Source organism: Luteimonas aquatica (assembly GCF_022662575.1).
GTDB classification, from domain to species: Bacteria; Pseudomonadota; Gammaproteobacteria; order Xanthomonadales; family Xanthomonadaceae; genus Luteimonas; species Luteimonas aquatica.
In genome coordinates this window covers 288,358-513,645 of the sequence record NZ_JALBFU010000002.1, presented here as the reverse complement: position 1 = coordinate 513,645, position 225,288 = coordinate 288,358, and the positions used below count along the sequence as shown (strand labels likewise).

At 70.0% G+C, this 225,288-nt stretch carries 209 protein-coding genes, 3 tRNA genes, 3 rRNA genes, 1 other RNA gene, 2 pseudogenes and 1 riboswitch (2 of these 219 cut by a window edge); of the genes and pseudogenes, 124 read left to right on the top strand and 94 right to left on the bottom strand.

The genetic code is table 11. The features are described 5' to 3' along the window. Positions 1-42 carry the beginning of a crotonase/enoyl-CoA hydratase family protein gene (locus MD221_RS08410; protein WP_242110346.1) on the bottom strand. The gene continues 768 nt to the left of window position 1, outside the view, so the window shows 42 of its 810 coding nt (coding positions 1-42); it begins with the start codon at positions 40-42; its stop codon lies beyond the left edge, outside the window. Between the two features lie 66 nt (positions 43-108). On the opposite strand from MD221_RS08410, the gene rdgB reads away from it, so the two are divergent. The 5 genes from rdgB to MD221_RS08385 all read left to right on the top strand — a co-directional run bounded on the left by rdgB (position 109) and on the right by MD221_RS08385 (position 4,600). Then, entirely contained in the window at positions 109-705 is a 597-nt protein-coding gene (gene rdgB / locus MD221_RS08405) for an RdgB/HAM1 family non-canonical purine NTP pyrophosphatase (protein WP_242110336.1), read from the top strand. A 229-nt stretch (positions 706-934) separates the two neighbouring features. Beyond that, the gene (locus MD221_RS08400; protein ID WP_242110312.1) at positions 935-1,837 is read left to right on the top strand and encodes a right-handed parallel beta-helix repeat-containing protein; all 903 of its coding nucleotides are present in this window, start codon (positions 935-937) and stop codon (positions 1,835-1,837) included. 292 nt (positions 1,838-2,129) lie between these two features. Beyond that, positions 2,130-3,002 (top strand): hypothetical protein, encoded by an 873-nt coding sequence (locus MD221_RS08395; protein ID WP_242110310.1) that lies wholly within the window; start codon positions 2,130-2,132, stop codon positions 3,000-3,002. A 14-nt stretch (positions 3,003-3,016) separates the two neighbouring features. Then, positions 3,017-3,649: a sulfotransferase family 2 domain-containing protein gene (locus MD221_RS08390; RefSeq protein WP_242110302.1), complete on the top strand. Its 633-nt coding sequence runs from the start codon at positions 3,017-3,019 to the stop codon at positions 3,647-3,649. A 60-nt stretch (positions 3,650-3,709) separates the two neighbouring features. Continuing rightward, positions 3,710-4,600: a hypothetical protein gene (locus MD221_RS08385; RefSeq protein WP_242110300.1), complete on the top strand. Its 891-nt coding sequence runs from the start codon at positions 3,710-3,712 to the stop codon at positions 4,598-4,600. Here MD221_RS08385 and MD221_RS08380 read toward each other — a convergent pair. Continuing rightward, the gene (locus MD221_RS08380) at positions 4,557-5,093 is read right to left on the bottom strand and encodes a hypothetical protein (RefSeq protein ID WP_242110298.1); all 537 of its coding nucleotides are present in this window, start codon (positions 5,091-5,093) and stop codon (positions 4,557-4,559) included. The two genes, MD221_RS08385 and MD221_RS08380, sit on opposite strands and share 44 nt — an antisense overlap. Positions 5,094-5,210: 117 nt before the next feature. Here MD221_RS08380 and hemW point away from each other — a divergent pair, with 117 nt between their 5' ends. The 7 genes from hemW to MD221_RS08345 all read left to right on the top strand — a co-directional run bounded on the left by hemW (position 5,211) and on the right by MD221_RS08345 (position 12,448). Then, on the top strand, positions 5,211-6,362 hold the full coding sequence (hemW, locus tag MD221_RS08375) for a radical SAM family heme chaperone HemW (protein ID WP_242110296.1): 1,152 nt from the start codon (positions 5,211-5,213) through the stop codon (positions 6,360-6,362). A gap of 72 nt (positions 6,363-6,434) precedes the next feature. Further along, positions 6,435-7,781, top strand: a complete 1,347-nt coding sequence (gene pepQ, locus MD221_RS08370) for a Xaa-Pro dipeptidase (protein ID WP_242110285.1) — start codon at positions 6,435-6,437, stop codon at positions 7,779-7,781. A gap of 169 nt (positions 7,782-7,950) precedes the next feature. Continuing rightward, positions 7,951-8,526, top strand: coding sequence for a TetR/AcrR family transcriptional regulator (locus MD221_RS08365; protein WP_242110283.1), 576 nt, complete (start codon positions 7,951-7,953; stop codon positions 8,524-8,526). Positions 8,527-8,580: 54 nt separating this feature from the next. Next, positions 8,581-9,543 carry an SDR family oxidoreductase gene (locus MD221_RS08360; protein WP_242110281.1) on the top strand — a complete coding sequence of 321 codons (963 nt, stop codon included), beginning with the start codon at positions 8,581-8,583 and terminating at the stop codon, positions 9,541-9,543. Further along, entirely contained in the window at positions 9,540-10,223 is a 684-nt protein-coding gene (locus tag MD221_RS08355; RefSeq protein WP_242110271.1) for an NAD-dependent epimerase/dehydratase family protein, read from the top strand. Before MD221_RS08360 ends, MD221_RS08355 begins: the two co-directional genes overlap by 4 nt. Continuing rightward, entirely contained in the window at positions 10,216-11,454 is a 1,239-nt protein-coding gene (locus MD221_RS08350) for an MBL fold metallo-hydrolase (protein WP_242110269.1), read from the top strand. The genes MD221_RS08355 and MD221_RS08350 overlap by 8 nt, the downstream gene beginning before the upstream one ends. An 85-nt stretch (positions 11,455-11,539) precedes the next feature. Then, entirely contained in the window at positions 11,540-12,448 is a 909-nt protein-coding gene (locus MD221_RS08345) for an EamA family transporter (protein ID WP_242110267.1), read from the top strand. Here MD221_RS08345 and MD221_RS08340 read toward each other — a convergent pair. Beyond that, the gene (locus MD221_RS08340; protein WP_242110257.1) at positions 12,445-13,770 is read right to left on the bottom strand and encodes an aminopeptidase P N-terminal domain-containing protein; all 1,326 of its coding nucleotides are present in this window, start codon (positions 13,768-13,770) and stop codon (positions 12,445-12,447) included. The genes MD221_RS08345 and MD221_RS08340 overlap by 4 nt on opposite strands. Before the next feature lie 10 nt (positions 13,771-13,780). Continuing rightward, on the bottom strand, positions 13,781-14,326 hold the full coding sequence (locus MD221_RS08335) for a UPF0149 family protein (protein WP_277928883.1): 546 nt from the start codon (positions 14,324-14,326) through the stop codon (positions 13,781-13,783). Positions 14,327-14,491: 165 nt separating this feature from the next. Between MD221_RS08335 and MD221_RS08330 the strand changes: the two genes are divergently transcribed. From MD221_RS08330 to MD221_RS08295, 8 genes are all read left to right on the top strand, one after another. Beyond that, complete coding sequence (locus tag MD221_RS08330; RefSeq protein ID WP_242110245.1) at positions 14,492-16,702, top strand: putative bifunctional diguanylate cyclase/phosphodiesterase; 2,211 nt, start codon at positions 14,492-14,494, stop codon at positions 16,700-16,702. 31 nt (positions 16,703-16,733) lie between these two features. Next, a complete protein-coding gene (locus MD221_RS08325) occupies positions 16,734-16,955 on the top strand; it encodes a TIGR02449 family protein (protein WP_242110238.1) in 222 nt (73 codons plus the stop codon). Continuing rightward, positions 16,952-17,254, top strand: coding sequence for a cell division protein ZapA (locus tag MD221_RS08320; RefSeq protein WP_242110236.1), 303 nt, complete (start codon positions 16,952-16,954; stop codon positions 17,252-17,254). Before MD221_RS08325 ends, MD221_RS08320 begins: the two co-directional genes overlap by 4 nt. A gap of 141 nt (positions 17,255-17,395) precedes the next feature. Next, positions 17,396-17,581, top strand: a non-coding RNA gene (ssrS, locus tag MD221_RS08315) — 6S RNA. A gap of 198 nt (positions 17,582-17,779) precedes the next feature. Continuing rightward, positions 17,780-18,379, top strand: coding sequence for a 5-formyltetrahydrofolate cyclo-ligase (locus tag MD221_RS08310; RefSeq protein ID WP_242110234.1), 600 nt, complete (start codon positions 17,780-17,782; stop codon positions 18,377-18,379). A gap of 21 nt (positions 18,380-18,400) precedes the next feature. Further along, on the top strand, positions 18,401-18,868 hold the full coding sequence (locus MD221_RS08305) for an EVE domain-containing protein (RefSeq protein WP_242110215.1): 468 nt from the start codon (positions 18,401-18,403) through the stop codon (positions 18,866-18,868). Between the two features lie 67 nt (positions 18,869-18,935). Next, positions 18,936-19,583, top strand: a complete 648-nt coding sequence (gene rpiA / locus MD221_RS08300) for a ribose-5-phosphate isomerase RpiA (RefSeq protein WP_242110213.1) — start codon at positions 18,936-18,938, stop codon at positions 19,581-19,583. Positions 19,584-19,677: 94 nt separating this feature from the next. Beyond that, positions 19,678-21,144 carry a DNA polymerase Y family protein gene (locus MD221_RS08295; RefSeq protein ID WP_242110203.1) on the top strand — a complete coding sequence of 489 codons (1,467 nt, stop codon included), beginning with the start codon at positions 19,678-19,680 and terminating at the stop codon, positions 21,142-21,144. 113 nt (positions 21,145-21,257) lie between these two features. Here MD221_RS08295 and rrf read toward each other — a convergent pair. From rrf to MD221_RS08270, 5 genes are all read right to left on the bottom strand, one after another. Beyond that, a 5S ribosomal RNA gene (gene rrf / locus MD221_RS08290) occupies positions 21,258-21,371 on the bottom strand. A 125-nt stretch (positions 21,372-21,496) separates the two neighbouring features. After that, positions 21,497-24,359, bottom strand: a 23S ribosomal RNA gene (locus MD221_RS08285). 215 nt (positions 24,360-24,574) lie between these two features. Continuing rightward, positions 24,575-24,651: transfer RNA gene (locus MD221_RS08280), tRNA-Ile, on the bottom strand. Between the two features lie 28 nt (positions 24,652-24,679). Further along, positions 24,680-24,755: transfer RNA gene (locus MD221_RS08275), tRNA-Ala, on the bottom strand. Between the two features lie 99 nt (positions 24,756-24,854). Continuing rightward, a 16S ribosomal RNA gene (locus MD221_RS08270) occupies positions 24,855-26,399 on the bottom strand. The 16S, 23S and 5S rRNA genes sit together here with 2 tRNA genes alongside, the layout of an rRNA operon. 868 nt (positions 26,400-27,267) lie before the next feature. Between MD221_RS08270 and MD221_RS08265 the strand changes: the two genes are divergently transcribed. Both MD221_RS08265 and MD221_RS08260 read left to right on the top strand, forming a co-directional pair. Next, positions 27,268-27,732: a DUF192 domain-containing protein gene (locus MD221_RS08265; RefSeq protein WP_242110187.1), complete on the top strand. Its 465-nt coding sequence runs from the start codon at positions 27,268-27,270 to the stop codon at positions 27,730-27,732. Positions 27,733-27,785: 53 nt separating this feature from the next. Beyond that, a complete protein-coding gene (locus MD221_RS08260; RefSeq protein WP_242110184.1) occupies positions 27,786-28,631 on the top strand; it encodes a SirB1 family protein in 846 nt (281 codons plus the stop codon). 25 nt (positions 28,632-28,656) lie between these two features. Here the strand turns inward: MD221_RS08260 and MD221_RS08255 are convergent, their stop codons facing one another. Continuing rightward, positions 28,657-28,899 carry a rubredoxin gene (locus MD221_RS08255; protein WP_425602238.1) on the bottom strand — a complete coding sequence of 81 codons (243 nt, stop codon included), beginning with the start codon at positions 28,897-28,899 and terminating at the stop codon, positions 28,657-28,659. Between the two features lie 82 nt (positions 28,900-28,981). On the opposite strand from MD221_RS08255, the gene thiE reads away from it, so the two are divergent. From thiE to MD221_RS08240, 3 genes are read left to right on the top strand one after another with little or no spacing between them, the layout of a single operon-like run. Then, positions 28,982-29,641 (top strand): thiamine phosphate synthase, encoded by a 660-nt coding sequence (gene thiE / locus MD221_RS08250; RefSeq protein ID WP_242110668.1) that lies wholly within the window; start codon positions 28,982-28,984, stop codon positions 29,639-29,641. Between the two features lie 37 nt (positions 29,642-29,678). Continuing rightward, a complete protein-coding gene (hemL, locus tag MD221_RS08245) occupies positions 29,679-30,974 on the top strand; it encodes a glutamate-1-semialdehyde 2,1-aminomutase (RefSeq protein ID WP_242110181.1) in 1,296 nt (431 codons plus the stop codon). Then, positions 30,971-31,678, top strand: coding sequence for an HAD family hydrolase (locus MD221_RS08240; protein WP_242110164.1), 708 nt, complete (start codon positions 30,971-30,973; stop codon positions 31,676-31,678). Before hemL ends, MD221_RS08240 begins: the two co-directional genes overlap by 4 nt. Here MD221_RS08240 and MD221_RS08235 read toward each other — a convergent pair. Continuing rightward, positions 31,675-32,946, bottom strand: coding sequence for an acetylornithine transaminase (locus MD221_RS08235; protein WP_425602227.1), 1,272 nt, complete (start codon positions 32,944-32,946; stop codon positions 31,675-31,677). The two genes, MD221_RS08240 and MD221_RS08235, sit on opposite strands and share 4 nt — an antisense overlap. Positions 32,947-33,157: 211 nt before the next feature. On the opposite strand from MD221_RS08235, the gene MD221_RS08230 reads away from it, so the two are divergent. The 3 genes from MD221_RS08230 to MD221_RS08220 all read left to right on the top strand — a co-directional run bounded on the left by MD221_RS08230 (position 33,158) and on the right by MD221_RS08220 (position 33,979). Next, a complete protein-coding gene (locus MD221_RS08230) occupies positions 33,158-33,376 on the top strand; it encodes a hypothetical protein (protein WP_242110158.1) in 219 nt (72 codons plus the stop codon). Next, complete coding sequence (locus MD221_RS08225) at positions 33,373-33,588, top strand: hypothetical protein (protein ID WP_242110156.1); 216 nt, start codon at positions 33,373-33,375, stop codon at positions 33,586-33,588. Before MD221_RS08230 ends, MD221_RS08225 begins: the two co-directional genes overlap by 4 nt. Before the next feature lie 190 nt (positions 33,589-33,778). Beyond that, the gene (locus MD221_RS08220; RefSeq protein ID WP_242110155.1) at positions 33,779-33,979 is read left to right on the top strand and encodes a hypothetical protein; all 201 of its coding nucleotides are present in this window, start codon (positions 33,779-33,781) and stop codon (positions 33,977-33,979) included. 172 nt (positions 33,980-34,151) lie between these two features. On the opposite strand, the gene MD221_RS08215 is transcribed toward MD221_RS08220, so the two are convergent. Further along, positions 34,152-34,967 (bottom strand): SDR family oxidoreductase, encoded by an 816-nt coding sequence (locus MD221_RS08215; RefSeq protein ID WP_242110153.1) that lies wholly within the window; start codon positions 34,965-34,967, stop codon positions 34,152-34,154. Between the two features lie 179 nt (positions 34,968-35,146). Between MD221_RS08215 and MD221_RS08210 the strand changes: the two genes are divergently transcribed. After that, entirely contained in the window at positions 35,147-37,168 is a 2,022-nt protein-coding gene (locus MD221_RS08210; protein WP_242110151.1) for a bifunctional DedA family/phosphatase PAP2 family protein, read from the top strand. Here the strand turns inward: MD221_RS08210 and MD221_RS08205 are convergent. The 3 genes from MD221_RS08205 to MD221_RS08195 form a co-directional block, all read right to left on the bottom strand. Further along, positions 37,144-37,731: an LON peptidase substrate-binding domain-containing protein gene (locus MD221_RS08205; protein WP_425602237.1), complete on the bottom strand. Its 588-nt coding sequence runs from the start codon at positions 37,729-37,731 to the stop codon at positions 37,144-37,146. The genes MD221_RS08210 and MD221_RS08205 overlap by 25 nt on opposite strands. 67 nt (positions 37,732-37,798) lie before the next feature. Continuing rightward, positions 37,799-39,136, bottom strand: coding sequence for a UDP-N-acetylmuramate:L-alanyl-gamma-D-glutamyl-meso-diaminopimelate ligase (gene mpl / locus MD221_RS08200; protein ID WP_242110667.1), 1,338 nt, complete (start codon positions 39,134-39,136; stop codon positions 37,799-37,801). Between the two features lie 206 nt (positions 39,137-39,342). After that, positions 39,343-39,921, bottom strand: coding sequence for an adenylate kinase (locus tag MD221_RS08195; protein ID WP_242110124.1), 579 nt, complete (start codon positions 39,919-39,921; stop codon positions 39,343-39,345). 976 nt (positions 39,922-40,897) lie between these two features. Between MD221_RS08195 and MD221_RS08190 the strand changes: the two genes are divergently transcribed. The 9 genes from MD221_RS08190 to MD221_RS08150 all read left to right on the top strand — a co-directional run bounded on the left by MD221_RS08190 (position 40,898) and on the right by MD221_RS08150 (position 53,853). Further along, a complete protein-coding gene (locus MD221_RS08190) occupies positions 40,898-44,968 on the top strand; it encodes an amino acid adenylation domain-containing protein (RefSeq protein ID WP_242110107.1) in 4,071 nt (1,356 codons plus the stop codon). A gap of 15 nt (positions 44,969-44,983) precedes the next feature. Continuing rightward, entirely contained in the window at positions 44,984-46,300 is a 1,317-nt protein-coding gene (locus tag MD221_RS08185; RefSeq protein ID WP_242110105.1) for a glycosyltransferase, read from the top strand. Continuing rightward, the gene (locus MD221_RS08180; protein ID WP_242110103.1) at positions 46,297-47,652 is read left to right on the top strand and encodes a condensation domain-containing protein; all 1,356 of its coding nucleotides are present in this window, start codon (positions 46,297-46,299) and stop codon (positions 47,650-47,652) included. The genes MD221_RS08185 and MD221_RS08180 overlap by 4 nt, the downstream gene beginning before the upstream one ends. Next, positions 47,649-48,632, top strand: a complete 984-nt coding sequence (locus tag MD221_RS08175; protein WP_242110101.1) for a glycosyltransferase family protein — start codon at positions 47,649-47,651, stop codon at positions 48,630-48,632. Before MD221_RS08180 ends, MD221_RS08175 begins: the two co-directional genes overlap by 4 nt. 23 nt (positions 48,633-48,655) lie before the next feature. Then, positions 48,656-50,023, top strand: coding sequence for a condensation domain-containing protein (locus MD221_RS08170; RefSeq protein WP_242110099.1), 1,368 nt, complete (start codon positions 48,656-48,658; stop codon positions 50,021-50,023). Positions 50,024-50,172: 149 nt separating this feature from the next. Next, positions 50,173-51,429: a 6-phosphofructokinase gene (locus MD221_RS08165; RefSeq protein WP_242110097.1), complete on the top strand. Its 1,257-nt coding sequence runs from the start codon at positions 50,173-50,175 to the stop codon at positions 51,427-51,429. Positions 51,430-51,463: 34 nt separating this feature from the next. Beyond that, positions 51,464-51,973, top strand: coding sequence for a DinB family protein (locus MD221_RS08160; RefSeq protein WP_242110095.1), 510 nt, complete (start codon positions 51,464-51,466; stop codon positions 51,971-51,973). A 43-nt stretch (positions 51,974-52,016) separates the two neighbouring features. Beyond that, positions 52,017-52,919, top strand: a complete 903-nt coding sequence (locus MD221_RS08155; protein ID WP_242110085.1) for a sterol desaturase family protein — start codon at positions 52,017-52,019, stop codon at positions 52,917-52,919. A 133-nt stretch (positions 52,920-53,052) separates the two neighbouring features. Next, positions 53,053-53,853 carry an OB-fold putative lipoprotein gene (locus MD221_RS08150; RefSeq protein ID WP_242110076.1) on the top strand — a complete coding sequence of 267 codons (801 nt, stop codon included), beginning with the start codon at positions 53,053-53,055 and terminating at the stop codon, positions 53,851-53,853. Between the two features lie 90 nt (positions 53,854-53,943). Here the strand turns inward: MD221_RS08150 and MD221_RS08145 are convergent, their stop codons facing one another. Next, positions 53,944-54,450 carry a hypothetical protein gene (locus MD221_RS08145; RefSeq protein WP_242110067.1) on the bottom strand — a complete coding sequence of 169 codons (507 nt, stop codon included), beginning with the start codon at positions 54,448-54,450 and terminating at the stop codon, positions 53,944-53,946. A 238-nt stretch (positions 54,451-54,688) separates the two neighbouring features. Between MD221_RS08145 and MD221_RS08140 the strand changes: the two genes are divergently transcribed. Then, positions 54,689-56,722: a sodium-translocating pyrophosphatase gene (locus tag MD221_RS08140; protein WP_242110065.1), complete on the top strand. Its 2,034-nt coding sequence runs from the start codon at positions 54,689-54,691 to the stop codon at positions 56,720-56,722. A 97-nt stretch (positions 56,723-56,819) separates the two neighbouring features. Here MD221_RS08140 and MD221_RS08135 read toward each other — a convergent pair whose 3' ends face one another. Together MD221_RS08135 and MD221_RS08130 are read right to left on the bottom strand one after the other, a co-directional pair. Beyond that, on the bottom strand, positions 56,820-57,347 hold the full coding sequence (locus MD221_RS08135; RefSeq protein WP_242110063.1) for a hypothetical protein: 528 nt from the start codon (positions 57,345-57,347) through the stop codon (positions 56,820-56,822). A gap of 207 nt (positions 57,348-57,554) precedes the next feature. Continuing rightward, positions 57,555-59,132, bottom strand: coding sequence for a M91 family zinc metallopeptidase (locus MD221_RS08130; protein WP_242110061.1), 1,578 nt, complete (start codon positions 59,130-59,132; stop codon positions 57,555-57,557). A gap of 270 nt (positions 59,133-59,402) precedes the next feature. Between MD221_RS08130 and ppa the strand changes: the two genes are divergently transcribed. The 5 genes from ppa to MD221_RS08105 all read left to right on the top strand — a co-directional run bounded on the left by ppa (position 59,403) and on the right by MD221_RS08105 (position 61,638). Then, complete coding sequence (ppa, locus tag MD221_RS08125) at positions 59,403-59,951, top strand: inorganic diphosphatase (protein ID WP_242110050.1); 549 nt, start codon at positions 59,403-59,405, stop codon at positions 59,949-59,951. 13 nt (positions 59,952-59,964) lie between these two features. Next, entirely contained in the window at positions 59,965-60,381 is a 417-nt protein-coding gene (locus MD221_RS08120) for a hypothetical protein (RefSeq protein ID WP_242110040.1), read from the top strand. 26 nt (positions 60,382-60,407) lie between these two features. After that, positions 60,408-60,716, top strand: a complete 309-nt coding sequence (locus tag MD221_RS08115) for a DUF1272 domain-containing protein (RefSeq protein WP_242110029.1) — start codon at positions 60,408-60,410, stop codon at positions 60,714-60,716. Positions 60,717-60,800: 84 nt separating this feature from the next. Further along, entirely contained in the window at positions 60,801-61,298 is a 498-nt protein-coding gene (locus MD221_RS08110; protein ID WP_242110026.1) for an RNase A-like domain-containing protein, read from the top strand. A 55-nt stretch (positions 61,299-61,353) separates the two neighbouring features. Beyond that, complete coding sequence (locus MD221_RS08105; RefSeq protein ID WP_242110025.1) at positions 61,354-61,638, top strand: contact-dependent growth inhibition system immunity protein; 285 nt, start codon at positions 61,354-61,356, stop codon at positions 61,636-61,638. Between the two features lie 15 nt (positions 61,639-61,653). Here MD221_RS08105 and MD221_RS08100 read toward each other — a convergent pair whose 3' ends face one another. The 3 genes from MD221_RS08100 to thiC all read right to left on the bottom strand — a co-directional run bounded on the left by MD221_RS08100 (position 61,654) and on the right by thiC (position 65,138). Beyond that, on the bottom strand, positions 61,654-62,349 hold the full coding sequence (locus MD221_RS08100) for a potassium channel family protein (protein WP_242110015.1): 696 nt from the start codon (positions 62,347-62,349) through the stop codon (positions 61,654-61,656). 2 nt (positions 62,350-62,351) lie between these two features. Continuing rightward, positions 62,352-62,960, bottom strand: coding sequence for a DUF4136 domain-containing protein (locus tag MD221_RS08095; protein ID WP_242110012.1), 609 nt, complete (start codon positions 62,958-62,960; stop codon positions 62,352-62,354). 300 nt (positions 62,961-63,260) lie between these two features. After that, positions 63,261-65,138 carry a phosphomethylpyrimidine synthase ThiC gene (gene thiC, locus MD221_RS08090; protein WP_242110010.1) on the bottom strand — a complete coding sequence of 626 codons (1,878 nt, stop codon included), beginning with the start codon at positions 65,136-65,138 and terminating at the stop codon, positions 63,261-63,263. Positions 65,139-65,232: 94 nt separating this feature from the next. Next, positions 65,233-65,328, bottom strand: a riboswitch (TPP riboswitch). A gap of 148 nt (positions 65,329-65,476) precedes the next feature. Here thiC and glpD point away from each other — a divergent pair. The 4 genes from glpD to MD221_RS08070 all read left to right on the top strand — a co-directional run bounded on the left by glpD (position 65,477) and on the right by MD221_RS08070 (position 70,572). Next, a complete protein-coding gene (gene glpD / locus MD221_RS08085) occupies positions 65,477-67,057 on the top strand; it encodes a glycerol-3-phosphate dehydrogenase (protein WP_242110006.1) in 1,581 nt (526 codons plus the stop codon). 57 nt (positions 67,058-67,114) lie between these two features. Further along, positions 67,115-67,831, top strand: a complete 717-nt coding sequence (locus MD221_RS08080; protein ID WP_242109995.1) for an MIP/aquaporin family protein — start codon at positions 67,115-67,117, stop codon at positions 67,829-67,831. A 20-nt stretch (positions 67,832-67,851) separates the two neighbouring features. After that, on the top strand, positions 67,852-69,357 hold the full coding sequence (gene glpK, locus MD221_RS08075) for a glycerol kinase GlpK (protein WP_242109993.1): 1,506 nt from the start codon (positions 67,852-67,854) through the stop codon (positions 69,355-69,357). Between the two features lie 162 nt (positions 69,358-69,519). Beyond that, on the top strand, positions 69,520-70,572 hold the full coding sequence (locus MD221_RS08070) for a DUF5694 domain-containing protein (RefSeq protein ID WP_425602236.1): 1,053 nt from the start codon (positions 69,520-69,522) through the stop codon (positions 70,570-70,572). 23 nt (positions 70,573-70,595) lie between these two features. Here the strand turns inward: MD221_RS08070 and MD221_RS08065 are convergent, their stop codons facing one another. Then, the gene (locus MD221_RS08065) at positions 70,596-73,766 is read right to left on the bottom strand and encodes an efflux RND transporter permease subunit (protein ID WP_242109969.1); all 3,171 of its coding nucleotides are present in this window, start codon (positions 73,764-73,766) and stop codon (positions 70,596-70,598) included. An 8-nt stretch (positions 73,767-73,774) separates the two neighbouring features. Continuing rightward, positions 73,775-74,845 (bottom strand): efflux RND transporter periplasmic adaptor subunit, encoded by a 1,071-nt coding sequence (locus MD221_RS08060; protein WP_425602235.1) that lies wholly within the window; start codon positions 74,843-74,845, stop codon positions 73,775-73,777. A 453-nt stretch (positions 74,846-75,298) separates the two neighbouring features. Between MD221_RS08060 and MD221_RS08055 the strand changes: the two genes are divergently transcribed. The 20 genes from MD221_RS08055 to MD221_RS07965 all read left to right on the top strand — a co-directional run bounded on the left by MD221_RS08055 (position 75,299) and on the right by MD221_RS07965 (position 99,136). Further along, positions 75,299-75,511 carry a DUF6229 family protein gene (locus MD221_RS08055; protein WP_242109965.1) on the top strand — a complete coding sequence of 71 codons (213 nt, stop codon included), beginning with the start codon at positions 75,299-75,301 and terminating at the stop codon, positions 75,509-75,511. 130 nt (positions 75,512-75,641) lie between these two features. Next, positions 75,642-78,482 carry a type 2 lanthipeptide synthetase LanM family protein gene (locus MD221_RS08050; protein ID WP_242109963.1) on the top strand — a complete coding sequence of 947 codons (2,841 nt, stop codon included), beginning with the start codon at positions 75,642-75,644 and terminating at the stop codon, positions 78,480-78,482. 82 nt (positions 78,483-78,564) lie between these two features. Continuing rightward, positions 78,565-78,687, top strand: coding sequence for a hypothetical protein (locus MD221_RS17510; RefSeq protein ID WP_277928881.1), 123 nt, complete (start codon positions 78,565-78,567; stop codon positions 78,685-78,687). An 85-nt stretch (positions 78,688-78,772) separates the two neighbouring features. Continuing rightward, complete coding sequence (gene thrA / locus MD221_RS08045; protein WP_425602226.1) at positions 78,773-81,328, top strand: bifunctional aspartate kinase/homoserine dehydrogenase I; 2,556 nt, start codon at positions 78,773-78,775, stop codon at positions 81,326-81,328. Between the two features lie 51 nt (positions 81,329-81,379). Next, a complete protein-coding gene (locus MD221_RS08040) occupies positions 81,380-82,321 on the top strand; it encodes a homoserine kinase (RefSeq protein ID WP_242109962.1) in 942 nt (313 codons plus the stop codon). A gap of 10 nt (positions 82,322-82,331) precedes the next feature. After that, positions 82,332-83,675 carry a threonine synthase gene (gene thrC, locus MD221_RS08035; protein WP_242109954.1) on the top strand — a complete coding sequence of 448 codons (1,344 nt, stop codon included), beginning with the start codon at positions 82,332-82,334 and terminating at the stop codon, positions 83,673-83,675. Between the two features lie 114 nt (positions 83,676-83,789). Further along, entirely contained in the window at positions 83,790-83,942 is a 153-nt protein-coding gene (locus MD221_RS08030; protein WP_242109942.1) for a hypothetical protein, read from the top strand. Positions 83,943-84,093: 151 nt separating this feature from the next. Continuing rightward, positions 84,094-85,839: a dihydroxy-acid dehydratase gene (ilvD, locus tag MD221_RS08025; RefSeq protein ID WP_242109940.1), complete on the top strand. Its 1,746-nt coding sequence runs from the start codon at positions 84,094-84,096 to the stop codon at positions 85,837-85,839. A gap of 57 nt (positions 85,840-85,896) precedes the next feature. After that, complete coding sequence (gene ilvC, locus MD221_RS08020) at positions 85,897-86,925, top strand: ketol-acid reductoisomerase (protein WP_242109930.1); 1,029 nt, start codon at positions 85,897-85,899, stop codon at positions 86,923-86,925. 142 nt (positions 86,926-87,067) lie between these two features. After that, positions 87,068-88,885: an acetolactate synthase 2 catalytic subunit gene (gene ilvG / locus MD221_RS08015; protein WP_242109921.1), complete on the top strand. Its 1,818-nt coding sequence runs from the start codon at positions 87,068-87,070 to the stop codon at positions 88,883-88,885. Further along, a complete protein-coding gene (locus MD221_RS08010) occupies positions 88,869-89,105 on the top strand; it encodes an ACT domain-containing protein (RefSeq protein ID WP_242109911.1) in 237 nt (78 codons plus the stop codon). Before ilvG ends, MD221_RS08010 begins: the two co-directional genes overlap by 17 nt. Before the next feature lie 47 nt (positions 89,106-89,152). Further along, entirely contained in the window at positions 89,153-90,085 is a 933-nt protein-coding gene (locus MD221_RS08005) for an aminotransferase class IV (protein ID WP_242109902.1), read from the top strand. Positions 90,086-90,098: 13 nt separating this feature from the next. Beyond that, on the top strand, positions 90,099-91,301 hold the full coding sequence (locus tag MD221_RS08000) for a threonine dehydratase (protein WP_242109893.1): 1,203 nt from the start codon (positions 90,099-90,101) through the stop codon (positions 91,299-91,301). After that, positions 91,298-92,914 (top strand): 2-isopropylmalate synthase, encoded by a 1,617-nt coding sequence (locus MD221_RS07995; RefSeq protein ID WP_242109891.1) that lies wholly within the window; start codon positions 91,298-91,300, stop codon positions 92,912-92,914. The genes MD221_RS08000 and MD221_RS07995 overlap by 4 nt, the downstream gene beginning before the upstream one ends. Continuing rightward, entirely contained in the window at positions 92,911-94,386 is a 1,476-nt protein-coding gene (leuC, locus tag MD221_RS07990) for a 3-isopropylmalate dehydratase large subunit (protein WP_242109882.1), read from the top strand. The genes MD221_RS07995 and leuC overlap by 4 nt, the downstream gene beginning before the upstream one ends. Continuing rightward, the gene (gene leuD / locus MD221_RS07985; protein ID WP_242109873.1) at positions 94,383-95,000 is read left to right on the top strand and encodes a 3-isopropylmalate dehydratase small subunit; all 618 of its coding nucleotides are present in this window, start codon (positions 94,383-94,385) and stop codon (positions 94,998-95,000) included. Before leuC ends, leuD begins: the two co-directional genes overlap by 4 nt. Further along, entirely contained in the window at positions 94,990-96,078 is a 1,089-nt protein-coding gene (leuB, locus tag MD221_RS07980; protein ID WP_242109856.1) for a 3-isopropylmalate dehydrogenase, read from the top strand. Before leuD ends, leuB begins: the two co-directional genes overlap by 11 nt. 111 nt (positions 96,079-96,189) lie before the next feature. Further along, on the top strand, positions 96,190-96,879 hold the full coding sequence (locus MD221_RS07975; RefSeq protein ID WP_242109845.1) for a TetR/AcrR family transcriptional regulator: 690 nt from the start codon (positions 96,190-96,192) through the stop codon (positions 96,877-96,879). A 123-nt stretch (positions 96,880-97,002) separates the two neighbouring features. Continuing rightward, entirely contained in the window at positions 97,003-97,662 is a 660-nt protein-coding gene (locus MD221_RS07970) for a protein-L-isoaspartate O-methyltransferase family protein (protein ID WP_425602234.1), read from the top strand. Between the two features lie 19 nt (positions 97,663-97,681). After that, positions 97,682-99,136: a TolC family outer membrane protein gene (locus MD221_RS07965; protein WP_242109841.1), complete on the top strand. Its 1,455-nt coding sequence runs from the start codon at positions 97,682-97,684 to the stop codon at positions 99,134-99,136. A gap of 74 nt (positions 99,137-99,210) precedes the next feature. Here the strand turns inward: MD221_RS07965 and waaA are convergent, their stop codons facing one another. Then, entirely contained in the window at positions 99,211-100,527 is a 1,317-nt protein-coding gene (gene waaA, locus MD221_RS07960; protein ID WP_425602225.1) for a lipid IV(A) 3-deoxy-D-manno-octulosonic acid transferase, read from the bottom strand. Between the two features lie 150 nt (positions 100,528-100,677). On the opposite strand from waaA, the gene lpxL reads away from it, so the two are divergent. The 4 genes from lpxL (at position 100,678) to MD221_RS07940 (ending at position 103,273) form a co-directional block, all read left to right on the top strand. Further along, complete coding sequence (lpxL, locus tag MD221_RS07955; RefSeq protein WP_242109829.1) at positions 100,678-101,601, top strand: LpxL/LpxP family Kdo(2)-lipid IV(A) lauroyl/palmitoleoyl acyltransferase; 924 nt, start codon at positions 100,678-100,680, stop codon at positions 101,599-101,601. A gap of 133 nt (positions 101,602-101,734) precedes the next feature. After that, complete coding sequence (locus MD221_RS07950) at positions 101,735-102,445, top strand: TetR/AcrR family transcriptional regulator (protein WP_242109797.1); 711 nt, start codon at positions 101,735-101,737, stop codon at positions 102,443-102,445. Next, positions 102,442-102,978 carry a GFA family protein gene (locus MD221_RS07945; protein ID WP_242109795.1) on the top strand — a complete coding sequence of 179 codons (537 nt, stop codon included), beginning with the start codon at positions 102,442-102,444 and terminating at the stop codon, positions 102,976-102,978. Before MD221_RS07950 ends, MD221_RS07945 begins: the two co-directional genes overlap by 4 nt. Continuing rightward, entirely contained in the window at positions 102,971-103,273 is a 303-nt protein-coding gene (locus MD221_RS07940; protein ID WP_242109793.1) for a DUF6958 family protein, read from the top strand. The genes MD221_RS07945 and MD221_RS07940 overlap by 8 nt, the downstream gene beginning before the upstream one ends. Before the next feature lie 22 nt (positions 103,274-103,295). Here MD221_RS07940 and MD221_RS07935 read toward each other — a convergent pair whose 3' ends face one another. The 3 genes from MD221_RS07935 to lptF form a co-directional block, all read right to left on the bottom strand. Then, on the bottom strand, positions 103,296-104,951 hold the full coding sequence (locus MD221_RS07935) for an FAD-binding dehydrogenase (protein WP_242109791.1): 1,656 nt from the start codon (positions 104,949-104,951) through the stop codon (positions 103,296-103,298). A gap of 248 nt (positions 104,952-105,199) precedes the next feature. Beyond that, positions 105,200-106,309, bottom strand: coding sequence for an LPS export ABC transporter permease LptG (lptG, locus tag MD221_RS07930; protein WP_242109789.1), 1,110 nt, complete (start codon positions 106,307-106,309; stop codon positions 105,200-105,202). Further along, entirely contained in the window at positions 106,306-107,403 is a 1,098-nt protein-coding gene (gene lptF / locus MD221_RS07925; RefSeq protein WP_242109787.1) for an LPS export ABC transporter permease LptF, read from the bottom strand. The genes lptG and lptF overlap by 4 nt, the downstream gene beginning before the upstream one ends. A gap of 200 nt (positions 107,404-107,603) precedes the next feature. Here lptF and MD221_RS07920 point away from each other — a divergent pair, with 200 nt between their 5' ends. The 5 genes from MD221_RS07920 (at position 107,604) to MD221_RS07900 (ending at position 113,255) form a co-directional block, all read left to right on the top strand. Further along, entirely contained in the window at positions 107,604-109,085 is a 1,482-nt protein-coding gene (locus MD221_RS07920) for a leucyl aminopeptidase (protein WP_242109785.1), read from the top strand. A 16-nt stretch (positions 109,086-109,101) separates the two neighbouring features. Continuing rightward, positions 109,102-109,527: a DNA polymerase III subunit chi gene (locus MD221_RS07915; RefSeq protein ID WP_242109783.1), complete on the top strand. Its 426-nt coding sequence runs from the start codon at positions 109,102-109,104 to the stop codon at positions 109,525-109,527. A gap of 3 nt (positions 109,528-109,530) precedes the next feature. Continuing rightward, positions 109,531-109,788: a cytoplasmic protein gene (locus tag MD221_RS07910; protein ID WP_242109781.1), complete on the top strand. Its 258-nt coding sequence runs from the start codon at positions 109,531-109,533 to the stop codon at positions 109,786-109,788. Positions 109,789-109,820: 32 nt separating this feature from the next. Next, positions 109,821-112,640: a valine--tRNA ligase gene (locus tag MD221_RS07905; RefSeq protein WP_242109779.1), complete on the top strand. Its 2,820-nt coding sequence runs from the start codon at positions 109,821-109,823 to the stop codon at positions 112,638-112,640. Between the two features lie 87 nt (positions 112,641-112,727). Continuing rightward, on the top strand, positions 112,728-113,255 hold the full coding sequence (locus MD221_RS07900; RefSeq protein WP_242109771.1) for a DUF4189 domain-containing protein: 528 nt from the start codon (positions 112,728-112,730) through the stop codon (positions 113,253-113,255). 57 nt (positions 113,256-113,312) lie between these two features. On the opposite strand, the gene rimI is transcribed toward MD221_RS07900, so the two are convergent. The 3 genes from rimI to pssA are packed head-to-tail and all read right to left on the bottom strand — an operon-like array spanning position 113,313 to position 114,843. Then, a complete protein-coding gene (rimI, locus tag MD221_RS07895) occupies positions 113,313-113,801 on the bottom strand; it encodes a ribosomal protein S18-alanine N-acetyltransferase (protein ID WP_242109769.1) in 489 nt (162 codons plus the stop codon). After that, a complete protein-coding gene (locus tag MD221_RS07890) occupies positions 113,798-114,064 on the bottom strand; it encodes a hypothetical protein (RefSeq protein ID WP_242109753.1) in 267 nt (88 codons plus the stop codon). Before MD221_RS07890 ends, rimI begins: the two co-directional genes overlap by 4 nt. Then, positions 114,061-114,843, bottom strand: coding sequence for a CDP-diacylglycerol--serine O-phosphatidyltransferase (gene pssA, locus MD221_RS07885; RefSeq protein WP_242109745.1), 783 nt, complete (start codon positions 114,841-114,843; stop codon positions 114,061-114,063). Before pssA ends, MD221_RS07890 begins: the two co-directional genes overlap by 4 nt. 184 nt (positions 114,844-115,027) lie before the next feature. On the opposite strand from pssA, the gene MD221_RS07880 reads away from it, so the two are divergent. From MD221_RS07880 to MD221_RS07870, 3 genes and pseudogenes are all read left to right on the top strand, one after another. Next, positions 115,028-115,459, top strand: coding sequence for a DUF4124 domain-containing protein (locus MD221_RS07880; protein ID WP_242109728.1), 432 nt, complete (start codon positions 115,028-115,030; stop codon positions 115,457-115,459). A 154-nt stretch (positions 115,460-115,613) separates the two neighbouring features. Beyond that, positions 115,614-117,338, top strand: a complete 1,725-nt coding sequence (locus tag MD221_RS07875; protein WP_242109717.1) for a proline--tRNA ligase — start codon at positions 115,614-115,616, stop codon at positions 117,336-117,338. 166 nt (positions 117,339-117,504) lie between these two features. Next, positions 117,505-117,870, top strand: a pseudogene (locus MD221_RS07870) (H-NS histone family protein); the annotation flags it as partial. 75 nt (positions 117,871-117,945) lie between these two features. Here the strand turns inward: MD221_RS07870 and MD221_RS07865 are convergent. Beyond that, on the bottom strand, positions 117,946-119,193 hold the full coding sequence (locus tag MD221_RS07865; protein ID WP_242109706.1) for a threonine/serine exporter family protein: 1,248 nt from the start codon (positions 119,191-119,193) through the stop codon (positions 117,946-117,948). A 259-nt stretch (positions 119,194-119,452) separates the two neighbouring features. On the opposite strand from MD221_RS07865, the gene MD221_RS07860 reads away from it, so the two are divergent. From MD221_RS07860 to MD221_RS07840, 5 genes are all read left to right on the top strand, one after another. Continuing rightward, positions 119,453-120,574 (top strand): ABC transporter permease, encoded by a 1,122-nt coding sequence (locus MD221_RS07860; protein ID WP_242109703.1) that lies wholly within the window; start codon positions 119,453-119,455, stop codon positions 120,572-120,574. A gap of 2 nt (positions 120,575-120,576) precedes the next feature. Beyond that, entirely contained in the window at positions 120,577-121,398 is an 822-nt protein-coding gene (locus tag MD221_RS07855; protein WP_242109683.1) for an ABC transporter ATP-binding protein, read from the top strand. A 149-nt stretch (positions 121,399-121,547) separates the two neighbouring features. Beyond that, positions 121,548-122,474, top strand: coding sequence for an MlaD family protein (locus MD221_RS07850; protein WP_242109681.1), 927 nt, complete (start codon positions 121,548-121,550; stop codon positions 122,472-122,474). A 47-nt stretch (positions 122,475-122,521) separates the two neighbouring features. Continuing rightward, the gene (locus MD221_RS07845; RefSeq protein ID WP_425602233.1) at positions 122,522-123,169 is read left to right on the top strand and encodes an ABC-type transport auxiliary lipoprotein family protein; all 648 of its coding nucleotides are present in this window, start codon (positions 122,522-122,524) and stop codon (positions 123,167-123,169) included. Positions 123,170-123,184: 15 nt separating this feature from the next. Then, on the top strand, positions 123,185-123,544 hold the full coding sequence (locus MD221_RS07840) for a GFA family protein (RefSeq protein ID WP_242109677.1): 360 nt from the start codon (positions 123,185-123,187) through the stop codon (positions 123,542-123,544). A 70-nt stretch (positions 123,545-123,614) separates the two neighbouring features. Here the strand turns inward: MD221_RS07840 and MD221_RS07835 are convergent, their stop codons facing one another. Next, complete coding sequence (locus MD221_RS07835; RefSeq protein WP_242109675.1) at positions 123,615-124,205, bottom strand: alpha-ketoglutarate-dependent dioxygenase AlkB family protein; 591 nt, start codon at positions 124,203-124,205, stop codon at positions 123,615-123,617. A gap of 180 nt (positions 124,206-124,385) precedes the next feature. Here MD221_RS07835 and MD221_RS07830 point away from each other — a divergent pair, with 180 nt between their 5' ends. Beyond that, the gene (locus MD221_RS07830) at positions 124,386-126,056 is read left to right on the top strand and encodes an electron transfer flavoprotein-ubiquinone oxidoreductase (RefSeq protein ID WP_242109673.1); all 1,671 of its coding nucleotides are present in this window, start codon (positions 124,386-124,388) and stop codon (positions 126,054-126,056) included. A 69-nt stretch (positions 126,057-126,125) separates the two neighbouring features. Here the strand turns inward: MD221_RS07830 and MD221_RS07825 are convergent, their stop codons facing one another. The 4 genes from MD221_RS07825 to MD221_RS07810 form a co-directional block, all read right to left on the bottom strand. Beyond that, positions 126,126-128,501, bottom strand: coding sequence for an FG-GAP-like repeat-containing protein (locus MD221_RS07825; protein ID WP_242109671.1), 2,376 nt, complete (start codon positions 128,499-128,501; stop codon positions 126,126-126,128). A 129-nt stretch (positions 128,502-128,630) separates the two neighbouring features. After that, positions 128,631-129,266, bottom strand: a complete 636-nt coding sequence (locus MD221_RS07820) for a CoA transferase subunit B (protein WP_242109668.1) — start codon at positions 129,264-129,266, stop codon at positions 128,631-128,633. Positions 129,267-129,406: 140 nt separating this feature from the next. Beyond that, positions 129,407-130,129 (bottom strand): CoA transferase subunit A, encoded by a 723-nt coding sequence (locus tag MD221_RS07815; RefSeq protein WP_242109666.1) that lies wholly within the window; start codon positions 130,127-130,129, stop codon positions 129,407-129,409. Positions 130,130-130,210: 81 nt separating this feature from the next. Next, entirely contained in the window at positions 130,211-132,307 is a 2,097-nt protein-coding gene (locus MD221_RS07810; protein ID WP_242109664.1) for a hypothetical protein, read from the bottom strand. Between the two features lie 130 nt (positions 132,308-132,437). On the opposite strand from MD221_RS07810, the gene MD221_RS07805 reads away from it, so the two are divergent. The 9 genes from MD221_RS07805 (at position 132,438) to MD221_RS07765 (ending at position 140,543) form a co-directional block, all read left to right on the top strand. Further along, the gene (locus MD221_RS07805; protein ID WP_242109662.1) at positions 132,438-133,418 is read left to right on the top strand and encodes a glycosyltransferase family 2 protein; all 981 of its coding nucleotides are present in this window, start codon (positions 132,438-132,440) and stop codon (positions 133,416-133,418) included. Then, complete coding sequence (locus tag MD221_RS07800; RefSeq protein WP_242109659.1) at positions 133,415-134,545, top strand: GNAT family N-acetyltransferase; 1,131 nt, start codon at positions 133,415-133,417, stop codon at positions 134,543-134,545. The genes MD221_RS07805 and MD221_RS07800 overlap by 4 nt, the downstream gene beginning before the upstream one ends. 69 nt (positions 134,546-134,614) lie before the next feature. Next, the gene (locus MD221_RS07795; RefSeq protein WP_242109657.1) at positions 134,615-134,983 is read left to right on the top strand and encodes an EamA family transporter; all 369 of its coding nucleotides are present in this window, start codon (positions 134,615-134,617) and stop codon (positions 134,981-134,983) included. 10 nt (positions 134,984-134,993) lie between these two features. After that, the gene (locus MD221_RS07790; RefSeq protein ID WP_242109655.1) at positions 134,994-135,614 is read left to right on the top strand and encodes a class I SAM-dependent methyltransferase; all 621 of its coding nucleotides are present in this window, start codon (positions 134,994-134,996) and stop codon (positions 135,612-135,614) included. Between the two features lie 85 nt (positions 135,615-135,699). After that, a complete protein-coding gene (locus MD221_RS07785) occupies positions 135,700-136,578 on the top strand; it encodes a class I SAM-dependent methyltransferase (RefSeq protein WP_242109653.1) in 879 nt (292 codons plus the stop codon). After that, positions 136,575-137,708 (top strand): dTDP-4-amino-4,6-dideoxygalactose transaminase, encoded by a 1,134-nt coding sequence (gene rffA, locus MD221_RS07780; protein ID WP_242109651.1) that lies wholly within the window; start codon positions 136,575-136,577, stop codon positions 137,706-137,708. Before MD221_RS07785 ends, rffA begins: the two co-directional genes overlap by 4 nt. A gap of 139 nt (positions 137,709-137,847) precedes the next feature. Further along, the gene (locus MD221_RS07775; protein WP_242109649.1) at positions 137,848-138,594 is read left to right on the top strand and encodes an electron transfer flavoprotein subunit beta/FixA family protein; all 747 of its coding nucleotides are present in this window, start codon (positions 137,848-137,850) and stop codon (positions 138,592-138,594) included. Next, the gene (locus tag MD221_RS07770) at positions 138,594-139,535 is read left to right on the top strand and encodes an electron transfer flavoprotein subunit alpha/FixB family protein (protein ID WP_242109647.1); all 942 of its coding nucleotides are present in this window, start codon (positions 138,594-138,596) and stop codon (positions 139,533-139,535) included. Before MD221_RS07775 ends, MD221_RS07770 begins: the two co-directional genes overlap by 1 nt. 15 nt (positions 139,536-139,550) lie before the next feature. Then, positions 139,551-140,543 (top strand): glycosyltransferase family 2 protein, encoded by a 993-nt coding sequence (locus MD221_RS07765; RefSeq protein ID WP_242109645.1) that lies wholly within the window; start codon positions 139,551-139,553, stop codon positions 140,541-140,543. 15 nt (positions 140,544-140,558) lie between these two features. Here MD221_RS07765 and MD221_RS07760 read toward each other — a convergent pair whose 3' ends face one another. From MD221_RS07760 to MD221_RS07690, 15 genes are all read right to left on the bottom strand, one after another. Continuing rightward, positions 140,559-142,478 (bottom strand): DUF2142 domain-containing protein, encoded by a 1,920-nt coding sequence (locus MD221_RS07760; RefSeq protein WP_242109644.1) that lies wholly within the window; start codon positions 142,476-142,478, stop codon positions 140,559-140,561. Positions 142,479-142,559: 81 nt separating this feature from the next. Next, entirely contained in the window at positions 142,560-144,800 is a 2,241-nt protein-coding gene (locus tag MD221_RS07755) for a glycosyltransferase family 2 protein (RefSeq protein WP_242109642.1), read from the bottom strand. Between the two features lie 199 nt (positions 144,801-144,999). Further along, positions 145,000-145,566, bottom strand: coding sequence for a hypothetical protein (locus MD221_RS07750; RefSeq protein ID WP_242109640.1), 567 nt, complete (start codon positions 145,564-145,566; stop codon positions 145,000-145,002). Between the two features lie 120 nt (positions 145,567-145,686). Beyond that, positions 145,687-146,466, bottom strand: a complete 780-nt coding sequence (locus tag MD221_RS07745; protein ID WP_242109638.1) for a class I SAM-dependent methyltransferase — start codon at positions 146,464-146,466, stop codon at positions 145,687-145,689. 55 nt (positions 146,467-146,521) lie between these two features. Continuing rightward, positions 146,522-147,220, bottom strand: coding sequence for a methyltransferase domain-containing protein (locus MD221_RS07740; RefSeq protein ID WP_242109635.1), 699 nt, complete (start codon positions 147,218-147,220; stop codon positions 146,522-146,524). A 92-nt stretch (positions 147,221-147,312) separates the two neighbouring features. Continuing rightward, positions 147,313-151,593 (bottom strand): glycoside hydrolase family 99-like domain-containing protein, encoded by a 4,281-nt coding sequence (locus MD221_RS07735; protein ID WP_242109626.1) that lies wholly within the window; start codon positions 151,591-151,593, stop codon positions 147,313-147,315. After that, positions 151,590-153,659 (bottom strand): hypothetical protein, encoded by a 2,070-nt coding sequence (locus tag MD221_RS07730; protein ID WP_242109620.1) that lies wholly within the window; start codon positions 153,657-153,659, stop codon positions 151,590-151,592. The genes MD221_RS07735 and MD221_RS07730 overlap by 4 nt, the downstream gene beginning before the upstream one ends. 147 nt (positions 153,660-153,806) lie before the next feature. Next, complete coding sequence (locus MD221_RS07725; RefSeq protein WP_242109618.1) at positions 153,807-155,210, bottom strand: class I SAM-dependent methyltransferase; 1,404 nt, start codon at positions 155,208-155,210, stop codon at positions 153,807-153,809. A gap of 5 nt (positions 155,211-155,215) precedes the next feature. Next, positions 155,216-156,382, bottom strand: a complete 1,167-nt coding sequence (locus tag MD221_RS07720; RefSeq protein WP_242109609.1) for an ABC transporter ATP-binding protein — start codon at positions 156,380-156,382, stop codon at positions 155,216-155,218. A gap of 3 nt (positions 156,383-156,385) precedes the next feature. Next, entirely contained in the window at positions 156,386-157,174 is a 789-nt protein-coding gene (locus tag MD221_RS07715; RefSeq protein ID WP_242109606.1) for an ABC transporter permease, read from the bottom strand. Between the two features lie 64 nt (positions 157,175-157,238). Next, a complete protein-coding gene (locus tag MD221_RS07710) occupies positions 157,239-158,423 on the bottom strand; it encodes a cystathionine gamma-synthase (RefSeq protein ID WP_242109596.1) in 1,185 nt (394 codons plus the stop codon). 63 nt (positions 158,424-158,486) lie between these two features. Then, positions 158,487-159,863 carry a pyridoxal-phosphate dependent enzyme gene (locus tag MD221_RS07705; RefSeq protein ID WP_242109587.1) on the bottom strand — a complete coding sequence of 459 codons (1,377 nt, stop codon included), beginning with the start codon at positions 159,861-159,863 and terminating at the stop codon, positions 158,487-158,489. A gap of 238 nt (positions 159,864-160,101) precedes the next feature. Continuing rightward, complete coding sequence (locus tag MD221_RS07700) at positions 160,102-160,320, bottom strand: HP1242/YdcH family protein (protein WP_242109585.1); 219 nt, start codon at positions 160,318-160,320, stop codon at positions 160,102-160,104. A gap of 472 nt (positions 160,321-160,792) precedes the next feature. Further along, positions 160,793-161,416: a hypothetical protein gene (locus MD221_RS07695; RefSeq protein ID WP_242109583.1), complete on the bottom strand. Its 624-nt coding sequence runs from the start codon at positions 161,414-161,416 to the stop codon at positions 160,793-160,795. After that, a complete protein-coding gene (locus MD221_RS07690; RefSeq protein ID WP_242109580.1) occupies positions 161,413-161,754 on the bottom strand; it encodes a DUF4398 domain-containing protein in 342 nt (113 codons plus the stop codon). The genes MD221_RS07695 and MD221_RS07690 overlap by 4 nt, the downstream gene beginning before the upstream one ends. 169 nt (positions 161,755-161,923) lie before the next feature. Between MD221_RS07690 and MD221_RS07685 the strand changes: the two genes are divergently transcribed. Beyond that, positions 161,924-163,039, top strand: a complete 1,116-nt coding sequence (locus MD221_RS07685) for a PilT/PilU family type 4a pilus ATPase (protein WP_242109578.1) — start codon at positions 161,924-161,926, stop codon at positions 163,037-163,039. Positions 163,040-163,066: 27 nt separating this feature from the next. Here the strand turns inward: MD221_RS07685 and maiA are convergent, their stop codons facing one another. The 4 genes from maiA to MD221_RS07665 all read right to left on the bottom strand — a co-directional run bounded on the left by maiA (position 163,067) and on the right by MD221_RS07665 (position 165,990). Continuing rightward, positions 163,067-163,732, bottom strand: coding sequence for a maleylacetoacetate isomerase (maiA, locus tag MD221_RS07680; protein WP_242109568.1), 666 nt, complete (start codon positions 163,730-163,732; stop codon positions 163,067-163,069). Further along, complete coding sequence (locus MD221_RS07675) at positions 163,729-164,718, bottom strand: fumarylacetoacetate hydrolase family protein (protein ID WP_242109558.1); 990 nt, start codon at positions 164,716-164,718, stop codon at positions 163,729-163,731. The genes maiA and MD221_RS07675 overlap by 4 nt, the downstream gene beginning before the upstream one ends. Positions 164,719-164,867: 149 nt before the next feature. Beyond that, on the bottom strand, positions 164,868-165,614 hold the full coding sequence (locus MD221_RS07670; RefSeq protein ID WP_242109543.1) for a 2OG-Fe dioxygenase family protein: 747 nt from the start codon (positions 165,612-165,614) through the stop codon (positions 164,868-164,870). Between the two features lie 148 nt (positions 165,615-165,762). Further along, entirely contained in the window at positions 165,763-165,990 is a 228-nt protein-coding gene (locus tag MD221_RS07665) for a hypothetical protein (RefSeq protein WP_242109534.1), read from the bottom strand. Between the two features lie 320 nt (positions 165,991-166,310). On the opposite strand from MD221_RS07665, the gene MD221_RS07660 reads away from it, so the two are divergent. Continuing rightward, entirely contained in the window at positions 166,311-167,018 is a 708-nt protein-coding gene (locus MD221_RS07660; RefSeq protein ID WP_242109532.1) for a DUF2306 domain-containing protein, read from the top strand. Here the strand turns inward: MD221_RS07660 and MD221_RS07655 are convergent. From MD221_RS07655 to rplM, 4 genes are all read right to left on the bottom strand, one after another. Beyond that, positions 166,900-167,415: a helix-turn-helix domain-containing protein gene (locus MD221_RS07655; protein ID WP_242109530.1), complete on the bottom strand. Its 516-nt coding sequence runs from the start codon at positions 167,413-167,415 to the stop codon at positions 166,900-166,902. The two genes, MD221_RS07660 and MD221_RS07655, sit on opposite strands and share 119 nt — an antisense overlap. A 210-nt stretch (positions 167,416-167,625) precedes the next feature. Beyond that, a tRNA-Gln gene (locus MD221_RS07650) sits at positions 167,626-167,700 on the bottom strand. Between the two features lie 48 nt (positions 167,701-167,748). Beyond that, positions 167,749-168,141, bottom strand: a complete 393-nt coding sequence (rpsI, locus tag MD221_RS07645) for a 30S ribosomal protein S9 (protein ID WP_242109528.1) — start codon at positions 168,139-168,141, stop codon at positions 167,749-167,751. Between the two features lie 60 nt (positions 168,142-168,201). Beyond that, positions 168,202-168,630 (bottom strand): 50S ribosomal protein L13, encoded by a 429-nt coding sequence (rplM, locus tag MD221_RS07640; RefSeq protein WP_242109519.1) that lies wholly within the window; start codon positions 168,628-168,630, stop codon positions 168,202-168,204. 281 nt (positions 168,631-168,911) lie between these two features. Between rplM and coq7 the strand changes: the two genes are divergently transcribed. Beyond that, entirely contained in the window at positions 168,912-169,559 is a 648-nt protein-coding gene (coq7, locus tag MD221_RS07635) for a 2-polyprenyl-3-methyl-6-methoxy-1,4-benzoquinone monooxygenase (RefSeq protein ID WP_242109509.1), read from the top strand. A gap of 51 nt (positions 169,560-169,610) precedes the next feature. On the opposite strand, the gene speD is transcribed toward coq7, so the two are convergent. Further along, a complete protein-coding gene (gene speD / locus MD221_RS07630) occupies positions 169,611-170,402 on the bottom strand; it encodes an adenosylmethionine decarboxylase (protein ID WP_226467820.1) in 792 nt (263 codons plus the stop codon). Between the two features lie 131 nt (positions 170,403-170,533). On the opposite strand from speD, the gene crp reads away from it, so the two are divergent. Beyond that, the gene (gene crp, locus MD221_RS07625) at positions 170,534-171,223 is read left to right on the top strand and encodes a cAMP-activated global transcriptional regulator CRP (protein ID WP_242109500.1); all 690 of its coding nucleotides are present in this window, start codon (positions 170,534-170,536) and stop codon (positions 171,221-171,223) included. 10 nt (positions 171,224-171,233) lie between these two features. Next, complete coding sequence (locus MD221_RS07620) at positions 171,234-171,704, top strand: GNAT family N-acetyltransferase (RefSeq protein WP_242109496.1); 471 nt, start codon at positions 171,234-171,236, stop codon at positions 171,702-171,704. Here the strand turns inward: MD221_RS07620 and MD221_RS07615 are convergent. The 6 genes and pseudogenes from MD221_RS07615 to MD221_RS07590 form a co-directional block, all read right to left on the bottom strand. After that, positions 171,701-172,693, bottom strand: coding sequence for a bifunctional helix-turn-helix transcriptional regulator/GNAT family N-acetyltransferase (locus tag MD221_RS07615; protein WP_242109473.1), 993 nt, complete (start codon positions 172,691-172,693; stop codon positions 171,701-171,703). The two genes, MD221_RS07620 and MD221_RS07615, sit on opposite strands and share 4 nt — an antisense overlap. Before the next feature lie 217 nt (positions 172,694-172,910). Continuing rightward, positions 172,911-173,735 carry a haloacid dehalogenase-like hydrolase gene (locus MD221_RS07610; protein WP_242110664.1) on the bottom strand — a complete coding sequence of 275 codons (825 nt, stop codon included), beginning with the start codon at positions 173,733-173,735 and terminating at the stop codon, positions 172,911-172,913. A gap of 99 nt (positions 173,736-173,834) precedes the next feature. Further along, positions 173,835-174,635: pseudogene (gene trpC / locus MD221_RS07605) on the bottom strand (indole-3-glycerol phosphate synthase TrpC); the annotation flags it as partial. Positions 174,636-174,717: 82 nt separating this feature from the next. Further along, on the bottom strand, positions 174,718-175,761 hold the full coding sequence (gene trpD / locus MD221_RS07600) for an anthranilate phosphoribosyltransferase (protein WP_242110663.1): 1,044 nt from the start codon (positions 175,759-175,761) through the stop codon (positions 174,718-174,720). A 5-nt stretch (positions 175,762-175,766) separates the two neighbouring features. Further along, a complete protein-coding gene (locus MD221_RS07595; RefSeq protein WP_242109472.1) occupies positions 175,767-176,345 on the bottom strand; it encodes an anthranilate synthase component II in 579 nt (192 codons plus the stop codon). 202 nt (positions 176,346-176,547) lie between these two features. After that, on the bottom strand, positions 176,548-176,901 hold the full coding sequence (locus MD221_RS07590; RefSeq protein WP_242109470.1) for a hypothetical protein: 354 nt from the start codon (positions 176,899-176,901) through the stop codon (positions 176,548-176,550). A 73-nt stretch (positions 176,902-176,974) separates the two neighbouring features. Between MD221_RS07590 and MD221_RS07585 the strand changes: the two genes are divergently transcribed. Beyond that, positions 176,975-177,424 carry a MarR family winged helix-turn-helix transcriptional regulator gene (locus MD221_RS07585; protein WP_242109461.1) on the top strand — a complete coding sequence of 150 codons (450 nt, stop codon included), beginning with the start codon at positions 176,975-176,977 and terminating at the stop codon, positions 177,422-177,424. Next, positions 177,417-177,824: a hypothetical protein gene (locus MD221_RS07580; protein WP_242109459.1), complete on the top strand. Its 408-nt coding sequence runs from the start codon at positions 177,417-177,419 to the stop codon at positions 177,822-177,824. Before MD221_RS07585 ends, MD221_RS07580 begins: the two co-directional genes overlap by 8 nt. Positions 177,825-177,851: 27 nt before the next feature. Here the strand turns inward: MD221_RS07580 and MD221_RS07575 are convergent, their stop codons facing one another. The 4 genes from MD221_RS07575 to MD221_RS07560 form a co-directional block, all read right to left on the bottom strand. After that, positions 177,852-179,255 (bottom strand): sensor histidine kinase, encoded by a 1,404-nt coding sequence (locus MD221_RS07575; RefSeq protein ID WP_242109457.1) that lies wholly within the window; start codon positions 179,253-179,255, stop codon positions 177,852-177,854. A gap of 8 nt (positions 179,256-179,263) precedes the next feature. After that, positions 179,264-179,941 (bottom strand): winged helix-turn-helix domain-containing protein, encoded by a 678-nt coding sequence (locus tag MD221_RS07570; RefSeq protein ID WP_242109429.1) that lies wholly within the window; start codon positions 179,939-179,941, stop codon positions 179,264-179,266. 136 nt (positions 179,942-180,077) lie between these two features. Next, positions 180,078-180,287, bottom strand: coding sequence for a hypothetical protein (locus MD221_RS07565; protein ID WP_242109427.1), 210 nt, complete (start codon positions 180,285-180,287; stop codon positions 180,078-180,080). A 211-nt stretch (positions 180,288-180,498) separates the two neighbouring features. Then, positions 180,499-180,708: a hypothetical protein gene (locus MD221_RS07560; RefSeq protein WP_242109425.1), complete on the bottom strand. Its 210-nt coding sequence runs from the start codon at positions 180,706-180,708 to the stop codon at positions 180,499-180,501. A 208-nt stretch (positions 180,709-180,916) separates the two neighbouring features. Between MD221_RS07560 and MD221_RS07555 the strand changes: the two genes are divergently transcribed. Next, on the top strand, positions 180,917-182,062 hold the full coding sequence (locus tag MD221_RS07555) for an NAD(P)/FAD-dependent oxidoreductase (protein WP_242109423.1): 1,146 nt from the start codon (positions 180,917-180,919) through the stop codon (positions 182,060-182,062). 39 nt (positions 182,063-182,101) lie between these two features. Here MD221_RS07555 and MD221_RS07550 read toward each other — a convergent pair whose 3' ends face one another. The 7 genes from MD221_RS07550 to MD221_RS07520 form a co-directional block, all read right to left on the bottom strand. Beyond that, positions 182,102-183,712 carry a glycosyl hydrolase family 28-related protein gene (locus MD221_RS07550; protein WP_242109421.1) on the bottom strand — a complete coding sequence of 537 codons (1,611 nt, stop codon included), beginning with the start codon at positions 183,710-183,712 and terminating at the stop codon, positions 182,102-182,104. A gap of 74 nt (positions 183,713-183,786) precedes the next feature. Beyond that, positions 183,787-185,292, bottom strand: coding sequence for an anthranilate synthase component I (trpE, locus tag MD221_RS07545; protein ID WP_242109419.1), 1,506 nt, complete (start codon positions 185,290-185,292; stop codon positions 183,787-183,789). A 153-nt stretch (positions 185,293-185,445) separates the two neighbouring features. Further along, on the bottom strand, positions 185,446-186,375 hold the full coding sequence (gene yegS, locus MD221_RS07540) for a lipid kinase YegS (protein WP_242109411.1): 930 nt from the start codon (positions 186,373-186,375) through the stop codon (positions 185,446-185,448). A 222-nt stretch (positions 186,376-186,597) separates the two neighbouring features. Then, positions 186,598-187,074 carry a ribonuclease E activity regulator RraA gene (gene rraA / locus MD221_RS07535; protein ID WP_242109397.1) on the bottom strand — a complete coding sequence of 159 codons (477 nt, stop codon included), beginning with the start codon at positions 187,072-187,074 and terminating at the stop codon, positions 186,598-186,600. Continuing rightward, on the bottom strand, positions 187,071-187,760 hold the full coding sequence (gene rpe, locus MD221_RS07530) for a ribulose-phosphate 3-epimerase (RefSeq protein WP_242109360.1): 690 nt from the start codon (positions 187,758-187,760) through the stop codon (positions 187,071-187,073). Before rpe ends, rraA begins: the two co-directional genes overlap by 4 nt. Before the next feature lie 63 nt (positions 187,761-187,823). After that, positions 187,824-188,495 (bottom strand): hypothetical protein, encoded by a 672-nt coding sequence (locus MD221_RS07525; protein ID WP_242109350.1) that lies wholly within the window; start codon positions 188,493-188,495, stop codon positions 187,824-187,826. Beyond that, a complete protein-coding gene (locus tag MD221_RS07520; RefSeq protein ID WP_242109347.1) occupies positions 188,492-188,827 on the bottom strand; it encodes a J domain-containing protein in 336 nt (111 codons plus the stop codon). Before MD221_RS07520 ends, MD221_RS07525 begins: the two co-directional genes overlap by 4 nt. A gap of 143 nt (positions 188,828-188,970) precedes the next feature. Between MD221_RS07520 and MD221_RS07515 the strand changes: the two genes are divergently transcribed. Together MD221_RS07515 and MD221_RS07510 are read left to right on the top strand one after the other, a co-directional pair. Further along, entirely contained in the window at positions 188,971-189,882 is a 912-nt protein-coding gene (locus tag MD221_RS07515; RefSeq protein WP_242109337.1) for a phosphoribosylaminoimidazolesuccinocarboxamide synthase, read from the top strand. Between the two features lie 120 nt (positions 189,883-190,002). Continuing rightward, on the top strand, positions 190,003-190,338 hold the full coding sequence (locus tag MD221_RS07510) for a DMT family transporter (RefSeq protein ID WP_242109334.1): 336 nt from the start codon (positions 190,003-190,005) through the stop codon (positions 190,336-190,338). 8 nt (positions 190,339-190,346) lie between these two features. On the opposite strand, the gene MD221_RS07505 is transcribed toward MD221_RS07510, so the two are convergent. Further along, complete coding sequence (locus tag MD221_RS07505) at positions 190,347-190,823, bottom strand: hypothetical protein (RefSeq protein ID WP_242109332.1); 477 nt, start codon at positions 190,821-190,823, stop codon at positions 190,347-190,349. 162 nt (positions 190,824-190,985) lie between these two features. Here MD221_RS07505 and MD221_RS07500 point away from each other — a divergent pair, with 162 nt between their 5' ends. Then, positions 190,986-191,465 (top strand): Mpo1 family 2-hydroxy fatty acid dioxygenase, encoded by a 480-nt coding sequence (locus MD221_RS07500; RefSeq protein WP_242109330.1) that lies wholly within the window; start codon positions 190,986-190,988, stop codon positions 191,463-191,465. Positions 191,466-191,492: 27 nt separating this feature from the next. Here MD221_RS07500 and MD221_RS07495 read toward each other — a convergent pair whose 3' ends face one another. The 5 genes from MD221_RS07495 to MD221_RS07475 form a co-directional block, all read right to left on the bottom strand. Then, entirely contained in the window at positions 191,493-192,359 is an 867-nt protein-coding gene (locus MD221_RS07495) for an NAD-dependent epimerase/dehydratase family protein (RefSeq protein WP_242109327.1), read from the bottom strand. A gap of 1 nt (position 192,360) precedes the next feature. Further along, on the bottom strand, positions 192,361-193,638 hold the full coding sequence (gene nhaA, locus MD221_RS07490; protein WP_242109317.1) for a Na+/H+ antiporter NhaA: 1,278 nt from the start codon (positions 193,636-193,638) through the stop codon (positions 192,361-192,363). Between the two features lie 60 nt (positions 193,639-193,698). Further along, positions 193,699-195,138 carry a sodium:proton antiporter NhaD gene (gene nhaD / locus MD221_RS07485; protein WP_242109313.1) on the bottom strand — a complete coding sequence of 480 codons (1,440 nt, stop codon included), beginning with the start codon at positions 195,136-195,138 and terminating at the stop codon, positions 193,699-193,701. Continuing rightward, a complete protein-coding gene (locus MD221_RS07480) occupies positions 195,138-196,088 on the bottom strand; it encodes a calcium/sodium antiporter (protein ID WP_242109296.1) in 951 nt (316 codons plus the stop codon). The genes nhaD and MD221_RS07480 overlap by 1 nt, the downstream gene beginning before the upstream one ends. 93 nt (positions 196,089-196,181) lie before the next feature. Further along, entirely contained in the window at positions 196,182-196,847 is a 666-nt protein-coding gene (locus MD221_RS07475; protein WP_242109287.1) for a lectin, read from the bottom strand. Between the two features lie 127 nt (positions 196,848-196,974). Between MD221_RS07475 and MD221_RS07470 the strand changes: the two genes are divergently transcribed. After that, positions 196,975-197,610, top strand: coding sequence for a hypothetical protein (locus tag MD221_RS07470; RefSeq protein ID WP_242109285.1), 636 nt, complete (start codon positions 196,975-196,977; stop codon positions 197,608-197,610). Between the two features lie 111 nt (positions 197,611-197,721). After that, positions 197,722-198,267: a hypothetical protein gene (locus MD221_RS07465; RefSeq protein ID WP_242109283.1), complete on the top strand. Its 546-nt coding sequence runs from the start codon at positions 197,722-197,724 to the stop codon at positions 198,265-198,267. A gap of 27 nt (positions 198,268-198,294) precedes the next feature. Here the strand turns inward: MD221_RS07465 and hmgA are convergent, their stop codons facing one another. Next, on the bottom strand, positions 198,295-199,623 hold the full coding sequence (hmgA, locus tag MD221_RS07460; RefSeq protein WP_242109282.1) for a homogentisate 1,2-dioxygenase: 1,329 nt from the start codon (positions 199,621-199,623) through the stop codon (positions 198,295-198,297). Positions 199,624-199,756: 133 nt separating this feature from the next. Next, complete coding sequence (gene hppD / locus MD221_RS07455; RefSeq protein WP_242109280.1) at positions 199,757-200,875, bottom strand: 4-hydroxyphenylpyruvate dioxygenase; 1,119 nt, start codon at positions 200,873-200,875, stop codon at positions 199,757-199,759. A gap of 140 nt (positions 200,876-201,015) precedes the next feature. On the opposite strand from hppD, the gene MD221_RS07450 reads away from it, so the two are divergent. Next, positions 201,016-201,525 (top strand): MarR family winged helix-turn-helix transcriptional regulator, encoded by a 510-nt coding sequence (locus MD221_RS07450; RefSeq protein ID WP_242109277.1) that lies wholly within the window; start codon positions 201,016-201,018, stop codon positions 201,523-201,525. Positions 201,526-201,649: 124 nt separating this feature from the next. Here the strand turns inward: MD221_RS07450 and MD221_RS07445 are convergent, their stop codons facing one another. Both MD221_RS07445 and MD221_RS07440 read right to left on the bottom strand, forming a co-directional pair. Then, entirely contained in the window at positions 201,650-203,245 is a 1,596-nt protein-coding gene (locus MD221_RS07445) for a peptide MFS transporter (RefSeq protein WP_242109275.1), read from the bottom strand. Positions 203,246-203,438: 193 nt separating this feature from the next. Then, positions 203,439-204,323 carry a tryptophan 2,3-dioxygenase gene (locus MD221_RS07440; protein ID WP_242109257.1) on the bottom strand — a complete coding sequence of 295 codons (885 nt, stop codon included), beginning with the start codon at positions 204,321-204,323 and terminating at the stop codon, positions 203,439-203,441. A gap of 122 nt (positions 204,324-204,445) precedes the next feature. Here MD221_RS07440 and MD221_RS07435 point away from each other — a divergent pair, with 122 nt between their 5' ends. From MD221_RS07435 to MD221_RS07395, 9 genes are all read left to right on the top strand, one after another. Next, positions 204,446-208,021, top strand: a complete 3,576-nt coding sequence (locus MD221_RS07435; protein ID WP_242109249.1) for a lamin tail domain-containing protein — start codon at positions 204,446-204,448, stop codon at positions 208,019-208,021. Between the two features lie 446 nt (positions 208,022-208,467). Beyond that, a complete protein-coding gene (gene pdhA, locus MD221_RS07430) occupies positions 208,468-209,541 on the top strand; it encodes a pyruvate dehydrogenase (acetyl-transferring) E1 component subunit alpha (RefSeq protein WP_242109227.1) in 1,074 nt (357 codons plus the stop codon). Further along, positions 209,538-210,566, top strand: coding sequence for an alpha-ketoacid dehydrogenase subunit beta (locus tag MD221_RS07425; RefSeq protein WP_242109218.1), 1,029 nt, complete (start codon positions 209,538-209,540; stop codon positions 210,564-210,566). The genes pdhA and MD221_RS07425 overlap by 4 nt, the downstream gene beginning before the upstream one ends. A 13-nt stretch (positions 210,567-210,579) precedes the next feature. Then, entirely contained in the window at positions 210,580-210,945 is a 366-nt protein-coding gene (locus tag MD221_RS07420; RefSeq protein ID WP_242109211.1) for a cupin domain-containing protein, read from the top strand. A 4-nt stretch (positions 210,946-210,949) separates the two neighbouring features. Continuing rightward, entirely contained in the window at positions 210,950-211,291 is a 342-nt protein-coding gene (locus MD221_RS07415) for an SH3 domain-containing protein (RefSeq protein WP_242109201.1), read from the top strand. A 52-nt stretch (positions 211,292-211,343) separates the two neighbouring features. Continuing rightward, entirely contained in the window at positions 211,344-212,747 is a 1,404-nt protein-coding gene (locus MD221_RS07410) for a dihydrolipoamide acetyltransferase family protein (RefSeq protein ID WP_242109199.1), read from the top strand. After that, positions 212,744-213,148 carry a bleomycin resistance protein gene (locus MD221_RS07405; RefSeq protein WP_242109197.1) on the top strand — a complete coding sequence of 135 codons (405 nt, stop codon included), beginning with the start codon at positions 212,744-212,746 and terminating at the stop codon, positions 213,146-213,148. The genes MD221_RS07410 and MD221_RS07405 overlap by 4 nt, the downstream gene beginning before the upstream one ends. Positions 213,149-213,242: 94 nt before the next feature. Next, a complete protein-coding gene (locus tag MD221_RS07400; protein ID WP_242109195.1) occupies positions 213,243-213,668 on the top strand; it encodes a hypothetical protein in 426 nt (141 codons plus the stop codon). A 33-nt stretch (positions 213,669-213,701) separates the two neighbouring features. Further along, the gene (locus MD221_RS07395; RefSeq protein ID WP_242109193.1) at positions 213,702-214,088 is read left to right on the top strand and encodes a VOC family protein; all 387 of its coding nucleotides are present in this window, start codon (positions 213,702-213,704) and stop codon (positions 214,086-214,088) included. Positions 214,089-214,100: 12 nt separating this feature from the next. Here MD221_RS07395 and MD221_RS07390 read toward each other — a convergent pair whose 3' ends face one another. After that, positions 214,101-215,030, bottom strand: coding sequence for an MBL fold metallo-hydrolase (locus MD221_RS07390; protein WP_242109191.1), 930 nt, complete (start codon positions 215,028-215,030; stop codon positions 214,101-214,103). A 141-nt stretch (positions 215,031-215,171) separates the two neighbouring features. Between MD221_RS07390 and MD221_RS07385 the strand changes: the two genes are divergently transcribed. Together MD221_RS07385 and MD221_RS07380 are read left to right on the top strand one after the other, a co-directional pair. Then, positions 215,172-215,966, top strand: coding sequence for a M23 family metallopeptidase (locus tag MD221_RS07385; protein WP_242109189.1), 795 nt, complete (start codon positions 215,172-215,174; stop codon positions 215,964-215,966). 132 nt (positions 215,967-216,098) lie between these two features. Further along, positions 216,099-217,010: a HEAT repeat domain-containing protein gene (locus MD221_RS07380; RefSeq protein ID WP_242109187.1), complete on the top strand. Its 912-nt coding sequence runs from the start codon at positions 216,099-216,101 to the stop codon at positions 217,008-217,010. A gap of 18 nt (positions 217,011-217,028) precedes the next feature. Here MD221_RS07380 and MD221_RS07375 read toward each other — a convergent pair whose 3' ends face one another. Together MD221_RS07375 and MD221_RS07370 are read right to left on the bottom strand one after the other, a co-directional pair. Then, positions 217,029-217,337 (bottom strand): DUF1616 domain-containing protein, encoded by a 309-nt coding sequence (locus tag MD221_RS07375; RefSeq protein WP_242109185.1) that lies wholly within the window; start codon positions 217,335-217,337, stop codon positions 217,029-217,031. Further along, positions 217,334-218,713, bottom strand: a complete 1,380-nt coding sequence (locus tag MD221_RS07370) for a tryptophan--tRNA ligase (RefSeq protein WP_242109183.1) — start codon at positions 218,711-218,713, stop codon at positions 217,334-217,336. The genes MD221_RS07375 and MD221_RS07370 overlap by 4 nt, the downstream gene beginning before the upstream one ends. 119 nt (positions 218,714-218,832) lie before the next feature. Between MD221_RS07370 and MD221_RS07365 the strand changes: the two genes are divergently transcribed. Beyond that, positions 218,833-219,618 carry a hypothetical protein gene (locus tag MD221_RS07365; protein WP_242109180.1) on the top strand — a complete coding sequence of 262 codons (786 nt, stop codon included), beginning with the start codon at positions 218,833-218,835 and terminating at the stop codon, positions 219,616-219,618. Between the two features lie 98 nt (positions 219,619-219,716). On the opposite strand, the gene MD221_RS07360 is transcribed toward MD221_RS07365, so the two are convergent. From MD221_RS07360 to rocF, 3 genes are all read right to left on the bottom strand, one after another. Beyond that, positions 219,717-219,917, bottom strand: a complete 201-nt coding sequence (locus MD221_RS07360) for a CsbD family protein (RefSeq protein WP_242109179.1) — start codon at positions 219,915-219,917, stop codon at positions 219,717-219,719. A 346-nt stretch (positions 219,918-220,263) separates the two neighbouring features. After that, positions 220,264-220,419 (bottom strand): entericidin A/B family lipoprotein, encoded by a 156-nt coding sequence (locus tag MD221_RS07355; protein WP_242109177.1) that lies wholly within the window; start codon positions 220,417-220,419, stop codon positions 220,264-220,266. Between the two features lie 214 nt (positions 220,420-220,633). Beyond that, positions 220,634-221,557: an arginase gene (rocF, locus tag MD221_RS07350; RefSeq protein WP_242109167.1), complete on the bottom strand. Its 924-nt coding sequence runs from the start codon at positions 221,555-221,557 to the stop codon at positions 220,634-220,636. A 119-nt stretch (positions 221,558-221,676) separates the two neighbouring features. Between rocF and MD221_RS07345 the strand changes: the two genes are divergently transcribed. Beyond that, a complete protein-coding gene (locus tag MD221_RS07345) occupies positions 221,677-222,255 on the top strand; it encodes a GNAT family N-acetyltransferase (RefSeq protein WP_242109151.1) in 579 nt (192 codons plus the stop codon). 179 nt (positions 222,256-222,434) lie between these two features. Here the strand turns inward: MD221_RS07345 and MD221_RS07340 are convergent, their stop codons facing one another. Further along, positions 222,435-223,709 carry a glycoside hydrolase family 2 gene (locus MD221_RS07340; protein ID WP_242109149.1) on the bottom strand — a complete coding sequence of 425 codons (1,275 nt, stop codon included), beginning with the start codon at positions 223,707-223,709 and terminating at the stop codon, positions 222,435-222,437. A 108-nt stretch (positions 223,710-223,817) separates the two neighbouring features. Here MD221_RS07340 and MD221_RS07335 point away from each other — a divergent pair, with 108 nt between their 5' ends. Both MD221_RS07335 and MD221_RS07330 read left to right on the top strand, forming a co-directional pair. Beyond that, positions 223,818-224,390 carry a CGNR zinc finger domain-containing protein gene (locus MD221_RS07335; protein ID WP_242109141.1) on the top strand — a complete coding sequence of 191 codons (573 nt, stop codon included), beginning with the start codon at positions 223,818-223,820 and terminating at the stop codon, positions 224,388-224,390. Positions 224,391-224,692: 302 nt separating this feature from the next. Then, positions 224,693-225,288 carry the 5' portion of an integrase family protein gene (locus MD221_RS07330; protein WP_242109132.1) on the top strand. The gene runs 592 nt beyond the window's last position, so only the first 596 of its 1,188 coding nucleotides appear in the window; the start codon lies at positions 224,693-224,695; its stop codon lies off the right edge, out of view.

The window sequence follows — 225,288 nt, the reverse complement described above, 5'->3', positions numbered from 1 at the left end:
CGCCGTGCCCGCCGACACCTCCAGATGCACCCGCTCGCTCATCGCGCCTCCGCCTGCCCCGGCTCCGTCGCACGCTATCCTAGGCGATCGCCGCCACGCCCGAAGCCCATGCAACGCATCGTCCTCGCCAGCAGCAACGCCGGCAAACTGGTGGAATTGCGCGAACTGCTCGCCGATACCGGCATCGAACTGGTGGCGCAGAGCGATCTCGGCGTCGAGGACGCCGAGGAGACCGGCGGCACCTTCGTCGAGAACGCGCTGCTCAAGGCCCGCCACGCGAGCGCGGCCACCGGCCTGCCGGCGCTGGCCGACGACTCGGGCCTGTGCGTGGACGCGCTCGGCGGCGCGCCGGGCCTGTACTCGGCGCGCTACGCCGGCAGGCACGGCGACGCCGAGGCCAACATCGACAAGCTGCTGGCCGCGCTGGAGGACACGCCCGAAGAGCGACGCACCGCGCATTTCTACGCGGTGATCGTGCTGTTGCGCCACGCCGGCGACCCGCGCCCGATCGTCGCCGAAGGCGTTTGGCACGGCCGCGTGCTGCACGAGCGCCGCGGCGGCAAGGGCTTCGGCTACCAGCCGGTGTTTTTCGACACCGAATACGGCATATCGGCCGGCGAGATCGACGACGCGCTGAAGAATCGTGTCAGCCACCGCGCTCGCGCGTTGGCGGCGTTGAAGCAACGCCTAGCGGAAATCCCCTGAGAACAAGCTTCACCCCCCGTCAGTGAATTGCTCGGCAATACATGTGCAGCAGCCGCTGTTGTTTTGTCGTGATTATTATCACAGATCAAACACGCACTGATTTTTCCGACGGAAAGCGCGAACTCCCGCATGCTTTCGCCGATTTGCGTTGTGCTATGAAATCCCCGCCGGCAATAGCACCCAAGACATAACGTCTTTGCATCCGGCTTCTTTATCAGGGGTCATAGCCATGAAAAAACCAGAGCTTGCGTACTCGAAGGCGCTTGTGATTTTAGGTGTGCTCGCCGGTTTCACCTATGCACTGCCCGCCGCCGCAGAAACCATCAACTGCATCAATATCACCTCGATTCCGACCACCATTACCACCCAGGGCGTCTATTGCCTGAAGCAGAACGTCAGCGGCTCCCTCGCTTCCGGCGCTGCCATCACGGTCAACACCAACAACGTCACCATCGACTGCAACGAATACAAGGTGGGCAACCTCGCCGCCGGCCCGACCACCAACGCGGTGGGCATCAGCGCGAACACGCGTTTGAATGTCCAGGTCAGGAACTGCGGCGTGCGCGGCTTCCGGGTCGGCATCCAGCTGCTCAACGGCGACTACCGCGTCCAGGACAACCGCGTCGACCTGAACACGCAGACCGGCATCTACGTCACCGGCGACGGCTCGGCGATTCGCCGTAACGAAGTCGTCGACACCGGCGGCACCCCGATCGCCGGCACCACCCAGTTCCACGGCATCAACAGCGCAGGGGACGTGGACATCATCGACAACACGGTCAGCGGCGTGGTCGCCACGGGCGGCAGCAACGGCACGACCTACGGCATCCGCACCGAAGACATGGACTCGGGAACCATCAAGGGCAACCGCGTCCGCAACCTGGTGCCCAACGGCTCCGGCTCGCGCCGCGGCATCTGGAACCAGAACGGCAATCGCAATACCGTCGAAGGCAACACGATCGTCATGGCTTCCGGCCTGCTGGGAACGGACGCCGGCATTCGCTGCGGCGACGGCCTGATCCTCAGCGGCGGCTCGCGCGACAACATCGTGCTCGGCGCAGGCCTGATCGGGCAGCTGCTGAGCTTCGTCAACTGCACCACGATCGCGGGCGACTACGCCAACCCGCTCTGATTCCGGCGCGTTTTGCGACCGCTTCGGGACACGGACCGGCCAAGGTCGCGCGGGAAAGCCCCAGGACTTTCCCGACGCGGCCTTGGCGGGGCAACGGTTCGATCCGCCCGGCCGTGATGGCGGGCTGCACGGGATTATCTCCGCGGGTTTCCTGCAGATAATCCCAGGGTTTTCGCGCCGGGGAAGCGCGGATTCCGTTCCATATAGGCAGGGGAAAATCCGGTCGGCCGTCGCCTCGGACAATGTCCGGAGGACAGAGACGACGCCGCGCCTTACTTCTCATCGGGAGCGCATGGCATCCATCGCCATATCCTGCGTCATAGACGAGGATTTCAAATATCACCGCCAGGCGAGAAGCTTCATCGCTTCCCTTGCCGCGCTCGACCATGCCCGGGATCTGAAGAAGATCGTCCACCATACCGGCCCGCTGCAGCCGGAGTTTTCCGCCTGGCTCTCCGGCCAGGGCGTGACCACCCGGCAGGTGGCGCGCTACGGCGACGGGCCCGCGGCGTACTGCAACAAGCTGCAGCAATTCGAATCCCTGCTGCAAACCGGAGCTTCGCACCTGATCCTGTGCGATGCCGACATCGTGTTCCTGTCCTCGCCGCGCGCCCTGGTGCGGGAGGGCCACGTCCGCGCCCGCATCGTCGACGGGCCGAATCCGGACGCGGCCATGCTGCGGCGGCTGCTCGACGCGGCGGGATTCCGCGACGAGCCCTGCTCGGCTCAACCCGGTTTCCAGCCGGGCGCGCGGACCCACCGCCTGAACTGCAACGGCGGCATGTACGTCCTCGAGCGGAAGCAGCTCTCCGAACTCTCGCCGGCCTGGCGGCGCTGGTCGGCGTACTGCCTGTCGCGCCAGGACATCCTCCGCGACAAGATCCTGCACGCCGACCAGCTCGGCTTCATGCTGGCGATGCTGGAAACCGGGCTCCCGTTCGCCGAGCTGCCGTGCCACGCGAACTTCCCCACGCATTTCGATCCCGCGCGGTACGCCGACGTCCCTGAGACGTTCTCGTCCCTGCATTACCACGGCAACGTGGACGGCGACGGCCGCCTGGGATGCGTGGGAATCCCGGGCATCGACGCCGCGATCCGCAAGGCGAACGCCGCGCTGGCCGGAACGGCGGCGGCATCGGCCAACGCCCTGCTCAAAATCGCCTAGAGGACGAGCGACCGGTGCTGATCAACGACGACCTGCGGTTTCTCTTCGTGCACGTCCAGAAAACCGGCGGCACAAGCATCAGCCGTTTCCTGAAGGAAAAGGTGGCCGGCACCCGCGACTACCTGAGGCCGCACGATCCCTACCTGCTGGCCGCGCGCGATCACGGCGCCGGCCACCGCGGCTATTTCAAGGCCGCCTTCGTGCGCAACCCCTTCGACCGGCTGGTGTCCTGGTATGCCTCGATCACCTCCAAGGCCAGGCTGCTGTCGGAGGAGGAGAAACTGCAGAATCCGGACTACAACCGTGTGCAGCAGCACGTGCTGGCGCATGCACCGACCTTCGGCGATTTCGTCACCCGCTGCCAGGACGCGACGGACCGTTCCGGCTGGAAGCCTTTCCTCTACAACCAGATCGATTACCTGCTCGACGGCAACGGGGCCGAGGCGATGGACTTCGTCGGCCGCTTCGAGCACCTGCAGCGCGACTTCCGGAACCTGTGCTCCTGCCTGGGGCTGGATGGCGCCGAGCTGCCGCATCTGAACGCCTCCACGCATCGCGATTACCGCGACTACTACACGCCCTCGACCCGGCGCGTGGTGGAAGAGCGCTTCGCGAAGGATTGCCTAGCTTTCGATTATCGGTTCTGACGCATGCCCCCGGCCCCCTCGCCAGCCACGCCCCTGCGTCGGATCCTGCTGCATGTCGGATTGCCCAAGACGGCCACGTCCGCGCTGCAGCGCTGGCTGCACCGCAACGCACTGCTCCTGGCCTCGGCCGGCGCCTGCTATCCGGACGGCGCGCACCTGCGCGGCGACAAGCACCAGTTCCTGGTCGGCGAGCTGCGCCGCGGCGGCACGACGCTGGCCCGGCTGCTGCCCCGTCTCCGGCATACGACGGCGATCTTCTCGGCCGAAGGGCTGAGCAATCATTTCTACGACTTCGACCCCGCCGCGCTGCGGCGCTTTCGCCAGGACACCGCCGGCATCGACATCGAGATCCTGATGGTCACGCGCGAGCGCGAGGCCTGGCTGCGCTCCTACCACAAGCAGTGCGTGGTCAATCCCGGCAACGGCGCCAGCGATCTGTGGGGCACCGCGCTGACCGCGGCCCAGATCGCAGACCATCCGCGCATCCGCCGGCTCACCGATGCGCGGCAGCTGGGCGAGGATCTGCTGCGCGGGTTCGGCGCGCGGCGCCTGCACCGCCTGCGTTTCGAGGAGGACTGGTTCGCGGCGACCCTCGCCCTGCTCGGCCTGGATGCCGCGACCGCGCCGCCGTTGCCGCGCGCGAACGATTCCCTGCCCGACTGGGCGGTGGAAGTCCTGCGCCGCCTGAACGGCATCGCCGCGCCCGAGCGGCACAAGGACTACTGGAAATCCGCGCTCGCCGCCTTCCTCGGCTCGAACCATCTCGAACTGAACGCGGCCGCGCAGGCGGACGCCATGCCGCCGGCGCTGGCGGGGGAGGCCGACGCGATCCGCGACCTGCTCTCAGGCTGGGCGGCAGGCCCGGATCTCGATCTCGCCCTGCGATTCCTGGCGACGGCCGACGAGGCTATTGCACATCGAAGGCCTCTTCGCGAGCGGCTTGCCCGTTGATCGCCACTTCGAGCTTGTTGCGGCCGGTGGGCCAGCGCCCCGCCGTGTTCAAGCTGACCACGGTCCGCTGCGCGCCGGGCTGCTCGATGCGAACGCCGTTGTCGGCGAGCACGCTGCCGTCGGCGGCCACCCATTTGGCGTAGAGGGTATAGCCGCCGGTCCTGCCGTCGGTCTGCACCTCGGCATAGACCGTATCGCCGGGCGCGAAGCGCCCGGTGGCGCCGCCGATGAGATTCTTCGCGGGATCGCCGCTGTTGCTCAGGCGCACGTCCAGGATCCTCGCGTCCACCGGCGTGGTGTCGCGCGCGTTGTCCACCGGCGCCAGCGGCGGCGGCACCTCGGTCTGCACGGCATGCAGGTCGGGCGGCCGCGCCGACGGTGCGGCCGCGGCCTCCCCGGCCTCCGCCTCCGGCTTGGCGGCCTGCGCTGGCTGGGGCGAGGGCTGGCAGGCCGCAAGGCCGGCGATCGACAGCAAGACGACGGGCAGCTTCATGGACATCGGCCTCGGCTCCGGCGGGAGAATGCCCTCCCCGTGAGCGCACAGCTTAGCCACGGGGGATAATTCCGGCTATGCACTGGCGCACCCTGCGTTGGTGACTCCGGACGCAAGATGCTCATCCCGCCGCCGCTCTCGCTCTACGTGCACCTGCCCTGGTGCGTGCGCAAGTGCCCCTACTGCGATTTCAATTCGCACGAGGGCCGCGGCGAGCTGCCGTTCGCGGCCTACGTCGAGGCGTTGCTGGCCGACCTGGACCACGACCTGCCGCTGGTGTGGGGACGCACCATCCATAGCGTGTTCTTCGGCGGCGGCACGCCCAGCCTGTTTCCGGCCGAGGCGATCGACGCCTTCCTGCAGGGCGCCAGCGCGCGCCTGCGCTTCGCGCCGGAGCTGGAGGTGACGCTGGAGACCAACCCGGGCACCGCCGAGCACGGCCGCTTCGAGCACTACCGCGCCGCCGGCGTGAACCGCCTGAGCTTCGGCATGCAGACCTTCGACGATGCCGTGCTCAAGCGCCTGGGCCGCATCCACGACAGCCGCGAGGCGGTGGCCGCGGTGGCGCTGGCGCGCGAGGCCGGCTTCGACAATTTCAACCTCGACCTGATGTACGCCCTGCCCGGGCAGTCGATGGCCATGGCCGAGCGCGACGTCGAGCAGGCCGTGGCCCTGCAGCCGGCGCACATCTCGCACTACCAGCTGACGCTGGAGCCCAATACCGTGTTCGCGGCCAGGCCGCCGGACGGGATTCCGGACGAGGACGCGGCCTGGGACATGCAGGAGCGCTGCCAGGCGCTGCTGGCCGCCGCCGGCTACGCCCAGTACGAGGTCAGCGCCTACGCGCGCCCCGGGCGCCAGTGCGCGCACAACCTCAACTACTGGCGTTTCGGCGACTACCTGGGCATCGGCGCCGGCGCCCACGGCAAGATCACGCTGGGCGCCGAGCAGGCCATCCTGCGGCGCTGGAAACTCAAGCATCCGGCCGCCTACCTGGCCGCCGCCGGCAGCGCGCAGGCGATCGGCGGCGACGACCGCATCGAGCCCGGGCGCCGCCCCTTCGAATACATGCTCAACGCGCTGCGCCTGAACGCGGGTTTCACCCTGCCGCAGTTTCAGGCGCGCACCGGGCTCCCGCCCGCGGCCATCGAGTCCGCCCTGGCGCAGGCGCGGGCGCGGGGCTGGCTGCAGGCGCAGGGCGAACGCATCGTGCCCACCGAGCTCGGACGGCGTTTCGGCAACGACGTGATCGAGCTGTTCCTGGCCTAGTCGCGCCGCGCCGTGCGCAGGAACGCGACGATTGCGGCAAAATCGGCGTTTTCCGCCGCCGGTCCGTCGTCGATGAATCTCCAGGAACTCAGTGCCCTGTACCCCGAACACCTCGCCACCGTCAGCCAGCGCGCGGACCAGGCGCTGGCGCGCGGCGGCTTCGACCATCTGGTGGTGCCCAGCGGCACCGCGCACGTCCAGGTGTTCGACGATCGCGACTATCCCTACGCGGTCAATCCGCAGTTCAAGGCATGGGTGCCGCTCACCCGCAATCCCGGCAGCTGGCTGGTGTACACGCCCGGGGCCAGGCCCAAGCTCATCTACCTGCAGCCGCTGGACTACTGGCACGCCGTGCCCGACGCGCCCAGCGGCTGGTGGGCCGAGCATTTCGACATCGTGGTGATCCGCAAGCCGGGCGAGGCCCTGGAGCAGCTGCCCAAGAACGCCTCGCGCTGCGCGATCCTGGGCGAGCCGCAGAGCGCGCTGGGCGACTACGGCGCGTTCAAGCCGAACAATCCGCCCGCCGTGGTCGGCTATCTCGAATACCACCGCGCCTACAAGACGCCCTACGAGATCGCGATGATGCGCGAGGCCACCCGGCGCAGCGTGCGCGGCCATCGCGCGGCCGAGCGCGTGTTCCGCGCCGGCGGCTCGGAATTCGGCATCCACCTGGCCTATTGCCAGGCGGTGGGCCAGGACGCCAGCGAGCTGCCCTACGGCAACATCGTCGCGCTCAACGAGCACAGCGCGGTGCTGCACTACACCGATTTCGGCCGCCTGCCGCCGGCCCCGGTGCGCAGCTTCCTGATCGACGCCGGCGCCGACTTCGGCGGCTACGCCAGCGACATCACCCGCACCTACGCGGCCGACGCCGGCAGCGAGTTCCAGGCGCTGATCGAGGCCGTCGACAAGGCCCAGCAGGACATCGCGCAGCGCTATCGCGCCGGCCACGACTACCGGCAGGTGCACCTGTACGCGCACCTGAGCCTGGCCTGCGTGCTCAAGGATTTCGGCATCCTGAAGATCTCGCCCGAGGCGGCGGTGGAAACCGGCGTGAGCGGCAGCTTCTTCCCGCACGGCCTGGGCCACGGCATCGGCCTGCAGGTGCATGACGTCGCCGGCTTCGCGCAATCCGACCAGGGCGGCACCATCGCCAAGCCCGACGGACATCCCTACCTGCGCCTGACGCGCACCCTGGAACCGGGCATGGTGGTCACCAACGAACCCGGCCTGTACTTCATCGACCTGCTGCTCGAGGAGCTGAAGCAGGGTGCGCATGCCGGCGACGTGGACTGGAACCGCATCGACGCCTTCCGTCCCTACGGCGGCATCCGCATCGAGGACGACATCGTGGTGACCGAGGGCGACCCGATCAACCTGACGCGCCCGGCGTTCGCGGACCTCCCGCAGGACGCGTAAGCGCCCGCCGGTCTTTGCCGCCGGCGACAGGTCGCCGGGGCCTTGCGGATTCAAGCCTGCGGATTCAGGCCCACGGATTCCCGCCCGCGGCTGAACCGCGCGACGGCCATGCTTGCAATGCCCGGCCCGGCCGCTATGATTGAGTGCGTACTCAATCAATAAGCTCTCCATGGCCCGCCCCCGCAGCGAAGACAAGCGCAACGCCATCCTGGCCGCCGCGACCGAGGTGTTCGCCGGCCACGGGCTGAGCGCGCCCACGGTACGCATCGCCCGCGAGGCCAAGGTCGCCGAGGGCACCCTGTTCACCTACTTCCGCACCAAGGACGAACTGCTCAACCAGCTCTACCTCGCCCTGAAGCTGGAGATGCGCGAGACGATGATGGCCGCCTACCCGCACCGCGCCGGCATCCGCGAACGCCTGCACCATCTTTGGTGCCAGTACGTGGGCTGGGGCATGGCGCAGCCGGACAAGCGCAAGGTGATGCTGCAACTGGCCATGTCGGCGGCGATCGACGAGCGCAGCCGGGCGATCAGCACCGAGGCCTTCGCCGAGGTCGGCGCCCTGCTCCAGGAAAGCATGCGCAGCGGCCTGCTGCGCGACGGCCTTCCGGCCGAATTCGTGCCGGCGATCCTGGGCGCCCTGGCGGAAATGACCATGGACCTGATCCTGCGCGCGCCGGACCAGGCCGAGGGCCACACCCGGATCGGATTCGAGGCCTGCTGGAACGCGATCGCCAAGCCCTGAGCTTCACTGTTTTATTGAGTGCCTAGTCACTCTTTTATCAACCTCGAGACTCCCATGACTCCCCACTGGACCCTCCAAGACCTGCCTCCCCAGACCGGCCGTCGCGCCGTGATCACCGGCGCCACCGGCGGCCTGGGCTACGAGACCGCGCTCGCCCTGGCCGGTGCCGGCGCCTGCGTGCTGCTGACCGGGCGCAACGACGCCAAGGGCGAGGCGGCGCTGCAACGCATCCGCCGCATCCATCCGCGGGCGGACATCGGCTACGCCCACCTCGACCTCGGCAGCCTCGCCTCGGTCGCCGGCTTCGCCGAACGCTTCCTGCGCGAGCGCGGCGCGCTCGACCTGCTGGTCAACAACGCCGGCGTAATGACGCCGCCCACCCGGCACGAGACCGCCGACGGCTTCGAGCTGCAGTTCGGCACCAACTATCTCGGCCACTTCGCGCTCACCGCGCGCCTGTTGCCGGCATTGCGCGCGGGCCGGCTGCCGCGCGTGGTCAACCTGAGCAGCGGCGCGCACCGGCTGCGCGCCGCGATCCATTTCGACGACCTGCAGTGGCGGCGCCGCTATGCCCCCTGGCAGGCCTATGCGCAATCCAAGCTGGCGATGCTGCTGTTCTCTTTCGAACTGCAGCGCCGCAGCGACGCCGGCGGCTGGGGCCTGATGAGCAACGCCTGCCATCCGGGCTACGCGGTGACCGACCTGCAGACCTCGGGACCGCGGCTGGGCCGCGACCGGCCGCACCCGCTGGAGCATCTCTCGCGCTGGATGCAGCCGTACCTGTCGCAGTCGGCCGCGGCCGGCGCCCTGCCCACGCTCTACGCCGCCACCTCGCCCGAGGCCAGGCCGGCGGGCTACTACGGCCCGAAGGACTGCTTCGAACTCAAGGGCCCGGTCGCCGAGGCCGCGGTCGGCCGCCATGCTCGCGACGCCGCGGTGGCGGCGCGGCTGTGGGACGTGTCCGAGCCATTGGCCGCGGTGTCCTGGCCGCGCGATGCGCGCAGGAACGCGGCATGAACGTGCTGATCTTCGGCGCCACCGGCATGGTCGGCCAGGGGGTGCTGCGCGAATGCCTGCGCGCGAAGGACGTGGCCCGCGTCGTCACCGTCGGCCGCAACGCCACCGGACAGCGGCATCCGAAGCTGGAGGAGATCGTGCATGCCGACATGCATGACTACACCGCGATCGAATCGCGGCTCGGCGCCTTCGACGCCTGCTTCTTCTGCCTGGGCGTGTCCTCGGTCGGCATGAACGAGGCCGACTACACGCGCGTCACCCACGACCTCACCCTGGCCGCGGCGCAGGCGCTGGCACGGCTGAATCCGCGGATGACCTTCGTCTACGTCACCGGCGCGGGCACCGACAGCAGCGAGCAAGGCCGCAGCATGTGGGCGCGGGTGAAGGGACGCACCGAGAACGCGCTGCGGCGCCTGCCGTTCGCGGCCGTCTACCTGTTCCGCCCCGGCGCGATCCAGCCCTTGCACGGCATCCGTTCCAAGACCGCGCTCTACCAGGCGGCATACACGCTGGCGCGGCCGCTGTTCTCGGTGCTGCGCGCGCTCTTTCCCGACGCCGTGGTCACCACCGAGTCGATCGGCCTGGCCATGCTGGCGGTGGCGCGCGAGGGCGCGGCGCAACCGATCCTGGAGAGCCGCGACATCCGCCTGCTGGCCGAACGGGAGAGCTCGCGTGGCTGAATCTTCCCCGCGCCGGCGCGGCCGGCTGGCGGCCGCGCGGCGCATCGCCCGCTGGGCGTTGGCGGTGCCGGCGCTGCTGCTGGCGATCGCGCTCGGCGCGCTGCTGCTCGGCGGCAGTTCCTCCTTCGGCGGCAGCGCCGAGGGCGCGCGCCTGGCGCGCATGCAGCACTCGCCGCAATGGCACGACGGCGCCTTCGCCAATCCGCAGGGCATGTGGGGCGACATGGGCGGCGCGCTGTCGCGCATGTTCGAGACCACGCCCCACGACGTGCCCGAGGCGCCGATCGTCGCGGTCGCCGACCCCGCGCAGTACGCGCGGCCGCCGGCCACGGGGCTGCGCGTCACCTGGTTCGGCCATTCCTCCACGCTGGTGGAGATCGACGGGGTGAACGTGCTCACCGATCCGCTGTGGAGCGAGCGCACCTCGCCGCTGCAATGGGTCGGCCCCAGGCGCTGGTTCGCGCCGCCGCTGCCGCTGCGCGCCTTGCCCGGAATCGACGCGGTGGTGATCTCCCACGACCACTACGACCACCTCGACGAGGCCACGATCCGCGCCCTGCGCGATGCGTCCCGGGCGGTCTTCGTGGTGCCGCTGGGGGTGGGCGCGCACCTGGCGCGCTGGGGCGTGCCGGAATCGCGCATCGTCGAGCTCGACTGGTGGCAGCGCACGCGCGTGGGCGGCATCGAGGTGATCGCCACGCCCGCGCGCCACGCCTCCGGCCGCATGGTGCCGCAGAGCGACAAGACCCTGTGGGCCGGCTACGCGCTCGTCGGCGAGCGCCATCGCGTGTTCTATTCCGGCGACACCGGTCTGCACGAGGGACTGCGCGCCGCCGGCGAGCGGTTCGGCCCGTTCGACGTGGCCATGGTCGAGGCCGGGCAGTACGACGCCGACTGGCCGGACTGGCACATGGGTCCGGAACAGGCGGTCACCGCCAACGCGATGGTGCGCGGCCGCGCCCTGCTGCCGGTGCACTGGGGACTGGTGCGGCTGGCGCACCATGGATGGACCGAGCCGGCCGAACGCGTGCTGGCCGCCGCGGCCTGCACCGGCACGCCGGTGCTGACGCCGCGCCCCGGGCAGGCGTTCGAACCCGATACGCAGGCCGCGCAGGCGCGCTGGTGGCCGAGGGTCCCGTGGCAGGACGCGCGGGCGCGGCCGGTGGTGGCGACCCGCAACGGTGATCCGGCGCAGCGCTATCCCTCGTCCGCATGCGCAGCCTCCACGTGATCGTCGCGGCGCTCGTGCACAATGCGCGTCCGGCGCCGCCGCGCACGCGGCGGCGCCGGGCATCGTCTCCCCTGCGACCGTTCCGATGTCCCCCGCCCACCTGCTGCTCGCCCTGGCCGTCGTCGTCGTCTGGGGCACGAACTTCGTCATCATCAAGCTCGGGCTGGGCGAACTGCCGCCGCTGCTGTTCGCGGCGCTGCGCTTCTTCTTCTCCTGCGTTCCCTGGGTCTTCCTGATCCGCCGCCCGCCGGTGGCGTGGAAGCTGCTGGCGGCCAACGGCGTCTTCCTCGGCTTCGGCCTGTTCGGCCTGCTGTTCATCGCCATGCGCGCCGACATCACGCCGGGCATCGCCTCGCTGGTGGTGCAGACGCAGGCCTTCTTCACCATCGGCCTGTCGATGCTGCTGCTCTCCGAACGCCTGCGCGCCTTCCAGGCCGCGGGCCTGGCCTTGTGCGTGGCCGGACTTGGCATCCTGTTCGCGCACACCGACGCCTCGCTGACCACGCGCGGGCTGATCCTCACCCTCGCCGGCGGGCTGTCCTGGGCGATCGCCAACCTCGTCGCCAAGCGCGCCGGCAAGGTCGACATGCTCGGCTTCATGGTGTGGTCGAGCCTGTTCGCGGTGCCGCCGCTGCTGATCGCGAGCCTGGTCTTCGAAGGTCCCGAGCGCATCGCGCAGGCGCTCGTCCACGCCGACTGGCTCGGCTGGAGCGCGTCGATCTGGCAGGGCGTGGCCAACACCCTGTTCGGCTACGGCGCCTGGAACTGGCTGCTGGCGCGCTATCCGGCGGCGACGGTCTCGCCGCTGTCGCTGCTGGTGCCGGTGTTCGGCATGCTCACCGCCACCGTCGCGTTCGCCGAGCCCTTGCCGGCCTGGAAGCTGCAGGCCTGCGCGCTGCTGCTGCTCGGGCTGGCCGTGATCACCCTGTGGCCGCGCCTGCGCGCGCGGCTGCTCGAGGGCGCGCTGCCCTCGGGCGGGAGCGGCCGGGACTAGCGCGAGGCCATCAGCGCTTCGATCTCGTCGGCGCTGCGCGCCAGCTTCGCCGTCAGCACCTCGTGGCCGTCGGCGGTGATCGCCACGTCGTCCTCGGTGCGGATGCCGATGCCGCGCCATTTCGCGGGCACGCTCCTGTCGTCGGGCGAGACGTACAGGCCGGGCTCGATGGTGAACACCATGCCGGGCTCGAGCAGGCGCGATTCGCCGTCGATGCGGTAGTCGCCGACGTCGTGCACGTCCAGGCCGAGCCAGTGCCCGGTCTTGTGGCGATAGAAGCGCTTGTAGCTGCCGTCGGCGATGTTCTTCTCCAGCCTGCCCTTGAGCAGGCCCAGCTGCAGCAGGCCCTCGGTGAGCGTCTCCACGGCGGCGTTGTGTCCGGCCTCGTACGGCACGCCGGGCCGGGCCTGGGCCATGGCCGCGGCGTGAGCGGCCCCGACCAGGTCATGCAGCGCGCGCTGCGCCTTGCCGAAGCGGCCGTTGACCGGGAAGGTGCGGGTGATGTCGGACGCGTAGTTGCGGTACTCGGCGCCGGCGTCGATCAGCACCAGGTCGCCGTCGCGGGCCGTGCCGGCATTGGCGACGTAGTGCAGCACGCAGCCGTTGCCGCCGGCGCCGACGATGCTGCCGTAGGCCGGATGGGCGTCGTGAGCGCGGAACACGCGCTCCAGCTCCGCCTGCAGCTCGTATTCCCGGATGCCCGGCCGCGCCGCGCGCATCGCGGTCTCGTGGGCGAGCACGCTGATCTCGGCGGCCTTGCGCATCAGCTTGAGTTCGGCCGGCGACTTGAACAGCCGCATCTCGTCGAGCAGATGGCCCAGTTCCAGGAACTCGTGCGGCGGCTGCGCGCCCAGGCGCACCTGCGCGCGCACGCGGTTGAGCCAGCCGATCAGCTTCAGGTCGAAGTCGGTGTCGCGGCCGAAATGGTAGTAGACGCGCGAGCGCCCCTCGAGGAGGCCGGGCAGGATCTCGTCGAGATCGTCGATCGGCCAGGCATCGTCCATGCCGTAGCTCTCGACCGCGCCTTCCGGCCCCACCCGCGGCCCGTCCCAGCCCTCGCGCTCGGGATTGCGCTCGCGGCAGAACAGCAGGTGCTCGCCATGCTTGCGGCCGGGCACCAGCACCAGCACCGCCTCGGGCTCGGAGAACCCGGTCAGGTACCAGAGATCGGAATCCTGCCGGTAGGGATAGTGGGTGTCGCGGCTGCGGATGCGCTCGGGCGCGGCCGGCAGGATCAGGATGGCGTCGTCGCCGGCCATGCGCATCAGCTGCTTGCGGCGGCGCGCATAGGCCTGGAGGGAGGTGCCTGCGGTCTGGGTCATGCGACGGCGTTCAGTTGAATTGCTGGCGATGGCGCGGCCCGAGCGCGCAATCGCCGTGCAGCAGCAGCACCGCGACGCGCACGAACTCCTCGATCTCGGCCAGCGCGATCTCGTCCTCCTCGTCGCCGTCCTCCTGCGGCGAGGCCGCCGCGAGCCTGGCCAGATCCGCCAGCGCCTCGCTCGCCTCCTCCGACAGCGCCGGGTTCGCGCCCGCGGCCAGGCCGAAGGCGCCCAGGAAGCCGCGACACCACTGGAACAGGGCGCCGCTGCGCTCGGTCAGGTCGGCCTCCTCCTCCGGCAGCAGCAGTTCGAAACCGAAGCCGCGATCCTCCAGCTGCGAGGCGCTGGCCCGGCGCAGGCGGTCGAGCACGCTGCCCTCCACCACGCTCGGCGCCTCGTCGTCGGCCAGCACCGCGGCCAGCCAGCGCGCGTTGTCGGCGCCGCCGCCGGCCAGCCAGCCGCACAGCGCGCCATGCAGTTCGGAGGCGTCCATGCCGATGCGCAGGCTCAGGCAGGCCTCTTCGACCTCGGATAAGGCGGGTAGCTCGTGCGTCACGAATCGGTCTTCGATGCTGCGGGGGCGACAAAGTGTAGCAATGCCCTGTGCTGCGCCTTCAAAGAAACTTTGACAAGTGACATAAGATTGACCCCTGTCGCAGATCGGCGCACGCCCCTACACTTTGTAACGTTTACATAGGCGGCCCGGGGGCGCCAGTTGGGGATGTTTGCTGTCGATTTGCGCTTTCTTGCCGTGGCGGCGCTGGCGCTGGTCGCGCTGGTCGCCTGGCGCAACCGTGCCGGACGCTCGCGCCTGGCCGCCATGCGCGAACTGGAGGAGCGGCTGAAGCTGGCGCTCTGGGCCAGCGGCGAGTACTACTGGGACTACGACGTGGCGTCCGGCCTGGTGCGCCGGCTGCAGGTGGCCGACCCCGGCAACGGCGATGCCGGGCGGCTGGTGACGTCCACGCTCGACATCGGCGAGGTCGGCTGCGCCGAGGACCGGCCGCTGATCCACGAGCGCATCCGCCGCTACTTCGAGGGCGGCGAGGACACCTACCGCTCCGAGCACCGCGTTCCCGGCGCCGACGGCAAGCTCGCCTGGGTCCGCTCGCGCGGCCGCGCCGTGGCGCGCGATGCCGCCGGCAAGGTCCTGCGCATGGCCGGCACCACCCTGGACATCACCCGCGAACGCGCGGCCGAGGGCGCGCACCGCGTCGCCGCCCAGGTGCTGCGCAGCATGAGCGAGGCGGTGACGGTGATGAACCGCGACTTCGAGTTCGTCTCGGTCAATCCCGCCTTCACCCGCATCACCGGCTACGAGGACAACGAGGTGATCGGCCGCAGCGCCGCGCTGCTGGACAGCCCCCGGCACGACAGCGCGTTCTACCGCCACGTCCGCGACCTGATCACCCGCCACGGCCACTACGCGGGCGAGCTCTGGCAGCGGCGCAAGGACGGCGAGGAATTCCTCTGCGCCTACGAGTTCAACGTGGTGCACGACGGCGGCGGCCAGCCGCAGTACTTCGTCGCCGTGCTCAGCGACATCACCCAGCAAAAGCGCGCCGAGGAGGAACTGCGCTACCTGGCCAACCACGACACGCTGACCGGCCTGCCCAACCGCACCCTGCTCTCGGAGCGGCTGTGGCGCGCGATCCTGCACGCCCAGCACTCGCAGACCCGCATCGCGGTGCTGTTCCTGGACCTGGACCGCTTCAAGGACATCAACGACTCCCTCGGCCATGCCACCGGCGACCGCATCCTGTGCGCGGCGGCGCGGCGGCTGCAGAGCGCGGTGGGCGAGCACCACACCGTCGCGCGCCACGGCGGCGACGAATTCACCGTGGTGCTCGAGAACCTGGCCGCGCATCACGACGCCGACGCCATGGCGCAAGCGGTGCTGGACGCGTTCGAGGCGCCGCTGAGCATCGACAAGCACCTGGAGGTGTCGATCTCGCCCTCCATCGGCGTCAGCCTCTATCCCGACCACGGCGCCTCGCCGGCCAGCCTGCTCAAGCACGCCGATACCGCCATGTACCAGGCCAAGGCCGGCGGCCGCCGCATGTACATGCGCTACGACGAGACGATGGAGGTGGCCTCGCGCCGGCGCGCGGTGCTGTCCGGCGCGCTGCGCAAGGTGCTCGAGCGCAACGAACTGCACCTGGTCTACCAGCCGCGCCTGACGCTGGCGCGGACCCCGCCGGCAGGCACGCCGGTGCCTGCGCGCATCACCGGCGCCGAAGCGCTGCTGCGCTGGAATAGCCGCGAGCACGGCGAAATCGATCCCACCGAGTTCATCCCGCTCGCCGAGGAAAGCGGCCTGATCCGCGAGATCGGCGAATGGGTGCTGCGCGAGGCCTGCACCACCCTGCGGCATTGGCGCCGGCAGGGCGTCGGGGATTTCCGCATGTCGGTCAACGTCTCCGGCCTGCAACTGATGCGCGGCGACTTCCCGCGCGTCGTGCGCGAGATCCTGGCGGAGACCGACGTCCCGGCGGACGCGCTCGAGCTCGAGCTCACCGAATCGGTGCTGATGGCCAGCGCCGAGCAGGCCGCGGCGCGGGTGCAGGCCTTCCGCGAGCTCGGCGTCGCCCTGGCCATCGACGACTTCGGCACCGGCTATTCCTCGCTGGCCTATCTCAAGCGCCTGCCCATCACCACCGTGAAGATCGACAAGGAATTCATCGGCGACCTCGCCCGCAACCCGGACGATGCCGCCATCACCGGCACCATCGTCGCCATGGCGCACTCGCTGGGACTGACCGTGGTCGCCGAGGGCGTGGAGACCGACGCCCAGATGCGATTCCTGCAGCAACGCGGCTGTCATGAGATCCAGGGATTCTGGCTCTCGCCTCCGCTCGGGGCGGGGGATTGCCTGGACTTCGTCCGCCGCTGGACGCCGGCCTGCCCGGGCGGCGGCGGCGCTCTGTCTTGACCGCCCCCCGCCGCCTGCCTATCGTGCCGACATGGAAACCCCGGACGTCCTCGAGCAGTTGCGCGCCCTGGCCGAGCGTTTCGATGCGCTGGCCGAGCGTACCCGGCGCCTGGCCGAGGAGAACCGCAGCCTGCGCCAGCAGCACGAGCAGCTGGCCAGCGAGCGTTCGCAGCTGCTGGCCAAGAACGAGCAGGCGCGCTCGCGCGTCGAGGCGATGATCGCGCGGCTGAAGTCGCTGGAGCAGCACACGTGAGCGCGGCCGGCAGCAGCGAAGTCGTCAGCATCCGCATCCTGGATCGCGAATACACGGTCGGCGTCGAGCCCGGCGAGCAGGACAGCCTGCGCTCGGCGGCCCGCCTGCTGGACAACAGGATGCGCGACGTGCGCGGCGCCAACCGCATGGCCGCGGTGGATCGCGTCGCCGTGCTGGCCGCGCTCAACCTCGCGCACGAGCTGCAGCAGCTGCGCGAGCAGACCGAACGGCGCGAGCACGAACTGGCGCGGACGCTGGGAGAGCTGCAGCGCAAGCTCGACGCGCTGCTGGACGCCTGAACGCACGCCGATCGACGCGGCGCCCGGCGGCCATGCGCCGCGCAGTCCGGCCGCCGACGTTCTGAACCCGGGATTGCTCCGGCGCCTGTGCTACCGACAGACGGATGCCGTGCCGGACCGCCACGCGCTATACTGCGTCCGCGTCCTCTGCCGTGATCGACGGCGTGCGCAAACATTCGCCTTGTCCCTTAATGACGACCACGGGGGCGCAGCGGAAACCGGGTGTGCATGTCCGCCTTCGAGCGGAAAGCCCGATGGAGTCCAAGCGTTCCCACTTGAACCTCGGGTTCAAGGTCGTTTCGCACGCATCGGCATGGCGGAGGACGTATCTTTTCTGTCGCGCGGCGAATCGTTCCGCGGCCTTTCCGCAAAGATTTGTCTGCGCAGGCGATGCCGCGCGGACGGGCGCGACTCCCCGGAGCATGGAATCCCGGAGCATGCGCTCCGGAGCGCGGGCGTGCCCGCCTGGACCGCGCTTCTCTAGAATAGGCGCCTCGAATTACGTCTGCCTGGAATCGCGCGCGCATGCCGGAACGTTCCGCCACCAGCGACCCTCGCCTCGCCCTGCGTCGCGAGCTGCGCGCGCGTCGGCGCGCGATCCCCGCCGCCGAGCGCATCGCCGCCGCCGAACGCCTTGCCGACCGCCTGCTCGCCCTGTCCGGACTGCCCGCGCACGGCCCCGTCGCCGGCTATTGGGCCGTCGATGGCGAGATCGGCCTGCATGCCTGGCAATTGCGGCTCCCGGCCGCCTGCACCTACTGCCTGCCCGTCCTGCGCGAGGACGGCCGCCTGCGCTTCGCGCCCTGGCGCCCGGGCGCGCCCCTGCTGGCCAACCGCCACGGCATTCCCGAACCGGATGTCGCCGACGACGCCCTGCTCGAGCCCGAGGCGATGGCGCTGGTAGTCGCGCCGCTGGTGGCCTTCGACGCGCGCCGCCACCGGTTGGGCATGGGCGCCGGCTGGTACGATCGCAGCTTCGCGTTCCGGCACGAGCGCGCGGCGCCGCCCGCGCTGGTCGGGGCCGCCTTCGCCATGCAGCAGGTCGACGCGCTCGACGCCGCCGCCTGGGACGTGCCGCTGGACGCGGTCTGCACCGAACTCGACACCTTCTCCGCCACCGACTGACCCGCCACCGACCGAGCCCGCATGAGCACGCGCAAACGCTACTGGCTGATGAAGACCGAACCCGATGCGTTCTCCATCGACGACCTGAAGCGCGTGGGCACCGAGCCGTGGACCGGCGTGCGCAACTACCAGGCGCGCAACTTCATGCGGCAGATGCAGGTCGGCGACGGCGTGCTCTTCTACCATTCCAGCTGCGAGGTGCCCGGCATCGTCGGCGTGGCCAAGGTCGCCTGCGCCGCCTACCCGGACCCCACCCAGTTCGACGCCAAGTCCGACTACTTCGATCCCAAGAGCACGCCGGAAGAGCCGCGCTGGCAGATGGTCGACGTGAGCTTCGAGCGCAAGTTCAAGCGCGTGCTGCCGCTGGAGGAGATCAAGCGGCACTCGGCCGAACTGGGCGAGGAGTTCGCGCTGATCCGCCGCGGCAGCCGCCTCTCGGTGCTGCCGGTGACCGCGGCGCAGTGGAAGCTGCTGCTGTCGCTGGAGTGACGGCGTCCACCGCGCGCGGCCGCGTTCGCCGCAATCCCCGCATTCCCCTTACCGCGAACCCCTGACCATGTCCGAAGCCAAGCGCCTGGCCGGCGAGAAAGCCATCGATTTCGTCGAGGACGACAGCATCGTCGGCGTCGGCACCGGCTCCACCGTCGCCTATTTCATCGATGCCCTCGCCCGCATCAAGCACCGCATCCGCGGCGCGGTCTCCAGTTCCGAGCAAAGCACCGAACGGCTGCGCGGCCACGGCATCGAGGTCATCGACCTCAACCATGCCGGACCGCTGACGCTGTACGTCGACGGCGCCGACGAGTGCGATCCGCACAAGCGCCTGATCAAGGGCGGCGGCGCCGCGCTCACGCGCGAGAAGATCATCGCCGAGGCCAGCGCGAAGTTCGTCTGCATCGTCGATCCGAGCAAGCGGGTCGACGTGCTGGGCCGGTTTCCGCTGCCAATCGAAGTGATCCCGATGGCGCGCAGCCTGGCCGCGCGCGAGATCCTCGCCGCCACCGGCGGCCAGCCGGTCTGGCGCGAGGGCGTGGTCACCGACAACGGCAACTGGGTGCTCGACGTCCACGGCCTGTCCATCGTCGATCCGGTCGCGCTGGAGCGCGAGTTGAACCAGATCCCGGGCGTGGTCAGCGTCGGCCTGTTCGCACGCCGTCCGGCCGATGTGGTGATCGTCGGCGGCGAGCCGCCGACCGTGCTCTGACGGCTCCGCAACCCATTGATTCAATTGATTCTCATGGGATAAGACGCCGGCGCGCGATACTGGTCGCCGATGCGTTGCCGGCGGTTTGCGCGCCATGACCCTGCGTTGCCTGTTCGTCGATTTCGATTCCTTCTTCGCCTCCGTCGAGCAGCACGACGATCCCGCGCTGCGCGGGCGGCCGGTCGCCGTCGTCCCGGTCGCGGCCGAGACTACCTGCTGCCTGGCGGCCAGCGCGCAGGCCAAGCGCCATGGCGTGAAAACCGGAACCGGCGTGCGCGAGGCCAGGGAACGATGTCCCGACATCGTCTTCGTGCTGGCGCGCCCGGCGCGCTACATCGAGATGCACCAGCGCTTCATGCAGGCGATCGAGGATTGCATCCACCACGAGGAGGCGGCCTCGATCGACGAGGTGCCCTGCCTGCTGATGGGCCGCGAACGCCAGCGCGAGAATGCCGTCGCCATCGCCGGACGCATCAAGCGGCGCCTGGTCGAGCTGGAGATCAGCCCGGCGATGACCTGCTCCATCGGCATCGCGCCCAACCGCTTCCTGGCCAAGACCGCCTCGGACATGAACAAGCCCGACGGCCTGACCGTGATCGAGCAGCGCGATCTGCCGCATGCGCTGCATCCGCTCGCGCTGCGCGATTTCTGCGGCATCGGCCCGTCGATGGAGGCGCGCCTGCTCGCCGCCGGCATCCGCAGCAGCGAGGCGCTTTGCGCCGCCGGCCGCGAACAGCTGCGTCGGGCCTGGGGCAGCGTCGAGGGCGAACGCTTCTGGTACCTGCTGCGCGGCTTCGACCTGCCCGAGCGCGCCAGGACGCGCGGCTCGATCGGACATTCCCACGTGCTGGGCCCGGAACTGCGCAGTTTCGAGGGTGCGCGCGCCGTGCTCTTCAAGCTGCTGGCCAAGGCGGCCATGCGCCTGCGGCGCGGAAACTTCCATGCCACCGGCATGGCGATCCGCATCCGCTTCGTCGGCATGGAGCGACGCTTCGAGCCAGACCTGCAATTCGCGCCGATCGACGACACCCGGACCCTGCTCGCCCTGCTCGGCGAGCAGCTGGAACGGCTGCGCGCCGCGATGGCCCGCGGGCGCTGGAATCCCGCGCGCCATCCGCCGCTGTCGGTGGCGGTGACGCTCACCGGGCTGCAGGAAACCGGCCAGGCCTCGGGCGAGCTGATCGGCGAACGCGGTCGCGCGAAGGCGATGAGCTCGGTGCTCGATCGCGTCAACGGTCGCTACGGCAACAACGCCCTGTACTTCGCCGCCATGCAGCAGGCCCTGGCGCACGGCGCGGCGCCGATGCGCATTCCCTTCTCGACGATCCCTGACGTCTCCCTGGAGGAGGACGTGGCCGCGACGCGACGCGCGTCCTCCGAACCGGGCGATGCCGGCGAACTCTGGCGGCTGCGCGAGCGCCAGTTCAAGGTGCTGGCCGAGAACACGCACCGGCAGACGCGCGAGCGCGGCGCCAGGCACGCGCCTTCCGGCGCCGGCGGCCGCAACGGCAAGCCGAAGCGCCGCGAACCGCCGGTTCCGACGAGCGCCGACCTGTTCTGAGCGGCGCGCAGGCGCCTGCCCGGGCGGCGGCCGCGGTTGTACCGCGCCGCGGCATTTTCGAGCCGCAAAAAGAGAAACCCCGCAGCCGAGGCTGCAGGGTTTCGGGGTAAAGACCCTGGCGATGACCTACTCTCGCATGCTAAGTGCACACTACCATCGGCGCGTGAGCGTTTCACTTCCGAGTTCGGAATGGGATCGGGTGGTTCCACACAGCTATTGTCACCAGGGAGAGGGTGGAGGGTCGCGGCCGTGCCGACAGGCACTTTCGCGCTCACGCTCTCAAAGGGTGGGATGTAGCGGTTGCGATGAACATTATCGACGCGTCGTCGAGTCCAAGGCCACTTGAGGTTATATGGTCAAGCCACACGGATCATTAGTACAGGTTAGCTCAATGCATTGCTGCACTTACACACCCTGCCTATCAACCACCTAGTCTTGATGGTTCCTTTAGGGGACTTGTGTCCCGGGAGATCTCATCTTGAGGCGCGCTTCCCGCTTAGATGCTTTCAGCGGTTATCGCTTCCGAACATAGCTACCCGGCAGTGCCACTGGCGTGACAACCGGAACACCAGAGGTTCGTCCACTCCGGTCCTCTCGTACTAGGAGCAGCCCCTCTCAAATCTCCAACGCCCATGGCAGATAGGGACCGAACTGTCTCACGACGTTCTGAACCCAGCTCGCGTACCACTTTAAATGGCGAACAGCCATACCCTTGGGACCGACTACAGCCCCAGGATGTGATGAGCCGACATCGAGGTGCCAAACACCGCCGTCGATATGAACTCTTGGGCGGTATCAGCCTGTTATCCCCGGAGTACCTTTTATCCGTTGAGCGATGGCCCTTCCATACAGAACCACCGGATCACTAAGTCCTACTTTCGTACCTGCTTGATCCGTCGATCTTGCAGTCAAGCACGCTTATGCCTTTGCACACAGTGCGCGATGTCCGACCGCGCTGAGCGTACCTTCGAGCTCCTCCGTTACTCTTTGGGAGGAGACCGCCCCAGTCAAACTACCCACCATACATGGTCCCCGATCCGGATTACGGATCCAGGTTAGAACGTCAAGCACATCAGGGTGGTATTTCAAGGATGGCTCCACCTCAGCTAGCGCCAAGGTTTCATAGCCTCCCACCTATCCTACACAGACGAACTCAACGTTCAATGTAAAGCTATAGTAAAGGTTCACGGGGTCTTTCCGTCTTGCCACGGGAACGCTGCATCTTCACAGCGATTTCAATTTCACTGAGTCTCGGGTGGAGACAGCGCCGCTGTCGTTACGCCATTCGTGCAGGTCGGAACTTACCCGACAAGGAATTTCGCTACCTTAGGACCGTTATAGTTACGGCCGCCGTTTACTGGGGCTTCGATCAAGAGCTTCGCCTTGCGGCTGACCCCATCAATTAACCTTCCAGCACCGGGCAGGCGTCACACCCTATACGTCCACTTTCGTGTTTGCAGAGTGCTGTGTTTTTGATAAACAGTCGCAGCGGCCTGGTCACTTCGGCCCCTCTCAGCTATTAACCAAAAGGGGCGCACCTTCTCCCGAAGTTACGGTGCTATTTTGCCTAGTTCCTTCACCCGAGTTCTCTCAAGCGCCTGAGAATTCTCATCCTACCCACCTGTGTCGGTTTACGGTACGGTCTGCGTAAGCTGAAGCTTAGGAGCTTTTCCTGGAAGCGTGATATCAGCAGCCTAGTCCTAATGGACCGGTCCTTAGTCTCAACGTTGCGCCCCCGGATTTGCCAAAGGGCACCGCCTCAACTCTCTCACCAGGACAACCAACGCCTGGCCTGCCTAACCTTCTCCGTCCCTCCATCGCACTTACGCGAGGTGCTGGAATATTAACCAGCTTCCCATCGACTACGCATTTCTGCCTCGCCTTAGGGGCCGACTCACCCTGCGTCGATTAACGTTGCGCAAGGAAACCTTGGGCTTTCGGCGTGCGGGCTTTTCACCCGCATTATCGTTACTCATGTCAGCATTCGCACTTCCGATACCTCCACGGGACTTCTCAATCCCGCTTCGCAGGCCTACGGAACGCTCCTCTACCGCGCATACAAAGTATGCACCCCAAGCTTCGGTTTATCGCTTAGCCCCGTTAAATCTTCCGCGCAGACCGACTCGACCAGTGAGCTATTACGCTTTCTTTAAAGGGTGGCTGCTTCTAAGCCAACCTCCTGGCTGTCTGTGCCTTTCCACATCGTTCACCACTTAGCGATAAATTTGGGACCTTAGCTGTGGGTCTGGGTTGTTTCCCTTTTCACGACGAACGTTAGCACCCGCCGTGTGTCTCCCGCGCAGTCTGTCTTGGTATTCGGAGTTTGCCATGGTTTGGTAAGTCGCAATGACCCCCTAGCCATAACAGTGCTCTACCCCCAAGAAGATTCACGCGAGGCGCTACCTAAATAGCTTTCGAGGAGAACCAGCTATCTCCGGGTTCGATTAGCTTTTCACTCCTAATCACACCTCATCCCCTACCTTTGCAACGGGAGTGGGTTCGGGCCTCCAGTACCTGTTACGGTACCTTCACCCTGGGCATGACTAGATCACCCGGTTTCGGGTCTACTGCCCGCGACTATGCGCCCTTATCAGACTCGGTTTCCCTTCGCCTCCCCTATACGGTTAAGCTCGCCACGAACAGTAAGTCGCTGACCCATTATACAAAAGGTACGCAGTCACCCCGAAGGGCTCCTACTGCTTGTACGCACACGGTTTCAGGGTCTATTTCACTCCCCTCTCCGGGGTTCTTTTCGCCTTTCCCTCACGGTACTGGTTCACTATCGGTCGGTCAGGAGTATTTAGCCTTGGAGGATGGTCCCCCCATGTTCAGACAGGGTTTCTCGTGCCCCGCCCTACTCAATTTCATCGATATGGCCCTTTCGCATAAAGGGCTGTCACCTACTATGGCCGGCCTTTCCAGACCGTTTTGCTAAAACCACATCGACTTTTGGGCTGCTCCCCGTTCGCTCGTCGCTACTGAGGGAATCTCGGTTGATTTCTTTTCCTCCGGGTACTTAGATATTTCAGTTCCCCGGGTTTGCCTCCAATACCTATGTATTCAGTATTAGATACTCCTTGCGGAGTGGGTTTCCCCATTCGGACATTGCCGGATCAAAGCTTGTTGCCAGCTCCCCGACACTTTTCGCAGGCTGCCACGTCCTTCATCGCCTCTGACCGCCAAGGCATCCACCGTGTGCGCTTATTCGCTTGACCATATAACCCCAAGTCGCCTCGGGATTAGTCGTCGCGAATATCAACGACATTTCAAATGTTAGGGATCTCGAGGATCCCCGCCTTAGCCTCTACGACACGTCTGTAATGATGTCTCATCTCAAACGCGCTACATCCCAATTTTCAAAGAACACGACATCGGCTTCAGCGCCGCGTCGATTCAAATCTTTATGTGTGTGCGAAGGCATCCAGAGAGATGGTGGGTCTGGGAGGACTCGAACCACCGGCCTCACCCTTATCAGGGGTGCGCTCTAACCACCTGAGCTACAGACCCGTTGTCTCTATCGTCACCAGGTCGAGCTTGGTGGAGCCAGTCGGGATCGAACCGACGACCCCCTGCTTGCAAAGCAGGTGCTCTCCCAGCTGAGCTATGGCCCCAATAAAGGGACGATCCTACGGCGTTGATTCGCCGTAGAACTCTGGATGCAGGTCACTTGTGCGGACGCCTGACAGGCAATCATCCTGTCTTTTGTCTCTAAAGGAGGTGATCCAGCCGCACCTTCCGATACGGCTACCTTGTTACGACTTCACCCCAGTCATCGGCCACACCGTGGCAAGCGCCCCCCTTGCGGTTAAGCTACCTGCTTCTGGTGCAACAAACTCCCATGGTGTGACGGGCGGTGTGTACAAGGCCCGGGAACGTATTCACCGCAGCAATGCTGATCTGCGATTACTAGCGATTCCGACTTCACGGAGTCGAGTTGCAGACTCCGATCCGGACTGAGAGAAGGTTTCTGGGATTGGCTTACCCTCGCGGGTTTGCAGCCCTCTGTCCTTCCCATTGTAGTACGTGTGTAGCCCTGGCCGTAAGGGCCATGATGACTTGACGTCATCCCCACCTTCCTCCGGTTTGTCACCGGCGGTCTCCTTAGAGTTCCCACCATTACGTGCTGGCAACTAAGGACAAGGGTTGCGCTCGTTGCGGGACTTAACCCAACATCTCACGACACGAGCTGACGACAGCCATGCAGCACCTGTGTCACGGTTCCCGAAGGCACCAATCCATCTCTGGAAAGTTCCGTGCATGTCAAGGCCAGGTAAGGTTCTTCGCGTTGCATCGAATTAAACCACATACTCCACCGCTTGTGCGGGCCCCCGTCAATTCCTTTGAGTTTCAGTCTTGCGACCGTACTCCCCAGGCGGCGAACTTAACGCGTTAGCTTCGATACTGAGAGCCTAGTTGCTCCCAACATCCAGTTCGCATCGTTTAGGGCGTGGACTACCAGGGTATCTAATCCTGTTTGCTCCCCACGCTTTCGTGCCTCAGTGTCAGTGCTGGTCCAGATGGCCGCCTTCGCCACAGATGTTCCTCCCGATCTCTACGCATTTCACTGCTACACCGGGAATTCCGCCATCCTCTACCGCACTCTAGCCCGCCAGTATCCAATGCAATTCCCAGGTTGAGCCCAGGGCTTTCACATCAGACTTAACGAACCACCTACGCACGCTTTACGCCCAGTAATTCCGAGTAACGCTTGCACCCTTCGTATTACCGCGGCTGCTGGCACGAAGTTAGCCGGTGCTTATTCTTTGGGTACCGTCATTCCCACCGGGTATTAACCGGCAGGTTTTCTTTCCCAACAAAAGGGCTTTACAACCCGAAGGCCTTCTTCACCCACGCGGCATGGCTGGATCAGGCTTGCGCCCATTGTCCAATATTCCCCACTGCTGCCTCCCGTAGGAGTCTGGACCGTGTCTCAGTTCCAGTGTGGCTGATCATCCTCTCAGACCAGCTACGGATCGTCGCCTTGGTGGGCCTTTACCCCGCCAACTAGCTAATCCGACATCGGCTCATCCAATCGCGCGAAGCCTTGCGGTCCTCCGCTTTCACCCGTAGGTCGTATGCGGTATTAGCGTAAGTTTCCCTACGTTATCCCCCACGACAAGGTAGATTCCGATGTATTCCTCACCCGTCCGCCACTCGCCACCCAAGGAGCAAGCTCCTCTGTGCTGCCGTTCGACTTGCATGTGTTAGGCCTGCCGCCAGCGTTCACTCTGAGCCAGGATCAAACTCTTCACTTAAGTTTTTCGACAACCCGAAGGTCATCTAATGCTTTGAGTGCAGTCGTCGTTCCCGAGCTCCAAATTACTCACTCGCATTTGCATGCTTTTGAATTGACTTGTTGCTCTGTTACGAACGTCTGCAAGATGGACAGTCATCCACCCGCCAGACGCCCGCACAAGTCACCTGCGCACACTGTCAAAGATCCTTGGAACCGGCCTCAGCGCCTTGTTCCGTCCTCGTCATCAAAGTGCCCGAGGGAGCCGCACATCATACAGCGTTTTTCGTGGACGTCAACACCTTCGAGAAGGTTTTTTTGGCGCCCCCCGAACCGTTTCCGATGCGGGTCCCTCGTCGAGGGGGGCGCATTGTGCACGGCACAAACGGTTTTGGGAAGGGGGTGAGGGCCCGCGAGCGAGAAGACGCCCACAAGGCGTCTTCTGCGGGCCCGAACCCCCGGCCACGAATGGCCGGGTCGGACGTTCCGAATCCCTTTTTTTCCGCCGCGGATGGCAGCCGGGCGACGAAAAACGCCTGAAATAAAGCACTTCCGCACCATGACCGGGCCAGCAGCAGCCGCTTTTCCCCGCCATAGAGCCCGATCGGCGGACGCGAGCACGGCCATTTCGCCCCGCAGAGCCTCGCACGCGCCGACAAGGCTTCCGGGAGGCATATGCCGGGCGACGCAAGCGCCAGGCCGGCGCCAGGCATGAATACAGGGCAACGCATTCGCCCGGGCCGAACCGCCGCCTCCCCTTCCCGGAGCGTCGGAGCGGGACGGAATTGCCGAAATGCGCGCGATCCGCCCCCGGCCGCCGCCGCGACGCCCGCACCTTGACGCCACCGGCGACTCGCGGGAATGTCGCGCCTTCCCCACGGAGCCTGCGCATGCGCCCGATTTCCTGCCTGTTCCCGATTCTCCTGGCCCTGTCCGCGTCCGCCTGCGCCAACGGCACCTGGGTGGAGCTCGCCGGCCAGCGCTACCGGGTGGAAGTGGCCGACGACGACGCCGAGCGCCAGCGCGGCCTGATGTTCCGCGACGAGATGGCGCAGGACCACGGCATGCTGTTCGTGCACGAGGACGAGGAGCCGCTGGCGTACTGGATGAAGAACACCAAGATTCCGCTCGACATCCTCTACTTCGACCACGCGCGCAAACTGGTCGCGCAGCAGCGCGATGTCCCGCCGTGCACGGCGGGAGACCGTTGTCCTTCGTATCCGAGCCAGACGCCGGAAGGCGAGATCGTGTCCGCGCGCTTCGTGCTGGAGCTCAATGCCGGACAGGCGGCGCGCATGAACCTGAAAGACGGCGCCGAACTGCGCTTCGGGCCGGGCATACACGATGCGCCTTGAATGCCGCGCGCGCAAGACTTGCGCGCGATGACGCCTGCGCGCAGGCTTGCCGCATGCGCGCTCGGCTCCCCCTCCCGGACTGGAACTCGCTCTCGCGGCTCGACGACGCCTCGCTGCCGCTGCTGGGCACCGCGCTGCTGATCGCGCGCGACGAGTATCCCGACCTCGACGCCGATCTCTACGACACGCTGCTGCAGGGCCATGCCGCGGCGCTGCAGGAAGAGGTCGACGGCATCGAGCACTGGGCGCTGAAGATGCAGACGATCAACCGGCACCTGTTCGAGGAGCTCGGCTACGCCGGCAACCACGACGAGTACTACGATCCGCGCAACAGCTATCTGAACCAGGTGTTCGAGCGCCGCCTCGGCAATCCGATCTCGCTGGCGATGGTGCAGATGGAGGTCGCGCGCCGGCTCGGCGTGCCGCTGGACGGCGTGTCGTTTCCCGGGCACTTCCTGGTGCGGCTGCCGATCGACGACGGCGTGCTGGTGATGGACCCGTTCAACCGCGGGCGTCCGCTCGACGTCGACGAGCTGCGCCAGCGCGCGCGCCCGCACCTGGGCGGCGGGTCGATCGACGACGAGGCGCTGTCGCAGATCCTGCATCCGGCCTCGCACCGCAGCATCCTGATGCGCGTGCTGCGCAACCTGCACGGCGTCTACCGCAACGTCGAGGACTGGGAACGCGCCACGCGCTGCGCCGACCGCCTGCTGCGGCTCTCGCCCAACGACGCCGAGGCGCTGCGCGACCGCGGCCTGGGCTATCTGCACCTGGACTACCGCCAGGGCGCGCGCGAGGACCTCTCGCGCTACCTGCAGCTCAATCCGCGCGCGGAAGACGCGCCGAGCCTGCGCGAACGCCTGATCGAAGTCAGCGTGGGCCGCCCGCGCACGCACTGAGGCGCGCCAGGCCGGCGAGCCGCATTCAGAGTTGCATCATCTCGAAATCGTCCTTGGTCACGCCGCAGTCCGGGCAGGTCCAGGTCTCCGGCACGTCTTCCCAGCGCGTCCCCGGCGCGATGCCCTCCTCCGGCAGCCCGTTCGCTTCGTCGTAGATGAAGCCGCAGACGACGCACATCCAGGTGCGATAGGCGGTGGCGGTCTCGTTCATTGGATAATGGGGATCCGGGGGCGGTGCGTTTCGAGGAGGCGCATTGTCCCACCCCACGTCCGCGCAGGAAACCACGAGGATGAACGATCCGCGGCAGCAGGCCGCCGCTCCCGCCGATGCGGCGCCGGCCGGCGCCTCCATGCCCCGCCCCTGGGCGACGGCGCATCCGTCGGGCTTGTACCTGATCACGCCGGACGAACCCGATACCGCGCGCCTGCTGCAGCGCGTGCGCGCCGTGCTCGGCTTCGCGACCTGGCTGCAGTACCGCAACAAGCACGCCGACCCGGCCCTGCGCCACGCGCAGGCGAGCGCCCTGCTGGCGCCCTGCCGCGCCGCGGGCGTGCCGCTGATCGTCAACGACGACTGGCGGCTGGCGCAGGCGATCGGCGCCGACGGCGCGCACCTGGGCGAGGACGACGGCGACCTGCGCGCGGCGCGGCACGCGCTGGGCGAGACCGCGATCCTCGGCGCTTCCTGTTACGACGATCCCGCCCGCGCGCAAATCGCGGTGGACGCGGGCGCCAGCTACGTGGCCTTCGGCGCCTTCTTCCCGACCCGCAGCAAGTCCGGCACGCGCCGGGCGCGCCCGGAACTGCTGCGCGAGGCCGCGCGCCTGCGCCGCCCGCGGGTGGCGATCGGCGGGATCACGCCCGACAATGCCGGGACACTGATCGCCGCCGGCGCCGACCTGGTGGCGGTGATCAGCGGCGTCTTCGACGCCGCCGACCCGGTCGCGGCCGCGCGCGCCTACCGCGCCTGCTTCCAAATCAGTTCGCCTCCCTCGCTTCCGCCCGGCTGAGCCGAACCGCCGCGCCCCTCCCCCGCACAGGATCTCCATGGACACCTCGCGTTCCCAAGCCCTCTTCGCGCAAGCCCAAACCCTGCTCCCCGGCGGTGTCAATTCGCCGGTGCGCGCCTTCAAGTCGGTGGGCGGCACGCCGTTCTTCGTGCGGCGCGCCGAAGGACCGTACCTGTTCGACGTCGACGGCAACCGCTACATCGACTACGTGGGCTCGTGGGGACCGATGATCGTCGGCCACAACCATCCGGCGGTGCTGGAGGCGGTGCTGCGCACCGCGCGCGACGGACTGAGCTTCGGCACGCCCAATCCGCTGGAGGTGACCATGGCCGAGACCATCGCGCGCCTGGTGCCCGGCTGCGAGATGGTGCGCATGGTCAATTCCGGCACCGAGGCGACGCTGTCGGCGATCCGCCTGGCGCGCGGCGCCACCGGGCGCTCGCGCATCGTCAAGTTCGAGGGCTGCTACCACGGCCACGGCGACTCGTTCCTGGTCAAGGCCGGCAGCGGCGCGCTCACCTTTGGCGTGCCCACCTCGCCCGGCGTGCCCAAGGCGCTGGCCGATCTCACCCTGACCCTGCCCTACAACGATTTCGACGCCGCCACGGCGCTGTTCGACGAGACCGGCGACGACATCGCCGGGCTGATCGTGGAGCCGGTGGTCGGCAACGCCAACTGCCTGCCGCCGCGCGAAGGCTACCTGCAGCATCTGCGCGAGCTGTGCACGCGCCACGGCGCGCTGCTGATCTTCGACGAGGTGATGACCGGTTTCCGCGTCGCGCTCGGCGGCGCGCAGGCGCGCTACGGCGTGAGGCCGGACCTGAGCACCTTCGGCAAGGTGATCGGCGGCGGCATGCCGGTCGGTGCCTACGGCGGCCGGCGCGAGTTGATGGAGCAGATCGCGCCGGCCGGGCCGATCTACCAGGCCGGCACGCTCAGCGGCAATCCGGTGGCGATGGCCGCGGGCCTGGCCATGCTGGAGCTGGTGCAGGCGCCGGACTTCTATCCCGCGCTGGAGCGCAGCACGAACGCGCTGTGCGACGGCCTGGAGGCGGCCGCGCGCGCGGCCGGGGTGCCGTTCACCACGCAGCGGGTGGGCGGCATGTTCGGCCTGTTCTTCAGCGCCGAAACCGTGGACACCTACGCGCAGGCGGTGGCCTGCGACACCGCGGCCTTCAACCGCTTCTTCCACGCCATGCTCGAGCGCGGCGTGTACCTGGCGCCCTCGGCCTTCGAGGCGGGCTTCACCTCCAGCGCCCACGATCCAACGGCGATCGAGGCGACGCTGGCCGCCGCCGGCGAGGCGTTCGTCGTGGCGGGGGGCGCGCGATGACGCCGCCCGACGACCTGCACGGCATGGTGCAAGCCCGCGGCGGCGCCGCCGACGCGTCCGCGCGGCAGGCCGGGTGCCGGCCGTATTCGCTGGTGCTGTTCGACCTGGACGAGGTGCTGGTCGACTACGACCACCACGCGCGCCTGGACCTGCTGGCCGCGCGCAGCGGCACCAGCCGCGAGCAGGTCTATGCGGCGCTGTTCCAGTCCGGCCTGGAGCACGATTCCGACATGGGCCGCTGGCAGCCGCAGGCATACGCCGACGAGCTCGCGCGCCGCCTCGGCGCGCCGGTGACGCTGGCCGACTGCGTGGATGCGCGCGCCGCCAGCATGCGCATCCGTCCCAGGATGCTGGCGCTCGCGGAGCGCGTGGCGCAGCGCACGCGCATCGGCATCCTCACCAACAACGGGCTGTACATGCGCGACACCTTGCCGCGCATCTGCCCGGCGCTGTTCCCGCTGTTCGAGGGCAAGGTGCGCTACGCCGCGCAGTTCCGCCTGCTCAAGCCCGACCCGCAGGTGTACCTGCGCTGCCTGCCCACGCTCGACGCGCCGCCGGCGGGCACGCTGTTCATCGACGACAAGCCGGAGAACGTGGAGGGCGCGATCGCGGCCGGCCTGGACGCGGTGCAGTTCACCGACGCCGCGGCGCTGGCCGAGGCGCTGCTCGAGCGCGGCCTCATCGACCGCGAAGCCGGCGCCTAGCCCGCGACGAATGCCCGCAGGGCCTCGCGCAGGCGCGCCAGGCCATCGGCGATGTCGGCATCGCCGATGTTCAGCGCCGGCACGAAGCGCAGCACGTCCGGCCCGGCCTGAAGCAGCAGCAGGCCGCTGGCGGCGGCGTGATCGAGCGCCTGGCCGGCGCGGCCGGCATATTCGGGCCGCAGCACCGCGCCCAGCATCAGGCCGCGGCCGCGCACGCCGGAGAACACCGACAGCTCGCCGTCGATGGCCGCCAGGCCTTCGCGCAGCGCCTGCGACTGCCGCGCCACGTTGGCGGCGATCTCGGGGGAGGCGAGCTTGCGCAGCGCCACCCGCGCCACCGCCGCGGCGAGCGGATTGCCGCCGAAGGTGGTGCCGTGCGCGCCGTACTGCATCGCCTCGGCGACCTTGTCGCCGGCGAGCAGGGCGCCGATCGGGAACCCGCCGCCCAGGGCCTTGGCGAGGGTGACGATGTCCGGCGCGACCTCGTCCTGCCAGTGCGCGAACAGCGTGCCGGTGCGGCCCATGCCGCACTGGATCTCGTCGAGCACCAGCAGGGCGTCGTGGCGGTCGCACAGCGCGCGGACCGTCCGCAGGAAGCCGGGCGCGGCGGGCATCACCCCGCCCTCGCCCTGCACCGGCTCGACCAGCACCGCGGCGACGTCGCCCCCGGCCATCGCCGCTTCGAGCTGCGTCGCGTCGTTGAAATCGACGTAGCGGAATCCGCCGGGCAGCGGCTCGTAGCCTTCCTGGTACTTGGGCTGCGCCGTGGCCGTCACCGCGGCCAGGGTGCGGCCGTGGAAGCTGCCGCGGAAGCTCACGATCACGCGCCGCTCCGGCGCGCGGCCCTGCGCGGCGGCCCGCTTGCGCACCAGCTTGATCGCCGCCTCGTTGGCCTCGGCGCCGGAATTGCACAGGAAGACGCGGCTGGCGAAGCGCGAGGCCGCCACCAGCTCCTCGGCCAGGCGCAGCGGCGGTTCGCTGTAGAACACGTTGCTGGTGTGCCACAGCTTGCCGGCCTGCTCGGTCAGCGCCGCCAGCAGGTCCGGATCGCCGTGGCCCAGGCCGCAGACGGCGATGCCGGCGGAGAAATCCACGTACTCGCGCCCGTCGCCGTCCCACACCCACGCGCCCTGTCCCCGCGCGAGGATGATCTCGCGCGGCCGGTAGACGGGCAGATAGAACTGTCGGCCCAGGGCGAGGAGGTCGGCGGTGTGGTTGGCGGTCACGGCGGCGGGTCCAGGAGGATGCGGCGATTGTAGCGGCCACATAACGCAATCTTCATCGCAAACAGTGCCGCACCGCGCATTTGGTGCGATGCCGCTTGACCCTGCGGCGAAGCGGTCGATAGGTTCGTCGCGCGTGCGCCGCGGCGCGCGCTTCGCATTGCCCACGCGCACCGAACGGATCCGGGTGCGGCGCCATCGGCAGATTCGGGACGGATCCACCGTCAACAAGACCGTTTCCCACAAGGAGGCTGCGATGAAACGTTCCCTGTCCTACCTGCGCAACGGCGCCCTCGCGGCGGCCGTCCTGGGCTGCCTGGCCTTCGGGGCCGGCCAGGCCCTGGCCACCGCCGACCGCGCCGGCTCCGACATGCGGCCGGTGTGCCCGAGCACGAACTGCCGCGCCGAATGCGGCCCGGCCGGCGGCGAGCGGATGAGCGTCGGCGGGCGCTGCCTGTGCTGCGCCGTGCCATGACCGGCCGGCTCGCACGATTGCGCCACGGCGCCCTGGCCCTCGCCGTACTCGGCGGCCTCGCCTTCGGCGCAGGACAGGCGCTGGCCACCGCCGAGGGCGCGCGACCGGCCAAGGCGGCCTGCAACGACAAGCGCTGCCGCATCGCCTGCGAGCAGCTCGGCTATCACGACGGCGGCATTCCGGGCAGCCAGGGGCGTTGCTTCTGTTGCTGAGCCCGCTTCCGCCGCCGAGCCGTTCCACCTGCGGATCTCGTTTCCGGCGGCGGGCGCGTCCCGCCGTCCGGAAGCGGACCGATGGCCCGGACGCCATCCTCGACGCGACGCATCCACGACCGGACCCTCGTGCGATGCGCGCCCACCCGCGGTCGCGACGACCGCTGCATCCAACAGGAGAGGCTCCATCATGAAACAGCATCTTTCCCGCCTGCGCGGCGGCATCCTGACCCTGGTCGTGCTGGGCTGCCTGGGCTTCGGCGCCAGCCAGGCCCTGGCCACCACCGACACCGGCACGCGCGCGCCCAAGCCCGCCTGCTCGCAGTGCCGCGCCGAGTGCCCGGAGTTCGGCGGCCAGTACATCAGCGGCAGGTGCTACTGCTGCGGGTGAGAAACCGCGCGCTTAGCGGACGCCCTCAAGGCGTCTGCTGCGGTTTCGAACGCCCGGCCATGGATGGCCGGGCCGGACGCTCCGAAGCCACGATGTCCCGTCAGGGACGGCAACAGGCATCGCATCGAAGTGAAGCGACGGCGCGCGAGACGTTCGCGCCCCCCGTCCTGACTCAAGCCAGAAACAGATCCGGCAGCAACTGCCCCTGCGGATCCACCGCATACCCCGACAGGTCCGTCACCCCCGCCTCCGCCAGCACCTCGTCGTCGATCAGGAAGCGCCCGTGGAACCCGGCCGCCTCGCGCGTGAGCACCGCGTGCGCGGCATCGCCCATGATCTCCGGCTTGCGGCCGTTGCCCGCGCTGACGCCGGGAATCATGTTCAGCGCATCGGTGGCGATCAGCGTGCGCGGCCACAGCGCGTTCACCGCCACGCCCTGCGGGCCGAATTCGCCCGCCAGGCCCAGGGTGACGAAGCTCATTCCCATCTTGGCCAGGGTGTAGCCGGTATGCGGCGCCCACCATTTCGGGTCGAGCGAGGGCGGCGGGCACAGCGTGAGGATATGCGGGTTGGCCGCCTTGAGCAGATGCGGCAGGCAGGCCTGGGCGCAGAGGAAGCTGCCGCGCGCGTTGACCTGCTGCATCAGGTCGAAGCGCTTCATCGGCGTGTCGAGCGCGCCGCGCAGCCAGATGGCGCTGGCGTTGTTGACCAGGATGTCGATGCCGCCGAAGGCGTCGACGGCGGCGGCCACGGCGGCGTGCACCTGGTCCTCCTCGCGGATGTCGCATTTCAGCGCCAGGCCGCGCCCGCCCGCGGCGGTCACGGCGTCGGCGGCGGAGTGGATGGTGCCCGGCAGCTTGGGATTGGGAACGTCGGACTTCGCGGCGATCACGACATTGGCGCCGTCGCGCGCGGCGCGCAGCGCGATGGCCAGGCCGATGCCGCGCGAGGCGCCGGTGATGAACAGGGTCTTGTTGGCGAGGGACATGGCAGGGGTCCGTGGGGAACCACGGAAGCGTACCCGTTTTGCGCGCCCTTTCCGCCGCGACGCGCGCCTCGGCGCGATGGGCCGCGGCCGCGGAGCCCGGTTCGGCAACCGTCCCGAGGCCCTCCATGCCGATGGGACATCGACTGGGCGCAGCCGCTCACCTGCCATAATCGCCGGCCATGAATGGCTGGTTCGACAATGTCGTCGCCTGGATCGGCGCGCATCCTATCGCCGCCGGGCTGGTGATCTTCGCGATCGTGCTCTGCGATTCGCTGCTCATCCTCGGCGCGGCGGTCCCGGTGATCCCGCTGCTGTTCGGCGTCGGCGTGCTGATCAGCCTGGGCGAGATCTCCGGCCCCTACGCGGTGCTGTGCGCGGCGCTGGGCGCCTTCGTCGGCGACGCCAGCAGCTACTGGGTGGGATACCGCTGGGGACCGAAGCTGCGCGGGGTATGGCCGTTCGCGCGCTATCCGCAGCTGCTCGACCGCGGCGAAGCACTGTTCCGGCGCAACGCGGTGAAGAGCGTGCTGGTGGCGCGCTTCGTCGGCGCGATCCGGCCGTTCGTGCCGGCGGTGGCCGGCATGCTGCACATGCCGCTGCGGCGCTACGTCCCGGCCAGCCTGCTGGCCTCGCTGCTGTGGGCGATGCTGTTCCTGGCGCCGGGCTGGCTGCTCGGCCACGCCTACGACGCCGTGGCCGCCGTCGCCAACCGCCTGGCGCTGGTGCTCGGCGCGCTGCTGGCCGCGCTGGTGCTGATGTGGGCGGCGGTGCTGGTGATCTACCGCTGGTTCGCCGGCCACGCCGACTCGCTGCTGGCGCGGGCGCTGCGCTGGACGCGGGCGCACCCGCGCCTGGGCCGCTACGCCGCGGCGCTGATCGATCCGAACCGTCCGGAATCGGCCTCGCTGGCGATCCTGGCGGTCTGCCTGCTGGCGATGGGCGTGGCCTGGTTCGTGCTGCTCGGCACGGTGGTGATGGGCAACAACGAGCCGCTGGCGCTCGATCGCGCGGTGTTCGAGACGATGCTGGCGCTGCGCAACCCGCTCGCCGACCGGCTGATGGCGGGGCTGGCCTCGATCGGCGACGCGATGGTGCTGGTGCCCGCCATCGCGCTCACCCTGCTGTGGCTGCTGTGGCGGCGGCGCTGGATCGCGGCCGTGCACTGGCTGGCCGCGCTGGCCTTCGGCCTGGTGCTGACCGCGCTGCTCGGCGCGGTGGTGGACATGCCCAATCCGCCGACCGCCCCGCGCGGCTTCGGCTTCCCGTCGATCGCGGTGACGATGACCACGATCGGCTTCGGCTTCTTCGCCATCCTGATCGCGCGCGAGCTGCCGGGGCGGCAGCGGGTCTGGCCCTACGTGGTCTCGGGCGCGGTGGTGGCGCTGCTGGGCTTCGCGCGCCTGTATTTCGGCGCGCACTGGCTCAGCGACGTGGTCGGCGGGATGCTGTTCGGCATCGTCTGGCTGCTGATCCTCGGCATCGCCTATCGCCGCCACGTCGCGCGCTCGTTCTGGATGCAGCCGCCGGCCTGGATCTTCTACGCCGCCTTCCTGCTCGCGGCGCTGTGGCACGCGCCGCGCTCGGTGGACCAGGTGCTGGCCCGCTTCGCGCCCGGCGCGCCGCGCGTGGTCCTGGACGCCGGCGCGTGGTGGTCGAAGGACTGGGCCACGCTGCCCGCGCAGCGCGAGCGCGAGGCCAACCAGCGCTGGCCGCTCGACCTGCAGGTGGCCGGCCCGCTGGAACCCCTGCAGCGGCGCCTGCAGGCCAACGGCTGGGGCGTGCAGCCGCAGGCCGGCTGGCTGGAGACGCTGCACCTGCTCGACGACGACACCCCGCCCGAGCTGCAGCCGGTGCTCCCCGCCACGCTGGATGCGGAAGCCGAGGTGCTGCTGATGCGCCGCCCCGGCAAGGACGCGCGCGAGACCAAGGTGCTGCGCCTGTGGCGCGCGCCGGCGCGCCTGCGCGACGGCACGCCGCTGTGGATGGGCAGCACCCAGACCCTGCGCTACGCGGAACCCTTCGGCCTGTTCGGCCTCTGGCTGCCGCAGCCGGCGACGGCCAACGCGCCCGGCGGCGTGCACGACGAGGTGCGCGCGGCGCTGCGCGACCTGCGCGCGGTGCAGGCGCCACACCCGGCCACCGGCATGCCGGTGCTGCGCCTGCGCATCGACGCCGATCAGGACAGCAGCGCGAGCAACTGATCCAGCCGGGCGTGCGGGTCGTCGTCCTGCAGCAGCTGCTGGCGCTGCGTGTCGGTGAGCGGCAGCAGCTCGGCCAGGCGCCAGCTCACCCAGTCCGGATCGTCGAAGCTGGACGGCGGGGCCTGCGCGTACTCGCCGCCGACGCGGTCGAGCAGGCTCTGCAGCATCGTGGACAGCAGGCCGTGCTGCGGCCGCACCGGATCGGCGTCGCCCGCCGCCCGCCATTCCACCTCGCCCACCAGCAGGCCGTTGTCGCGCACCCGGGTGCGGTTGACGTGGAAGCGGCGCGCGCCGCGCACGCGCAGGGTCAGCAGGCCATCCTCGCCGGTGCCAAAGTCCTCGATGCGCGCCTCGGTGCCGAAGGCCGCGGGCGTGGCCGGCGCGCCGACCTCCTCGCCCTGCAGGATCAGGCAGATGCCGAAGCCGCTGGCGTTGCGGCCGCATTCGCGCACCAGGTCCAGGTAGCGCGGCTCGAACACGCGCAGCCCGAGCGTGGCGCCGGGCAGCAGCACGGTGCGCAGGGGGAACAGCGGCAAGGATGCGATCGTGGGCACCGCCCCCAGTGTACGGCCGCCGGAAGAATCGCCAAGTGGGGGCGCCCGCCCTCGCGGACGCTTGCCGCCGCCGCGCTCAGCCGGCTTCGCGCAAGGCCGCCAGGAAGCGCCGCGGCGCGCCGTCGAAGCCACCGTTGGACATGAACACGACATGGTCGCCGTCGCGGGCCAGGGTGCGCAGGGCGGCGATCAGCGCGTCCGCGTCCGGCACCGCCACGCCCTCCCCGCGCAGCGCCGAGACCACCTGGCCGGCGTCCCAGGCGAGCTCGGGGCGATGCAGGAACACCACCGCGTCGGCGTCGTCCAGCGACGGCGCCAGCGCCTGGGCATGCGCGCCCAGGCGCATCGAATTGCTGCGCGGCTCCATCGCCACGACGATCCGGCCGCCGGCACCGACCTTGGCGCGCAGGCCGGCCAGGGTGGTGGCGATGGCGGTGGGATGGTGGGCGAAGTCGTCGTAGACGGTGATCCCCCGCGCCTGGCCCAGCACTTCCAGGCGGCGCTTGACGCTGCGAAAGCGCGCCAGCGCCGGCAGCACCGACGCCACGTCGACGCCCACCGCCGCGCAGGCGGCCAGCGCGGCGAGCGCATTCATCACGTTGTGGCGGCCGAGCAGCGGCCAGCGCACCTCGCCCAGCGCGACGCCCCGGTGCAGCACGGCGAAGGCGCTGCCGTCCTCGTCGATCAGGCGCGCGCTCCAGTCGTAATCGCCGGTCGCCTCGAGGCCGAAGCGCTCCACCGGCGTCCAGCAGCCCATCGCCAGCACCTCGGCCAGGCGCGCGTCCTCGCCGTTGACGATCAGGCGGCCGCGCGCGGGCACGGTGCGCACCAGATGGTGGAACTGGCGCTGGATCGCGGCCACGTCCGGAAAGATGTCGGCGTGGTCGAACTCCAGGTTGTTGAGGATCGCCACCAGCGGCCGGTAGTGCACGAACTTGCTGCGCTTGTCGAAGAACGCGGTGTCGTACTCGTCGGCCTCGACCACGAACGCCCGGCCGGCGCCCACGCGCGCGGAGACGCCGAAATCCTCGGCCACGCCGCCGATCAGGAAGCCCGGCTCGCGGCCGGCAGCCTGCAGCAGGTAGGACAGGATCGTGGTGGTGGTGGTCTTGCCGTGGGTGCCGGCCACCGCCAGCGTGTCGCGGCCGGGCAGCACGCGCTCGGCCAGCCACTGCGCCCCGGAGGTGTAGCGCGCGCCCGCATCGAGCACGTGCTCGACCGCGGCGTTGCCGCGCGAGAGCGCGTTGCCGATCACGATCTCGTCGCAGTCGGCGGCGATGTTTTCCGGCAGATAGCCCTGCTTGAGGGCGATGCCCAGGGTTTCCAGCTGCGTGGACATCGGCGGGTAGATGGCCTGGTCGCTGCCCTCCACCGTGTGGCCGAGCTCGCGCGCCAGCGCGGCGACGCCGCCCATGAACGTTCCGGCGATGCCCAGGATGTGAAGCTTCAAATCGGGAACCCCAAAGATCACGTTTTCTGCTCCCCTCTCCGCTTGCGGGGAGGGGCGGGGATGAGGGTCGGGGCGCGCGCGATACCGCGCATAAAGCCGCCCCCTCGCCCTCGCTCGCTACGCTCGCATTTCCCTCTCCCGCTTGCGGGAGAGGGGCCGATCCTGCGGCTTCAGCCGACTTCCGTCGCCGGCGAGATCGCCTCGACGATGCGGTTGAACACCTCGTCGAGCGAACCCACGCCGTTCACGACGGTGAGCTGGCCGTGGGCGCGATAGAACTCGATCACCGGCGCGGTCTGGGTGTCGTAGACCTTCAGCCGCGTGCGTACCGACTCGGGCGAATCGTCGGCGCGGCCCTCGGCGGCAGCGCGGCCGGCGATGCGGTCCACCAGCAGGTCGACCGGCACCTCCAGCTGCACCGCGTAATCCATCGGCTGGCCGATGCGGGTGAGCAGCCCGTCCAGCGCGTCGGCCTGGGCCAGGTTGCGCGGATAGCCGTCGAGGATGAAGCCGTTGCGGGTATCCGGTCGCGAGAAGCGGTCCTCGAGCATGCCCAGCAGGATCCCGTCGGAGACCAGCTCGCCGCGATCCATGACCGCCTTCGCCTGCCGGCCGAGGTCGCTGCCGGCCGCCACTTCGGCGCGCAGCAGGTCGCCGGTGGAGATGTGCGGAACCTGCAGGTGATCCTTGAGCCGTGCCGCCTGCGTGCCCTTGCCGGAACCGGGCGCGCCGAGAAGTACCAATCGCATCGCTTGCTCCAAAAACACTGAATTCAGGTTCGCCGCCGGCGCGTGACGCGGCACGGGCGGGCGAAAACCGTGCCAGCTTACCCGAATTCCTCCCCCGGGCCTTGGCACCCCGCCCCGGCGGCCGGTGCCGGCCCGCCGCGTCCGGCGGCCACCGCGACGCCCGCGGCCGCGGCCCTCGCGCCGGCCTCGCCCTCCCTTGGCACTGCCCTGGATACCGGGCCGGTGCGCTCGCGAGGCGCCGGGATCCGACGCCGCGTGAAGCCCGCATGCACCCCGAGCGCACGCAATGCGCTTGCGCGCCTTCTCGCAGCGTCTGCGAAACGCTTCGCAGACATGCGCCCGTCTCCGCCAGAAGAACGACGGGAAGCAACGGCGCGCGCCATGCGCGATTCGACATGCGGGCAATCGCGCACCGCTCCCGATCGCGCGCGGCGCGACAACCATCCGCGCATGCTCGCGACGAAAGCGCGCAACGCAAGCCGCGAACGCGATCGAATCGCGCCTACACCGCAACCGCACGCATTGCGCTTGAACCGGTTCTCACAACGCCTGCGAAGCAATCCATCGTTGTTGCCGCCGATGCGTCCGACGCAACCACCCATCGCTTCCGAAGGCTGAAATCACGGGTTTTTCACGGCATTCGCCCGTAAAACAAAATCACAAGCACCAACACCCGACACCGCAATCGCCGCCGTCGCGAAAGCGGCGCGGCAAACGGGAACACGGTCGCGTTCGCGATGCGAAAGCGGATCGGTTCCAGTCGGGACATCGCGGGACCGCGCCCGAACGCGGCGCTCGCGGTCATTGCTCCGGCGCGCGCGCACGCGCCTTGCCGGAGACGCGATCCCGGGAGGGGAAAGCAGAAAGGCCGGACCCGGTCACGCCCGCGGCGTGACCGGCCAGCGGATGCGCACGCGGCAAGTGCGCCGACGCGCTCCGGCCGTGACAACGGATTTCAGTCTTAGGGGAATTGAACATGACGAACGGGCTCCCGGAGAGCGCCCTCCCCCTGACGACCGCGCAGCGCGGTCTCTGGGTCGGGGAAAAGGTCGGCGCGGACGACGCCGTAATGAACATCGCCGAGGCCGTGGAAATCTTCGGCGCGATCGATCCGTCGCTGTTCCGGCAGGCCCTGCAGCAGGCGGCGCGCGAGATGGAGCCCATGCGCGTGCGCATCGTCGAGCGCGACGGCAAGCCGCAGCAGAGCGTGCGTCCGACCTACCCCTGGGAGTTCCCGCTGCTCGACGTCAGCGCCGAAGCCGACCCGCGCGCGGCGGCGTTCGCCTGGATGCGGGCCGAGCTCAACCGGCAGTCCGACCTGGACCGCGATCCGCTGTCCTTCTCCGCCCTGCTGCGCATCGCCGGAGACCGCTATTTCTGGTACCACCGCGCGCACCACGTGGCCTACGACGGCTACACCGGCGGCATGGCCGCCCGGCGCGTGGCCGAGCTGTACACGGCCTACGCCGAAGGCCGCGCGCCCGCGCCGTGCGGGTTCGGCACGCTGGCCGAACTGGTGGAAGCCGAGGCCGCCTATCGCGATTCCGAGCGCCTGCGCCGCGATCGCGCCTACTGGCACGAGCAGCTCGCCGGCCTGCCCGAGGCGGCGACCCTCGCGCGCCGCGCCGCGCGCAGGATCGGCAGCCTGCGCCACAGCAGCGGCCCCCTGCCCATCGCCACCGCCAACGCGCTCGCCGAGCTCGGCAGGCGCGGCCTCGGCGGAGAGGCCTGCGCCAGCCTGCCGCAGATGCTGATCGGGCTGGTCGCGGCCTATTACCACCGCGTCACCGGCGCCGACGACCTGGTCTTCGCCATGCCGGTCTCCGGGCGCGTGAACCCGGTGCTGCGCCGCTCGCCCGGGATGGTGGCCAACGCGGTCGCCATCCGCCTGGCGTTCACGCCCGGAATGAACGCACTGGCGCTGTTCGGCCAGGTCTCGCGCGTCGTGCGCCAGGCGCTGCGCCACCAGCAGTACCGCTACGAGGACCTGCGCCGCGACCTGGGCCTGGTCGGCCAGGGGCAGCAGATCGCCAGGCTGGGCGTGAACATCGAGCCGTTCGACTACCAGCTCAGCTTCGCCGGTGCGCCGGCGACCTCGCACAACCTCTCCAACGGCACCCAGGACGACCTGATCGTCTTCATCTTCGACCGCAACAACGGCAGCGACCTGTCGGTGACCTTCGACGCCAATCCCGCGCTCTATTCCATGGAGGAGCTGGACGAGCACCGACGCCGGCTGATGCGCCTGATCGACGGCGTGCTGGCCGCGCCCGAACGCGCGCTCGAGGAGATCGACATCCTCGGCGAGGCCGAGCGCCACCGCCTGCTGAGGCAATGGAACGACACGGCCGTGCCCGGCATCGACCTCGATACCAGCCTGCCGGCGACCATCGCGCGCCACGCGGCGGCCACGCCCGACGCGCCGGCGGCGGTGTGCGGCGGGACCGTGCTGAGCTACCGCGAGCTGCACGAACGCAGCGTGCGCCAGGCGCGCCGCCTGCTCGCCGACGGCGTGCTGCCCGGCGACATCGTCGCGGTCGCGCTGCCGCGCGGCGAACAGCTGCTGATCGCGCTGCTGGCGATCATGCGCACCGGCGCGGCCTACCTGCCGCTGGACCTGGACGCGCCGGCCGAACGGATCGCGATGATGCTCGACGACGCTTCGCCGATCGCGCTGATCGCCGAGCGCGAGACCTGCGAACGGCTGGCGCGGCTCGACATCCTGATGCTGACGCCGGAGGACGATCGCGGCCCGCGCGGCGGCCTGGCCGACGAGTCGCTGCCCGAGCCGGACCTCGCCCTGCCCGAGGCCACGGCCTATGTCCTCTACACCTCCGGCTCCACCGGCCGCCCCAAGGGCGTGCAGGTCAGCCACCGCAACCTCAACAACTTCCTCGCCGGCATGCGCCGCGTGCTCGAGCCGCGCGCGAGCGACCGCTTCCTGGCGCTGACCACGATCATCTTCGACATCGCCGCGCTCGAGCTGTACCTGCCGCTCACCGTCGGCGCGCGCACGGTGATCGCCGCCGCCGAGACCGCGCGCAATCCGCCGCTGCTGGCGCGGCTGATCCAGGACAGCGGCGTCACGCACCTGCAGGCCACGCCTTCGCTGTGGCGGGTGCTGCTGGCCTGTCCGCAGGCGCGGCTGGACGAGGTGCACGCCCTGGTCGGCGGCGAAGCCCTGGCCCCGGACCTGGCCGCGAAGCTCAAGCGCGAGGCCGCCCGCGTCACCCAGTTCTACGGGCCGACCGAAACCACCGTCTGGTCGACCGCCCACGAACTGCCCGACGACGCCGTGCAGGCGCTCGGCGAAGGCATCCCCGCGCCGATCGGCCGGCCGATCCTCAACACCCGCCTGTACGTGCTCGATGCCGGCGGCCGGCCGGTGCCCACCGGCGCGCTGGGCGAGCTGTACATCGGCGGTGCCGGCGTGGCCAAGGGCTACCTGCACCGCGCGCAGCTCACCGGCGAGCGCTTCCTCCCCGACCGCTTCGCCGCCGACGGCAGCCGCATGTACCGCACCGGCGACCTGGTGCGCTGGCGCGAGGATGGACTGCTGGAATTCGTCGGCCGCGCCGACGGCCAGGTGAAGATCCGCGGCCATCGCGTCGAGCTCGGCGAGATCGAGCACCAGCTGCTCGCCCATCCCGCCGTCGGCGAAGCCGCCGTCGCCGCGCACCACGACGCCGACGAGGGCACCTCGCTGGCGGCCTATCTGGTGCCCAAGTTCGGCGCCGGCCTGGACATCGAGGCGGTGCGCGCGCACCTGGCCAGGCACCTGCCGGGGCACATGATCCCCTCCAGCTTCACGCCGCTGGACGCGCTGCCGCTCACGCCCAACGGCAAGCTCGACCGCAAGGCGCTGCCGGCGCCGGAACGGGTGCGCCGCGCGGCCTACGTGCCGCCGGCCACCGAGGTGGAGGCCAGGCTCGTCGCGCTGTGGCAGGACATCTTCGGTCTGGAGCGGATCGGCATCCACGACAACTTCTTCGAGCTTGGCGGCGACTCGCTCACCGCCGCCGAGATGATTGCGCGCTCCTCGGCGTATTTCTCCCGGGAGCTGCCGCTGGCGAGCCTGTTCGAGGCCGCCACCATCGCGCAGCTGGCCGTCCATCTGCAGCGCGCGCGGCACGAGGACGATCCGCTGGCCGCGATGCTGCCGCTGCGCGCGGCCGGCGACGGGCAAGCGACGCCGGAACGGCCGCTGTTCTGCCTGCATCCGGTGGTCGGCCTGAGCTGGAGCTTCTCCGGCCTGCTGCGGCACCTGGACGACGACCTGCCGCTGTATGGCCTGCAATCGCACGGCCTGCGCGGCGACGCGGCCCTGCCGCGCAGCATCGAGGAGATCGCCGCCGCCTACCTGGCGCAGATGCGCCAGGTGCAGAAGCGCGGGCCTTACCGGCTGCTGGGCTGGTCGATGGGCGGCCTGATCGCCCACGCCGTCGCCGCGCGGCTGGAGGCCGAGGGCGAGCGCGTGGACCTGCTGGCGATGATGGATTCCTATCTGTTCGCGGCCGCCGCGCCGGCCGACGAAGCCCAGGAAGTGCGGGCCGCCCTGCATTTCCTCGGCTTCCACGGCCACGCCGACGCCAGCCCGCCGCCGCACATGGAGGCGCTGGCCGACCTGCTCTACCGCGAATACGGCGTGCATTCGCATCCGCTGGTGCAGGGGCTGCTCAAGCGCAACCCGAACCTGCTCGAGCACGTGACCGCGGTGACGCGCAACAACCTGACCCTGGCGCGGCGCTACCGGCCGCGGCGGATCGATGCCGGCGCGCTGTTCTTCCGCGCCACCGACCACCAGCGCCGCGAGGCGTTCGACGGCATCCTGCAGTACAGCCCGAACGCCTGGCGCCCGCACGTGGGCGGCCGCTTCGAGGTGCACGAGATCGATTGCCACCACCAGGCGATGCTCGATCCGGTGCCGGCGGCCAGAATCGGCCGCATCCTGCGCCGACGCTTCAACGAGCAGCGCCTGGCGGCCGAGGCCGCGGCGCCCGCGCCGGCGGAGACGCCATGGCGCGAACCAATCCCTGCGTTCGGCTGAGGGGCGGGCATCGGAATGAGCGCACCCATCGCGATCTTCACCGTCGGCACGCAGGGCGACATCCGCCCCTGCGTGGCGCTCGGCCAGGGACTGCAGCGCGCCGGCCACGCCGTGCGCATCGTCACCAGCGACAATTTCGCGCCGCTGGTGCGCGGACGCGGTCTGGAATTCTTTCCGCTGACCAGCGATTTCCAGCAGCTGCTCGACGCCGACCGCAGCATCGCCGACAAGGGCCTGGACCTGCGCAAGATGGCGCGCATCTTCCGCGACTGCTACGCCGGCTGGGCGCGGGACTGGGCGGAACAGGGACAGGCGGCCGCCGAGGGCGCCGGCCTGCTGGTGGGCGTGGGCAACAGCACCCTGCTCGCCAAGTCGCTGGCCGAGGCGCGCGGACTGCCGTTCGTCAGCGCGCAGCTGCAGCCGGCGCTGATGCCCTCGCGGCGGCTGCCGCCGATGGTGCTGGCCGGTGCCGGGCGCAGGCCGCCGCCGGCGGTCAACCTCGGCCTCTATCACCTGCTGCGCCTGCTGGTGTGGCGGGTGATGAAGCCGGCCGTCAACGAGATCGTGCGGCCGCGGCTCGGCCTGCCGCCGTATCCCTGGTACGGCCCCTACTTCCGCCGCGACGGCAACGACCTCAACCGCGTGCTCTACGGCTTCAGCCGCCACGTGCTGCCGCGCCCCGCCGACTGGCCGCAGAGCGCGCGCATCGCCGGCTACTGGTTTCTGCAGGAACCGCAGTGGCAACCGTCCGCGGCCTTGCGCGACTTCCTCGATGCCGGCCCGAAACCGGTCTACGTCGGTTTCGGCAGCATGGTCAGCAGCGACGCGAGCGCCTTCACCGAAACGGTGCTCGAAGGCGTGCGCAGGAGCGGACGGCGCGCGGTGTTGGCCACCGGCTGGGGCGGGCTGGAAGGCGAGGAAGGCGCGCGGGACGCGCGCACCTTCTTCCTGCGCAGCGCGCCGCACGACCAGCTGTTCCCGCACATGGCCGCGGCGGTGCACCACGGCGGCGCCGGCACCTCGGCGGCGGCGGTGCGCGCGGGCATCCCCTCGGTGATCGTGCCCTTCTACGGCGACCAGCCGTTCTGGGCGCGCTGCCTGCACGAGCAGGGCGTGGCGCCGCCGGCGCTGCAGCGCCGAAGCCTGCGCCCGGATGGGCTGTCCGACGCGATCGGCGCCGCCACGCGGCCGGCGATGCAGGATGCCGCGCAACTGCTCGGCCGCCGCGTGCGCGCCGAGGACGGCGTGGGCGAGGCGATCGAGATCCTGCGCGACTGGGGATTGCCGCGCACCGAGCGGCCGCCGCAGCAGGCAAGGCGGGACGCGGCATGAGCCAGGCGACGCATGATGCCGCGCGGCGACCGCTCACCCTGTTCGAGCGCGGCATGTACCTGGACGGCCGCGTGCCGGTGGCGATCGTGTTTCCGGCGCATATCGCCGGGCGGCTGGACGAAACGCGGTTGCGGCGGGCGCTGGCCGGGCTGCAGGCCAAGCATCGCCTGCTGCGCTGCCTGATCGTGCAGCGCGAGGGCCGCCCCTGGTTCGAGACGCAGGCGATCGCGCCGCCGATCCCGCTGCGCGTGCTGGCGCGCGAGGACGCGCAGCACTGGCTGCGCGAGGGCCGCCGCGAGGAGACGCGCCTGTTCGACGGCGCCCACGAGCCGCTGGTCCGGCTGACGTGGCTGCGCGGCGAGGCGCGCAGCGACCTGCTGCTGGTCTGCCATCACTGCCTGTGCGACGGCCGCTCGATCGTGACCCTGCTGCGCGAGCTGCTGCTCCTGCACGACGCCCCCGACCGCGATCTCGGCCGCGACGACTCGCTGCACGCCCTCGCCGAGCTGCTGCCGGACACGGTGACGCGCGATCGCGGCCTGCAGCGGCGCCTGCGCTGGCTGGCGGCGCTGTTCCGCGCCTGCATCCGCCTGCTCCCGGCCGGCAGGCCGCGCGTCTACGGCGAGACCTACACCCTGCGCTGGACGCTGGAAGGCGTGCCGCTGCAGGCCCTGTCGCGGCGCTGCGAGGTCGAGGGCGTCACCCTGTTCGGCGCGCTGAGCGTCGCCTTCGTGCTCGCCTTCCGCGCCGCCGGGCACGGCGGCCGGTTCTCGGTGCCGGTGGACGCGCGCAGGTTCCTGCCCGGCCTGGGCGCCGATCAACTGTTCGCGATCGCGCCCACGCTGTCGCTGTCGCTGGACACGCCGGCCGGCGGCGGGGTCGACGAGGCCGGCTTCTGGCATCTGGCGCGCACGCTCAAGGCCGACCTGCGCGAGCGCATCGCGCGCCTGGGCCCGAAGACCCGGCAACGGCTGCTCGGCATGGAGCACCTGCACGGCGTGTTCGACAAGATGCTCGCGCTCTCGCGCTCGCGCCCGGCCGGGCGCGACGTCACCCTCAGCTATCTCGGCCGCCTCGACCTGGCGCGCGAGTACGACGGCTTCCGCCTCGAGGCGGTGCGCACGCCCTCGGCGGCGCTTGCGCCGACGCCGGCCACGCTGGTGATCGCCGGCGGGTTCGCCGACTGCCTCGACTTCTCGCTGGTCTCCGACGCCCGCTCCCTCCCCCAGGCGCGCGCGCAGGCCGTGCGCGAGCGGGCGATGGCGATCCTGCACGCCTGCGCGCGGTTGCCGGAGACGCCATCCGATCCGATGCCCGCCGCCGCGCCGGCGGCCGTGGAGGCGGCGGCATGAACGCATCCCGCGCCGAGGAATTCGGCCTGATCTTCGTCCTCTACCATCCCACCGAGGCGTTCGTGGACAACCTGCGCAAGGCGCAGGCGGTGTGCGGCAACGTGGTCGCCGTGGACAATTCCGCGCAGGCCGATCTGGCGTTGCACGAACGGCTGCGGCGCGACGGCGCCACCGTGCTGTTCAACCACAACCGCGGCGGCCTGGCCGGCGCCTACAACCGCGGCGCCGAGGTGCTGCTGGCGCGCGGCTGCGGAGTGATCTTCCTGCTCGACCAGGACTCGGACATCGACGCCTCGTTCTTCGCCGAGATGATGCGCGCCTGCGCCGGCCTCGGCACCGACCGCTTCCTGGTCGGCCCGAAGATCCACGAGATCAACCTGGGCAACTGCATGCCGGTGTTCCCGCCGGGCCCGCGCATGCCCAAACCCCGGCGCATCGACGCGGCCGAGGAAGGCCTGTTCCCGACGCTGTTCGTCATCTCCTCCGGCTCGGCGATCTCGGCGCGGGCCTACCACGAGCTCGGCGCCTTCCGCGAGGACTATTTCATCGAGTACATCGACATCGAGTACGGGCTGCGCGCCTCCAGCCGCGGGATTCCGGTCTACGTCAACGCCGCCGTGACCATGCGCCAGACCACCGGGCATATCGTCCGCCATGGCAAGCTGTTCACCACCCACCACCCCGCCTGGCGGCGCTACTACGGCGCGCGCAACGCGGTGCATGCGCTGCGCCTGTACAGGGCGCACTGGCGGCTGCACTGGATCTCCGGCCTGCTGGCGCTCCACCAGGCGCTGTGCGTGCTGCTGTTCGAGCCGCAGAAGCTGCGCAAGGTCGCCGCCATCGCCTGCGGCTTCCTCGACGGGCTGCGCGGCCGGCTCGGCACGTTCGAGCATCGCCACCCGCGCCTGTTCGCCTTCTGCACCCGCGCCGGCGCCCGCAAGGCCACCCCCGACAGCGCCCCGACGATCACCGTCGAATAGCGCACGCCCGATCGCCGCACGACATGAAACGCAAACTGTCCACGCTCGAACGCCTGATCGACGCCAACATCTGCTATCGCGTGGCGCTGGAGGGCGAGATCGACGCCGATCGCCTGCGCTCGGCCATCGACCGCGTGCAGCGCAAGCACCCGATGCTGCGCATGGCGATCCGCGACGTCGACGGCGAGCCCCATTACGCGCTGGACCCGGCGCTGCGCGTGCCGCTGCGCGCGGTGGAGTGGGTGTCCGCCGAGCATCGCGAGCGCGAATGCGAGACCGAGACCTACGGCGCCTTCCCGCCCGACCAGCCGCAGCTGCGCGTGGTGTGGCTGCGCCGTGCCGAGGCCGCGGACGTCGCCTGCGACGAGCTGCTGGTCACCAGCACGCACCGCGTCTGCGACGGCATGAGCATGTTCACGATCGTGCGCGAATTGCTGCGGTGGCTGCACTCGGACCAGGAGCCGGTTCCCTACACGCCGCCCACGGTGGCGGACATCGTCGGCGACCTGCGCGACGGCCGCAGCGGCAAGCAGCGCATGGCCGCGCGCCTGGTCAACGCGGTCTTCGCCCTGATCCCCGCCTCCCGGCGCCCGCTGGTGAACCGCGAGCTGCGCCTGGAATGGGCGCTGGACGCCGCGGCCTCCGAACGCCTGAAGCGGCGCTGCCGGCGGGAGGGCGTGCCGCTGCACGCGGCGATGCTGGTGGCGCTCGGCGAGGCGCTGGCGGTCCTCGGCAAGCGCGCCCCGGACTGGATCGAGAGCCCGATCGACGCGCGGCGCGGTCGGCTGCCCGCGCTCAAGGACGACATGCTGTTCTTCGGCGGCGGCAGCTTCAAGCTGGCCTCGAAGCAGGACCCGCGCCGCGACTTCTGGGAGCGCGCGCGCGCGGCGGCGGCCGAGATGCGCGAGAAGATCGAGCGCGACATCGCCGAGATTCCCGGCAAGTACCAGTTCTGCGAGATGCTGCGCGTGCCGCCGGCCGGCAAGCTGCGCTCGATCGTGCGCCTGGGCGATGCGGTCAGCCGCAACGGCAACTGGAACCGCATCTCGCTGTCCAACCTCGGCAACGTCACCCTCGACGAGGAGGCCGCGCCGCTGCGGGTGCGGGATTTCACCGTCTACGTGCACTCCTTCGCGATCCGCTCGCTCGGCATCCTCGCCTACATGCTGCACGGGCGGCTGCGCTTCATCTACATCGGCGACGAGACCTGCCTGGACCGGGCGCGCGCGGAGGCGATCGGGCGCGCCTTCACCGGCCTGCTCGGCGACTGCGCCGGCCGTGGCGAGGCCGATGCGCCGGCCGCGGCGCGCGCCGACGCCGGCGCGCTCGCCCATCCCGACGATCCGCGCCAGGCCGAGCGCATCCTGCCCGGCGCGCTTCCGCGATCCTGAAACGACGCGCCGGCGTACGGAAAACCCGCGCCGCGGCTTCCGGCGCCGATGCGCGCGATGCCGCCGGGAGCGGACCCGCCGCGCGCGCCGACGCCCGCAAATATGATCTTGCTAAGATCGGTCCGGTCATCCATGCAGCACCGGCCCCCATGCCTACCGGAACCCTCCTCTACGCCCAGTCCGGCGGCGTCACCGCCGTCATCAACGCCACCGCCTCCGGCGTGATCGCCGAGGCGCGCGCCCGCAAGGTCAAGGTGCTGGCCGCGCGCAACGGCATCCTCGGCGCGTTGCGCGAGGAGCTGATCGACACCTCGAAGGAACCGGCGGCCGCGATCCGCGCGCTGGCGCACACGCCCGGCGGCGCCTTCGGCAGCTGCCGCGTCAAGCTCAAGTCGCTGGAGGCCGACCGCGCCCGCTACGAACGCCTGCTGGCGGTGCTCAAGGCGCACGACGTGCGCTGGTTCCTCTACAACGGCGGCAACGACTCGGCCGACACCGCCAACAAGGTGTCCAAGCTGGCGGCCGAGTTCGGCTATCCGCTGACCTGCATCGGCGTGCCCAAGACCGTCGACAACGACCTGGCCGTCACCGACTGCTGCCCGGGCTTCGGCTCGGCCGCCAAGTACACCGCCGTGTCGGTGCGCGAATGCGCCCTGGACGTCGCCGCCATGGCCGAGACCTCGACCAAGGTGTTCGTCTACGAGGCGATGGGCCGCCACGCCGGCTGGCTCGCCGCCGCCTCGGGCCTGGCCGGCAAGAACGCAGACCAGGCGCCGCACCTGATCCTGTTCCCGGAACGCCCGTACGACGAGGCCGACTTCCTCGTCCAGGTGCGGAAGGTGGTGGCGCGGGTCGGCCATTGCGTGGTCGTGGCCAGCGAGGGCATCCAGACCGCCGATGGGCGCTTCGTCGCCGATGCCGGCGGCGGCAAGGATTCCTTCGGCCACACCCAGCTCGGCGGCGTGGCGTCCTTCCTCGCCGGTCGCGTCAAGGACCAGCTCGGCCTGAAGGTGCACTGGACCCTGCCCGACTATCTGCAGCGCTCGGCGCGGCACATCGCCTCCAGAACCGACCTGGAGCAGGCGCTGGCGGTGGGCAAGGCCGCGGTGCAGTTCGCGCTCAAGGGCATGAACGCCACCATGCCGGTGATCAAGCGCGTCTCCGACGCCCCGTACCGCTGGAAGATCGAAGCCGCGCCGCTGGACAGGATCGCCAACCACGAGAAGAAGATGCCGGCCGGCTTCATCCGCAAGGACGGCTACGGCATCACCGCGGCCGCGCGCAGATACCTGGAACCGCTGATCCGCGGCGAGGCGCCGCCGCCCTACGGCCGCGACGGCATTCCGGACTACGTGGCGCTGAAGAACAGCGCGGTGCGGCGCAAGCTTCCCGCCTGGAAGGAATAGCGCCCTCCGACCCGTCCAGGAACGCCAGACACCGATGAACGGCCCCGATCCCCTGCACACGCTGACGCGCTACAAGGCATGGGCGAACGCGCTGATCTACGGCGCGCTCGCCGAACTTCCGGAGGCGGAGCTGACCCGGCCGCGGCAGATCCTCTTCGGCAACATGCTGCGCACGCTCAACCACGTGTACCTGATGGATGTGGCGTGGAAGGCGCATCTGGAGGGCGTGCCGCACGGCATGACCACGCGCAACCCGGAGAGCTCGCCGCCGTTCGCCCAGGTACGCCAGGCGCAGCAGGACATCGATGCCTGGTACCAGGCCTATGCCGACGCGCTGCAGGACGGCGCCGGCGACGAGATCGTCGAGTTCGCCTTCATCGGCGGCGGCGCGGGCGCCATGCGCCGGCGCGACATCGTGCTGCACGTGGTCAACCACGGCACCTACCATCGCGGCCACGTTGCGGCGATGATGTACCAGGTGCCGTGCTTCCCGCCCGCCAGCGACCTGCCGGTCTACCTGGCGCAGGCCGGCGCGGCGCGCTGACCGGCCGCCGCGGGCCGGCATCCGTGCATAGCGAGAACGGCTGATGGAGAAGTGGATCCTGCTCGGCTTGGCACCGGTGTTCCTGGCGCTGATCGTCTGGGAGGCCTGGTACTGGCGCCGCCGCGACCCGGGCAACTACAGCCTCAAGGACGTCGCCTCCAACGCCGTGCTGGCGCTGATGCACCAGGCCTCCGACGCCGTCGCCTGGACGGTGGTGATCGGCGCCTTCTACCTGGTCTACCGGCACCGCCTGTTCGACCTGCCGCCGGCCTCGGTCTGGACCGTGGCCGCGCTGTTCCTCGCCCAGGACTTCTTCTACTACTGGTTCCACCGCGCCAGCCACCGCATCCGCTGGCTCTGGGCCTCGCACGTCACCCACCATTCCTCCGAGCGGCTGAACTTCTCCACCGCGTTCCGCCAGAGCCTGACCTACCCGATCTCCGGCATGTGGCTGTTCTGGCTGCCGCTGGCCTGGATCGGCTTCGAGCCCACCCACATCGTGGCGGTGGTGGCGATCAACCTCGCCTTCCAGTTCTTCGTGCACACCCAGGCGGTGGGCCGGCTCGGCTGGCTCGAGCACGTGTTCAACACGCCCTCGCACCACCGCGTGCACCACGCGCGCAACCCCAAGTACATCGACCGCAACTATGCCGGCGTGCTGATCGTCTGGGACAAGCTGTTCGGCACCTACGTCGACGAGGACCCGGAGGTGCCGTGCGAATACGGCATCGTCGGCCAGGTGCACAGCCACAACCCGATCACCCTGACCTTTCACGAATGGATCGCCATGTTCGGCGACGCCGCCCGCTCCGGCGCCGGCACCGGAGGCAGACTGCGCGCGGCCCTCGGGCAGCTGTTCTGCCCGCCGGAACGGGCGCTCTCGCACCAGCCCGCGCAGGCGCCGCCCGCGCACGAGACGACCGGGGCCGCCCCGTCGCCACCGTGATTGCCGCGTGAAGGCGCGGCTGACATAATCCCGCCCGCAAGGATTGCCGGGGGAAGCCACAGACGCGACTCTGCCGTCCGCTCCAGCGGGCGAATGGTCTTTGCTGCCGCTTATTTGCCTAAGGACTGCATCAATGAAACGCCAATGCCTGCTCGCCGCGCTGCTGCTCGCGGCCGCCGCCCCCGCCTTCGCCGGCTCCTGCGAAGACAACTTCCAGAAGAAGGGCAATCCCCTCACCGGGACCACCTACACCACCTCGGTCACCCTGCCCGACCTGAGCGTGAAGAGCGCGATCGGCCAGATGCGCGTGATCGCCAAGGAATCCAACATGGACGTCCTCAGCGAGGACGCCGACGCCGGCTCGATGCTGATCGAGGAGCCGGAGACCTTCGCCCACAAGCCCATCCCGGTGATCGTCAGCGCCACCAGCGAAGGCGGCAGCGGCACGGTCGGCATGACCGTCAAGCTCAACCGCGGCGCCTTCGCCAAGGCCGACAGCATCCGCTCGGAAATGTGCCAGATGCTGGTCAAGATCAAGTCCGGCAAGGCCGGCGAGCAGTTCGCCAAGACCGCGCCGAAGGCCTCGGTGGTCAACATCACCGCGGACAAGTTCGGCTTCCAGCTGCGCAACCAGCACAAGGACAACCCGGCGGCGATCGAGGCCCGCTACCAGGGCAAGACCTACGCCATCACCGGCCGGGTCAACGGCGTGCTCAAGAGCGGCGGCACCTACAACACCGGCTTCGAGATGGTCGGCGACGGTTCCGGCGGCATCGACTTCGAACGCGTGGCCATCACCTGCGCCTTCGCGCCCAGCCAGACCGCCTTCGCGCTGGCGCTGCGCCCCAAGGAAAAGGTCACCCTGGTCGGCGTGGTCGACCACTACGACCAGATCGAACGCGTGCTGTGGCTGAAGGACTGCAAGGGCAGCTGACTGCCCGCGCGCATCGATGGCGCAAAGAAAAGCCCGGACCCTTGGTCCGGGCTTTTTCGTTGACGGGGCGGACAGCCGCGTGCGCCGGGCCTACTTCGCGCAGGCCTCGCCCTCGGTGCTCATCTCGGCCGCGAACATCGGCACCGCCGGGATCTTGCCGGCGGCCGCGGTCTTCTTGGCCTCCTCCAGGTAGATGCGCGACTGGCCCTGGCCGTCGAGCGTCTGCGCCTGGTCGACCGGGCGGCGCCACACGCGCACCACCGCCTGCTGCGAGGGACAGGCGGCGCTGGGGACGCGGATCAGGTCGTTGAACTTCCAGCCCTTGTCCTGCGAGGGCTTGGCCTTGGCGGCATCGACGAAGCGCGCGCGCGGCTGGCAGTTCGGACTGGTGCGCACCACCGAGAACTTGTACGGCTCGGCGGCCTGGCCGGTGAACACGCCTTCGATGCGGGCGCAGGCCTCGGGAATCTGGCGCAGGGTATGCACCACGCCATTGGCCTGCGGCGTGGCCGCCGGCCGCTGGATCTCCGGGACCGGATCGGCGGCGACGGCCGGCAGCGCGGCCAGCAGCAGGCAGGGAACGAACAGTCGACGCATCGGTGGGGCTCCTCGTAGACAGGCGGCAAGGCTGGCACGCATCGCCTGAATCGGCGCCCACGAGCGCCAGGCGCCCGCGACATGCCGGCGCTGCCCCGCTGCCGCTCGCGCCGGGACGGCGGACCGCCAACGCAGTCGCAGTTCGCCGCCGGCGCGCCGCACTGCAGCATGGGATGCGGCTACGCTATGCCATAGTCCTGAGGCGTTTCTTTGGCATTCATTTTCCGGGGAGGGTTTCATGCTCGAGCAGTATGGTCTGTGGCTGGCGTTGGCCTGCGCCATCGTCGCGATTCTCTACGGCGTGTTCTCGGCGGGATGGATCAACCGCCAGCCGGCCGGCAACGCACGGATGCAGGAGATCGCCGGCGCGATCCAGGAGGGCGCGCGCGCCTATCTCAACCGCCAGTACACCACCATCGCGATCGCGGGCGTGGTGCTGTTCGTGGTGATCGGCTTCGCGCTGAGCTGGTACACCGCGATCGGCTTCCTCATCGGCGCCGTCCTTTCCGGCGCCGCCGGCTACATCGGCATGAACGTCTCGGTCCGCGCCAACGTGCGCACCGCCGAGGCCGCGCGCAAGGGCATGGGTCCGGCGATGGACGTCGCCTTCCGCGGCGGCGCGATCACCGGCATGCTGGTGGTGGGCCTGGGCCTGCTCGGCGTGGCCGGCTACTGGCTGATCCTGGCCAAGCTCGGCATCACCGGCGAGGATGCGCTGCACGCGCTGGTCGGACTGGCGTTCGGTTCGTCGCTGATCTCGATCTTCGCGCGCCTGGGCGGCGGCATCTTCACCAAGGGCGCCGATGTCGGCGCCGACCTGGTGGGCAAGGTCGAGGCCGGCATCCCCGAGGACGACCCGCGCAACCCGGCGGTGATCGCCGACAACGTCGGCGACAACGTCGGCGACTGCGCCGGCATGGCCGCCGACCTGTTCGAGACCTACGCGGTGACGGTGATCGCCACCATGCTGCTCGGCGGCCTGATGGCCGACCAGGTCGGCAGCAACGCCGTGCTCTACCCGCTGGTGCTCGGCGGCGTGTCGATCATCGCCTCGATCATCGGCGCCTTCTTCGTCAAGGTGAAGGCCGGCGGTTCGATCATGGGCGCGCTGTACAAGGGCGTGATCGTCTCCGGCATTCTCGCGGCGCTCGCGTTCTACCCGATCACCAACGAGCTGATGGCCGATTCGCCGATCGGCGCGAAGGCGCTGTTCGGCTGTGCTCTGATCGGTCTGGTCCTGACCGGCGTGATCGTGTGGATCACCGAGTACTACACCGGCACGCAGTACAAGCCGGTGCAGCACGTCGCCGCCGCCTCCACCACCGGCCACGGCACCAACATCATCGCCGGCCTGGGCGTGTCGATGAAGTCGACCGCGATGCCGGTGATCGCAGTGTGCCTGGCGATCTGGGGCGCCTACGCCCTGGCCGGCCTGTACGGCATCGCCATCGCCGCGACCGCGATGCTGTCGATGGCGGGCATGATCGTCGCCCTCGACGCCTACGGCCCGATCACCGACAACGCCGGCGGCATCGCCGAGATGGCGGAGCTGCCCTCCGAGGTGCGCGACGTCACCGATCCGCTCGACGCGGTCGGCAACACCACCAAGGCGGTGACCAAGGGCTACGCCATCGGCTCGGCCGCGCTGGCCGCGCTGGTGCTGTTCGCCGACTACACGCACAACCTGCAGGCCGCCAACCCCGGCGTCACCTTCACCTTCGACCTGTCCGACCACATGGTGATCATCGGCCTGCTGATCGGCGGCCTGATCCCCTACCTGTTCGGCGCCATGGCGATGGAGGCGGTGGGCCGCGCCGCGGGCGCGGTGGTGGAGGAAGTGCGCCGCCAGTTCCGCGAGATCGCCGGCATCATGGAAGGCACCGGCAAGCCGCAGTACGACAAGGCCGTGGACATGCTGACCAAGTCGGCGATCAAGGAAATGATCGTGCCCTCGCTGCTGCCGGTCGCGGTGCCCGTGGTGGTCGGCCTGCTGCTCGGGCCGAAGGCGCTGGGCGGCCTGCTGATCGGCACGATCGTCACCGGCCTGTTCGTGGCCATCTCGATGACCACCGGCGGCGGCGCCTGGGACAACGCCAAGAAGTACATCGAGGACGGCCACCACGGCGGCAAGGGCTCGGAAGCGCACAAGGCCGCGGTCACCGGCGACACCGTCGGCGATCCCTACAAGGACACCGCCGGCCCGGCGATCAACCCGCTGATCAAGATCATCAACATCGTCGCGCTGCTGCTGGTGCCGCTGCTGCACGTGTGATGGGCGCATGATTGTCATGAAGAAGGGCGGGGATTCCCCGCCCTTTCTTCATGTCGCGGCCGCCACGCGACTGGCGGCGCGCGCTCGGTCGCCGGCCTTACTCTTCGAACGAGGCCGAGCGCACGCCGAACCAGGGCGTGCACAGCAATTGCTGCCCCTCGACGACCGCGAACGAGGCCACCCACACCGATTCGCCCTCGAGCGCGCGGAAATCGGCCGCGTCGAACGGCGCCACGCCCAGGCACCAGCGCACGCGCGCGGGCGGATCCTCCATTGCAAACGCGAATTCGAATTCGCCGGACAGCGTCGCGCCGGGCGCGACGCGCGCGGCCAGCGGCGCGGCCGGAACGATCGGCGCCGGGCGCGGCAGCGGCAGCGCGCGATGGCTGAGGGTGATGTCGCCGCCCTCGGCGACGGACAGCGGCGCGGCCACCGCGCCTTGCGCCAGCTGGCCCGTCATCGCGGCGTGGCGGTTGCCGCGGTCGAAGACCATCAGCGGCGCCTTGCCCTCGTTGTGCACGCGGTAGCGCACGCGCAGGACGTGCGCGGACGCGGCGTAGTCGAACTCCGCCTCCAGCCGCGCGCCTTCGCCGCTGACCGCCGTCCGGTTCGCACTGGCTGCCATCGTGGTGCCCTCCCGTGAAGACGGCGGCGCGAGCTGCTGGGCCGGCACCGGTTGCGCGAGGGCCGCAACGAGCGCCCAGAGGGCGGCCCGGCGCGGCCGGATCGAAATGATGCCAGGCATTGCGAAGGATTCTCCCAAATAAAAAGGGTGGCGCATGACGGGCATGCGCCACCCCGGTCCCGCTCCCCTGGTCAACAACAGCGGTTCTTACAAGGCGTAGCTCGGCCGATCGGGCAGGCCCAGGATCTCGCGCATGCCGTTCTCGGTCAGGTGGTCCGGATTGGCGGTGGTGGCGGGCGTGCTGGGATCGCCGTCGAAATCGAAGGGCTTGGCGCTGGTCTCCAGGCCCACGGCCTGGCGCTCGGCGTTGGGCACCTGGCCGTTGTCCGGGCCCTCGCCGCGATAGGTGCCGGGCTGGAAGGTGCCGTTGACGCCGTTATAGGCGTGCGACATCTCGTGGTAGAGCACCACCACCGGCGCCGGGAACTCGGGCATGTGGAACGACGGGTTGTAGCTGATCACCACGTCCGAGCCCTCGCCGGCCTTGCCGTTGCTGATCTCGGCATTGCCGCGGCCCAGGGTCTGCGCGTAGCCGTTCTGCTCGTTGGCCAGTTCGCGGATGGTCACGGTGTTGCCCTTGGCGGCGGCCTTGTCGAATTCGGCCAGCATCTGCTGTCCGTTCGGCGTGGCGCGCAGGAAGTCCAGTTCGGCCTCCACGCGCTGGCGGAAGGCGTCGGAGCCCTCGACCTTGACGCTGCCGCCGAGCTTGCTGTCGATCTCGACGTTCACCACCACCTGGCCGTTGTCGCGCTGGCCCTGGGCGAAATTGATGATGTCGGTGGCGGTCTGGCCGTAGACCTTGTCGCTGGCGGTCACGCCCTCGACGGTGTCCTTGCCGTCGCCGGTGAAGAAGCGGCTGCCGTCGCCGCCGGCGCGCAGGGTATCGTCGCCCTGGCCGCCGGAGAGCATGTTCTTGCCCTTGCCGCCGTCGATGTTGTCGTTGCCCTTGCCGCCCTCGATGAAGTCGACGCCGTCGCCGCCGGCCAGCGTGTCGTCGCCGTCGCCGCCGTAGACCACGTCGTCCCCGGCGCCGGCGTCGATGGTGTCGTTGCCGGAGTTGCCGAACACGTCGTCGCGGCCTTCGCCGCTGTTGATGGTGTCGTTGCCGGCGCCGCCGTCGATGCGGTCCAGGCCGGCGCCGGTGGTGATGACGTCGTCGCCGTCGCCCGCGTCGACCACGATGTTGACCTTGACGTTGGGCGCCACGGTGATCGTGTCGTTGCCCGCGCCGGTGCGCAGGGTCAGCTCCTGGCCCTGGGCCAGACGGGTCTCGTAGCTTTCGCCGTTGACCGACACGTCGAGCGTGCCGTCGTCGCGCTGGGTGACCTGCACGTTGTCGTTGCCGGTGCCCTTGGTGGTCACCACGACCTGGTTGCTGCTGACGTAGGTCTGGCCGAAGCCGCCGTCGGCGATGGTCTGCTCGCGGGTAATCTGCGCCTGCTGGCCCTGGGCCAGCTGCGCGGTGCGGATCTCCTTGCCGTCCGGCGTCTGCCCGGAAGGCAGGCGGGTGCCGGTGCCGCCGCCGTCGACCACGATGGGCTCGCCCGCGGCCGGCTTCTCCGGCTGCGCCACCAGGCTCGAGACCGGCGCCACGTCCGGCGCGATCGTGCGGTTCGCCGGGTCCTGTTCGGCCGGATTCTGCCAGTAGCCGACTTCCTGCTTGGGTTCCGGCGGCGGCGGCGGAGGCGGCGGCGGGGGGGGCGGCGGCGACAGTTCGATGCTCATTGGACTCGGTATCCCCTTCTGGGTTGGTCTTCGAAATCGACGAAGCGTGCAGATATACGGACCCGTATGCCGGCGACCAAGCTGGGGCGTGCCCTAACTCGGGTAGACCCTAGCCGCCGCGCGACCGCCCGGGCCGATGGATGCTGCGTCGCAGCAGGAACCGCTAAAATGCGGTCACGATCCGCGTGCTGCCGGCTGGCCGGCAGCACGCGCCCTCCCCGACGGCGCCCCCGCGCCGCCAGGGTCCCTTCCTCATGGAGTCGCTTCGCAATGGGCCTGGACCACGTCCCCACCGGCAACAATCCCCCCGACGAAATCAACGTCATCATCGAGATCCCCAAGGACGCCGAGCCGGTCAAGTACGAGGTCGACAAGGCCAGCGGCGCGATCTTCGTCGATCGCATCCTGTCCACGCCGATGCGCTACCCCTGCAACTACGGCTACGTCCCGCATACCCTGTGCGGCGACGGCGATCCGGCCGACGTGCTGGTGGTGCTGCCGCTGCCGCTGATCCCCGGCTCGGTGATCCGCGTGCGCCCGGTCGGCGTGCTGCGCATGAAGGACGAGGCCGGCAGCGACGAGAAGATCCTCGCCGTGCCCGCCACCAAGGTCTTCGCCGGCTACTCCCACATCGAGGACATCGACCAGGTCTCGCCGCACTGGCTCGAGCGCATCGGCCACTTCTTCGAGCACTACAAGGACCTGGAGAAGGGCAAGTGGGTCAAGCTCGACGGCTGGGGCGACGCCGCCGAGGCCAGACGGATCCTGCTCGACTCGATCGAGCGCTACGGCAGCTCCACCGACAAGCCGCGTTTCTGAGGCGAACGGACCCATGTATCGGGCGCGCAGGATCGAGAGTTCGCCCGCCTGGAGCGATCCGGACGGCGTGAAGCTGTACACGATCTCCGCGCACGGCGCGGAGGTCGACCGGGCCGCGTACCTGCCGCGGCTGGCGCGCGTGAAGGCTTCCAGGACGGTCGATTGGCCGTCCACGCCCGCCTTCGCGATCTTCCACGACGGCGCCAGCCTGCGCTATCTGGTGCTGGGCTGGTGGGGCAACGGCAACGAGCTGTTCACCTCGGTCTCGGTCGAGACCGAGGCCGGCTGGGTGGAGGACGCGGCACGCTTCTCCTTCTGCCTCTGGGACATGGACGTGATGTGGTTCGAGCGCAACTGCTTCGTCGACACGCTCTACCGCACCACGCCCGACCTGGCCGCGTATCGCGCGCGGCGCCACCCGGGCGCCTGACCGCCCTTTTGCGAGGAGCACGCGGCATGCTGGAACTGCGCCCCACCTGCGAGCACTGCAACAAGGCGCTGCCGCCCGAGGCGACGGATGCGCGCATCTGCAGCTACGAATGCACCTTCTGCGCCGACTGCGTGGACCGCGTGCTCGGCAACGTCTGTCCGAACTGCGGCGGCGGCTTCGTGCCGCGGCCGGTGCGGCCGGCGCGCGACTGGAAAGGCGGCAATTTCCTCGGACGCAACCCGGCGGGCACGGCCGTGATCCACCGCCCCGTCGATGCGCAGGCGCAGGCGCGGCTGCGCGCTGCGGTCGGCGCATTGGCTCCCGAAGAGCGCTAGGGCCGCGCCGCATAGGGTTTCCCCCAATATCGCCCGGCCGCCGGGTTCCCTAGCCTGTGCCGGACTTTCTCCAGGGCGCCGCCGATGTCCGTTTCCTCCGTTTCCGCCGCAGGCTGGTCGCCGGCCTACGATGCGCTCCGCGCGCAGACCGAACAGCCCGGGCCGATCGGCACCGATCCGCCCGCACCCGTCGACCAGGTGCCCGGCGGCGGCCTCGAAGCCCACGAACAGGCCGGCAGCCACCTGATCGAGCGCCACGTCGGCAAGAGCGAACAGGACCTGGTCGAGCGCCTGCAGCGGGAGAACATCAGCGCCTCCTCGAGCTTCCGCGATCTGCCCTCGGCCGAGCATTTCATCGCCGCCACCATCGCCGAGAACCAGGGCAAGATCGATGCCTGGGTGGACGGCAAGGGCGGCAACCGCCTGGTGCTGGACGGCCATTTCGACGCCAGCACCGGCATCTCGGTCAAGCGCGGCGAGAGCGAGGCCACCGACGTCTATTCGGTGAAGCTGGTGCTGGAACGCTCGGACAAGCTCGGGATCGGCTATAGAATCGTCACCGGCTATCCGACCACGCCCTGATCGCGAAGCCGCGCCCGCCCGCGGGCATCCCCCCGGCTTCGAACGAGCGACCCGAATGAGCGACTATCCCGCGCTGGAAAACTTTCTCGCCGCCTATTTCCACCAGGACTGGCGCATGGAGCACGACACCCCCGGCGCGGTGGTGGCCTACTACCTCGACAGCGAGGACGCCGAGCAGGTCGCCGAAGTGCGCGCGGACCTCGCGCGCCTGGCCGCGCGCGAGCTCGACGAGGCCGCGCTGGCGCAGCAGCTGCGCGAGCTGGGCAGCGAATACGATCCGACCCTCGACGGCGGCACCTGGCGCGGCTGGCTGCAGGCCCTGCGCAGCGACTTCGGCTGAGACGGTCGGCTCGCCTCAGCGCGCCTGGTGGCGCACCACGGTCAGCGAGATCAGTCGCGAGACCACGATCGCGATGTACATCACGCCGCTGAACATCGCCAGCATCGACAGCGCGCGCGCCGGCGAGGTGACCGGGACGATGTCGGACAGGCCGACCCCGGAGATCATGCTGAAGCTCAGGAACAGCAGCTCCAGCCAGCTGCGCACCTCGCCAGGACCCGCGCCGCTGAAACTGCCCGGATACCAGGCCTGGCACACCGAGAAGGCGTAGGCGAAACCCCAGGCCAGCAGGGTGAAGGTAGCGGCTGCGGCCACCAGCTCGTCCACCGTGATGCGCTGGTCGTCCAGCATGTAGTAGATCAGCCCGATGCTGGCGTAGAAGTACAGCAGCGCCTCCAGCAGGTAGGCCACCGACAGCAGCGACGGCATCGCCGCGAAGTTCGCCAGCAGCGACAGCAGCACCGCCGGAATCGCCAGCGCCCAGGCGATCCAGTTCACCGCCTGGCTGCGGTTGACCACCCACAGCACCAGCGACAGCACCACGATGCCGAAGGCGCCGAACAGGGCGCGGCCGACCGCGGCATGCTCCATCAGCGGATACAGCAGGATGCCCAGCAGCTGCACCGCCAGCAGCAGGCCTGAGGGATGGCGGCGCAGCGTGCGCAGCAGCCGCCATGGCGTCAGCGGCGGCGCCTTCTCCCCTTCCGCCATGCTCACTGCTTCTTCGCGGGCACGACGGGTTCGTTGGAGCCCGCGCGGTACGGGAAGCGCAGGTAGATCTCGCTGATCGCGCGGTCCACGTCCTGGGCGCGCTCCTCGGGCGGCTTGCGGGTGACGCGGCCGATGGCGTCGCCCGTCCAGACCAGGCGGTTGCGCGCCGAGTCGACCAGGTCCACGGTCAGCGTGCCCTCGCGGTACTGGCTCACCTGGGTCTCGTCGTACCAGAACGGCACCGCGAAGTAGGCGCGGCGGCGGTAGCTGTAGAAATACTGGAAGTCGGTGCGCGGCACCGACCAGACGTCGGTCTTCTCGCGCACGATGCCCTGGAAGTTCACCCGCAGGTCCGGCGACTTCTCGTCGTAGCGGTAGCCGCGCGCGTCCATCTCGCGGCGCACGTTGGCCTTGATGCGGTCGGTGAGGAAGGTGGTGTAGCCGGTCTCCTCCATCGCGATGGGCTGGTAGAAGGCCCAGGTCCTGTAGCGGGAGAAGTCCGCCTCCGGATCGTAGTCGGTGCGGATGGTGGGGCCCGTGGCGCAGCCGGCCAGCAGCGCGATCGCGCAGACCGCCAGCAGCCACCTCAGGATGCGATGCGACTTCGTCATGACCGGTCTCCGCGCGGATTTTCTGCGCACGCTATCACGCCGCCCGGCCGGATCGATTAACGCCATAGATATGGCCGCCGGCGGCCGGGAACGGCGGCGCGACCGGAGGGCCCGCGGCCGGAGCGGACAGGCGACGATCCTTCGCGAGGCGGGCCCTCGCCCTCGTTCGCTGCGCTCGCCCCGCCCTCTCCCGATTCGCGGGAGAGGGGAGACGCCCGGGCTTCGCAGTCCCTGTCCCGCAAGCGGGAATCGAGGCCGCCTCAAGCGGCGGGGGTTGGGCCGGGGCCGGCGCCTGGCTCCCTACTCGGCCCGATACACCTGCGCGCCGGCGGCGCGGAACTCGGCCGACTTCTCCGCCATGCCCGAGGCCAGCGCCGCCTGCTCGTCCACGCCGTGCTCGGCCGCGTAGTCGCGCACGTCCTGGGTGATCTTCATCGAGCAGAAATGCGGGCCGCACATGGAACAGAAGTGGGCGAGCTTGTGCGCGTCCTTGGGCAGGGTCTCGTCGTGGAATTCGCGCGCCTTCTCCGGGTCCAGGCCGAGGTGGAACTGGTCCTCCCAGCGGAACTCGAAGCGCGCCTTGGACAGCGCGTTGTCGCGCACCTGCGCCCCGGGATGGCCCTTGGCCAGGTCGGCGGCGTGTGCGGCGATCTTGTAGGCCATGATGCCGTCGCGCACGTCCTGCCGGTTGGGCAGGCCCAGGTGCTCCTTGGGGGTGACGTAGCAGAGCATCGCCGTGCCGTACCAGCCGATCATCGCCGCGCCGATCGCCGAGGTGATGTGGTCGTAGCCGGGCGCGATGTCGGTGGTCAGCGGCCCGAGCGTGTAGAACGGCGCCTCGCCGCATTCGGCCAGCTGCTTGTCCATGTTCTCCTTGATCAGCTGCATCGGCACGTGTCCGGGGCCTTCGATCATGGTCTGCACGTCGTGCTTCCAGGCGATCCTGGTCAGCTCGCCCAGCGCCTCCAGCTCGCCGAACTGCGCGGCGTCGTTGGCGTCGGCGATGCAGCCCGGGCGCAGCCCGTCGCCGAGCGAGAAGGCCACGTCGTAGGCCTTCATGATCTCGCAGATGTCCTCGAAGTGGGTGTAGAGGAAGTTCTCCTTGTGGTGCGCCAGGCACCACTTGGCCAGGATCGAGCCGCCGCGCGAGACGATGCCGGTGACGCGCCTGGCGGTGAGCGGCACGTAGCGCAGCAGCACGCCGGCATGGATGGTGAAGTAGTCCACGCCCTGCTCGGCCTGCTCGATCAGGGTGTCGCGGAAGATTTCCCAGGTCAGCTCCTCGGCGCGGCCATCCACCTTCTCCAGCGCCTGGTAGATCGGCACCGTGCCGATCGGCACCGGCGAGTTGCGCACGATCCATTCGCGCGTCTCGTGGATGTGCTTGCCGGTGGACAGGTCCATCACCGTGTCGCCGCCCCAGCGGATCGCCCAGACCAGCTTCTCGACTTCCTCGGCGATGCCCGAGGACACCGCGCTGTTGCCGATGTTGGCGTTGATCTTGGTGAGGAAGTTGCGGCCGATGATCATCGGCTCGCTTTCCGGGTGGTTGATGTTGTTGGGCAGGATGGCGCGGCCGCGCGCGATCTCCTCGCGCACGAACTCCGGCGTGATCAGCGCCTGGATGTTCGCGCCGAAGGACTGCCCCGGGTGCTGCGCCAGCAGGCCGGCGTCGCGCACCGCCTCCAGGCGCTGGTTCTCGCGGATGGCGACGAACTCCATCTCCGGGGTGACGATGCCGCGCCGGGCGTAGTGCATCTGGGTGACGTTGGCGCCGGCCCTGGCGCGGCGCGGCAGGCGTCGGTCGCCGAAGCGCACCGCGGCCAGCTTCGGGTCGTGCTCGCGGGCGCGGCCGAACTCGGAGCTCAGCTGCGGCAGCACCTCGGTGTCGCCGCGCGCCTGGATCCAGCCCGCGCGCAGCGGCGCCAGGCCGGCGCCGAGGTCGATGCGCGCGTCCGGATCGGTGTACGGGCCGGACGTGTCGTAGACGGTGACCGGCGGGTTGTCCTCGCCGCCGAACAGCGTCGGCGTGCGCGTCAGCGCGATTTCGCGCATCGGCACGCGCACGTCCGGCCGCGATCCCTGCACGTGGATCTTGCGCGAACCGGGAATCGGCCGGGTGACGGATTCGGACAGCTGCTCGGTCTGCTGCAGCAGCAAGGAAGGAATGGCGTTCATAGATAGGGGCCCTGCTCTTGTTGGAACGTCCGCGCACGGATGCACGGGCTTCTGCGGAAGGATCCGCATCCGAAGAGGGCCGCCGGACGCGAATGGCCGCGCCGGCGAAGCTTCCCTACGCCGGTATCAACCGGATCAGGTTCGAAGGGACTGTCTCAACCGCGTCGTCGCGGTACCCCCGCTTCTGCGTGCATTGAACCACGCCGCTCGGCCGGGCGCCAATCTCGCGCCGCGCGGGCCGGCGGGCCGCCCGCGGAACGCGGCGTCGCGCCCTTGCCGCCCGCCGGGCCGGGATTCCTTTACAGTGGTCTCACGAGCGCGAACGTATGTTGCCCCCGATGCCCGACCCCCTGGACCGCAGCGAGCCGCCACGCCTGGATCTGCTCGTGGTCGGCGGCGGCATCAACGGCACCGCCATCGCCCGCGACGCCGCCGGGCGCGGCCTCTCGGTCCTGCTGTGCGAGGCCGACGACATCGCCTCGCACACCTCCAGCGCCAGCACCAAGCTGATCCACGGCGGCCTGCGCTATCTGGAGCAGTTCGAGTTCGCCCTGGTGGGCAAGGCGCTGGCCGAGCGCAAGCGGCTGCTGCGCGCCGCGCCGCACATCATCTGGCCGCTGCGCTTCGTGCTGCCGCACCAGCCGCACCTGCGGCCGGTGTGGATGATCCGCATCGGCCTGTTCCTGTACGACCGCCTCGGCGGACGCCGCGGGCGCGGCCTGCCGGGCTCGCGCTCGATCAACCTGCGCAAGCACGTCGCCGGACGCCCGCTGCAGGAAGGCTTCACGCGCGGCTTCGTCTATTCCGACGCCTGGGTGCAGGACGCGCGCCTGGCGGTGCTCAACGCCATGGACGCCGCCGAGCGCGGCGCGCGCATCCTCACCCGCACGCGCTGCCTGTCGGCGCGGCGCGAAGCCGACGGCTGGGTGGCGCAGCTCGGCCAGGCCGACGGCGGCACGCGCACGGTGCGGGCGCGCGCGCTGGTCAACGCCACCGGTCCGTGGGCGGTGCGCTTCCTCGACGAGGTCGCCCAGGTCCGCCACAGCCACACCCTGCGCCTGGTCAAGGGCAGCCACATCGTCGTGCCGCGCATGTTCACGCACGACCACGCCTACATCTTCCAGCAGCCGGACCGGCGCATAGTCTTCGCGATCCCCTACGAACGCGACTTCACCCTGATCGGCACCACGGACGTCGAGTACCGCGACAATCCCGCCGCGCCGCGCATCGCCGAGGACGAGACCGCCTACCTGTGCGAGGCGGCTTCGCGCTACTTCCGGCAGACGCTCAAGCCGCAGGACGTGGCCTGGAGCTATAGCGGGGTGCGCCCCCTGCTGGAGGATCTCGAACCCGGCGAGAAAAGCGGGCGTGCCGCCTCGGAAGTCACCCGCGACTACCTGCTGCAGCTCGAACGCGAGGGCGCGCCGCTGCTCAACGTGTTCGGCGGCAAGATCACCACGGCGCGCAAGCTGGCCGAGGAGGCGCTCGACCTGCTGACCCCGGCACTGGGCACCGAGCGTCCCGCCTGGACCGAGGATGCGCGGCTGCCGGGCGGCGACCTGCCCAATGCCGACTTCGACACCTTCCACGAGGCCTTCGCGCGGCAGCACCCGTGGCTGCCGGACAGCCTGGCGCTGCGCCTGTGCCGCAACTACGGCAAGCGCGCCCTGCGCATCGTCGACAAGGCCGCGCGCCTGGAGGAGCTGGGCGCGCACTTCGGCAGCGACCTGTACGCGGCCGAGGTGGAGTACCTGATCCGCGAGGAATGGGCGCGCAGCGCCGAGGACATCCTGTGGCGGCGCTCCAAGCTGGGCCTGCACGTGGACCGGACCGGACGCGAGCGGCTGGAACGGTACCTGGCGGAACGGGGAACCGACGGCGGCGGGCCGGGAGCGAGCGACGACGCGCCGATCCGCTGACGCCACCACTTCTCCACGCTTCCCTTCTCCGTCCACCTCCAGCCCGAGGAACAACGCATGGCCTCACCGGAACAGCAGTACCTGGCAGAATTCGTCGCCACCGCGGTGCTGATCCTGCTCGGCGACGGCGTCGTGGCCGGCGTGCTGCTGTCGCGCTCGAAGGCGGCCAACGCCGGCTGGAGCGTGATCACCTGGGCCTGGGGCCTGGCGGTGCTGATGGGCATCTTCGTCGCCGGCCCGACCAGCGGCGCGATCATGAATCCCGCCCTGACCGTGGCGCTGGCCGCGATCGACAAGCTGTCCTGGGACCTGGTGCCCGGCTTCATCGCCGCGCAGATGGCCGGCGCCTTCGTCGGCGCCGTGCTGGTGTACCTGACCTATCTTGCGCACTGGCGCGATACCGACGACCCGGCGCTCAAGCTCGCGGTCTTCTGCACCGCGCCGGCGATCCGCCGACCCGGCGCCAACCTGCTCACCGAGATCATCGGCACCTTCATGCTGGTCTTCCTGGTGCTGGCGGTGGGCGCCAACACGCTGGCGCCGGGGCTCGGACCGCTGGGCGTCGGCCTGCTGGTGGTGGTGGTCGGCATGTCGCTGGGCGGGCCGACCGGTTACGCGATCAATCCGGCGCGCGATCTCGGCCCGCGCATCGCCCATGCCCTGCTGCCGATTCCGGGCAAGGGCGGATCGGACTGGGGCTACGCCTGGATCCCGGTGGTTGGACCGCTGGTCGGCGCGTTGCTCGGTGCTTTCGCTTTCAAGGCCATGTACTAGCGCTTCCTTCCGGAGATCCCATGGACAAACCCTACATCCTCGCCATCGACCAGGGCACCACCAGCTCGCGCGCGATGCTGTTCGACCACGGCGGCTCGATCGTCGGCGTGGCGCAGCGCGAGTTCGAGCAGATCTTCCCGCGCCCGGGCTGGGTGGAGCACAACCCGCGCGAAATCCTGGCCAGCGTGCAGACCACCGCCATCGAGGTGCTGACCAAGGCGCAGATCAGCCCGGAACAGGTGGCCGGCATCGGCATCACCAACCAGCGCGAAACCACCGTGGTCTGGGACAGGAACACCGGCCAGGCGGTCTACAACGCCATCGTCTGGCAGTCGCGGCAGACCAGCGGCATCTGCGAGCAGCTCAAGGCCGACGGCTACGACGACCTGGTGCGCGAGCGCACCGGCCTGCTGATCGACGCCTATTTCTCCGGCACCAAGGTCAAGTGGATCCTGGACAACGTGCAGGGCGCGCGCGAGCGCGCCGAGCGCGGCGAGCTGCTGTTCGGCACCATCGACAGCTGGCTGATCTGGAACCTGTCGGAGAACAGGACCCACGTCACCGACTACACCAACGCCTCGCGCACCATGATGTACGACATCCACAAGCGGCAGTGGGATCCGGAGCTGCTGCGCATGCTCGGCATCCCCGAGTCGATGCTGCCCGAGGTGCGCTCCAGCAGCGAAGTCTATGCGCGCACCGGCTCGCGGCATTTCTTCGCCAACGGCATCCCGATCTGCGGCGTGGCCGGCGACCAGCAGGCCGCCCTGTTCGGCCAGGCCTGCTTCGAGCAGGGCATGGCCAAGAACACCTACGGCACCGGCTGCTTCCTGCTGATGAATACCGGCGAGAAGGCGGTACGCTCCAAGAACGGCCTGCTCACCACCATCGCCTGGGGCCTGGGCGGCAAGGTCGAGTACGCGCTGGAGGGCGCGATCTTCGTCGCCGGCTCGGCGGTGCAGTGGCTGCGCGACGGCCTGCGCATGCTCGGCAAGTCGAGCGACTCGGAAGACTACGCCGAGCGCGCCCGCGGCAACGAGGGCGTGTACTTCGTACCGGCCTTCGTCGGCCTGGGCGCGCCCTACTGGCGCAGCGACGTGCGCGGCGCCATGTTCGGCCTGACCCGCGGCACCACCAAGGAGCACTTCGTCCGCGCCGTGGTCGAATCCATGGCCTACCAGACCCGCGACGTGCTCGAGGCGATGCAGAGCGACGCCGGCATGAAGCTGGCCGGCCTGCGCGCCGACGGCGGCGCGATCGCCAACGACTTCCTCGGCCAGTTCCAGAGCGACATCCTCGACATCGCCGTGGAGCGCCCGCGCATCAACGAGACCACCGCGCTCGGCGCCGCCTATCTCGCCGGCCTGGCGGTGGGCTTCTGGGAGAACCGCGAACAGATCGCGCAGCAATGGCAGGTCGACCGCAAGTTCGAGCCGAAAATGGCCGAGGCCGAGCGCGAAACGCTCTATGCCGGCTGGAAGCGCGCGGTCGAGGCCACGCTGGCCTTCCCGATCAAGCAGGAATGAACCGGTCCGGCAATCGGCAAGTCTGCGCCGCGCCGCCCGCCGGCGCATCGGTCTTGCGTCACTGATCCTCCGCCACTGGCGACATCGCATCGATCTGTGGTGTCGTCGCGCCTCGGTCCCGGCCAGGGACGCTTCTCGGAATGGCATGCGATGAAACCATGGATGATGCGCGGGCTGGCCTTGGCGCTGTGCGGACCTGGCCTGGCATGGGCGCAGGTCGACCTGTCCGCGCTCGACGGGCAAATGGCCGGACCGCGCGCACAAGTGCTCGTGCTCGGATCCGTGCACCTGTCCGGCATGCCCAAGACGTTCAAGCGCGAATCGCTGGCGCCCGTGCTCGACCGGCTGGCCGCATTCCGTCCGAGCGTCATCACCATCGAAGCGATCTCCGGCGAGGGCTGCGATCTGGTCGCGCGCCACCCCACCGTCTATCTCCCCGAGGACATGGCGCGCTATTGCGGCAGCACGGCGGCGGCGGCGAAGGCGACCGGATTGGACATCCCCGCGGCCATCGCCGAAGCGAACCGGACGTTGCGCGACTGGCCCCAGACGCCGGCGCCGGCGCAGCGCCGGCATCTGGCCGCCGTATTCCTTGCCGCGAACGACAAGGCTTCCGCGCTGGTGCAATGGCTGCAGCTTGCCGAAGCCGAGCGCCATGCCGGCGACGGCCTCGACGCCGCGCTGGTCGCCACGCTCGACAAGCTCGCCACGCAGAACAACGAGAACCTGCAGATCGGCGCGCGCCTGGCCGCGCGGCTGGGCCTGCAGCGCGTGTTCGCTATCGACGACCACACCGGCGACGCCGGCGAGGTGACCAACGAGGATATCTACTGGAAAACGATCCAGCAGGCCTGGGAAAGCAAGGACCCCCAGGTGCTGGCTACGCGCAAGCGCGACGAGGCGCTTTCCAGGAGCGAAGACATGCTGGCGCTTTACCGCTTCATCAACGATCCGGGGACGATGCGCGTCATGATCGACAGCGATTTCGGCGCCAATCTGCGCGCAGCCTCGCCCCGCCACTTCGGCCAGATCTACGTGGCGGGCTGGGAGACCCGCAACCTGCGCATGGTGGCGAACATCCGCGCGGCGTTCCGCGACGCGCCCGGCGCCCGCGTGCTCTCGATCGTCGGCGGCTCGCACAAGCCCTGGTTCGACAGCCTGCTCGGACAGATGCAGGGCGTGGACATCGTCGACGCGGAGGAAGTCCTCAAATAGTCTCCGGGCTGCAACGCGTTCGTTCAGTTCTCCGGCACCTTCACCCGGAACCAGGCCGCGTACAGCGCCGGCAGGAACAGCAGGGTCAGCAGCGTCGCCACCAGCAGCCCGCCCATGATCGCCACCGCCATCGGCCCGAAGAAGGCGCTGCGCGAGAGCGGAATCATCGCCAGGATCGCCGCCAGCGCCGTCAGCACGATCGGCCGGAAGCGCCGCACCGTCGCGTCCACGATCGCCCGCCACGGCTCGTGGCCCTCGCCGCGGTCCTGCTCGATCTGGTCCACCAGGATCACCGAGTTGCGCATGATCATGCCCGCCAGCGCGATCGTGCCGAGCATGGCCACGAAACCGAACGGCACGCGGAACACCAGCAGGAACAGCGTCACCCCGATCAGGCCGAGCGGCGCGGTGAGCAGCACCATGAAGCTGCGCGAGAAGCTGCGCAGCTGCAGCATCAGCAGGGTGAACACCACGAAGACGAACAGCGGCACGCCGGCGTTGATCGACTTCTGGCCGCGCGCCGAGTCCTCCACGCTGCCGCCGACGTCGATGGAATAGCCGTAGGGCAGCGCCGCGCGCAACCCGTCCAGGGTCGGCGAGATCTGCCCGGCCACCGTCGCCGGCTGGGTGCCGTCGTAGATGTCGGCGCGCACTGTCATGGTCGGCTTGCGGTCGCGGTGCCAGATGATGCCCTCCTCGAAGCCGTATTCGAGCGTGGCGATCTGGGTGAGCGGCACGCCGCGTCCGCTGGAGGTGGGCACCGAGAGGCTGCCGAGCATGTCCAGCTGCAGGCGCTCCTCGTCCGGTCCGCGCAGCAGGATCTCGACCAGGCGGTTGCGCTCGCGGTAGGTGCTCACGTGCGTGCCCGACAGCGAGCTGGACAGGAACTGCGACAGCTGCGCCGAGCTGACGCCGAGCGCGCGCGCCCGCTCCTGGTCAACGTGCAGGATCACCAGCTTGCCGGGCTCGTCCCAGTCCAGGTTGACGTTGGTGACGTGCGGGTTCTGGCGCATCTTCTCGCGCACCTGGTAGGCGATCTTGCGTACCCGGTCGATGTGCTCGCCGGAGACCCGGAACTGCACCGGATACCCCACCGGCGGCCCGTTCTCCAGGCGCGTGACGCGCATCTGCAGCTCCGGGAAGCGCGGCGCGACGTCGCGGATGATCCAGTTGCGGATCGCCTCGCGCGCCTGCAGGTCCTTTGGCGTGAGCACGAACTGGGCGAAGTTGGCCGCCGGCAGCTGCTGGTCCAGGGGCAGGTAGAAGCGCGGCGAACCGGTGCCGACGTAGGCGACGTAGTTCTCCAGGTCCGAACGCCGCTTGAGCATGGCCTCCAGGCGGCCGGCCTGGGCCGCGGTGGCGCGCAGCGAGCTGCCCTCGGCCAGCTCCATGTCCACCATGAGCTCGGGCCGCGTCGAGTCCGGGAAGAACTGCTGCGGCACGAAGCGGAACAGGAACAGCGAGCCGACGAAGGCCAGCACCGTCACCGCGATCACCAGCTTGCGATGGCGCACGCACCAGGTCACCCAGCCGCGGAAACGGGTGTAGAAGCGCGTGGCGTAGGGATCGTGGTCGCGGCCGTCGTGCGGCGGCGGCGTGACCATGTCGGCCAGCACGGTGTGCCCGCGCGCGCGCAGGCGCTCGCCCCAGCGCGTGCGCATGGCGTGCCAGCGCGCGGCCGGCGAGCCGGGCTTGAGCGCCGCGGCATGCCCGTGGTCCGGCAGCAGCTTGTCGCCGAGGAAGGGAATGAAGGCGACCGCGGCGATCCACGACACCACCAGCGCGATGGTCACCACCTCGAACAGCGAGCGGGTGTATTCGCCGGTGCTGGAGGCCGCCGTGGCGATGGGCAGGAAGCCCGCCGCGGTGATCAGGGTGCCGGTGAGCATCGGGAACGCGGTGCTGTCCCAGGCGAAGGCCGCCGCGCGCAGGCGGTCGAAGCCCTGCTCCATCTTGATGGCCATCATCTCCACCGCGATGATCGCATCGTCCACCAGCAGCCCGAGCGCCAGCACCAGCGCGCCCAGCGAGATCTTGTGCAGGCCGACGCCGAAGAAGGCCATCAGCGCGAAGGTCATCGCCAGCACCAGCGGGATGGAGACCGCCACCACCAGGCCGGTGCGAAGGCCCAGCGAGAAGAAGCTCACCAGCAGCACGATGGCCACGGCCTCGGCCAGCACGCGCACGAACTCGCCCACCGACTCCTGCACCGCCGCCGGCTGGTCGGACACCTTGCGCAGCTGCATGCCCGCCGGCAGCGTCTGCTGCAGGCGCGCGAACTCGGTCTCCAGGGTCTTGCCGAGCTTGAGGATGTCGCCGCCCTGCTTCATGGCCACGCCGATGCCGATGGCGTCCTCGCCCATGAAGCGCATGCGCGGCTGCGGCGGATCGGAAAAGCCGCGCCGCACCTCGGCCACGTCGCCCAGGCGGAAGGTGCGGTCGCCGACGCGGATCGGGAAGGCGCGGATCTGCTCCACGGTCTTGAACTGCCCGTCCACGCGCAGCGGCACGCGCGTGCTGCCGGTCTCGAAGAAGCCGGCCGAGACCAGCGCGTTCTGCTGGTCGAGCGCCTCCTGCACCGCCTGCATCGGCACGCCGAGCGTGGCCAGTTTGACGTTGGACAGCTCGATCCAGATCTTCTCGTCCTGCACGCCGAACAGGTCGATCTTGGCCACGTCCGGCTGGTCCTGCAGCGCCAGCTGCACGCGGTCGGCGTAATCGCGCAGCACCGCGTAGTCGAAGCCCCGGCCGGTGAGCGCGTAGATGTTGCCGAAGGTGTCGCCGAACTCGTCGTTGAAGAACGGCCCGACGATGTCGGCCGGCAGCTGCGAGCGGATGTCGCCGACCTTCTTGCGCACCTGGTACCAGAGCGGCTGGATGTCCTTCGAGCGCATCGAGTCGCGCGCCACGAACATCACCTGCGACTCGCCCGGGCGCGAATACGAGCGGATGAACTCGTAGTCGCCGGTCTCCATCAGCTTCTTCTCGATGCGCTCGGTCACCTGCCGCGAGACCTGCTCGGCGGTGGCGCCCGGCCACAGCGTCTGCACCACCATCACCTTGAAGGTGAAGGCGGGGTCCTCGCTGCGCCCCAGGCGCAGGTAGGACATGGTGCCGACGATGGCCATCACCAGCATCGCGTAGACGACCAGGCTGCGGTGGCGCAGCGCCCATTCGGAGAGATTGAAGCGCATGGCGGCGGCTACCGGGCCAGCGGGCGGTTGTCGCGGTCCACTGCCTGCACCTTCTGCCCGACCCGCAGCAGATGGCCGCCGGCAGCCACCACCCAGTCGTCGGGTTTCAGGCCGCTGCGCACGGGCACCCGTTCCTGCCCGAACGGACCGATCTGCACCGGCTGCAGGCGCAGCGTGTTGTCGCGGGGATCGACGACGAACACCGCCGCGCCGTTGCCCGAGCGCTGCACCGCGGCCAGCGGCACGCTCATGCCGCCCAGCGCGTCGTGCGGCAGGTAGATGCGCGCGCTCTGCCCCAGCTCCAGCGTGCCGGCCGGCGCGTCGACGGTGACGCGCGCGGCGTAGGTGCGCGAGGCGGCGTCGGCGGCCGGCGCCACTTCGCGCACGCGTCCCGGCCAGCGCTTGCCCGGCTGCGACCACAGCTCCACCAGCACCGGCTGCCCGGGCTTGAAGGTGGCGATGGCGCCTTCGGGCACGGCGAAGGCCACCTCGCGCACGCCGTCGGCGGCGAGCGCGAACACCTGCTGGCCCGCGGCCACCACCTGTCCCGCCTCGGCGCTGCGCGTGGCGATCACCCCGGCCTTGGGCGCGAGCAGCCGCGAGTAGGCGGCCTGGTTGCGGGCGACCAGCAGATTGGCGCGGGCGGCATTCACCTGCTCCTGCGCGGCCTTGGCGGCGGCGTTCTGCGCGTCGAGATTGGAACGGCTGACCAGCTGATCCTGCGCCAGCCTGGCGAAGCGCGCCTGGTCGGCGCGGGCGCGGCCGTATTCGGCCTCGGCGGCGACCAGCTGCGCCTGCGCGGCGCGCGCCTGCGCGTCCAGGTCGCCGGGGTCCAGCACCGCCAGCACCTGGCCGGCATCGACATGCGCGCCGATATCGACGCGGCGCTCGACGAGCTTGCCGCCGACGCGGAAGGAGAGCGCGCTTTCCTCGCGCGCCCGTACCTCGCCGGCGAAGGCCGAGACGCCGCCGACCGCGCCCTCGGGCCGGGTCACCAGGACCGGGCGCGGCGCCTCCTCTGCGGCCGGCTTGCCGCCGCAGGCGGACAGGAGCAGCGCGAGGGCCGCGCCGGGAAGGATCGCTGTGAGACGGGTCCGGGCGGAACGAGTCCGGGTGAAGCGGTGCCGGCTGCGCATGGGTGCCTCTTCGGCAATTAGTGCACTTCCCGGTACTGTATATATATCAAACCAGCCGGTCCAGTTATTTCTGGGGGGATCGTGACCCGCGTTCAGACCGTCCGTCCGAACCGTGACGCGGTCGCGGCTTCGCCTCCGGCCGCCGCCCGGGGCTTTGGTGCAGGCGCACACGCCAAACCGGGATGCAGGACCGCAATCGGCGGTTGACGCGACGCAGGCCGGCGCGCAGCGTATCGACGCGGCGCCTCCGCCGTCGCCGGCCCAGGCCGGACCGGGGGCACGGGGCCCGCGTGTGTTGCACGTCGAAACGTCGGAACCGGCTCGCTTCCGGGAACGGGAGATGCCGCGCCCGATGTCATGCGTTTTCGAATGAACCTCAAAAAGGAGAACAGGGTTATGCAACAGAATGACGACGTCGTTTCCGCTTGGCTCAACGGTTCGGACAGCATCGACAGCCTCGACAACCCGGCCGGTCCGCTCTACATCGGCGGCCAGGCGGCAACCGAGGCGGCGCTGGCGGGCACCGACATGCGCGCCACGCTGCGCGCCTGCGGAACGCTGGCCGGCGGCACCACCTGCAGCTTCGGCGGCGGCTGCGCCTGCTGCTGAGCCGTAGCGACACCACGCGCAGCCGCGGCCCCGCCCGGCTGCGCGTTTTCCGACACGCATTCGACGATCGGTCCGGCGAACGCGAAGCGCGCCGGGCATCCGCGCCCACGACAAGGACTTCGAACGCACGATGAGCGAAACGGAATCGCCGGACGCCTTCGGCCGCATCATCGACCATGTCACCGCCGCTTCGCGCGCGGCCTGCGCCGCGCAGTTGGCGCTGCTCGCCCCGCGCCTGGCGCCCGAAGAGGCGGCGCTGATCCTGGAAGCCGCCGAAGACGCCCTGCGCGGCAATGCGCGCCTAAAGCTCAATCGCGTGCTGCTGCTGGAACTGCACGCGGCCCAGCGCGCCGGCGAGCTGACCGCACCGGACGAGGCCGGCCGCTTCGCCCAGTTCGTCGAACGCGCGGTGCAGCCGGCGTTCGCCGCGCACCTGGACCGCCGCTATCCGCCGCTGCGCGAGCGCCTGGCGCTGGCGCTCGACCGCCAGCGCGGCGCCATCGGCGCCCTCGCCGAGCGCTTCGCCGACGACCGCGACCTGCTCGAACCGCTGCTCGGTGCGCCCGCCGGCCGATTGCTCGCGCTCTCGCTCGGCCAGGGTGACCTGCACGACGGCGGCCAGACCGTGGCGCGGCTGACGCTGCAGGGCGGCACCGTGATGTACAAGCCGCGCTCGCTGCGCGTGGACGCCACGCTCGACGCCTTTCTCGCGCACCTGTTCGGCGAGGAGGCGAACCGCGTGCGCGTGCCGGCGGTGATCGACCGCGGCGGCCACGGCTGGGCCGCGTTCGCCGCGCACCGCTACTGCGAAAGCGACGCGGAACTGCGCACCTTCTACCGCGGCCTCGGCCACTGGCTGGCGGTGCTGCGCCTGCTCGGGGGCACCGACATCCACCTGGAGAATCTCATCGCCGTCGGCCCGGTGCCGGTGGTGATCGACGTCGAGAGCGTGTTCGAGGTCGTGCCCGAGGGCGAGCCGTCGGCATACGGGCGCGCCTACGACAGCGCGCAGGCGCTGATCCGCAATTCCGTGCTGCGCACCGGCATCGTGCCCTTCCGCACCCAGGCGATCGGCTTCGAGGGCGTGGATTTCTCTGCCGCCGGCGCGCTGCCCGACCAGCAGCCGCAGGTCAAGGCGCCGGTGATCGTCGACGCCGGCACGCTGCGCGCGCGGCTGCAGGTGGTGGACGTCGACATGGTCCGGGCGCAGAACCATCCCAGCGCGCGCCCGGACGTTTCGCAGTACTGGGACGAGATCAGCGACGGCTTCCTGGAGGTCACCGCGCGCATGCGCCGCCTCGATGCCGACGGGGCGCTGCTGCCCCGGATCGCGGCCTTCGAGGGCTGCCGCGTGCGCGAGATCCGCCGCGCCACCCGCGCCTACGTCGAGGTCGGACGCATGCTCTGGCACCCGGCCTCGCTGCACAAGGAGGCCGAGGCGATCGAGCGGGCGCGCGACCTGTTCGCGCGCAACGCCGCCATCACCCCGAACGCGCCCGCGCAGCATGCGGAAATCCAGGCGGAGATCGACGACCTGCGCCACGGCGACGTGCCGATCTTCGTCGCGCCGCTGACGCGCGAGCGCATCGACGCCGTGCTCGCGGACTGGCGCGCCATGCGCATCGACCTGGAGGAACTGACGATCCGCAGCGCGCTGGTCGCCACCGATCTCAACCAGCGCATGCGCGATCGCGAGGAGGAGCGGCGCGGCCAGCGCTACCTCGCGCGCCATCCGCGCCGCGACGATCTCGATGCGCGGCGGCGCAAGCTCGCCGCCGACGCCGTCGAGCGCCTGCTGCGGCTGGCGGTGCGCGGCGACGACGGCTCCACCACCTGGATCACGCCCGAGATCAGCCACGGCGGCTGGCTGGTGCAGCCGGTGCAGGCGGACGTGTACTTCGGCCTGGGCGGCATCGCGGTGACGCTTGCCGGCTATCTGCACGAGACCGCCGCCGGCCGCGCCGACGCGGCCGGCGGCGTCGAGGAGGCGCTCGATGGCGCGGTGCGCATGCTGCGCGCGATGGAAGCGGGAAATGCGCCGACCACCGTGGGCGCCTTCTCCGGCTATGCGGCGCAGGTCTGGACCTGGCTGACGCTGTACGACCTGCTGCGGCGCGGCGAGCTGCTCGACCAGGCCGTCGCGCGCGCGCAGGCCTTGGAACTGCACGGATTCGACGCGGACCAGCGCTTCGACGTGGTCGATGGCGCCGCCGGCGCCATCGTGCCGCTGCTGCACCTGGCCGATGCCAGCGGCGACGCGCGCTGGCGCACGCTGGCCGCGCAGGCGGCGCGACGGCTGGAGGCGTCCGCCATCGTCGATGCGCGCGGCGCGCGCTGGCCGACGGCGGAGTCGCAGGATCCCTCGCACGGCTTCGCCCACGGCGCCACCGGCATCGCCTGGGCGCTGGCGCGACTGGCGCTGTCCGACGCCGGCGACGCGGCGGACCGCGCGCGCTGGCGGACGCTGTCCGAGCAGGGCTTCGCCTTCCAGGAATCCTGCTACGACGCGGTGCTGGGCAACTGGATCGACGCGCGCGAGCACGATGGCAGCTTCACCTTCCCGACCTGGTGCCACGGCAGCGTCGGCATCGGCCTGTGCGCGGGGGATCTGTATGCGCGCACCGGCGAGGCGCGCCACCTGTGCACGCTGCGCCGCGCCGTCGCCGCCTCGCGCGGCAAATGGGGGTCCAGCCACACGCTCTGCCACGGCGACATGTCGCTGCACGAGCTGTTCGCGCGCGCCGCCGCGCTCGATCCCGAGGGATGCGCCGGCGATCCCGACGAGGGCGCGATGCAGATCGTCTCGGCCATCGAGGAGCACCGCGGCATGGTCGGCGGCCTGACCCGCGCCGCGTTCACCCCGGGGCTGATGACCGGCCTGGCCGGCGCGATCCATGGCCTGAGCCGGCTGCATCCGCAATGCACGCTCGCCTCGCCGCTGCTGCTGGAGCGGCGCGCCCGGGCGGCGTGAGGCTGCCTCGCCCACGCTTGTGTTCCGCGACCGGCGACCGGCGCTTGACGCACCGCACCACGATCCGGTAATCCTAGGCGCCATGCACGCCGTCCCCGCCCTCGCCCGCCCCGTCCGCCCGGCCATCGGCCCGGTCGCGGCCGCGATGACGATTACCACCACGACCACCACCTCGACCGAGGTGCGGACGGGCGTGTCCACCTAATCGATCACGCCCTCCGCACCCGAACCGGGTGCGGGGCGGCAGCCTCCCCCGAATCGCGGCGCGGAGCCCAACCGGAGCTCCTCCCATGTCGTCCGCGCCGCCCTCGAAAGATCCTGTCCCCGCTGCCCCCGGCATCGCCTCGCCGGGCCCGGCGCCGCAACCCGTGCGCTGTCACGTCCACAAGTTCGGCGGCAGCAGCCTCGCCGACGCCGCGCACATGCGCGTGCTGCCGGCGCTGATCGACGACGGCGCGGCCACGCGCCTGGTGGTGGTCTCGGCGATGCAGGGCACCACCAACGCCCTGGTCGCGCTGGGCACCGCCGCCGGCGAACGCCAGGACTGGAACGCCGCCTGGCAGGCGCTGCTGCAACGCCATCTCGACGCGGCGCGGGCGCTCGCGCCGCAGGACGCCGCGCTGGGCGAAGCCCTGGCCGCCGACTTCGCCGCGCTGCGCGAGGACCTCGCCACGCTGGCCGCCGGCACCATGGAACTGGAGAACGTGCTGGCGCGCGTGCATGGGCTCGGCGAGATCTGCTCCTCGCGCCTGGTGCAGGCCGCGCTCGGCGCCGGCGACTGGCAGCGCCTGGACGCGCGCGAGGTGCTGGTGGTGCATCCGGGCGAGATGGGCGCGGGCGTGGACTGGGACGCCAGCCGCCGCAATTTCGCGCAGTGGCGCGCGCGCAATCCCGGCCGCGACACCATCGTCACCGGCTTCGTCGCGCGCGACGCGCGCGGGCGCGACACCACGCTCGGCCGCAACGGCAGCGACTACTCGGCGGCGATCTTCGCCAACCTCGCCGACGCCGACACGCTGACCATCTGGACCGATGTCGACGGCGTGCTCTCCGCCGATCCGCGCCTGGTGCCGGACGCGGTCTGCCTGCCGGTGCTCTCCTACGCCGAGGCCTGCGAACTGGCCTACTTCGGCGCCAAGGTGCTGCATCCGCAGACGCTGGCGCCGGTGCAATGGCGCGGCATCCCGCTGCACATCCGCAACACGCTGCGCCCCGGCGCGCCCGGCACCTGGATCCTGGCGCAGTCGGGCGCGCAGGCGCACGGCGGCAACGGCGGACCGGTCAAGGGCCTGAGCCTGATCGACGGGCTGGCGGTGCTGGAGCTGGTCGGCAACGGCATGATCGGCGTGCCCGGCTCGGCGCAGCGCCTGTTCGCCGCGCTGCACGAGGCCGGCGTATCGGTGACGATGATCTCGCAGGGCTCCTCCGAGCATTCGATCTGCTGCCTGGTGCGCGCCGAGCAGGCCGAGCGCGGCCGCAAGGCGATCCTGGCCGCCTTCGCCGGCGAGATGGCCGACGCGCAGACCCAGGGCGTGAACATCACCTACGAGATCTGCGTGCTGGCGGCGGTCGGCGACGGCATGGTCGGCACCCCCGGCGTGGCGGCGCGGCTGCTCGGCGGCCTCTCCCAGGCGCGCGTGAACGTGCGCGCGATCGCGCAGGGCGCCAGCGAGCGCAACATCTCGGTGGCGGTGGCCAAGTCCGATGCCACGCGCGCGCTGCGCGCCGCGCACGCGGCGTTCTGGCTGTCGCCGCAGACCATCTCGGTCGGCGTGATCGGCCCCGGGCAGGTCGGCCGCGCCCTGCTCTCGCAACTGGCGGCGACGCTGCCGCGCCTGCGCGCGCAGTCGAACGTCGACCTGCGCCTGCGCGCGGTGGCCGACAGCCGGCGGATGCTGCTCTCCCCGGGCGCTCTCGACCCGTCCGCCGCGCACGAGGCGCTCAAGCAGGAAGGCGGCGACGGCGATGGCACGGCCGCGGTCGACCTGGACGCCTTCGCCGCGCACGTGCGCGCCGAGCATCTGCCGCACGCGCTGATCGTCGATTGCAGCGCCAGCGATGCGGTCGCGGCCCGGTATCCGCAATGGCTGGCGGCCGGCATCCACGTGGTCACCCCCAACAAGCACGCCGGCAGCGGCGACTGGTCGCGCTACGCGGCGATCCGCGAGGCGCAGCGCGGCGGCGGCAGCTTCCTCTATGAGGCCACCGTCGGCGCCGGCCTGCCGGTCATCCTTACCCTGCGCAACCTGCTCGACACCGGCGACGTGCTGCACGAGGTGGACGGCATGTTCTCCGGCACCCTGGCCTGGCTGTTCAACAGCTACGACGGTAGCCAGCCGTTCTCGGCCCTGGTGCGGCAGGCCCGCGAGATGGGCTACACCGAACCCGATCCGCGCGACGACCTGTCCGGGCTCGACGTGGCGCGCAAGCTGGTGATCCTGGCGCGCGAGGCCGGGCGCGAGCTGTCGGTCGAGGACGTGGCGGTGGAAAGCCTGGTCCCGCCGCAGCTGCAAGGCGTCGGCCGCGAGGAGTTCCTGGCGCGCCTGGAGGAACTCGACGAGCCCATGCGGCAGCGCCTGGAGGCCGCGCGCGCGCAAGGGCTGGCGCTGCGCCACATCGCCAAGCTCGACCGCGACGGCCGCGCCAGCGTCGGCGTGGTCGCGCTGCCGCCCGGACACGCCTGCTGCAAGACCCGGCTCACCGACAACCTGGTGCAGTTCCGCAGCGAACGCTATTCGGAGAACACGCTGGTGGTGCAGGGACCGGGCGCAGGCCCGCAGGTGACCGCGGCCGGCGTGTTCGGCGACGTGCTGATGATCGCGCACGGGTTGGGCGCGCGCGTCTAGCCGACGCCTTCGGCGCGCACCACTCCATCGACCTGATATAGATTCATTCCCATGACTCCTCCCCATCAAGTCCGCGCCTTCGCGCCCGCCAGCGTCGGCAACATCGGCGTCGGCTTCGACCTGCTCGGCCATGCCATCGTCGGGCCGCGCGACGTCGCGCTGGTGCGGCGCATCGACGCGCCCACGGTGCGCATCGCGGCGATCCGCGGCGACGTGCCCGGCGCCGACGCGCTGCCGCTGGAGGCCGAGCGCAACACCGCCGGCCGCGCGCTGCTCTCGATGCGCGAAAGCCTGCAACTGCCGCACGGCTTCGAACTCACGCTGGAGAAGGGCATCGCGCTCGGCTCCGGACTCGGCGGCTCGGCGGCCTCGTGCGTGGCCGCGGTGGTGGCGGCCAACGCCCTGCTCGACGCGCCGCTGGAACGCGAGGCGCTGTACGGATTCGCGCTGGACGGCGAATCGGTGTCCAGCGGCAGCCGCCACGGCGACAACGTCGCGCCGATGCTGCTCGGCGGCGTGGCGATGGCCACGCCCACGCGCATGATCGCGCTCGCCGCGCCCGACTGGCTGCACTGCGTGGCGGTGCATCCCGACCAGGTGCTGGAGACGCGGCGCGCGCGCGCCGTGCTGTCCGAACCCTATGCGCTGCACGCCTTCGTCGAGCAGAGCACGTCGCTCGCGCTGTTCCTGACCGGCCTGCAGCGCGGCGACGCCGGATTGCTCCGCGAAGGCCTGCGCGACGGCCTGGTGGAGCCGCGCCGCGCGCCGCTGATCCCGGGCTTCGCGCAGGTCAAGGCCGCCGCGCTCGCGCATGGCGCGCTGGGCGCGAGCATTTCCGGCGGCGGGCCGAGCGTGTTCGCCTGGTTCGCCTCCAAGGCCGAGGCCGAGGCGGCCGCGCCGGCGATGCGCGCCGGCTTCGTCGAGTCCGGGTTCGACGCGCGCGCCTACGTCTCGCCGGTCAACGCGCCGCGCGCGGAGGTCATGCCCGCATGAAGCCGTCCGCATGAAATTCGTCAGCACGCGCGGACAGATCCCGCCCACCGCCATCGACGATGCCCTCAGTGCCGGCCTCGCCCCCGATGGCGGCCTGTACGTACCCGAGCGCATTCCGATGCTCGCATCCTGGCAACCGACGGCCCGCCTCGCCGACACCGCGCAGGCGGTGCTGGCGCCCTACTTCGCCGAGTCGTCGCTGCGCGACCGGCTGGCTGCGATCTGCGACCAGGCCTATTCCTTCGACGCGCCGCTGCGCCCGATGCGCGGCGATGGCGCCGGGCCAGATCGCGATTTCCTGTTCGAGCTGTTCCACGGCCCCACGGCGGCGTTCAAGGATTACGCGGCGCGCTTCCTGGCCGGCGCGCTTGCCGGCCTGCGTGCCGCCGACGCGGCGACCGGCACGGCTCCGACCAACACGATCCTGGTCGCCACCTCCGGCGACACCGGCGCCGCGGTGGCCGCCGCCTTCCACCGCCGTCCCGGCTTCCAGGTCGTGATCCTGTACCCCGACGGCAAGGTCTCGCCGCGCCAGGCGCATGGACTGGGCTGCTGGGGCGAGAACGTGCGCGCCTTCCGCATCGACGGCAGCTTCGACGACTGCCAGCGCCTGGCCAAGCAGGCGCTCGCCGACGGCGACCTGCGCCGCCTGGTGCCGCTGAGCTCGGCCAACAGCATCAGCCTCGGCCGGCTGCTGCCGCAGGCGGCCTACTACGCGCACGCGGCGACCCGCTTCGCGGCCGAACACGGCGATGCGCTCAATGTCATCGTGCCCACCGGCAACCTCGGCAACGCCTGCGCCGCGCTGGTGGCGCGGCGCATGGGCGCGCCGGTCGGCGAGATCCGCCTGGCCACCAATGCCAACGACACCCTGCCGCGCTATTTCGCCGGCGAGGACTACGCGCCGCGGCCGACCCGCGCCACCCTGGCCAATGCCATGGACGTCGGCGCGCCCAGCAACTTCGAGCGGCTGCGCCATTGGCATGACGGCGACGACGCCCGGCTGCGCGGCGCGATCCAGGTCCAGGGCGTGGACGATGCGACCATTCGCGCCACCATCGCCGCGGCGCCGCGCCGGCACGGCGTCGTGCCCTGCCCGCATACCGCGACCGGATTGTTTCTGCTGGAACGATTGCGCGAACAGGGGGACGAGCGCCCCTGGGCGGTGGCGGCCACCGCGCATCCGGCCAAGTTCGAGAGCATCGTCGAGCCCCTGGTGGGGCATCCGGTCGAACCGCCGCCGGCCCTGGCCGCCTCGCTGGCGCAGCCGGCGCGGGCCGATGCGCTGCCGGCCGACTACGCCGCGCTGCGCGCGCTGCTCGCCGCCGCGCCCATTGAGCGCGGCTCCTATTAAGCGCGGCGCCTTCAGGCAGGCTTCCCCGCCCGGTGCGACGAAAACCGCTTCATGGCGAAAAGTTCTAACTGAAACTGTTGACAAGCCCGCTTCGGGCATGGTTTTCTCGCCCACATGACGCAGCGCAACAACCATCCGCGAGTCCTGCAGACCACGTCGAACGACGTGGCGAAGGACTGGCTGCTGCCGTCGCTGCCGATCGTCGGCCTTATTCTCGTACTCGTCCTTATTACCGTCCAAACAGGCGCGGGAGTCGGGTTTGCGTAAGTAAAAAAGCAAAACCCAGGTCGAAAGAACCAAGACCCCGCGCCCAAAAGGCGCGGGGTTTTTCGTTTTGACGGCCTGGATTCCGAAATCAACGCCCGCGCGCGGATGCGCGGGTTCCTGCGAAGGATTCGCAGCAACGGAACACTGGTTCGTGAGAAGCAACTCCATCAAGCAAGGCCCCGCCCACGCCCCCGCGCGCGCCATGCTGCGCGCCACCGGGCTGGACGATGCGGCCATCGCCAAGCCCTTCGTCGGCGTGATCCACACCTGGTCCGACGTCTCGCCCTGCAACATCACCCTGCGCGACCTGGCCCAGGACGTGCGCCGCGGCGTGCTGGAGGCGGGCGGCACGCCGATCGAGTTCAACACCATCGCCGTCACCGACGGCATCGCCATGGGCTCGGACGGCATGCGCGCCTCGCTGGCCTCGCGCGAGACCATCGCCGATTCGATCGAGCTGGCGGTCAGCGGCCACTGCCTGGACGCGATGGTGCTGCTGGTGGGCTGCGACAAGACCATCCCCGCCGCGGCGATGGCGGCCGCGCGATTGGATATCCCGACGGTGATCCTGTACGGCGGCACCATCATGCCGGGCCGCTGCCCGTCCAAGCAGGGCGCCAGCGACGACAAGCCGCTGACCGTGCAGGACGTGTTCGAAGCGGTCGGCGCGCATTCGGCCGGGCGCATCGACGACGCCGAGCTGCACCGCATCGAATCGCACGCCTGCCCCGGCGCCGGCGCCTGCGGCGGCCAGTTCACCGCCAACACCATGGCGATGGTGCTCACCTTCCTCGGCCTGTCGCCGCTGGGGCTGAACGACATTCCGGCGATCCACGCCGAGAAACCGGCCGCCGCCCGCGCATGCGGCGAGCTGGTGATGGCGCGCATGCGCGATGGCGGACCGAGACCGCGCGACCTTCTCTCTCTCGCCGCGCTGCGCAACGCGGCGCGCGCGGTCTCGGCCACCGCCGGTTCCACCAACGCGGCGCTGCACCTGCTGGCGATCGCGCACGAGGCCGGCGTGCCCTTCGACCTGGAGGAATTCGAGGCGGCCAGCGCCGCCACGCCGGTGATCGCCGACCTGAAGCCGGGCGGCCGCTACACCGCGGCGGAAATGTTCGAGTACGGCGGCGCGGCGCTGGTGGCGCGCGAGCTGCGGGCGGCCAGCCTGATCGAGGACATTCCGACGGTCACCGGCCGCAGCTTCTTCGCGGAGGTCGACGCCGCCGCCGTGTCGGCGGCGCAGGACGTGGTGCGCCCGATCGGCGACCCGATCAAGCCGCGCGGCGGCTATTCCATCCTCTACGGCAACCTCGCGCCCGAGGGCTGCATCGTCAAGCTCGCCGGCCACGGCCGCGAGCGCCACACCGGCCCGGCGCGCGTGTTCGACAGCGAGGAAGCCGCCTTCGCCGCCGTGCAGGCGCGGCAGATCCGCGCCGGCGACGTGGTGGTGATCCGCTTCGAGGGCCCGGCCGGCGGCCCCGGCATGCGCGAGATGCTGGCGGTCACCGCCGCCCTGGTCGGCCAGGGGCTGGGCAACGACGTCGCCCTGCTCACCGACGGCCGCTTCAGCGGCGCCACGCACGGCTTCATGGTCGGCCACGTCTGCCCGGAGGCCGCGCGCGGCGGTCCGATCGCGCGGCTGCGCGACGGCGACCGCGTGACCATCGACGTCGCCACGCGCCGACTCGACGCCGATGCCGACCTGGCGCAGCGCGCGCCCGCGCGCATCGCCCCGCGCGTGACCACCGGCGTGCTGGCCAAGTACGCGCGCGACGTCGGCTCGGCCTCGAAGGGCGCGGTGACCGCGCCCGGACCGCTCGACGAGAACAAACGCATCGCCGCGACGCTGGTGGCCTCGGCCCCCGACGAACGCACGCAAATCGCTCTTGCTTGATTCGCTTCGCCTGACCCGACCGCCCTTCCGCCCAACACATCCACTGGAACCCTCCCCATGAACGCCACGACCGCCTTCCAACCCAAGATCGCCGTGATCGGCTACGGCAGCCAGGGCCGCGCCCATGCCCTCAACCTGCGCGACTCCGGCTTCGACGTCACCGTCGGCCTGCGTCCCGGCGGCCCCACCGAGCAGAAGGCCAAGGCCGACGGCTTCAAGGTGAAGACGCCCGACGCCGCCGTCGCCGATGCCGATCTCGTCGCCGTGCTCACCCCGGACATGGTGCAGGCGCAGCTCTATCGCACCGTGATCGAGCCGCACATCCGCGTCGGCGCCTGCCTGCTGTTCGCGCACGGCTTCAACGTGCACTACGGCCAGATCGCGCCGCGCGCCGACCTCGACGTGGTGCTGGTCGCGCCCAAGGGTCCCGGCGCGCTGGTGCGCCGCGAGTACGAGATCGGCCGCGGCGTGCCCGCCGTCTACGCCGTGCACCAGGATTCCAGCGGCCGCGCCGAGCAGCTCGCGCTGGCCTACTGCGGCGGCATCGGCGGCGCGCGCCAGAACGCGATCAGGACCACGTTCAAGGAAGAGACCGAGACCGACCTGTTCGGCGAACAGGCCGTGCTGTGCGGCGGCGCCACCAAGCTGGTGCAGGCCGGCTGGGAAACCCTGGTCGAGGCCGGCTACCAGCCGGAGATCGCCTACTACGAGTGCCTGCACGAGCTGAAGCTGATCGTCGACCTGCTGTACGAGGGCGGCATCACCCGCATGCACGAGTTCATCAGCGAGACCGCGCAATACGGCGACCTCACCCGCGGCCCCTACGTGATCGACGAGCATGCGCGCGCGCAGATGAGGAAGATCCTGGCCGAGATCCAGGACGGCACCTTCGCCCGGCAATGGATCGCCGAGTACGCGGCCGGCAACGCCCACTACAAGGCGCTCAAGCAGGCCGATCTCGACCATCCGATCGAGGCCGTCGGCAGGAAGCTGCGCGGCGCGATGAAGTGGCTCGACAACGCGCCCAAGCCCGCCGCCAAGGCGCCCGCGCCGGTATCGCCCCAGCCCGAGGAAGCGGCGGCCTGACCCAAGCCCCTCTCCCGCAAGGCGGGAGAGGGAAATGCGAGCGCAGCGAGCGAGGGTGAGGGGACGGCTTTTCGCGAAAAGCGCCCTCACCCCAACCCCTCTCCCGCCAGCGGGAGAGGGGCTCAAAATCCGGGACCTTTCGATGTCATCCTCCGAGCCTTCCGATCAACCCTCCGCACAACCCGCCCAAGCCCCGGTCAACGGGGCGCGCTGGCTGGTGCAGGCGCTGGCCGCCGAGGGCGTGGACACGCTGTTCGGCTATCCGGGCGGCGCGATCATGCCCTTCTACGACGCCCTGCACGGTGCGGACCTGAAACACATCCTGGTGCGCCACGAGCAGGGCGCGGCCTTCGCCGCGAACGGCTATGCGCGCGCCAGCGGCCGCGTCGGCGTGTGCGTGGCCACCTCCGGCCCCGGCGCCTCCAACCTGGTCACCGGCATCGCCGACGCGATGCTCGATTCGGTGCCGATGGTGTGCATCACCGGCCAGGTGCCGACCGCATTGATGGGGACCGACGCGTTCCAGGAACTGGACGTGTTCGGCATGACCATGCCCATCGTCAAGCACAGCTTCCTGCCGCGCCGCGTCGACGAACTGCCGCGCGTGGTCGCCGAGGCCTTCCGCCTGGCGCGCAGCGGCCGGCCCGGCCCGGTGCTGATCGACCTGCCCAAGGACGTGCAGATCGCCGACGCCTCGCACCTGCCCGCGCACGCGCCGGCGGCCTGCGACGCGGTGCCGCCGCCCTCGGACGCCGCCATGCACGAGGCCGCCGCGCTGATCGCGCAGGCGAGGAAGCCGGTGGTGTACGGCGGCGGCGGACTCGTGCTCGGCGAGGCGGTGGACGCCTTCCGCGATTTCGTCGAGCAGACCCGCATCCCCACCGTGCTGACATTGAAAGCACAAGGCGCGCTGCCGGCCGCGCACCCCTGCAACCTGGGCATGCTGGGCATGCACGGCACCCGCGCGGCGAACATGGCGGTGCAGGAAGCCGATCTGCTGATCGTGGCCGGCGCCCGCTTCGACGACCGCGCCACCGGCAAGCTGGCCGAGTTCGCGCCCAATGCGCGCGTCGTGCACCTGGACGCGGACGCGTGCGAGATCGGCAAGCTGCGCGAGGCCGACGTGCGCGTGCCGGGCGACGTGGCCGCCAGCCTGTCGCGGCTGGCGCCGCCGTGCGCGGCGCAGATGCACGGCCGCCACGCCGCGGCGCGCCGCGCCTGGCGCGGCCTGTGCCTGGAGCGCAAGCTGCGCTTCGGCGCGCGCTACGACGCGCCCGGCGACCGCGTCTACGCGCCGTCCCTGCTCAAGCGCATGTCGGAGCTGGCGCCCGAGGCCATCGTCGCCTGCGACGTCGGCCAGCACCAGATGTGGGTGGCGCAGCACTGGCGCTTCGCGCATCCGCGCCAGCACCTGACCAGCGGCGCGCTGGGCGCGATGGGCTTCGGCCTGCCGGCGGCGATCGGCGCGCTGCTCGCTTTCCAAAAGCAGGAAAACCCCAAGGCGCAGGTGGTGTGCGTGAGCGGCGACGGCTCGTTCCTGATGAACGTGCAGGAGCTGGCCACGCTGCGCCGCTACGGCCTGCCGGTGAAGATCGTGCTGCTCGACAACCAGGCCCTGGGCATGGTGCGGCAGTGGCAGGAACTGTTCTTCGACCGCCGCTATTCCGAGATCGACCTGTCCGACAACCCGGACTTCGCGGTCGTCGCGCGCGCCTTCGGCATCGAGGCGCTGTCGGTGGACCGCGCCGCCGACGTCGAGGACGCGCTGCGCGCCCTGCTCGACGCCCCCGGCCCGGCGCTGCTGCACGTGGCGATCGACACCGCCGCGAACGTCTGGCCGCTGGTGCCGCCCAACCACAACAACGCGCAGATGCTGGATGCCGAGCAGGCCGCCGCGCAGCCTGCCGCGCCCCCGGCTTCCACTCCCCCCGAGGTGCTGCCCCATGCGATACCAGCTTGAACTCACCCTGCGACACGCCGAGGGCGCGCTCGCCCGCGTGCTCGGCACCGCCGAGCGGCGCGGCTTCCGCCCGGTGTCGGTGGACGGCGAGGCGCAGCCCGACGGCGACCGCTGGCACCTGCGCATGACCGTCGAGGGCGAGCGCTCCGACGAGTCGCTGCAGCAGCAGCTGGCCAAGCTCTACGACTGCCTGTCGGTCGAGGTGGTGCCGTGTCCGTGACCCTCTTGGAATCATCGCAGCCTTCCATGGCGACGCAATCGGACACCATGACGTCCGGCCCGGCCGTCCATGGCCGGGCGCTCGCATCGGCGCGCGCCAATGGCGCGCAAGCGGCCGATGCTCGCCCCAAGCTCTGGTTCGACGGGCAGATCGCCGACGTCGACGCGCTGCAGGCCGACCTGACCACCCACGCCATGCATTACGGCAGCGGCGTGTTCGAGGGCATCCGCGCCTACGCCACCGCGAGCGGTGCGGCCGTGTTCCGCCTGCCCGAGCACCTGGAGCGCATGCGCCGCGGCGCCGAGCTGCTGGGCATGCAGTTCGACGCGCAGCAGGCCACCGAGGCCACGCTGGCGACGCTGCGCGCCAATCGCCACCGCGACGCCTACATCCGCCCGCTGGCCTGGTACGGCGAGGGCGGTTTCGGCCTGGACGTGAGCGGGCGCCCGCAGCACATGATGGTATCCACCACGCCCACCCTGGTGCACCTGGCCGGGTCGCGCGCGCGGGTCGCGGTGTCGAGCTGGCGGCGCAACCCCGCCGATTCGCTGCCGCCGCTGAAGCTGTGCGGCGCCTACGTCAACTCGATCCTGGCCAAGCGCGAGAGCAAGGCGCGCGGCTTCGACGAGGCGCTGTTCGTGGACAGGGACGGCTTCGTGGTCGAGTGCACCGGCGCGAACGTGTTCGCCGTGAAGGACGGCCGCGTCACCGCCGTCGAGCATCGCGACGCCCTGCCCGGCATCACCCGCGACACGCTGATGACGCTCTCCGGCGCGGTGTCGCGATCGCTGACGTTCGAGGAACTGCTGGAGGCCGACGAGGTGTTCGCCTGCGGCACCGCCGCGGAAGTGGCGCCGATCGCCGAGATCGAGGAGCGCCGCTTCGGCGACAACCCGGTCACGCGCGAGCTGGCGGCGCTGTACGCGCGCGTGGTGCGCGGCGAGGAATCGGCGTCGGCGCAGTGGCTGACGCCGGTCTGAGGCCGACACGACCATGAACGATCCCGCCGTAGCCAGCGACACCCCCGTCTCCGCCGCCGACGTGCTGGCGGCGCAGGCGCGGCTGCGGCGCTATCTGGACGTCACCCCGACCCATTACGCCGAACGCTTCGGCTGCTGGCTCAAGCTCGAAAACCTGCAGCGCACCGGCTCCTACAAGGTGCGCGGCGCGATGAACGCCCTGCTGGCCGCGCGCGAGCGCGGCGACGAGCGCACGGTGATCACCGCCTCGGCCGGCAACCATGCCCAGGGCCTGGCCTGGGCCGCCTACCGGCTGGGCATGCCGGTGATCACGGTGATGCCGCGCTGCGCGCCGGAAACCAAGGTCGCCGGCGTCGCCCACTGGGGCGCCACCGTGCGCCTGCACGGCGAAAGCTACGACGAGGCCAAGGCCTTCGCCGCGGAACTGGCCGCGCAGCACGACTACCGGCTGCTGTCGGCCTTCGACGATGCCGACGTGATCGCCGGCCAGGGCACGGTCGGCCTGGAACTGGCGGCGCTGTCGCCGGACGTGGTGCTGGTGCCGATCGGCGGCGGCGGCCTGGCGGCCGGTGTCGCGCTGGCATTGAAAACGTGCCTATCCGCGACACAGGCGTCGCGGCGGCAGGGCGTGCGCATCGTCGGCGCCCAGGTCGAGGGCGTGGACGCGATGGCGCGCGCGCTGCGCGGCGACACCGCCGCGCGCGAACCCGCCGCCACCCTGGCCGACGGCGTGCGCGTGAAGGTGCCCGGGCAGCTGACGCGCCGCGTGCTGGACACCCTGCTCGACGACGTCGTCATCGTGCGCGAGGCCGAGCTGCGCGAAACCCTGGTGCGGCTGGCGCTGGAGGAACACGTCATCGCCGAGGGCGCCGGCGCCCTGGCGCTGGCGGCCGGGCGCCGCGTGGTCGGCAAGCGCAAGTGCGCGGTCGTCTCCGGCGGCAACGTCGACGCCCTGGTGCTGGCCAGGCTGCTGTCGGAAGTGCGCCCGCGCCCGCCGCGCAAGCCGCGCCGCCGGGTGCGCGAGGTCGACGCCGCCACGCCGCCGACGCGTGCCCGACTTACGCCGTCGTTCCCGCGCAGGCGGGAATCCGCTGACTTCGGCGCGCCCCGCGCGATCGCGAAGCCAGCGGATTCCCGCTCCCGCGGGAACGACGCCTCCGCTCCCTCTCCCCTGACGAACGCGCAACACGAAATCCCCGAGGAAATCCCCGCATGAACACGACAGAAGGTCGAGTACCGACCAGCCCGGCCTCCCCGGGCGGCGCCCGCGTGCGCATCTTCGACACCACCCTGCGCGACGGCGAGCAATCGCCCGGCTGCAGCATGTCGCCGCAGCAGAAGCTGGTGATGGCGCGGGCGCTCGACGAGCTCGGCGTGGACGTGATCGAGACCGGCTTCCCGGCCAGCTCGCAATCCGACCGCGAGGCCGCGGCGATGATCGCCAAGGAGCTGCGCCGGCCGACGCTGTGCGTGCTTTCGCGCTGCCTGCCCACGGACATCGAGGCCTCGGTGCGCGCGCTGGAAGGCGCCGCCAACCCGCGCCTGCACCTGTTCCTGTCCACCAGCCCGCTGCACCGCGAGCACAAGCTGCGCATGAGCAAGCAGCAGGTGCTGGACTCCATCGCCGCCAGCGTCGCGCAGGCGCGCGCCCTGGTCGACGACGTCGAGTTCTCCGCCGAGGACGGCATCCGCACCGAGCGCGACTTCCTGGCCGAGGCCTGCGCCGCGGCCATCGTCAACGGCGCCGGCACCATCAACGTGCCGGATACCCTGGGCTACACCACGCCGCAGGAAATACGCGCGCTGTTCGAATTCCTGATCGGCACCGTGCCAGGCGCCCGCGGGGTGATCTTCAGCGCCCACTGCCACAACGATCTCGGCATGGCGGTCGCCAACTCGCTGGCCGCGATCGAGGGCGGCGCGCGCCAGGTCGAGTGCACCGTCAACGGCATCGGCGAGCGCGCCGGCAACTGCGCGATGGAAGAGCTGGTGATGGCGCTGAAGGTGCGCAACGCCTGGTTCGAGGCCGACACCGGCATCGACACGCAGCGCCTGCTGCCGGCCTCGCAGCTGCTCACCCGCCTGATCGGCATGCCGGTGCAGCGCAACAAGGCCATCGTCGGCGCCAACGCCTTCGCCCACGAATCGGGCATCCACCAGCACGGCATGCTGCGCCACCGCGGCACCTACGAGATCATGCGTCCGGAGGACGTGGGCTGGCCGGATTCGCAAATGGTGCTGGGCCGCCACAGCGGCCGCGCCGCGGTCGCGCACCGCCTGCGCGCGCTGGGCTACGCGCTGGAGGACGAGCAGCTGGATCGCGTCTTCGCCGACTTCAAGGCGCTGTGCGAACAGCAGCGGGTGATCGACGACGGCGACCTGGAAGCGCTGATGCACGGCACCGACGCCTACGAGGGCGGGCGCGGCCAGGGCTTCCGCCTGGCCTCGATGACGGTCAGCGACCGCGGCCAGCGCGCCAGCGCCCAGGTCGAGCTGTCCGACCCGGACGGCAAGCGCGTGAGCGAGAGCGCGCTCGGCGATGGCCCGGTCGATGCGCTGTTCGCGGCGCTGGCCTCGGCCACGGGCGTCAACCTCACCCTGGAGAGCTACCAGGTGCACAGCGTCGGCATCGGCGCCGACGCGCGCGGCGAGGCCAACCTGAGCGTGCGCTGCGACGACGACGACGGCCGCGCCTACGAGGGCACTACTTATGAAGGCCGCGGCACCAGCCGCGACATCATCGAGGCCAGCGCGCTCGCCTGGCTGGACATCGCCAACCGCGTGCTGCGCGCGCGCCGCCATGCCGACGCCGACATGGTGGCCGCATGACCGCGCCCCGCACCCTGTTCGACAAGCTGTGGGACGCGCACGTCGTCGTCCCCGAGAGCGAAGCCGCGCCGGCCGTGCTCTACGTCGACCTGCACCTGATCCACGAGGTCACCTCGCCGCAGGCCTTCTCCGAGCTGCGCGCGCGCGGGCTGTCGCCGGCCCGTCCGGAGCGCACCAAGGCGACCATGGACCATTCCACGCCGACGCTGCCGGCCGGCGAAGACGGCAAGCTGCCCTACGCCAGCCAGGCCTCGGCGCTGCAGGTGGAAACGCTGGCGCGCAACTGCGCCGAGTTCGGCATCGAACTGTTCGACATCGGCTCGGCGCAGCGCGGCATCGTGCACGTGATCGCGCCCGAGCTCGGCTTCACCCAGCCCGGCATGACCATCGTCTGCGGCGACAGCCACACCTCCACCCACGGCGCCTTCGGCGCATTGGCCTTCGGCATCGGCACCAGCGAGGTCGGCCATGTGCTGGCCACGCAGTGCCTGCTGCAGCGCAAGCCGCGGACCATGGCGATCACCGTCGAGGGCGAGCTGGCGCCCGGCGTCGGCGCCAAGGACGTGATCCTGCACATCATCGGCAGGATCGGCGTCAACGGCGGCACCGGCCACGTCATCGAGTACCGCGGCTCCACCATCCGCGCGATGGACATGGAGCAGCGCATGACCCTGTGCAACATGTCCATCGAGGCCGGGGCGCGCGCCGGCATGGTGGCGCCGGACGAGACCACCTACGCCTGGCTGGCGCGCGCGCCGCGCGCGCCGGGCGCCGGCATCGCCGGGAGCGTCGAGTTCGCGCACGCCAGGGCGCGCTGGTCGCGGTTCGTCGGCGACGAAGGCGCGCGTTTCGACCGCGAGGTGCGCGTCGACGCGCGCGACATCCGCCCGACGCTGACCTGGGGCACCCATCCCGGCACCGCGATCGCGGTCGACGCGCCGATCCCCGCCCCCGCCGACGGCGACGAGGCCGCGCGCAAGTCGCTCGACTACATGGGCCTGGAACCGGGCCGCGCGCTGGACGGCACGCCGGTGGACGTGGTCTTCGTCGGCTCCTGCACCAACGGCCGCCTGAGCGACATGCGCGCCGTCGCCCAGGTGCTGCGCGGGCGCACCGTCGCCGCCAGCGTGCGCATGCTGGTGGTGCCCGGCTCCGAACAGGTCAAGCGCGAGGCGGAGGCCGAAGGCATCGACGCCGTGGTGCGCGCGGCCGGCGCCGAATGGCGCGAGCCGGGCTGCAGCATGTGCATCGCGATGAACGGCGACCTGGTCGCACCGGGACAGCTGGCGGTGAGCACCAGCAACCGCAACTTCGAGGGCCGCCAGGGGCCGGGGGCGCGCACCCTGCTGGCCTCGCCGCTGACCGCCGCCTGGGCCGCGGTCAACGGCCGCGTCTGCGATCCGCGCAACCAGATCGCGGCGGCATCGCGCAAGGCCGAAGCCGCCCGCCAGACGGCCGAGGTGGCGCGATGAGCGGCCTGCAATTCGTGCGCTCGCGCAGCGTGGTGCTGCGCCAGACCAACATCGACACCGACCAGATCATCCCGGCGCGCTTTCTCTCCACCACCGAGCGCAAGGGCCTGGGCCGCTACGCGTTCAACGACTGGCGCTACCTGCAGGGCGATGGAAGCGCGCCGGACGAACCCGCGCCGAATCCCGCATTCGCCTTCAACCGGCCGGAGAACGCCGATCGCGCCATCCTGCTGGCCGGCCGCAACTTCGGCTGCGGCTCCTCGCGCGAGCACGCGCCCTGGGCGCTGACCGACCTCGGCCTGCAGGCCATCGTCAGCAGCGAGATCGCCGACATCTTCCGCAACAACGCGCTCAAGAACGGCCTGCTGCCGGTGGTGCTGGACGAGGCCGACGTGCAGGCGCTGATGCAGCGCCCCGACGACGAGCTGACCGTCGACGTGCGCGCGCGCGAGCTGCGCACGCCCGACGGCCGCGCCTACGCCTTCCCGCTCGACACCTTCGCGCAGACCTGCCTGCTCGAGGGCGTCGACGAACTGGGCTACCTGCTCGCCCGCCAGCCGCAGATTCAAATCTACGAAACCCATGCTCACGAGGCACGCCAACATGCACGCTGACATCGTCGTCCTGCCCGGGGACGGCATCGGCCCCGAAGTCACCGCCGCCGCCGTGGAGGCGCTGCAGTTCACCGCGCAGCGCTACGGCCACACCTTCCGCCTGCGCGAGCACCTGATCGGCGGCGCCGCCATCGACGCCACCGGCGAACCGCTGCCCGCCGCCACCCTGGAGGCCTGCCGCCAGGCCGACGCGGTGCTGCTGGGCGCCGTCGGCGGGCCGAAGTGGTCCGACCCCAACGCCAAGGTGCGCCCGGAGCAGGGCCTGCTGGCGCTGCGCAAGGGCCTGGGCCTGTACGCCAACCTGCGGCCGGTGCGGCCGCATCCGGCCACGCTCGGCGCCGCGCCGATCAAGCCGCACCTGCTGGCCGGGGTCGACCTGCTGGTGGTGCGCGAGCTCACCGGCGGCATCTATTTCGGCCAGAAGCGGCGCGAGGCCGACCGGGCCAGCGACCTGTGCGAATACTCCACTGCCGAGATCGAGCGCGTGGTGCGGCGCGCCTGCGCGCTGGCGCGCGAGCGCCGCCGCCACGTCACCTCGGTGGACAAGGCCAACGTGCTGGAGACCTCGCGCCTGTGGCGCGACGTCGCATCGCGCGTGGCGCGCGAGGAATTCCCGGACGTCACGCTGGAGCACCAGCTGGTCGACTCGATGGCCATGCACCTGCTCTCGCGCCCGCGCGCCTACGACGTGGTGGTCACCGAGAACATGTTCGGCGACATCCTCACCGACGAGGCCTCGATGCTGGCCGGCTCGATGGGCCTGCTGCCGTCGGCCTCGCTCGGCGAGGGCCGCGTCGGACTTTACGAGCCCATCCACGGCTCGGCCCCGGACATCGCCGGGCGCGGCATCGCCAACCCGGTCGGCGCGATCCTCAGCGCCGCGCTGCTGCTGCGCCACTCGCTCGGGCTGGAGCGCGAGGCCGCCTGCATCGAGCAGGCGGTCGCCGCCACCCTGGACGCCGGCATCCTCAGCGCCGACCTGGCGGTGGCCGGACAGGCGGCCACCACGGCCGAGGTGACGACCGCCGTACGCGACCGCATGGAAACCGGCTGCCAGGTCGCCGAGCTGCGCGACTGACGGATCCGCCGTCCACGGGGACCCGCACCCCGTGGATTGGCCCTGCGGACGGGAACCTGCGTTCAGCGGCCGCGCCTATAAATACAAAACCGATTGGTCTAGTATTAGGTCATGTCAGCCCGCCCGACCCGTCAGCCCGCCTCCGCCGGCGCCAGCAAGCCCGCCAGTCCCGGCCGTCCCAAGGACCTGGCCAAGGGCGCGGCGATCCTGGAAGCCGCCAAGCGGATGTTCCTGCTGCACGGCTACGAGCGGATGAGCATGGACCAGATCGCGGCCGAGGCCGGGGTCTCCAAGCTCACGGTCTACAGCCACTACGGGGACAAGCAGACCCTGTTCCTGGAAGCGGTGAAGGCGCACTGCGAGCAGCAGCTGCCCGAGGCCCTGTTCGAGCCCTCGCCGGCCACCCCGCTGCGCGAGCGCCTGCTGGATATCGCCGCGGCCTTCCACGCCATGATCAGCTCGCCCGAGGCGGTCGCCGGGCACCGCCTGATGTGCACCCCGCAGATCGCCGATTCGCCGCTGCCCAACCTGTTCTGGGAAGCCGGGCCGCGGCGCATCCAGAACGGATTCGCGGCCCTGCTGCAGCGGCGGATCGAAGCCGGGGAGCTGGAGATCGACGACGTTCCCCGCGCCGCGGTGCAGTTCTTCTCCCTGCTCAAGGGCGAGTTCCACGACCGCCTGGTGATGGGCTGCGCCCTGGAAACCACCGGCAGCGTGGACGAGCACCTGAAGGCCTCGATCGAGATGTTCCTGCGCGCCTACGGACAGCGCCCGGGCGCCGCCAGGACGCGGGCATCGTGACCTCGGTCGCGGTGACTTCCGGCACTGCGTGCTGGTGTGCTGCAACAGCCATCCTGTCTTCATCCCCCGACGCAGAAGCCCGTTAAAATCGCGGGCCGCCCGCATGAGAGCCCTACACCGATGATGGTGCCGACGATGGACTACGCCAAAGCCCGCGAAACCATGGTGGAACAGCAGGTGCGTCCCTGGGACGTGCTCGATGTCCGCGTGCTCGAGGTGCTGGCGACCCTGCCGCGCGAGGACTTCGTGAGCGAGGCGCATCGCGCGCTGGCCTACAGCGACCTCGAACTGCCGATCGGCCACGGCGAGAAGATGATGAAGCCGGTGCTGGAAGGGCGCGCCCTGCAGGCGCTGGAGATCGACCCGGGCGACCGCGTACTGGAAATCGGCAGCGGCAGCGGCTTCCTCGCCGCCTGCCTGGGCAGACTGGCCCGCGAGGTCGTGGGCCTGGAGCGGCATGCCGACCTGGCCGAGGCCGCGCGCGCGCGCCTGCAGGCGCAGGGCATCGCCAACGTGCGCATCGAGACCGCCGACGCCCTCGCCTGGCCGGGCGACGGCCAGTTCGACGCGATCTGCGTCAGCGGCGCGGTGGCCTCGCTGCCGCCGCGCTTCCTGCAATGGCTGCGCCCCGGCGGGCGCCTGTTCGCGGTGCAGGGCGTCTCGCCGGTGATGGACGCGGTGCGGGTGCGCGCCGATGTCAACGGCGCCCGCACCGAATCGTTGTTCGAAACCGACCTTGCCTACCTTGCCGGGGCCGCCCCCGCGCCCAAGTTCGATTTTTAAGACCAAGGAATCCCCCAAGATGAGTCGCCGTCCCCTCGCACTCGCCCTCGCCATGGCCGCCCTGCTGCCGGCCTCGGCCTACGCCGAAGACCTGCTGCAGACCTACGAGCTGGCGCGCACCGGCGACCCGCAATACGCGGCCGCCGAATCCCAGCGCCTCGCCGACAAGGAAGGCGCGGTGCAGGCGCGTGGCGCGCTGTTGCCGCAGATCAACGGCAGCGCCCGGCTGACCCGCTCGCACAGCAACGACCAGGACGGGCTGATCAACACCGGCCGCGTCGACGGCAACGGCAACCCGATCCGCATCCCGAGCAACGGCGTCGGCCGCAGCCGCGGCCGCTCCTACGGCGCCGAGCTGTCGCAGTCGGTCTTCGACTGGGGCGCGATCAGCAACGTGCGCGTGCAGCGCGCGCTGAGCAAGGCCGCCGACTTCACGCTGGACAACGCCGGCGGCGACCTGATCACGCGCACCGCCAACACCTATTTCAACGTGCTGGTGCAGATCGAGACCCTGGCCGCGGCCGAAGCCGCCGAGGCCGCGGCCAAGCGCAACTTCGACTACGCCGACAAGCGGCTGGAAGTCGGCCTTGCGCCGATCACCGACGTGCACGAAGCGCGCGCCAACTACGACAGCGCGCGCGCCGCCACCATCCTGCAGCGCAACGCCCTGCAGGACGCCTACCAGGCGCTGACCGAGATCACCGGCACGCGCGTGGTCGACCTGAAGGCGCTGCCGGACGACTTCCGTCCCGAGCTGCCGTCCGAGCAGGGCGTCGACACCTGGGTGAGCTCCGCGCTGAGCAACAATCCCGGCCTGAAGTCGGCCGAATACCAGAGCAAGTCGGCCGCGCTCGGCGTCGACGTGGCCCGCGCCGGGCATCTTCCGACGCTGGGCTTTAACGCCACCTACGGCCGCAACACGACCTGGGGCAGCAACACCTCGCTCGGCGCCATCGACGGCAGCGACGGACACGATCGCACCATCGGCCTCACCCTGACCGTGCCGATCTTCTCCGGCGGCGTGACCCAGTCCCGGGTGCGGCAGGCGATCGCCAACCGCGACGTGGCGCAGGACACCTACGAGCAGCAGAAGCGCGCGCTGGAACGCAACACGCGCAACGCCTACCAGGCGCTGGTCGCCGGCGTGAGCGAGGTCGAGGCCCGCCGCCTGGCGGTGGTCTCGGCCAAGGCCGCCTACGACGCCTCCCAGGTCGGCCTGGAAGTCGGCACGCGCACCGTGCTCGACGTGCTGATCAACCAGCAGAACCTGTTCGACGCGCAGACCCAGTACGCGGTGGCCAAGTACCAGTTCCTGCAGAACCGCCTGCTGCTGGACCAGGCCGCGGGCAGCCTCGACATCGAGGACGTGCGCGACGTCAATCGCCTGCTGACGGCCGACGCCAACGCCCAGCTGGCGCCGGACAAGATCGACGCCGGCCCCCTGCCGACGCCGGCCGCGCAGCAACAGCAGTAGGAACGCAAGCACGCGCGGATTCCGCGACGGGCGCGCCGCAACGCGGCGCCCGCTGCGGAATCCGTTTTGCTTTCTCAGCCCGTCCGGCGCGGCGGCAGGTCGCCCGCCACCAGTTCCAGCGTGCGCTGCAGCGCGCCACGCCCCTGCTCCACCAGCGCCAGGCCGGCCTCGGCCATCGCCGCGCGCGCGTCCGGCTCGCCCAGCAGGGCCTCGACCGCATCCCCCACCGCCTCGGCGTCACGGCAGATGCGCAGCGCGCCGGCGGCGTCCAGCTGGCGCGCGATATCGGTGAAGTTGTGCAAGTGCGGCCCGGTCACCGTCGCCGTGCCCACGGCCGCGGGTTCCAGCAGGTTGTGCCCGCCGATGTCCTGCAGGCTGCCGCCGACGAAGGCGACGTCGGCGCAGGCGTAGAAGTCCATCAGCTCGCCCAGGGTATCGATCACGAACACGCCGTCGTCGCGGTCCGGCCACTGCGTGAGCTGGCGCGTGGCCACCCGCCAGCCGGCATCGACCGCCTGCTGCGTGACGCCGCGGAAGCGCTCGGGATGGCGCGGGGCCCACAGCAGCAGCGCGTCGGGCCAGCGCGCGCGCAGGCGGCGATGCAGGGCGATCACCACCGCCTCCTCTTCCACGTGCGTGCTGGCCGCGATCCAGATCGGCCGCGCGCCCACGCGCGCGCGGAAGGCCTCGGCCGAGGCGCGCAGCCCCTCGTCGACGGCGATGTCGAACTTGAGGTTGCCGGTGACCACCACCGCCTCGCGCGCGGCGCCCAGGCGCACGAAGCGCTCGCCGTCGCGGCGCGACTGCGCCGCCACCTTGCGCACCGTGCGCAGCGCGCGGCCGACCAGTGCGCGCAGCACGCGATAGCCGCGCAGCGAGCGTTCCGACAGCCGCGCGTTGACGATGTACACCGGGATGTCCTGGTCGCGGCAGCAGAACAGCAGGTTCGGCCACAGCTCGGTTTCCACGATCATGCCCAGGCGCGGCCGGAAGTGGGCGAGGAAGCGCTTCACCGCGCCGGAGAGGTCGTAGGGCAGATAGACGTGTTCGACGCGGTCGCCCCACAGCGCGCGCACGCGCATCGAACCGGTGGGGGTGATGGTGGTGACCAGCAGGCGCAGGTCCGGACGCTCGCGCAGCAGGCTGTCGACCAGGGGCGCGGCGGCATTCACCTCGCCCACCGAGACGGCATGCACCCACACGCTCTGCGCGTGCGGCGCGGCGGCGTACACCGAATAGCGCTCGTTCCAGCGCTGGAAGTATTCCGGCTGGCGGAATCCGCGCCAGATCAGGTGGTAGATCGTGATCGGCGCGAGCACGTAGAGGGCGGCCGAATACAGCCCGCGCAGCAGCCGCTCCACGAAGCGGTCGGTCACGAGGGGGGCGGTCACGAGTCGTTCGCTGCGGGATCGGCCATCACCGCGACAGGATAGCCGCAGCGCCGGACCGTGCGGGAGTCCGCGCGGTCGGCGGCCAAGCCCCGGCAATGGCGCCGATGCGGACCCGGACGGACTTGCGCGGCATTGCCTTAAAATCCGCGCATGTCCGCCGCCACGTCTTCCGCGCCGTCCACCCGGCCTCCGCTCGGCATCCGCCATTGGCCGACCTGGATCAACATCGGCGCGATGGCGCTGCTGGCGCGCCTGCCCTGGTCGTGGCAGCGATGGCTCGGGCGCGGCATCGGCGGCCTGCTGCGCCGGCTGCTGGCCGAACGCCGCGCGATCGCCGCGCGCAATCTCGAGCTTTGCTTTCCCGAGCTGGACGCGGCCGCGCGCGAGGCCCTGCTGCGCGAGCACTTCGCCGCGCTGGGCATCGGCCTGTTCGAATTCGCGCGTGCCTGGTGGGGCTCGATCGCGCCGCTGCGCCGCGGCATCCGCGTGGAAGGCCTGGAGCACATCGAAGCCGCGCGCGCCAACGGCCGCGGCGTGATCGTGGTTTCGGGCCACTTCACCACGCTGGAGGCGGCCGCGCGGCTGATGTGCGACTACCTGCCGCTGGCCGGCATGTACCGGCCGCACGCCGAACCGGCCATGGAATGGGCGGTGCGCCGCGGCCGCGCGCGCTATGCCCAGGCGATGTTCCCCAAGCAGGACGTGCGCGGCACGGTGCGGCATCTCAAGCGCGGCGGCCTGCTGTGGTACGCGCCGGACCAGGACCCCAGCCGCGGCGACAGCGTCTACGTGCCCTTCTTCGGGCAGCCGGCGCATAGCCTCACCTCCACCCACCAGCTCGCCCGGCTCTCGGGCGCGGCGGTGGTGCTGTTCCAGCACGAGCGGCGCCCGGACGGCGGCTACACGATGAAGCTGTGGCCGGCGCTGGAGGCCTTTCCCTCCGCCGACGCCACCGCCGACACCGCGCGGGTGATGGCCGGCATCGAGGCCATGGCGCGCGCGGTGCCGTCGCAATACCTGTGGATCCACCGCCGCTTCAAGCGCCGGCCGGACGGGACCTCGCCGTACCAATAATCACGGAGCGCTCCGAGCCACGAGGCAAAGCGCGCTCATCCTTGCCCCTGCGATGCGCAGCGGACTTTTAATCCGCTGCGCACCAGGGATTGTTGCGCTTGACAACATACCAACTGAACGGTATGTTTCAACCATGGCTAGACCCACCAAGCAGTCCCCGGAACGCGGCGGCGCCAGGACCCGGCTCCTCGAGGCGGCCCGCGACGTCATCCGCGCCAAGGGCTTCGCCGCCACCAGCGTGGACGACCTGTGCACCGCGGCCGGCGTCACCAAGGGGGCCTTCTTCCATCACTTCGCCAGCAAGGACGCGCTGGGCGTGGCCGCCGCCGAGTTCTGGGCCGAGACCACCGGCGACTTTTTCGCCGCCGCGCCCTACCACGCCGCGCCCGACGCGCTGGCCCGGGTGCTGGCCTACGTCGCGTTCCGCAAGGCGATCATCGCGGGCGAGATCGCCGAGTTCACCTGCCTGGCCGGCACGCTCGCCCAGGAGGTCTTCGCCAGCGCGCCCGAGATCCGCGACGCCTGCGGCCGCAGCATCTTCGGCCACACCGCCACGCTGGAGGCGGACATCGAGGCCGCGCGCCGCGAGCGCGGCATCACCGGCGACTGGACCGCCGACAGCCTTGCCCGGCACACGCAGGCGGTGATCCAGGGCGGCTTCGTGCTGGCCAAGGCCGGCAACGACCCCGACCTCGCGCGCGAAAGCCTCGACCACCTCGACCGCTACATCCGCCGCCTGTTCCTAGTCGGTTCGCCCCATGTCGGTTCGCCCCAAGTCGGTTCGGCCCAGGTCGACTCGCCCCACGCCCACTCGTCCCACACAACGCCGGAGGGCGCGCCATGAACGACACCACCCAACTCGCCTGCGCCTGCGGGCACACCCGCCTGGCGGTGGACGGCGCGCCGATCCTCGTCTCCGAATGCCTGTGCGACAGCTGCCGCAAGGCCGCGGCCCGCCTCGCGGCGCTGCCCGGCGCGAGGACACTGCTCACCGCCTACGGCGCCACGCCCTCGGCCGAATACCGCAAGGATCGCGTGCGCTTCCTGTCCGGCGCCGAGCGCCTGGGCGAATTCCGGCTCACGCCCGGAGCCGGCTCGCGCCGCGTCGTGGCGACCTGCTGCAACACGCCGCTGTTCCTGGAGATGAAAGGCGCGCACTGGCTGAGCATGTACCTGCCGCTATGGCCGGAGGCGATGCGCCCGAAAGCGCAGCTGCGCACGATGACCGGCGACCTGCCCGACGCCAGCGCCCTGCCCGACGACATTCCCAACCTGAAGACCCACACGGTGTCCTTCTACGCCAAGCTGCTGGGCGCGTGGATCGCGATGGGCTTCCGCAATCCGAAGATTGCGGTGACGGAGAAGATCGATGCCTGAGGCGAAGATCGAGATCGAGAACGTCAATGCGCCCGGCCGTACCGAACGGGTCGACCGCGCGAAATACCTGGCGATGCGCCAGGCGCTGCTGGCCGTGCTGCCGGCCGAGGCGCCCGGGCTGAAGGTGGACGCGGCCAAGCAAGCGCTGCTGCCCCTGCTGCCGGAGGACCTGTTCCCGCAGGGCAGGACCGCGGGATGGTGGCTGAAGGCCGTGCAGCTCGACCTCGAGGCGAAGGGCGCGATCAGGCGCGCGGCGATCAAGCCGGTGCATCTGTACCGGCAGGGCGCGCGCTAGCCGCGAAGGCGCTGCGCCGCGCTCAGACCGCCGCGGCCGCGGCGCGCCCGGCGCAGCGTCCCGAGAACAGGCAACCGCCGAGGAAGCTGCCCTCCAGCGCGCGGTAGCCGTGCACGCCGCCGCCGCCGAAGCCGGCGGCCTCGCCCGCCGCGTACAGGCCGGGCAGCGGCTGGCCGTCGGGCGCCAGCACGCGCGCGTCCAGGTCGGTCTCGAAACCGCCCAGGCTCTTGCGGGTGAGGATGTGCAGGCGCACCGCGATCAGCGGCCCGTTGCCGGCGCCGAGGATGCGGTGCGGCTTGGCCACGCGCGTGAGCCGGTCGCCGCGATAGCGGCGCGCGTTGTGGATCGCCATCACCTGGCTGTCCTTGGCGTAGGGGTTGTCGAACTGCAGGTCGCGCGCCTCGATCTCGCGGCGGATCTGCGCCGCGTCGAGCAGATGCTCGCCGCTGAGCGCGTTCATGCCCGCGACCAGCTCCTCCAGCGTGTCGCGCACGATGAAGTCGCGGCCGTGTTCCTTGAACGCCTCCACCGGCCCCGGCGCGCGCTTGCCGACGGCGCGCTTGAGCACCTGGCGCCAGCTCTTGCCGGTCAGATCGGGATTCTGCTCCGAACCGGAGAGCGCGAACTCGCGCTTGATGATCGCCTGGTCGAGGATGAACCAGCTGTAGTCGTGGCCGGTGCCGCGCAGGTGTTGCAGCGTGCCGAGCGTGTCGAAGCCCGGCCACAGCGGCGTCGGCAGGCGTCGCCCGGTGGCGTCGAACCACAGCGAGGACGGCCCGGGCAGGATGCGGATGGCATGCATCGGCCAGATCGGATTCCAGTTCTCGATGCCTTCCACGTAGTGCCACATGCGGTCGCGGTTGATCAGGCGCGCGCCGGCCTCGGCGCCGATGTCGAGCATGCGTCCGTCCACGTGCGCCGGCACACCGCAGATCATCCGTTCGGGCGCGCGGCCCAGGCGCTCGGGCCAGTAGCGGCGCACCATCTCGTGGTTGCCGCCGATGCCGCCGGAACAGACGATCACCGCCGGCGCGCGCTGCTCGAAATCGCCGACCACCTCGCGCGAACTCGGCTTGCCGCGCGCCATGCCGTCGGGCGCCAGCACGCTGCCGCGCGCGCCGGCCACCGCGCCGTGCTCCACGATCAGCCCGTCGACGCGATGGCGGAAGGCGAAGCGCAGCAGGCCCTTGCGCTCGGCCTCACGCGCACGGCGCACGAACGGCTCGATCACGCCCGGGCCGGTGCCCCAGGTGACGTGGAAGCGCGGCACCGAATTGCCGTGGCCGACCGCGCCGTAGCCGCCGCGCTCGGCCCAGCCCACCACCGGAAACCAGCGCATGCCCATGGCATGCAGCCAGGCGCGCTTCTCGCCGGCGGCGAAGTCCACGTAGGCCTCCGCCCAGCGCCGCGGCCACAGGTCCTCCTCGCGGTCGAACGCGGCCGTGCCCATCCAGTCGGCCAGCGCCAGCGCGTGCGAATCGCGCACGCCCATGCGCCGCTGCTCGGGCGAATCGACGAAGAACAGGCCGCCGAAGGACCAGAACGCCTGGCCGCCGAGGCTCTGCTCGGGTTCCTGCTCCAGCACCAGCACGCGCTTGCCGGCATCGGCCAGCTCGGTGGCCGCGACCAGGCCGGCGAGGCCGGCGCCGATGACGATCGCGTCGGTCGGGTTGTGCATGTCCCCCACTCCCAGGGTTGATGGGGGGAACGTTAACCGATCGTCAGAGTGGGTGCATGGGGGATGGGGACTGTGGAGGCGGTGTTTGTGCCACAGGCTTCTTCGGAGGGTGTGCGTTACTTCGGTCTGAGCTATCGCTGCCGTCCATGGCGGTGCACTTCGACTTCGGCACGTCCGGCCCGGCCCTCCATGGCCGGGCGTTCGGGGCCGCAGCGGACGCCTATGGGCGTCCGCTAGCTTGCGGCCCCTCACCCACTCCGTCGGCGGAACAGGAAGAAGGAGATCGTCATCAGCAGCACGGACGGCATCAGGTAGGCGATGCGATAGTCGAACTTGTACACGCCCGCGAGCGAGACGAACTGCGTCTGCAGCAGCCAGAAGCCGAGCGCGAACACCATGCCGATGAACAGCCGCTTGCCCGCGCCGCCGCTGCGCAGGGTGCCGAAGGCGAAGGGAATCGCCGCCAGGCACAGCGCCAGCACGTTGAGCGGGTAGAACCAGCGGCCCCAGTAGTGCTGCTCGAACTCGCTGGCGTCGAGGTTGTTGCGCTGGCGGTAGTTGATACCCTCGCGCAGGTCGTGCGAGGTCATGTAGCGCGGCCGCCAGATGTTGCGCGCGCTGGCCGCGAGCGCGGCGGCGTCGAGCTTGGAGGACCAGTGCTCTTCCAGCACTTCGGTCTGGGTGACCGAATTGGTCTCGAAATAGGTGCGCTTGACGTTGCGCAGCAGCCAGCCGCCCTTGCGGTGCTCGGCGCTGCTCACCCGCGCGATCGACTCCAGCCGCCCGTCCTTGGCGAACTCGAACAGGCGCACGTCGTTGAGCTCCAGCCAGGTATCGCGGCCCTTGGCGTGCTCCTGCCCCTTCTGCGCGTTGAGGAAGGTGTCGCCCTCGCGCGCCCACAGGCCGGAATACTGCGCCACCGTCATGTCCTTGGATTTCGCCGCCGCCTTCAGCCCGTCGGCGCTGCGCTGCGCCCAGGGACCGAGCGTCTCGCCGCTGAGCACCATCAGCGCGGTGAGCATCAGCAGCGGCGCCGCCACCGACACGCTCAGGCGCCGCCGCGACAAGCCCACCGCGCGCAGCGCGGTGAGCTCGGAGCTCGCCGCCAGCTGGCCCAGCCCCATCAGCGCGCCGATCACCGCCGCGGTCGGGAACATGGTGTAGGCCCGGCGCGGGATCGTGTAGATCATGTAGGTGATGGCGTCGAAGAAGCCGTAGCTGCCCTTGCCGACGTCGCCGAACTCGTCGACCAGGCCGTTGATCACGTCCAGGCCCACCAGCACCGTCCAGGTCAGCAGCACGGTCACCGCCACGGTGCGCGCGACGTACTGGTCGTGGATCTTGGGGAACGGCGTCATGCCGGCTGCCCCGCCGCGCGGCGCAGGCGGCGCTTGCCCAGGCGCCCGTCATGCAGGTACGACCAGATCGCGAAACCCAGCAGCGGCACGGTCAGCCACCACAGGCCCAGCGCCGTCGGGATTTTGCCCTTCGACAGCCAGTCGGTGCCCATCCACATCAGGTTGGTGCCGACCAGGTAGGCGAGGAAGCCGAGCAGCACGCGGCCGTAGCGCGACTGCCGCGGCGAACTGCGCGCCAGCGGGATCGCCAGCAGCGCGAAGGCCAGCGCCAGCAGCGGCGGCGTCAGGCGCTGGTGCAGCTGCGCGGCCGCCTGCCGGCGCGGATCGCCGAGCAGGGCGGCGGTGGAGAGCAGCTCCGGATCGTCCTTCTTGGCCTGCTGCTCGGCCGTCGGCAGGCGCACGTCGTTGCTGGCGTAGCGCATCAGCCGGTAGTCGCGGCCCTCGGCCAGCGGCCCCTCGACGCGGAAGCCCTCGTTGAGCTTGAGATAGCGCTCCACGCCCTCGACCTCGAGCTGGCCGGTGAGCGCGGTGGTCACGTCCAGGCGCTTGTCGGTCTGGCGGTAGACGAACACCCGCGACATGCCGCGTCCGTCGGTGGTCATGCCGCCGACGTAGACCACGCCGTCGCCGCCGGGCAACTCGATGAAGCGCCCGGGCTCCAGCCCCGCCACCAGCAGGCTGCGGTTGCCGGCCTCGATCAGCTGCTGGGAATAGTTGCGCGCCCACGGGCCGAGCCACAGCGAGCACATGCCGATGAACACCACCAGCGGCACCACCAGCATCAGCACCGGCCGCGCCAGACGCCGCGGGCCGACCCCGATGGAGGCCAGCACCGGCATTTCCGAGTCCCGGTACAGGCGGCTCACCCCCAGCAGCAGGCCCAGCATCAGGCCCAGCGGCAGGATCAGCGGCAGGTAGTTCAGCAGCTGCAGGCCCAGCTGGGAGAGCATCAGCCCCGCCGGCATCCGGCCGCCGGCGATGTTGCGCAGCACGTCGGCGAAGACGCCGCCCAGGCTGACGATCAACAGCACCACCAGGACCGCGAACGTGGCCTGGGCAAATTCGCGGAACAGGTAGGAGTCGAGCTTGGGCATCAAAACGAGGGGACGGTCTCTGGAGCGGCGGTGGGGTCGGCGGAGCCCTGATAGACTAGAGAGTTCGCGACGCGGACATTGCCGGCCGCCCCGCCCGACGGGGACGGGTAGTATCCCTGTCGCATCGTGAACAGCCGATTGTAGACAACACGCACGCCGCCGGCACCGCGGCGTCAGCGCACACCGCCCGAACCGAGCCCATGACCCTTCAATTCACCCTGAACCGCGAACTCCCGGCCGCCGTGGCCACCGACTGCATCGTCGTGGGCGCCTACGGCGACAAATCGCTGACCCCGGCCGCGCAGGCCCTCGACGGCGCCAGCGGCGGCCGCATCCAGGCCCTGATCGAGCGCGGCGACGTCTCCGGCAAGACCGGCAGGACCGCGCTGCTGCACGACTTGCCCGGCGTGGCCGCGCCGCGCGTGCTGGTGGTGGGGCTGGGCGATCCGGCCAAGTTCGGGGTGCCCCAGTACCTGAAGGCCGTGGGCGATGCCGCGCGCGCGCTGAAGGGCGGATCGGCGCAGCAGGCGCTGTTCACCCTGTCCGAGCTGCAGGTGCCCGGCCGCGACCAGGCCTGGAACATCCGCCAGGCGGTCGTCGCCGCCGCGCATGCCAGCTACCGCTACCTCGCCACCCTGGGCGAGAACAACAAGGCCCGCCACGACGACAGCGGCCTGAAGGCGCTGGCCGTGTCCGGCGAGGACGCCACCGCCCTGGCCCAGGGCGAGGCCATCGCCGCCGGCGTGGAGTTCGCGCGCAACCTCGGCAACCTGCCGCCCAACATCTGCACCCCGGCCTACCTGGCCGAGCAGGCCCAGGCCTTCGCAGCCGGGCACGCCGGCGCCGAGGCCGAGATCCTCGACGAGACGCAGATGGAGGCCCTGGGCATGGGCTCCCTGCTGGCGGTCGCCCGCGGCTCGGCCAACCGCCCGCGCCTGATCGTGCTGCGCTGGCAGGGCGGCGAGTCCGGCGCCAAGCCTTATGCCCTGGTCGGCAAGGGCATCACCTTCGACACCGGCGGCGTCAACCTGAAGACGCAGGGCGGCATCGAGGAGATGAAATACGACATGTGCGGCGGCGCCACCGTGATCGGCAGCTTCGTCGCGGCGGTGAAGATGCGCCTGCCGGTGAACCTGGTGGTGGTGGTGCCGGCGGTGGAGAACGCCATCGACGGCAACGCCTACCGCCCCTCCGACGTGATCACCTCCATGTCCGGCAAGACCATCGAGGTCGGCAACACCGACGCCGAGGGCCGGCTGATCCTGTGCGACGCGCTCACCTACGTGCAGAAGTACGAGCCGCAGGCCATCGTCGACGTCGCCACCCTCACCGGCGCCTGCATGGTCGCGCTCGGCCGCTACGCCTCGGGCCTGATGAGCAAGCACGACGACCTGGCGGGGGAACTGCTGGCCGCCGGCGAGCACGTCTTCGACCGCGCCTGGCGCCTGCCGCTGTGGGACGAATACCAGACCATGCTCGAGTCCAGCTTCGCCGACGTCTACAACATCGGCGGCCGCTGGGCCGGCGCGATCACCGCCGGCTGCTTCCTGGCGCGCTTCGCCGAGGGCCAGCGCTGGGCGCACCTGGACGTGGCCGGCACCGCCAGCGACGAGGGCAAGCGCGGCATGGCCACCGGGCGACCGGTGGGCCTGCTGACGCAATGGCTGCTCGACCGCGCCTGAGTCCCGCTCCCGTCCGATGCCGCGCGCCGACTTCTACCTGATCGCCAAGCCGCGCTTCCGCGACGAGCCGCTGCGCCTGGTGTGCGAGCTGGCGCGCAAGGCCTACGACGCCAACCACTGGACGCTGGTGCTGGCGCGCGACGCGGCCCAGGCCGAGGCCCTGGACGAGCTGCTGTGGGACATGGGCGAGGACGCCTACATCCCGCACCAGATCGCCGGCACCGACGAAGAGGACGAGCTCACCCCGGTGCTGATCGCCCCGCCCGAGTTCGACGCGCCGCTGCGCCCGCTGGTGATCAACCTGCGCGACGATCCGGTGCGCGGCGAGTTCGAGCGCGTGCTGGAAGTGGTGCCCGCCGACGAATCCGCGCGCGGCCCGCTGCGCGAGCGCTGGACGCAATACAAGTCGCGCGGCCTGGACGTCAGCAAGCACGACATGTGAGTCATGGGCCGCGTGATGAACGACGTCATTCAGGCACATCGCCACTCGTCCGGCCATCGGCATGAAATCGAGATCAGCGCAACGTGCGGTTGTTTCTATTGCGGAGAAATCTACATGCCGTCCAAAATCGAAAAATGGGCCGATCAGGGCATGACGGCCATTTGCCCGATCTGTGGCATTGATTCCGTAATCGGCGACGCATCCGGCTATCCCGTCAACAAAGAATTCCTTTCGGCCATGCGCAAGACCTGGTTCTGGTAGGAACACGGCTCGACTCTTTGATTCCCACACTCATGACCCAAACGCTCGCCCCCGGCTACGACCCCAAGCAATTCGAAACCCGCCTCTACGCCGAGTGGGAAGGCAGCGGCGTGTTCGCGCCGCAGGGCGACGGACCGGCCTACAGCATCCTGCTGCCGCCGCCCAACGTCACCGGCACGCTGCACATGGGCCACGCCTTCCAGCACACGCTGATGGACGCGCTGGTCCGCTACCACCGCATGCGCGGCTACCGCACGCTGTGGCAGATGGGCAGCGACCACGCCGGCATCGCCACCGAGATGGTGGTGGCGCGCAACCTCGGCCGCGACGGGCTGACCCGCGACGGGCTCGGGCGCGAGCGCTTCATCGAAAAGGTCTGGGAGTGGAAGGGCCAGTCGGGCGACACCATCGAGCGGCAGATGCGCCGCCTGGGCGCCTCCGGCGACTGGTCGCGCAGCGTCTTCACCATGGACCCGATGCCCTCCGCGGCGGTGGTCGAGGCCTTCGTGCGCCTGCACGAGGCGGGCCTGATCTACCGCGGCCAGCGCCTGGTCAACTGGGATCCGGTGCTGAAGACCGCGATCTCCGACCTGGAGGTGGTCAACGAGGAGGAGGACGGCTTCCTCTGGTCGATCGACTACCCCCTCGTCGACGGCCGGCAGGGCGACGGCAGCGCCACGCTCACCGTGGCCACCACGCGCCCGGAGACCATGCTCGGCGACACCGCGGTGATGGTGCATCCCGAGGACGAGCGCTACGCGCACCTGATCGGCAAGCGCGTGCGCCTGCCGCTCACCGGCCGCGAGATCCCGATCATCGCCGACGCCTACGTCGATCGCGAGTTCGGCACCGGCGTGGTCAAGGTGACGCCGGCGCACGACTTCAACGACTACGCGGTCGGCCAGCGCCATGGCCTGCCGATGATCAACATCTTCACGCCCGAGGCGGCCGTCAACGACAACGCGCCGGAACGCTATCGCGGCCTCGACCGTTTCGCCGCGCGCAAGACGGTGCTCGCCGACCTGGAGGCCGAGGGCCGGCTGGCCGAGACCAAGCCGCACAAGCTGCAGGTGCCGCGCGGCGACCGCACCAACCAGGTGATCGAGCCCTATCTCACCGACCAGTGGTTCGTGAAGATGGACGATTTCGCCGCGCGCGGACTGGCGCTGGCCGAGCAGGGCCAGGTGCGCTTCGTGCCGCCGAACTGGATCAACACCTACCGCCACTGGATGGAGAACATCCAGGACTGGTGCATCAGCCGCCAGCTGTGGTGGGGGCACCGCATCCCGGCCTGGTATTCCGACGCCGGCAAGCCCTACGTCGCCCGCGACGAGGCCGGCGCGCGCGCGCTGGCGCAGGCCGACGGCTACGAAGGCGCGCTGTCGCAGGACGCCGACGTGCTGGAAACCTGGTTCTCCTCGGCGCTGTGGCCGCTGAGCACCATGGGCTGGCCCGACGCGGACGCGATGCAGGCGCGCGGCTTCGACCGCTTCGTGCCCTCCAGCGTGCTGGTCACCGGCTTCGACATCATCTTCTTCTGGGTGGCGCGGATGATCATGATGACCGACCGCCTGCTGCCCGCCGGGGTGCCCGACGCCGGGCGCGTGCCGTTCAAGGACGTCTACATGACCGGCCTGGTGCGCGACAAGGACGGGCAGAAGATGTCGAAGTCGAAGGGCAACATCCTCGACCCGCTCGACCTGATCGACGGCATCACTCTCGACGACCTGCTCGCCAAGCGCACCAGCGGCCTGATGCAGCCGAAGATGGCCGAGAAGATCGAGAAGGCCACGCGCAAGGAATTCCCGCAGGGCATCCCCGCCTTCGGCGCCGACGCGCTGCGCTTCACCATGGCCGCGCTCGCCGGCCCCGGGCGCGACATCAAGTTCGACCTGGCGCGCTGCGAGGGCTACAAGAACTTCTGCAACAAGCTGTGGAACGCCACCCGCTTCGTGCTGATGAACACCGAGGGGTTCTCGGCGGCGTCGGCGCCCGAGGCCGCGGCCACCGACGCCGAGCGCTGGATCCTCGCCCGCCTGGCCAAGACCGCCGCCGAGGCCGAGGCGCATTTCGCCGCCTACCGCTTCGACCTGCTGGCGCAGACACTGTACGAGTTCGCCTGGAACGAGTTCTGCGACTGGTTCGTGGAGCTGGCCAAGCCCGCCTTGAACGGCGACGACGCCACGGCCGCCGACAGCACCCGCCGCACCCTGCTGTTCGTGCTCGAGCGCATGCTGTGCCTGCTGCATCCGCTGGTGCCCTTCGTCACCGAGGAGCTCTGGCAGCAGGTCGCCCCCAGGCTGGGCGTCGACGGACGCACCGTGATGCTGCAGCGCTACCCGCACAGCGCCGACTTCGCCGTGCAGGCCTACGGCGAGGCCGAGGCCGACATCGAATGGCTCAAGGCGATGGTCTCGGCGCTGCGCCGCATCCGCAGCGAGCTGGGCGTCTCGCCGACGCGCTCGGTCCGGCTGCTGACGCAGGGCGGCGACGCCGAGGATGCCGTGCGCCTGGCGCGCCACGCCTCGCAGCTGAAATTCCTCAACCGCCTCGACGGCATCGAAGCGGTCGCCGGCGAGGTGCCGCCGGCCGCCGCCGCCCTGGTCGGAACGCTGAAGCTGCTGGTGCCGCTGGAAGGACTGGTCGACCTGGACGCCGAACGCGCGCGCCTGGACAAGGAGCTCAAGCGCGTCGCTGGCGAGCAGGCGAAATCGCAGGGCAAGCTGGCCAGCGACACCTTCGTGCAGAACGCCCCCGCCGCGGTCGTGGAGCAGGAGCGCAAGCGCCTGGCCGACTGGACCGCGCAGCTGGAGACGCTCGCCGCGCAGCGCGCGCGGCTCGGCGCGCCGTAGCCGCCGCGGCGTTGCGCGGGCGGCGCCTGGTGATAGCATGCGCCGCTCTCCACCCGCCGCTGCATTCTTCGAAAGGATTCGATCGCGATGAAAGATCTCATCGGTCTTCTGGCATTGGCGTGCGCGCTGCTGTTCTCCGGCTCGGCCAGCGCGGAACAGGGCTGCCCCGACGGTTTCATGCCCAACGCCGCCGGCACTCCGGGCCAGCCGTGCGTCCCGGGGCGGATGCAGACCTGGGGCGGCGGCGAGGAACCGGCCGCGCCGTCCAGCTACAACGGCTACGGCGCCTACGCCTTCGACGAGGCGAACCTCAAGGTGGGGGTCAGCGACGCCAAGACCTCCCACGGCAGCTCCGGACAGGCCAAGCGCTCGGCGCTCAAGAGCTGCAAGCAGAACGGCGGCACCCAGTGCAAGATCATCGCCACCTTCAAGAACGAGTGTGCGGTCACCGTGCTCGGTGCCACCGACGCCAGCGGCGCCAAAGTCGCCATCTACGTCGGCAAGGGCGGAAACGTGGAAGCCGCGCAGGAAAACGCCAAGGCCCAGTGCGGCGCCGCCGGCTCGCCGATGTGCGAACCCGCCTACGCCGACTGCGTCACGCCCTGGCAGGAATAGCGCCGCGGACGGCGCCCCATCGCCGCCGCAGAAACCGTGCGCGGAGCGCCTCGCCCGCTAGGCGTCCTCGAGCAATTCCTTCGCCATCACGATCGCGTCCTCCCGCCCCTGCCGCGCCGGGTAGTAGCGCGGCCGCCGCCCGATCTCGTTGAAGCCCTCGTCGTGGTAGAGGGCGATGGCGTACGGATTCGAGGGCCGAACTTCGAGGAAGACGCGGCGCGCGCCGAGGCCGTGGGCGATCTTCACCAGCGCGCGCAGCAGGCGGCGCCCATGCCCGCGGCCGTGGCGCAGCGGATCGACGCAGACATTGAGCACGTGCGCCTCGTCGGCGGCCACGCTGAGCACGCCGTAGCCGATGATGCCGTCGCTGCCCAGCAGCACCCACGCCGGATAGTCGGCGCGCAGGCAGTCGCGGAAGATGCCCGGCGTCCACGGGAAGGGATAGGCGCGGCGTTCGATCTCCATCACCGCGTCGAGATCGGCCTCGCGCATCGGCCGCAACCCCTCGTCGGCCGCCATTCCGCGCGTGGCCACCGCGCTCGTCATGCGGGCAGGCGTCCCCGCAGCGCGCGCAGGCGCGGCCACAGCGCGCGCTTGGCGGCGGCCGCGCGCAGGCGCGAGGTCGGCCCCCATTCGCGGAACAGCGCCGCGGCATCGGCGGCGCCGGCATCGCGTCCGGCCGCGCGCAGCAGGGCGTGCAGCAGCGCGTCCTCGGGCAGCGCCGTCTCCGCGGCCTGCGCCGGGGCGGCCCGGTACAAGGTATGCCCCAGGGCCTCCAGCACGTCGCGCTGCAGCGGATCCCAGCTCATGCGTCCGCGCCCGTATCCGGGGTCTCGGCCGGCAGGCGGCGGCGCTTGAACCACAGCAGCGGCCCGGACAGCGCGTACAGCACCGTGGCCGTCAGCAGCGTCTTGGCCGGATCGATCACCAGCGCGATCAGTACCGCCACCACCAGCAGCAGCGCGAAGAACGGCACGCGGTCGGACTTGGCGCCGCGCCCGCCCTTGAAGCTGTTGTAGCGGATGCCGCTGACCATCAGCAGGCCGGCGACGATGGTGACGCCGAGCGCGACGTAGCGCAGCTCCTCGCCGCTGAGGTCCAGATCGTGGAAGGTCCAGACGAAGCTGGCCATCAGCCCCGCCGCGGCCGGGCTGGCCAGGCCGATGAACCAGCGCTTGTCGACCTTGCCGACCTGGCTGTTGAAGCGCGCCAGCCGCAACGCCGCGCAGGCGGCGTAGAGGAACGCCGCCAGCCAGCCGATCCGGCCGATGGTCACGCCGTCGAGCTTGAGCGACATCAAGGCCCAGTGGTACATCACCAGCGCCGGCGCCATGCCGAAACTGACCAGATCGGCGAGCGAGTCGTACTGCACGCCGAATTCGCTCTGCGTATTGGTCAGCCGCGCCACCCGCCCGTCCAGGCCGTCGAGGATGCCGGCGACGAAGATCGCCACGCAGGCGGCCTCGATGCGGCCCTGCGAGGCGGCGATGATCGCGAAGAAACCGCCGAACAGGCCACCGGTGGTGAACAGGTTGGGGAGCAGGTAAATGCCGCGGCCGCGCGGGCGTTGCAGGGGCTGATCGTCCATTTCGCCAGTTTAACTGCGGCGAGCCGGGGTGTGCTCGCGGCCGGTCCGTGCCGCCGACGGGCCGCGCCCGCCATGACGCGTGTCGCTTTTCGCCGCTCCGGCCCCGCGTATTCGGGCGCGCGGGCTTGCGGCCATGGCCCCGCGATGCTGCAATCGACCGGCCCTTTCCGCGTACAGGTCCCGCATGTCCCGCAAATCGCCCTCGACCCTGCTCGGCCAGGCATTGCTGCTCCCGGCCCTCGCCCTGATCTCCCTGGCCGTGCCGGCGCAGGAGGTCTACCAGTGGAAGGACGCCCGCGGCGTGACCCATTATTCGGAAACCCCGCCGCCCAACGGCCAGTACCAGCAGCAGAAGGTCGCGCGGGACGACGTCTCCCCGCCGGCCAAGACCGCCACGGCCGCGGCTGCGCCCAAGCCCGCCGCGGACCAGGGCAAGCCCGCCGGGGAAAACGCGCAGTGCGTGGCCGCGCGCAAGAATCTCGAGATCCTGGAAAGCAAGGGCGACGTGGTGCGCGACACCGACGGCGACGGCAAGCCCGACAAGACCCTCAGCGCGGACGAGCGCAGCAACCAGATGGAGCTGGCGCGCGCCACGCTGAAAGCCAACTGCGGCTGAGGCGCGCCGGCGGCCGGGCGTTCGCCGCGCAAAACCCCGGCGAATCCGCCCCGCGTCGGCGCCGCGGGCGCACCGCCGATGACCCCGCCGCGCCCGCCGGGGCGCGTCCATGCATGGCAGAATGTCGGATCTCCCCGCTTCCCGACCGCCTCGCATGCGCCTGTCGCAGTTCCACCTCCGCACCGAAAAGGAAACTCCCGCCGACGCCGAGATCGTCAGCCACAAGCTGATGCTCAAGGCCGGCATGCTGCGCAAACTCGCCGCCGGCATCTACACCTGGTCGCCGCTGGGCCTGCGCGTGCTGCGCAAGGTGGAGACGGCCGTGCGCGAGGAGATGAACCGCGCCGGCGCGATCGAGGTGCTGATGCCCACCGTCCAGCCCAAGGAGCTGTGGGAAGAGACCGGCCGCTGGCAGCGCTACGGCCACCTGCTGCTGCGCCTGCAGGACCGCAAGGAGCAGGAATTCTGCTACGCGCCCACGGCCGAGGAAGTCATCACCGATTTCGCGCGCAACGAGCTGGCCAGCTACAAGCAGCTGCCGGTGAACTTCTACCAGATCAACACCAAGTTCCGCGACGAGCTGCGTCCGCGCTTCGGCGTGATGCGCGCGCGCGAGTTCATCATGAAGGACGCCTACTCCTTCCACCTCAGCGACGAGGACCTGGCGCGCGAATACCGCAACATGCACGAGGCCTATTCGCGGATATTCACCCGCCTGGGCCTGCGCTTCCGCGCCGTGCGCGCCGACAGCGGCGAGATCGGCGGCGACACCAGCCAGGAATTCCAGGTGCTGGCCGACTCCGGCGAGGACGCGATCATCTTCTCCGACGGCTCCGACTACGCCGCCAACGTCGAGGCGGCCGAGGCGCTGCCGCCCGGCCCGCGTCCGGCGGCGGGCGAGGACATGCGCAAGGCCTCCACGCCCACGCAGAAGACCTGCGAGGACGTCGCCGCCCTGCTCGGCCTGCCGCTGGCGCGCACGGTGAAATCGGTGGCCGTCATCGGCCGCGACGCCGATTCGAATCCGCAATTCGTGCTGGCGCTGGTGCGCGGCGATCACGCGGTCAACGAGATCAAGCTGGCGAAGGTGGACGGCCTGGCCGAGTACCGCCTGGCCACCGAGGCGGAAATCCTCGAAGCGCTCGGCGCCGAGCCCGGCTTCCTCGGTCCGGTCGGGCCGCGCGGCAAGATCCGCGTGGTCGCCGACCGCGAAGTCGCGGCGATGGCGGACTTCGTCGTCGGCGCCAACGAGGACGGCTTCCACCTGACCGGCGTCAACTGGGGCCGCGACCTGCCCGAACCCGACGCGGTGGCCGACATCCGCAACGCCGTCGCCGGCGACCTCTCGCCCGACGGCCGCGGCACGCTCGCCATCGCCCGCGGCATCGAGGTCGGCCACATCTTCCAGCTCGGACGCAAGTATTCCGAGGCCATGCAGGCCACCGTGCTCGACGAGCAGGGACGCGCGCAGCCGCTGGCGATGGGCTGCTACGGCATCGGCGTCACCCGCATCGTCGCCGCCGCGATCGAACAGAACCACGACGAGGCCGGTATCCTCTGGCCGGCGCCGATGGCGCCCTGGCAGGTGGCGGTGTGCGTGATCAATCCGAAGCAGGACGCCGGCGTCGCCGCCGCCGCCGAAGCCCTGTACGGCGAACTCAACGCCGCCGGCATCGAAACGCTGCTCGACGATCGCGGGCTGCGCCCCGGCGCGATGTTCGCCGACATCGAACTGATCGGCATTCCGCATCGCGTGGTGGTCTCCGAGCGCGGCCTGGCCGCGGGCACCTTCGAATATCGCGCGCGCAGCGGCGGCGACGCGGAAAACATCACGCGCGAGGCGTTGCTGGAACGCCTGCGGACGCCCGCCCAGGGCTGATTTTCGCGCGAGCCCGGCGGCATCGCCAGGACGATATTCCCGGCGCGCAAATCGCGCGCCGGGATTATCCCCGCGCGCGATTTTGGCATCGATTCATAATTTGCTAGGCTAGGCCGACCCACGAGCCACGGATTGGCATTCCCCTAGCCATAATCCGGAGTCATGAATGTCGATCGACTTGAACGGCCTTTCCGCCAAAGAACTCGATACGCTGATCACGCAGGCCAAGAAGCGCAAGACCACGCTGAAGAAGCGCAAGCCCGTGGCCACGGTGCGCGCCAAGCTGGTCGCCGCCGCCGCCGCCGAGGGCTACAGCCTGGCGGAACTGTTCGGCGCCGCGGCCAGGAAGTCCGCCGGCCGTCCGGCCAAGAAGGCGCCCGCGCGCAAGGGACGCAAGCTCGGCAAGGTGGCGCCGAAGTACCGCAACCCCGCCAATCCCAAGGAAACCTGGAGCGGGCGCGGCAAGCAGCCGCTGTGGATGGCCGCGCAGGTCAAGAAAGGCAAGAAGCCCGAGGATTTTCTGATCAAGAAGTGATCGATCGGGAATCGAACCAAACGCCGGCCCCCGCCGGCGTTTTTTTGTCGGGCGAGTCGCGCCGGCGCGGCGCTACAGATTCCGCCGCGCCGGCAGCAGCAGGTTGCCGAACAGCAGGCCGGCCACCAGCGCCAGCAGCACGTTCAGCACGGTCAGCGCGGCCTCCTGGCCCGCGGCCAGGTCCTGCTGCTGGATCGAGGTCAGCAGGCTGCGCACGCTGGTGCTGCCGGGCACCAGCAGGATAATGCCGGGCACGCGCACCACCGCGCCCGGACGCTTGATCCAGCGCGCATAGCCGTTGCCGGCGGCGGTCAATATCATCGCCGAGAGGAAAATCCCCACCGGGCTGCCCCAGGCCTCGCCGCCCAGGCGCGAGACCAGATAACCCGTGGCCGCCGACAGCATGACCACCGGATAATCGCGGCGGTTGGCGCGGAACAGCACGGCGAAGGCGAACGCGGCCGAGAGCAGCGCGCACCATTCCACCCAGTCCGGCTGCGGGCGCAGCGCGCGCACGTGCGGCGCGATGCCGAGCATCTGCGCGAAGGTCAGCGCGATCATGGTGCCGACGGTGAGCTTGAGCATCGTGCTCACCGCGCCGGCGAAGCGCGCGGTGCCCGAGACCAGGTGCTGGCTGGTGAGTTCGTTGACCGCGTTGGTCAGCGCCATGCCCGGCATGAGCACGATCAGGGACGCGATCACCACGGTATTGAGGTTGAGCGGACCGACGAAGCCGGCGACCGCGATCGCCACCGTGGCCGCCACCATCGCGGCGATGGCATCGCTGGCCTCGCGCAGGCGCGGCCGCCGCGGCGTGAACCATTCGATCAAGCCCACCAGCACGCCGATCAGGCCGGCGGTGGCGATGTCCAGCCACGGCAGGCGCAGCAGGCCGGCCACGCTGGCCGAGGCCAGGCCGAAGGCCAGCACCCGCAGCGAAACGCCGCGCCAGCCCGCCGGACGGTCCAGCGCCCGCAGCGCGGCGTGCCCCTCGGCCAGGCCGATCCTGCCCGCCATCACCTCCTCGGCGATGCGGTCGGCCTCGCACAGCTTGTACAGGTCGGTGTCGCCGGGCGGCACGCGGATCACCCGCGTGGTGTCGCTGTCGCCGGGCGGGCGGCTGGGATCGCTGAAGGCCAGGATCATCCCGGTCGGATTGACCCAGGGCTCGCACTCCAGCCCGAGCGTCTGCGAGACGGCCACGATCGCGCCTTCCAGCCGCTGCGCGGTGGTGCCGTAGCTGTGCAGGCGCTCGGCCAGCTCGGCCACGAAGGCGATGCGGGCGGCGTAGCCGATGGTCGTGGGAAAGGCCTGGCGCATTGCGGCGGAAAGGAAGGGTTCGGTATTCGTCCGGCGTCCCCGAGGCCGGAGGGCGGGCGCGATGCGGGCGCATCGGCATGGATCGCGCATTCTACGGCCCGGGCATCGCCCCTTCGCGGCTTTTGCCGGGCCTGGGCGCATCGCGGCGGCTCGGCCACCATGATGCGTTCATGAAAGCCCCGTTTTCATGCATCCGTTACTCTGTATGCTGCGCCGGCAGCGCCCACCATCCCCTCCCAGCAGGCTCGCCTATCCACGCATGAGTGTCGCCGCGCCCCAGGCCCCCAGCATCACCGCCGATCCGCAGGACGGTGGTCGGCTGCGCCTGGGCGGGCACTGGACGCTGGACACGGCCGAGGACGTGGCCGCGGTCCTGCGCGAGCAGGAGGCCGGTACGGTCAGCGCCGTGGACGCGAGCGCGGTCGAGCGCCTGGATTCGGCCGGCGTGCTGCAGCTGCTGCGCTTCGCGCGGCGCAGCGGCCTGGACTACGACGCCTTCGTCTTCCGCGAGGACCACCACGCCCTGGTCGCGGCCATCGAGGACGTCGCCGACGAGCGCCCCAAGCGCAAGCGCGAATACGGCGTGGCCGCGGCGCTGGAACGCCTGGGCCGCGGGGTGAGCGGCAACTGGGATTCGATCGTCGCCCTGGTCAGCTTCCTCGGCGAGAACCTGGTCAAGCTCGGCCGGGTCGCGCTGCAGCCGCGGCGGCTGCGCCTGACCGCCACCGTGCACCACATGGAGCAGGTCGGCCTGGACGCGGTGCCGCTGGTGGCGCTGCTCTCGTACCTGGTCGGCGCGGTGATCGCCTTCCTCGGCTCGACCATCCTGGCCGACTTCGGCGCCACCATCCTGGTGGTGGAGCTGGTCAATATCGCCTTCCTGCGCGAGTTCGGCGTGCTGCTGACCGCCATCCTGCTCGCCGGCCGCACCGCCAGCGCCTTCACCGCGCAGATCGGCGCGATGGTCAGCCGCGAGGAGGTCGACGCCATCCGCACGCTCGGCCTGGATCCGATCGACCTGCTGGTGATCCCGCGCGTGCTGGCGCTGCTGATCATGCTGCCGCTGCTCACTTTCATCGCGATGATCGCCGGCCTGCTCGGCGGCATGTCGGTGGGCGCCTTCAGCCTCGACATCCCGCCGCAGGCCTACTACGCGCGCATGCACGACACCGTCGAGCTGCGCCACGTGCTGGTGGGCATGTCGAAGGCGCCGATCTTCGCCATCATCATCGGCCTGATCGGCTGCCTGGAAGGGCTGCGCGTGGAAGGCACCGCGCAGTCGGTGGGCGAGCGCACCACCTCCAGCGTGGTGCAGACGATCTCGCTGGTGATCGTGATCGACGCGCTGGCGGCGATCTGGTTCATGCACATGGGCTGGTGACGATGCAGGAACATTCGACGCCCGCCGATCCGAATCCCGCACGCGAAGCCGCCGACGAGGGCGCGAGCGAACCGATCATCCGCATCCGCGGCCTGGTCAACCGCTTCGGCGAGCAGACCGTGCACGAGAACCTCGACCTCGACGTCAGGCGCGGCGAGATCCTCGGCGTGGTCGGCGGCTCGGGCACCGGCAAGTCGGTGCTGATGCGCTCCATCCTCGGCCTGCGCAAGCCCGACGCCGGACAGATCGAGGTGCTGGGCGTCGACGCCCGCTCCGACGACAGCCGCGTGCGCAAGCACATCGAGCGCAACACCGGCGTGCTGTTCCAGGACGGCGCGCTGTTCTCCTCGCTGACCGTGGGCGAGAACGTGCAGGTGCCGCTGAAGGAATACCACGGCCAGCTGCCGGACAGCTGGCGCTACGAGCTGGCGCTGCTGAAGGTGAAGCTGGCCGGCCTGCCGGCCGACGCCATCGACAAGCTGCCCTCGCAGCTGTCCGGCGGCATGCGCAAGCGCGCCGGCCTGGCGCGCGCGCTGGCGATGGACCCGCCGCTGCTGTTCCTCGACGAGCCCACCGCGGGTCTCGACCCGATCGGCGCGGCCGCCTTCGACCACCTCATCCGCACCCTGCAGCAGGCGCTGGGCCTGACCGTCTTCCTCATCACCCACGACCTCGACACCCTGTACGCTATCTGCGACCGGATCGCCGTGCTGGCCGACAAGCGCGTCATCGCCGTCGGCCCGGTCGCGGAGCTGGAGCGGCTGGACCATCCCTGGGTGCAGGAATACTTCAACGGCCCGCGCGGGCGAGCGGCGCGTGCTTAGCAAGCGCCCACAAGGCGTTTGCCGCGCCGCGAGCGCCCGGCCATGGATGGCCGGGCCGGACCGTCCGGAGCCAACAAGGCTGCGCCACGGATGGCGGCGCAGTCGCCATGATCCAGTGAATACGGAAACGTGATTCAGAGACTCCACGCATGGAAACCAAAGCCAATTACGTCCTGATCGGCACCTTCACCATCCTGGTGTCGCTGTTCCTGCTCGGCTTCGGCCTGTGGGCGGCCAAGTACTCCTCGGACAGGAGCTGGCGCGAATACGACGTGGTCTTCCACGAGCCGGTGACCGGCCTGACCCAGGGCAGCAGCGTGCAGTACAACGGCATCGCCATCGGCACGGTGGAGAGCCTGCAGCTGGCGCCCAACGACCCGCGCGCGGTGGTGGCGCGGCTGAAGCTGCAGGCCACCGCGCCGATCAAGACCGATACGCGCGCCAAGCTGTCGATGACCAGCCTCACCGGCAGCCCGATCATCCAGCTCACCGGCGGCGATCCGCGCAGCCCGCCGCTGCTGGAAACGCCGGGACACGAGGTGCCGATCATCCTCACCGAGCCCTCGGCGCTGCAGAACATCGCCGACACCGCCAACCGGCTGTTCGAGCGGCTGGACAACATGCTCAGCGAGAAGAACATCGCCCACGTCTCCAAGACGCTGGAGAACATCGATACGCTCACCGGCTCGATCTCCGACCAGCGCGAGGACCTGCGCGCGCTGGTCGCCAATGCGCGCAAGGCCACCGAGCAGCTCAACACCACCCTCGATTCGACCAATCGCGCCGTCAGCAGCGTCGACCGCGAGCTGGTGCAGAAGCTGCCGGCGCTGATCTCCAAGCTCGACAGCACGCTCAACCGGCTCGACTCGGCCGCCGGCGGCGCCGACAAGATCCTCAACGAGAACCGCGCGGCCATCAGCAGCTTCGCCAACGACGGGCTGTCGCAGCTGGGACCGACGCTGGGCGAGCTGCGATCGCTGATCCGCGACCTGCGCCGCATCAGCGACCGCCTCGACGCAAGCCCGGCGCGCTACCTGCTGGGACGCGACGCACCCAAGGAGTTCGAGCCCAAATGAGCACGCCCGACACCCATTCCCATGCCTCGCCGCGCGTCACGCCGCGCATTCCGGCCCGCACCGCGGCCGCCGCGCTGCTGCTGGCCTGCACCGCCCTGCTCGGCGGCTGCGCCCTGCTCGGCGGCGGCGGCGATCGCGCGCAGTCCACGCTGTACGCGCCCGATCCGCGCGTCGCCGCGGACCCGTCGTGGCCGGCGGTGAACTGGCAGCTCTCGCTGAGTGCGCCGACCGCCGCGCGCATGATCGACACCTTCCGCATCGCCGTGCGCCCCACGCCCGACGAGGTGCAGGTCTACAAGGGCGCCGCCTGGGCCAAGCTGCCCAGCGACATGCTCGAGGACACCATCATCCGCGCGCTGGAGGACTCCGGGCGCATCCACGCGATCGCGCGCCAGGGCACCGGCATCGCCGCCGACTACAAGCTGGTCATGGACATGCGCCGCTTCGAGGCCGACTACGCCGGCAACGCCCTGCCCTCGGCCACCATCGAGATCAGCGCCAAGCTGCTGCGCACCAGCGACCAGAGCGTGGTCGGCGCGCGCACCTTCCGCCATGCCGAACCGGCCGCCGACAAGGAGGTGGCGCAGGTGGTGGAGGCGTTCTCGCGCAGCCTGGAACGCGTCGGCGGCGAGATCGCCGGCTGGACCCTGCAGACCGGCAATGCCGCGCCGCCGGCGAGGCCGACGACGCCCTAGCGGCAGGGCGCCGGCATGCTCGCGGCCACCTGCCATTGCGGCGCGGTGCGCATCGAGGTGGTGCGCAGGCCGCGCACCCTGACCGACTGCAACTGCTCGATCTGCCGGCGCTATGGCAGCCTGTGGGCCTACTATCGCGCCGGCTCGGTGCGCGTGGTCGCCGCGTCCGATGCGCTCGCCGCCTATGCCTGGGGCGGCAGGCGGCTGGAATTCTTCCGCTGCCGGCGCTGCGGATGCGTCACGCACCACGAGCGCAGCCGGAAGCGTCCGGACAGCACGGTGGGCGTGAACGCGCGCAACTTCCCGCCCGAAGTTCTCGCCCGGGCGAGAATCCGCCGCCTCGACGGCGCTTCCAGCTGGAAGTATCTCGACTGATGCGCGTGCGGCCCGCGGGCGATGCGGGTTGCGACGCTGCCCGGCGCCTCGCCCGCCCCGCGAAGCGCGCCTAGGCCAGGATCCGCCGGAAGGTCAGGTTGATGCGCTCGCCCACCGGACGGCCGGTGCGGGGCAAGGCGTGGCGATAATGCCGCTGGGTGGCCGCGGCCATCAGCAACATGCTGCCGTGCTCGAGCTCGACCGTGCATTTCGCGGCGGGGCCCGCGCGGCGCTTGAGCGAGAAGCGCCGCGTGGCGCCGAGCGAAAGCGAGGCGATCAGCGGTTCGGGCCCGAGCTCGGGCTCGTCGTCGCTGTGCCAGCCCATCGCGTCGCGTCCGTCGCGGTAGAGATTGGCGAGCACGCTGTTGAAGGGATGCGCGAGCGTCCGCGTGAGCCGGGCGCGCACCGCCCGCAACGCCGGCGGCCAGGGCTCGGGCGCATGGCGCATGCCGGAATAGACATAGACCGCGCCGGGATCGCCGATCCAGCAGCTCAGGCGCGGCGAATCGACCTCGCGCCCGAACAGGCGGATGCGGTGCACCTGCCAGGGCACGTCCGCGCGCAGGGCCGCGAACAGCGCGTCGGCCTGCGCGCGGGGCAGCCAGCCGCGGACCAGGCGCACGTCGGCATCGGGCAGTTCAAGGGCAATGGCGCCATCCATCGGCCGAGCCTGCCGATTTGCCGCACGCGCCACAAGTGAGAATAATGCGGCAATGCCGCAAAATGACGCCCTGCGTCGACGATGCGGCGCCCCGCGGGACGCCGGCGGCAGGCGGATTGCGCCGCAGCAACGCGCACGTTCCCGTGCGCACCCTCCACCCGAGCAAGCCAGGCCGCGAGCATGAGCGAACCCAGCAGCACCGCAGACCAGCAGACCGAGACGAGCGTCGAACGCGACGTCATGGAGTACGACGTCGTCGCCGTCGGCGCCGGCCCGGCCGGCCTGTCGTTCGCGATCCGGCTCAAGCAGCTGCAACCCGAGCTGTCGGTCTGCGTGATCGAGAAGGCCAGCACCATCGGCGCGCACATCCTCTCCGGCGCCGTCATCGAGACCGGGCCGCTGGACGCGCTGCTGCCGGACTGGCGGGAGAATCCGCCGCCGATCTGCGTGCCGGCGACCGAGGACGAATTCTGGCTGCTCAACAAGACCGGCGGCCACAGGCTGCCGGTGCCGCCCGGCATGCACAACAAGGGCAACGTCATCGTCAGCCTCGGCGCGATGTGCGCCTGGCTGGCGCCGCAGGCCGAAGCGCTGGGCGTGGAGATCTATCCCGGCTTCGCCGCGGCCGAAACGCTGCACGACGTGAATGCCGATGGCAGCGAGGGCCGCGTGCTGGGCGTTCGCATCGGCGACATGGGCGTGGCCAAGGACGGATCGCACAAGCCCGGCTACACGCCCGGCATCGACATCCGCGCCAAGGTCACGGTGCTGGCCGAGGGCGCGCGCGGCCATCTCACCAAGCGCCTGATCAAGCGCTTCAATCTCGACGCCGACAGCGATCCGCAGGGCTACTCGATCGGCATCAAGGAGCTCTGGCAGGTGCCGGAGGAGCGCGTCAGCCCGGGCAAGATCGTGCACAGCTTCGGCTGGCCGGCCGATTCGCGCACCTACGGCGGCAGCTTCCTCTACCACCTGGACAAGGGACGGATCGCGCTGGGCTACGTCAGCGGCCTGGACTACCGCGACCCGGACTACAAGCCGTGGGAGGCCTTCCAGCAATGGAAGAACCACCCGATGGTCAAGCCCCTGCTCGAGGGCGGCAACCTCGTCTCGGCCGGCGCGCGCGCCATCGTCACCGGCGGCTACCAGTCGCTGCCCAGGACCGAGATGCCCGGCGCGCTGCTGATCGGCGACACCGCCGGCCTGCTCAACGTGCCCAAGATCAAGGGCACGCACCAGGCCATCCGCAGCGGCATGCTCGCCGCCGAGCACCTGGCGCAGTCGCTCGACAGCCGCGGCTTCGACGCCAAGCTGCGCGCCTCCGAGGCGATGGCCGAGCTGAAGAAGGTGCGCAACGTCAAGCCGGGCTTCAAGCGCGGCCTCTGGTTCGGCATGTTCAACGCCGCCTGGGAAACGGTCACCGGCGGGCTCTCGCCGTGGACGCTGAAGAACAAGCCGGACTGGTCGTCGCTGCAGAAGCTGGCCGAGGCCGAAAAGCCCAAGCGCGACTACGTCGAGCGCACCCTCGCCCCGCGCGACCGCCTGGCCGGGGTGTACTTCGCCGCCACCGAGCACGACGAGGACCAGCCGGTCCACCTCAAGGTGGCCGACACCTCGATCTGCGTCACGCGCTGCACCGAGGAATACGGCAATCCCTGCACACGCTTCTGCCCCGCCGCCGTCTACGAAATCGTCGAGGACGTGTCCGAGGACGGCCGGTCCGGCAAGCGCCTGCAGATCAATGCCGCCAACTGCGTGCACTGCAAGACCTGCGACATCAAGGATCCGTACGAGATCATCAACTGGGTCACGCCCGAGGGCGGATCGGGACCGAACTACCAGAACCTGTAAACGACGAGGCACTGGCCGGTGACGGCCAGTGCCTCGTGCGTACGACGCTGTCGAAGCCGAACTAGCCGATCACTGGAACGGCTTGCGGTTCAGCAGCGACCATCCGGCGGGATAGGCGCGGATCAGGGCGACGCCGTAGGTGCCGTTCGCCTTGCCCGTGTACAGCTCCACGCGCGTCTTGCCGGCATCGAGCCGCACCACGTCGCTGTAGCCGTCGCCGTTGAAATCGCCCACCGCGCCGACCAGGCCCGGGAAGGTGATCGTCGGGCCGTAGGTGACGGTGGCGCCGATCATCTTCCAGACCTGCAGGCGACCCAGGCTCTGGCTATGCCAGAACAGATCGGAACGGCCGTCGCCGTTGGAGTCGCCGGTGCCCACGATGGTCCAGTCGCCGCCCGGGAACGAGCGCACCGATACCGCCGTGAACGTGCCGTTGGCCTGCGAGAGCCACTCCCACACGCGGGTCTTGCCGTTGTCGATCCAGATCAGGTCCTCGAGACCGTCGCCGTTGAAGTCGCCCACCGCCGCCACCTTGTAGGTGCCGATCGTGCTGACCGGACCGTAGCTGATGGTCTTGCCGTTCATGCGCCAGACCTGCACCTGGCCGGTGGTCGCGTTGTGCCAGACGATGTCGTCGCGGAGATCGCCATTGGTATCGGCGATGGCGACGATGTTCCAGCCGGCCGGATAGGCGCGCACCTTCATCGGGGTGTAGATGCCGTCCGCCTTGCCCTGCCAGATCCAGACTTCGGTCTTGCCGCTGTCGACCCAGACGATGTCCGAGTAGCCGTCGCCGTTGAAGTCGCCCAGGCCGCTGGAGGAATAGATGCTGCCGATGTTGTTGACCGGCGCGTAGGTGGCGATCTTGGCGCCGTCCATCCGCCAGCCCTGCTGCTTCTGCAGCGACGCGCTGTGCCAGACCAGGTCCGACTTGCCGTCCTTGTTGATGTCGTCGCGCAGCCGCGACCTGACCGGCTTCACCGTCGCGCGGAACTGCGAAATGATCGGCATCGTCTGGTTCAGGCTGCGGGCGTTGTCGGACTGGTTCGCCACGCCGGTCGGGCGTCCCTGATAGGTGATCGACGGGTTCGCGAAGTAGTTGATGGGTTCCTGGACGCCGCTGGCATCGGAGAGCGGATACGCCATCACCGTGTGGAACCGGCCCACCGACGTGGCCTCGCGGTAGCCGAACGAATAGGTATGGACGCCGTAGATCAGCTCGCCCTCGTCGGTCTGGCTGTCCTGGGTGTTGTGCGCCTGGCCCATGTTGTGGCCGAGCTCGTGCGCCAGCGTCTCGTTCAGGCAGTAGTAGCTGTTGCCGTCGTCACCCAGGTCGTCGCCGTCGCTGACCACCGAATAGCCGTAGGGCGCGTCGCCGACGGAGATGCTGGAATTGCCGCCGCCGGTATGGCCGCCCAGGATCCAGGCGATGCCGCAGCCGGCGTTCTCCGGCGCGCGGAAGCGGCGCATGAACACCACCAGGTCCGCGCCGTTGGTCTCGCGCGCGGTGCGCAGCGCGGTGAAGGCCGGATCGACCGGGATCGAGCCGCTGGAGTCGAAGCCCGACATCTTCTGCAGCACGCCGCCGTTGTCGGTGTTGTCGGCATAGGTCACCTGCAGCGCGCCCACATATCGGATGCGCATGCTGATGCCGCTGTTGGCGTACGCCTGGTTGGTACGGTCGATCAGGTTGTTGATGCGGGTGACGGCACCACCCTGCCCGCCGTACATGTCGGCGAAGCCGTTGCTGTACCCGAACTGGACGTCGACCACGGTCGTCGCGACCGCCGAGGCCTCGCCCGCGAGCGGCGCCGCCATGCCGGCAGCCTCCGGCGCGGAGGCCGCGACCGCGCCCACGGCGAACTTCGGCGGCACCATCACGTCGGGCTTGCCGGCCAGGTGGACGTTGCCGAGCTTGCTGCGGTCGGTCGACACCATCCAGGCGCGTCCGCCGGCCATCGTCAGGCGCCAGTCACCGCCGCCCTGCTGCGGGATCGTGCCGAACACGGCGCCCTGGCCGAATGTCAGGATCGCCTCGGCGCCGCTCGCGTCGCGGCCGATCCACGACCAGTCGCCGTTGTCGTGCTCGACGTAGCTGCCGTATTTGAGGCGGACCTGTTCGCCGTTGGGCGTGTTGACCACGAGATCGCCCTTGACGATCGCGTTGAGCGCGTGCTCCTCGCTGATCGCCACCGGATAGGCGGTGAACGCGCCCACGCGCTTCACCTTCAGCATGCTGTCGTAAGCCAGCAGCTCGCCGCGGTCCGGCAGGGAAGCGAAGCCGGGCGCCGATTCGTGGCGCTGGATCAGGCTCAACGCGCCCTTCGCCGCTCGAGCGGAAGGCTGCGCGTCCTGGCCGCGCTTCGAGACGGGCGTGGTGTCGGAGGAGCAGCCGGCCATCATCCCCAATCCGATGACAAGCGCTCCGGTGAGATAGTTACGCATGAGCTTTTTCCTTGGTGGAAACTTGTTGCGCGGCAGGCGCATGGCGCGCCGCCGCGAATCCCGGGACTGGGAAGATATACGTCTTGGGCGGGCCGCGCACGCCGATTATGCCCGGGAAGCTGAGCCTATTCAGCTTGCGTCGGAAAATTTGACGCCGGTCTTGTCCTGCAGCTCTTCCCGCGTGGTGCCGGGCGCCAGCTCCCGCAGCACCAGGCCTTCCGGCGTCACGTCCAGGACCGCCAGGTCGGTGATGATCCGGTCCACCACGCCTACGCCGGTCAGCGGCAGCGTGCACTCGGGCAGGATCTTGTGCTCGCCGTTCTTGGCCGTATGTTCCATCAGCACCACCACGCGCTTGACGCCGGCCACCAGGTCCATCGCCCCGCCCATGCCCTTGACCATCTTGCCGGGCACCATCCAGTTGGCCAGGTCGCCCTTGCCGGTGACCTGCATCGCGCCCAGGATCGCCAGGTCGATGTGTCCGCCGCGGATCATCGCGAAGGAATCGTGGCTGCCGAAGTAGCTGGCGCCCTGGCGCGCGGTGACCGTCTGCTTGCCGGCGTTGATCAGGTCGGGGTCGACCTCGTCCTCGGTCGGGAACGGGCCGATGCCGAGCAGGCCGTTTTCGGACTGCAGCCAGACGTCGACGCCCTCGGGGATATGGTTGGCCACCAGCGTCGGCAGGCCGATGCCGAGGTTGACGTAGGCGCCGTCGGTGAGTTCGCGCGCGGCGCGCTGGGCCATTTCGTCGCGGGTCCAGGCCATTTCAAGTTCTCCACTGAATTGATCACGTGACATCGCTGCCGTCCCTGGCGTGACATTGCGATTCCTGAACGTCCAGCCCGGCCGTCCATGACCGGGCGTTCACGCCTTGGCCGATGCCGATCAGGCATCGGCCAAGGCGCTCACCCCCGCACCGTGCGTTGCTCGATGCGCTTTTCGGGGTTGGGGTTGTGCACGATGCGGTCGACGTAGATGCCGGGCAGATGCACGTGGTCGGGATCGAGCGCGCCGATCTCCACTACTTCCTCCACCTCGGCGATGCAGACCTTTCCGGCCATGGCGCAGGCGGGGTTGAAGTTGCGCGCGGTCTTGCGGAACACCAGGTTGCCGGCCTTGTCCGCCTTCCAGGCCTTGACCAGCGCGACGTCGGCGGTCAGCGCCGTTTCCAGCACGTAGTGCTTGCCGCCGATCTCCCGCGTCTCCTTGCCCTCGGCCACGATGGTGCCGTAGCCGGTGGCGGTGAAGAAGGCGGGAATGCCCGCCCCGCCGGCGCGCAGGCGCTCGGCCAGGGTGCCCTGGGGATTGAATTCGAGTTCCAGTTCGCCGGACAGGTACTGGCGCTCGAACTCCTTGTTCTCGCCCACGTAGGAGGAAATCATCTTGCGGATCTGCCGGGTTTCCAGCAGCAGGCCGAGGCCGAAGCCGTCGACGCCGGCGTTGTTGGAGATCGCGGTCAGGCCCTTGACGCCGCTCTCGCGCAGCGCGGCGATCAGCGCCTCGGGAATCCCGCACAGGCCGAACCCGCCGACCGCCAGGGTCTGACCGTCCGCCACCACGCCTTGCAGCGCCCGATCGGCGTTCGGATAAAGCTTGCCCTTGGGAACGTCTGTCTCGGCCTGGATCATGGCGGGCTCCGCGTTGAAATCGCCGCAGTTTACTGCACCGCGGCACGCCGATATATGTCCATTCGGACAGGGTGCCTGCGCTCAGCCGCCCGGCGCGGACGGCGTGGGACGAACCCGTATCGGCGATCCGTAGCCCTTGCCGGTGTCCAGGTAGATCAGCACTTCGTCGCCGAATTCGCCGGTCATGCGCAGTTGCAGCCTGCGCCGGGCCGGATCCGCGCCAAGGTTCTTCAGCGCGCTCGGCCCGATCCAGCCGGAATTGGCCTGGTCGCCGAACACGAACGTGCATTTCTCGCGGTTGCCCAGGCGAATGGTGCGCATCGAGGCCAGCGCGCGATCGCCGCAGACATCGACCGCGCGGCTCCCCTTGCCGTCGACGTAGGTCAGCTCGTCGATGGTCACCGGCGACTGCAGGAACGGCGTCGGATCCAGGCGGATCGACGCGATCGGGCCGTCGGGAAGATCGACCGCGGCACTGATCGTCCGCACGTCCTCGGCGCCCCGCTCCTGGCGCCCGGGGATCCGCGCCGAGAGCACCTCGTATCCGCCGTACTCCGCCTGCCGCTCGATCTTCAGGTCGAAGCGGTGGACGAAGCGCGCCAGGGGCGTCTCGCCCGCTCCCGTCGCAGCGCTGACGGCGTCGCCGGTGAGGATGGCCATGCGGCCGCCGCCGGCCGCCTGCCGTTGCCGGATCGCCTTCTCCAGCGCGCCGGGAATGTTCTCGCCGCGATCCATGCCGAAGAACTGCGCGGAGGCGGGCAGCGTCGCGTTCGCGAAATAGAAGCCCGGCGCCCAGCTGAAGACGATGCCGTTCGCGGGCGAATGCAGGATGGAGAGCATTTCCTGGTATTTCCTCGCTTCCAGCTTGCGCTGCTCCACCGCCGCCAGCGCCAGCGCGCCGCCGAGCGCGACGATCGCCGCGAGGCCCAGCGCGCGCGAGGCGGGAATCGTCCAGTCGGCCTCCGCCCTGCGCGCCGCCTGCGCGCACAGGACGCCCAGGTACGCGAGCGCGAGCGAAACCAGCAAGGCCGGCGCGGTGATCACGAAGAACAGATGCCGCAGGCTGATCTTCGGAAAGGCATCGAGCAGCGCGGCGACGTTGGTCACCGCCAGGATGCTCAGCACGATCGTCGCGAGGAACGCGGCGCCGCGCAGCAGGCCGGCCTCCCGCGGCAGCGCCGCATGGCCCTTGCGCAGCACGCGCCGGGCGGCCAGCGCGATCGCCACCAGCGTCGACGCGGCCAGCGCCAGGACGAACCATGCATACGCCTGCGGCACCCAGGCCAGCTTGGCGCCGTCGGCGAGCACGGGCGCCCGCAGGAACTCGCCGCCGACCTTGGCCATCGAGTCCCATACGAACGCGCCGGCGCCGCCCTCGCCGTTCTCCACCCACGCCTTGAAGGCCTTGTGGCGGATGCGGGCGCGGTTCCAGTGCGCGTCAGGAACGCTCAGGCGGTACAGCGCCGCCGAGACGGCCCCCAGCAGCAAGGGCGTCAGGGCGTACAGCCAGGCTTTCACGGTGGTCGCGGCGCGGCCCTCGCGCCACCAGCGCACGGCGACGAACAGCAGCAGATAGGCGGTGATGCCGCCCAGCAGCAGGACGGTGGCCGGATACAGCCAGGGCAGCAGCACGATCAGCAGCAGCCTGAACGCCGTCCATCGCGGCATCCGCCCGCGCATGACGTCCCGCAGCACCACGCCCATCAGCAGCGAGCAGGCGAGGATGGTTTCCGTGTAGATCGGCATCCCCCAGCGGGCAAAGCCCAGGAAAGCCGCGTTTCCGGCGACCAGCAGCACCGCCGCGGCGCGGCCGACGCCGCCGCGCGCGAACCCTTCCATCCTGTACAGCGCCAGCCACAGCAAGGTCGCGCCCGCCGCCAGCGCGGCCGGCATCCGGTACCAGAAGAAATCGTTTCCGAACAGCGCATGCGACAGCCAGAACTGCAGCTTGATGATGTCGCTGTAGTGGAAGGTCTTGATGTACTCCCACAAGCCGTCCTTGAGGAACACGATGGCGTTGTGCTCGTCTCCGTTGAGCCGATCCCCGCCCAGCCGGCCGAAGATCAGCACCAGGCCGAAGAACACGGCCGCGATCACCGCCATGGTGCCCAGCGCGCCGGGCGTCGGCCGTCCGGCAACGCTGTCTGGTGGAGTCGGGTCGCCGTCTGCTCGCTTCATCGGGATATGTTCATTTCGCGCTGGAAGGGGCAATGACACCCCTTGTTCCGATCGTCCATAATAGTCAAATGTCGGTTCAGGCTTCATCCGCCCCATAGGCGCCCTTCCCCGGAACCCCGTCGATCGGCCCATGCCCAATCCCCGAATCCCCGCCGTTTCCGTCGTTTCTCCCGTGTACGGCTGTTCGGGCTGCCTTGAGGACCTGGTCGACCGCATCGCCCTGGCGCTGGCGTCGTCCGGCGGCGGGGATTTCGAAGTGATCCTGGTCGACGATGCCAGTCCCGACGGCGCATGGCCGCGCATCGTCGAACTCGCCGCCACCCGCCCCTGGCTGCGGGGCCTGCGCCTGGCGCGCAATTTCGGCCAGCACTACGCGATTTCCGCCGGCATCGAATCGGCGCGCGGCGACAGGGTGGTCGTCATGGACTGCGACCTGCAGGACGTGCCGGAGGAGATCCCGAACCTGCTCGGCCACCTCGGCAATGGCATCGAGGTGGTGTTCGCGCAACGCGCCGAACGGCAGGACAGCGTTTCCAAGCGCCTGGGCTCCTGGCTGTTCTTCAAGCTCCTGTCGTGGATGACCGGCGTCGCGCAGGACCATACCACCGCCAATTTCGGCGCCTACTCGCGCAAGGTCATCGATGCCGTCAATGCGATGCCCGAGCGCGAACGCTGCTTCCCGCTGATGGTGAAATGGACCGGCTTCCGCCATATCGCGGTGCCCGTCGCCCATGCCAGCCGCAGTGCCGGGAAAAGCGGCTACAGCTTCAAGCGCCTGCGCAAGCTCGCCATCGGCATCATCCTCTCCTACTCCGACAAGCCGCTGCGGCTGGTGGTGCGGGTCGGGCTGGTCTTCGCCGCGGTCGCCTTCGCCATGGTCGCGCTCAGCGTGGCGCGCTATCTGCACGGCGACGTGCAGGTCGCCGGCTTCACCAGCGTGATCGCCTCCATCTGGCTGGTCGGCGGCATGGCGATCTTCTGCATCGGCATCATCGGCCTGTACCTGGGCCGGCTGTTCGTGGACGCCAAGGCCCGCCCGTACTATCTCCTCGCCGAGGAAATCGGCGGCGACGGTCCTGCCGTACCCGCTTCCCGAGGCCCGTCGCCATGAGCGCCCACGACCTGCAGCATTCCCCGCTCGATTCCGCGCGTTTCGGCCTGCGCATCTACCGCTGCGCGGCCGACCGGATCGACGCCAAGGGCCTGGCGATGCAGATCATCGCCGCGCGCAGCGACATCTGCATCCTGCGCGTGCCGGCCGGCGCGGCCGGCGGCGTCGATGCGCTTTCGCGATGGGCCTTGCCCGCGCTGCACGCCGATACGCTGGTCTACTACCGCTGCGATCTCGAGCGCTACCAGCCCCAGGCGATCCGCAACCGCGACGTCGCCTTCTCCCTGGCTACGCCGGCCGACCTGCCGGAGCTGCGCGGCCTGATCGCGCACACCTTCCGCGACTACGTCTCCCACTACCACGCCAACCCGCTGCTGCCGCGCGAGAACATCCTCGCCGGATACCAGGAATGGGCCGAGAACCACGTCTCGGGCGTCGACCGCGCGCTGTGGGCCGCGCGGCGCGGCGACCGCATCGTCGCGTTCGCCGCCTGCCACGACCATGCCGACAGCGGCGAGGCCGAAGGCGTGCTCTACGGCGTGGCACCGGACGCGGCCGGCGGCGGACTCTACGGCGACCTGATCCGGCACACCCAGGCCGCGGCCAAGGCGCGCGGCGCGCGCGGCATGAAGGTCTCCACGCAAGTGCACAACTACGCGGTGCAGAAGGTGTGGTCGCGCGAAGGCTTCCATCTTTACCAGGCGCTGGACACGTTCCACGTCAACGCGCTGCTCGATGCCGGCGAGACCATCGTCGACCGCGACCTGGTCTTCACCGCCGAGCAGATCCGGCACTTCGCCGATGCCTCCGGCGACGACAACCCGCTGCACGTGGACGATGCCGCGGCCCGGGCCGCCGGCTTCCCCGGCCGCATCGCCCACGGCGTGCTCGCGGCGGCCGAACTGTCGCGAATCCTGGGTACGCAGACGCCGGGGCCCGGCACCATCATCAGCCATCTGGACATCGCCTTCCTCCGACCGCTGGTCGCCGACGTCGGCTATCGCATCGCGGTGAAAATTCCCGGCGGACTGCGCGCCAGCGGCCCGATGCTGGCCGTGGCGCAGATCCTCGACGCCGAGCGGCGGACCTGCGCGATTATGCGTTCGAGTATCCTATTGCGCGGCTGACGCGGCCACTTTCGCGCGGATCGCGCGCGGCGCGACGGCCAACATCCCAATTCCCGGCAAGCACATGCGATGAGCGGCTACCTCTTCATTTCGATGACCGTCCTGCTCACGCTGTACGGGCAGCTGGTACTCAAATGGCAAACGTCGCTGTCGGGGCCGCTGCCCCCCGGCCTCGGCGCGAAACTGAACTTCCTCGCGCACATGCTGCTCAACCCCTGGGTGCTCAGCGGCCTGGGCGCCGCCTTCGCCGGATCGCTGTGCTGGATGCTCGCGCTGAAGAAGCTTCCGCTGAGCACCGCCTATCCGTTCACGGCGAGCAGTTTCCTGCTGATCATGCTATATGCAGCGCTGTTCCTCGGCGAACCCGTCACCCTGGGCAAGGCGCTGGGAACCACGCTGATCGTCGCGGGCATCGTGGTGATGTCCCTCACCGCATGAGCAATCGTCTATGGCACAGGTCACCAGCGGTCTCCGCTCCGTCCTCTCCAGCCCGGGCGTCTACAGCGCGTTCCAGACCCTGGTCGGGGCCACCCGCCTGCGGAAGGCGATCTGCGCCGAGTACATCAGGGCGAACGCGGGCGACATCCTGGTCGATGTCGGCTGCGGGCCGGCCGAGATCCTCGACCATCTCGACCCTTCGATCCGGTATCACGGCTTCGACCTGTCCCAGGCCTACATCGACACCGCGCGCGAGCAATACGGCGACCGCGGCCAATTCCATTGCGCCGACATCACGCAGATCGCCGACGACGCCATCCCTCCCTGCCAGGTCGCCCTGGCGCTCGGGCTGCTGCACCACCTCGACGACGACGGCGCACGCGGCCTGATCGCGCACCTGTACAAGCGCCTGGCGCCCGGCGGCCGGCTGATCACCCTGGACGGCGGCTACTGGCCTTCGCAATCGCGCGCCGCCCGCTGGCTGATCAGCAAGGATCGCGGACAGAACGTCCGCCCGGGCGAGGCGTATCGCGACCTGGCGGCCGCCAGCTTCGACCGGGTCGAGCTGATCCGGCGCGACGACCTGCTCAACATCCCCTACAGCCACGCCATTCTCGTATGCACCAAGTGATGCTTCTCGGCCTTCCCGCTCCCGCCGGGCGGGAAGGCCATCCGCGGGTGCGCGGCATGGCTCGCATGCGCCGGACCGGCCGCCGATGAAAATGAATCGCTGCCCCGCATGCGGCGGAAACGATCTTAAGCAGGAGGCCTGCGCCTTCTGCGGTTTCGCGCCGGGCAGGATCGACGGCTTCCGCGCCTTCGCGCCTGCGCTGGCCAGCAGCAGCGAAGGCTTCGATCCCGAGCATCACCATGCGCTGGCCGCGCTGGAGGCGGGCAACTTCTGGTTCCGCGCGCGCAACCTCCTCATCGTCACCGCCGCCAGGCGCTACGCACCGGGAATGTCCAGTTTCCTGGAGATCGGCTGCGGGACCGGCTTCGTCATGGGCGCGATGCGCGAGGCGTTCCCGAAAGCGGACTGCGTGGGCAGCGAACTGCTGACCGCGGGACTGCAGCATGCCGCCGAGCGCATGCCCGATGTCGAGTTCGTCCAGATGGACGCGCGCGCCATCCCCTTCGAGCGGTGCTTCGATGCCGTGGGCGCGTTCGACGTCATCGAGCACATCGAGGACGACCGCAAGGTGCTGTCGCAGGCCGCCCAGGCCCTGAAGGACGGCGGTGCGCTGCTGGTCACCGTGCCGCAGCACCAGTGGCTCTGGAGCGAGCAGGACGAGATCGCCCATCACGTGCGGCGCTATTCGCGCCGCGAGCTGGTCGAGCGCGTCGAGGCCGCGGGGCTCGACGTGGTGAAGGTCACGTCCTTCGTGACGCTGCTGCTGCCGCTGATGCTGCTGGCGCGCAAAGGCAAGAAGGCCGCCGCCGCGGCCGACGATCCGTATCGCGAGTTCCGCATTCCCTCCTGGATGAATTCCCTGCTCTACGCCGCGATGCGGCTGGAGCTCGCCCTCCTCAACCTGGGCCTGTCGCTGCCGCTCGGCGGCAGCCTTCTGCTCGTCGCGAAGAAAAAACCCGCATGATCCCGTTCAACAAGCCCTACATGACCGGCCGCGAGCTGTGGCTGATCGCGCAGGCGCACGCCAACGGCCATCTCTCCGGCGACGGTCCGTTCACCAAGCGCTGCCATGCCTGGCTGGAGGCGAACACCGGCGCCAGCAGGGCCCTGCTGACCCATAGCTGCACCGCCTCGCTGGAGATGGCGGCGCTGCTGCTGGACCTGCGGCCCGGCGACGAGGTGATCATGCCCTCGTACACGTTCGTCTCCACCGCCAACGCCTTCGTGCTGCGCGGCGCGGTGCCCGTGTTCGTGGACATCCGCGAGGACACCCTCAACCTGGACGAGCGCCTGATCGAGGCGGCGATCACGCCGCGCACCAAGGCCATCTGCGTGGTCCACTACGCCGGCGTCGCCTGCGAGATGGACGCCATCCTCGCCATCGCCGCCCGCCATGGCCTGTCCGTCATCGAGGACGCCGCGCAGGGCATCATGTCCACCTACCGCGGTCGCCCCCTGGGCGCCATCGGCGAGCTGGGCGCGCTGAGCTTCCACGAGACCAAGAACATCATCTCCGGCGAAGGCGGCGCGCTGCTGTGCCGCGATCCGGAGATGGGCGAGCGGGCGGAGATCGTCCGCGAGAAGGGCACCAACCGTTCGCGCTTCTTCCGCGGCCAGGTCGACAAGTACACCTGGGTCGAGCTCGGCTCCTCGTTCCTTCCGGGCGAAGTCACCGCCGCCTTCCTGGCCGCGCAGACCGACGCCGCCGACAGCATCACCGGTCAGCGCCTGGCACTGTGGGACCAGTACCACGCCTGGGCGCGGGCGCACGAGGAGGCCGGCGTGCTGCGCCGCCCGATCGTGCCCGGGCACTGCACCCACAACGCGCACATGTACTACCTGCTGCTTCCGTCGCTGGAGGCGCGCACCGCGTTCATCGCCGGCATGAAGCAGCGCGGCGTGGGCACGGTGTTCCACTACATCCCGCTGCACTCCTCGCCCGCCGGGCAGCGCTACGGGCGCGCGCAGGGCGATCTGGCGGTCACCGACGCGATCAGCGATCGCCTGGTTCGCCTGCCGCTCTGGATCGGCCTGGAAGCGCACCTGGACGAGGTGCTGCAGGCCGCCGACGCCGTGCTGGGCGAAATCGCCTAGCGCGGCATCGGCGTCGACCGTCCGGACGCGGACGCCCGCGTCCCGGGGCCGGCGCTCCATGCGCCCCCGTCTGCTCTCCGCTAGAATTGGCCTCAGGCTGGCCCGGGCCGGCTCCACCCCCCATAGGAATCGCTGAACGATGAAAATCCTCGTCGCCTACAAGCGCGTGGTGGACTACAACGTCCGCATCCAGGTCAAGCCGGACGGCTCCGGCGTGGTCACCGACGGCGTCAAGCTCTCGGCCAACCCCTTCGACGAAATCGCCCTGGAAGAAGCCCTGCGCCTGCGCGACAAGGGCATCGCCAGCGAGGTCGTGGTCGCCACCATCGCGCCCGCCGACGCCCAGGCGCACCTGCGCAACGGCCTGGCGATGGGCGCCAACCGCGCCGTCCACGTGGTGGTCGACCAGGCCATCCAGCCGCTGACCGCCGCGCGCACCCTGCTGAAGCTGATCGAGAAGGAACAGCCGGACCTGGTGATCCTGGGCAAGCAGGCCATCGACGACGACGCCAACCAGACCGGCCAGATGCTGGCCACGCTCTGGGGTCGCCCGCAGGCGACCTTCGCCAGCAAGCTGGAGATCGATGGCAGCAAGGCCACCGTCACCCGCGAAGTCGACGCCGGCCTGGAAACGCTGGAAGTCGACCTGCCGGCGGTGGTCACCACCGACCTGCGCCTGAACGAGCCGCGCTTCATCAAGCTGCCCGACATCATGAAAGCCAAGAGCAAGCCGCTGGAGACGCTCGCCTTCGCCGACCTCGGCGTGGACACCGGCGACACGCTCAAGACCACCCATTACGCGCCGCCGCCCAAGCGCAGCAAGGGCGTGATGGTCAAGGACGCGGCCGAACTGGTCGCCGCACTCAAGCAGAAGGGGTTGTTGTAATGGGCAAGGTCCTCATCGTCGCCGAACACCTGGGCGGCAAGCTCAACGCCGCCACCGCCAAGTGCGTGTCCGCCGCGCAGGCGCTCGAACCCGAGGCCATCGACATCGTCGTGCTCGCCGCCGATCCCGCCGCCGTCGCCGCCGAGGCCGCGCAGATCGCCGGCGTCGCCAAGGTGCTGGCCGTGGCCAACGCCGCCAACGCCGACGCCATCGCCCAGGTGCTGGCGCCGCAGATCGCCGCGCTGGCCAAGGGCTACAGCCACGTCTTCGGCCCCAGCACCACCTTCGGCAAGGACCTGATGCCCTGCGTGGCCGCCCTGCTCGGCGTGGCCCAGGTCTCCGACGTGATGGCCGTGGAAGGCAGCCATACCTTCAAGCGCCCGATCTACGCCGGCAACGCCATCGTCACCGTCGAGGCGCCCGCCGACCATACCGTGGTCGCCACCGTGCGCACCGCCTCCTGGCCGGAAGCCGCGAAGGGCGGCAGTGCCGCCGTCGAAGCGGCCGCCGTGGAAGCGACGCTGCCCACCCACACCCGCTACGTCGGCCTGGCCGCCGGCAAGTCGGACCGCCCGGACCTGCAGAGCGCCAAGCGCGTGGTCTCCGGCGGCCGCGGCGTCGGCTCGGCGGAGAACTTCAAGATCATCTACGACTTCGCCGACAAGCTCGGCGCGGCGGTCGGCGCCTCGCGCGCCGCGGTCGATGCCGGCTACGTGCCCAACGAGCTGCAGGTCGGCCAGACCGGCAAGATCATCGCGCCGGAGCTCTACGTGGCCGTGGGCATCAGCGGCGCGATCCAGCACCTGACCGGCATCAAGGACGCGGGCACCATCGTCGCGATCAACAAGGACGGCGAGGCGCCGATCTTCGAGATCGCCGACATCGGACTGGTGGGCGACCTGTTCAAGCTCCTGCCGGAACTGGAGCAGGCGCTGCAATGACGCGCCAGGGATAAGATGCTGCGCGAGGACGCGGACTCGATTCTCGGCGGGATCGCCCCGCAGGGACTCATCGTCGCGGTGATTCCCTGCTATCGCGTCCGCCGGCAGATCCTGGACGTCATTGCCGGCATCCCCGACTTCGTCGACCGGATCCTCGTCGTCGACGACGCCTGCCCGGAAGGGTCCGGCGCCGAGGTCGAGGACAAATGCCCGGACCCACGCGTTCGCGTGCTGCGCCATGCCAGCAACGCCGGCGTCGGCGCAGCCATGGCGACCGGCTATCGCGAGGCGCTGGCGTGCGGCGCCTCGATCGCCATCAAGATCGACGGCGACGGGCAGATGGATCCCGCGCAACTGCCGCACCTGCTCGCCCCGCTGCTGCGCGGCGAGGCCGACTACACCAAGGGCAATCGCTTCTTCGACCTGGCGGTGGTCGAACGCATGCCCGCCAGGCGCCTGTTCGGCAATGCCGTGCTGTCGTTCATGAACAAGGCTTCGAGCGGCTACTGGGCCGTCTTCGACCCCACCAACGGCTACACCGCGATCCACGCTGCCGCCCTGCGCCGCCTGCCGCTGGGCAAGCTCAGCCGCCGCTACTTCTTCGAAACCGACATGCTGTTCCGCCTGAACACGATCGGCGCCGTGGTCGAGGACGTGCCGATGGAAGCCAGGTACGGCGAGGAAAGCAGCAACCTGCGCATCTCCCGCGTGGTCGGCCCGTTCCTGTTCGGCCATCTGCGCAACATCGGCAAGCGCATCTTCTACAACTATTTCCTGCGCGACTTCTCCGTCGCCTCCGTGCAGCTGATCGCGGGCGTCGCCCTGCTCCTGTTCGGCACGGTCTTCGGCGGCTACCACTGGTGGCAGTCGTTGCGCACCGGCATCGCCAATCCGGTCGGCACCGTCATTCTCTCGGCGCTGTCGCTGCTGGCCGGGCTGCAGCTGCTGCTGGCCTTCCTTTCCTACGACATGGCCGCGCCGGTGCGGCGTCCCTTGCAGAAGCGATAGGCGCCCGCGGACGCCTCAAGGCCGTCCGACGACGAAATAGGCCTCGTGCAGCCGGTACACGGCGTCGATGTTGATCGCCACCGCCACCGCGACGAAGGCCCATCCCAGCACGGAACGCAGCCCGGCCGGCACGCCGAAGGCGCACCAAGTCAGCGCGAAGGCGGCGGTGACGGTGAAATAGCGGCCCTGCAATCCCTGCACCACGGGCGAATCGGCGGGCGTCCAGTAGATGAAGAGCGGCAGCGCGACCACGACGACGGACCCCAGCGCCATTGCCGCGGCCAGCGGCATCACGTAGCGCGGCGGCCTGCCGCGCGCGGCATCGTTGGCCCAGAACGCCGCCAGCAGCATCGCGCCCGCCGTCCAGTACGTCCACGCCGACAGCTTGACGTCGAGCCAGCCCAGAACGCCGATCATTCTCTGCAGCAGCAGCACGGCGTGCTCTCCCGTCATCGTCCTGGCCAGCGCCAGCGGGAATCTCGCCGGATGCTCCAGCAGCGCATGCAGATTCGCCGTCCAGTCCACGCCCTGCAACGGTTGCGCATCGCCCCTGGCCGAGAGCGTCCAGGCGATGTGCACCAGCCACGGCAATGCCAGATGCCGCAACAGCGCGCCCAGGTAGGACACGCCGGCGCGATCGTAGGCGGGCTTGCAGAACAGCAGGCAGGCCAGCACCCAGGCCGTGCCCGGCTTCAGGAAGGCGATCGCCAGCGACAACGTCCATAGCGCCGGCGCGGCGCGCGCGGGATCCAGGCGTCCTCCCGCGATGCCCGAGATCAGCCCGAGCCAGGCGACGCTCAGGGACAGGGTGAGCGAATCGGCCGAGAGCGAACTCATCTGCGACAGCGTCATCGGCAGGAAGGCGATCAGGAACAGCGCCCATTTGCCGCGTGCCGCGTACGCCAATCCCCAGGCGACCAGCGCGGTGGCCAGCAGCAGATTGAGCATCCTGGCGCCGTACAGGAACTGGCCGAAGCGCATGCCGCCGGCGCAGGCGGCCTTGAACCACAGGCTCGACAAGACGTACTGGTGCGGGAAATAGCCGTTCGCCCCTTTCGCCAGCCCCGCGCCCGTCGGCGCGCAGGCCAGCGGGCGATCCAGCTGCGCGGACAGCTGCTGCCTGGTGAAGGGCTGCTTGTTGACCAGGTAGTCCGAGAAAGGTCCGTACATCGCCCGCGGATCGGGCATGGGCCTGGTTCCGGAATCGCCGAACGCGACGCCCTGGCTGATGCGGACGATCTTGGCCAGATGCGCCTCCTCGTCGGGCACCGCGCCGGGCGGGGTAGCCAGTACGTAGGCGGTCCCCAGCGCCAGCATCATCGCCGCGGCGATCCAATGCAGCCGGCGCTCCAGGACGGCAAACCCTTTCACGGCGGGCATCGCGGCCGCGGCCGCGGCCAGCGATGCCCTGCAGGCGTACGCCGCGGCGGCCAGCGCAAGCACCAGCAGGCCCGCCGCGACCAGGAAGACGCGCTGCCAGACCTGGGCGCGCGCCAGCTTTTCCGCGGACCGTCCCACAAACCGCACCACGACCTTGGGATCGCGCGCGCCATCGGCGGGCCGCATGCGCAGGCATCCCTCCTCGAGGGCGACCGCGGTTTCATCGGCCTGCCGGATCTCGTACTCGCCCGCCGCGCCGGACTGGCCGATGCGCAGCCCGCACAACCTGGTTTCGGCCTTCAGCGGAGGATCCAGCCGCAGCCAGGCGGCTTCGCGTCCGCGCGCATCGAATCCCTGCGCCCGCGCCGGGCCGGTCTCCAGCTTCAGCCATTGCGAGCGGGTTTCCGCGTACTGTCCGCGGGCGTCGTGGAAGACCTGGAGCCAACCGGAGGCATTCGCCTGCGCGGAGAAGGCCACCTCCACCTGCCGCCGCTGGTTGGCGTACAGGACGATGGTCGCCAGCAGCAACAGCAGCAATGCGATTGCCCATCGCATGCGCGTCGCCCGGCGCGGCGCGTCCGTCACGGGATCACCTTCTTCGGACGAGGACGCGGGCGGGTCTCGATCCGGGGCATGTCACGAGCGTCGCGGCGGGAAAGCCAGGCCGGAATTCAGATCGTTCAGGCTCAGGTTCGGATTGTAGGCAGGATCGCTCTGCAGCCAATCGCGCCAGCGTTCCTCCATGTGCCGGACCTCGCCGAGGAAGCGCTGCAGCTTCTCGGGCGCCAGGTCGTTGCCTCTCGAGGCCGATTCGTGATGGTACAGCTCGGCGAACGGCGTCCATACATTGAGATACCCGGCTTCGCGCAGGCGCAGGCAGAAGTCGATGTCGTTGAACGCCACTTGCAGGCGCTCGTCGAGGCCGCCCAGCTGCCGATAGACGCTGCGCCGGACCACCAGGCACGCACCGGTCACAGCCGACAGGTCCTGCGCCACCTTGGCGCGCGCACCGTGCCCGGCATGGCCGCGCAGCTGTCCCGCGTAGGCATGGTTGGCCACGCCGCCCACGCCCAGGATGACGCCGGCGTGCTGGATGCGGTCGTCCGGGTAGTACAGCATGGCGCCGACCGCGCCGACCTCGGGACGCCAGGCGTGTCCGGCCATTTCCTCCAGCCACTCCTCCGAGATCACCTCGATGTCGTTGTTGAGCAGGCACAGGATCTCGCCGTCGGCCTGCCCGACCGCCCAATTGTTGATCGCGGAATAGTTGAACGGCGCGTCATAGGCCAGCACGCGCGCCGCGCCGCTGTCGCGCAATTCGTCCAGGTACGCCAGGGTCTCGGGTTCGCCGGACTGGTTGTCCACGACCAGGATTTCGTAGTTCGGATAGCGGGTCCGCCGCAGCAGGCTGTCGACGCAGTTGCGGAGCAGGCCGACCTTGTCGCGCGTCGGAATGATTACCGTCACCTTGGGCGCCGGATCCGGCAACCGCCAGCGCACGCGGTAGTGCCCATGCGCCAGCTCTTCCGCCCCGGCGGCGGCATCGGTGCGCCTGAGGTGGTCGTCGACGGCGCGGCAGCCCGCGGCGGAGGCGTAATCCTTCGCGTCGCGCCCGAGCGCGGTCGATCCCGCGATGGCGCGCCAGTGGTAGAGCACCTTGGGGACGTGCCGGATCTGCCCGGCCGCCAGGCGCTCGCTGCAGCGCAGTACCAGGTCATGGTCCTGGCTGCCCTCGAAGCCCGCGCGGAAGCCGCCGACCTCGCGCACCAGCGCCGTGCGCGCCACCGTGAAATGGCAAAGGTAGTTCTGCGAGCGCAGCAGGTCCGGATTCCAGCCCGGCTTGAAATACGGATGGAAGCGGCGCCCCTCTTCGTCGATCTTGTCCTCGTCCGAATACAGCAGCTGCAGCTCCGGATTTCCGGCGATCGCCTCGGCCATCTCCAGCAGCGCGTGCGGGCGCAGTTCGTCGTCGTGATCGAGCAGGCCGACGAAATCGCCCGTCGCCAGCGCCAGCGCCGAATTGGAGGCCTGCGAGATATGGCCGTTGCTTTCGCGGTAGGCGACGCGGATGCGCGGATCGCGACGCTCGTATTCGCGCAACAGCTCGCGCACGCGCGGGGAAGGCGAGGCGTCGTCGGCGATGCACAGCTCCCAGCGCGGATACGCCTGCCGCAGCACGCTGTCGAGGCATTGCCGCAGCCAGCGCTCGGGCGTCTCGTAGACGGGCACGACCAGCGAGATCAGCGGGCCGTCGCCCAGCGCGGCCGCGCGCTGCCGCATCGCATCGAATTCGGCGGCGCCGATGGTGTCGTAGCGGTCGACCCATTCGGCATAGCCGTCGCTGCTGCCCTGCAGCCCGCGCGTATGCTCGGAGAACAGTTCGCGCGCGGCCTCCGACAGGCCGCGGCGCGAGGCGGTACGTGCGAACCGTCCCGCCGCGCCGCCGACGCGCCGCCACCCGCCTTCGCCCGGCGGCCTGCGCAGCCCAAGCAGCATGTCGAGCAATGCGGAAAAGCGCCCGAGCCGCTGCAGCTCGAAGCGGCGCAGCTCGAAGTTGCTGCGCTTGAGCGTGGGATCGAAGCGCAAGGCATGGACGTCGTGCTTGAACAGCACCAGCGTATCGATGGCGCCATCGCCGCCCGACTCGGGCAACGGGATGGCATCGCCGTACATGACCCCCTGGCCGTAGTCCGGATAGAAGCACGGCGCGACGAGGCCTCCGTGCCGGGGGTCGAGCCGGAGCCGCAGCCGGTACCACCCGCCCGCCAGCCGGGCGGGCGCGCCTTCATCGCTCTGGAAGGCGAACCACGGATCCTCGCCGGTGACCCGCCAGGCCGCGCCGGCGTCCGCGGTCTCGATCCGCTCGAGCTGGCTCATCGGCTGCAACCGCATGCGCCGGCGGCGCCCGGACCAGCCTTGCCTCAGCACCGCGGGGACGGGATGCCCGCCGCCTGGATGCGCCTCCGGGCGCATGCCTTGACCCTGTGTCACGGAGACTCGAACACTCATCTATCGCCAGAATCCGGCATTCGCGGGACGGGCCGCGCCACGGCCGCCCGCCCGCGATCGAAGCGGATCAGGGCGCCAGCGTCAGGCGGCGGCCGATCCCGCAAACGGCTTCGCCCTTCGGGGTGTCGAAAGCCAGATAGACGACATAGTCGCCGGGCGCCAGATCGGCGACGTCCAGGCTGACCTTGAAGCCGGACTTGAGGTACTCGGGCGAGCCCAGGTGCTTGGCGACATCGGCGCGGTCGCCGCGGTTGACGATGTCCTGCTCCCAGGCCGAAATGCCGTTGGCCGTCTGCAAGCGGATCTTGACGTTGTTCGGAATCGACTTCGATTCCTCGTCGACGATCCAGCCGCCGATGTCGATCGTGGCGGTCTTGGTCGCCTTGGGCGACTCCGGCCAGAACAGCGTGCCGTTGGCGGTCTCGATGTTGCAGCTCTTGTTCTGGGCGGTGCCGGTCTTCAGGCGCACGTCGGTGGTGCGCATGGACAGCGGCTTGCGGGCGGCGGGCTGCGTGCCCGGCTGCTCGGCGGAAGGCTGCTGCGCCGGCGCGTCCGCCTGCTTTTCGCCGCAGGCGGCGAGCAGCCCGAGCAGGACCATCGGCATGATGACGGCGTTGCCTACTTTGGTTCTCATAATGAAAATCCTGGGATAACGGGAGAGTGGAATGTTGCGGGATGACGGATGGCGGAGCGGAGGACGCGGGCGACCGGGTCGCATCCGTGGAAAGGCGAGGCTCCACGGGATAATCCGGCGTCAAGCGTGCTTGAGAACCGACTCGCTCCAGCGCTTTGTACACAAAACCACATCGGTATATTCGCCAAGCACACCGATGCTTTGTTTCGAAAACCGCAGGATCTCTACGTCGAAATCGGCCCAGTACGACAGCATCTGGTGGATAGTGTACCCGTAATCCCAGGTCACCAAGGCCCCCTCCTCGTTGATCGGGTTGCCGTGATATTCCGGTTTCTCCAGGTGCTCGACGCTCCCGTCCGGCCGCAGCCGCGCCCGCGGTTTATGCGACTCGACCTGCCCGGCCCGGATGGGAAAGGTGCATAGATATATTCCGCCGGGCTTCAATGTCCGATGAATCTCCTTAATCATGGCCCCGGGCTGGAAGACGTGCTCGAAGACGTCCAGGGTGACCACGATGTCGAAAATGCCGTCCTCGAAGGTTTGGGCTTCCAGGTTCTCGTTGCGGTAGCCGCCCACCTGCTCGCCCATCGGCGAGTCCGGGAAGAAGTGGCTGCCCGTATAGCCGGCGCATTCGCGGCGAAGCTTGGCCGAGATGCCGCGGGTGGCCGGGGACGACTCGTGGATCCGCAGCTTGCGCCAGTCCGGCGCCACGCGGTTGAGCACGTGGGCGAGCGCCCTTTCGCGGGGCACGGAACCGTTTTCACAGGTCAGGCAGGTCAATGCGCCGCGCAGCCAGATGTTGTTTGAGACGAACCTGGCGGAGCGCTCGCAAATCGGGCAGTACCCCAGGATCTCGATGTGGTACTTCGCGCCGCTGTCTTTCGGATGGTCGTCGCTCAAGTTTTTCTCCAGGCCACTAGCTGACCGCGTGTCGGACGGCTGAGGGGTTTTCGCGTCACACCAGAAGATCCGCCGGTCTCAGGCTGAACACCGAATGCCCGGTGTATTCGTCCCAGGCGTTTTCCGGAATGGCGGCCGCGCGCAGCCGCTCCGCCGGGAACCGCTCCTTCAGGCGATATTCCGTCGGAATGTCGAAGACCGATCCGATCGTTTGGCCGATGTCGCGCGGCGAGAACCGACGCACGTGGTCGAACTGGCCGAAGCGCCGGGTCGCCTCCTCGTGCGAGAGCGGCGCCAGGGACTCCTCGTAGGAAGCCCCGTAGATCGGAATCGAGAACAGATGGTGCCCGTCCGGATTGAGCATCTTGTGCAGGCGGATGAGCACCACGGCGTAGCTGCAAGGCAGGTGTTCGATGACATGCGAATGCAGGATCAGATCGAACTTCCCGGGCAGCTCGTAGTCGCGCTGGCACAGGTCGACCTTGCGGATGCCGGGGATGTGCGAGTAGCGCTCCAGGTCGTAGTCGGCGGGAACGTAGTCGGAAAAGGTTTCCCTCAACCACTCCGACAGGCCGCGCTCGGGCGCCAGGTGCAGCACGCGCGACTCGGGCGGCAGCCCCAGGCTCTCGATGTACATCTTCATCAGCCGCGTCCGCTCGTAGGAGCCGCAGTTCGCGCACAGCACGGCCTTCCGGCCATTGACGTCGGTAAAGTCCGACGAACCGCAGACGTTGCACCTGACTTCGACTTGCATGGACAGCTCCCGCAATTTCACGACAAACGACACATCGCCGGCACCTTCGAAGCCGGAGCCTCGCCCCGGCTTCGACATTGCGCGCAGGCGGCCTACTCCAGCGCCACCATGGAAGACGCTGCCTCGGTCACGACCTGCTGCAGCGCCTTCATCTGCGAAGAGGAGAATGCGGCGCGGGTGAGCTTGCTGTAGTCCGGATAGCGCCTGGTCACGACATCGACGCCCTGCTGCACCAGCTCCGCCTTGGCGGCGCCGAAGCTCGCGCTCCTGACATGGAAGACGAAGGAGCGCGGCGTGATCAGGTTGCGCCACCCCGCCTGCACGGCGCGCATGCAGAAGTCGTTCTCCTCGCCGTAGCCGCGCGGGAAGGCTTCCTCGTCGAACGCGCCGATCCGCTCGATCAATTCGCGGCGGATGTACATGCAGAAGCCCGAACCGGTCGGCACTTCGATCGGCTGGCACCCGGCCGTCGCCTGGACGATCGCCGCGGCGTAATCGTCGTGGCTGACGTGCGCCGGCTTGGGATTGGGCTTGCCTTGCACCGGGAAGGAGAATGCGCCGGCGTTGTCGCTCATCGCCGTCACCGTCCCGATGTCCGGCTCGGCGTACGCGGTCGTGCGGAGCCCTTCGACCCATTGCGGCGTCACGACGGTATCGCTGTTCAACAGCACCACGTCGTCGTCGCCGGCTTCGCGCAGGCCGATATTGACCGTCTTGGTATAGCCGAGGTTGCGTTCGTTGCTGTGGATCGAGATGCCGTGCGTGCCCTGATAGCCGGCCAGGAGCTCGGCGATCGCCGGGTCGGTGCTGCCGTCGTTGATCACGATCACCTGGTGGCTGGCGAGGTCGGTATTGCGCACCACCGACTCGAGGCAGGCGCGCACTTCCGCCTGCGCGTTGTAGACCGGCACCACGATCGTCAGCGAGCGGCGCCTCGCCGAGGGGGCCGTCGGCACCGGCGTGCGCCGGACGACCTCGTCGCCGAAGATGGCGCCATACGCCGTGCGCAAATGCTCGAAGAGCTTCTCCGGCGTGCAGTTGCCTTCCACGAACGCCCGTCCCGCCGCGCCCATTTCCGCGATGCGCTCCGGGTTCCCGCACAGCTCCGCCACGTAGGCCGCGACGGCGGCGGTATCGCGGTAGGGTGCCAGGAAGCCGGTGACGCCGTGCCGCACCAGCTCCGGCAGTGCACCCCATTCGTAGGCGATCACCGGGCGGCGCGCGGCCATCGCTTCCGCCGCGGTGCGCCCGAAGGATTCGGCGAAGTTGGACAGGTTGAGGATGACGTTGGCCTCCGCCATCGCCTCCTCGGGCGTGTCGCGGTAGCCCAGGAACCTGACGTTGGCGGGAATGGCGCCGCGCTTCTGCTCGCCGCGCCACTGTTCGATCTGCTTGTTTTCCGGGCCGATGACCAGGAACTCGGCGTTCTCGACCTTGCCTTCGCAGTGCTTGGCCACGTCCAGGAAATCGGCAACGCCCTTCTTGGGGATGTTGCTGCTGACGATCGCGAAGCGGATCGGCCCGTCGACGACGTTGGGCGCATCGAAGCCGGCCGGATCGACCACGTTGGTGGCGTGGAACGTCCGCCCCTGCCGGGGGAACGCGCCGGCGGTGGCGCGCGAGTTCGCGATCAGGTAGTCCGAGAGCTCGAAGACCTTGCGGATGATCTCCTGCGCCGACAACCCCATCCTGTCGCGAAGCGACTCGTCCAGGGTAATCAGCTCGCGGGAATGGATCAGCGGAATGCGGTTCATCCGTCGCGCGGCGATCAGCGGCTCCAGCAGCACGATGGTATTGGCGTGCACCAGCGCGATGTCGTGGCGGGCGATGATGTCGGCGAACGTCAGCACCAGGGCCTCGTCCGCCTCGCGGTTCTGCATCCACTGCGGATAGCTGAACACATACACGCCCGCGGACAGTTGCCGGACGCTTTCCACGTAGGCCTTGTTGTTGCCGCTCGGCAGCGTGACGAAGACATTGAGGTTCAGCCGCGTCAGCGCCTTGAGCACATCCAGGAAGCTTCTTTCGCCGCCGAACAATTGGTGGCCGGAGATGTGCGCGCACAGCAGCACCGCGGGCGCGCCTTCCAGCAGCGGGCGCTCGCCGGGGTGCCACTTCGGCAGTATCTGCTGGGCGCGCCGGGCATTGGCCGGCTGCGCAGCGGCAGGCGTTTCGGGTTTCGGCAAAGGCAGCACCGGCGGCTGCGCCGGCGCCGACACCGTGACCGGGCCGGTGTCGCAATCGGCGAACGCGGATTTCACCGCCGACAGGTAGCCCGTGCCGAAGCGCTGGTCCGGCTCCAGGTAGGTGCCTTCCGCCCATTCGTTCCATGCGTTGATGAACACCAGGCTTTCGTCGTCGCCGTTGAACCTGTTCTCCTGCTCGACGATCTTGCGCAGCCAGTAGCGGAACCGCGCCGGCGTCGAGCCGACGAAGATGCGCGCGTCGCCCAGCCGCCTGGCCGTGTTGTCCCACGCCATCATGGCGCCGCGGTGCACCGGCCAGGGATAACCCTCGGAGAAGCGCGACACGTCGCCATCGACCACCGCGTCGTAGCTGAACAGCTCGCCGCCGAAATCGCGCTGCAGGTCGATCTGCTCCGCCCGCACGTCGAGCCGCGCGGTTTCGTGCGGCGGGAACAGCACGTAGGAATCCACCCCGAACTGCTCGGGCGGGCCGTCCAGCGGTTCCAGGCCGAAGCGCACGGCGCACAAATGGATCTCGCCGATGCCGGCGCGGCGGCATTCCTCGCGCCACATCTCCGCGGTTTCGCGCCAGTTGGGAATGATGCGGATCCTGTAGACCAGCAGCAGCGGCTTGCCGTGGTGACGGATGTAGCGCGGGTCCTTCATCATCGGGATCATCTCCCGGATGAAAAGACGGTTGCTGTCCATCGAATACTGCTGCTCCAGCAGGACGTGGCGGTTCTGCCCGTCCCAGTTGCGCGACCAGTTCTCGTTCGCCCAGCAGACGCAGAAGGGCATGTTGGGCCGCCCGAGCTTCACCATCTGCTCGATCGGCTGGTTCAGCAGCTTCTTGCCGTTGAACCAGTAGTAGTAGTAGCAGAAGCCGTGCACGCCGTGGCTTTGCGCCAGCTGCGCCTGCGCTTCCTGCGTCTGCGGCAGGCGCAGGTCGTAATAGCCAAGGTCCGCCGGAACGCGAGGCTGGTTGTGGCCGCGGAACATCTGCTTCGCGCGGACCACGTTGTTCCACTCGGTGAAGCCCTTCCCCCACCAGAGATCGTTCTCGGGAATCGGGTGGAACTGCGGCAGGTAGAAGGCGATCGCCTTCACCTTGCGCTTCTTCGCCGCAGCGCCTTTCGGCGGCGTTTTCGCGCGCTCTTTCGCGGCGGCGAAATCCAGCTGCTCCATGCCGCCTTCCTCGGCGACGATTCCCATCAGCGCAAGCAGCGCGGACACGCCGGCCTCGTGCGCCTTGCCCTGCTTGTCCAGCAGTTCGTGCGGACGCACCGGGATCGCCCGCAGCTGGTGCAGCAACAACGGATTGATCCAGGTCACCGCGCCGACGGGCGTATGCGCCTTTTCCGGCATCTTGCGGCTCAGGCGCGGCAGGAAGGTGCTCAGCATGCGCTTGATTTCGGGGTCGCTGCCTCCGGCGTAGGACGTCTTGCCCTGGCTGACCAGGCCGATATCGGCGTGCCCGCGCAGCGATGCCGCCAGGCCCTTGACGTCGGCGGACCCGCCTGCGCCCCTGTTGATCCAGCACACCGCTTCGTACCGCGTCAGGATTCCCGCTTCCAAAAGGTGCGCGAACGGCGCGGCGCGGCCGTAGCGGTCGGGGTAGATCACGATGCTCTTCTGGCGGCAGCCGGTGGCGACGGAGACCGGGTTCTTCACCATCAGGCTGATCGGACAGAGGGCGATGTGGTCGAACGCCTCGTCCTGCTCCTGCAGCAGGCGGTCGACCTGGGCGGCTTCGCTGAGCGAGGCGCTGTAGGTGACGAACAGCGTCTTCGACTGCGGCTGCAGCGCCTTGAGGCGGAACAGGTCCGGCATCTTTCCGCCGGCTCCCGGCAGGATCGTCAGGCAGCCGCGGTCGTCGTCCTGCACCTGCGCCGCGTCGCCCCGGCCATGGTCGATCCGGCGGATCTCGCGCCCTTCGAAACGCCCATGGGTGAGGTAATGCAGCAGCGGATTGAGCTGCAGCTTCGCCACGTCCTGATAGCTGTTCAGGTACCAAGCGGCATCGAACCCCGGCCCCGGATGCCGCCCGAGCTTGGCGCCGATATGCAGGTAATGCGCATACGGATCCAGCCCCAGGGCGCCTACGTCGGGATATTCCTTGAGATACCACTGCTCGTCGAACATCCCGGATTCGCGAATCAGCTTGATGTCGGCTTCGATGTTGTTCATTTTGAGCTGCGACCTTCGAGCTTTCCGTGAGTGATGTAGTGCAACAGCGGATTGATGCCGGCGTCGGCCACGTCCGGATACTTCTTCAGGTAATGGACGGTGCTGAAGTCCGGACCGGGATCGCGCCCTTCGGCGACGCCGAATTGGAGGAAATGCTCCGCCGCGGCCATGCCGCTGCGTGCGACGTCCGGGTACGCCTGCAGATACCACGATTCGTCGAACAGGCCGGACTGCTGCAACAGCTTCAGCTCGCCGGCCTGCCCCCTCGCTCCTCCCAGGGCGCGCTCCGCCATCCGCAACGGGGCCGCCAGCCTCCAGGCCCGGCTGCGGCGAATGGCTTCCAGCTGCCGCTTCAGCTCCGCGGACTCATGCGTGGCCGCCCACTGCTTCATCTCCAGGCGCCGATGGCTCTCGTTGAGCTCGGCGAACTCTTGCTCGCGGCGCAGCAGCCACTGCGTCAGCTTGGTCAGCTCCTGGTAGCGCGCTTCCAGGTTCGCTTCCACGCGACGCCTGGCTTCGTTCTCCAGCTTCGACTCCTCGGTCTTCCTGGCCAGCTCGTCCCTTGCCGAAGCCAGCTCGGCATCGCGCGCGGACAGCGTCGACTGAATGCCATCCCGCTGCTCGCGCAACGCCTGCGTCTCGGCCTTCGAGGAAGCGAGCCGCTTCTCGGCCTCGGCCAGCTCGAGCGCGCGCCGCCCGATGTCCGCCTCGAACGCGGCGGCCGCTTCGCGCGCCGCCTCGCTCGCCGACTCGAGACGCCGCTGGCCGTCGTCCAACGCCTGCCGGGCGAGCGCGTGCTTGTGCTCCAGCTCGGCGATGGTCTGCTTGGCCTGCTCCAGCCGATGCCCCTCGCCCTGCATGCGCTCGCTGCGCCGCTGCACTTCCGCCTCCAGCGAAAGCAATGTCGCGCGCGCCGAATCCAGGTCGCGCTGCAGGCCGGACAGGCGCAGGTCGCGCTCGTGCAGTACCGCCTCCAGGCCGCTGACGGTTTCCCGCAGCGTCCGCGTTTCGTTCTCGGTATTGGCCAGCTGTTCCTGCCTCAGGGCCAGGTTGGCCTCGAGCTTGGCGGCGCTCTCGCGCGCCAGGGAATGCTCGCGCTCGACGCCGGCCAGCCGCTCCTGATACTGCTTGGCGTCGGTTTCGAACCTGCCGGAAAGTTCGCGCACGAACTGGATTTCCTGTTCGCGCAGCGCCAGCTGTCCGCGCAAGGTCGCTTCTATGGTCTCCGGCATCTTTTCCTCTGCTCGCGTTTTGATTGGGGGAAGGCCGGCCTCGTACTTCGCCAGGGCCTCCTCGTCCTTGCCTTGCTTGGCCGTGCCGGCTGACGGCCGCCCCCCCGCTTCCAGCGTCTTGAACAGACGCAGTTGCCTGGCCTTCGCGTAAGCGCGCAAGTCCTCCCGCGACTCGCGTTCCCGGTACAGATTGTCCTGTACGAATGCTTCAACTTCCCGCGCCGCCGGCATTCTCAGCCCGGCCACGCCTTTTTCCTCGAGCTGCTTGAACAGCGCCTCGGCCGCTTCGCCCGGCTGGCGCATCAGGGCGCGGTGGGACACCACCACTTCCGGCAAGCCGGCCGCCCCTTGCAGCGCCGAGCGCACGTAACGCTCCCACAGCATCATGCCCGCCTCGATGGGAATGCCATTGCGCCTGTGGAGGCTGGAAGCGACTTCCACCGGGTTGCGGTAGATGCTGATGCAGACCGGCGCTTCCAGCCACTTGCGCCACAGCGGCATCAGCAGGCACAGCCTCGGCTCCTTCAGCAGCCAGGGGCGATGGGCGTCCATCTCCAGGATCAGCTTGGAAGCGCGCTTGTCGAAATCGGCCACCACCGCCTGCGGCAGCGCGCCCGCATCGAACCGCAGTACCCGGTCCCAGTCGCAGCCCACGGCATGCAGCACCGCATCGTTGAGCGCCCGTACGTCGCGCCGCTCCCAGAATCCTTTCGGATTTTCCTGATTCGCGCCCGTACTTACGCCTTCGGGTCCGAAATAGGCGCCCATGAGATTGAGGAGCCGGGCCAGAACCGACGTTCCCGAGCGATGCATGCCCAAGACGATTAGTTGCATGCGCTGCCTCCGATCAATTCCCGTGCCACCGTAGCGGTCATGCGATTCGCCCCCGCCGTGCGTTCCCCCTGCGCACTTCGGCCCCGGCCGTCATCCGAATCGTCCCGTCGTCGGCGAAAACGCCCCCGATATCCGTCATGCCTGGCGTCATCCCCGTCCGGATTTCGCCAACGGCGTGGCGAACGCCAGCACGGGACCCATCGAATTCTCGGCACTGCCGGCGCGAAGCTCAAGGGTTTCCAGCAACTTCTCCGCGCCTGCCCCGGAGGGCACGGCCAGACTGACCCGATAGCCGAACAGCGCATGCGGCAGGCCGAGGTAATCCTGCACGTCGGCGCGGGCCTGGCGTTCGAACGCCGAAATCAGGTGCGCCTGCCCTCCCACGCGGACCGACAGGACGCGCGGCGCCTCGCCCGTTTCGCTCACGGCCCAGCCGCGGATGGTCAAAAGATCGTCGGACAGCACGGCCTCGTCGATGAAGCCCTGCGCGGGAACCCGTGTCGCCGGCGCATCCGCGGGCAGGCCCGCCTCCCCATGGCCGCTTTCGACCAGGGCGAGGAAATAGCCTTCCGCCCGCCTGGCGGACACCTCTTGCGGCATCGGGCTCATGCCCGCCTTCCCCCATCGCATCGTCACCGGAAGATATCCCGCCTGCGACAGCAGCGACTCCACCAATGCGTGATGTTCGTCGGGGATGTAGACATCCAGCGCGAAATCGGCGCCGTCGGCCTCGCGCCGGAACAGCGCGACCAGATCGGGCCCCAGTCCCGCCTCGAACACCTTGCGTATCGTCTGGTCGATCCGGAACGGGGAGAAGTCCTCGGCCAGCAGCGCCTGCAGGGATGCGGGCGCCTCCTTCCTGCCGGTGGCCACCTGCAGGATCAGCTCGTCGCCGGAGACCGCGGCCACGCCGGCGGGCAGGAACAGGCTCTTCGCGATCGTGCTCTTGCCGTAGCCGGGCGGTTGCAGCAGCAGATAGGCGAACGGCCGGCGACGGCTGACGTGCACCACGTGCCTGGGCACGGGATCCCCGGCCTGGAGCACGCTCTCCCCGATCCATTTCCACGCGTAGGGTTCCAGCGTCTCGCGCAGCTTGGCCATGGTCGGGAACAGGCGCTCGTCGATGCCCCGCTCCACCTTGACCCAGTCGTTCTTCATCAACTGCACGATGCCCAGTTCCAGCACCAGCACGCCGTCGGGCGAGAGCCGTTCGACCAGGCGCCGGATCAGCTCGGCCTGGTCCTCGGCGTAGTGCAGCGAGGACGCCAGCAGGATGACGTCGAAGACGCCTGCGGGAATCTCCTGCCAATCCTGCCGGTAGAACTCGCACTCCGGAAAGCGGCGGCGCGCGCGCTCGATGAACAGCGCGGAGTGATCGATCCCGACCACGCGCTCGGCGCCCTGGAACTTGGCGAAACCGCAGAAGAATCCTTCGTTGCAACCGACGTCGAGGAAACGGCGTCCGCTCAGGTCGGGCAGGTTCAGCGCCTTCAGCTTGTCCAGCGAAAGCGAATCGCCGCCGATCTCGGGAAAGGACTGGTACTGGGCCATGCGGGTCAGGTCCTGTGCGCGTCGCGCTGCCGGTGCCCCTGCAGCGCCTCGATCACCGCATCGGCGAACTTGAGAGAACCGCCGGCCCGATCGGCCGATTCCCCGGCCAGCAACTGCACGTCCGGGCCGATCTCGGAGAGGCTCCTGACGCCGGGCAGCGAGAACCTGGCGCGAAAGCCGCAGTCCTCTTCGCTCAGCCCCAGGTGTCGCACCACGTCGGGCCGCTTGACGCGCTCGAAGTGGTCCGCGGGCATGCGCACGCCGTGCGCGTCCATGACCAGGGCGTTCTGCAGCTCGCCGGCCGCGCCGATGCACCAGCCGCCGACGTGCACGACGCCGGATTCGAGCCGGATGTGCTCGATGTAGCCGTAGGCCTGGCTCGACGCCTGCGGCTCCTCCACGGCTTCCACCGGCTGCGAGCGCAGGCCCGCCAGCAGGTCGTGGTAATACTGCAGGGCCGGGACGATCTCGCCCACGTACATCAGGCGTCCACGCTCGAGCACGATGCCCTTGTTGCAGACATCGCGCAGCAGACCGACGCTGTGGCTGGCGAGCATCACGATCCTGCTGCCGGCCACGCGGCTCTTCATCCGCTCGGTCGCCTTGGCCATGAACTCGGCATCGCCCGCGCCCACCCATTCGTCCATCAGGATGACGTCGTGCTGGAACGAGGTGGAGATGGCGAACCCGAGACGCATCTTCTGGCCGGCCGAGAGCGTTCTCAGCCGATGGTTCGACTTTTCGTGGAGGCCGGAAAAATCCAGGATGGGCTCGATGTGCTCGCGCAGCGCCGACCCTTTCATCCCCATCGCGGTGCCGCGCAGGAAGATGTTCTCGCGCACCGTCGCCTCGCTGTTGAACCCGAGCGACATGTTGAGCAGGGCCTGACAGCTGCCCACGACCCGCACATGGCCCGAGGTCGGCGCGTAGACGCCGTTGAGCACGCGCAGCAGGGTCGATTTGCCGGCGCCGTTGCGGCCCAGGATCGCCACGCGGTCGCCCTCGCGCACCTTGAAGCTGACGTCGTCGAGCAGCTTGACCAGGCGGCGCTCGGGCGGATCGAGCGTCGCGCCGAGGAACATCTTCGCCCAGCCGCGCGCCATGCGTTCGCGCTGCAGGAAGATCGGCACCGACAGGGCAAGCCGCTCGACATGGATGGATGCTTGCGTCACGGCTCAGATCCAGAGCGGCACGTAGCGCGCATAGCGCCGGTAGAGCAGGATCGCCGCGCCCCAGCCCAGCAGCGTCATCGTTCCCAGGTAGTAGAGCGTCAGCGGCTCGATCGCCTCGCCCAGGATCGGCGCGCGCACGACCTCGACCATGTGGTAGAGCGGATTCACCCGCATCACGATGCCGCGCAGGCTGTCCGGCGGCATCGAGGTTCCGTACCAGATGATCGGCGTGAACAGGAACGCGAACATGAAGATGTTGTTGATGAACTGGCTCAGGTCCGGAAAGCGTGCGCCGACCAGGGCGAACACCACCGCGATCCACAGGATGTTGACCACGATCCAGGGAAAGGTCAGCAGCGCCAGCGCCAGCCCGTCCCAGTGCAGCTGCGGAAAGACGGCGAGCGCGGCCGCGAGGATCGGCAGCGCCATGCAGAAGTAGAACAGCGCCTTGGCCACCACGCGCAGGGTGAAGTCGGTCAGGCGCAGGTGGCCGTCGAGGATGAACGCGCTCGAGGCGGTGAAGGCCGTGGTCGATTCCACGATCACGCTGTTGATGGCGCGGAAGATCGTGTAGCCCAGGCCGACGTGGGCGACGAACTGCACCAGGTGCGCGCCCTGCATGGCGGCGAAGAATCCGCCCAGCCCCCACACGTAGATGGTCGGCGGCGTGAACAGCCAGAGGATGCCCAGCCGCGACTGCCGGTAGCGCACCACGATGTCGAGCCAGGTGGAAAGCGCCCAGAATTCCGGATTGCGGAAGCTGTCCGCGAGATCCTTCAGCAACGACTTCACGCCACGCCCTCCGCGAGCGGCATGCCGCCGGCTGCGCGCCGCGGCCGAGCGGAGCGATGCAATCTCAAGCCAGGGCCTCTTCCAGGTCCGCGCGCAGGTCGTCGAGGTCCTCGATGCCGACCGACAGGCGCACCAGCGAATCGCGGATGCCCAGCGCGGCGCGGCGCTCGACCGGGATCGAGGCGTGCGTCATCACCGCCGGGTGGTTGACCAGGCTCTCGACGCCGCCCAGCGATTCGGCCAGCGTGAACAGCTCGGTGCGCTCGCAGAAGCGCTTGGCCGCCTCGTATCCGCCCTTGAAGACGATCGAGACGATGCCGCCGAAGCCGTGCATCTGCCGCCTGGCCAGCGCGTGCTGGGGATGCGAGGGCAGGCCCGGGTACAGCACCTGCTCGATGGCCGGGTGCGACTGCAGCCATTCGGCCAGCGCCTGCGCGTTCTCGCAGTGCGCGCGCATGCGCAGGTGCAGCGTCTTCAGCCCGCGCAGCGCCAGGAAGCTGTCGAACGGCCCCTGCACCGCGCCGACCGAGTTCTGCAGGAAGGCGAGCCGCTCGGCGAGATCGGCGTCCTCGCCCACCACCACCATGCCGCCGACCATGTCGGAATGGCCGTTGAGGTACTTGGTGGCCGAGTGCATCACGATGTCCGCGCCGTGCTCGAGGGGGCGCTGCAGCGCCGGCGAGGCGAAGGTGTTGTCGACCACCATCAGGATGCCGCGCGCGCGCGCGATCGCCGAGATCGCCTGCAGGTCGACGATCTTGAGCATGGGATTGGTCGGCGTCTCCACCCAGACCATGCGCGTCTCGGGACGGATCGCCGCGGCGAAGGCGTCCGGGTCGGTGAGGTCGACGAAGCCGAAGTCCAGGCCGGCGCTGCGCCGGCGCACGCGCTCGAACAGGCGGTAGCTGCCGCCGTACAGGTCGTCCATGGCGACCACGTGGTCGCCGCTGTCGAGCAGCTCCAGCAGGGTCGAGGTCGCCGCCATGCCGGAGGCGAAGGCGAAACCGCGGCTGCCGCCCTCCAGGCCGGCCGCGCAGCGCTCGTAGGCGAAGCGGGTCGGGTTGTGGGTGCGCGAGTACTCGAATCCCTGGTGCACGCCCGGGCTGGCCTGGGCGTAGGTCGAGGTGGCGTAGATCGGCGGCATGACCGCGCCGGTGCTGGGATCCGGGGCCTGTCCGGCGTGGATGGCGCGGGTGCCCAGCCGCCAGTGTCCGGGGCGCTTCTGGTCCCCGCCGTGGTCGTTGCTCATGCCTGTCGATCTACGCAAATCCGGGCGCGGATTCTAGCACCGGGCCCCGTCGGGCCCCGTGGTTTACTGAACGCGGCGGCGCAGATAGTTCAGCAAGTCGATCCGGGTGATCAGGCCCAGAAAACGCTTCCCGTCCATGACGATCGCGACCTGGCCGCGGTCGAAGACCGGCAGCAGGGCCTCGATCGGGGATTTGACGTCCATGAAGTCGAGTTTGCTGACCATGGCCGTGGACACCGGGTCGCGGAACCGGGCCTCGTCGCCGTACACGTGCAGCAGCACGTCGGACTCGTCCAGGATGCCGACGATGCTGTCGCCGTCCATCACCGGCAATTGGGAGATCTCGTACAGCTTCATGCGCTGGTAGGCGGTGACCAGCAGGTCGCCCGGGCCCACCACCACGGTGTCGTGCTGGGTGTAGGGCCGCAGGATCAGGTCGCGCAGGTCGCCGTAGGGCTCGCGCTCGAGGAAGCCGTTGTCCAGCATCCAGTAGTCGTTGTAGAGCTTGGACAGGTACTTGTTTCCGGTGTCGCAGACGAACACCAGCACCTTCTTCGGCACGGTCTGCTCGCGGCAGTAGCGCAGCGCCGCCGCCAGCAGGGTGCCGGTGGAGGAGCCGCCGAGCACGCCCTCCTTGGAGAGCAGCTCGCGCGCGGTCAGGAAGCTTTCCTTGTCGCTGACGGCGTAGGCGCGCTTGACCCGGGTGAAGTCGGAGATCGGCGGCAGGAAGTCCTCGCCGATGCCCTCGACCATCCAGCTGGCCGACTTGTCGGACAGGGTGCCGCGGTTGATGTACTCCTCCAGGATCGAGCCGACCGGGTCGGCCAGGACCAGCTCGGTCTGCGGCGAGTGCTCGGCGAAGCAGCGCGACAGGCCGGTCATGGTGCCGGAGCTGCCGCAGCCGAAGACGATCGCGTCCAGCCCGCCGACCTCGGCCATCTGCCGGAGGATCTCCGGGCCGGTGCCGAACTCGTGCGCGGCCGGGTTGTCGGGGTTGCCGAACTGGTTGATGAAATAGGCCCCGGGCGTTTCGCTGGCGATGCGCGCGGCCAGGTCCTGGTAGTAGTCGGGATGGCCCTTGGCCACGTCCGAGCGGGTCAGCACCACCTCGGCGCCCATCGCCTTGAGGTTGAAGATCTTCTCGCGGCTCATCTTGTCGGGGACGACCAGGATCAGCTTGTAGCCCTTCTGCTGCGCCACCAGCGCCAGGCCGATGCCGGTATTGCCGGCGGTGCCCTCCACCAGGGTCGCGCCGGGCTGGATGTCGCCGCGCTTTTCCGCCGCCTCGATCATGCTCATGCCGATGCGGTCCTTGATCGAGCCGCCGGGATTCTGGTTTTCCAGCTTCAGGTACAGCTCGCACACGCCGGTATCCAGGCGCTGGGCCTTCACGATCGGCGTCTGGGCGATCAGCTCGAGGACGGAGGAATGGATCGGCATGCGGGCGGCGTGCGGTGGGATGGGCCGACGATTATCGCACCCTCGCCTCGCCCCATCGGCGGCCGACATCGAGCCGCGCCGTCAGCGCGGCGAGGTCTGCCTGCAGGATGGGGGATTTTGAGCACCGGCGTCTCCCGTCCGCGACCGGCGGTGGCCGACGAGGATGGCCACCGCCGGCGCGGCGAGAAGCTTGCGCGGCAGGCCCGGCTGTCCGGGCACCGCCTGGTACGACCCGCGCCTAGTGCGTCAGGGTTTCGAACATGCGCGAGAGGCGGTCCTTGGCGGCCAGCTTTTCGCGCTTCATTTCCGAGAGCTTGACGTCGTCGACGGGCAACACGCCGAGTTCGGCGTCGAGCACTTTCTTGTCCAATTCCTGGTGGTGATGGTAGAGCTGGCGGAACTCGGGGTTGGCCTTGAACAGGGCGTCGAGTTCCGACTGCGGTTGCCCTTCGAACATGGGAGCCTCCTTCAGCAAGGATCGTGGATGGCCCCGGCGCGGACGCCGGGCTTGGAAAGCGAAAGACAGATACGCGAACGCCCCGGCCGATGGCACGGGGCGTCGTGGGGGTGGGCGAGCGTTGCGGGGCGCAGACGGTCTGCGAGAGCACCCGCGCGGAACCGAATTCCGGCGGCATGCTTCCGAAGGATGTGTCGTTGCGTCATCCGGGCTGGCTCATCAGCCAGACGGTCTGCATCGACATGATCGACCGCCTGGGTATCCGACCCTACTCCTCCCTTCGAGGGTCGGCAAGCGTACGGCGCAAGCCCATGATTTGCCTTGGCGCGGCGGCCGGCCGAGCTGAATTTCCGCGCCAGCGCGCTACGCAAGCCATTGATTTAATTGAATTTAAACAAATACACCGATCCGCGCCGGGCGGCCGGGCCGCGAGGCGTCCATGGGCCGCGCCAAGCCACGGAACGGGGTGCCCTCAGGGCTTGGCCCGGGCCTCTTCCGGCTTGTCCTTGCCGGTGCCCAGCAGCTCGGCCTGGCGCCTGGCCAGCTCGGCCTGGCGCTGGCGCGCGGCCTTGAGCTTGGCGGCCTGCGAACCGGCCACGTCGTCCAGGGCGGTCTCGGCCTGCTGGCGGGCGGCGGCCTCCTGGTCGGCCTGCTCACGCAGGCGCATGGCCTCCTCGGCCTGGATCTGCGCCTGGATGCGCAGGCGCTCGGCCTCCTGGCGCGCGCGGGCCGCGTCCTGGCGGCTGGCTTCCACCAGCAGGTCGCTGCGGGTGCGCTCGAGGCGGTCGACCTCGCGCCGCGCCACGTCGTTGCGCGCGGCGATCTCGGCCGTCTGCACGCGCAGCTCGGCGATCTGCAGGGCCATGTTGCGGGCCTTGCCCTTGGCCGCGGCCAGCGCATCGACCGACTGCCGCGCCTGCAGGCGCTCGTAGGCGGCCGCGCCGGCGGTATCGGCGTTGGCGTCGAGCGTGCGCAGGCGCTGCGACAGCCGCGCCACGTCGGGGTTCTTCTCCTCGGCGCGCGCGGGCTCGGCCTGCAGGCCCGCGGCCGTCAGCAGCAGCGCGACCGTCAGCGCGCGCGGAATACTCGTCTTCATTGTCCGTCCTCCACGCCCAGGCGCTGCTTCAGGTCGGCGATCTCGGCGCGGCGCTGGCTCAGATCGGCCTGGGTCACCGCCTCGCGGCTGCGCGCGTTCGCCAGGTCGGCGCGGGCGCTCGCCAGCAGCGCCAGCGAGCGCGCCTGCTCGCGATCGCCCTTGGCCATCGCCGCATGCGCCTGTTCCAGCAGGCTACGGGCCTGGGCAAAATCGGCGGCCGCGTACTGGTCGGCGTCGGCCCCGTCGGCGCGTGCGACGGCCTGCTGCGCGCCCGCCAGTTCGGCCGTGGGCGGCGGCAGGCTGGCGCAAGCCGTGACCGAGAGCACGACTCCGAACATCGACGCCCGCAGCGCCGGCCCGATTCGTGTGATCTGTGCGAAGCTTCGGGACATAAGAGGGGTCGCATTCATGGAAGGCTGCGACCATTGTCATCAGCATTCGGCGGATTCGCAACGCTTCCGCCGGGCATCGCGGCCCTGCCGTTCAACGGGACCAGAATTTCGACCCATGGATATCGGCTATCTCCTCAAGCTGATGACGGAGAAGAACGCCTCCGACATGTTCTTCACCACCGGCGCCCCGGTGTACATCAAGGTCGAGGGCAAGCTGCAGCCGCTGGGAAGTACGGTCCTGCCTCCGGGCACGACCAAGAAGGTGGCCTACTCGCTGATGGGCGAGGGCCAGGCGCCGCAGTTCGAGCGCGACCTGGAACTGAACATCTCCTATTCCCAGCCGGGCATCGGGCGCTTCCGCATCAACGTGTTCAAGCAGCGCGGCGAGGTGGCGATGGTGGTGCGCGCGATCCGCGCCGTGATCCCCAGCATCGAGGACCTGCAGCTGCCGCAGGTGCTCAAGCAGATCATCATGGCCCCGCGCGGGCTGGTGCTGATCGTCGGCTCCACCGGCTCGGGCAAGTCGACCACGCTGGCCTCGATGATCGACTACCGCAACAGCAACACCGCCGGGCACATCCTCACCATCGAGGATCCGATCGAGTACCTGCACCAGCACAAGCAGTCGATCGTGAACCAGCGCGAGGTCGGCATGGACACCCACGCCTTCCACTACGCGCTGAAGAACGCCATGCGCGAGGCGCCGGACGTGATCCTGATCGGCGAGATCCTCGACGCGGCGACCATGGAGGCGGCGATCGCCTTCGCCGAGACCGGCCACATCTGCCTGGCCACGCTGCACTCCAACAACGCCGACCAGACCATCGAGCGCATCCTCAACTTCTTCCCCGAGGCCGCGCACGGCAACGTGCTGATGAACCTGGCGCTGAACCTGCGCGCGGTGGTGTCGCAGCGCCTGGTGCTGGGCCTGGACGGCCGCCGCCTGCCGGCGACCGAGGTGCTGATCAACACGCCGCTGATCCGCGACCTGCTGCGCCGCGGCCAGGTGCACGAGATCAAGCAGGCGATGGAGGAATCGCTGGAAGCGGGCATGGAGTCGTTCGACCAGTGCCTGTTCCGCCTGTACAAGGACGGCCGCATCGACCGCGAGGAGGCGCTCAAGGCCGCCGATTCGCGCGACGGCCTGGCGCTGAAGTTCCGTTTCTCGGAAGGCAGCGTCGGCGAGCACGATCCCTACGCGGACGTGTTCGAGAGCGCGCAGCACCACTAGGCGCGTCGCCGCGCGCCGGAGGCGGCCTCAGGGCTGCGGCGCGTCCGCCTGGCGCTCGGGACGGGCCGCGTCGAAGGCCGGCAGGGCCAGGCAGGCGCGCTCGATGGCAAGGATGGTCGGATACGGCGCCAGGTCCACGCCGAAGCGGCGCGCGTTGTAGACCTGCGGCACCAGGCAGCAGTCGGCCAGCCCCGGTGCGTGCCCGGCGCAGAACTCGGCCGTGGACGGGTTGTCCTGCAGCAGCGCCTCGAAGGCGGCGAAGCCGTCGGCGATCCAGTGCTTCACCCACTCGTCGCGCTCGGGCTGCGGCACGCGCCATTCGCGCTCGAAATACTGCAGCACGCGCAGGTTGTTGAGCGGGTGGATGTCGCAGGCCACCAGCTGCGCCAGCGCGCGCACGCGCTGGCGCTCGCGCGCGGTCGGCGGCAGCAGGGCCGGCTGCGGCCAGACCTCGTCCAGGTATTCGAGGATCGCCAGCGACTGCCGCAGCATGCGCTGGCCGTGCTGCAGCACCGGCACCGCGCGCTGCGGATTGACCGCGGCGTACTCCGGGCGGTGCTGGTCGCCGCCGTCGCGCACCAGGTGCACGGGCACGAGGTCGTACGCCAGGCCCTTGAGGTTGAGGCCGATGCGCACGCGATAGGCGGCGCTCGAACGCCAGTAGGAGTGCAGCAGCAGCGGCTGGTCGCTCACGGCGCGGCTTGCCGCTCGATGCGCTGCTCGATGGCGCCGAAGATCGACCGGCCGTCGCGATCGAGCATCTCGATCCGCACCAGATCGCCGAAGGACATGAACGGCGTCACCGGCTTGCCGGTCTCCAGCGTTTCCACGGTGCGCTTCTCGGCGAAGCAGGACGCGCCCTTGGACGTGTCCTCGTTGGCGATGGTGCCGGAGCCGACGATGGTGCCGGCCGAGAGCGGCCGCGTCTTGGCCGCGTGCGCGACGAGCTGGGCGAAATCGAACTGCATGTCCACGCCGGCCTCCGGCGCGCCGAACCAGGCGCCGTTGATGTGGGTGAGCAGCGGCAGGTGCACCTTGCTGCCGCGCCAGGCCTCGCCGAGCTCGTCCGGGGTGACGAACACCGGGCTCAGCGCCGAACGCGGCTTGGACTGCAGGAAGCCGAAGCCCTTGGCCAGCTCCGGCGGGATCAGGTTGCGCAGCGAGACGTCGTTGACCAGGCCGATCAGCTGGATGTGCTCGGCCGCCTGGGCCGCGCTCGCGGCCATCGGCACGTCGTCGGTGACCACCACGATCTCGGCTTCCAGGTCGATGCCATAGGCCTCGTCGACCACCTTGACCGCATCGCGCGGGCCGTAGAAGCCGGCGCTCACGGCCTGGTACATCAGCGGATCGGTGTAGAAGCTTTCCGGCACCTCGGCGCCGCGGGCGCGGCGCACGCGCTCCACGTGCGGCAGGTAGGCGCTGCCGTCGACGAACTCATAGGCGCGCGGCAGCGGCGCCGCCAGCTGCACCATGTCCAGGTCGAAGGCGCCGTCGGCGGCGTCGGCGTTGAGCGCATCGGACAGGGCGGCCAGGCGCGGGGCCAGGTTCGACCAGTCCTCCAGCGCGCGCTGCAGGGTCGGGGCGATGCCGGTGGCGCGCACGGCACGCGACAGGTCGCGGGAGACCACGATCAGGGTGCCGTCGCGGCCCCCCTCCTTCAGGGATCCAAGCTTCACCGCGCCTCCTCGGGCTGCGATCGGGAATATTGTTTCAATTGTAACTTTTACCGCGGCATCAAGACACCGCCGCTTCATCCCTGATCCGTGCTCCGCCTTTCATGGCCCGGCTCTGCCCCCCCGCTAGCCCGGGTCCGGCCGGGCGTCCGCTAGGTCTGCGCATCCTCGCCCTGGAAGGCCCCGGAGCGATAGGTCAGGACCAGCGTGTCCCGATGGCCGGTGGCATCCAGCGGTTGGATCGGCGTGGACTCGTGGATCATGCGGGTGTCGTCGAGCAGCAGCACCGACCAGGGCGCGTCCAGGGTGAAGCGCTGGCCATTGGGGCCGTTGGCCTCGAACACCCTCGTCTCGCCGCCCTTGATGCCGTGGCGGCCGACGATGAACACGGCGACGAAGTCGACGCCGTCGCGGTGCGCGCCCTCGGGCGTGGGCCGGCCGATGCCGTCGCTGGTGTCGATGCGGAACTGGTGCGCCTCCACGTACCAGGGCTGCGCCGGGCGCACCGCCGAGAAGCGCTCGCCCAGCGCCCCCAGCAGGCGCACCCAGACCGGCCGCCCGGCGATGTCGGGACGGATGGGCTCGAACCAGCGTTCCATGCCGCCGTGCAGGGCGTTGTAGTCGAGCGACTGCCAGTGGGCGCGGTGCGGCGCCTGCGCGATGCGCGGGCCATCAACGACGAAGCAGGAATGGCGCCGGCGCCGGTAGCGGCCGCCGTCGCGCAGGTATTCGTCCGGCGGCAGGTCGTCCCAGCTCGGGGTCAGCGCCTCCAGCTCCGCCAGCGGCCCGCCGCACAGCTCGGCGACGCTCTCGGGCGTGAGCACCGCGTAGCCGCGCTCGCGCAGCGCCGTCAGCGCGGCTTCCAGGGGCGTGAAGGGGGCGGAAAAGGTGGCGACCATGCGGCGATCTTCGCGAGCGGGGATGTGGCGCCGCGCGAACGGCGGGGTCCGCGCGGGAACACATTATCCGCGCAATGTCCCTCGCCATGACAGCAACAACGACGAGGGCCCGACGTGCGGGCCCTCGCATCGCGCATCGACCGGGGGGTCAGGCGATGTATTCCCGATCCACCAGCTCGCCCGACACGCCGCCGTTGACGTCGGACAGCGGGCAGACCCGGTTGCCGGCGTAGCGGTCGATCCACTGCGTGCCGTCCTCGGCCTGGTAATAGCAGTACGTGGTGCCCGCGCTCGCGGAGGCGCTGCCGGCCGTTCCCATCGCCAGCGCCAACGCGACCACGCCCAGTCCCACGAACTTGTACGTTCCGATTTTCATGCGATCCACTCCGGTCTTGAGGATTAAGGGGATGACTGCACTCGACGATCCGTCGATTGCACCGCCTGGCCACCGTCGTGGTCGGTACCGGAGCGCGATCCCTGCACCTTCCGCGTTCAGGTCGCCTGAACCGGACAAGGCCGCAATGCACGTGCGGGCGGCAACTTAGCGCAGGCGCCACCGGTCGCGCCCGCCGCGCTGCAGCATGCCCGCGGAATCCCGCGCAGCGGCGCCCGGACGTACGATTCCGCCGGTTCGGACGACGCTCGATGCGCGTCCGGGCACCTTGCCGGCAGCCCACCGCCCTCAAGGAACCGTCCGTGCCCCGTCCGCTCCCGATCCGCGACCTCCCGATCCGCGACCTCGGTCGCAAGGCCGCCTCCCTGCTGGCCGCGCTCGCCTGCGCGGCGCTGGCCGCCTACGCCTTCGCCTATCTGTCCGGCGCGTATCGGCCGGACAATCTCTTCGACGTCCAGTTCGCGCTGTCCGGCCTCGACGTGCCGGGGCACCTGTTCGGCGCGGGGCTGGCGCTGCTGCTGGTGCCGCTGCAATCCAGCGCCTGGATCCGGCGGCGCTGGCCGCGCCTGCACCGGCTGGGCGGCTGGCTGTCCGCCGGCGCGATCCTGATCGGCGGCCTGTCGGGCCTGTCGCTGGCGCGGCATGCGCAGGGCGGCGCCGCCAGCGGCGCGGGCTTCGCGCTGCTCGCCCTGGTCTGGATCGCGGTCACCGCCGTCGGCATCGGCTACGCCGTCGCCGGCGACGCCACGCGGCACCGGCGCTGGATGTGGCGCAGCATCGCGCTGACCGCCTCGGCGCTGACGCTGCGGATCATCCTCGGCGTGGGCACCGGCCCGCTGCGCATGGACTTCCCGCCGGTCTACGTGTTCGCCGCGTGGTCGTGCTGGACGTTCAATCTGGCGGTGTGCGAGACGCTGCTGCGGTGGCGGCGGAGCGCGCCTGCGGCCGCTGCGCGCCCGGGACCCGACCCTGCCGATACGCGCTCGGCGTCTGGCCGAGCTGGCGCTTGAACGCGGCGTTGAAGGTCGACTTGGAGGTGAAGCCGCAGGCGTAGGCGATCTCGAGGATGCTGCGCGCATCGCTCGCATCGGCCAGGTGCGCGCTCGCCGCCTCGATCCGCTGTCGGTTGATGTAATCCCAGAAGTGGCCGTCGAAGCGGCGGTTGATCACCGCCGAGACTAGGTATTCGGGGTAGCCGCTGCGCCTGGCGAGCTGGCCGATGGTCAGGGCCGGCTCGCGGTCGCGCAGGCGCGTCCGGTAGCGCCGCGCGCGCAGCAGCGCGGCGACCACGTACGACACGCCGAAACCGAACAGCAGCACGTCGAGCCAGGGCGACTGCGGCCAGCCATGGCCGGCGATCAGCCGCGCGTAGAGCGCCTGCGACTGCGCGCGGTCGTACAGGAACACGTCCGCGTTCGCCGCCAATGCCAGGGCGAAACCGCCCAGGTGCGCCGCATCGCGCCGGCGCAGGCCGCGCCCTCCTCTCCGTGAGCGGGCGGGGAATGCGAGCGAGGACGAGGGCCGGAAACGAAAAAACCCGCGCGAGGCGGGTTTTTCGTCTTGCCTTGTACCGGGAAGCCCGGCTCGCCGCGATGCGCGAGCCGGATCCCGCTTGGATGGCAGCCCCGGATGGATTCGAACCACCGAATGCCTGAGTCAGAGTCAGGTGCCTTACCGCTTGGCGACGGGGCTATAGGACCGATTGTAACGCCGCTGCGAGCGCAGCGGCGCATTCCACGATTAACGCTTGGAGAACTGCGTGGCGCGGCGTGCCTTGTGCAGGCCGACCTTCTTGCGCTCGACCTCGCGGGCGTCGCGGGTCATGAAGCCGGCCTTGCGCAGCTCCGACTTCAGCGTTTCGTCGTACTCGACCAGCGCGCGGGCGATGCCCAGGCGGATCGCACCGGCCTGGCCGGTGGTGCCGCCGCCGGTGGCGGTGACGACGATGTCGAAGTTGTCGGTGTTCTTGGTGAGCTCCAGCGGCTGGCGCACGATCATGCGCGCGGTCTCGCGGCCGAAGAACTCGTCCAGCGGACGGCCGTTGACGCTGATGTTGCCGGTGCCGCGGCGCAGGAACACGCGGGCGGTGGAGGATTTGCGACGGCCGGTGCCGTAGTTCTGAGTGATGGCCATGGTTTTGCTCTTGTGAAAAGTCCGCACAAGGATGTGCGGGCTCTTGCGAAAGGACTCGCGTTAAATATCCAGGACTTGCGGCTGCTGGGCGGCGTGCGGGTGCTCGGAGCCCTTGTAGACCTTGAGCTTGCGGTACATGGCGCGGCCGAGCGGATTCTTCGGCAGCATGCCCTTCACGGCGATCTCGATGACGCGCTCGGGGTGGCGCTCCAGCGCCTGGGCCAGCGTCTCAGTCTTGAGGTTGCCGATGTAGCCGGTGAAGCGGTGGTACTGCTTGTCGGCCAGCTTGTTGCCGGTGACGGCGATCTTCTCGGCGTTGATCACCACCAGGTAATCGCCGGTATCGACGTGCGGAGTGTAGACGGGCTTGTGCTTGCCGCGCAGACGGCGGGCGAGCTCGGAGCTGAGGCGACCCAGCGTCTTGCCGGTGGCGTCGACGAGGTACCAGTCGCGCTGGACGGTCTCGGACTTGGCGGTAAAGGTTTTCATGACGAAGTTCTGGATTCTCGGTGTCTGGTCGGGCGGATTCCGTCGGGCCCGGCCCGGGGAACTTTGCCTCGCGTTGTGAATGCGAAACGCAAGAGGCGAAATGATACAGGCCGCCCGGGGCCGCCGCAAGCCGCCCCCTTCCGCTCCGCGCCGCGTCCCGGCATCCCCCTGGCCGCGACCCCGCCCAGGGGTGAGAATGGGGCGTCGGCTGCTCCGCCAGGCCCGGGCTCCCCGCCCTCCGCGCCGCGCAGCGTCCCTCCCCCTCCGCCGACGGACCGCCCATGGCCACTTCCCGCCCCCACGACACCCCGATCGACCGCTTCCTCACCGATACCCAGCGCGCGCTGGAGACCGTCTTCGGCCGCCCGCCCGCCGCCCGTCCCAACCCGGGGCGCGGCACTCCGGACGTCGAGCTGGACGGCGCCGAGCGCCGCCATGCCGCCGGGCTGATGCGCATCAACCACGTCGGCGAGGTCTGCGCCCAGGCGCTGTACGTCGGCCAGGCCAGCGTCGCCCGCGACCCGGCCACGCGCGAGCACCTGCTCGAAGCCGCCCAGGAGGAGACCGATCATCTGGCCTGGTGCGCCGATCGTCTGAAAGAGCTCGATAGCCGCCCGAGCCTGTTCAACCCGCTCTGGTACGCCGGCAGCTATGCCATCGGCGTGCTGGCCGGGCTGCGCGGGGACGGCTGGAACCTCGGTTTCGTGGTGGAGACCGAGCGCCAGGTCGAGGCGCACCTGGACGAGCACCTGCAGATCCTGCCCGAGGCCGACCTGCGCAGCCGCGTGATCCTGTCGACCATGAAGGAGGACGAGGCGCGCCACGCCGACAACGCCGAGCAGGCCGGCGCGCGCGTGCTGCCGCCGCCGATCCCGTCGATCATGGCGGCGGCCTCGAAGTTCATGAAGACGGTGGCCTACCGCCTGTAACGGGCATGCGGAGAGCGCGAGGCCTCGCGCTTCTCCGCACGCCGTGCCGCGCTATTCCACCAGGTTGCGGCCGTGGAACAGCTCTTCGATCTCGCGCTTGAGCAGCGCCTCGATCTTCATGCGGTCCTTGAACGAGAGGTTCTTGGCCTTCTCCTCGAACAGGTACTGGTCGAGGTCGAAATCCTTCAGGTGCATCTTCGTGTGGAAGATGTTTTCCTGGTAGACGTTGACGTCGAACATCTCGTAGCGCGAGCGGATGTTCTTGGCCAGGAAGTCCTGGATCGAGTTGATCTTGTGGTCGATGTAGTGCTTCTTGCCGCGGATGTCGCGGGTGAAGCCGCGCACCCGGTAGTCCATGATGACGATGTCGGACTCCAGGCTCTCGATCAGGTAGTTCAACGCCTTCAGCGGCGAGATCACGCCGCAGGTGGCGACGTCGATGTCGGCGCGGAAGGTGGCGATGCCGTGCTGGGGATGCGTCTCGGGATAGGTGTGCACGGTGATGTGCGACTTGTCCATGTGCGCGAGCACCGCTTCCGGGATCACGCCCTTGGCGGCCGCCTTCTCGATCACCGGCTGTTCGCTGATCAGGATCGTCACCGAGGCGCCCTGCGGGTCGTAGTCCTGGCGAGCGATGTTCAGGATGTTGGCGCCGATGATTTCCGCGACGTCGGTCAATATCTGTGTGAGACGGTCGGCGTCGTATTGTTCATCGATATATTCGATGTATCGCTGGCGCTCGTCTTCGGAGACGGCGTAGCAGACGTCGTAGATGTTGAAGCTCAACGCCTTGGTGAGGTTGTTGAAGCCTTGCAGCTTCAGGCGCGGCAGCGGTTTGACCACGGCGGTCGTCCCCTTGGGGAAGTCGGGCGAAACGCGAATTATGCGCCAAAGGTTTGGCAGTCGCGAGACTGACTGATTGCCGGATGAACGGAGAGGGCCTACTCTTGGCGGCATCCTCGGTTCTGACCGCTATGACCTCATCCTCCGTGGCCCTGATCACTCCTCTCCGTCGCCCTTCGAATCCGCTGGCCCCGTCCAGCTCCACGATCGAGCGATTCCTCGCTCATTGCCACCGCCGCCGCTACCCGCCCCGGACCGACGTGTTCCGCCCGGGCGACCCGGCCGGCACCCTCTATTACGTGGTCAGTGGCTCGGTGAGCATCATCACCGAGGAAGACGACGGCCGCGAGCTGGTGCTGGGCTACTTCGGCGCCGGGGAGTTCGTCGGCGAGATGGGGCTGTTCATCGAGTCCGACGTGCGCGAGGTGATCCTGCGCACCCGCACCCAGTGCGAGCTGGCCGAGATCAGCTACGAGCGCCTGTACCAGCTGTTCGAGGGCTCCTTGAACGGCGACGCCACCCAGATCGTCTATGCCATCGGCGCCCAGCTCTCGCGCCGCCTGCTGGACACCAGCCGCAAGGCCGGCCGCCTGGCTTTCCTGGACGTGACCGACCGGATCGTGCGCACCCTGCACGACCTGACCCGCGAGCCGGAGGCGATGAGCCATCCGCAGGGCACCCAGCTGCGCGTCTCGCGGCAGGAGCTGGCGCGCCTGGTCGGCTGCTCGCGGGAGATGGCCGGACGCGTGCTCAAGAAACTCCAGGCCGACGGCGTGCTGCACGCCCGCGGCAAGACCATCGTGCTGTACGGCACCCGCTGACCGCCCGCCGATGGGGGCTCCCTTCGCGCCGCGCGGGCCGCTGCCGGACGCCGATCTGCGCAGCGCCTCCCTGATCGACGCCGACGACGTCGCCGCCCTGCTCTCGGAGATGGGCTACCCCTGCGAGGCGCCCGACGCCGCCCAGCGCATCGCCACCATCATCGACAACGACCGCCAGGCGCTGGTGGTGGCGCGCTGCGACGGCGTGGTGCGCGGGCTGATCGCCCTGGATTTCATGTACTACCTGCCGCTGGACACCACCACCTGCCGCATCACCGCCCTGGTGGTCAGCGCCGAGGCGCAGGGGCGTGGCCTGGGCCGCCAGCTGCTGCGCGAGGCCGAGCGCCGCGCCCGCATCGCCGGCGCCGCGCGTCTGGAGCTGACCAGCGGCTCGCAGCGCCTGGACGCGCACGAGTTCTACAAGGCCTGCGGCTACAGCGACGGCACGCTGCGCTTCATCAAGCGGCTGGGCGCCGCCTAGCCCGCTCGCCGACCGTCGCGGCGCGCTCGCGATAGATCGTGCTCGCGGTAGATCATGTAGACGTCGGCGCGCTGGTAGTGCGAGCCGGGCTTCACCCCGGGCTGCAGCTCGAAGCCGACCGTCTCGTACAGCCGCAGCGCCGGGCGCAGGGCGCTGTGGGATTCCAGGAACAGTGTGTGTCCGCCCAGCCGCTTGTACTCGGCGATCATGCCGTCCATCAGCCTGCGGCCGATCCCCAGGCCGCGGTGGCGCTCGGTCACCGCCATCTTGGTCAGCTCGTACACGCCCGGCGCCTCCTGCAGCAGGGCGCAGGTGCCGACCACCTCGTCCCCGAGCAAGGCGAACAGGATCGTTCCGCCGGGGCCGAGGATGTGCTGCTCCGGCTCCGAAAGCACCGCGTGGTCGATCGGCTCGATGCGGTAGTACTTGCTCAGCCACTCGGCGTTGAGCCGATAGAAATGCTCGCGCAGCGCCGGCGCGAACGGCACGACCCGCACCTGCGCGCCGGCCTGGCTGCGGCAGCGCGCCAGCACGTCCGCCGCCAGGGGGCGCTCGGCCAGGTTCTCCTCGAGCGCCGCCAGCGCATGCATCAGGCCGCCGCCCTGCGCGGCCAGGCGCTGCTCCATCTCGGCGCGGATCGCCTGCCAGGCCGGCTGCGCCGCCTTCACCGCCGCCTCGGCCTGCGCGGTAAGGGCGAGCGTGCGCCGGCGCCGGTCGCGGGCATCGCCCATGGCCTCGAGCCAGCCGCCGGCGGTCAGCTTGGCGGCGAGCTGGCTGACCGCCGAGTGCGTCTGGCCGATGCGCTCGGCGATCTCGGTCACCGACAGCGGCCCCTGCGCGTGCAGCAGGTGCACCAGCGGGAACCAGCGCGCCTGCAGGCCGATGCCCAGCTCGCGGTAGATCGCGTCGGCGATGTCGTAGAACCGGTCGCTCAGGGCCTTGAAGCGGCTGCCCAAGGCGAGGACGCCCTGCTCTGCGAGGAAGGTCATGGGAGTTTTATCCAGTATTTACGTAAGTACTAACTTACATCCCCGGATGACGGCTGTCGAGTCCGCTATCGTGATCGGGGCTTACGGATTGCCGGCTTCCTAAGCTGGGCCTGATCGAGTCGCCACCCATGGCGGTGCGGCAATGGCACCGGAACGTCCGGCCCGGCCATCCATGGCCGGGCGCTCGGGGCCGCAGCGAAGGCCTTGTGGGCCTTCGCTAGCTTGCGGCCCCTCGCCCACTTCGGCCGGGGCAGCCCCAGTTGAGGATCGGCGTGCCCGGCGGCAACACGCGGCGGAAAGCCTCCACCGCGCCCGCCTTCGGGTTCACCACCACCGGGGCGCGCGCGGCCTTGAGCAGCGGCAGGTCGGCGCGGCTGTCGGAATAGGCGGTGGCGATCTGCGCCGTGTAGCCCGCCTCGCGGATCATCCGCATCTTTTCCTCGGCATGGCAGTGGCGCAGCGCGCCCAGGCCGCCCAGGCGCGGGCCAACCACGGTGCCGATCACCGGCACGTCCTCGTGCGCGACGAAACCGAGGATGGCGCGCGCCAGCCGCGGCGGCGCGCCGGTGGCGATGAGCACGTTGTCGCCGCGCTGGCGGTGCCCGTGCAGCACTTCCAGCGCCACCGGCAGCAGGCGCCGCTGGATCTCGCCGGCGTGGGCGGCGACGTAGGCGTCGATCAGCGCATCCAGGTCGCGGCGGCGATGCAGGCCGACGGTGCCGATCCAGACATAGGCCGAGACGGCATGGCGCCGCGTCGGCAGATAGGCCAGCAGCGGCCCCAGCAGCGGCGTGAGCAGCAGCGCCAGCGCCGTGCGCCACAGCCGGCGACGGATCAGCCAGGCGAACAGGTGGCCGCCGGAATCGCCGTTGTAGAGGGTATGGTCGAAATCGAACACCACCAGCGGCGCATCGCGCGCCTCGGGCGGCGGCACGCCTTCGACCTGCGGCGGGATCGGGGATGCGGCTTCGGCGGCGACAGCCGGGTCGGTGCCGGCCCCGGCAGGACGCGCTTCGGCGACGCCGGCATCCGCATGCGCCATCCCGGAAACCGCCTCGGCGGCGACGGCGGCGGCGATCGACGTGCCCGCCGCCGTGCCCGCGGTCGCGTCCTCCGCCACTTCGCGCTCCGGCGTGCCCTGGAAAAACAGCCGGCGCAGCGCGGCGCCCGGATCGGGCTCGCGCATGAAGGTCTCGCCGACCAGGAAGGCGTCGATGCCGGCATCGCGCATGCGGCGCACGTCCTCCGGCACCAGGATGCCGCTCTCGGTGACCAGGTGCCGGTCCCTGGGCACCGCATCGCGCAGCGCCAGCGTCACGTCCAGCGACACCTCGAAGGTGCGCAGGTTGCGGTTGTTGATGCCCAGCAGCGGTGCCGGCACCTGCAGCGCGCGCTCCAGCTCGTTGAGGTCGTGCACCTCCACCAGCACGTCCATGCCCAGTTCCAGCGCCTGTTCCGACAGGCGCGCCATGCGCTCGTCCTCGAGCGCGGCGACGATCAGCAGGATGCAGTCGGCGCCGAGCGCGCGCGCCTCCACCACCTGGTAGGGATCGACGGTGAAATCCTTGCGCAGCACCGGCAGCGCGCAGGCCGCGCGCGCCTGCTGCAGGTAGGCGTCGGCGCCCTGGAAGAAATCGACGTCGGTCAGCACCGACAGGCAGGCCGCGCCGCCGGCCTCGTAGCTGCGCGCGATGGCCGTCGGGTCGAAGTCCGGACGGATCACGCCCTTGGACGGGCTCGCCTTCTTCACCTCGGCGATCACCGCCGGCAGGCCGGCGGCGATCTTCGCCCCGACCGCCCTGGCGAAGCCGCGCGCAGGCGCGGCATCGCGCGCGCGCGCCTGCAGCTCGCGCAGCGGCACGCGCGCCGAACGCTCGGCGATCTCTTCGGTCTTGCGCTGCAGGATCTTCCGCAGCACGTCGGGCTTCGGGGAGGAGGACATCGGGAACAACACCTATCGCGATTGCGGCGGGCGCGCGTCGGCGCCGCGCCCTGTGAGCGGCCTCAAAATACCATGCGCCCCGTCAGGCCGGCGCCTGCTCGGCCAGCTCGCGCGTGAGCGCCACGAACGCTTCGAGCTTGGCCATCGCCGCGCCCGAGGCGATCGTCTCGCGCGCGCGGGCGATGCCCTCGGCGATCGAATCCGCCGTGCCCGCCGCGTACAGCGCCGCGCCGGCGTTGAGCGCGACGATCTCCAGCGGCAGGCCGGGCGTGTTGCCGAGCGCCTGCAGCAGCATCGCCTTGGAGTCGTCGGCGTTCTCCACCCGCAGGTTGCGGCTGGCGGCCATGCGGATGCCGAAATCCTCCGGATGCACCTCGTACTCGCGCACCACGCCCTCGCGCAGCTCGCCCACCAGCGAGGCCGCGCCCAGCGACAGCTCGTCCATGCCGTCGCGGCCCCACACCACCACCGCGCGCTGCGCGCCGAGCGCCTGCAGCACGCGCACCTGGATGCCGACGAGATCGGGGTGGAACACGCCCATCAGGATGCTCGGCGCCCCGGCCGGGTTGGTCAGCGGACCGAGGATGTTGAACAGCGTGCGCACGCCCATTTCCTTGCGCACCGGCGCCACCACCTTCATCGCCGGATGGTGGATCGGCGCGAACATGAAGCCGATGCCGCAGCGCTCGATGCACTGCGCCACCTGCGCGGGCTGCAGTTCGATCCTGGCGCCCAGCGCCTCCAGCACGTCGGCGCTGCCGGACTTGGACGACACGCTGCGGTTGCCGTGCTTGGCCACGCGCGCGCCGGCGGCGGCGACCACGAAGATCGAGGCGGTGGAGATGTTGAAGGTATGCGCGCCGTCGCCGCCGGTGCCGACGATGTCGACCAGCCGGCTGCGGTCGGCCACTTCCACCGGGCGCGCGAACTCGCGCAGCACCGTGGCCGCGGCGGCGATCTCGTCGATGGTCTCCTTCTTCACGCGCAGGCCGGTGAGGATCGCGGCGGTCATCGTCGGCGATACCTCGCCGCGCATGATCTGCCGCATCAGCTCGACCATCTCGTCGAAGAAGATCTCGCGGTGCTCGATGGTGCGCTGCAGGGCTTCCTGGGGCGTGAGCGGCATCTGCCTCATGCCTCCAGGAAGTTCTTCAGCAGCGCATGGCCGTGCTCGGTGAGGATCGACTCGGGATGGAACTGCACGCCCTGCACCGGATGCTCGCGGTGGCGCAGGCCCATGACCTCCTCCATCGAGCCGTCGTCGTGATCGGTCCAGGCGGTGACTTCCAGGCAATCAGGCAGCGCGTCCTTGTCCACCACCAGCGAGTGGTAGCGCGTGGCCTCGTAGCCGTCCGGCAGGCCGGCGAACACGCCCTTGCCCTCGTGGCGGATACGCGAGGTCTTGCCGTGCATGATGCGGCCGGCGCGGATCACCTGGCCGCCGTAGGCCTGGCCCAGGCTCTGGTGGCCGAGGCAGACGCCCAGGATCGGCACCCGCGCGCCGAGCTCGCGGATCGTCTCCAGCGACACCCCCGCCTCGTTCGGCGTGCACGGGCCGGGCGAGATCACGATCCGCTCGGGCTGCAGCGCGGCGATCTGCGATACCGACAACTCATCGTTGCGCACCACCTTCACCTCGGCACCCAAGGTCTGCAGGTACTGCACGAGGTTGTAGGTGAAGCTGTCGTAGTTGTCGATCATCAGCAGCATAAATCGCCTGTTTCGTTGGGCTTGAAGGGCGATTTACGATTCGCACCGACTCGGTGCCCGGCCCATCCTCCATCGGAGGCGCGCGCAGCGGGCGCGCGGGGCGAGAGACGCGTTCCATTGTGCGGTGGCCTCCGCGCTGCGGCAAGGCGGCACGCGCTGGAACTCCACCGCCGCGCTGCGCGCAGCTCCGGCCTCGGGCGTCCTAGCCGAGATAGCGCGAGGCGGCCATGCACACCACGGTCAAGGCGAGCAGTCCGGCCGCCACGCGCTGCGACAGCGCCGGCTTCGCGCGCAGGCCGATCTGCACGGCGGCGGCGGCGAGCGCGGCGAGCATGCCCAGCGCCAGCGCCTGCTCGCTCGGCGCGAAACGCCCGGCATGGACGATGCCCCACAAGGCCAGGCCGGTCAGCAGCGCCATCGCCGCCGCGCCCATCTGCGGCCACAGCAGCGCGGAGGCGCCGCTGCCGCCGCTGCGCGCGAGCGTGAAGGTCGAGCCGGCCCAGAACACGCCGGCCAGCACGTGCAGGCAGAGCAGCAGGATGATCAGCGTGTGCATGAAGGCCTCCGGGCGATTGCCAGTTTGAATGATTGACATCTAATGATTCGATATCTATCGTATTCCCATGACGATGCCCACGCAAGCCCCGATCGGCCTTCTCCTGGCGCGCACGGCCAAGACCGCCAGCCGCGCCTTCGACGCCGCCCTGCAGCAGGGCGGCGGCTCGCTGCCCACCTGGCTGGTGCTGATGGCGCTCATGCGCGGCGGCCACCGCACCCAGGCCGAGCTGGCGGCGACGGTCGGCATCCAGGGCCCCACCCTCACCCACCACCTCAACGGCATGGAGCGCGACGGCCTGCTGACCCGCACCCGCCTGCCCGAGAACCGCCGCGTGCACGCCGTGGCGCCGACCGAGCAGGGTCGCGCCCTGTTCCACCGCCTGCGCCAGTGCGCGGTCGCGCACGACGCGCGCCTGCGCGCAGGCATCCCGCCCGAGCACCTGGAGATCTTCCGCGCGGTGCTCGACCGCATGGCCGCCAACGTCGCGGCCGCATCTTCCGAGGAGACCCGCCATGACTAGGTCGGCCGCGCTGCCCCGCTCCATCCACGCACGCAAGGGCCTGTGCGCATTGCAGCGCCTGCGCGCCTTCCTCGCCGTGGAAGCCACGGCTTTCGCGCTGGCCGCGCTGACGCATTTCGGCGTGATCGCGACCGGCCATGCGCACCTGAAGGCGGCGATCGCCGAGAGCGTGATCGGCACGGTGCTGCTGGGGGCGCTGGCCTGGAGCCTGCTCAGGCCCGCGCATACCCGGCGAGCCGCGCTGCTCGCCCAGGGCTTTGCGCTGTTCGGCACCCTGGTCGGCGTGTTCACCATCGTAGTGGGCGTCGGGCCGCGCACCGCCGCCGACGTCGTCTTCCACGTCGCCATCGTCCTGGTGCTGGCGAAGGGATGGATCGTGGCGCGAAGGCCGCACGGCTGAGCGCGGCCGGCGTGCGACGCGCCGGGCTTATGCCGCCGGGAACACGATCCGCACCCGCAACCCGGGCGCGTTGTCGAGCAACTCGATGCGTGCGTCGTGGCGCCTGGCGATGGCGCGCACCAGGCTCAGCCCGAGCCCGGTGCCGGGCGAGCCGCGATGCGCTTCCAGGCGCACGAAGCGGTCGAGCACGCGTTCGCGATCGGCCTCGGCGATGCCCGGTCCGCGGTCGGCGATCTCCAGCTGCACGCTCTGCGCGCCCGCGGCCACCGAGAGTTCGGCCGCGCTGCCCTCGGGCGCGAACTTGATCGCGTTGTCGAGCAGGTTCACCAGCAGCTGGAACAGCTGGTCGGCATCGCCGTGGACCGGCGCCGGCGCGGTGCGCTCGCGCAGCACGATGCCGCGCTGCGCGGCGATCGGGGCGTACATCTCCAGCGCGTCGCGCGCGATCGCCTGCAGGTCGACGCGCGGCGCCTGTTCCGGCGAGGCCGCATCCAGCATCGGCTGCGCCTCGATCCGCGCCAGCCGCAGCAGCGCACCGAAGGACTGCAGCAGCTGGTCGCTCTCGGCGATGGCGGCGTCGAGCTCGGGCTCGGCCCCGCTGCGCGCCAGCGCGCGCTGGCGCAACTGCTCGAGCTGGTGGCGCAGGCGCGTGAGCGGCGTGCGCAGGTCGTGGGCGATGTGGTCGGTGGCGTGGCGCACGCCGCCCAGCAGGTCCTCGATGCGGTCGAGCATGGCGTTGAAGCGGTGCGCGAGGCGGTCGAAGGCGTCGTCGCTGCCGTCCACCGGCGCGCGCAGCCCCAGCTCTCCCGCGCCCACGCGCGCGGCGGTGGCGTCCAGGCTGCGCAGGCGCCGCGAGACCCAGCGCGCGGTGAAGCCGCCGACCAGCGCGCCCAGGGCGGTGGCCACCAGCAGCGCCACCAGCGCCGAATCGAGCATCAGCGCCAGGAAGCCGTCTTCCGAGCGCGTGCGCAGCCCGGTCAGCAGCGTCTCGCCGTCCGCCAGGCGGAAAAGATTGGCCAGCACCCGCGGCGCGCCGTCGGTGGTGTCGTCGTGGAATTCGATCCAGTCCTGGCGCCTGCCGGCATGCAGGCCATGGCGCACCGGCAGGCGCGCGTAGCTGCCGGCCAGCACGCGGCCGTCGCCGGCCACCAGCGCGTAGACGGTGTCCGGATCGTCCGGCGCGGCCACGCGACGGCGGATTTCGGCGAGCAGGCCGTCGCGCCCGGACTGCCGGTAGGTGGCGGCCAGCCCGCCTGCCTCGGCGCGCACCACCTCGCGGGCATCGTCGTCGAGCAGGGCCGACACGGCCAGATACACGCCACCGCCGAGCAGCACGCAGGCCAGCAGGAAGGCCGTGGCCACCGCCACCGCCAGCCGGACGCTGGTCGAGCGCGGCAGCAGCGTTCGCGCCGGCGTGCGCATCGCGGACATCGCGCGGCCTAGGCGTCCAGCCGGTAGCCGGCGCCGCGCACGGTGTGCAGCAGCGGCGTGGCGAATCCCTGGTCGATCTTCTGCCGCAGACGGCTGATGTGCACGTCGATGACATTGGTCTGCGGATCGAAGTGATAGTCCCAGACCGCCTCCAGCAGCATCGTGCGCGTGACCACGCGGCCGGCCTGGCGCATCAGGTATTCGAGCAGGCGGAACTCGCGCGGCTGCAGCTCGATGGCCTTGCCGGCGCGCGCGGCCGAGCGCTTGAGCAGGTCGAGCTCGAGGTCGCCCACGCGCAGCCGCGTCGGCTCGCTGCCGGCGTCGCGGGCCGCGCGGCGCGTCAAGCCGTCCAGGCGCGCGCTCAGCTCGGCGTAGGCGAAGGGCTTGACCAGATAGTCGTCGGCGCCGGCGCGCAAGCCCTCCACGCGATGGTCGACGTCGCCCAGCGCGGTCAGCAGCAGCACCGGCGTGCGGTTGCCGGCGCCGCGCAGCGTGCGCAGCACGGTCAGGCCGTCGAGCTGCGGCAGCATGCGGTCGAGCACGATGGCGTCGTAGCTTTCGGTGGTGGCGTAGAACAGCCCGTCCTTGCCGTTGTCGGCATGGTCGAGGTTATGGCCGTCCTCGCGCAGTCCCTTGCCGATGAAGCCTGCGGTCTGCGGGTCGTCCTCTACGAGCAGGATACGCATGCGGAATCCGGGCGCCGGTCTGTCGTCGTGGCGAGAGAATACTCCGCCAGTCGGAACTGGCGGAGCATGGCGCCCACGGAGAGGGTCGTGGGCGGCGGGGAACGTTCACGAAGCCGGCCAACCGGTGAGGCAAGCATCAGCGACCGCGCGGCCGGGCATCGTGCGTCGCCGACGGAGCGGCGCGCCTGGCCGCGCGCGACCAGCGCTCGCAGCGCCCGAGCCTGCTGCGCTTCAGGCATGCGTGCGCCGGCTTTGCGTGCCCGGCGGGCGGTGCGGCCGCGGCCGCGGCGCCCGGGGCCACGACCGCCAATGCCGCGGCGAGCAGGAGGCGGCCGGCGAACGACATCGGGGGAACTCCAGCGCGCCGACCGGTCCGGACCGGCATCGGCGACGCGCCGCGCGGGGGAAAGAAGCGTCCCGCCCCGGGGGCCGGGCGGGACGAAACGACGAGAACGCACGAACACCAACCGCCCCCGAAACGAACGAAGGACGGACGCGACGCGGATCCGGAACGATCGACCAGACGGATGCGCGCCGCGCCCGAAACCGGAACGAACTCAGTTGCTCTTGGCCGTGCCGCTGGCGGCGGCTTCGGTCTTGGCCTGCTTCTGGCGGTGGTGCTTGCGCGCCTTCTTGGTCGTGGTCTTGCCGGCGGTGGCGGTCTTGGCGGCCGGTGCGGTGCTGGCGGCGTCCTGCGCGAACGCGCCGGCCGAAGCGAAGGCGAAGGTGGCGGCCAGCAGGGCGGCGGCGATGGGGCGGATACTCATGGTTGCGGCTCCTCGGGGATGGGTGGATCGCATCGGCGGCATACCGTTGGGCCGCATGCCGTGCTGCGATGGAGACAGGTTGCGCCCGCGCCGCTGGCCGCGAAGTGGCGGCGGGATGAAGAAAATTTTAGGAAGCGCGACGCGCCCGCACCGGGCCTCCGGACCGGCTCGGGTAAGCTGGCGGCCGAATCGCCGATCGGAGTGCCGCATGCCCGAATCCGCTCTCGCCGCTCCCGACATCGTCGCGCCCGCGCGACGCCGGCTGCTGCAGGCAGCCCTGGGCAGCGCGGCCCTGCTCGCGCTGCCCGGCTGCGTCACGCGCATCGCCGCGCCGTCCGCGGCCGCCGCGCGGCTGCAGCTGCCGCGCCTGCAGGTGGATCCGGCGCTGGTGATCCGCGAGGTGGCCGGGCTGCGTCCCTTCCGGCCCACCGGCTTCCGCGTCGAGCCGGAGCGCCTGGGCGAGAAGCTGGTGATCCACAACTACGGCCACGGCGGCTGCGGCGTCACCCTGTCCTGGGGCACGGCCGAACTCGCCCTGGAACTGGCCCTGGCGCAGCCGCAGCGCCGCGCCGCCGTGCTCGGCTGCGGCGCGGTCGGCCTGGCCACGGCGCGCCTGCTGCAGGACCACGGCTTCGACGTCACCCTCTACGCGCGCGAACTGCCGCCGGACACCGTCTCCAACATCGCCGGCGCGCAATGGGGGCCGAGCGCGCTGACCGATCGCGAGCTGCGCACCCCCGAGTTCGGCGCGCGCCTGGCGCGCGCCTCGCGCTTCGCACACCGCCGCTTCCAGCTGCTGCCCGACCAGCGCTACGGCATCCGCTGGATGCCGCTGTACTTCGTCTCGAAGAAGCCCGGCTTCGAACCGGGCTGGGAATGGGCGCAGACGCCCGAGCTGTTCCGCACGCGCACGCACGCCCCCGGCACGCATCCGTTCGCCGGACGGTACCTGCACGAGATCCAGACCATGATCATCGAGCCGACGATCTACCTGCCGGCGATGATCGACGCGGTCCGCCTGGCCGGCGGCCGCGTGGTGGTGCGCGGCTTCGCCCATCTCGACGAGGTCGCCGCGCTGCCCGAGCCGCTGGTGTTCAACTGCACGGGCCTGGGCGCCCGCGACCTGTTCGGCGACGCCAGCATGCTGCCGATCAAGGGCCAGCTGACCGTGCTCGCCCCGCAGCCGGAGATCGACTACGCCACCATCGCCGGGCGCTACTACATGTTCCCGCGCCGCGACGGCATCCAGCTCGGCGGCACGCACGAGCGCAACGTCTGGTCGACCGAGCCGGATCCCGCGCTATCGGCACAAATTCTCGAAGGGCAGCGGAAGGTGTTCGACTGGCCCGCCTGAGGGGCGCGCCGCGGAAGCCGCGCCCAGCGGCGCTTGACCTCAGGCGACCACGTTGCCGATGCCGCGAATGGTGATCGCGTAGGTGCGCGTGGCGGCGGAACGGTTCTTCAACACGACCGTGTTGCTGGCCGCGTCCCGGTAGATGGCGTTCTCCGTTCCCGTGTCCGTCGCGCTGAACGCGTTCGACGGGTCCTGGAGCTCCAGCACCGCCGCGGCGCCGCGCGCCGCCATCACCGCGACCGCACCCGTCCCGGTGTAGACCGCCTCGATGATCGCGTAATTGGGCTTCTGCTCCACGCCCCACAGGCAGTCCATCAGCCGCAGGGAAGCGCCCGCCGCCAGGTTGTACAGCCTGGCCCCGGAGCTGCCCGAATAGGCCGCGTCCAGGCCGGAGAAGTCGCCCAGCGCGTTCGCCGAGAACACGTTGTCGGCGCCGATCACGATGCCGGCCCCCATCGGGCGGCTGGTGGTGTTGGTGGTGCCCAGCGGCACTACGTAGAAGCCGTAGCCGACGGAATTGGTGGCGATGTTGCCGGCGACCACCACGTTCTTCATGTTCTCGCTGTTGTGCAGCGTGATCTGGCCCTTGTGGACGGTGCCTTCCACGGACACCACGTTGCCCATCAGCACATTGTTCGCGACCACCACGCCGTCGACGTTGGAGCCGCCGATCATGATCCCCGCCGAGGCGCCGTAAAGGATGGCGTTGCCGGTGATCGTGGTGCGCCGGCTGCCGAAGATGTCGATGGAATTGCCGTTGGCGTCGTAGATGTTGTTGTTGGCCACCACCAGCCCGTCGTTGTTGCTGCCGTAGATCGAGCCGGCGTTGGTGTTGCGCATGGAGTTGCCGACGGCCTTGAAATTCCGCTGCGACTGGGACGCGATCGCGGCCAGGCCGATGTCCTGCATATTGCAGGACTCCACGAAATTGAAGACGTTGTTGTCCAGCTGTCCGCCGCCGAAGTTGACGGCGTCGCGCCGGTCGTCGAGGTTGTTCGTGCTGCCGTACAGGTAGCCGACCTTCTCGAAGGTGCAGTGGGCCGTGCCGGAATGGGCGATGTCGGTGGAAAAGATCACGCCGATGCCGCGGGTGTTCTGCCATCGGCAGTGGCTGAACACGACCCGGTCGGCCTTGTACACGGTCACGACATTGTTGAACGTCGGAATCTGGCCGAGCGCGCCATCGAAAGTCACCCCTTCCACGAGCACGTCGGCGGTACGCGCGAGCCCGAACGCCTCCGGGCCGATTTCCAGCAACACCGGGTTGGCCGCGCTGTTGGGCAGGGCTTTCATGACCGTGCGCCCCGCCGAGCCGATCAGCCGCGTCCTCGGCGGCAGGCGGAGGTAATCGCCCATGGCATAGGTGGTGGGCCCGAGCCGAATGGTGGCGCCGCCGGCCGCATGCGCCGCGTTGGCCAGCCGTTGCAGCGCCGGCGCGTCGTCCGTCGTGCCGTCGCCCACGGCGCCGTAGTCGGCGGCGTCGAGTTCGACGTCGTAGAGCTTGTCGCGCACCGTCCTGGCCACGGCGCCGACCCCGGCCGCCTGGTAGCCGACCTCCTCGGCATTGATCGTGGTGGCGGCCTGTCCCGGCGATGCGGTGGCGGCCAGGCCGAGACCGGCGCTTCCCGCGACCCCCGCCATTCCCACCATGGCCTTTCTGCGCGACGCATCCATCGTTGTCTCCTTCGGATCTGCGGTTTCAGCGACGATGCTCCGCGATCAGTTCACAACCCCTTCGCGGCCTCCGCCACCGCCCGGAACAGCGCGCGTCCCTTGTTCATCGTCTCCTCCCACTCGGCGCCCGGGTCGGAGTCGTATACCACACCGCCGCCGGCCTGCACGTAGAGGCGGCCGCCCTGGATGACCGCGGTGCGGATCGCGATGGCGGTGTCGGCATCGCCGTGCCAGCCGATGTAGCCGACCGCGCCGGAGTAGATGTTGCGCTTGACCGGCTCCAGCTCGCGGATGATCTCCAGCGCGCGGATCTTCGGCGCGCCGCTCACCGTGCCGGCCGGGAAGGTGGCGCGCAGCACGTCGGCGTAGCTCAGGCCCGGCTTCAGGCGGCCGGTGACCTCGCTGACGATGTGCATGACGTGGCTGTAGCGCTCGATCACGAACTGCTCGCCCACCTGCACGCTGCCCGCCTCGCTGATGCGGCCGACGTCGTTGCGGCCGAGGTCGATCAGCATCAGGTGCTCGGCGCGCTCCTTGGGGTCGGCCAGCAGCTCGGCCTCGAGCGCGGCGTCCTCCTCCGCCGTCGCGCCGCGCCGGCGCGTGCCCGCGATCGGGCGCACCGTCACCACCCCGTCCTGCAGCCGCGCGAGGATCTCCGGCGAGGAGCCGACTACCTGCGTGCCGCCGACGTCGATGAAGTACATGTACGGCGAGGGATTGAGCGCGCGCAGCGCGCGGTACACGTCCACCGGGCGCGCATTGAACGGCACCGAGAGCCGCTGCGAGGGCACGACCTGGAAGATGTCGCCGGCGCGGATGTATTCCTGCGCCTTGCGCACCACGTCCTCGTACTGCGGGCGCGTGAACGAGGAGCGGAAGTCGCTCTCGTCGATGGCCGCCGGCACCAGCGTCTCCGGGTAGCCGGCGCCGCCGTGGCGCAGGCGGTGCGCCAGCGCGTCGAGGCGGCGGTTGGCGCGGGCCCAGGCCTGCGGCTGGCGCGGATCGGCATGCACGATCAGGTACAGTCGGCCCTTGAGGTTGTCGAACACCGCCACTTCCTCGCTGAGCATCAGCAGGATGTCGGGCGTGCCGAGCTCGTCGGGCTTGTCCGCGCCGGGCCCGTCCCCGGCGTGCGGCAGCGGACCGGCCAGGCGCGGCTCGATGTAGCCGATGCATTCGAAGCCGAACCAGCCGACCAGGCCGCCGGTGAAGCCCGGCAGGCCGTCGAGCCTGGGCACCGAGTGCGCCGCGCGCAGGCGCTCGACCTCGGCGAGGGGATCGGCCACCTCGCGCGTCTCCACCACCTCGCCTAGCTCGCTCACGGTCAAGGTATGGCCGCGGAAGGCGTAGACCTTGCTCGCCGGCAGGCCGATGATCGAATGGCGGCCGAAGCGCTCGCCGCCCTCCACCGATTCGAACAGGTAGGTATAGGGACCGTCGGCGAGCTTCAGGTAGACCGAGAGCGGCGTGTCGAGGTCGGACAGCACCTCGCGCACCACCGGAATGCGGGTGTGGCCTTCAGCGGCGTAGCGTTGGAACAGGTCTGGCGTGGTCACGCGGCGTTTCCTGGGAATGCGGGCGAGCGGGAGCGAGGCGGCGACGGCGCCATCGCCAACCCAGGCCGGAGGACAGGAACTGCGGGGACGCGCAAGGACGCATGCGCGCAATATAGCCGGTCCGCCGGCCCGGCGTGGAGCGCGGCGGGCGGGCTAGGCGCCCAGCATCGGACACCCGGCGGGCAGGTGCATGCGCAGCCGCCTGGGCACGCATTCGATGTGGAAGCGGGAAGCGGTGACCGGTTCGCCGTCGAGATTGAGCACGAACGGCGACGGCGCCTCGATCTCGATGCGCGGCAGCTGCGCCCGCACCGCCACCCGGTCGAGCGCGGCGTGCTTGCCCTCGGTCAGCATGGTGCCGAGGGTGGCCGCGACCTCGCCCGAGAGTTCCGGCACGATGGTCAGGTCGAGCAGGCCGTCGTCGATGCGCGCGTCCGGGCACAGCGCCTGCCCGCCGCCGGCCTGGCGGCCGTTGCCGACGCCGAGCGCGATGAAGGCGCCCTCCCAGCGGAACTCCGGCCCCTCGATGCGCGCGGCGATCGGATCGATGCGGCCGAGCTTGGCGATGCCGGTGATGAAATAGGCCAGGCCGCCGAGCATCTTCTTCAGGCCCTCGTGGGTCTCCACCGTCACCTGGGTGCCGAAGCCGCCGCTGGCGAGATTGGCGGCCCAGTGCGGCGTGCCGTGCGCGTCCAGCCGCAGCAGGTCGACCGGCTGCGCCGCCTCCGCCCGCACCAGCCGCAGCGCCGGCAAGGGTTCCAGCGGAATGTCGGCGGCGGTGGCGAAGTCGTTGGCGGTGCCCATCGGCACCAGGCCCAGCGAGGGCAGCGCCTCGGCCGCCTCCTCGCGGTGGGCGAGCGTGGTGGCCACCTCGCTGAGCGTGCCGTCGCCGCCGGCCGCGACGATCGTGTCGACGCCGTCGTGGATGGCCTCGGCGACGTAGCGCTCCGCGTCGCCGCCCTCCCAGGTGACGCGCACGTCGAGGGCGATGCCCTCGGCGCGCGTGGCCGCGACGGCCGCGCGCAAGGCCTCGTCGCCTGCGGATTTGCCGTTGAGGATCAGGCGCCAGCGCGGTGCGGTCATCGAGGTCGTGACGGTAGTTGCAGAACCGCGCACGCTAGCAGTCCGGCACGGCCGCAGCATGAACGCCGGCCGCCCCTGTCATGGTCCCGTCACTTGCCGCGCGGAGCATGGAAGGCCATAGCAGGGACGACGGGCGGAGGCGGGATTGCCTCCAAATATTCGGCAGGCTTCGGCCTGTGCAGGTCCGCATGCAAGGTGCGGATGCCTGGAAAAGAGGCGCGGTCAGGTCAGGGCGGTCTCGGCGACGATCACGCCGTCCTCGTCGGCGTACAGCCAGTCGCCCGGCCTGACCGCGACGCCGCCGATCTCCACCGCCACCTCGCGCAGGCCCTGGTCGCGCTTGTCGGTCTTGCGCGGGCAGGTGCCGAGCGCCTTCACGCCGAGAGCGAGCCGGCCGATCGCCGCGCTGTCGCGGATCGCCCCGACCACCACCACGCCGGCCCAGCCGTTGGCCGCTGCCTTCTCGGCCAGCAGGTCGCCGAGCATCGCGCGCCGCAGCGAACCGCCGCCGTCGACCACCAGCACGCGTCCCCCGCCCGCCTCGGCGACGGCCTCGCGCACCTTCGAATTGTCCTCCAGCGCCTGCACCGTGCTCACCTGGCCGGAGAAGGCGATGCGCCCGCCGTAGTCGCGCCAGGGCAGCGCGAGCACGCGCGCCGCATCCCCGTGCGCGTCGCACAGGTCGCAGGTGCCGGTCATGCGCGCACGCCGTCCACCGCCGCGCGCATGCGGCTGATGATCTGCGCGTAAGGTTCCTTCTCAGAGCCGGGATGGCCGAAGATCGCCGAGCCGGCGACGAAGGTGTCGGCGCCGGCGCGCGCGATCTCGGCGATGTTCTCCGCCTTCACCCCGCCGTCGATCTCCAGGCGGATCGGCTTGCCGCAGGCGTCGATGCGCGCGCGCGCCTCGCGCAGCTTGTCCAGCGCCGAGGGAATGAAGGACTGGCCGCCGAAGCCCGGGTTCACCGACATCAGCAGCACCAGGTCGAGGTCCTCGAGCACGTAGTCGAGCGCGTCGAGCGAGGTCGCCGGATTGAACACCAGCCCGGCCTGGCAGCCTTCCGCCTTGATCAGCTGGATGGTGCGGTGCACGTGGCGGCTGGCCTCGGGATGGAAGCTGATCAGGCTGGCGCCGGCCTTGGCGAAGTCCGGGATGATCCGGTCCACCGGCTCGACCATCAGGTGCACGTCGATCGGCGCGCTCACGCCGTGCTTGCGCAGCGCCTCGCACACCAGCGGCCCGATGGTGAGGTTGGGCACGTAATGGTTGTCCATCACGTCGAAGTGCACCCAGTCGGCGCCGGCGGCGAGGACCTTGTCGACTTCCTCGCCGAGCTTGGCGAAGTTGGCGGAGAGGATGGAGGGGGCGATGACGGTCGATTGCATGATGGCGGCTCTTTCATGGAGCGTCGTGGGGGAATGGTGCTCGAACTGCGCGGATCGCGGCGATCAGGGGCGGAATGCCTGGAGGCTGCCGTCTTGCGCGAGGCCGGTCAGGGCCAGCTGCTGCCGCCAGTCCACCAGGATCAGGCCATCGGAGGCATGCAGCTTGGCGAAAGCATCGACCAGCCGGCCGTTGTCGGGATTCTCCCCCAGCGCGGCGGCCAGGACCGGGATCCCCTCCGCGGCGAGGTAGCCGTACAAGGCGACGTTTCCGCCCAGCGGCAGCGAGAATCCGTCCATCACCCGGCCGATCCCGGCACCCGAGGAGAACAGGATCGGCGCGGCGCCTGCCGTCGCGTCCAGAACGCGCTGCAGGCGCTCCAGCGCGCGCGCGCCATCCAGCACCGGGACACGATCGATCCTGCGCAGATACGCGTTTCTCCATCCATGGCGCTCCCGGTGCTCGGCTTCGAATGCCTTGTACTCGACGAGCATCCCTTGAACGTCCGCGAGCTTCGTGCCCGGGAAGAACTCCACCTGCGCCCACTCGTCCTCGTGCAGGACGAAGTCCGCCTCCTGCGGCGGCGCCTGCAGGGGCTCCACGGGGGCGAGATCGTTCGAAATCGTCGGCATCGAGAACAGGAGCGTCGACGGGTCCAGCGATTGCGGCGTTTGCCCCTCGGGCGCGGCGGCGTCCTTCGTCTTCCGGCCCATGAGCGAGGCGAGGATCTTCTTCATCGCTTTTGCCGCAAGGCCTTGATCCGGTCGTAGGCCGCATTGATCTCCCGCGCCTTGCTCTCGGCCTGCCGGCGCAGCTCCTCGGCCACGCCGTTGAGGCGGTCGGGGTGGTACTGGCTGATCAGGCGGCGATAGGCGAGGTCGATCTCGGCGTCGCTGGCCTCCTCGGTCAGGCCGAGCACGCGGTAGGGGTTGTCGCGTGGACTGCGGAACCAGTCGGCGTCGAAGGCGTGGCCGATCAGCAGCCCGACCGCCGCGCCCAGCAGCGGGCTGGTGCGCAGCAGCAGGAACCCGGCGATCAGGCCGAGCAGTTTTCCGTACCAGCGTTTCATGGGCACAGTGTACGGGCTGGCCGGCCGCCGCCGCGATCCGCCCGCCCGGGCCGGGCGGCCCGCCGGGGCGAGACTTTCGCCCCTGGCGGCCCGGCGCGCCTGCACTACACTAGCCGGCCCATCGCCCACGCGAGATCTTCGAGTTGGCCGCCACCACCCTGCTTTCCGCCGACCTTCCCGGCCTGGTCCTGCGCCACCGCGGCAAGGTGCGCGACGTGTTCGAGCTGCCGGGCGACGGCAGCGATCCCCAGCTGTTGATCGTGGCCACCGACCGCCTCAGCGCCTTCGACGTGGTACTGCCCGACCCGATCCCGGGCAAGGGCGAAATGCTCTGCCAGATCAGCAACTTCTGGTTCGCCAAGACCGCGCACCTGATGCCCAACCACCTGACCGGGATCGAGGTCGCCTCGGTGCTGCCGGCCGGCGTCGACCCGGCGCTGTACGCGCGCCGCGCGGTGGTGACCAAGAAGCTCAAGCCGGTGCCGGTGGAGGCGATCGCGCGCGGCTACCTGATCGGCAGCGGCTGGAAGGACTACCAGAAGACCGGCCGCGTGAGCGGGATCGCCCTGCCCGACGGCCTGCGCCAGGCCGAGCGGCTGGCGCAGCCGATCTTCACGCCCTCCACCAAGGCCGCGGTCGGCGACCACGACGAGAACATCGATTTCGACACCATGGTGCGCACCATCGGCGCCGACCTGGCCGAGCAGGTGCGCGACGCCACCTTGCGCCTGTACGGCTTCGCCGCCGAATACGCCGCCGAGCGCGGCATCCTGCTGGCCGATACCAAGTTCGAGTTCGGCACCGATGCCGACGGCCGCCTGCACGTGATGGACGAAATGCTCACGCCCGACTCCTCGCGCTACTGGCCCGCCGAGGGCTACGAGATCGGCACCAGCCCGCCCAGCTACGACAAGCAGTTCGTGCGCGACTACCTGGAAACGCTGGACTGGAACAAGACCGCGCCCGGCCCGCGCCTGCCGGCGGAAGTGATCGAGCGCACGCGGGCGAAGTACGCCGAGGCGCTGCACAAGCTCGCCGACATCGCCGTCGATTGATCCTATTCGACTGATCCCATTCGACCGACTCCACGCCTGTTCCGCGCGGCGGCCGCCGCGCCGCCGTGCGGATTCGCGCGCCGCCTGCCATCCTGCGCGGAAAACGCGGAGGGTTCCCCCATGAGCAGCGGATACCTGTACCTGATCGCCGCCATCGCCGCCGAGGTGATCGCCACCTCGGCGCTGAAGGCTTCCGACGGCTTCAGCCGGCCCGGCCCCTCGGTCGTGGTGGTGGTGTTCTACGGCCTGGCGTTCTGGTGTCTGTCGATCGTGCTCAAGACCGTGCCGGTGGGCGTGGCCTACGCGATCTGGTCGGGCCTGGGCATCGTGCTGGTCACGCTGATCGCCTGGATCGTGTTCAAGCAGTCGCTCGACGCCGCGGCCCTGGCCGGCATCGGCCTGATCGTGGCCGGCGTGGCGGTGCTGCAGGTGTTCTCCAAGTCCGGCGCGCACTAGTCCCGCGCTCACCCCCAGGGCGATTGCGGCGCGCGCGAGGCGAGCAGCAGCGCGACCGCGGCGACCGCCTGCAGGCCGGACAGCAGCAGGAAAGGCGGCAACGCCAGGACCGCCGCGCGCGACCAGGGCAGCAGCACGCCTCCGGGGCCGCGCACGCCGCTGCGCACGCCCACCAGCATCGACGCGAATGCGAGCAGCATCAGCACCGGCCATAGCGCCATGCGCCCGGCGGCCGGCGCCGCTGTCGAGAGCGCGCCCGCCAGCAGCGGCGTCAGGATCGCCGACAGCATCGCGCCGATCTGCACCGCCGCCGCGGCCGCCGCGAATCCCAGCGCGGGATTCGCCGAGCGCCTGGCCATCCAGTGCAGCAGCCACGCGCTCGGCATCAGCCAGAACGCGATGCCCACCACCAGCGAGACAATGCCCAGCAGCCCGGCCGCGCCGGCGCTGAGCAGGGTGAGCACGGCATTCCAGGCAAGCTCCATTTCCCGCTCCCTCGGGCATGCAACGGCGGGATTATTGCATCGTCCACGGCCCGCGCGGACCGTCTCGCGTCCGGACCGAGGCCGACGGCGCGGCAACGGGGTTTGCCGCTATGCTCCGTCCCTGCCGCGCAGCGATGCGCATCGCCCGTCCCGGAAGCCGCCGTGAGCAGCACGCCCGAACGCCCCATCGACCGCTGGTTCGCCAGCTACTCCGACGACCACCGCAACCTCGCCAACCAGCGCATCCATCTGGTCGCGGTGCCGGCGATCCTGTGGAGCGTGATCGCGCTGCTCTGGTGCATCCCGGTCACGGCCAGCTGGTTCCGCCCCGGCGTGTGGGCGGTGCCGGCGATGTTCTTCGCCTGGATGTTCTATTACCGCGCCTCGCGCGTGCTCGGCCTGGGCATGCTGGTGCTGCTCCTGGCGATGGCCTGGCTCACGCGCTGGCTGTACGACGCCTACGGCGGGCAGGCCTTGTTCCGGGCCGCGCTGGCCGTGTTCGTGATCGCCTGGATCGCGCAATTCGTCGGCCACAAGCTCGAAGGCCGCAAGCCCAGCTTCTTCACCGACCTGACCTACCTGCTGATCGGTCCGGCCTGGGTGGTGTCCAAGCTCTATCGCAAGCTGGGCTGGAAATACTGACGCGTCGGAGACGCCGGCCCGCCGGCGTCACTCGGCCGGCGGCGCGAACATCGCGGCCGTCGGCCGGAACGGACGCGGCGCGTAGCCGAAATCGCGCTGCGCCGGCATCGCGTCGAAGGCCAGGTCCTCGCGCATGCGCGCGAGCGCGGCCCCGCCGAAGCCGGCGGCGAGGCCGGCCGCGCGCGCCGATGCCAGCAACGCCCGGAAAGCCCATGCCGGCCACACGTGCAGCCGCGCCGGCGGCTGCAGCGCCGCCAGCACGCGCGCCACCATCTCGCGGTACGGCAGCGATTCCCCGCCGGGAAGGTCGTAGGCCCGTCCATGCGCGACGACGGCGTCGATCGCGGCGAAGGCCGCGGCGGCGAGATCCTCGGCATGCACGGGCTGGCGCAGGCCGACCGCGTCGCGCGGCAGCACGAAGCGATGCCAGCGCCGCGCCAGCGCCGCGATGCGGGTGAGCGTGCGGTCGCCGCCGGCGCCGTAGATCAGGGTCGGCCGCAGCACCGTGGCCGCCGCGCCGCGCGAGGACGCGGTCTCCAGCACGCCGCGCTCGCCGGCCGCCAGGCGTGCCGCGAGCGCGCGCTCGTCCGCGTCGGCCGATGCGGCCTTCACGCGCACGCTGGTGGAGCCGAAGGCGATCACGCGCGGGCACTCGAGCCGCGCCTGCGCATACCAGCGCGCGAACAGATCGAGCGGGCCGCAGCTCAGCAGCGCATCGACGCGCGGCGGCCATCCGTCCATGGCGTCCAGGTCCGCCCGCAGCCAGCGCACGCCCTCGATGTCCGGCCGCGCCTGGCGCGAGACCGCGAGCACCTGCCAGCCGTGGCCGGCCAGGCGCCGCACGAGCAGGCGGCCGATCTGGCCGCTGGCGCCGAAGACGAGCGCCTGGCGCACCTCAGGCCGCGTCCCGCGCGTCTTTGGGCAAGGCGATCCATAGCCAGGCGTAGCCGGCGATCGCCGCCGCCACCGAGGCGGCCAGCACGCCGAACACGCTGGCCTCGAAACGCGCGGCATCGGCGGCGAATCCGAGCGAAGCGATGAACAGGCTCATGGTGAAGCCGATGCCGCACAGCAGTCCGAGCCCGATCGTCGCCTTCAGGTCGAGCCCCTTCGGCAGCGCCACGCCGCTTAACCGCAGCAACAGCGCGGCGCCGACCACGCCGACCGGCTTGCCGATCAGCAGGCCGCAGAGAATGCCCAGCGGCAGCGGCGTCAGCGCGTCGCCCCAGGCGAAACCGCGCAGGTCGAGGCCGGCGTTGGCGAAGGCGAACACCGGCAGGATGGCGTAGGCCACCCAGGGATGCAGCGCGTGCTCGAGCGTTTCCAGCGGCGAGGATGCGGCTTCATCCATGCCGGCCTCATCCATGCCGGCCTCATCCGGGCTCGCCTCCGCGCGGCGGCCGCCGTGCGGAATCATCAATCCGGTCACCACGCCGGCCAGCGTCGCGTGCACGCCCGACTTCAGCACGCACACCCACACCACCACGCCGAGCAGCAGGTAGGGCGTGAGCGAGCGCACGCCGCGGCGGTTGAGCACCAGCATCGCCGCGATCGCGGCGAACGCCCAGCACAGGGCCACGAACGAGAGCTTGTCGGTGTAGAACAGCGCGATGATCACGATCGCGGCCAGGTCGTCGACCACCGCGATGGTGGACAGCAGCAGCTTCATCGCCACCGGCACCCGCGACCCGAGCAGCGAGAGGATGCCCAGCGCGAAGGCGATGTCGGTGGCGGCCGGGATCGCCCAGCCGCGCATCGCGGCGGCGTCGCCGCGGTTGGCGAACCAGAAGATCGCCGCCGGCACCGCCACGCCAGCGACCGCGCAGGCCAGCGGCAGCACCAGCTGCGAGCGCTCGGACAGCTGCCCGCTCAGCGCCTCGCGCTTGATCTCCAGCGCCACCAGCAGGAAGAACACCGCCATCAGGCCGTCGTTGATCCACAGTAGCAGCGGCTTGGCCAGGTCGAGCGCGCCCACGCGCACCTGCACCGGCAGTTCGCGGAACCCCTCGTAGAGCGGGGCCAGCGGCGAATTCGCGCACAGCAGCGCCAGCGCCGCGGCGCCGATCAGCAGGATGCCGCCGGCCGCCTCGAGCCGGAAGAACTCGCTGAGCGCATGCATCGCGCGCGCCGGCAGGACACGCACCGCGTGCGCGACGGGCGCGGATTCGCTCATGGCGTCGACTCGGTCATGCCGCGATTGTAACCGGCGCACGCGCCCTGCGCGGCCGCGGCATCAGCCGGTGAAATGACGCGCGTTGAGCCACAGGTGCGTGCCGATGCCGGCCGCGTAGCCGAGCGCGATCGCCCAGCTCCATTTCAGGTGGCTGAAGAAGGTGTATTGCCCGCGCGCCTGCCCCATCAGCGCCACGCCCGCCGCCGAACCGATCGACAGCAGGCTGCCGCCGACGCCGGCCGTCAGCGTCACCAGCAGCCATTGTCCGGTGTCCATGGACGGATGCATCTGCAGCACCGCCACCATCATCGGGATGTTGTCGAGCACCGCGGACATCAGGCCGACCAGCACGTTGGCGGTGGTGGCGCCGAGCGTGCCGTAGAACCACTGCGAGGACAGCGCCAGATAGCCGCAGAACCCCAGGGCGCCCACGCACATGATCACGCCGAAGAAGAACAGCAGCGTGTCCCACTCCGCGCGCGCCACCTGCTCGTAGCTGTCGAAGGCGTCGACGTCGCCGGGCGAGCCTTCGCGGGCGAAATCGGCGCGCTCGCGATGGCGCGCGGTGCGCTGCAGCCACCAGCCATAGAGCTTCAGCAGCGCCAGCCCGGTCATCATGCCCAGGAACGGCGGGACGTGCAGCACGCCGTGGAAGCCCACCGCCAGCGCCACGGTCAACGCGAACAGCGCCATGATCGGCCCGGCGCCGCGCTTCATGCGCACGCGCGCGTCGCTGCTGGGCGGCTGGCCCGCGGGCAGGGCGAAGTGCATCAGCGCCGCCGGCACCAGCCAGTTCACCAGCGCCGGCACGAACAGCGCGAAGAAGGTCCAGAACTCCACGAGGCCGCGCTGCCAGACCATCAGCGTGGTGATGTCGCCGAACGGGCTGAATGCCCCGCCGGCGTTGGCCGCCACCACGATATTGATGCAGCCCGTCGCCACGAAGCGCGGGTTGGCCGCACCTACCGCCAGCAGCACCGCGCTCATCACCAGCGCGGTGGTGAGATTGTCCAGCAGCGGCGACAGCGCGAAGGACAGCGCACCGGTGATCCAGAACAGGGCGCGATAGCCGAAGTCGCGGCGCAGCAGCCAGCCGCGCAGCGCGTCGAACACGCGGCGCTCGCTCATGGCGTTGACGTAGGTCATCGCCGCAAGCAGGAACAGCAGCAGCTCGGCGTACTCGAGCAGATAGTCGCGCACGGCCTCGTGCGCCGCCTGCAGATCGCCGCGTGCCGCCATCACCGCCGCCAGCAGCGCCCAGATCACGCCCGCGGCCAGCATCACCGGCTGCGACTTGCGCAGGTGCGTGAACTCCTCCAGCACCACGAACAAATAGGCCAGCGCGAAGATCGCGATCGCGGCGTAGCCGGCCCAATGCCCCGTCAAGCCGGCCTGCGCGGTGGCGGCGAAGGCGGGAGCGGACGCCAGCGACAGGGCCATCGGCAGCGCGATGCGCAGCGCGCGGGGAGCGCGGTGCGCGCTGGCCGGCACCGGCGCCATCAATGGGTCAGCGCGATTTCGAACGCCACCCACACGCCGAAGGCGATCAGCAGCACCGCGCCCTCGGTGCGGCTCACGCGGTGATCGCCGCGCAGCATCGGCACCAGCATCAGCGCGAACAGCAGCGCCGCGGGCAGCTCGAAGCGCACGAACGAGGCCGGCACCGGGATCTCGCGCACGGCCGCCATGCCGCCCAGCACCACCAGCAGGTTGAAGACGCTGGAGCCGATCACGTGCCCGGCCACCAGGTCGCCCTGCCCGCGCCGCGCCGCCGCCACCGCCGCGGCCACCTCCGGCAGCGCGGTGCCGATCGCCACCACCAAGAGGCCGGTCAGCAGCGGTTCCATGCCGAGCGCCAGGCCGATGACCGGCGCGCTCTCCACCACCCAGCGCGCGCCGAAGTACAGCAACGCGATGGCGATGGCGATGCGGATCAGGTTCTGCCCGACGCCGGCCTCGCTGCGCGCGAAGGCCGCGATCGCGTCCTGCAGCTCGGGCTTCTCGGCGCGGGTGCGCATCAGGGCGAACACGACCACCGCCACGAACACCAGCAGCAGCACCGCGCCCTCGATGCGGCCGAGTACGCCGTCCAGCCCGGCCACGATCAGCGCGGCGGTCGCCAGCAACAGGCACAGCAGCAACGGCACCAGCGCGCGCCAGCGGATCAGCAGCGGCGCGGTCAGCGCCGCCGCGCCCAGGGTCAGGCCGATGTTGACCACGTTGCTGCCCACCGCGTTGCCCAGCGCCAGCGCCTGGCTGCCGGTGAGCAGCGCGCGCGCGTTGACGGCCAGCTCCGGCAGCGAGGTGCCGAAGGCCACCAGCAGCAGGCCGGCGACGAACGGCGAGGCGCCCAGGCGCCGCGCCAGGCCGGAGGCGCCCTTGACGATCGAATCGCCGCCGAGCGCCAGCAGGATCAGGCCGAGCAGGAAAAAAGCGATGGCATGGAGCATGGTGCGCGCCTCCCCCGATGGATGGGGGGATTCTAGCCGCAGCGCCCGGCCGCCGCGAAAGCCGCCCGAACGCGCCGCGTGCTCACCCCGCCGTCAGGAACAGCCTTCCACGTAGTCGGCCTGCGGCGGCACGCCGACGCGCCAGTCCACGACCTTGCCGTCCTTGCCGACCTCGAACACCAGCTTGCCCTGCCCGCCCTTGTCGTCGCGGATGCCCAGGTACTTCCCGCCCTCCACGTACTTGTGCGGCGTCTCCTCCACGCGCCCGGCATAGAGCTTGCCGATCTCCTCGGCGCGCATGCCGCGCTTGCCGCCGCCCGGCGCGGTTTCCTTGTCCGTGCCGACGTCGTAGCGCACGAACTTGCCGCCCTCGAACATGAAGGCGAAATCGGACGGCACTTTCACCCATTTCGGCGTCAGGTAGTAGCACTCGGCGGTGGTTTCTCCCTTCAGTTCGCCGCCCCAGGCCTGCTTGAAAGCCTCCAGCGTCATGCCGAAGCGCATGTCGCCGTACCCGTCCATGCGCGCCATGGCATTGGGGTCCGCATCCGCGGGCGCCGGTGCCGGGGCGTCGGCGGGCGGCGCCGTCGCCGGCGGCACGTCCTGCGCCGGCTGATCGGACGGGCCGGGCTGATCCGGCGCGGAGGCGGAGACCGCGTCCTGCGTCTTGCCTTCCGGCGGAACGGGATTGCAGGCGGCCAGGCCCAACGCCAGCAGGGCCAGGGCCGGAATGACGGTCGTGTGACGAAGCGATGTCATGCATCTGTTCCCATGCGGATGGACCGATAGGGTTGGCGAGCCGGCATTAACGCCACGCGAACGCCCGGCGCGAACACAATCGCCGCGCCACATCCTCCATCCCACTGCATCGACCGGAGCCGCCGCCATGAAACAGCTCGCCGCACTCGCGCTTGGCCTGCTTGCCGTCCTTGAACCCTCCGCCGTCGCGCTGGCCGAGAACCGGCAGGTCAACGCCGACAGCCTGTACGTGCGGCTGAACCCGCAGGGCTTCTTCGTCGGCACGCTGTACCGCAACGCCGGCTTCTACCGGCAGCAGACCTCGGGCGACTACGCCTACGGCTACGCCGGCGGCAACTTCCAGGGCTGCGGCTGGGTGGAGACGGCCTGGACCGTGGCCGGCGGCAACACCACGCCCGGCTGCACCGGCCCCGGCTTCACCGGCACCGGCGCCGCCTCGCGGCAGTACCTACTCGACCACTACGCCAGCCGGGTCAACGACTACATTCCCGGGCAGTCCCTGCCGCTGAAGAACGCCGGCAACGCGGTGCGGATCAAATCCGGCGTGGTGGCCGGCTTCTACGGCAACTACCGCGGCGGCTCGCACCAGAACCTGTACTTCAACATCGATGCCAGCACGCCGCTGGCCTGGCGCTGGGTTTCCGACGACGGCCGCTCGGTGGCGGTGAACATTTTCCCGGGCGAGCCGAACGCGCTGTGGGGGTTCGTACTGCGCGAGAAGCTGCCGGACCTGCTGCCCTATTCCGACGGCGTCTCGCGCTAGGGCGCGGCGCGCGGCATGGCGAAGGCGCGCGGGAACGGCAGCGCCCCTTCGCTGTCACGACGATTTCATGCGCGGCGCCTACGGTGTCGCGCATCGTCGAGGCATGCCGCCATGCGTCCCCGCAAGACAGACAAAGCGCATCGCGCCCTGCGCGACCGGCCGAGCGATCTCAGCGCGCTCGAGCGCCGCGTGCTGATCCTCAGCGACGGGATCCGCGCCGCCGACCAGCTGGCCGCCCTGCTCGGCGCGGCCGCGCCGACGGCGTTGCCGCGCCTGCTGCGCGAGGGCTACCTGATCGACGGCGATGCCGGGACGGCGCCGCCATCGGCCATCGCGCCTTCGCCGCCCGCCGCCGCGCCGGCTTCGCGCCGCTCGCTGGCCGCCGCCAAGGTCTACATGTTCGACATGCTGCAATTGCAGCGCGGCGCCGAAGCCGGCGCAATCGCCACGGCGCTGCGCGGCTGCCGCGACCAGGACGAGCTGGTCGTGCGCCTGGTGCAGGCGCTGCGCCACGTCCGCGCGGTCGCCAGCCCCAGCTACAGCCATCGCGTGGCCGAGCGGCTGGCCGAGCTGATGCCGGAGCCCTACCTGTTCGCGCTCGGCGCCCTGCGCGAATCGCCGCTCGCCGCGGCGCACGGCGATTCCGCATTGGCCTGATCGGGACCCGGCCGTCGCGGCGCCTGGTCAGGCCGGCGGCGCGAAGTGCTTGCGCAGCCCCGCCCAGCAGTCCTGGTAGTCGCGCTGCCGGTGCGCGGCCTCCAGCGCCTGCCGCGTCGGGCGGATCACCGCGCGCGTCTCGAACATGAAGGCCATGGTGCCGGCGATGACGTTCGGCTTGGCCAGGTCGGCGCTGGAGGCCTTCTCGAAGGTGTCCGCATCCGGACCGTGGCCGCTCATGCTGTTGTGCAGCGACGCCCCGCCGGGCACGAAGCCCTCCGCCTTGGCGTCGTACTCGCCCACCACCAGGCCCATGAACTCGCTGGCGATGTTGCGATGGAACCACGGCGGACGGAAGGTGTCCTGCGCCACCAGCCAGCGCGGCGGGAAGATCACGAAATCGATGTTGGCGGTCCCGTGCGTGTCGCTGGGCGAGGTGAGCACGGTGAAGATGCTCGGGTCGGGATGGTCGAAGCTGATCGAGCCGATGGTGTTGAAGCGGCGCAGATCGTACTTGTACGGCGCGTAGTTGCCGTGCCAGGCCACCACGTCCAGCGGCGAATGGCCGATCGACGCGCGCCACAGGTGGCCCTGGAACTTGGCGATCAGCTCGAAATCCTTGCCAGAAGCCGCCCCTTCCTCGTCCTCGTAGGCCGCGTTGGGGGTGAGGAAATCGCGCGGGTTGGCCAGGCCGTTGCTGCCGATCGGCCCGAGGTCGGGCAGGCGCAGCAGGGCGCCGAAGTTCTCGCAGACGTAGCCGCGCGACGGGCCGTCGGGCAGCTCCACGCGGAAGCGCACGCCGCGCGGGATCACCGCGATCTCCTGCGGCTCGACGTCCAGCACGCCGAGCTCGGTGGCGATGTGCAGGCGCCCGTGTTGCGGCACGATCAGCAGCTCGCCGTCGGCGTCGTAGAAGAAGCGCCCGCGCATCGAGGCGTTGGCCGCGTACAGGTGGATGCCGATGCCGTGCTGCGCGGCGGCCGAGCCGTTGCCGGCCACCGTGTACAGGCCGTCGAGGAAATCCACCTCGCCCTGCTCGGGCAGCGGCAGCGGATTCCAGCGCAGCTGGTCCGGCGAGACCGGCTCCTGCTCGAAGGCGTTGTGGAACGCCGGCGCCTCGGCGGTGGCCGCCCGGTAGGCGGAGAACGGGCCGTGCATCGCCGCCGGGCGGATGCGATAGAGCCAGCTGCGGCGGTTCTGCCCGCGCGGCGCGGTGAAGGCGGTACCGGAGAACTGCTCCGCGTACAGCCCGTGCGCCACCTTCTGCGGCGAATTGCGCCCCTGCGGCAGCGCGCCGGGCACGGCCTCGGTGGCGAATTCGTTGCCGAAGCCGGATTGGTAGCCGTTGGATTGCATCGCTGACTCCTGGGTCCCGGCACGGATGGCCGCGCCGGCGGGAAATGGCCGCAGCAACTACCTTAGTACGGCCGATGCCGTTCGCGGCCGGTGCCGGCCTCAACAGACCGTTGCACCGGCTGGCGACGGCGGATCAGAGCACGCCGCGCTTCATCTGGTCGCGCTCGATGCTCTCGAACAGGGCCTGGAAGTTGCCCTCGCCGAACCCCTCGTTGCCCTTGCGCTGGATGATCTCGAAGAAGATCGGGCCGATCGCGTTCTGGGTGAAGATCTGCAGCAGCTTGCGCTGCTTGGTCTCCGGGTCGGCGTCGATGAGGATCTTGTTGCGCGCCAGGCGCGGCACGTCCTCGCCGTGGTTGGGGATGCGCTGGTCGATCACCTCGAAGTAGGTGTCGGGCGTGTCGAGGAACTCCACCCCGGCCGCGCGCATCGCCTCCACCGTCGCGTAGATGTCGTCGGTGAAGCAGGCGATGTGCTGGATGCCCTCGCCGCGGTAGGCGTCGAGGTACTCGTTGATCTGCGACTTCGGGTCGGAGGACTCGTTCAGCGGGATGCGCACCATGCCGTCGGGCGCGGTCATGGCCTTGGACACCAGGCCGGTCTTGGCGCCCTTGATGTCGAAGTAGCGGATCTCGCGGAAGTTGAACAGCCGCTCGTAGTAGTCCGCCCACTTCTCCATGTTGCCCGGATAGAGGTTGTGGGTCAGGTGGTCGATGAAGGTCAGGCCGAAGCCCTTGGGCATCTTCTCCGCGCCCGGCAGGAACTCGTAGTCCGGATCGTGGATGGTGCCCTGCTCGTCGTAGCGGTCGACGATGTAGAGCATGCAGTCGCCGATGCCCTTGATCACCGGCGCGGCCACCGCCTTGGTCAGCTCGCGCTCGCCGATCTGCTCGGCGCCGTTCTTCAGCGCCTGCATGCGCGCCCATTCGGCCAGCTTGTTGACGCGGATGGCGAAGCCGCAGGCGCTGGGGCCGTGCTTGGCGGCGAAGTCGGCGGCGAAGGAGTCCGGGTCCTCGTTGATCAGGAAGGTGCAGTCGCCCTGGCGATAGGTGCTGATCGGGCGGGTCTTGTGCCGCGCCACCTGGACGAAGCCGAGCTTGCGGAAGTAGTCGTGCAGCATCGCGCCCTGGCCGGCGGGCGCGGCGAACTCGACGAACTCGAAGCCGTCGATCCCCATCGGGTTGTCGAACGTGGCGACCTGGATGCCGGCATTGGCCTGGTGCGTTGCCTGGGGCTGCTGTTGCGCGCTCATGGAGGGTCCTCGCTGCATTGAAGTTGCATGCCGCCCGGTGCAGGCTTGGCGGGCGCCCCGCCCGAAGGCCTGACGCGGCATGCGCGAATCATCTTCCCTTTATAGTTTCAATTGAAACCAATTGCAAGGTGCACCGCAGCATGGCTTCTCTCCCCGGCTCCCCTCCCTCGCCCCGTTCCGGCCAGGAGCAGCACCAGATCCTCGAACTGGAGCGCTTCCTGCCCTACCGCCTGAGCATCCTCTCCAACCGCGTCAGCCAGACCATCGCCAACCTCTACGTGGCGCGCTTCGGCCTGGCGGTCACCGAATGGCGGGTGATGGCGGTGCTCGGACGCTACCCCGACCTGTCCGCCAACCAGGTGGCCGAGCGCACGGCGATGGACAAGGTGGCGGTGAGCCGGGCGGTGGCCAAGCTGCTCGAGCGCGGCCTGCTGCAGCGCGAGATCCACGGCGACGACCGACGCCGCTCGGTGCTGGCGCTCTCCGACGCCGGCTACGGCGTCTACGACGAGGTGGTGCCGATGGCGCTGGATTGCGAGCGCCGCCTGTTCGAGTGCCTCAGCGACGAGGAGCACGCGGCGCTGGACGCGGTGATCGACAAGCTGCTGCAGGAAGGGCTGCCGCGGCTGGAAGGGCACGACGCCGCATAGCCCGGCCCTGCCGTTCCTGCGGCCTTCAACCGCCGAACGGCTGGCCAGGCCGGAACGACGATCTCTCCGAAATGCGAACGGCGGCCCAAGGCCGCCGTTCGCATCGTTGCGCGTCGCCGGACGGCTATTTCACGCCGTGCATCAACTTGCTGATCAGCGGCGCGATCAGGAACAGCAGCACGCCGGCCGCGAGCAGCACCAGGAAGCCGAACCCGTAACCGGTCAGCGCCGTCGACGGGCTCATGCCGCCCTCGCCGCTCACCACGCCGGCGAAAATGCCGGACAGGTTGTTGCCGATGCCCGTGGACAGGAACCAGCCGCCCATGCCGAAGCCCACCAGGCGCACCGGCGCCAGCTTGGTCACCATCGACAGGCCGATCGGCGACAGGCACAGCTCGCCGACCGACTGGATGACGTAGACCATGAAAAGCGACCAGAAGGGGATCTTGCCCGCCGCGGCGTCGAACGGCGTCGAGGGCGACACGCTGGTCGCCCACTGCATCCAGCCCGGGATGTTCTGGCTGCCGGACAGCGTCAGCACCACCGGGGTCAGCACCACCACCAGCAGCAGGAATGCCAGGCCGTTGAAGACCAGGCCCAGGCTGAACTTGCGCGAGATCGAGGGCTCGATGTTGCGCTTGCCCATCCACACCCAGATCACCGCGAGGATCGGCGCGATGGCGATAATCGCCATCGAGTTGACCGACTGGAACCAGGCGTTGGAGAACACGAACCCGCCCGGACCGAAGATGTCGCGGTCGACGATCTTGTCCGCCAGGAAGGTGAACGAACTGCCGGCCTGCTCGAAGAACATCCAGAACAGCACGTTGAACACGAAGATGATCAGCATGGCGATCGCGCGGTCGCGCTGCACCGCGCCCTCGCGGATGCCCTCCACCAGCAGCATCGCGCACAGCGCCACGAACATGAAGCCGAGCACCCAGGCCAGGGTCACGGCATTGATCGCCAGCAGGAAGTAGGCCGCCGGAATCGACAGCAGCGCGCCGATCAGCACGTAGACGACCTTGCGCTTGTCCTGGCTGTCGGCCGGCGGCCGGCCGATGGTCTGCAGCTGGCGGCGGCCGAACCAGAACCAGATCAGGCTGATCAGCATGCCGATGCCCGAGGCGATGAACACCACCTTGTAGGCGGGCATCTCGGGCGTGCCGAAGATCTGGTCGGCTAGGATGCCGGTGAAGATGGGCGCGAGGAATCCGCCCAGGTTGATGCCCATGTAGAAGATCGTGAAACCCGCATCGCGCCGCCCGTCGCCGACGGCGTAGAGCTTGCCGACCATGGTCGAGATGTTGGGCTTGAACAGGCCGTTGCCGCAGATGATGGTGGCCAGGCCGATTTCGAACACCAGCGGGTCCGGAATCGAGATCATGAACAGGCCCGCGGCCATGATCGCCGCGCCGAGCAGGATCGAGCGCTGGTAGCCGATGATCCGGTCGGCCACGTAGCCGCCGAAGATCGCCGCGGCGTAGATCAGCGCCAGATACGCGCCATAGGTGCGGTTGGAGGGCGCCTCGCCCGAGGGATCGCCGCCGTGGAACTGCGCCACCATGTACAGCACCAGCGCCCAGCGGATGCCGTAGAAGGCGAACCGCTCCCAGAATTCGGTCATGAACAGCATCCACAGCGGCGCGGGATGGCCGAGGGTCTGCTTGAAGTCCGGCAGCGGCGGCTGCGGCGCTTGGGTGATGGCGGCTCCGCTCATGCGGTCTCCCCTGTCAGGATGGATGTGGGACGCCCGGCACGGGCCGCGCGGGAGAATGTCCGACCGTGAACGCTACGTCAAACCGTGTCCGATGAAAAAACCTTTGCTGCATAGCAGCAATTTCCGCGGTTTTCCGACCGTGCGGTCCGGCCATGCCCGGTGCCGCGGCCTCGCGCGCGATCGCGCGCAGCGGCTATTCCGCCGGCGGCTTCGCGTACTGCGCGCCCGGACCGATGGTGGTGCGCACGTCGAACAGTTCGGGGAAGAATGTCAGTTCCAGCGCCTGCTTGAGGAAGCCCACGCCGCTGGAGCCGCCGGTGCCGCGCTTGAAGCCGATGATGCGCATCACCGTGCGCATGTGGCGGAAGCGCCACAGCTGGAACTGCGTCTCCAGGTCGACCATGTCCTCGCACAGCGCGTACTCGCGCCAGTAGCGGTCGGTGTCCTCGTAGATGCGCTCGAACACCGGCAGCAGCTCGGTGTCGGCCACGTGCGCCTGGCTCCAGTCGCGCTGCAGATGGCGCTGCGGCACGGCATGGCCCCAGCGCGCCAGGTAGCGCAGGAATTCGTCGTACAGCGACGGCGCCTCCAGCGCCGCGCGCAGCCCCGCCTCGGCGCCGGCGTCGTGCCTGAACACGCGCAGCATGCCGGCGTTCTTGTTGCCCATCAGGAATTCGACGGTGCGGTACTGCAGCGACTGGAAGCCCGAGGAGGGCCCCAGCACGTCGCGGAACTCCATGTACTCCGACGGCGTGAGCGTCTCCAGCACCGACCACTGCTCGGTGAGCTGGCGCAGCACCTGCTTGCAGCGCGAGGCGACCTTGCCGAACTGCCAGACCTTGTCCTCGCGCAGGCAGTCGATCGCCGTCGACAGCTCATGGATCAGCAGCTTCAGCCACAGCTCCGAGACCTGGTGCTGGACGATGAAGAGCATCTCGTCGTGGTGCGGCGGGTTCGACAGCGGCTGCTGCGCCGACAGCAGCCGGTCCAGGCGCAGGTAGCCCTGGTAGGTCAGGCGCCCATCCAGGTCGGTATGGATGCCCGCTTCCAGCGGCCGCTGGTTTTTGTCGATGCTCATAACCCTCCAGCGTAACCGATCCGGGCATGGTCGTGGCGTCATGCGCCTGCCATCGGGTTGCGGCACAATCGCGCGTCACGCGGCAAGGGGTGCCGCCCAACGTCCAACCTCGGGGAGATCCAATGAGCAAGGTATTGCGTCGGCTGGCATGGCTGTTGCCGTGTTGTGCCGCAATCGGCTTCGCGGGCGCCGCACAGGCGCAGGTGACCATCAGCCAGGTCTACGGCGGCGGCGGCAACTCCGGCGCCACGCTGAAAAGCGACTTCATCGAACTGCACAACAACGGTACCAGCGCCGTCGACCTGACCGGCTGGTCGGTGCAGTACGCCTCGGCGACCGGCAGCAGCTGGCAGGTGACCACGCTCTCGGGCAGCATCGCCCCGGGCGCCTACTACCTGGTCAAGGAAGCCGACGGCAGCGGCGGAACCGCGTCCCTGCCCACCCCCGACGCCACCGGCACCATCCCCATGAGCGGTACCGCCGGCAAGGTGGCCCTGGTCAACGCCACCACGGCGCTGAGCGGCGCCTGCCCGACGGGCAACATCGATTTCGTCGGCTTCGGCGGCACCGCGAACTGCGCCGAGGGCTCGGCGCCCACGCCCGCCCCGAGCAACACGCTCGCCGTGCTGCGCGCGGGCGGCGGCTGTACCGACAGCAACAACAACGCCGCCGACTTCGCCACCGGCACGCCCACGCCGCGCAACAGCGCGTCGAGCGTGAACGTGTGCGGCGGCGGCGGACAGCCCGTCCTCAACATCGCCGACGTGGTCCAGGCCGAAGGCAACAGCGGCGCCTCGGACTTCACGTTCGTGGTCACGCTCAGCCAGCCGGCGGGCGCGGGCGGGGTCAGCTTCGACATCGCCACCGCCGACGGCACCGCCACCGCCGGTTCGGACTACACCGGCCGCTCGCTGACCGCGCAGACCATTCCGGCCGGCAGCAGCACCTACATCTTCACCGTGAGCGTGCAGGGCGACACCAGCAACGAGGCGGACGAAACCTTCTTCGTCAACGTCACCAACGTGACCGGCGCGCTGGCCGGCGACGCGCAGGCGGTGGGCACCATCGTCAACGACGACGTGGTGCTGACGCCGATCCACGACATCCAGGGCAACGGCGACAGCTCGCCGCTGGTCGGCCAGACGGTCACCACCGCCGGCATCGTCACCGCCCGCCGCAACAACGGCTTCTTCCTGCAGGCGCCCGACGCCGAGGCCGATGCCGATCCGCTCACGTCCGAGGGCGTGTTCGTCTTCATCAACAGCACGCCGCCGGCCGCCGCTGCGGTGGGCAGCCGCGTGCAGGTCCGCGGTACGGTGGTGGAATACGTGCCCAGCGCCGATCCCACGCAGCCGCCGCTGACCGAAATCGGCGGCTCGCCGGTGGTGACCGCGCTCTCGACCGGCCACGCCCTGCCGACGCCGGTCGCACTGACGGCGACCTTCCCGGACCCGGACGGCGCCTACAACCAGCTCGAACGCCTGGAAGGCATGCGCGTCACCGCCGCCGGGCTGACCGTCAACACGCCCACGCTGGGCAGCGTCAACGAGACCAACGCCACCGGCAGCAGCAACGGCGTCTTCCACGCCGTGGTGACCGGCCAGCCGCGCGCCTACCGCAAGCCCGGCGTGCAGCAGCCCGATCCGCTGCCGGCCGGCAGCGGCGCCAGCGTGCCGCGCTGGAACACCAATCCGCAGGTGATCGCGGTGAGCAGCAACGCGCTCGGCGCGGGCACGGTCAACGCGGCCTCCGGCTGCCTGATCGGCAGCGCCACCGGTCCGCTGGACTACAGCTTCCGCCGCTACACGCTGTATCCGGAGCAGGCGCTGCAGATGCAGTGCAACGGCGCCGACCAGCCCAAGCCGGCGCTGCAGGCCACCGCCGACGACCTCAGCGTGGCCGGCTTCAACATGCAGCGCTTCTTCGACGACGTGAACGATCCGGCGATCGGCGAGCCCGTGCTCACCCCGACCGCCTACCAGAACCGCCTCAACAAGGCCTCGCTGGCGATCCGCAACTACCTCAACGCGCCGGACATCCTGGCCGTGCAGGAAGTGGAGAGCCTGTCCGTGCTGCAGACGGTGGCCGCGCGCATCGGCAGCGACGCCGTCGCCGCCGGCCAGCCGGACCCGCACTACACCGCCTACCTGCAGGAGGGCAACGACGTCGGCGGCATCGACGTCGGCTTCCTGGTCAAGGGCGCGGACGTGGGCGGCGGCGTGTCGCGCGTGGAGGTGATCGAGGTGGTGCAGGAAGGCAAGAGCACCACCTGGGTCGAGCCCAGCGGCGCTACCAGCCTGCTCAATGACCGTCCGCCGCTGCGCCTGAAGGCGGTGGTGCACTTCAACGACGGGCGCAGCTATCCGCTGACGGTCGTGGTCGTGCACCAGCGTTCGCTCAACGGCTCCGAGGAGGACACCGCCGACGGCGTGCGCGTGCGCGCCAAGCGCCAGAAGCAGGCCGAGTTCCTCGCCAACCTGCTGCAGACGCGTCAGGCCGCCGATCCAGGCGAGCGCGTGCTGGTGCTGGGCGACTTCAACGCCTTCGAGTTCAACGACGGCTACGCCGACGTGATGGGCACCGTCACCGGCCTGCCCAGCGCCGACGACCAGACCGTGGTCGCCGGCGACGGCGCCGACCTGGTGAACCCGGACTACGACGACCTGACCTTCCTGCACACGCCCGACCAGAGCTACTCCTACGCCTTCGACGGCAACGTGCAGTCGCTCGATCACGTCATCGCCAACGCTTCGCTGATGAACGACGGGCAGCTCGCCACCGTGCAGATCGACCACGCGCGCATCAACGCGGACTTCCCGGAGATCGCCCGCAGCGATGCCGGCACGCCCACGCGCCTGTCCGATCACGATCCGGCCGTGGTGCTGCTGCGCCTGAAGGCGCAGGAGTTCGCCGACCTGGGCGTGGCCGCGAACGTGGTCCCGGGCACCGTGCAGCCGGGCCAGACCGCCACCTTCGGCGTCACCGTGAACAACGCCGGCCCCAACGCGGCGGCCTTCCCGGCCGTGGCCTTCGTGTTCGACCGCGCGGTCACGCCGACCGTCGCCGCGCCGGCCGGCTGGACCTGCACCGCGCCGCAGACCACGCCGTCGCTGACCACCGTGACCTGCAGCCGCGACAGCCTGGCCGCGGGCGAAACGCCGGCCTTCACCCTGCAGGTGACGCCGGATGCCTCGCTCGCCGGCAGCACGCTCACCCTGGCGACCTCGGTGGCCTCGCAGACGCCGGACGAGAACACCGGCAACAACAACGCCAGCGCCGCCCTGGTGGTGGAAGTGCCGCCGAGCGCCGACCTGGCCGTGGCCATCGCCGGCCCGGCGACCCTGCCCGCTTCGGCCTTCAGCGCGCAGTACGCGTACACGCTGCGCAACGACGGCCAGCTGGCGGCCGCGCAGCCGACGCTGACGATCTCCGGCAATACCGTGGTCACCACCTCGACGGTGGCCGCGCCGGCCGGCTGGCAGTGCAGCAAGATCGCTAACGGCGGCCGTTCGGTCCGCTTCGTCTGCTCGGCCGCCAGCACGCTGGCGGCCGGCGCGAGCGCCAGCTTCACGCTCAAGACCAACGTCAAGCCGACACCGGCCGGCGGCCAGGTCGTCGTGCAGGGAACGGCCGCGACCGCCACCAACGACGGCGATCCGTCCAACGACTCGGCCAGCTTCACCAGCACGGTGAACTGAGCCGGCGGCCGTCGCGCGAAGCGGCGGCGGCACGCAAGGGCGCGGCGACATCGCCGCGCCCTTTTTGTTGCTCGCGATGCGGTCGCGCGTCGATCGGTCCGCAGCGCGGCGCACGATACGGGTTCGTACAGGATTGCCGCCGTCCGCGCACGCCATGCGCGGGAACTTGCCGCTCCATCGCCTGTCAAGTCCCATCGGCAACGGGCGCGGCGCCGCGCAACGGCTTGTGCCGCATTGCGCAATGGCGCTTAACACGGCTGCGGTTATCATTCCTCGCACCCGGCGCCGCGAATCCTCCCGTTCTGCGAACGGCGGATTCCTCCGACGCTCAGCCAGGTCCGGCGCCGCCGCGCTCGGATCCAGCCGTCCGGAACGCCGCCCCGCATCCCCCGATGCCCGGCGTGACGAGCCGTCTCCCATTCCAGAGCGCCCAGGATGCCGATGCGATGACTGTCGCCGCCCGTTTCGAAATCGAATATCTCCAGTACCTCGGCCCCGACGGCAAGCTCGTCGCCGAGCCGCCGGCCGCGTTCGCCGACCCCAAGACGCTGCTGCCGCTGTTCAAGCAGATGCTGTTCGTGCGCACCTTCGACAGCAAGTCGATCGCGCTGCAGCGCACCGGCAAGCTGGGCACCTACGCCTCCTGCCTCGGCCACGAGGCCACGCACGTGGGCATCGGCGGCTCGATGCGTCCGGAGGACGTGTTCGCGCCGAGCTACCGCGAGTACGGCGCGCAGTTCATGCGCGGCGTGAAGCCGCGCGAGGTGCTGATGTACTGGGGCGGCGACGAGCGCGGCAACGACTTCGAGGGTCCGCGCCACGACTTCTCCTGGTCGGTGCCGATCTCCACCCAGTGCCTGCACGCCGCCGGCGCCGCGTTGGCCTTCAAGCTGCGCAAGCAGCCGCGCGTGGCGGTGGCCTGCTGCGGCGACGGCGGTTCGTCGAAGACCGACTTCTACGCCGCGCTCAATTCCGCCGGCGCCTTCACCCTGCCGCTGGTGCTGTGCGTGATCAACAACGGCTGGGCGATCTCGGTGCCCCGCTCGGCGCAGACCGGCGCCAAGACCCTGGCGCAGAAGGGCCTCGCCGGCGGCCTGAACTCGTTCCAGGTGGACGGCAACGACCTGATCGCCGTGCTCGAGGGCATGCGCCGCGCCACCGAGCTGGCGCGCGCGGGCGGCGGCGGCAGCGTGATCGAGTTCCTCACCTACCGCCTGCACGACCACACCACCGCCGACGACGCCCGCCGCTACCGTTCCGAGGACGAGGTCAAGGACGCCTGGACGCGCGACCCGATGACCCGGCTGCGCACCTACCTCACCGCGCACAAGCTCTGGGACGAGGCGACCGAGAAGGCCTGGGCCGAGGAATGCGCCAAGCGGGTCGACGTCGAGCTCAACGCCTACCTGGAGACGCCGGTGCAGCCGGTGGAGGCGATGTTCGACTACCTCTACGCCGATCCCCCGCCCGACCTGCTGGAGCAGCGCGCCGCGGCCATTGCGCTGGAGAAGCGCGCATGAACGTCATGACCAAGAGCAACGACAAGGCCGGCGCGCAGGCCGCCACCCCGACGGCCATCACCTTGATCGAGGCGATCACCCAGGCGCTGGCCTACGAGATGCGCAACGACGACAGCGTGATCGTGCTCGGCGAGGACGTGGGCGTGAACGGCGGCGTATTCCGCGCCACCGCCGGCCTGCAGCAGAAGTTCGGCGCCGAGCGCGTGCTCGACACCCCGCTCGACGAGACCACCATCGCCGGCCTCACCGTCGGCATGGCGGCGATGGGCATGAAGCCGGTGGCCGAAGCGCAGTTCGACGGCTTCATGTACCCGATGGTCGACCACATCGTCTGCCACGCGGCACGCTTCCGCTATCGCACGCGCGGCCGCCTGCACTGCCCGATGGTGCTGCGCGTGCCCTGGGGCGGCGGCATCCGCGCGCCCGAGCACCACTCCGAAGCCAACGAGGCCATCTTCACCAACGTGCCCGGCCTGCGCGTGGTGCTGCCCTCCTCGCCCGCGCGCGCCTACGGCCTGCTGCTCGCCGCGATCCGCGATCCGGACCCGGTGATCTTCATGGAGCCCAAGCGCATCTACCGCCAGTACAAGGAAGTGGTAGCCGACGACGGCGAAGCGCTGCCGCTGGACGTGTGCTACGTGCTGCGCGACGGCAGCGACATCACCCTGGTGACCTGGGGCGCGCAGGTGAAGGAAACGCTGGAGGCCGCCGACAAGCTCGCCTTTGATGGCATCAGCGCCGAGGTCATCGACGTGGCCACGCTCAAGCCGCTGGACTTCGCCACCATCGCCGAATCGGTGGCCAAGACCGGCCGCTGCGTGATCGTGCACGAGGCCCCGCGCACCGCCGGCTTCGGCGCCGAGATCGCCGCGCGCCTGGCCGAGGAGTCGATGTACGACCTGCTGGCGCCGGTGGAGCGCGTCACCGGCTACGACACCCACATCCCGCTGTTCCGCCTGGAGATGAAATACCTGCCGAGCGTGGACAAGATCGTGGCCGCCGCCAAGCGCGCGCTGGCGGCGTGAGGCGATCGCCGCCATGTCCTCGGACATCGTCAACCTGACGCAGCGCCTGGCAGGCTTCTCCGAGCACTGGTCGCCGCGCGTGGTCGCGGAGATGAACGACTACCAGTTCAAGCTGGTCAAGCTGCAGGGCGACTTCGTCTGGCACCGGCACGAGGATACCGACGAGGTGTTCCTGGTGGTCAAGGGCGAGATGCAGATCGGCTTCCGCGACCGCGAGGTGACCGTGCGCGAGGGCGAGCTGTTCGTGGTGCCGCGCGGCGCGGAGCACATCACCCGCGCCCGCGAGGAATGCCATGCGCTGATCATCGAGCCGCGCGGCGTGGTCAACACGGGCGACGCCGGCGGCGCGCTGACCGCGGCCAGCGACGTGTGGGCCTGAGCGCATGAAGCGCGCCCGGGTCGTGCTGCCGCACCGCGCGCCGGACCGTCCGGCGATCCGCGTGGGCGCCGGCGACACCGTCACCCTGGGCGAACGCGACAGCGACTGGCCGCAATTCGTGTGGACCTCGCTCACCAGCGGCCTGGGCGGCTGGGTTCCGGCGATGCTGTTCGATCGCGAGCAGGGCCTGGCCACCGCGCGGCAGGACTACGACACGCGCGAACTCGACGCCGACCCCGGCGAGCTGCTCGTCCTGCACGACGAGCTGGCCGACTGGTGGTGGGCCGAGAACGCGCAGGGCACGCGCGGCTGGATCCCGGCGCGCGTGCTCGAACTCATCGACTGAAAGACCGCTTCATCTTCGAAGCCCACCCCTTACGCAAGATCCAGAGGACACCATGGCCGACCAGAAAACCTTCAACCTGCCCGACCTCGGCGAGGGCCTGCCCGACGCCACCGTCGTCGAGTGGTTCGTCAAGGTCGGCGACACCGTGCGCCTGGACGAGCCGCTGGTCTCGATGGAGACCGCCAAGGCCGTGGTGGAGGTGCCCTCGCCCGTATCCGGCAAGGTGCTCAAGCTGGCCGGCGGCGAAGGCGACGTGATCGTCACCGGCACCGCCCTGGCGGTGTTCGAGATCGACCCGACCCTGCCGCAGCGCTCGGAAGGGCAGGACACCGGCCACCACCCCGGCGGCGCGGGCGCGCCCGCGCCCGGCGCCGCGGACAAGGTCGTCGCCTCCGACGAGGGCGGCGCGATCAGCGACGCGGGCGCGCCCGCCGCCAAGGGCACGGCCGGCGAGCGCGAGGACAGCGGCACCGTCGTCGGCGCGATGCAGTCCTCCGACACGGTGCACAGCGAACAGGCGGTGGCCGTGGGCGGCGTCAAGGCGATGCCGGCGGTGCGCGCGCAGGCGCGCAAGCTCGGCGTCGATCTCGCCCGCGTGCGCGGCAGCGGCGCCGACGGCGTGGTGACCATGGACGACGTCAAGCGCGCCGCCGCCGACGGCAGCGCCAAGGCCGGCGCGGCGGCGCCGCGCGCGGCGGCCGCGAACGCCGCACCGCCCGCCGCGGCGCCTTCGGCGCCGACGCGCGATCCGCAGCAGCGCACCGCGCTCTCGGCCTCCGGCAAGCCGATGCGCACGCAGCCGCCGGGCGTCTCGGCCACCGGCCAGCCCGAGCAGCTCAAGGGCGTGCGCCGCAACATGGCGCGGGTGATGGCCGATGCGCACAGCAAGGTGGTGCCGACCACGCTCAGCGACGACGCCGACATCCATGCCTGGACGCCGGGCAACGACGTCACCGGGCGCCTGGTGCGCGCGATCGTGGCCGCCGCCCGGGCCGTGCCCGCCCTCAACGCCTGGTTCGACGGCGACAAGCTCACCCGCACCCTGCACCCGCAGGTGGACATCGGCATCGCCGTGGACACCGACGACGGCCTGTTCGTGCCGGCGCTGCGCAACGCCGACGTGCTCGACGCGCGCGGCGTGCGCGAGGCGGTCAACCGCCTGCGCGCGCAGGTCGAGGACCGCAGCATCCCCGCCAGCGAGCTGAGCGGCTACACCATCTCGCTGTCCAACTTCGGCATGTTCGCCGGCCGCTACGCCACGCCGGTGATCGTGCCGCCGACGGTGGCGATCGTCGCCGCCGGGCGCGGCCGCCACCAGATCACGCCGGTGATCGGCGGCTTCGAATCGCACAGGGTGATCCCGCTCTCGCTCACCTTCGACCACCGCGCCTGCACCGGCGGCGAGGCCGCGCGCTTCCTGAAGGCGATGCTGGACGATCTGGCGCTGCCGCAATGAACGCCGCCCCGGCCATGCTGTCCGGCCTGACGCCGATGCTGCGCAGCTGGGACCTGCCCGGGTCGATCGCGTTCTACACCGGCACGCTCGGCTTCGCCCTGCAGGGCGGCGGCGCGGACGACGGCTGGGCCTCGCTCGCCTGCGACGGCGTGGAGATCATGCTGGCCGCGCCCAATGCGCACGAGGGCGACGCGGCGCCGGCCTTCACCGGATCGCTCTATCTGCGCACCGGGGACGTCGATGCCTGGTGGCGCCGGCTCAAGGACGCGGCGCGCGTGTGCTACCCGGTGGAGGATTTCGACTACGGCATGCGCGAGTTCGCCGTGTACGACAACAACGGCTACCTGCTGCAGTTCGGGCAGCCGCTGTGCGCCGCGGCGCCGGACGAAGCCGCGCGATGACCTCGCCGCGGCGCGTCGGCGACAGCCACGCGATCGCGCTGCCTTCGGCTTCCCGCGCCCTCTTAATTCCCGCACCCTCTTAAAAGGATGTTCCATGGGCTCCATCATCACCTTCGGCATCATCGGCGGCCTGCTCGGCCTGGCCATGCTCAACGTCATGGCGCTGATCGCCAGGAACGGCGACAAGCACCGCGACGTCAACACGCTTGTCTCCGCCGAGGATCTGTTTCCCAGGATCGATGCCTGGGCCGGGGACAGCGGCTATCGTCTCGTGCAGGACCAGGGCGACCGCCGCAAATACCAGAAGGGCCGCAATTTCCTCACCGCGCCGATGTTCCTGGAGGTCGCGCGCGAGGGCGATCGCTACCGGTTCGACAGCTATGTCGAGATCAACGGCCTGATCTGCCGCGGCGAGATCGCGCTCAGCAGCGGCGGCTTGCTGGTCAAGCTGCCGCGCGCGATGGCCAAGAAGGTCCAGAACCAGCTGTTCTCGTCGCTCGGCGCCCCGATGCTGGCCTGAGCGCGATCGTCACACCCCACGGGAGAATCGCACATGCCGCACCACAGCCGTCTGTCCACCCTCGTGCTCGACTGCCAGGTCGAGGATCTCGCCCCGCACGTCGCGTTCTGGAGCCATGCGCTTGGCAAGGACGTCGTCGCGACCGATCAGGACGGCGACGGCAAGTACGCCGAACTCAAGACCGAACACGACGAGCCGATGATCCTGCTGCAGCGCGTGGCCCATCCCTCGCGCGTCCATCTGGACATCGAGGCCGACGACGTCGAGGCCGAGGCCGCGCGCCTGGAAAGGCTCGGCGCGAAGAAGATCGAGAAGGTGCATACCTGGTGGGTGATGGAGGCCCCCAGCGGCCACCGCTTCTGCGTCGTGCGCCAGCAGCGCAAGCCCTTCGGCCCGCACCTCAACAGCTGGGACGAATGACCGGCCGCGCGCTCAGGCGCGCGCGCGATCCAGCCAGACCTGCAGGCCCTGCGCGTTGAGCTCGATGTCGATCGGCAGGACGTCGGCGACCAGCGCCGCCGCGTCGGCCACGCCGTGCCGGCGCGCGCGGTCGACGTAGTAGCCGCGCAGCGCCGCGACCAGCCGCGCATGGTGATCCTCGCCGCCGTCGCAGGCGCGCGCGATGGCGGTCATGGCGTCGATCTGCTCGACCAGCTCCGCGCCCAGGCGCTGCACCTCGGTGACCCGGTCGTAATGGGTGACGTAGACCGCCTCCGGATGCTCGGCGAGCATGCGCCGGATCGAGGCCTGCATCGCCTCGGGCTCGAACTGCACGGGCGAGCTGGTCGGCAGCACGAACGGGCCTTGGGCGGTATCGAACTGGCGATAGGACAGGCCGAAGACGTCGCCGCTGAACCAGCTGCGGCTGCGCGCGTCCCACACCGCCAGGTGATGGCGCGCATGGCCGGGCGTATCGGCGCACAGCAAGGGCCGCCCGGCCAGATCGACGAGGTGCCCGTCGTTGGCGACCACCACGCGCTCGGCCGGCACGGGCACCAGCGCGCCGTAGCTGCGCTCGAATTCGGCCTCGCCGTAGACCGCCTTGGCGCTGGCGGTCAGCCGCGCCGGATCGATCATGTGCGGGGCGCCGCGCGGATGCACCACCAGGCGCGCATTGGGCAGCTCGCGCAACAGGCTGCCCGCGCCCCCGGCATGGTCCAGGTGCACGTGGGTGAGGATCAGCCAGTCCACCGCCTCGCGCGCCACCCCGCGCGCTTCCAGCGCGGCGAGCATCCGCGCCACGCAGCGGTTGGTGCCGCAATCCACCAGCGCCGCGCGCCCGCTTTCCTCGATCAGGTAGGCCGCGCAGAATCCGGGGCGATGGAAGCCGGTGTCGATCGTGAAGATGCCGTAATGTTCCATCGTGTACCCTCCCGGCACGTCGTCCAGGCCTGTGGCCGATGCATGCAGGATAAGGCCTCGAACGTTCCAGGGGACGCTCGACCGGATGGCGTCGCAGCACCGCAGTTTCGCAACGTCCATTCACATGAGGGGAAGACTCACATGATGGGAATCGTGAAGCACCGCATCCATCGCCTGTTCGGACTGCTCGCAGTCCTGTTCGTTCTGCCCGTCGCCGCCGCCCAGGCCGCGCCCAACTTCCAGATGCCCTTCCCGTGCGGGCAGACCTGGGTCGGCAGCACCTGGGACGGACACAGTCCCGCCAACGCCGTCGACCTCAACCGCGGCCCCAATCCGGACTCCGACCTCGGCGATACCGTGGTCGCCTCCTACGGCGGCACGGTGAGGACCTCGGCGTATTCGACCACCACCGGCTACGGCAACTACATCGTGATCGATCACGGCGGCGGCTGGCAGACGCTCTACGCGCACCTGAACTCGCGCTCGGTGTCGGCCGGCCAAAGCGTGCGCATCGGCCAGAAGATCGGCACCGTCGGCAAGAGCAGCGCCAAGTACAACCTGTCCCCCCACCTGCACTACGAGCAGCGCTACAGCGGCACGGTGAAGAGGATCGTCTGGAACGGCACCGCCATTCCCTATTACGCCAAGAAGAGCTACACCAGCAAGAACTCGTGCGGCGGCACCAGCGGCGCCACCGGCACCGTCAACACCAGCGGCGCCAACCTCAACGTGCGCTCGGGCCCGAGCACCAGCTACAGCGTCGTCGGTTCGCTGGCCGACGGTGCGAAGGTCACCATCTCCTGCCAGACCACCGGGCAGTCGGTCACCGGCACCTACGGCACCAGCAACCTCTGGAACCGCATCGGCAGCGGCCGCTACATTCCCGACGCCTACACCTACACGGGCTCGGACGGGCGCGTCGCACCGGATTGCTGACCGGTCCCGCGACGCCTCCCCGGCGCCGGTCCGCAGCGGCCGGCGCCGCGCGTCCGGGCCGCGCGCTTGTAAGCGGCGTGCCGGAACGGCGACCATAGCCGTATCGGATCGAGCACAGGACCGCGCAGCGACATGACAGGATTCCGACTGGGCCTCGCCCTGCTCGCCGCCGCCATCGCCGGCGGCGTCGCGGGCGCGTGGATCGGCAAGACATGGCACGCCCCCGCCACGCAGGCCTCGGCCGCGCCGCCGGACGCGGCGTCGGCCCAGGCGCAACCGTCCGCCCTTCCGGCCACGATCTACACGGACCCGCCGATCGTCCACGACGAGGAGCTCGGCGCCGAAGTGGCGCGCGCGCAGAGCGATCCGGTCTACCTGCGCGACCTGATGCGCCGCTTCGAGGCCGAAACCGACCCCGACAAGCGCGGCGCGATCCTCTCCATCCTGCAGAGCGCCGCCAACGACGACGTGCTGCGCATGGCGCGGCAGCTGCTCACCGCCACCGACGCCGCCAAGCGCCAGGACGGCCTGGCGTTGCTGCGCGCCTACCCGCTCGACAAGCCCGAGGCCCGCACGCTGATGGTCGAACAGCTGCAGCGCGAGACCAATCCCGCCGCGCTGCGCGAGCTGGTCGGCATGCTCACCCCGGCCATCATGTCCACCGACGATGCCGCGCCCGTCGTCGAGCGCCTGACGGCGCTGCGCCATCATCCGGATCCGGAGGTGCGCGCCGGCAGCGTGTCCCAGACCATGCAGTGGGACAAGAGCGGCGACCTGGAAGGCGTCCTCTACGAGGCCCTGCTCGATCCCGCCCCGCAGGTGCGCCAGGCCGCGATCGGCGGCATCGGCGTCTCCAGCGTGCGCTCGCCGCGGGTGAAGGAGCTGCTGCTGGACATCCTCGGAAACCCGCAGGCGGACCGCGAGGAACGCACCGCCGCGCTCTTCACGCTGCAGAACTTCCCGCTCGACCGCGCGGAATACGAGATCTACAGGCAGGCCTCGCTGGCCAACAGCAACTCGGACGGCGCCCCGCCCACGCCATAGGCGCGGCTCAGGCGCGGCTCAGGCGCGGCGCAGCCAGCGCCAGCGCAGCAGCAGAGCCAGGGCCAGCACCGCGAGGAAGGCGCCGTAGCCCAGCGAGGTCGCCAGGATCTGCCGCCAGATGCGCCCGGCGCCGGCATCGGCGATCTGCTGCGCCCAATGGATAGTGGCCAGGAAGGCGGCCACCGACAACGCGATCGCGGCCAGGTCGAAGATCCGGCGCGCCGCGTGCCGCGGCTGCCGCGGGTAGCGCCAGTACAGCACCGCCAGGATCAGGAACCAGGGCAGGAACAGGATCAGCGCGAGATTGAACTCGACCTGCGCGTTCATGCCGCGTCTTCGGCGAACGCGGCCAGCGCGGCGGCCACCTCTTCGAGCGCGACGCCCTCGGCCAACGCGCCCAGCGCCGCATCGCCCAGGCGCAGCGCCCCCGGGCCCGCCGCCGGCGCGATGCCGGCGGCGCCTTCGGCCTTGAGCCGGGCGATCAGCTGTCCCGCCTCGCGCGCCGAGGCATGGCCCTCGCTCTGCAGCAGCAGGCGGCCGTCGGCGGCGACCAGCTTGAAGTAGAAGCGGCCGTCGCGCTCGCGGTACTGCTTGAACTGCGGCGCGGCGGCCTCGCGCCTGGCGGCCGCGCGGCGCTCGCCGCCGGCCTGCGACAGGTCGCGCAGGCCGACGGCCTCGCGCAGCGTGCGCAGCAGCGGCGCGGCATGCCGCTCGCGCAGGCGCTGCGCGCCCTCGCGCAGCAGGCGCTCGATCTTCTGCGGCTCGGCCATCAGCGCCTCGTAGCGGGCGCGCAGCGGCGCGACCTCCGCGTCGATGCGCTCGAACAGCCGTTGCTTGGCCTCGCCCCAGCCGATGCCGCGCTCGAACTCGCGTCGCAGCGCCGCCGTCTCCTCGACGCTGGCGAAGGCCTGGTAGAGCTGGAACACGTGCGAGGCGTCGGCGTCCTTGGGTTCGCCGGGCGCCCTGGAATCGGTGACGATCGAGGCGATCAGCTTCTGCAGCGTCGCGCGCGGGGCGAACAGCGGAATGGTGTTGTCGTAGCTCTTGGACATCTTGCGGCCGTCCAGGCCCGGCAGCGTGGCCACCTGCTCGTCGATCACCGCCTCGGGCAGGACGAAGAACTCCTTGCCGATCGGCGCGCCGTACAGATGGTTGAAGCGCTGGCCGAAGTCGCGCGCCATCTCGATGTGCTGCACCTGGTCGCGGCCCACCGGCACCTTGTCGGCGCCGAAGATCAGGATGTCGGCGGCCATCAGCACCGGATACATGAACAATCCGGCGGTGACGCCGGCATCGTCGTCCTCGTCCTCGGCGCGGTTGCGGTCGACCGCCGCCTTGTAGGCGTGCGCACGGTTGAGGATGCCCTTGCCGGCCACGCAGGTCAGCAGCCAGGTCAGCTCGGGGATCTCCGGAATGTCGGACTGCCGGTAGAACCAGACCTTGTCCGGGTCGAGGCCGCAGGCCAGCCAGGTCGCGGCGATCTCCAGCGTCGAGCGCTGCACGCGCTCGGGCGTCTGCACCTTGATCAGCGCGTGCAGGTCGGCCAGGAAGTAGAAGCTCTCCGCATCGGGGGCGCGCGAGGCGGCCACGGCCGGGCGGATGGCGCCCACGTAGTTGCCCAGGTGCGGCGTGCCCGAGGTGGTGATGCCGGTGAGGATGCGGGTCTTGCGGCCGGAAGCGGCCGTGGGGGCGGAGGCGGACATGGGAAAAGTTTACCCGCTGTGCGGCGGGGTCCGCGCCCGCAACGGCGAAACCGGCCCGCCGGCAACCCCGTTTCCCGCGTCCGCCCGTTGGCCCGGTCGTCCCCTTCGGAGAAACCGCCATGATCCGCTCGCTGCTGTTGCTGGTGACCGCCCTGTTTTCCGCCACCGCCTGCGGGCCGCTGTCGGCGCGGCCGCTCGTGCAGGTCGCCGTGATCGACCGCGACGACGGCGACTGGCTGCCGCAGTACCGCGGCCGCGGCGACACCTGGGTGCCCGGCATCCCCGGCCATCGCTATGCCGTGCGCCTGACCAATACCAGCGCCGAGCGCGTGCTGGTGGTGCTGTCGGTGGACGGCGTCAACGCGGTCAGCGGCGAGGATGCCGACCCGTCCCAGGCCGGCTACGTGCTGGCGCCCTGGCAAAGCACCGAGATCGCCGGCTGGCGCAAATCGCTGGAGGACGTCGCGCAGTTCTATTTCACCGATCTGCCCGACAGCTATGCCGCGCGCACCGGACGCCCCGACAACGTCGGCGTGATCGGCATCGCCGTGTTCCGCGAACGCCGCCCGGTCGCGGCGCCGGCGCCGATGCCGTTCTACCGCGACAGCGAGCGTCGCGAGGCCAACGCCGCGGCCGAGGCGGCGCCGGCCGACAGCGCCCGCGCCTACGGCCAGGCCAAGCAGAGCATCGGCACTGGCCACGGCGCGCGCGAATGGTCGCCGGTCGGGCGCACCGAGTTCGTGCGCGCTGGCAGCCGGCCCGCGCAACTGACGCAACTGCGCTATGACGCGCCCGACCGGCTGGCCGCGCTCGGCATCCTGCCGCGCCCCGACCGCCGCTGGGCGCGCGAGGATGCGCCGCAGGCCTTCCCCGGCGGCTTCGTCGCCGACCCGCCCAACTGGTAGTAGCACGCCGCGCAAGACGAACGCATGCTCCGAACGCGAAAAGGCCGGCGATGGCCGGCCTCTTCGCGAATCGAACCGCCATGCGGCGGCGCGGCGCGCTAGTTGAGCGTCTTCTCGAAATCACGCACCTCGCGCTCGGCGCGATCGCGATCCCAACCGTACTGTTCCTGCAGTTTCCCGGCCAGGTATTTGCTGTCGCCGCTGGCGACATCGAACACGTCGTCGGTGAGCTCGCCCCACTTCGCCTGGGCAAGGCCCTTCATCTGCGTCCACTTACCGGCAATGATGTCTTTGTTCATGATTCGACCTCTTCTTTCGGCTGACGGCAGTACGTTCTGCCGCGACGACAGCTTGGGCGCGCGCGTCTTCAAGACAGATCAAGATTGCGTTGCGATCCAGTGACTTCTTGAACCATTCATTCATTCGCGCCGTGCGGCGCGACGCCATCGACGACACGATGGCCGAGTTTCGCTGCAGATTCGACGAGGCGGAAGCAAGCCCGCAAGGACGCACGCAGCGAACGGGCCGGCCCCATGGCCGGCCCGTCTTTTTCCGCTCGCCGAAAGGTCTTCTCGGCGATGGGCGGCGCCAAAAAAACGGGCCGGAAATTCCGGCCCGTTCGGTGATACCCGTTCGACGTTCGAGTTACTTCGAGTCGGTGCCGCCGGTCTTGTCGGCGCCTTGCTCGATCTTCTCGCCGACCTTCTGCACGTCCTTGCCCGCACCCTTGACGGTGTTGCAGGCGGACAGCATGCCGAGCGAGAACATAGCCAACAGCATCAGGGCAATCAAACGCTTCATGAGGCTCTCCTGTGGATGGAATGTGGGGACCGCGGCCAGTCTGCGTCCCACAGGATGAATGAAAGCGCACCTGGGCGTGAAAGCCAAGTGGGCGGGCCACCCGCCCCCGCCGGCGGGCTCCTCGGCCGGCGCGGAATCGCCCGGAAAACAGGGCGGAATTCCGCCCCCGGACGCCGTCCGCCGCCAGGCGCCGGACGGCCCGCCCGCGCCCCTCTTAATCGCGCATGAGCGTGGACTTGCCGAACAGGCTCTCGACCAGGTCGACGGCGAGCTTGGCGGTGCGGTTGCGACGGTCCAGCGCCGGATTGACCTCGACGATGTCCAGCGAGCCCAGGCGTCCGCTGTCGGCGATCATCTCCATGATCAGCTGCGCCTCGCGGTAGTTCACGCCGCCGGGCACCGTGGTGCCGGTGCCCGGCGCGATGCTCGGATCGAGGATGTCGACGTCGAAGCTCACGTGCAGATGCGTGTCCTCGTCGACGCCCTCCAGCGCTTTCTCCATCGTCCGCTTCATGCCGACCTCGTCGATGTAGCGCATGTCGTAGATGTCGAGCGCGTGCTGCTTCACCAGCCGCTTCTCTTCCTGGTCGACGGAACGGATGCCGATCTGGCGGATCTGCGAGGGCTGGATCGCCGGCACGTGCCCGCCGAGGCCGGTGAGTTCCTCCGGACCGATGCCGCACAGGCAGGTCACCGGCATGCCGTGGATGTTGCCCGAGGGCGTGATGTCTTGGGTATTGAAGTCGGTATGCGCGTCCAGCCACAGGATGCGCAGCTTCTTGCCGTTGGCGCGGCAATGGTTGGCGACCGCGGCGATCGAACCGATGGCCAGGCAATGGTCGCCGCCGAGCAGCACCGGCATGCGGCCTTCGCCGAGCACGCCGCTGGCGGCTTCCAGCACGGCGCGGTTCCAGGCCACCACTTCGTCGAGATGGCGGTACCCGTCCACCGGGCCGCGCCAGGGATTGCGCGGGCCGTCGAGATCGCCGCGATCCACCACGTCGATGCCGCGCGCGGCCAGCGCCTCGGCCAGCCCGGCCACGCGCAAGGCTTCCGGTCCCATCGAGGCGCCGCGGGTGCCGGCGCCGACGTCGGTGGGAACGCCGAAGATGGTCACGGCGGGATATTGGCGGCTCATCGTCATCGGCTCCGAATGGCATGGCGCCCGTGCGGCGCGTGGTCTTGCGGCGTGGCGCGACAGCGCTTCGCGCGCCGGCTCGGTCGCCAAGCCGGGTCGCGATTCTAACATCGATACACTTGTGCCCCCGAAACGCTCGCGGCCCTGACCACGCCTGCGACGGCATCGACAACACACCGCCATCGACCATGCACATCCGACGATTGACCAAAGCCGATGTCGCCCCCTACCGCGAACTGATGCTCGAAGCCTACGCGGCGGCGGATGGCAGCTTCATCTCCACCTTCACCGAGCGCGCGCCGCTTCCCCTGCGCTGGTGGGAAGAGCGCATCGCGCACGAGGACGGCAGCAGCGTCACCTTCGGCGCCTTCGTCGACGATGTCCTGGCCGGGACGGCCGGCCTCAAGTTCGAGGATCGGACGAGGACGCGGCACAAGGCCACCCTGTTCGGCATGTACGTCGCGCCTGCGCATCGCGGCGTCGGCCTCGGGAAAGCCCTGATAGGCGCCGCGCTGGATTGCGCCAGGACCCGCGAAGCGGTCACCGCCGCGTATCTGGCGCTGACCGAAGGCAATGCCGCGGCGCTGGCGTTGTACGAAGCCTGCGGCTTCATCGCGTATGCGACCGAACCGATGGCGCTGCGCGACGATGCCAACGCCTACCGCGGCGTGGTCCACATGTGGCAGAGGCTGCGTTGAGCGGCACCGGAAAGGAAGAGGGCGCGGCACCGGCCCGCGAAATACACCATCGCTCCGGCATGTTGCGCGTCGCGCTTTCGTGATGCTCCCTCTTCAGCACCGCCATCGCACGGGACTGCATGTCGAGCGATCGCGCCGCACGGAAGCATGTCCGCTCTCGGACCGGCACGGTCAACGCGTCATGCGGATGCTTCCGGCCCGGCTTCGCGCATGCGACGAACCGCGCGGCAGTGGAACAGCACGGCGAGCAGGGGAATTGCCACCGCAAGCGCATACTGGCTTCGCGAGACCCCCACACCGAACGGGAACCAGATCCCGGGAACACCGGCCGCATTGATTTCCTCGGCGAACATGCCGCCCACGCCGACGGCCGCCACGCCGACCAGGGCCAGCACCCGCCCGCGTCCGCGCCTGAAGATGTTCCATGCCGCCCAGGCGAACAGCGCCAGCAAGGCCAGCCGGCTGCCTCTTCGCATGATTTCCATGGAGTCTCCGGCCAGGCCGGCAATCGCGGCGAGGACCATGAAGACGATCGCGAGCAGGGTGATCCGCCGGTCGGCGGGAAACACCCAGCGGTTCCAGGCGATCACCCAGGCGCCGAGCGTGAGCGGCCCGAGCACGCCCAGTCTCAGGATCTCGTACGTGTCCAGGCTTTCGAGTTCCGTCCACGACGTCACCGCCTGCTGGAAGCGATTCAGGGCGACCAGGACGAGCGCGATGGCGGCGGCGGCCCAGAACCGGTCCGGCGCGCCAAGGCTGCGCAGCGACAAGGCATACAAGGCCAGGGCCAGCAGGAGCATCGGCTCGACCACCTCGACGGCATAGCCCCAGAACGTCTGCCACCACTGCGCCAGCAAACGCGCGGCCCCCGCATCCGGTCCGGCCAGGATCGGCGCAACATGCATGCCGCCGGCCTCCCCCGCTCCGGCCGAGCGCTTTGCCAGGTAGACATGCACCGCGACGACCGCGTCGCCGGACGAGGCCGATTCCGGCAATGCGTAAAGCTTCGGACGCGCCGTGTAGGCGCGCGGCGGATCGCTGCCGAAGTCCCCGATCCCGCCGATCCTGCGTCCGTTCCAGAAAATTTCGTAGGCATCATCGACCAGGGTCGGTCCCATCAGCACCGGCCGCATGCCTTCCGGCACGCTCCAATGCACGCGCAGCCGATACCATGCGTGCCCCCATCGTCCAGAATGTCCGCGCGCCGACCAGCCCGGGACATAGCCCGGCAGACCGACGTCGCCGTCATGGGCGCCGGGCGGCGGCGTCAGATCCATCCGTTCCCAGCCACTGTCGTCGAACTGCGGGGTCGCCCATTGCGGATCGTTGCCGAAACGGAACTGCCAGGGACCGGTCAGAGGCACTTCCGCCGCGGCCAATCTGGCCTCGACCGCCGCGTGTGCGGGCTGCAGCCCCTGCAGGAGGAGCGCCAATCCGAATAGCCTGAGCAGCATCACCGCGACTCTCATGGAATATAACCCCATTAAAGCTATTAATAAGGTTATACAGAGCCCTCCGAGGACAGACAAGTGCAGGTCCAGCCCCCCAACCCCCGTTCCCTGATGAGCGAGCCCTCCGGTTTCGAGGCGATCAGCGGCAGTCTGGCCCTGGATTTCGTCAACACCGTTGCCAATCGCGGAAACCCGGAAAAGCGCCGGGAGCTGCTGCGCTCCCCCGCGGATCTGGCGCGATGGTTCCGCACCGTCGGATTGCCGGAGATCATCATCCCGGCGACACGACTGGGCGAAGCGATCGCCATCCGCGAACGGCTGTTCGCGCTGTTCCATCCGATCGCCGGAGGCGGATCGATCGGGAAAGCCGCGTTCGCAGCCTTCGGCGAAGACCTGCGCGCGGCCGAGGCCGAGCGGCGGATCTGCTATGAGGACGGACGCGTGTCCTGGGGCTGGGCAAGCGAGGCCACGAGCCTGCACAAGGCGACATATCCCGTCCTGGCCGAGGCCGCCTCGCTGCTCCTGTCCCTGGAGCGGACCAGGATTGGCGAATGCAAAGGGCCCGGGTGCGGATGGCTGTTCGTCGACCACTCGCGCGGCAAACCGCGCAAATGGTGCAGCATGAGCGACTGCGGCAACAAGGCGAAGGCGCAGCGCGCCTATCGCCGGCGCACGGAGAAATAAAGCCGTCGGCTTCGCGCAGCAACCCGCATCCGCTGCGGATCCTTGAATGTTCCTGGATGTCGCCGCGCGCCGAGGTGCCGCGATGTGGTGCCGGCACCCGGATTCGAACTGGGGACCTACCGCTTACAAGTCAGGCGTTGCAAGCCTTGCCATGATTTGTAATCGGATGGTCTGCCGGCAGCTTACAAGAGGATAGCACTGCGACTTAATGGCTTTCGAGGGAGCGCACGGCGCGACTGAACACGGCACCTTGTGGTGCGAAAGCGTGTTCGGGCCGTGGCCCCGCAACCCACGGAGCTAGCATGAAGTCGAAGATCACCCAGTCCCTCGTCGAGAGGGCGCCCCGGCCCGAGCCGGGTAAGTCGGTCCTGTACGCCGACACCGAGATGAGGGGGTTCTACCTCATCGTCACCGCCACCAAGCGCAGCTTCTACGTCCAGTCCCTCGTCAACGGCCGGCAGGTCCGGACGAAGCTGGGCGACCACCCAGCGATGGACGCCAAGCAGGCCCGCGACCTCGCGAGGCAGACCCTGGTCGGCATGCGGGGCGGCACCAACCCGAACGAGGAGCGCCGCAGGGCCCGGGCGCGCGGCATCACCTTGCGGGAGGGGCTGGACCTGCACCTCAACTCCCGGCGGCTGGCAGACAAGACCCGAAGCGGCTACGAGTACCACGTCACCTACTACCTCAAGGACTGGCTCGACAGGCCGCTGGCCGAGATCGGCGCGGACCGGGCCGGCGTGCGCGAGCGGCACCGCAAGCTCACAGCAAAAAGCGGCGCGACCACGGGCGACAACGTCATGCGGGTCCTGCGCTCGGTCTACAACCGCGCGCTGCGCCAGTTCCCCGACCTGCCGCCGAACCCGGTGGGCAACGTGGACATGAACGGCATGCGCCG

Excerpts from the sequence above, each read along its gene's own strand:
- rdgB (WP_242110336.1), top strand. The coding sequence starts at position 109 with ATGCAACGCATCGTCCTCGCCAGCAGCAACGCCGGCAAACTGGTGGAA.
- MD221_RS08400 (WP_242110312.1), top strand. The coding sequence starts at position 935 with ATGAAAAAACCAGAGCTTGCGTACTCGAAGGCGCTTGTGATTTTAGGT.
- MD221_RS08395 (WP_242110310.1), top strand. The coding sequence starts at position 2,130 with ATGGCATCCATCGCCATATCCTGCGTCATAGACGAGGATTTCAAATAT.
- MD221_RS08380 (WP_242110298.1), bottom strand. The coding sequence starts at position 5,093 with ATGAAGCTGCCCGTCGTCTTGCTGTCGATCGCCGGCCTTGCGGCCTGC.
- hemW (WP_242110296.1), top strand. The coding sequence starts at position 5,211 with ATGCTCATCCCGCCGCCGCTCTCGCTCTACGTGCACCTGCCCTGGTGC.
- pepQ (WP_242110285.1), top strand. The coding sequence starts at position 6,435 with ATGAATCTCCAGGAACTCAGTGCCCTGTACCCCGAACACCTCGCCACC.
- MD221_RS08365 (WP_242110283.1), top strand. The coding sequence starts at position 7,951 with ATGGCCCGCCCCCGCAGCGAAGACAAGCGCAACGCCATCCTGGCCGCC.
- MD221_RS08360 (WP_242110281.1), top strand. The coding sequence starts at position 8,581 with ATGACTCCCCACTGGACCCTCCAAGACCTGCCTCCCCAGACCGGCCGT.
- MD221_RS08355 (WP_242110271.1), top strand. The coding sequence starts at position 9,540 with ATGAACGTGCTGATCTTCGGCGCCACCGGCATGGTCGGCCAGGGGGTG.
- MD221_RS08345 (WP_242110267.1), top strand. The coding sequence starts at position 11,540 with ATGTCCCCCGCCCACCTGCTGCTCGCCCTGGCCGTCGTCGTCGTCTGG.
- MD221_RS08340 (WP_242110257.1), bottom strand. The coding sequence starts at position 13,770 with ATGACCCAGACCGCAGGCACCTCCCTCCAGGCCTATGCGCGCCGCCGC.
- MD221_RS08330 (WP_242110245.1), top strand. The coding sequence starts at position 14,492 with ATGTTTGCTGTCGATTTGCGCTTTCTTGCCGTGGCGGCGCTGGCGCTG.
- MD221_RS08325 (WP_242110238.1), top strand. The coding sequence starts at position 16,734 with ATGGAAACCCCGGACGTCCTCGAGCAGTTGCGCGCCCTGGCCGAGCGT.
- MD221_RS08310 (WP_242110234.1), top strand. The coding sequence starts at position 17,780 with ATGCCGGAACGTTCCGCCACCAGCGACCCTCGCCTCGCCCTGCGTCGC.
- MD221_RS08305 (WP_242110215.1), top strand. The coding sequence starts at position 18,401 with ATGAGCACGCGCAAACGCTACTGGCTGATGAAGACCGAACCCGATGCG.
- rpiA (WP_242110213.1), top strand. The coding sequence starts at position 18,936 with ATGTCCGAAGCCAAGCGCCTGGCCGGCGAGAAAGCCATCGATTTCGTC.
- MD221_RS08295 (WP_242110203.1), top strand. The coding sequence starts at position 19,678 with ATGACCCTGCGTTGCCTGTTCGTCGATTTCGATTCCTTCTTCGCCTCC.
- MD221_RS08265 (WP_242110187.1), top strand. The coding sequence starts at position 27,268 with ATGCGCCCGATTTCCTGCCTGTTCCCGATTCTCCTGGCCCTGTCCGCG.
- MD221_RS08260 (WP_242110184.1), top strand. The coding sequence starts at position 27,786 with ATGCGCGCTCGGCTCCCCCTCCCGGACTGGAACTCGCTCTCGCGGCTC.
- thiE (WP_242110668.1), top strand. The coding sequence starts at position 28,982 with ATGCCCCGCCCCTGGGCGACGGCGCATCCGTCGGGCTTGTACCTGATC.
- hemL (WP_242110181.1), top strand. The coding sequence starts at position 29,679 with ATGGACACCTCGCGTTCCCAAGCCCTCTTCGCGCAAGCCCAAACCCTG.
- MD221_RS08240 (WP_242110164.1), top strand. The coding sequence starts at position 30,971 with ATGACGCCGCCCGACGACCTGCACGGCATGGTGCAAGCCCGCGGCGGC.
- MD221_RS08235 (WP_425602227.1), bottom strand. The coding sequence starts at position 32,946 with ATGTGGCCGCTACAATCGCCGCATCCTCCTGGACCCGCCGCCGTGACC.
- MD221_RS08230 (WP_242110158.1), top strand. The coding sequence starts at position 33,158 with ATGAAACGTTCCCTGTCCTACCTGCGCAACGGCGCCCTCGCGGCGGCC.
- MD221_RS08225 (WP_242110156.1), top strand. The coding sequence starts at position 33,373 with ATGACCGGCCGGCTCGCACGATTGCGCCACGGCGCCCTGGCCCTCGCC.
- MD221_RS08220 (WP_242110155.1), top strand. The coding sequence starts at position 33,779 with ATGAAACAGCATCTTTCCCGCCTGCGCGGCGGCATCCTGACCCTGGTC.
- MD221_RS08215 (WP_242110153.1), bottom strand. The coding sequence starts at position 34,967 with ATGTCCCTCGCCAACAAGACCCTGTTCATCACCGGCGCCTCGCGCGGC.
- MD221_RS08210 (WP_242110151.1), top strand. The coding sequence starts at position 35,147 with ATGAATGGCTGGTTCGACAATGTCGTCGCCTGGATCGGCGCGCATCCT.
- mpl (WP_242110667.1), bottom strand. The coding sequence starts at position 39,136 with ATGGGCGGCGTCGCCGCGCTGGCGCGCGAGCTCGGCCACACGGTGGAG.
- MD221_RS08195 (WP_242110124.1), bottom strand. The coding sequence starts at position 39,921 with ATGCGATTGGTACTTCTCGGCGCGCCCGGTTCCGGCAAGGGCACGCAG.
- MD221_RS08190 (WP_242110107.1), top strand. The coding sequence starts at position 40,898 with ATGACGAACGGGCTCCCGGAGAGCGCCCTCCCCCTGACGACCGCGCAG.
- MD221_RS08185 (WP_242110105.1), top strand. The coding sequence starts at position 44,984 with ATGAGCGCACCCATCGCGATCTTCACCGTCGGCACGCAGGGCGACATC.
- MD221_RS08180 (WP_242110103.1), top strand. The coding sequence starts at position 46,297 with ATGAGCCAGGCGACGCATGATGCCGCGCGGCGACCGCTCACCCTGTTC.
- MD221_RS08175 (WP_242110101.1), top strand. The coding sequence starts at position 47,649 with ATGAACGCATCCCGCGCCGAGGAATTCGGCCTGATCTTCGTCCTCTAC.
- MD221_RS08170 (WP_242110099.1), top strand. The coding sequence starts at position 48,656 with ATGAAACGCAAACTGTCCACGCTCGAACGCCTGATCGACGCCAACATC.
- MD221_RS08165 (WP_242110097.1), top strand. The coding sequence starts at position 50,173 with ATGCCTACCGGAACCCTCCTCTACGCCCAGTCCGGCGGCGTCACCGCC.
- MD221_RS08160 (WP_242110095.1), top strand. The coding sequence starts at position 51,464 with ATGAACGGCCCCGATCCCCTGCACACGCTGACGCGCTACAAGGCATGG.
- MD221_RS08155 (WP_242110085.1), top strand. The coding sequence starts at position 52,017 with ATGGAGAAGTGGATCCTGCTCGGCTTGGCACCGGTGTTCCTGGCGCTG.
- MD221_RS08150 (WP_242110076.1), top strand. The coding sequence starts at position 53,053 with ATGAAACGCCAATGCCTGCTCGCCGCGCTGCTGCTCGCGGCCGCCGCC.
- MD221_RS08145 (WP_242110067.1), bottom strand. The coding sequence starts at position 54,450 with ATGCGTCGACTGTTCGTTCCCTGCCTGCTGCTGGCCGCGCTGCCGGCC.
- MD221_RS08140 (WP_242110065.1), top strand. The coding sequence starts at position 54,689 with ATGCTCGAGCAGTATGGTCTGTGGCTGGCGTTGGCCTGCGCCATCGTC.
- MD221_RS08135 (WP_242110063.1), bottom strand. The coding sequence starts at position 57,347 with ATGGCAGCCAGTGCGAACCGGACGGCGGTCAGCGGCGAAGGCGCGCGG.
- MD221_RS08130 (WP_242110061.1), bottom strand. The coding sequence starts at position 59,132 with ATGAGCATCGAACTGTCGCCGCCGCCCCCCCCGCCGCCGCCTCCGCCG.
- ppa (WP_242110050.1), top strand. The coding sequence starts at position 59,403 with ATGGGCCTGGACCACGTCCCCACCGGCAACAATCCCCCCGACGAAATC.
- MD221_RS08120 (WP_242110040.1), top strand. The coding sequence starts at position 59,965 with ATGTATCGGGCGCGCAGGATCGAGAGTTCGCCCGCCTGGAGCGATCCG.
- MD221_RS08115 (WP_242110029.1), top strand. The coding sequence starts at position 60,408 with ATGCTGGAACTGCGCCCCACCTGCGAGCACTGCAACAAGGCGCTGCCG.
- MD221_RS08110 (WP_242110026.1), top strand. The coding sequence starts at position 60,801 with ATGTCCGTTTCCTCCGTTTCCGCCGCAGGCTGGTCGCCGGCCTACGAT.
- MD221_RS08105 (WP_242110025.1), top strand. The coding sequence starts at position 61,354 with ATGAGCGACTATCCCGCGCTGGAAAACTTTCTCGCCGCCTATTTCCAC.
- MD221_RS08100 (WP_242110015.1), bottom strand. The coding sequence starts at position 62,349 with ATGGCGGAAGGGGAGAAGGCGCCGCCGCTGACGCCATGGCGGCTGCTG.
- MD221_RS08095 (WP_242110012.1), bottom strand. The coding sequence starts at position 62,960 with ATGACGAAGTCGCATCGCATCCTGAGGTGGCTGCTGGCGGTCTGCGCG.
- thiC (WP_242110010.1), bottom strand. The coding sequence starts at position 65,138 with ATGAACGCCATTCCTTCCTTGCTGCTGCAGCAGACCGAGCAGCTGTCC.
- glpD (WP_242110006.1), top strand. The coding sequence starts at position 65,477 with ATGCCCGACCCCCTGGACCGCAGCGAGCCGCCACGCCTGGATCTGCTC.
- MD221_RS08080 (WP_242109995.1), top strand. The coding sequence starts at position 67,115 with ATGGCCTCACCGGAACAGCAGTACCTGGCAGAATTCGTCGCCACCGCG.
- glpK (WP_242109993.1), top strand. The coding sequence starts at position 67,852 with ATGGACAAACCCTACATCCTCGCCATCGACCAGGGCACCACCAGCTCG.
- MD221_RS08070 (WP_425602236.1), top strand. The coding sequence starts at position 69,520 with ATGATGCGCGGGCTGGCCTTGGCGCTGTGCGGACCTGGCCTGGCATGG.
- MD221_RS08065 (WP_242109969.1), bottom strand. The coding sequence starts at position 73,766 with ATGCGCTTCAATCTCTCCGAATGGGCGCTGCGCCACCGCAGCCTGGTC.
- MD221_RS08055 (WP_242109965.1), top strand. The coding sequence starts at position 75,299 with ATGCAACAGAATGACGACGTCGTTTCCGCTTGGCTCAACGGTTCGGAC.
- MD221_RS08050 (WP_242109963.1), top strand. The coding sequence starts at position 75,642 with ATGAGCGAAACGGAATCGCCGGACGCCTTCGGCCGCATCATCGACCAT.
- MD221_RS17510 (WP_277928881.1), top strand. The coding sequence starts at position 78,565 with ATGCACGCCGTCCCCGCCCTCGCCCGCCCCGTCCGCCCGGCCATCGGC.
- thrA (WP_425602226.1), top strand. The coding sequence starts at position 78,773 with ATGTCGTCCGCGCCGCCCTCGAAAGATCCTGTCCCCGCTGCCCCCGGC.
- MD221_RS08040 (WP_242109962.1), top strand. The coding sequence starts at position 81,380 with ATGACTCCTCCCCATCAAGTCCGCGCCTTCGCGCCCGCCAGCGTCGGC.
- thrC (WP_242109954.1), top strand. The coding sequence starts at position 82,332 with ATGAAATTCGTCAGCACGCGCGGACAGATCCCGCCCACCGCCATCGAC.
- MD221_RS08030 (WP_242109942.1), top strand. The coding sequence starts at position 83,790 with ATGACGCAGCGCAACAACCATCCGCGAGTCCTGCAGACCACGTCGAAC.
- ilvC (WP_242109930.1), top strand. The coding sequence starts at position 85,897 with ATGAACGCCACGACCGCCTTCCAACCCAAGATCGCCGTGATCGGCTAC.
- ilvG (WP_242109921.1), top strand. The coding sequence starts at position 87,068 with ATGTCATCCTCCGAGCCTTCCGATCAACCCTCCGCACAACCCGCCCAA.
- MD221_RS08010 (WP_242109911.1), top strand. The coding sequence starts at position 88,869 with ATGCGATACCAGCTTGAACTCACCCTGCGACACGCCGAGGGCGCGCTC.
- MD221_RS08005 (WP_242109902.1), top strand. The coding sequence starts at position 89,153 with ATGACGTCCGGCCCGGCCGTCCATGGCCGGGCGCTCGCATCGGCGCGC.
- MD221_RS08000 (WP_242109893.1), top strand. The coding sequence starts at position 90,099 with ATGAACGATCCCGCCGTAGCCAGCGACACCCCCGTCTCCGCCGCCGAC.
- MD221_RS07995 (WP_242109891.1), top strand. The coding sequence starts at position 91,298 with ATGAACACGACAGAAGGTCGAGTACCGACCAGCCCGGCCTCCCCGGGC.
- leuC (WP_242109882.1), top strand. The coding sequence starts at position 92,911 with ATGACCGCGCCCCGCACCCTGTTCGACAAGCTGTGGGACGCGCACGTC.
- leuD (WP_242109873.1), top strand. The coding sequence starts at position 94,383 with ATGAGCGGCCTGCAATTCGTGCGCTCGCGCAGCGTGGTGCTGCGCCAG.
- leuB (WP_242109856.1), top strand. The coding sequence starts at position 94,990 with ATGCACGCTGACATCGTCGTCCTGCCCGGGGACGGCATCGGCCCCGAA.
- MD221_RS07975 (WP_242109845.1), top strand. The coding sequence starts at position 96,190 with ATGTCAGCCCGCCCGACCCGTCAGCCCGCCTCCGCCGGCGCCAGCAAG.
- MD221_RS07970 (WP_425602234.1), top strand. The coding sequence starts at position 97,003 with ATGGTGCCGACGATGGACTACGCCAAAGCCCGCGAAACCATGGTGGAA.
- MD221_RS07965 (WP_242109841.1), top strand. The coding sequence starts at position 97,682 with ATGAGTCGCCGTCCCCTCGCACTCGCCCTCGCCATGGCCGCCCTGCTG.
- lpxL (WP_242109829.1), top strand. The coding sequence starts at position 100,678 with ATGTCCGCCGCCACGTCTTCCGCGCCGTCCACCCGGCCTCCGCTCGGC.
- MD221_RS07950 (WP_242109797.1), top strand. The coding sequence starts at position 101,735 with ATGGCTAGACCCACCAAGCAGTCCCCGGAACGCGGCGGCGCCAGGACC.
- MD221_RS07945 (WP_242109795.1), top strand. The coding sequence starts at position 102,442 with ATGAACGACACCACCCAACTCGCCTGCGCCTGCGGGCACACCCGCCTG.
- MD221_RS07940 (WP_242109793.1), top strand. The coding sequence starts at position 102,971 with ATGCCTGAGGCGAAGATCGAGATCGAGAACGTCAATGCGCCCGGCCGT.
- MD221_RS07935 (WP_242109791.1), bottom strand. The coding sequence starts at position 104,951 with ATGCACAACCCGACCGACGCGATCGTCATCGGCGCCGGCCTCGCCGGC.
- lptG (WP_242109789.1), bottom strand. The coding sequence starts at position 106,309 with ATGACGCCGTTCCCCAAGATCCACGACCAGTACGTCGCGCGCACCGTG.
- lptF (WP_242109787.1), bottom strand. The coding sequence starts at position 107,403 with ATGCCCAAGCTCGACTCCTACCTGTTCCGCGAATTTGCCCAGGCCACG.
- MD221_RS07920 (WP_242109785.1), top strand. The coding sequence starts at position 107,604 with ATGACCCTTCAATTCACCCTGAACCGCGAACTCCCGGCCGCCGTGGCC.
- MD221_RS07915 (WP_242109783.1), top strand. The coding sequence starts at position 109,102 with ATGCCGCGCGCCGACTTCTACCTGATCGCCAAGCCGCGCTTCCGCGAC.
- MD221_RS07910 (WP_242109781.1), top strand. The coding sequence starts at position 109,531 with ATGGGCCGCGTGATGAACGACGTCATTCAGGCACATCGCCACTCGTCC.
- MD221_RS07905 (WP_242109779.1), top strand. The coding sequence starts at position 109,821 with ATGACCCAAACGCTCGCCCCCGGCTACGACCCCAAGCAATTCGAAACC.
- MD221_RS07900 (WP_242109771.1), top strand. The coding sequence starts at position 112,728 with ATGAAAGATCTCATCGGTCTTCTGGCATTGGCGTGCGCGCTGCTGTTC.
- rimI (WP_242109769.1), bottom strand. The coding sequence starts at position 113,801 with ATGACGAGCGCGGTGGCCACGCGCGGAATGGCGGCCGACGAGGGGTTG.
- MD221_RS07890 (WP_242109753.1), bottom strand. The coding sequence starts at position 114,064 with ATGAGCTGGGATCCGCTGCAGCGCGACGTGCTGGAGGCCCTGGGGCAT.
- pssA (WP_242109745.1), bottom strand. The coding sequence starts at position 114,843 with ATGGACGATCAGCCCCTGCAACGCCCGCGCGGCCGCGGCATTTACCTG.
- MD221_RS07880 (WP_242109728.1), top strand. The coding sequence starts at position 115,028 with ATGTCCCGCAAATCGCCCTCGACCCTGCTCGGCCAGGCATTGCTGCTC.
- MD221_RS07875 (WP_242109717.1), top strand. The coding sequence starts at position 115,614 with ATGCGCCTGTCGCAGTTCCACCTCCGCACCGAAAAGGAAACTCCCGCC.
- MD221_RS07865 (WP_242109706.1), bottom strand. The coding sequence starts at position 119,193 with ATGCGCCAGGCCTTTCCCACGACCATCGGCTACGCCGCCCGCATCGCC.
- MD221_RS07860 (WP_242109703.1), top strand. The coding sequence starts at position 119,453 with ATGAGTGTCGCCGCGCCCCAGGCCCCCAGCATCACCGCCGATCCGCAG.
- MD221_RS07855 (WP_242109683.1), top strand. The coding sequence starts at position 120,577 with ATGCAGGAACATTCGACGCCCGCCGATCCGAATCCCGCACGCGAAGCC.
- MD221_RS07850 (WP_242109681.1), top strand. The coding sequence starts at position 121,548 with ATGGAAACCAAAGCCAATTACGTCCTGATCGGCACCTTCACCATCCTG.
- MD221_RS07840 (WP_242109677.1), top strand. The coding sequence starts at position 123,185 with ATGCTCGCGGCCACCTGCCATTGCGGCGCGGTGCGCATCGAGGTGGTG.
- MD221_RS07835 (WP_242109675.1), bottom strand. The coding sequence starts at position 124,205 with ATGGATGGCGCCATTGCCCTTGAACTGCCCGATGCCGACGTGCGCCTG.
- MD221_RS07830 (WP_242109673.1), top strand. The coding sequence starts at position 124,386 with ATGAGCGAACCCAGCAGCACCGCAGACCAGCAGACCGAGACGAGCGTC.
- MD221_RS07825 (WP_242109671.1), bottom strand. The coding sequence starts at position 128,501 with ATGCGTAACTATCTCACCGGAGCGCTTGTCATCGGATTGGGGATGATG.
- MD221_RS07820 (WP_242109668.1), bottom strand. The coding sequence starts at position 129,266 with ATGGCCTGGACCCGCGACGAAATGGCCCAGCGCGCCGCGCGCGAACTC.
- MD221_RS07815 (WP_242109666.1), bottom strand. The coding sequence starts at position 130,129 with ATGATCCAGGCCGAGACAGACGTTCCCAAGGGCAAGCTTTATCCGAAC.
- MD221_RS07810 (WP_242109664.1), bottom strand. The coding sequence starts at position 132,307 with ATGAAGCGAGCAGACGGCGACCCGACTCCACCAGACAGCGTTGCCGGA.
- MD221_RS07805 (WP_242109662.1), top strand. The coding sequence starts at position 132,438 with ATGCCCAATCCCCGAATCCCCGCCGTTTCCGTCGTTTCTCCCGTGTAC.
- MD221_RS07800 (WP_242109659.1), top strand. The coding sequence starts at position 133,415 with ATGAGCGCCCACGACCTGCAGCATTCCCCGCTCGATTCCGCGCGTTTC.
- MD221_RS07795 (WP_242109657.1), top strand. The coding sequence starts at position 134,615 with ATGAGCGGCTACCTCTTCATTTCGATGACCGTCCTGCTCACGCTGTAC.
- MD221_RS07790 (WP_242109655.1), top strand. The coding sequence starts at position 134,994 with ATGGCACAGGTCACCAGCGGTCTCCGCTCCGTCCTCTCCAGCCCGGGC.
- MD221_RS07785 (WP_242109653.1), top strand. The coding sequence starts at position 135,700 with ATGAAAATGAATCGCTGCCCCGCATGCGGCGGAAACGATCTTAAGCAG.
- rffA (WP_242109651.1), top strand. The coding sequence starts at position 136,575 with ATGATCCCGTTCAACAAGCCCTACATGACCGGCCGCGAGCTGTGGCTG.
- MD221_RS07775 (WP_242109649.1), top strand. The coding sequence starts at position 137,848 with ATGAAAATCCTCGTCGCCTACAAGCGCGTGGTGGACTACAACGTCCGC.
- MD221_RS07770 (WP_242109647.1), top strand. The coding sequence starts at position 138,594 with ATGGGCAAGGTCCTCATCGTCGCCGAACACCTGGGCGGCAAGCTCAAC.
- MD221_RS07765 (WP_242109645.1), top strand. The coding sequence starts at position 139,551 with ATGCTGCGCGAGGACGCGGACTCGATTCTCGGCGGGATCGCCCCGCAG.
- MD221_RS07760 (WP_242109644.1), bottom strand. The coding sequence starts at position 142,478 with ATGCGATGGGCAATCGCATTGCTGCTGTTGCTGCTGGCGACCATCGTC.
- MD221_RS07755 (WP_242109642.1), bottom strand. The coding sequence starts at position 144,800 with ATGAGCCAGCTCGAGCGGATCGAGACCGCGGACGCCGGCGCGGCCTGG.
- MD221_RS07750 (WP_242109640.1), bottom strand. The coding sequence starts at position 145,566 with ATGAGAACCAAAGTAGGCAACGCCGTCATCATGCCGATGGTCCTGCTC.
- MD221_RS07740 (WP_242109635.1), bottom strand. The coding sequence starts at position 147,220 with ATGCAAGTCGAAGTCAGGTGCAACGTCTGCGGTTCGTCGGACTTTACC.
- MD221_RS07735 (WP_242109626.1), bottom strand. The coding sequence starts at position 151,593 with ATGAACAACATCGAAGCCGACATCAAGCTGATTCGCGAATCCGGGATG.
- MD221_RS07730 (WP_242109620.1), bottom strand. The coding sequence starts at position 153,659 with ATGCAACTAATCGTCTTGGGCATGCATCGCTCGGGAACGTCGGTTCTG.
- MD221_RS07725 (WP_242109618.1), bottom strand. The coding sequence starts at position 155,210 with ATGGCCCAGTACCAGTCCTTTCCCGAGATCGGCGGCGATTCGCTTTCG.
- MD221_RS07710 (WP_242109596.1), bottom strand. The coding sequence starts at position 158,423 with ATGAGCAACGACCACGGCGGGGACCAGAAGCGCCCCGGACACTGGCGG.
- MD221_RS07705 (WP_242109587.1), bottom strand. The coding sequence starts at position 159,863 with ATGCCGATCCATTCCTCCGTCCTCGAGCTGATCGCCCAGACGCCGATC.
- MD221_RS07700 (WP_242109585.1), bottom strand. The coding sequence starts at position 160,320 with ATGTTCGAAGGGCAACCGCAGTCGGAACTCGACGCCCTGTTCAAGGCC.
- MD221_RS07695 (WP_242109583.1), bottom strand. The coding sequence starts at position 161,416 with ATGAAGACGAGTATTCCGCGCGCGCTGACGGTCGCGCTGCTGCTGACG.
- MD221_RS07690 (WP_242109580.1), bottom strand. The coding sequence starts at position 161,754 with ATGTTCGGAGTCGTGCTCTCGGTCACGGCTTGCGCCAGCCTGCCGCCG.
- MD221_RS07685 (WP_242109578.1), top strand. The coding sequence starts at position 161,924 with ATGGATATCGGCTATCTCCTCAAGCTGATGACGGAGAAGAACGCCTCC.
- MD221_RS07670 (WP_242109543.1), bottom strand. The coding sequence starts at position 165,614 with ATGGTCGCCACCTTTTCCGCCCCCTTCACGCCCCTGGAAGCCGCGCTG.
- MD221_RS07665 (WP_242109534.1), bottom strand. The coding sequence starts at position 165,990 with ATGAAAATCGGAACGTACAAGTTCGTGGGACTGGGCGTGGTCGCGTTG.
- rpsI (WP_242109528.1), bottom strand. The coding sequence starts at position 168,141 with ATGGCCATCACTCAGAACTACGGCACCGGCCGTCGCAAATCCTCCACC.
- rplM (WP_242109519.1), bottom strand. The coding sequence starts at position 168,630 with ATGAAAACCTTTACCGCCAAGTCCGAGACCGTCCAGCGCGACTGGTAC.
- coq7 (WP_242109509.1), top strand. The coding sequence starts at position 168,912 with ATGGCCACTTCCCGCCCCCACGACACCCCGATCGACCGCTTCCTCACC.
- crp (WP_242109500.1), top strand. The coding sequence starts at position 170,534 with ATGACCTCATCCTCCGTGGCCCTGATCACTCCTCTCCGTCGCCCTTCG.
- MD221_RS07620 (WP_242109496.1), top strand. The coding sequence starts at position 171,234 with ATGGGGGCTCCCTTCGCGCCGCGCGGGCCGCTGCCGGACGCCGATCTG.
- MD221_RS07615 (WP_242109473.1), bottom strand. The coding sequence starts at position 172,693 with ATGACCTTCCTCGCAGAGCAGGGCGTCCTCGCCTTGGGCAGCCGCTTC.
- MD221_RS07610 (WP_242110664.1), bottom strand. The coding sequence starts at position 173,735 with ATGGCGCATGCGGATGCCGGCGTCGCCGAAGCGCGTCCTGCCGGGGCC.
- trpD (WP_242110663.1), bottom strand. The coding sequence starts at position 175,761 with ATGCCGCTCACGCCCCAGGAAGCCCTGCAGCGCACCATCGAGCACCGC.
- MD221_RS07595 (WP_242109472.1), bottom strand. The coding sequence starts at position 176,345 with ATGCTGCTGATGATCGACAACTACGACAGCTTCACCTACAACCTCGTG.
- MD221_RS07590 (WP_242109470.1), bottom strand. The coding sequence starts at position 176,901 with ATGCACACGCTGATCATCCTGCTGCTCTGCCTGCACGTGCTGGCCGGC.
- MD221_RS07585 (WP_242109461.1), top strand. The coding sequence starts at position 176,975 with ATGCCCACGCAAGCCCCGATCGGCCTTCTCCTGGCGCGCACGGCCAAG.
- MD221_RS07580 (WP_242109459.1), top strand. The coding sequence starts at position 177,417 with ATGACTAGGTCGGCCGCGCTGCCCCGCTCCATCCACGCACGCAAGGGC.
- MD221_RS07575 (WP_242109457.1), bottom strand. The coding sequence starts at position 179,255 with ATGTCCGCGATGCGCACGCCGGCGCGAACGCTGCTGCCGCGCTCGACC.
- MD221_RS07570 (WP_242109429.1), bottom strand. The coding sequence starts at position 179,941 with ATGCGTATCCTGCTCGTAGAGGACGACCCGCAGACCGCAGGCTTCATC.
- MD221_RS07565 (WP_242109427.1), bottom strand. The coding sequence starts at position 180,287 with ATGTCGTTCGCCGGCCGCCTCCTGCTCGCCGCGGCATTGGCGGTCGTG.
- MD221_RS07560 (WP_242109425.1), bottom strand. The coding sequence starts at position 180,708 with ATGAGTATCCGCCCCATCGCCGCCGCCCTGCTGGCCGCCACCTTCGCC.
- MD221_RS07555 (WP_242109423.1), top strand. The coding sequence starts at position 180,917 with ATGCCCGAATCCGCTCTCGCCGCTCCCGACATCGTCGCGCCCGCGCGA.
- MD221_RS07550 (WP_242109421.1), bottom strand. The coding sequence starts at position 183,712 with ATGGTGGGAATGGCGGGGGTCGCGGGAAGCGCCGGTCTCGGCCTGGCC.
- yegS (WP_242109411.1), bottom strand. The coding sequence starts at position 186,375 with ATGACCGCACCGCGCTGGCGCCTGATCCTCAACGGCAAATCCGCAGGC.
- rraA (WP_242109397.1), bottom strand. The coding sequence starts at position 187,074 with ATGACCGGCACCTGCGACCTGTGCGACGCGCACGGGGATGCGGCGCGC.
- rpe (WP_242109360.1), bottom strand. The coding sequence starts at position 187,760 with ATGCAATCGACCGTCATCGCCCCCTCCATCCTCTCCGCCAACTTCGCC.
- MD221_RS07525 (WP_242109350.1), bottom strand. The coding sequence starts at position 188,495 with ATGAAGAAGATCCTCGCCTCGCTCATGGGCCGGAAGACGAAGGACGCC.
- MD221_RS07520 (WP_242109347.1), bottom strand. The coding sequence starts at position 188,827 with ATGAAACGCTGGTACGGAAAACTGCTCGGCCTGATCGCCGGGTTCCTG.
- MD221_RS07510 (WP_242109334.1), top strand. The coding sequence starts at position 190,003 with ATGAGCAGCGGATACCTGTACCTGATCGCCGCCATCGCCGCCGAGGTG.
- MD221_RS07505 (WP_242109332.1), bottom strand. The coding sequence starts at position 190,823 with ATGGAGCTTGCCTGGAATGCCGTGCTCACCCTGCTCAGCGCCGGCGCG.
- nhaA (WP_242109317.1), bottom strand. The coding sequence starts at position 193,638 with ATGAGCGAATCCGCGCCCGTCGCGCACGCGGTGCGTGTCCTGCCGGCG.
- nhaD (WP_242109313.1), bottom strand. The coding sequence starts at position 195,138 with ATGGCGCCGGTGCCGGCCAGCGCGCACCGCGCTCCCCGCGCGCTGCGC.
- MD221_RS07480 (WP_242109296.1), bottom strand. The coding sequence starts at position 196,088 with ATGCTCCATGCCATCGCTTTTTTCCTGCTCGGCCTGATCCTGCTGGCG.
- MD221_RS07475 (WP_242109287.1), bottom strand. The coding sequence starts at position 196,847 with ATGACATCGCTTCGTCACACGACCGTCATTCCGGCCCTGGCCCTGCTG.
- MD221_RS07470 (WP_242109285.1), top strand. The coding sequence starts at position 196,975 with ATGAAACAGCTCGCCGCACTCGCGCTTGGCCTGCTTGCCGTCCTTGAA.
- MD221_RS07465 (WP_242109283.1), top strand. The coding sequence starts at position 197,722 with ATGCGTCCCCGCAAGACAGACAAAGCGCATCGCGCCCTGCGCGACCGG.
- hmgA (WP_242109282.1), bottom strand. The coding sequence starts at position 199,623 with ATGCAATCCAACGGCTACCAATCCGGCTTCGGCAACGAATTCGCCACC.
- hppD (WP_242109280.1), bottom strand. The coding sequence starts at position 200,875 with ATGAGCGCGCAACAGCAGCCCCAGGCAACGCACCAGGCCAATGCCGGC.
- MD221_RS07450 (WP_242109277.1), top strand. The coding sequence starts at position 201,016 with ATGGCTTCTCTCCCCGGCTCCCCTCCCTCGCCCCGTTCCGGCCAGGAG.
- MD221_RS07445 (WP_242109275.1), bottom strand. The coding sequence starts at position 203,245 with ATGAGCGGAGCCGCCATCACCCAAGCGCCGCAGCCGCCGCTGCCGGAC.
- MD221_RS07440 (WP_242109257.1), bottom strand. The coding sequence starts at position 204,323 with ATGAGCATCGACAAAAACCAGCGGCCGCTGGAAGCGGGCATCCATACC.
- MD221_RS07435 (WP_242109249.1), top strand. The coding sequence starts at position 204,446 with ATGAGCAAGGTATTGCGTCGGCTGGCATGGCTGTTGCCGTGTTGTGCC.
- pdhA (WP_242109227.1), top strand. The coding sequence starts at position 208,468 with ATGACTGTCGCCGCCCGTTTCGAAATCGAATATCTCCAGTACCTCGGC.
- MD221_RS07425 (WP_242109218.1), top strand. The coding sequence starts at position 209,538 with ATGAACGTCATGACCAAGAGCAACGACAAGGCCGGCGCGCAGGCCGCC.
- MD221_RS07420 (WP_242109211.1), top strand. The coding sequence starts at position 210,580 with ATGTCCTCGGACATCGTCAACCTGACGCAGCGCCTGGCAGGCTTCTCC.
- MD221_RS07415 (WP_242109201.1), top strand. The coding sequence starts at position 210,950 with ATGAAGCGCGCCCGGGTCGTGCTGCCGCACCGCGCGCCGGACCGTCCG.
- MD221_RS07410 (WP_242109199.1), top strand. The coding sequence starts at position 211,344 with ATGGCCGACCAGAAAACCTTCAACCTGCCCGACCTCGGCGAGGGCCTG.
- MD221_RS07405 (WP_242109197.1), top strand. The coding sequence starts at position 212,744 with ATGAACGCCGCCCCGGCCATGCTGTCCGGCCTGACGCCGATGCTGCGC.
- MD221_RS07400 (WP_242109195.1), top strand. The coding sequence starts at position 213,243 with ATGGGCTCCATCATCACCTTCGGCATCATCGGCGGCCTGCTCGGCCTG.
- MD221_RS07395 (WP_242109193.1), top strand. The coding sequence starts at position 213,702 with ATGCCGCACCACAGCCGTCTGTCCACCCTCGTGCTCGACTGCCAGGTC.
- MD221_RS07390 (WP_242109191.1), bottom strand. The coding sequence starts at position 215,030 with ATGGAACATTACGGCATCTTCACGATCGACACCGGCTTCCATCGCCCC.
- MD221_RS07385 (WP_242109189.1), top strand. The coding sequence starts at position 215,172 with ATGATGGGAATCGTGAAGCACCGCATCCATCGCCTGTTCGGACTGCTC.
- MD221_RS07380 (WP_242109187.1), top strand. The coding sequence starts at position 216,099 with ATGACAGGATTCCGACTGGGCCTCGCCCTGCTCGCCGCCGCCATCGCC.
- MD221_RS07375 (WP_242109185.1), bottom strand. The coding sequence starts at position 217,337 with ATGAACGCGCAGGTCGAGTTCAATCTCGCGCTGATCCTGTTCCTGCCC.
- MD221_RS07370 (WP_242109183.1), bottom strand. The coding sequence starts at position 218,713 with ATGTCCGCCTCCGCCCCCACGGCCGCTTCCGGCCGCAAGACCCGCATC.
- MD221_RS07365 (WP_242109180.1), top strand. The coding sequence starts at position 218,833 with ATGATCCGCTCGCTGCTGTTGCTGGTGACCGCCCTGTTTTCCGCCACC.
- MD221_RS07360 (WP_242109179.1), bottom strand. The coding sequence starts at position 219,917 with ATGAACAAAGACATCATTGCCGGTAAGTGGACGCAGATGAAGGGCCTT.
- MD221_RS07355 (WP_242109177.1), bottom strand. The coding sequence starts at position 220,419 with ATGAAGCGTTTGATTGCCCTGATGCTGTTGGCTATGTTCTCGCTCGGC.
- rocF (WP_242109167.1), bottom strand. The coding sequence starts at position 221,557 with ATGAGCCGCCAATATCCCGCCGTGACCATCTTCGGCGTTCCCACCGAC.
- MD221_RS07340 (WP_242109149.1), bottom strand. The coding sequence starts at position 223,709 with ATGCTGCTCAGGCTATTCGGATTGGCGCTCCTCCTGCAGGGGCTGCAG.
- MD221_RS07335 (WP_242109141.1), top strand. The coding sequence starts at position 223,818 with ATGAGCGAGCCCTCCGGTTTCGAGGCGATCAGCGGCAGTCTGGCCCTG.